Below are 224,286 nucleotides of genomic sequence, written 5' to 3' on the forward strand. Positions count from 1 at the left end.
GCCTTTCTGCTGTCCGACCTCGCGTCGGGCATCACGGGCGAGATTACCTACGTCGATGGCGGCTTTTCACAAGTGATGGCCGTCAATCCCGAAGTAGAGTAAGCGGTGACGTGTGCCGACCTGGCGGCATGCCAAGGGAATGTATCAGCTGGAGCCCGGCCTGCACGGCAGGCGCCGCCGCTGCCCGCCGACATCGTGGCCATGCTCAATTAAACGGGCGAAATCTACGTATTCCTACTGATTTCAGATAGGAAACATCTTCAAAACGTGGTAGGACTTGCGTTTCTTCCCATTTAGCCCGTGCAAAACGGCGGCAAATACGGTATAGTGTCGTTGTGCGCTGCAATATGTTCCCTTGAAGCGATGGCAACACCGCAGTCATGCACTACAAACTTAGCAGCTTCGCAAGCCTTAGCGCATCCACAGGATGCCGCTTATAAAGCCCTCCCGCCTTGTGTGTCGCACCTGACACCGTCCCGGCGCAAAGCTTTTGTGCCGAAATTTCTTTTTAGTTGAGTCATTTCGTTTTGGTTGGCGTTGCTATTTTGCGTTCTGCTTTTTGCAAGAACGCTGATTTTTACGAAAGAAAAGAATGACATTTGAATCCTTAGGCCTGCATCCGTCCATCATCGCCGCTCTGACCGAATCGGGCTACACCGCGCCAACCGCGGTACAGTCGCAAGCGATTCCAGCCGCGATCGAAGGCCGTGACCTGCTGGTCTCGTCGCAGACCGGTTCGGGCAAGACCGCAGCTTTCATGCTGCCGTCGCTGCACAAACTGGCCAGCGCCGAACAAAGTGCCGCCGGCAAGACGCCGAACCAGGAAATGCAAGCATCGCGCGCCCGCGGCGAGCGTCCACGCTTCAAGGCTGCCCAGCCAAAAATGCTGGTACTGACGCCAACGCGCGAACTGGCCCTGCAAGTGACCACCAACACAGACAAGTACAGCACCGGCATCCGCCGCATCAAGGCTGTGTCGATTCTGGGCGGCATGCCTTACCCTAAACAGATGCAATTGCTGGCCAAGAATCCTGAGATCCTGGTCGCCACCCCTGGCCGTCTGATCGACCACATGGATTCGGGCAAGATCGACTTCTCGCAACTGGAAATCCTGGTGCTGGACGAAGCCGACCGCATGCTGGACATGGGTTTCATCGACGACATCGAAAAAATCGTGGAAGCGACGCCGGAAGGCCGTCAAACCATGCTGTTCTCGGCAACCTTGGACGGCGTCGTCGGCAACATGGCCCGCCGCATCACGAAAAACCCGCTGGTCATCCAGGTGGCAAGCTCGAGCAACAAGCATGAAAACATCACCCAGCGCGTGCACTTCGTCGACGATCTGTCGCACAAGAATCGCCTGCTGGACCACCTGCTGCGCGACGAATCGCTGGACCAGGCTGTTGTGTTCACCGCCACCAAGCGTGACGCCGACACCATCGCCGACCGCCTGAACATCGCCGGTTTCTCGGCTGCCGCCTTGCACGGCGACATGCATCAGGGCGCGCGTAACCGCACCCTGGACGGCATGCGCCGCGGCCAGGTCAAAGTGCTGGTTGCCACCGACGTTGCCGCCCGCGGCATCGACGTGCCGACGATCACCCACGTGTTCAACTACGATCTGCCGAAGTTCCCGGAAGACTACGTCCACCGCATCGGCCGTACCGGCCGCGCTGGCCGCAATGGCCTGGCCATCTCGCTGGTGAACCACGCTGAAGGCATGAACGTCAAACGCATCGAACGCTTCACCAAGCAATTGATCCCGGTCAATGTCATCGAAGGTTTCGAGCCGAAGAAAACGGCATCGGCACCACGTTCGAGCGCCCGTCCAGGCGGCTGGAAACCAGGCGACAACCGTGGCGGCGCGAAGCCAGGCCAACGCACGTTCAGCAAGCCGGGCGCACCACGCAAGGACGGCGCGCCGAGCACTGGCGGCGGCTACAAGGGTTCCAACCCGCGCAGCACCGACGGCGCACGCCGCAGCTACGGCGACCGTTAATCACGGTTAGCCGCTGCAAGTCGCAGTAGGAAAAAAAGCCACCAGCGTAATCTGGTGGCTTTTTTTTGCCCGCCGATTTGACAGCGGCATGCCGGCTGACTGCGCCTCTCGGGAGAGATTTCCTATCATAAAAAATGAAAATACTTTCAGATAAAAAACATAAAGGCATCGCATAATCACATACGTTACTCAAGATCAAACTTCACTGGAGTTTTCAGAATATAGTCACATCAGAGAATGCAGATAACAATTAATTCATTGATGTAGCCACGACTGGAAATTTCCTCCATGAATTCCAATCCCATACCGGAAAGCAACTCTCCCTCCCCGGAGGAGAAATCCTCGATCGAGTCGAGAGTACATTCAATGGATCTTCGAATAAATCGCCTTGAGAATCCTGAGCACGGAAGATTTGAAATAATTCAAAAAAGAACAAGCTTCCTGGCTTTACTCATTGGCATACTTTTAAGTGGAATTTCTCTTTTTGACATTTTCTGGAGCCAGCCACGCAATGAACTTTTCAGGGATATGGAAGAATTCAACAAATCCGTGAATGCCGTGTCAAATCTGCGTCAGAACATGATCCAGATTCAATACCAGTCGAACAATCCGCAAATGCTGATGGCGATGAATTCCATGGTCTCTCCGCAGGTACTGGCAAACATACAATATGCAACAGCATTACTACCGCGCCTCGGTGACCATGCGGGAATTCCCCAACTATTGGTACTGATATCGGAAGCGTTGAATATTTATGACTGGAAAAGTGCCACGACCCTGGTTGAACGGGCCGTTGCCATCAAGGATGCCGTGCCCTCGATGCAATCGGAAGCGCGACGATACAAGGCGCGACTGATGTTTTCGACCGGAAAAATACAGGAAGGACGGGCTGCTTACCAGGACTCCCTGAATGTACTGCGCAGCGAATCAGCATTCGGCATTAATGGAGCCAGGGCCTACATCATCGCGGATTGGGCAATTTCCGAATTCGCCATGGGAGACTGCAATTCCGGGAACGAACGGATCGGACAATTCATTCAGCTCTTGCAAGACCCGGAAATTCTACCGCTCTCTCGTTCCGGATTGATTTCCACACTAAAAAATCAGCTTGAGCAGATCCAGTCAAGAAAAAAACGATGCACCTTCCCCAAAGAGCTGGAAGATGCAAGCTAGCCGCTGATTTCAAAATCACTGTGCTAAAACTATCCGTACCATACAATTGAAGCGTCATCACTGAAAAATGAAAACGTTAACGGTATCTCTGTTTCTCATTGTTTTGGCCGCAATTCTCAGCCCGCCAGCCGCTGCGCAAGTCATTCTTCAACCCATGGGGATCGCCCCCATCATTGCCGGACAAACCCTGACATGCGGCGGCGCGGTTTCCTATGTGGCCGCCATCCCCGATATTGCAATGGCATCGCCAGGCGTATTATTATTCCGCCCTGATTTTTTCTACCTTCCGCCTTTTATACAATGGTATATCTATACGCATGAATGTGCGCATCAATATGTGGGCAGCAACGAAAGGGCCGCCGATTGTTGGGCAATACAACTGGGCAGAGATCAGGGTTTTTTGCCGCCGCAAGCCATTCAACAAATTTGCGCCTTCACATTCCCCAACCCGGGCGACTGGACGCATTTACCAGGCCCCATACGTTGCGCAGAAATGCAAATGTGCTACGCACATGGCCAATAACCGGCTGAGGCCATTCATGACGCTACACAACTACTTCTTCGACACCTTCTGGCGCGACAGCTTGCGCAGCTTGGCTTGCTCGAAGCGCGCATACTGCTCCGGCGTCTCGAGCACCAGTGGCGGCACGGCCACCGGCTTGCGGTTGGCGTCCACGGCCACCATCGTGAAATAGCAGCTGTTGGCGTGGCGCACCAGGCGCTGCTGGATGTTTTCCGTCACCACGCGGATACCCACTTCCATCGACGTCGTGCCCGTGTAATTGATCGAGGCGAGGAACGTCACCAGCTCACCCACGTGGATAGGCTGCAAAAACATCACCTGGTCCACGGACAGGGTCACCACATAGCTGCCCGAATAGCGGCTGGCGCAGGCGTAGGCGACGCTGTCGAGGTATTTCAGGATGGTGCCGCCATGCACGTTACCGGAAAAGTTGGCCATATCGGGCGTCATCAAGACCGTCATCGTCAGTTCGTGGGCCGACCAGTTCATCGCGCTGTCCAAAGTGTTCTCCAAAGGGGAAATAAAAGTGAGGGGGATGTGAAAACCGGCCCCAGGGGCCGGTTGCCGGGACAGGCTGTTACAGTCCCAGGGTGTCGATGTCGGCCAGCGATTCGCGGCCCTTGTCGGAAATGTCGTGGCCCTCGCCTTCGGCGCGCGCCACGATGTGGGCTTTCTTGCCCAGAAAGTATGCCACTTCCGTGTCCAGCTTGGTCAGCGGATCGGCGGCGACGGCGCGCAGCCCCATGATGCAGCGGCGCAGGAACAGCAGTTGCTGCGCCTTATCGGTGATGGACAGACGGCCATCGCGTGCATAGCTGAGCAGCTTCAGGCCGGACAGGCGCTTGGCATTGCGGGCAACGCAAGCACTGGGGCGCTCGGTCTTGATGCCGCGTGCAACTTGCTCCAGCGCGTCATATTCATCGGTTGTTAATTTCTCGTTCTTCATTACTTTTCCATAAAAGGCCAGGTGTTCGGCCCCCATGGTACGCGCCCCGCTGCGCATCGGCAACAGGCAACGTGCATCTACCGCCGCCGGCCAGGCGGCCAGGCGGCGGAAACATGCGTGTGATGAGCGTTATTTGTAGCTGCGCAGCAGCAGCCATGCGAGGCCGCAACCAGCAACGGCACCCGCCAGGGCCAGCGCCACGAGGTGTTTGCTGGTGATCACAGGCCGCCGGCCCAGGTAGATTTTGTTATGCAAGGAATTGCCCACGATGGTCTCCTGTACAAGAATTTTTATGATGTCTCATTATAAGAACAGAATCGTGACGGCCGCATGACACTCGACAGTTGGGGCTTGATTTGTATCCACTCGGCAACATTTGTGGGCATTTTTGTTGTTTAAATGGCGTACCTCCGGCGAGGCCCGCGCCTTCCATTTCTGACTGGAAATAAACACGGCGCGCGCCTGCCCACCGCAGGCCTTGGCGCGGCGCCATGGCACGAAAACCGCTCAATGCATTTTCACGGGCGGTGGCGGCGGCGTTGGCTCCTCGACCGGCACGGGGTCGATGTGCGGCGGCTGTTCCGGCGGCGGCGTGAGGGGATCGCCTTCCGGCGGTGGCGGCATATCGGGTTCGGGCGTGCTGTGTGCACGCAGCGGGGAAAAACGGAATTGTGGCTGCATGGTGGCCTCCTTTGCCCCACTCTAGCCGATGCGGCCAAATCCTGGCGCCCGCCAGTGGCACGCTGCAGGGGAACTAAACGGCGTGGCGCCACTCCAACTTGGCAGGCATCCCCTACAGCACGAGTGCAAGCGACCCTATGGCGCGCAAGAAAATCCTCTTTATGGCCGAGGCAGTGACCCTGGCCCATGTTGGCCGCCCACTGAGCCTGGCCCAGGGCCTGGACGAGGAAGCGTACGAGGTGCACTTTGCCTGCGCCGATGGGTATGACTTTTGTTTCAGGCAAGCCCACTTCCGCCGCTGGCGCATCGACAGCATTTCATCACTGCAATTTCTGCAGGCGCTGGCCCACGGCAAGCCCGTCTATACGGAAAGCACCTTGCACGCGTACGTGGAAGATGACTTGCGCCTGCTCAATGCCGCCCAGCCCGATCTCGTGATCGGCGACTTTCGCCTGTCGCTGTCCGTCAGCGCGCGCCTGCAGCACATTCCCTACATTACCGTCAGCAACGCCTACTGGAGTCCCTGGGTGCGCCAGCATTACACGGTGCCCAGCCTGCCCCTGACGGGCGTGCTGCCCATCTGGCTGGCCGATCCCCTGTTCCGCCTGATCCGCCCGCTGGCCTTCGCCTCGCATGCCGTCCCCCTGAACCGCGTGCGCCGACGCCATGGCCTGCCATCGCTGGGCAGCGACCTGCGGCGCATCTATACGGATGCCGACCGCACCTTGTACGCCGATATTCCCCAGCTATTTCCGCCGCATGGCATGCCACCCACGCACGACTACCTGGGCCCCATCATCTGGGCGCCGCCGCTCGACTTGCCGGACTGGTGGCAGCGACCGGAACTGAGCAGCGGACGGCCGATCGTCTATGTCACGCTGGGCAGCTCGGGCCAGGGGCAATTGCTGCCGCGCGTGCTGCGCGCGCTGGCGCCCCTGCCCGTCACCGTGCTGGCGGCCACGGCCGGCACCATCCGCGTCGATGCCGTGCCGCCGAATGCCTATGTCGCGCCCTTTCTGCCGGGCGACGCGGCCGCCCGCCGCGCCAGCCTGGTGATCTGCAACGGCGGCAGCCCCACCAGCCAGCAGGCGCTGACGGCAGGCGTACCCGTCATCGGCATCGCCGGCAACCTCGACCAATTCCTCAACATGCACGGCATCGCGGGCGCCGGCGCCGGCCTGCTGCTGCGCGCCGACCGTTTCCAGGAAACCGCCCTGCGCCATGCCGCCACCCGCATGCTAGACGATGGCCGCGCCAGGCTGGCGGCGCGTCAACTGGCCACGGCCATGCGCGACTATGTGCCAGGGCAACGCTTGCTGCCCCATCTGCACGCCCTGCTGGGCTCGTCGCCCCGTGGTAGCCAGCCTTGACGGGCGCCGTCGGTTTTTCTTACAACGCGTCCGGCAACACCTGCACTGTGTCAACAAAAGCACGCCAAGTCATTGATTTCAAAAGAACCTCATGCGTTGGCATGGAAGTCGCTTAAGTCTGGCCATGAGCACCTGCCGACAGGACTCAGGCAAGACTTCCAGACTCACTCAACCACGAGGTGAATGACATGAAACTTTCTAAACTGAAACTGCTCCCGGCGGCAGCGACACTGGCCATGCTGTGCGCGGCCGGTAGCGCACAAGCGGGCGCCTACGGCTATTCCTACAACAACATCTTCGGCCTGGTCATCGCCGTGCCGACGGGCCAGATCACGGTGGCCAACAGCACCACGATTTCGCGCAGCACGGCCACCCTGAACGGCGTGAGCGTCATCAACGGCGGCGCCGGTTCGCTCGACGCGCCGCGCGCCAACGTCGGGGCCGTCACCAAGGGCGAAAACGACTTCACCCAGCAAGGCCCCACTGGCACCTATTCGCGCGGCGATGCGCAGATCGTCAGCACGCAGTTCCCTTCGTTCCCGCCCGGCTCCACCTCCACCCAGGTGGTGAACGTGGCCGAAGCCCATCTGGGCGGCCCTGCCGGTACGGCCGATGCCTCCGGGCGCAATGGCTCGACCACAGGTTTTTCCGTCGATTTCGTCGTCGGTTCGCCCACGGCGACGCTGAGCTTTGACTTCCTGGCGTCGCCCTTCATGCAGGTCTTCCTGCAAAGCACGGTAGGCCAGTTGTCCACGGCCACGGCCAACCTGGTCGTCACCTTCACCATCACGGATGCGGCGGGCCTGACGGTGTTCAACTGGACGCCCGATGGCGTGATCGGCTCGGGCATCTTCGGTGGCACGGAAAACGCCGACGGCGCCAACCTGAACACCAGTCTGGCGACCAATTTCCTGACGCGCGGCAACCTGTTCACCTACGACCCTTCCGGCTGCGGCACGCCCACGGGCACGGGCGTCGGTACGGGCTGCGGCAGCAACTTCAGCTCCGTCAGCAATGCTTTAACGGCCGGCAACTACACCTTGACCTTGAATGCGGTGGAAAGCGTGGACCTGGTGAAACAGGCGGTGCCGGAACCTGGCACTCTGGCACTGCTGGGTCTGGGCCTGGCTGGCCTGGGCTATGCCCGCCGCCGCAAGGTTGCCGCCTGAACCAGGCAACAGGGGGATTTACAGGCGAGGGAGTCTCCTCGCCTTTTTTTATGTGGCAAGCCTGTCGGTTTTCCTTACAACGCGGCCGACCGGCAGATGAGGATTTTCATGACTACATTTTCTTGTACCCGCTTGCCAACGGCCCTGCTGGCCTTGCTGTTGCTGGCCAGCAGCGGCACTGCCGGCGCCGCCGCCTATGGCTATTCGTACACTAGCGTCTTTGGCCTCGTCATCAGCAACCCCACCGGCTCCACCACCTTGGTCAGCAATATCGACCTGTCGCGCACCACCGCCACGCTCAATGGCAGCAGCGTCATCCACGGCGGCAGCAACGAGATCGATGCGCAGCAAGCGACACGCGGCGCCGTCACCAAGGGGGAAAATGATTTTACGCAACAAGGCATGGGCACGGCCTCGTTTGCGCGCGGCGAGGCGCAGATCATCACCTCGCAAATCCCCCCCTTTCCACCAGGCTCGACCAGTACGCACACGGTGAATGCGGCGGAAACCTTCCTCACTGGCGGCGGCAGCGCCGACGCCTCGGGACGCAACGGTTCCAGTACCGCGATGACCGTCAATTTCGTCGTCGGCCAACCGGGCGCGACCCTGGCCTTCGACTTCCAGGCCCTGCCTTTCATGCAGTTGTACCTCGATGCCCTGGCCGGCACGGGCTCGGCGGCCACGACGAATATGGCGATGACGTTTACCATCATCGATGAACATGGCCAGATCGTCTTCAACTGGGCCCCCGACGGCAACCTGGGCTCCGGCATCCTGGGCGGCACCGAACTGGCCGACGCCGCCAGCCTCAATACAGGGTACGCACAAACGCCGCTGACCAGCGGCAGCGTGTTCACCTACGATCCCGGCGGCTGCGGCGCGCCCACGGGCACGGGCATCGGCACGACGTGCGGCGGGCAGTATGGCGCCGTCACGGACAATCTGGTGGCAGGCAGCTATACCCTGGTATTGAACATGCTGAACAGTTCCGAACTGGCCTATGTGCCGACGGACACGCCGATACCGCTACCTGGCACCTTGCCGCTGCTGGTGGCGGGTCTGGCGGCGCTGGCTGCCCTGGCGCCACGGCGGCGGCGCTGACCGCGCAGGGAGTCACGCCTCACGGCCCAGCCGTGGGCGCCACCAGCAAGTCTTGCAGCGGACGGCGCAGCGAGCGCGCACTGGCCGCCGGCCCGGCGCCGATGCGCCCGAGGAACACGGCCCGCTCGACCGCCGCCTCCCCCAGCACGCCCTGGCATTGCACGGCCAGCTCCTGCGCCATGTCCTGCATGCCATCGGTGCGCGAAAAGGCGCGCCGTTCGCGCACGTAGCGGGCAAAGATCAGAGGCGTCAGTTCCGGCTGCAATTGCAGTCCCAGTTGCGTGGCCGTCAGCCAGAAGCGCTGCATGGCGCGGCCGGCCGCCACGTAATCGTCGATATGGCGCGGCGGCGCATCGGCCAGCAGCACGAAATGCGCGGCACAATACAGGCCCGGCAGCAAGTCCATCTGCAGCCGCGGAGCAATCGTGCCGCCCAGCCAAGTATTGAAAAAATCCACGCGGCGCCAGCTGTGCATGACCCAGCGCATCAGCCGCGCCGTCATGGCATCGACGCCGAGCGCCTGCTCCGGGATGCGGTCGGCACTGAAGCGCGCCCCCCATTCAATGACGTCGCGGTGCACCTTGTGCGCTTCGGGCATGGTCAGGCGCAGCTTCGCATTGTCGAACATCAGCCGCGCGCAGGCCAGGCGCGCGCGCCCGCCTTCGAACCACTGCACGCCGTAGCCGGGCGGCAAGCTGGCCGCCAATGCCGCCTTTTCGCTGGCGCGCAGGCTGCGCGTGCTGAGCCGGCGCCGCTGCACGCTGCGGCGGGGCAGGAAGGCCGCCAGCGGATCGGGCAGCATGCCCGGGCTGTCGACCAGCCGTACGTCGAAGGTGGGCAAGGTGTCGGGCATGGACAAACGCCGGCGCGCTTCCATGCGCAAGCCGTGACAGCTGGCCGCCAGGGCCATGCTTTCAAGCAAGGCACCCAGCGACAGCTGGCTGGGATGGCCGTCGAGGTCATACACGCAATGGCTGCGCGTATCGAAACCATGCACGACCACGTGCCGCTGGTCGACGACTTCAAAGCGCCACGGCTGCGTATTGTCGCCGCTGGGCGCCCAGCGCGCCTGCTCGAGGATGTTTTCCAGCACGGGATCGTTCAGCAATGCTTGCGCCATTTATGCCCCCTGTGCGGCGCGGCGCCGCTTGATGATGGCCATCGTCAGGCGCTGCAGCGGATGACGGTTGCCGCCTGGACGCCAAGTATGCACGAGCTTGTTGCGGTAGGCGTCGAAATGCACGCCGTGCGGTGCCGCCATCACCTTGCCCCGTTTTAACAGGATTTTCAAGGCTTCCGTGGCGGCCGCGCCCGCGCACAGCTGGCAGCCCATGATGGTCGACGGCCCGCGCCGCTCCTTCAGGTTGATGGCGGACGGGTCGACCAGATACGGGCCGTGCAAGCCGGACGGCGCCAGCCCGACGAGGAAGCGCAGTGCCTTCTCTTCTTCGGGCAAGTCGCCCCAGCCAAAATACTCTTCGAACGTCATGCCGCCCGGCATGAAGCTGAGCACGGCCGTGCCCATGCCCAGCGGCGCGGCCGTGATGGCGGGAATGCCCAGGCGCGCGCACGTGGCGAAGGTGGCCTGGCGCGCGGGGAAGGCAAAGAAATCGAGGCCATCCACGTACAGGTCGACACCGGCAAAGAACTCCGCCAGGTTGCTGTCGTGTATGCCGTCGGGAAATTGTTTAATCTCCAGTTCGGGATTGATGTCCTTCGCCATCTGCGCCAATACGGCCACCTTGGGCTGGCCCAGGGTCGACATCATGGCGCCGGCCTGGCGGTTGAAGTTGGCGATATCGAAGGTGTCGAAATCGGCGATGTGGAAGGCGCCGATGCCCAGCCGCGCCAGGGTCAGCAAGTGCACGCCGCCCACGCCGCCCATGCCCGCGATGGCCACGCGCTTGCCGCGCAAGCTGTTTTGCTCCGCCTGCGTGACCCAGCCCAGGTTGCGGGCAAATGCCGCGTGATAGGAAAAACCTTCTGTCATGCTCACCTCTTCTGTGCATCCATTGCGGACGAAAAAGTTTGGACAGGTGAGCCGGGGATAAGTTCCCCCGTGATAGATAAAAAGCGGCTAGCGCGTCAGGCGCCGCTGCGCCGCGGCCGGCGCCACGGCGCCCACCTTGAACACGCTGACGATCTGCGCCAGCCCGGCCGCCTGCTCGTTCATGGCCTGCGCTGCCGCCGATGCCTGCTCGACCAGGGCCGAGTTTTGCTGCGTCATGTTATCCATCTCGACGATGGCCTGGTTGATCTGCTCGATGCCGGCGCTCTGCTCGGCGCTGGCCGAGGAAATCTCGGCCACGATATCGGTCACGTGCTGCACGCTGGAGACGACTTTTTCCATCGTTTCGCCCGCCAGCGCCACCAGTTTTTCACCGGCGCCCACTTGCTCGGCGGAGCTGTCGATCAGTTGCTTGATCTCCTTGGCGGCACTGGCCGAGCGCTGAGCCAGGTTGCGCACCTCGCTGGCCACGACGGCGAAACCACGGCCCTGCTCGCCCGCGCGCGCCGCTTCCACGGCGGCGTTCAGGGCCAGGATATTCGTCTGGAAGGCGATGCCGTCAATGACGGCGATGATGTCGCCGATTTTCTTCGACGAGGCATTGATGGCGCCCATGGTGTCAACCACCTGGCTCACCACGCCGCCGGCCTGCGTCGCCACTTGCGAGGCAGAAATGGCCAGCTGGTTGGCCTGGCGCGCATTGTCCGCATTCTGGCGCACGGTCGAGGTCATTTCTTCCATGGTCGAGGCCGTTTCTTCCAACGATCCCGCCTGCTGCTCCGTGCGCGCCGACAGGTCGTGGTTGCCCGAGGCGATCTCGCCCGATGCCGTGGAAATCGATTCCGCATCGCTGCGCACCTGGCTCACCAGATGCGCCAGGTTGTCGCGCATGGCCTTGATGGCCATCAACAGACTGGACGTATCGCCGGGACGCGTGTCGATCTGCGTGGTCAGGTCGCCCTGCGCGATTTGCGCCACGATGGCGGCGGCATAGTCGGGTTCGCCCCCAAGCTGGGCCAGGATGCGGCGCAGCATCAGGGCCGCCAGCGCGCCCACCACCAGCATCAGCGCACCGCCGATGGCCAGCAGCACGCCCGCCTGGGCCCAGAATTTGTGGTTGATGTCATCGATATACGTGCCCGTGCCGATCAGCCAGTCCCACGGTGCAAATTTCACCACGGCATACATCTTCGCCACGGGGTCGGGCACGCCCGGACGCGTGCCGTCCGCCTGCACGAGGCCGATGCGGCTGTTGGCCAGCGCGGCGCGGTAGCGGTCGCCCGACTGCTTCATGTTCTTTTGCGGCGTGCCGATGCGCGACGCATTCGGGTGCACGTACAGCAAGTCCGTGCTGAAATCGCGCACAAAGTAATACATTTCGTCCTTGACGAAGCTGCCGATGGCCAGCTTGGCCTGCTGCTGGGCCTGCTCCCGCGTGAGCTTGCCCGACTGTTCCAGCGCGTACGCCTTTTCCACGGATGCGTTGGCCAATTCGACCAGCACCGTCAATTGCTCGACGCGCTCGGCCATCATGGTCTGGCGCAGGGAATACAGGGAGAAGGAAGCGATGAGGACGATGCCCAGCAAGGTGCTGAAACACAGGAGGAGAATGCGTGAACGGAGTGTCATGGGTGCCTGGAGTGAATAGGAAATTTAATTGCCCGATGGAAATCTTTTCAGAAAAGCAAAACGGGCGGCGCTACCGGGCTGTGCCCGGCAGGCACCGCCCGCTGTAAGTCGTGTTTAAAAGGTCAGGCCAAGGCTTCCTTGGCCGCCTCTTCCGGCGTCAAGCCGTCGTAGAACTGGTCGGTAAACCACTCGACCTGCTCTTCGATGTGGTCCTGCGCCTGCGCCACGGTGGCGCCGCCAGCCACGAGGAAGCCTTCGACCTCGATACACCAGTTGATCAACTCCAGGGTTTCCGGATCGAGCTCTTCTTTCTTAGCCATCGTATTTCCTTGCTTGTTAAATTGCGATATCACATCAATAAGCGGCAGTTTAACAGCTTCGCCACGCTGCCGCCCATGCAGATCAAACACGAGGATTACTTGGCTGCAACATTTTTACGTTCCGGATACAGCACCACCTGCACATAATTGTGCATGTCCAGGTAGCGCTGCGCCGCCAGTTTGACGGCTTGCGGCGTGATGGCGCGCACGCGTTGCTCGTAGCGCAGAATGTGCGCGGGGTCGCGCCCCTGCGTCACCGAACCCATCAACTGATTCATCCAGTAGTTGTTTTCGCGCAGGGATTTCTGCTGGCGCGTGATCCAGTTCAGCTTGACCTTTTCCAGATCGGCCACGGATGGCCCGTCCGCCTTCATCTTGTTGATTTCGGCAAAGGCGGCGGCGATCACCTTGTCCACGTTTTCCGGTCCCGTCGGCAAGTTCAAGGCCACCGAATAATGGCCGTACGGATGCTGGCCCATCGAGGTTTCAAAGCCGCCGCCATAGATCATGCTCATCTTTTCGCGCAGCACTTCGATGACTTTCAGGTTCAGCACCTCGCCCAGCGCCTGCAGGGTCAGCTTTTGCTCGTCCGAATACGCGACGTCGCCATTGAAGGTGATGGAAATCGTACTCTTGGGCTCGCTGCCCATATAGATATCCTTCTTGACGACCCCGGTCACCGGGCGCATGCCCACGTCGCGGTAGGCGTGCGCCACCTCGCCCACGGGCAAGGTGCCCAGGTAGCTGGCGATCAGCGGCTTGATCTTGTCGAGCTCGAAGCTGCCCGCAAAGATGAAGGTCATGCCGCGCGCGCTGGAAAAACGCTGGCGGAAGATGTCCAATGAGCGGTCCAGGCCCACCTTGTCGAAATCGGCCGCACGCGGCACGCCATCGACGCGGGGGTTGTCGCCATACATGGCGTGCTGGATGGCATCGTAAAACACGGCTTCCGGCTGCGCCATGCTGTTTTTCGCCAGGTCTTGCTGCTTGCCGATGAAGGACTGGTACAGGCCCGCGTCCTTGCGCACGTCGTTGAAATACAAATACACGAGCTGCAACATGGCTTCCACATCGGCGCTGCTTGCCGAGCCGCCAAAGCCTTCGCTCAGTTCGCCCAGCGAAGCGCCCACATTGACCGTTTTGCCGGCCAATACTTTTTGCAAGTCCAGCGGCGCCAAATCCTTCAGACCCATGCTGCCGACCACGGCGCTGGCGTAGCGGGCGTTGTAGATGTCGGCGTCGCCAAACAGCGACTGGCCGCCGAAGCGCGTCGAGCCCATCAGCACCTGGTCATTCTTGAAGTCCGTCGGTTTGAGCAGCACGCGCACGCCATTGCCCAAGGTCAGTTCCGTCACGCCGATGGCACTGTTTAACTTTTCCGAAACGATGCTGCCGCCGGCCGGCGGACCGTCCATCAGCTTGCTGGCGAGCACTTTTTCCGTGCGCGGCTCGACCTTCTGCTGCTCGGCCTTCGCCACGGCGTCGAGCAATTGCTGCTGCGTCGGCACGCTGGACGTCGCATCGCCCGCTTTCGGTTCGGCCCCCATGAAGACCACCAGCTTCTTTTGCTGGTCGGGAATCACCTTGGCCACCGTTTCGTTGATTTCCTGCAAGGTTACCTGCGGCAAGAGTTCCTTCGCGTACAGCAATTCATTGGCGATGCCGGGAATGGCTTCCTGCTCCAGGAAGTTGCGCGAATACTCGGCCACGAAGCCGGCCGAATCGGATTTGTCGCGTTCGCTGTAGGCGCGCTCGTAATTGCGCAACATGTCCTTGCGCGCGCGGTCCAGCTCATCCTGGCTGAAACCGAAGCGGCGCGCCCGCTCGTCTTCCTGCACCAGCGCATCGACGGCCGGCTGCACGCCGCCCTTGCCCAGCAAGGCATAGGCGCTGAACGATTCATAGCCGCGCACCAGCTTGCCCATGCTGCTGCCGCCCTGGATGAACGGCGGGTTGGCCTGCTGCGTCAATTCCTGCATGCGCGCGCTGAGCATTTGCCCGTACAGGTTTTCGATCATCTGGCGGCGGTAGTCGGCAATGGTGACGGGCTCCTGCGCGGCGCGGATCGGGTAGCGGATGAAGACGCTGTCGTCCGGTGCTTCCTTGTCCGTGATCACCACCGCTTCCGTTTGCGAGCGCTGCGGTACTTCCGCATACAGGCGCGGACGCGGTTTCGCGGGGTTTTTCAGCTTGCCGAAATGCTGCTGGATCAGCTTTTCAGCCTGTTTCGGCTCCACGTCGCCGACCACCATCACGGCCATCAGGTCGGGACGGTACCAATCCTTGTAGAAACGCTTGATGGCTTCCGGCTTGAAGGTTTTCAACACGGATTCCTTGCCGATCGGCATGCGTTCCGCATAGCGCGAACCGTTCAGCAGCTTCGGATACAGCACCTTGTTCATGCGGTCGCTGGCGCCCTTGCCCAGGCGCGCCTCTTCCAGCACGATGCCGCGCTCGCTATTGATGTCGGCCGGATTGAATTTCAAGCCGTGCGCCCAGTCTTCCAGCACGAGAAAACCTTTTTCCAGGTTTTCCTTCTTGTTCGTGGGAATCGGCAACACGTAGACGGTTTCATCGAAGCTCGTGTAAGCATTCAGGTCGGCGCCGAACTTCACGCCGATCGATTGCAAATAGGAAATCAGCTCATTGCGCTTGAAATGCGTGGAGCCATTGAAGGCCATGTGCTCCGTGAAATGCGCCAGGCCTTGCTGGTCGTCATCTTCCAGAATGGAGCCGGCTTTCACCACCAGGCGCAATTCCACTTTCTGCGCGGGACGGGCATTTTTCTTGATGTAGTAGGTCAAGCCGTTCGGCAGTTTTCCGACGGTAACTTCTGGCGCCAGCGGCAGGGGATCGGTCAAACGGATTTCCGCCTGGGCCATGCAGGCGCACGCCAGCAAGACGGCGCCCGAAATCAGGCGTAATTTACTCAGCTTCATGTATTCTCAACGGTAAAATTCAGTAGCCATACCTTACACTGAAATTCTGTTTCCGCCATTAAAAACAGCTTAGGAAAAACCGCTTTTCCCAGGCAACTTTGCCGAATGACAAACTCAACGGTGTCCTGCCAGCTTTTTGCAATTGTGCTAAAGTATTGCCGCCGGTCATGTGGACCGGCACAACAATACGTCTTCGGGGCGGGGTGCGATTCCCCACCGGCGGTAAGACCGGCAACGGTCAAGCCCGCGAGCGCTTTCCAGGCACCGCCTGGTGAGGTCAGCAGATCTGGTGTGAATCCAGAGCCGACGGTATAGTCCGGATGAAAGAAGATGTGCAGTAGTGTGATGTCCCATCGCCACGGCGATGCGGCCAGTTGCGTCTATTCGCTTGCCCTGCAGCGTTTTTCGCCTATGCGAGGAGCGTTTCACCATGTTAGTCAACAGCTATACCCTGCTTTCCAACGACCTGGAAGGTCGCATCCAGTCCGCCCTGGCCGCCATGCGCGCCGGCATCCCCGTCATCCTGCTCGACGATTTCGACCGTGAAAACGAAGCCGACCTGATCCTGTCTGCCGAAAAATTGACGAACGAAACCATGGCTTTGCTGATCCGCGAATGCAGCGGCATCGTCTGCCTGTGCCTGCCGACAGATGTCGTCAGCGCGCTGGAATTGCCGCCCATGTCGCCCGACAACGGCAGCCGCTACGGCACGCCGTTTACCGTCTCCATCGAGGCGCGCGACGGCGTCACGACGGGCGTGTCGGCCGCCGACAGGGTCACCACCATCCGCGCCGCCATCGCGCCGGACGCCAAGCCCGCCGACCTGGTGCGCCCCGGCCACGTCTTCCCCCTGCGCGCCGCGCCCGGCGGCGTGCTCGAGCGCCGTGGCCACACGGAAGGCTCCGTCGACCTGTCGCGCATGGCGGGCCTGAATCCGGCCGCCGTGCTGTGCGAGCTGATGAATCCGGACGGCACCATGATGCGCGGCGACGATATCGAGCGCTTCGCCGAGCTGCATGGCATGCCGATCCTCACCATCGAAGAACTGGTGGAATGGCGCAGCACGCGCGAGCAATAACGCTGCAATAGCGCTTCAGGCGGCCACGGCCTTCGGCAGATGCACGTGCCGGTACACGAGGCCCGCCGCCAGGCCATACGCGGCGGCAATCGTCGCGTAGGCCAGCGGCAAGCGCAGCGACCAGTCGGGCAACATGTGCAGGATGCTGCCGATCAGCGCCACGCCCACCAGGGCGCCGATCTGGCGGTTGGCATTCAGGGCCGCCGCTGCGCTGTTCGCATGCTGCTTGCCGGCCACCCGCATCACGGTGGCCGTCATGGCGGGAATGGCGATGCCGATGGCCACATTCATGACGGCCGTGCCCAGCGCCAGCCAGCCATACGGCGTGCCCGGACGCAAGCCCATCAGCAGCAAGGCCATGACGGCGCCCACCAGCAAGCCGGCCAGCATGGGCCTACGCGTGCCATGGCGCGCCGCAATACTTCCCGCCATGAAATTGCCCACCGTATAGGCCGCCATCATGGGCAGCAGGCGTAAGCCCGACTGCAGGGCGTCGGCGCCGCCCGACTGCTGCAGGAACAGGCTCAATAAAAACAGCTGGCCGAATACGCAGAAATTGATCAAAAAACCCACGCCATTGGCCGCGCCAAAACTGCTGCTGTGAAACAGCGCGCGCGGCAACAGCGGATGGCTGCCGCTGCGCTCGCGCCGCAGCAATTGCCAGGCCGACAGCAAGGTCAATGCCCCCGCCGCCACGACATCCGGCGACAGCCAGCCCAGCACGGGCCCTTCGATCAGCACGAAACTGAGGCCCGCCAGCGCCGCCACGCCCAGTGCATGGCTGAACAGCGACAAATCGCGCGGCTGACGCGCCGGCGCGACCAGCAACAGCTGCGCCATGACGATGGCCAGCACGCCCAGCGGCACGTTCACCCAGAACACGCTGCGCCAGCCGAACTGGTGCACGAGGATACCGCCGATCAAGGGGCCGGATGCACCGGCCACGCCCACCAGCGCCGACCAGGTGCCGAGCATGCGCGTGCGTTCGCGCTCGTCGTCAAAACTGTGCGTGAGCAAACTCAGCGAACTGGGCATGAACAGGGCCGCGCCCGCCCCCTGCAGCAGGCGCGCCGCCGTCAGGAAATGCCCGTCGGGCGCGGCGCCGCACAGCACCGAGCCGAGCAGGAAGACGCCCAGGCCGCCCTGGTACACGGCTTTCGCCCCGTAGCGGTCGGCCAGCGCGCCGCCGGCCAGCAGCAGCGCGGCAAACGTCAAGGTGTAGCCGTCGACCACCCAGACCAGGCCCGTCAGCGGGATATGCAAGTCCAGCGCGATATCGGACAGCGCCACGTTGACGGCCGTGACGTCGAGCATCGCCATGACGAAGCCGAAGGCCAGGGTCAGCAAGATCAAGCCGTTGGCGCGGCGCGGTGTGGGAACAGACATGGGACTCCTTGCAGTAACAGGGGGGACGGCCATTATGCGAGCGTTGCGCGATGCAGTAAACAGGCATAAACTCGGCATCTTGATGCAAAAATGCATCACAAAAAAAGAAAAATACAATGGACTGGGATAACGCGCGCATCTTTCTCGCCATCGGGCGGGCCGGCACCCTGCGCGGCGCGGCCGCCCTGCTGGGCATCGACCAGGCCACGTGCGGGCGCCGCCTGGCCGCGCTGGAAAGCTCGCTGGGCGCCACCCTGTTCCTGCGCACGCCATCGGGCTACGTGCCCACGCCGGCCGGCGAGCTGGCGCTGACGGCGGCCGAAGCAATGGAGCGGGCGGCCGACAAGCTGCAGCGCGAGATGCAGGGCGTCGACAACCGTTTAAGCGGCATGGTGCGCGTGGCCACCACGGACACCATGGCCAGCCATTTCGTCATCCGCGCCATGCAGCGGCTGCACGCGGCCCACCCGGACATCCGCATCGTGCTCAACGTGGCGCCCGCGCTGGCCAGCCTGACGCGGCGCGAGGCGGACCTGGCCGTGCGCGGCGTGCGCCCCACCGACCCGGACCTGATCTCGCGCCACCTGGTCAAACGCAGCCTTGGCCTGTACGCCTCGAAAACCTATCTGGCCGAACGGGGCGAACCCGTGCGCGGCACGGCGCTGGCCGGCCACGACATCGTCATCTACCACCAGTCCGTGACGCCGCGCCACGCAGAGAAAATCGCCGGCGAATCCGTCGCCAACGCCCGGGTCGCCATGGAAGTGAACTCGGCGGCCATGCTGCAGGAAGCCACGCGCGCGGGCCTGGGCGTGGCCGAGCTGGCGACTCATCTAGGCGACATCGACCCGCAGCTCGTGCGCATCTGGCCCGAGCGGGCGGAAAGCTACGACGTGTGGCTGGTCATGCACGCGGACCTGAACCGCTCGGCCCGCGTGCGGGCGGCGGCTGACGCCATCATTGCCAGCGTGGCCGGCCCGGCGCACTAGGCGCAAGTCCATCCCCAAAAAAATCATTCCCAAAAGAAACTTTATCTCTTGCGAATCTGATAAAATTCCTCTCCCCGCCGCGCACAGCCGCCGCCAATCGCCGCGGGATCCCTCAATCCCCCTGGAGAATTTTTATGCTTATCTGGCAAGGCTTCGGCATACTTGGCCCCCTTATCTGTTTGATCGTCGTACTGGCCGCGCAAGCGCTGTTTGGCGCCACCCTGGGCGAGGCCTATACAAAGAGCCACACATGGACCCTGGCCCTGGCCTTCCTGCTGGCAGCTGCCGCCAGCTGGTATGCGGGCGTACGCCTGAACAGCGCGCCCGGACGCGAATTGATCGACCCGGCCACGCAGGAGCGCGTGATCCTGCGCCAGCGCCACACCCTGTTCTGGATTCCGATGCAATACATCGCCGTGCTGATGGTCGTCATGGCCGGCTTCGCCCTGTTTGAGTAAGTAGGTCGTGGGAAATTATTGTGAAGTTATGACGAACAGAACCGGATGCGCTGCAAGGCGCCCGTTGCGACGCAGTGCAGGCACTGCTAGCAGCGGGTAACGCCGCAGAGCGCCGGTTATGGAAGTCAGAAATCACAATAATTTATTACGACCTACTTCAGCGCGCACGCCTGACGTGCCCGGCGGGCGGGCAGATGTTAAGATGCCATGATGACCCTATCCGTCTCCCTCATCATCAGCCTGCGCCGCCTGCACCGGGCCACCATGGCCTGGCTGGTCAGCTGGTGGCGCATGCTGCATTTCGCCATCCTCGTGTTTTCGCTGGCCCTGTCGCCATCGAGCTATAACCGCGACAACCGCCCCATCCTCGCGCACCGCCTGGTGACGAACACGGCGCCCAATCTCGTGTGGTTCAGCGTGGCCTGCGCGCTCGTCAGCCTGGTGCTGATCCGCATCGTCGTCGTCAGCGCGCAAAGCTACGGCCTGTCGCGCTATGCGCTGGAAATGGTGGTGCGCGTGCTGGTGCTGGAATTGATACCGCTGACGGCCGCCCTGTTCGTGGCCCTGCGCCTGACCCTGCCCGACGGCATTGCTTTCGCGCAAATGCGCTCGTCCGGCATGCTCGATACCATGCAGCGCCAGGGCGTCGACCTGCTGCGCCGCGAATACTTTCCACGCGTCATGTCCGGCATCTTCGCCGTGTGGATGCTGGCCATCGTCAGCTGCGTCACCTCGCTGATCCTCGCCTACCTGACGATCTATGGCTTTACGCCGTGGGCGCTGCAAGGCTACACGCGCGTGGTGGGGCAGATCTTCAATCCGGCCGTGGCCCTGATCCTGATGCTCAAGGTGATCTTCTTCAGCTTTGCCGTGGCCCTGATCCCGCTGGCCTCCTCGTACTATCCGGAAGACCCGCACGGCCGGCGCAACCGCCTGTGGGCCGCGCACGGCCTGTCCGAAATGCTGCGCCTGTTTTCCGTCATCCTGCTGATCGAAGTGGCTTCGCTGATGGGCAATTACTACTGATGCCCCGCCCGCCACCGCCAGCGATCCCGAACCACCCATACGAGAGCCAGAAGCCATGAGCCAACCGCAAAATCCCGACCAGGTCGACGTCACGGCGCCCGCCGGTCTCGCGCAAGATAGTGTCCTGCCCGCCCCGCCGCCCGTGCGCCACGCCGAACTGAAGGCGGCCATCCTGCTCATCTTCATGTTCGTGCTGGTGGTCGGCTCCGTCGTCTACCTGATGTATGCGCGCGGCGCCTTCGAAGCCACGCAAACCCTGGTGCTGACGGCCGATGACTCGGACGGCGTGGGCGTGGGCGCCGACCTGACCTTTTCCGGCTTTCCCATCGGCCGCGTGCAGCGCATCGAGCTGGCGCCGGACGGCCGCGCGCGCGTCATCGTCGACGTGCCGCGCAAGGACGCGCACTGGCTGCGCAGCAGCTCCATCTTCACCTTGGAGCGGGGCATCGTGGGCGGCGCCAAGCTGCGCGCCTACAGCGGCATCCTGACGGACCCGCCGCTGCCCGACGACGCCACGCGCGACTTGCTGGTGGGCGACATGGCGGCGGAAATCCCCCGTCTGCTGGCCGCCGCCAAGGATTTGCTGAACAATGTGGCGACCCTGACGGGCAGCGATTCCGCGCTCGACGGCACCTTGCGCAATGTGCAGGCCGTGACGGGCAAGCTGAGCGGCCCGGGCGGCGCCATGGGCTTGCTGACGGGCGACGACAAGCAGTCGCGCCTGCTGGTCGAGCGGGCCAACGCCCTGCTCGTTACGGCCGACCAGCTGGCGCGCCGCACGGATGGTCTGGTCGCCAATGCCGATACGCGCGTGTTTGGCGACAAGGGCGTGATGACGGATGCGCAAGCGACCATCGTGCAGCTGAACGCGCTGCTGGCCGACACCCGCGCCAGCCTGAAAAAAGTCGACGCCGTGCTGGTCGAGGCGCAAGCCGTGGGCGCCAACGCCAGGGCGGCCACGGCCGACCTGGGCCCGCTGCGCGCCGATGTGGAAAGCAATCTGCGCAAGGTCGAACAGCTGGTCAATGAAATCAACCGCAAATGGCCGTTCAAGCGCAATCCGGAGATCAAACTGCCATGAAAATGTCCCGCCCCGCTCTCGCCGCCCTGCTGTCCACCTTGCTCGCCGCCTGCTCCAGCGGCCCGCCCGTGCCCGACTGGAAAATGAATGCGCAAAGTTCCGTCGAACGGTTTCAAGCGGCCTACCTGGGCGGCAACGCCCTCGTCGAACAGACGGAATTCCGCCGCGCCCGCAGCCAGGTGGCGGGCACGGGCAAGCTCGAACTGGTGGCGCGCATCGAACTGCTGCGCTGCGCCGCGCGCGTGGCCAGCCTGGCCTTCGAGGACTGCACGGGCTTCGATGCGCTGCAAGCGGACGCGAACGACGCCGACCGCGCGTATGCGGCCTGGCTGGCCGGCAAGGCGCAAGGGGCCGATGTCGCCCTGCTGCCGGAAGCGCAGCGGGCGGCAGCAGGCGCCGCATCCGACACGGCCGCCGCCAGCGCCGTGGCGGCCATCGATGACCCGCTGTCGCGGCTGGTGGCGGCCGGCGTGCTGCTGCGCTCGGGCCGTGCCACGCCGGCGCTGCTCGACACGGCCGTCGCCACTGCCTCGGACCAGGGCTGGCGCCGTCCGCTGCTGGCCTGGCTGGGCGTGCAGCGCCTGCGCGCCGAACAGGCGGGCGACACGCAAGCGGCGCAGCGCATCGCGCGGCGCATGGCGGTCGTCGAGCAGCCGCTGGCCCCCTGAGCGCGCCGATGGCGGCCCAAGGCAGACGGAATCAGGCATAATTCAGCCAGGATGACAGCTATGCCGTGCAGGCAGCGAGGTGTGACGATGCAGTTCGAGGATTTCGACCTTTCCACTCCCGATACCGGCCGGCATGCCGGGGCGGCGCCTGGCGATGAAGCACCGGCGGCTACAGCCGTGCGCCTGCAATACCTGCTCGACAATACACCCTCCATCATCTATTGCACCGTGCCCAGCGGCGACTTCAAGATGACTTTTGTCAGCAACAATGCCTTGAACGTGCTGGGCTACCAGCCCGAGGACATGGTCGCCGATCCCAATTTCTGGTTCGACCACATCCACCCCGACGATGCGCCCGGCATCTTTTCCAGCCTGGCGCAGATCTTTGTCGAAGGCGCCCGCGCGTATGAATACCGTTTCCGCGTGCGCGACGGCAGCTATCTGTGGATGCACGACAGCCTGCGCCTCGTGCGCGACGAGCACGGCGTGCCGTTCGAGGTGATCGGCTCGCTGACGGATATCACGGAACGCAAGGGCATGGAAGCGATGCTGCAGGCGCGCGGCGAAGAGCAGCAACTACTGATCAGCAAGTTACAGGAAGCGCACGACCAGCTGCTGCAATCGGAAAAGATGGCGTCCATCGGCCAGCTGGCGGCCGGCATCGCGCACGAAATCAATAACCCGATCGGCTTCGTCAATTCCAACATGAGTTCCCTGCAAGGCTATGTCGGCACCCTGTTCGGCGTGATCGGGCAATACGAAGCGGCGATGCGCGAAACGCCGGACGGCCCGGCCCTGGCCGCGCGCGTGGCCGAGGTGCGCGCGCAGGCCGACCTGGCCTTCCTGCAGGACGACATGGTCGATCTGGTGCGCGAATCGATGGATGGCTTGAAACGCGTGCGCGACATCGTGCAGGCGCTGAAGGATTTTTCCCACGTGGGCGAGACGGACTGGCAGGTGGCCAGCCTGCATGCGGGCCTGGACAGCACCCTCAATATCGTCGCCAACGAGTTGAAATACAAGGCGCGCATCGAGAAGCACTATGGCGAGCTGCCGCCGATCCTGTGCCTGGCCTCGCAGCTGAACCAGGTCTTCATGAACCTGCTCGTCAACGCGGGCCAGGCCATCAGCAGCGACGGCGTGATCAGCATCCGCACGGGCCACGCGGGCGACTGGGTGTGGGTGGAAATCGGCGACACGGGCGCCGGCATCGCGCCCGAGCACCTGAACCGCATCTTCGAGCCGTTCTTCACCACCAAGGCCGTGGGCAGTGGCACGGGTCTGGGCCTGTCGCTCTCGTACGGCATCGTCAACAAGCACGGCGGACGCATCGAGGTGGCCTCGGAAGTGGGTCAGGGCACGCGCTTTACCGTGCACCTGCCGCTGCAGCCGCCCACCGCCGCCGCGAACGCCTAGGCGTCCTTCACTGGCGCATACACGCGGATGCTGAGGCGCCCGCCATTCTTGCCTTCGAAATCGAGCAGCTGGGCGATCACGCGGGCCGTCAGCACGTGTTCGGCCGCCAGCAGCATCAGGCCGTCGCGGCTGATCAGGTCGCGCGACAGCACCATGCCCGGTTCCAGCTGGCCCGACAGCACGGTCAGGTCGCGCGCCGGCGGCTCCGTCTCCTCCATGATGCTGCGGAAAGCGGCCACCACGGCCGGGTCGTAGCGCTTGCCGATGCTGTCGTAGATCAGGGTGCGCGCTTCGTCGGCGCGCAGGCTGCGCTGCACCATGGCGCCGATCTGCAAGCCGTCGTAGTCCGAGGCCAGCGCCAGGATGCGCGCGCCCATGGGAATGGCCAGGCCCACCAGGCCATCGGGAAAGCCGCCGCCGTCGAAACGTTCGAGCTGCGAGCGCAGGATCACGGAGACGGCGCGCAGCTCGTCGAGCGCCATCAGCAGCTGTTCGGCGCGCAGCGGATGCTTGCGGAAGGCGGCCAGCTGCTCGCCCGTCCAGGCGCTGGCCGGCAGTTCCAGCACGTCGTCGCTGAGGCTGAGCTTGCCGATGTCCTTGAGCAGGGCCGCGATGAACACGTCGCGCGCCTCCTGCCCTTCCAGGCCCAGCGCCTGCGCCAGCTTGCGCGACAGCTCGGCCACCCGCCGCGCATGGCCGGCCAGCTTGCCGCCGCGCATTTCGATCAGGTTGGAAAACACCTTGATCGTCGTCACGAACGTGGCTTTCAGGCGCTCGTTGGCCGCCTGCACCTCGTCGTGGGACTGCTTCAGCTGCTGCGTGCGCGTGGCCACCTTCGCTTCCAGGCTGGCGTTGAGCGCCTGCAGCTCCACGTTCTGGCTGGCTGTCAGCGCTTCCAGGCGCCGTTTTTCCTGCTCCAGCGCGCGCCGTTCCAGCGCGTGGCGCACCACCAGCACGATATCGTTCTCGTCCCACGGCTTGGTCACGTAGCGGTAGATTTCACCCTGGTTGATGGCGTCGAGGATGGACTGGATATCGGCATAGCCGGTCAGCAGCAGGCGGATGGTGCCGGGCCAGCGCTGGCGCACCTGGGCCAGGAACTGCGCGCCGTCCATGTGCGGCATGCGCATGTCGGAAATGACCAGGTCCACCGTCTCGCTCTCGAGCAGGGCCAGGCCGGCCGCGCCGCCGTCGGCCGTCAGCACGCGGTAGCCGTGCGGGCGGAACAGCCGCCGCAGCGACGACAGGATATTCGGTTCGTCGTCGACGCACAGGATGGTGGGCGGCGCGGCCGCAGTGCTGGCGCTGGCGCTGGCGCTGGTACTAGTGCTCGTGCTCGTGCTCATGCTGTCCTGTTCGTTCATGGTGTGACGGGCTGCGCCTGGCGCACGGGCAAGGTGATGCGGAAGGTGGTGCCGCGGCCGATGATGCTGCGCACGTCGATGCGGCCATGGTGTTTCTGCACCGTCGTGTAGGCCAGCGACAGGCCCAGTCCCGTGCCCTTGCCGACGGCCTTGGTGGTAAAGAACGGATCGAAGATGCGCGACAGGTGTTCGGGCGCGATGCCGCCGCCCGTGTCCTCGACCTCGATCCACACTTCCGTGGCGTTGTCGCTGCCCGTGCGCAGGGTGATGCGTCCGCGCGCCTCGCCCATGGCGTGGGCCGCGTTGACGACGAGGTTCATGATCACCTGGTTCAGCTCGGAAGGCTGGCATTCGATATCGGGAATGTCGCCATATTCGCGCACCACGTCGGCCTTGTACTTGACCTCGTTGTTCACGATGTTGAGCGTGGTATCGATGCCCTGGCGCAGGTCGGCCCAGACCCACTCCTGGTGCGCATCCGTGCGCGAAAAATCCTTCAGGTCCTGCACGATGCGGCGCACGCGCGCAATGCCTTCCTTCGACTCGCCCATCAGCATGGGAATGTCGGTGCGCAGGAAGTCGAGGTCGATCTGTTCGCGCAGCGCGCGCAGGCGCGCCGCCACCACGGGGTCGGCGACGGCCGGCTCGGCGTCCTCGTAGGCGTCGAGCATGCTGAACAGGTCATCCAGATAACCTTCCAGGGTGCCGACATTGGAAAACACATAGCCGATGGGATTGTTGATCTCGTGCGCCACGCCGGCGGCCAGCTGGCCGATCGACGCCAGTTTTTCCGACTGCAGCAGCTTTTGCTGGGCCAGCGACAGCTTGCTGTTCAATTCCGTCAGGGCCAGGTTGCGCTCGCGCAGTTCCAGATCGGCGATCTGGCGCTGGCGGATATCGTCGGCCAGGCGTTCGTTCATTTCCGCCAGCTGGGCCGTGCGCTTGGCCACCAGGTGTTCCAGATTGTCGTGCGCCTTGCGCAGCGCCAGTTCCGCCAGGCGCCGCTCGCTCACGTCGCGCAGGGTTTCGATGGCGCCCACCAGGCGTCCCTGGCGGTCGCGCAGGGGCGCCGCCGTGAAATGCAGCCAGTGGCCGTCGGGCCCGATATCGGCAAAGAAATCCTCGGCCTCGAAGGCGCCGGGGATCACGGGAGAACGCTTCAGCTTGCCAAGGTAAAGGTCATTTTCGCCGAGCGCGATATCGTCGGCCACCAGCAGGTCGGCCAGGCAGGCGCGCGGCTGCGGATAAAACGCCTTCCAGTGGTCGCGCGTGCCGACCATTTCGGCGGCCGTAAAGCCCAGCAACTGTTCGCAGGCGCTGTTCCAGTGCGTCACCACGTGGTTCGTATCGATGGCGAAAGTGGCCACGGGATGGCCGTCGAAAAATGCCGACAGCGCGATGGTGTCGCCCTGGCGGCGTTCCGGCATGGCGGGCAGCGCCTGTCCTGCATCTGTTTCCATGGCCTCTATCCTGTTCATGCCAGCATGATCCGCGACATTTCATCGAAGGTGTGTTCCGTTTGCGCCAGCAGCGCCAGCCAGGCCTGCTCGTCCAGCGCGATGCTGCGCCAGCCCGCCGGCGACAGCGGCGGCACCAGCGCATCGTCGACCCCGGCCAGATCGAGCGCCAGGGCGACGGCATTGGCCATGTGCACGGCCAGCGGCAAGCCGCCCGCTTCCAGCCGGTCGATGGCGTGGTGGTCGGCCACCGCCTGCTGTATTGCCTCGGGAAACTTCCAGTAGGCGGCCAGGGCGCGGCCCACCTGCGCGTGATCGATGCCGATGACGGCCCGTTCCGCCTCGGCCATCTGGCAGTCGTGCGCCTGGCGGTAGCTGCGCACGAGCGCGTACTCGGCCGGGAAGCGCGTCACCAGCACCAGGGTACCCAGGTCGTGCAGCAAGCCGGCCGTGAACGCCGTTTCGGGATTGACGCGCAAGTGCGGCGCCAGCAGGCGCGCGGCGATGGCCGTGGCCAGCGAATGGCGCCAGAATGCCTGGAAATCGAAGCCGCCGCTCACCGGCGCGAAGCTGCCCGTCAGGGCGCACGCCGTGACGACGGTGCGGATGCTGTGAAAGCCCAGCACGGACACGGCTTGCGGAATGCTGGTGACCTTCGATTGCATGCCGTAGAACGAGGAATTGGCGATGCGCAAGGTCTTCGCCGCCAGGCCCTGGTCCAGCTCGATCTTTTGCGCCAGCACGTGCACGTCCGTGTCGTCCTGATCCATGCTCGACAGCAGTTCCAGCACCACCACCGGCAGCGAAGGCAGTTCCTGTATCTGGCGGATGATATGTTCAAAGCTGAGCCGTGTCATGCCGCGCCCCCTTGCCGGTAGCGCTGCACCAGCGTCAGCAGCTCGGCCCCGGCGGAATCGGGCGGCGTGGCGCGGAACAGCACGGCCAGCCGTTCCAGGCGGCGCAAGCGTTCCTGCTCGGCGTGCGCCTGCGCGGCGGGGTCGGGCGCCTCATCCATGACGACGTGGCAGCGTTCCACATTGCGCCGGCGCAAAGCCGCCAGGTTCGCCGCCGTCAGGGTGGCGCCCTGGGCCAGCAGCACGGCGCCGCTGGCGTCGTTCAAGGCCTGCGCCAGCACCATGCCTTCCTGCGCCTGCTCCATGGAAATTTCGCGTCCGCTTTCACTCATGTATCCGCTCCATGACGACTCAGGGTGACCAGGCTGCCGCGCGAGCGCGAATGGAGGCCCATCGGATGGACCGCCACGGTATACGGCTGGCCATCGATGGCTGCCAGGCAAGGCGCGCCCTGCCCGTCAAACAATTGCGGCAAGACGATCGCCGCCTCGTTGCCCAGCAGGGCCGCGCCCCGTTCGAACAGGTTGGCCGCCGCCGCGTTGATGAAGGCGATCATGCCGTCCTCATCGAGGCCGATCACGGGCAGCGGCAGAAATTGCAGCAATTCGCGCGCGATGCCGAGGCTGACCTCGTCGCGGCTGATCTGATGCTGCTGCTGGCGCACCAGCGCCTGCATGGCGGCATTGGCCGCCGCCAGCGCCTGGTTGGCGTCGCGCAGCTGCGCATTGAGGCGCACATTGTCGTCGTCGATGCCCTTCAGGCGAAAGGCTTCGGCGATATGCTCGCGCAGTTGATGGTCTTCCCAGGGCTTGGTGAGAAACTTGAAGATGGCGCCCTCGTTGACGGCGTCCGTGACGGCCTGCAACTCGGTATAACCGGACAGCATGATGCGGATGGTTTGCGGACACAGCAGCTTGGCCTTGCGCAGGAAGTCGGCGCCCAGCATGCCCGGCATGCGCTGGTCCGACACGATCACGTCGACGGCATGGCTGGCCAGCACGTCCAGCCCTTCCTGGCCGCTGTTGGCCGTAATGATATGGTAGCCATCGCGCCGCAGCAGGCGCTTGAGGGAAGCGAGGATATTGGGCTCGTCATCGACCAGCAGCAAGGTGCGCGGCGCCGCCGCAGGCTGCTGCCCGGCGTCCGCCGCCAGCGCCGCCATACCCGGCATGCCATGCTCGTCGTGCACATCCATCGGACCATCCTCTCATCGCCATGGCGATATCGGAGCTTGCCTGGAGGGGAATCTGCCGCGCGAGACAGTCTTGCGAGTCTTGCGCGGCAGCCAGCTTGCGTTGAAATTATACGACTAAATATTCCTTCATTGCACTTATCCTGCACTTATCCGCGCCGCGCCGGACAAGGCGTGTTGCGGTAGAACACAAAGCCGCCCAGGCCGATGGCTTGCGTGTCGGCCTTCACGGCGTACACCAGCGTGTTCCTGGCCGCATCGACCCTCAGCAGATTCTTGTGCAGCACCGTTTGCGCGTGCGACAGTTCCAGAGACGGCGTCGGCGCCAATGCCAGACTTAGTTCGGACGTGGCCGCGTCATACGTCCAGCGGCCCGGGTTGAAAAAGGCGAAGCCGCCGTCGAAACGCAGGCTGCCATCCTTGAACTGGGTCAGGCAAATGCCGGGAAATTCGCTGGGCGGGTTGTACCAGGTGGCGGCCACGGCGGCATCGGCCGGCGTCTTGCCCGGCATCTGCATGCCGGTGCTGTCAGTTTTGCCGCCCAGGCCGGCGCAACCGGCCAGCGCCAGCGCGCCCGCCAGCACGCCCGCGCGTATGGTGTATATCATGTGCATTGCCGTCCCCTTGCTTTATAGAAACACAATCTTAAAGCGGGATGGCTGGCCGTTCAAGCGGCCAGCGCACATAAGGCCAATTTAATTGTCCCCGGCCGCCTTCGCCGCCATGGCAGCCGCTTCGCGCAATTTGTCCTTCTTGCTCTTGCGCGCGCCCTTCACGCCGCCGTTCACCGCATCGGTGACGGGATGCACGGGCGCAGGCAGTTCCGTCGGCTCGAAACCGGCCACCACTTCGCGCACGATGCGCAAGTCGTTGCGGTTTTCGATCAGGCGGAAATGCGCTTCCGTGTCGGCCGTCACGAAACTGATGGCCGTGCCGCTTTCGCCGGCGCGGCCCGTGCGGCCGATGCGGTGCGTGTAGTCGACGGCCGAACGGGGCAAGTCGTAGTTGACGACGGCTGGCAGGCCGGCGATGTCGATGCCGCGCGCGGCCACGTCGGTGGCTACCAGCACCTGCAGCCGGCACGCCTTGAAGTCGGCCAGCAGCTGGCTGCGCGTGCCCTGGCTGAATTCGCCGTGGAATGCGCCCACGTGCAGGCCCGCGCGCTGCAGCTTGTCGGCCACGTGTTCGGCTGCGTACTTGGTGGCGACGAACACCAGCACGCGCTCCCACTGCTGCTGCAGGATCAGGTAGCGCAGCAGCTGCGTGCGGCGCGGCATGTCGACCGTGATGGCCCGCTGCACGATATCGGGCTTGTCCTGCGGTTCGGACGCCACCTCGATGCGCACGGGCTCCTTGAGCAGGCTGTCGGCCAGCGCCTGCACGCTGTCGGGGAAGGTGGCGGAAAAGAACAGGTTTTGCCGCTGTTTGGGCAGCAGAGCCAGGATGGCGTTGATCTCGTCGCTGAAACCCATGTCCAGCAGGCGGTCGGCTTCATCGAGCACGCACAGCGACACGCCGCCCAGCTTCACGGCGTTCTGGCGCACCAGGTCCAGCAAGCGGCCCGGCGTGGCGACGACGATATCGGCGCCGCCGCGCAAGTCCATCATCTGCGGATTGATCGACACGCCGCCGAACAGCACGGAAATCTTCAGTTTCACGGGCAGCGGCTTGGCCAGCGCGTGCACCGTCTGCCCCACCTGCGCGGCCAGCTCGCGCGTGGGCACGAGGATCAGCGCGCGCACCTGGCGCGGGCCGGAAGCGGGCGCCATCAGCGCCTGCAGCAGCGGCAGCGCGTAGGCGGCCGTCTTGCCGGAACCCGTCTGGGCCGCGCCCAGCACGTCGCTGCCGCGCAGGATGGCGGGAATGGCGGCCGCCTGGATGGCCGTCGGCGCGGCATAGCCGGCCTTGTCGACGGCGCGGACCAGGGCGGGAATCAGACCCAGGGAGGAAAATGGCATAGCGGGCCTTCTTTATTCGTAAAGTGAGACCGGCCGCAATGTGCGGCCGGTCGGAATAGCGACAGTATAAGGCAGGCGGCTACTGCTTGGGCATTTGCAGCGTCGGATGGCCCGCGTCATCGTAGCCCGGCATGCCGCGCCGGATCGTATGCGAAAAGTCCGCATCGTCGTTGGCGGCCCGCGCGCGCGCCGTGATGTGGCCGCCAATACGCAGCTGCTGGAAGGTCTGGCCAGGTACCAGGCCCTTGACGTCGAACAGATAGCGGTCGAGGTAGCCCGAGGCCATCAGCCGGTAGTCGAGCGGCAGGCCCGGCACGATGCGGCGCACCATCTCGAAGACGATGGTGGTGCAGTTGGCCGTCAGGGTGTTGTAGAAGCGAGGCTGGTTCTTCAGCGCCTGCGCCTCGTCCAGGTAGGCGAGGAACAGCGAGCGCATGGCCGCTTTCGGCATCATCACGCGGTACAGATGCATGTCCTCGCCGCGCGCATTCGTGCGCACGCGCAGGATGTCGCGCTCGTCGGCGGCGATCAGGCTCATTTCAAAATGCTTGAAAAAGCCGCCGATGGCGGAAAAGCTCTCGCCCTTTTCCTTGCGGATCTCGATGGAAAACGTCAGAAAGCGCCCGTCGGCGAAGCCGAACGAGATCAGCGTATGCGCGATGTACGGCCCCGTCCAGTACGACAGCGCCGTATCCACCGTGCGCAGCTCGTCGAGGTCGTAACTGCGCTGCTCCCACTTGACCGTGTAATCGTCATCGCTGCGCCAGTCGAAATTGCGCACATTGTCCAGCGTGACGAGATTGCCCTTGAGCGTGCCCGTGACATTGCGCGCCACGTCGTCGGCCCACACGCGCTGCTGTTTCGGCGCGATCAGGCTCCACCACACGAGCAGCAGGATGAAACCGGCCGCATACGGCAACAGCACGCGCGCGTCGCCGCGCGTCCACCACAGCGCGATGCTGGCCACGCCCAGCGCGGCCCACAGCAAGGCGCCGATGGCTTGCGCCGCCGTGCCGCCGGACAGCTGGTACCACAGCGCCAGCGCACCCCACAGTGCAGTCAACAGGATAATCAGGGAAACGGCCATTTTGCCAATGCTGGCCAGCACGGAGCGGGCATGGTGTGATAAGAAAGTCATGCCCCGATTATACGGGCAAGCGCAGGAAGAGGTGCGTCCGAGCAAGTACAGCCGAACAACAGGCACTGGCCGCACATCATTGCTTGCCTGCTAATTTATTTCATGAGAGCATATTGCAAAAATAAAATGTATAGACAAGGCATCCTGTCACCGCAGTGCGGCCTTGCCGATTTCCGGAGACACCTTTGCAAGCCCCTTCCCTCTACGCCCTCGCCGGCAGCCTCAATTCCCTGTTCATTATCGTCAGCCTGTACGGTCTGTGGTCGCAGCTGCAAAAAATCTGGCGGCGCAAGCGCGATGCCGGTATCGGCGCGGGCAAGACAACGGACATCCTGTCGATCAACCAGTTCACCGTCAGCTTCCTCGCGTATTGCGCGTTCTTCGTCTACGGCTATTCGATCACGCCGTTCAACCACTACATCGTCTGGCCCCGTTTGGTCGCCTCGCTGATCGCGCTGGCCATCCTGCATGAAATCGAGCGTGACCGCCGCAGCCGGGCATCGCGCCATGCGCTGCTGGCCTGCGCGCTGCTGCTGTGCGCGGGCGTGACGGCGCTGGCCTTCGGCCCCACCTTCACCGATGAAAAGCGCGTGATCTCGCAAAGCCTGATCGTCGCCGTCACCGTGCTGCTGGCGCAGGGCTATGCGCATCAGATCCGCCTGATCTGGCGCTCTGGCAGGACGGGCGCCGTGTCGTTAAAGATGAGCCAGTTCATCCTGGCGATGGATGTCAGCACCATCTTCTTCGCCTGCGTCATGGGCCTGTCGACGGGCTGGCCATTGCTGCTGCTCGCCAGCGTCAGCGCCACGACCAAGCTGATCATCATGTGGCTGTTCCGCTGGGAGAAGAGCAGCCGCGCCGCGCAGGTCAAACGGCAGGCAATGGCCTGAGGTTATTGCCCGCTCAGCGCCCGCATTTCCGCATACAAATTCGCCTTGCCCTCGAAGCCGATGCCGACCAGGTCCGGCATGGTGATGTGGCCGTTTTCCACGCGCACGCCGTCGGGAAAGCCGCCGAACGGCTGAAATAAATCCGGATACGATTCATTGCCGCCCAGGCCCAGGCCCGCCGCGATATTCAAGGACATCTGATGACCGCCGTGCGGGATGCAGCGGCTGCGCGACCAGCCGTGCTGGTGCAGCATGTCCAGGGTGCGCAAATATTCCACCAGGCCGTAGCTGAGGGCGCAATCGAACTGCAGCCAGTCGCGGTCGGCGCGCATGCCGCCGTAGCGGATCAGGTTGCGCGCATCCTGCATGGAAAACAGGTTTTCGCCCGTCGCCATGGGCTTGTCGTAATAGCTGCGCAGGGTCGCTTGCAGCTCGAAGTCGAGCGGATCGCCCGCCTCCTCGTACCAGAACAAGTCATATTCACGCAGCGCCTTGGCGTAGGCGATCGAGGTGTCGAGATCGAAGCGCCCGTTGGCGTCCACGCACAGCTTCTGCCCATCCTGCAGCACCTCCATGATGGCGTCGATGCGGCGCAAATCCTCGTCCAGCGAGGCGCCGCCGATCTTTTTCTTGACCACCGTGTAGCCGCGGTCGACATAGCTGCGCATCTCGTCCTGCAGGGCGGAAAGGCTCTGGCCCGGGTAATAATAGCCGCCCGCCGCATACACGAAGACCTGTTTGTCGGGCACGCCCGTGCCGTGGCGCTCGGCCAGCAGCTGGAACAGCGGTTTGTTCTCGATCTTCGCCACGGCATCCCAGATGGCCATGTCGATGGTGCCGATGGCCACCGAGCGCTCGCCATGGCCGCCCGGCTTTTCATTGGTGTACATGCAATCCCACACCTTGTGCGGATCGAGGTTGGCGCCGTCGTCCGTGACGAGCGAGGCGGGATCTGCGTCGAGGATGCGGGGAATGAAACGCTCGCGCATCAGCATGCCCTGGCCGTAGCGGCCGTTCGAATTGAAACCGTAGCCAACGACGGGCTTGCCGTCGCGCATCACGTCGGTGACGACGGCCACCAGGCTTAAGGTCATCTTCGTGAAATCGATGTAGGCGTTGCGGATGGGGGAAGAGATGGGGATGGTCTTTTCGCGGATCTCGACGATTTTCATGCGGCTCTCCTGTAGTTGAAAACAATGACGCCAGCTTACCCGCGATACAAAACCATATAATCGATATCAATTTAAAGCATTATTCACTTGAAGTAAAAGATGAACCATGAAAACGGACGCCACCACGGAAATGGCCTTCTTTGTGCTGCTGGCCAAGCTGGGCAGCCTGTCGGCCACGGCGCGCGAACTGGGCATCACGCCGCCCGCCGTCAGCAAGCGATTGGTGCTGATGGAGCAGCGCCTGGGCGTGCGTTTGCTCAACCGCAGCACGCGGCGCATCAGCCTGACGGGCGACGGCGAAAGCTATCTGCGGCAGGCGCGGCAGATCCTCGACGATATCCGCGCCATGGAAGAGTCCTTGGCCAGCGGCGGCGCCGAGCCGCGCGGCCTGCTGCGCGTGAATGCCACCCTGGGCTTCGGGCGCACGGTGATCGCGCCCCTGCTGTCGCAATTCGCGCTGCGCCACCCGCAGCTGGAAGTGCAGCTGCAGCTGACGGACAGCCCCATCAACCTGGTCGAGCAGGCGTACGACCTGGGTATCCGCTTCGGCGACTTGCCCGACACGCGACTGTCGGCGCGGCGCATCATGTCGAACCGGCGCTTCCTGTGCGCCTCACCCGCCTACCTGCAGGCGCACGGCACGCCGCGGACACCGGACGACCTGGCGCAGCACCGCTGCATCGTGCACCGGCAGAACGACGACGCCTACGGCATCTGGCGTTTGAGCCGTGGCCGCGCCAGCCACACGGTGAAGGTGCGCGGCACGGTGGCCAGCAACGACGGCGACGTGGTGCTGGGCTGGGCGCTGGACGGGCACGGCATCCTGCTGCGTTCGGAATGGGACCTGGCGCGCTACCTCGACAGCGGCCGCCTGCGCGTGGTGCTGGCCGACTATACGCTGGCGCCGGCCGACCTGTACGCCTACTACCCGAGCCGCCACCAGTTGCCCGCCAAAGTGCGCGCTTTTATCAATTTTCTCATCCAGCAATTGCAGCCGGAAGCGGCCACAGCGGCAGAATCAGGTTAAACTATAATATTGCGATATGGCAATATTATGAAGGAGTAGGTTTTGCTAGTCATACTCGGATTTCTCGTCGTGCTGTTTTCCGTCTTCGGCGGCTTCGCCATGCAGGGGGGACACTTGGGCGCCCTGTTCCAGCCGCTGGAACTGCTGATGATCGGCGGCGCCGCGCTGGGCACCTTCTTTGTCGGCAATGACGCCAAGGCCATCCGCGCCACGTTCGCCGCCCTGCCCACCCTGTTCCACGGCTCGCAATATACGAAGGCGCGCTACATGGAGCTGATGGGGTTGATGTATGAAATCCTCAGCAAGATCCGCAAGGAAGGCTTGATGTCGGTCGAGGACGATATCGACGACCCCTACCGCAGCGCCATCTTCGTGAAATACCCGTACACGCTCGGTGACGAGCACATCCTGGAATTCATCACCGATTATCTGCGCCTGATGGTGTCGGGCAATATGGACGCCTACCAGATCGAAAATCTGATGGATAACGAGATCGAAACGCACCATGAAGACGCGGAAATGCCGATCCAGACGATTTCGCAGCTGGCCGACGCCATGCCGGCCTTCGGCATCGTGGCCGCCGTGATGGGCGTGGTGCATACGATGGCCTCCGTCGGCTTGCCGCCGGCCGAGCTGGGCGTGCTGATCGCACAGGCGCTGGTGGGCACCTTCATCGGCATTTTGCTGGCCTACGGCTTCATCGCGCCGCTGGCCAGCTTGCTGCGCCGCAAGCACCATGAAACGGCGAAGATGTACCAGTGCGTGAAAGTGACGTTATTGGCCAGCCTGAATGGCTACGCGCCGGCGCTGGCCGTGGAATTCGGCCGCAAGGTCATTTCCGCCACGGAACGCCCCTCGTTCAGCGAACTGGAAAACCACGTGCGCCAGGTGCGCACGAAGAACTGATCCCGCCTGTCTGCTGACCCGGCGCGTCAGGCTTGCGGCGCCGTCCAGACCAGGTTCCACAGGTGGCCGTCGATATCCTCGAAGCCCTGGTCATACATGAAGCCATGGTCTTCGGGCGGATGCGGTATGCGGCCGCCAGCGGCGGCGGCCTTGGCGATCAGGCTGTCCACCTCTTCCCGGCTTTCGCAACTGAGGCAAATGACGACTTCATTGGCTTGCCGGGCATCCGCGAGCGGCTTGTCGATCAGGGACCGGAAGAACGGTTCGGTCGTCAGCATGGCCTCGATGCTGCCTTCGACGATGTTCATGAATGCCGCGTTCTCGCCGCTGAAGCGGGAATTGAAGGTGAAGCCGAGCGCGGAAAAGAAGGCCCTGGATTTATCCAGTTCCTTCACGGGCAGGTTGAGGATGATCTGTTTGTTCATGGCGGTTCCTTGCTTCCTTGGTGAAGGTGGGATGGGCAAGCGGTGCGCCTTCCCTGCGACGAAGGACGGCATACCAAATTGACACGCTTACGAAAAAAGCGTTCCTCCAGAATATCAATAAATACTGAAGAAAGGCGCGGACTATGCTCAGGACTTGCCCTCGATGCTGGCGGCGGCGCGGGCGCGGGCCAGGCTTGAGCGCGCGCCAGCCACCGCGCGCAGGCGTTCTTCCAGGTAGGCGCTCACGCGCGGATGCTGGCTGAAGGCGACGTTGAAGCGGATGTGCTGGTCTGGCGTGTCGTTGGCCGAGAACGCGGCGCCGCACATCAGCAGAATCTTGTTGCGGTAGGCATCCTGCACCAGCAAGTCCACGTCCAGCCCTTCGGGCATGCTGCCCCACAGGAAAATGCCTGCGTCGCCCGGCTGCTCGAACAGCACGCCGGCCGTGCTCAGCTGACGCGTGCTGGCGTTGCGCGCCACCATGATCTTGCGTTGCAGCCGCTCCAGGTGCTTGCGCAGATTGCCGGCCTTGAGCACTTCCAGCAGCACGTATTCGTTCAGCGCAGGCAAGGTCATGATGGAATGGATCTTGGTGCGCATCAAGGGCTTGAGCAGGGAAGGCGCCGCGGCCAGGTAGCCCATGCGCAGGGCCGGGCTCAGCGCCTTGCACAGGCTCGAGTAGTAGATCACGCCGTCCAGTCCGGACAGCGACGCCAGCCGCGTGCTGTGGCCCGGCTGGAAATGGCCGTGCACGTCGTCTTCGGCGATCAGGAAGCCGTACTGCTGCGCCATGATCAGCACCTTGTGCAGGTTGGCGGCGCTGCTGCTCCACCCGGTGGGATTGTGCAAGGCCGTCTGCATGAACAGCAGGCGCGGACGGTGCGTGCGGCAAGCCGCTTCCAGCTCGTCCAGATCGAGGCCATCGGGCCGGCGCCGGATGGGCACCAGGCGCACGCCGTCCTGGCGCAGCCTGCCGAACATCAGGAAGTATCCGGGGTCTTCCACCAGCACCGTATCGCCGGGCTGCAGGAACGTGCGGCAGATCAGGTCGATGGCATGGGTGCCGCCGAACGTGGTGAGGATGTGGCTGGCGTCCGCCGCGATGCCGATACCGCGCAACAGCAGCGCGATCTGCTCGCGCAGCTCGGCCAGCCCTTGCGGCGGGCAGCGCGAAGCCATGCCGGCCGCGCTGCGCGCCAGACCGCGTTGCACGGCGGCCGCCGGCAGCGCGTCCTGCAGCCAGGTGGGCGGCAAGGCGCCGCTGCTGGCCAGCAGCACGCCCGGCCGCTGGTCGTTCACTTGCTGGCTCAGCCAGACCGCCTCCTGCTCCTGTCCCGCTTCCAGCGCCACCTCGTCGGGAATGGCGCGGCCGGCGTCAGCCGGTGCGCAGACGAAGAAGCCTGTCGTGCCGTGCGTATCGATGACGCCTGCAGCCACCAGCCTGTCATACGCGACCACCACGGTGTTGGTGCTGACCGCAAGCTGCGTGGCGAGCTGGCGGATCGACGGCAGCCTGGTCCCGCCAGGCAGCACGCGTTGCGCGATCTGCTGGCGCAGTGCGGCCTCGATCTGCTTGAACAGGGGAATGGGTGAGGAGCGGTCGATGGCGAACATGGCGCAAGTCTAGCGTAAAAACGTCAGGGCGAGGACCAGCAGGATGGCGCCCATCGCCAGATTGAAGATGCGCTGGTTGCGCGGTGCTTTCAGCACGCTGCGGATCGACACGCCGAACAGCGCCCACATGGCGTTGCACGGCATGCCCACCACGGTGCCGGTCACGGACACCAGCAGCGCGCCGGCGAGCATGTTGCCGTGCGCCGGCATGAAGACCGACGCCATGGTGATCGCCTTGAGCCAGCTCTTGGGATTCAGCGCCTGAAACAGCGCCGCCTGCGCAAACGACACCGCCTTCGGCGCGCTGCTTCCCGCCACCGAGGCGCCGGCCAGCTTCCACGCCAAAAACATCAGGTACAGCGCGCCCGCGATGCGCAGCAGCTGCTGCGCCATCGGGTACGCGACGAACACGCTGCCCAACCCCACGCACATGAGCATGGTCTGCACAAAGATGCCGGCCTGGATGCCGAGGATCACCGGCAGCGCCCCCCGATAGCCGAAATTGGCGCCGGTGGTGGCCAGCATGACGTTGTTGGGCCCGGGGGTGGCGGACATCACAAAGCAATAACTCATCAGGGGCAGAAGTTCGGTCATGGCAGGCAGTCGCAGCGTGGAGAAGGCCCCAGTCTAGAAGCGCGGCACGGCGGCGACAAGGCACAAGGCGGCGCGTACAGGCACATGCTGTATCAGCCGGACGACTGCTACAGCGGCGATACGAAAGTCAGGATTTTTGCGGCAACATCAGGCCGCTTTGAAACGCCAGCTTGATGTCGCTTTCGTTCGAGTAGGCAGAAGATGCCCACACCTCGCCTGCTTGAAGCCTGGTGAATGTCTGGATGATATTGCGCCGCCATGGGGATGGCCTGGAAGAAAAGTATCCAGTGAAAAAACGCTGCGCCTGTTCCTGCGTCCCGAAGCACAACAGGAATGACAAAGGGGTAGACGATGGATCGCAAATGGCGGGAAAACCGCCCCCATGCGACGCAAGATGTTCAAGCGCCCGCGGACGATCGGCGAACAAGGAGAACAGCGGCAGCGCGCGTTCGGCAAGCAAGTGGCACATCTGCTCAATCGAGGAACGCGCCGTCGAACCCGCCACCTGCCAGATCATGGCGCTGGCATCTTTTTCGGATCGAAGCAGGCCGCCGAACAGAACGGCGCCATCGTAACCAGCTCCGCCGCCCTTCTCCGCAAGCCACTTCTTGAGGGCCTTGCTGGCGATGGAAAGGTCGACCTTCATGCGGACATCGCTGCGGGAATTATAGCGCTCGGGCTCGAACGACACCTCGAAAACGGTGTCCTTATCGGCAGCCACCTTCTTCCAAACGGTTCCTGCCTTGTTGGGCTTAAAGCCATGGGGCGCGAGAAATTTCCCGACTTCCTGGCAAGCGTGAAGAAACTGGGCTTTTGGATCGCCATGACGGTTGACGGGATCGGCCGACCACGCTTGCCATTGGCTGTAGCGCTGGTCGAGGATGGGTTTCAGTTGATCGAATTTCTCCCAGGTATTCTCGACGTGATAGACGCTCGGATACTCAAAGCCGTGCGCGGCGGCGTGACGGTTGAACACGTCGCAATAGTCTTGCAGAAAACTGCCATGCTGTCGGGCAAATGCCGACTTTGCGTCGTAATAGTCAACGGCGAAAGCATTGCCCTGATCGTTGAGATCTTCTTCCCATAGTTTGCCATCGCAAGCATCAATCAGAAATTGTAGTCCGGTAATTTCCCGACTGAGCAGGCGCCTTAACTCCCCGGCGGAATCCGTGCGGTGGAAATTGCTCGCCATGTCCTGGTGAACCAGCCAGGCCAGGAACATGCCGATATGGATGCCGCCATGCTCTTCCGGCAAATCATCGGGATATTTTCCACCAGAATGCCAATCAATCCTGTCATATGCCATTGTGCAAACCTATAAGAATATCGAAATAATCACCTTGAGCGACTCCAGCATCATGACCAGCGTGCTTGCCAACGGCCTGACCTGGATGGCCATTCAGGGACCCGGCGCCGTCTCCTCCGGGCAGCTGACCTCGTCCTCTGGCGTATACAAGGTCATCGGTACGCGCTGGCCGTCGACTTCCAGCTCGCGCACTTTCGGCGGCACCAGCTGGAATTCGCCCGCCTGCAGTTTTTCGCGCAGGGGCTTGCAGCGCAGGGCGTCGGTGGGGATTTGCCCGCGCGCGGTCCAGCTGCCGTCGTCCTTCTCCGCCAGCAAGACGGAAGAGGCGCGCGGGTCATTGCTGATAAGCAATACTTCCTGCTTGCCGTCGCCATCGAAATCGAGCAGGTAGGCGTCGCACTGGGGCCCTGCCCGCTTCAGGCAGGCGGGCAGGCGCCAGGCCGGGCTCACTTGCGTCCAGTCCTGGCGCAGGAAACTCTGCGGCAGCTTGGCCGTGGCCGGGCGCAGGGTCAGGTTGATCGACACGTCGCTCAGCGCGCCCGTCTCGTCGAGACGGTTCTGGCGCTTGAGCATGGCCTCGGCACGGGCCCGCACGATGGCGGCGTCCGGGCCCGTCGTGCGCGTCTTGAGTTCCTGCAAGGCGGCTTGGCCGTAGCGGGCGCCCTGGAAGCGCAGGTACTCGAAATCGAACTTGTCCACGCCAACCTTGCCGCTTTCCAGGCGCGCCATCTGGCTGGCCACGGAAATGCGCGCCGGGTCGGCCAGCGGCGAGAACAGGGCGAACAACACCAGCAGGGTAACAAAGGCGGTCGCCACGTTGACGTTGGCGATCAGGTGCAGCCAGTCGCCGTACTTGCTGGCCGCCCAGGCATAGCCGGCGGCGTAGCAGGTGGCGATCAGCAGGCAGGCGGCGGCGATCAAGCGGTCGGAGGTCCAGCCATGCGACATCACGCGCAGGGTCAGCGCATAGATGGCGATGCCGACCACCCACGGCAGCAGCAAACATGCCAGGCGCGTGCCGAGGCGGATGCCGCGCGCCACGCCATGGCCCACTTCGCCATTCTGGAAGGCGGCATTGATCAGCACCACCAGCACGCCGGCCATGCCCAGCAACACGGACGCCGCATGGCGCGTGGCCCACAGGCGCTCGAAGCCGATGAATGGCAAGGTCAGCAGGAAGCCGGAGACGAGCACGGCGGCAATCGGCACCAGCCACGACAGCAGCACCAGCAGCAAGGTGCGGATGCCGCGCACGATGGATGGGCGCACGTCCGTAATGTGGATGGCGAACGAGAACGCGAAGCAGATGACGGGAATCACGAACCAGGCCTGGCCCAGCAGCTTTTTCAGGAAACTGAGCTTAATCAGCAGAAACAGCTGCCCGCCCAGCCACAGCACCAGCCACAGGCCCAGCACGAACAGCAGGGAGAACAGCAGCTGGATGCCCAGCTTCCAGGCGATTTCAAAGTAGGTCGGATAGCGGGCGATGCGCTGGCCATCCTGGGCGCTGGCCAACACCAGCGCATGGGCGATATACAAGCCGACGACGCAGAAACCGAACAGCTGGGCGGAAATGACGCGCAGGGGCGCGCCCGGCTTGTAATTACCCCAGATCACATGTTCAGCGCCGCGCGCCACATCGTGCCAGGCCAGCACGGCCAGCACGACGGCGGCGCCCGCCATCCACAGGGCGATGCGCTTCACCGACATATGGCCCAGGCTGGACACCAGCAGGATGGGCAGCAGCAAGCTAATCAGCATCAGCGGCCCCAGCAGGTAGGCTTCCGTGGCGGGCCACACCTTGTCCTGCGCCGTGCTGTACAGCCAGTACAGCAGCAAGCCTTGCAGCAGGCCCGTCACCAGGCGCGTTAACGCGATGCGCGGCGCCACCACCGGATCGAGCAACGCCATGTTTTTTCCTGCGGCATCCTGCTGCATAGTCATTCCTTTAATAGTCGTTTATTGCTGTAAAGCACGGCCATTATTGCATTTCGTTATATTCATCTCAACAGCGATTCGCGCGCGCGCCCTTCCCGCCCGGCTGCGGGAGCGCGCAGAGGCAGGCTTTGCGCGAGGCCCCAGGCCAGTTCCGGCACGAGGAACAGCCACAACAGGGGCTGGCCCGTCTCCAGCAGCGCCCACGCCATCCAGGTGGAAAACAGGTAGCGGGCCGCCGCGTCGTAGCGGCCGAAGCGCGGCTGCGGGTCGAGCATGCGCAGCACGGACCAGACCATCACCACGCTGCCAAACAAGCTGCTGATCAGCAGATGCAAGGGCTCGAAGGGAGGCAGCGGCGCGCCGCCCAGGCCCACATTGAGGGCGGTCAAGTGCTCGCGCAGCAGCAAAAATGTCCACGGCGTGGCAAACGGGGCCGTCATGAGCACATCATAAATGGCGCTGGCGCGCACCATGCGGCGAAAGGCGGAAACGGACAACATGGGAACTCCTGTCAGTGGAAAGCGCCCATGATCGAGGCTGGAGTACACTCCATGGTCAAGCATTTTATGAAAGAAAAGAACCATGCAGATCGGCGAAATGGCGCAGGCGACGGGCTTGAGCCGCGATACCCTGCGCTTCTATGAAAAACGGGGCTTGCTGCGCGCGCGGCGCGGCGCGAACGGCTACCGCGACTACCCGCCCGAGGCGGCCGACTGGCTGCGCTACCTGCGCACAGCGCAGCAGCTGGGCTTTACCCTGGCGGAAATCGAGGCCGACATGCCGCTGCTGGCGGCCGCCGGCGATCCCGCCACGGCTGACCAGCTGCGCGCGGCGCTGGCGCGCAAGCTCGGTGAAATCGATGCGCGCATCGATGGACTGACGCAGTTGCGCGGCGAACTGGTGCGGCGTATGGGGGCGGCAGCGGCGGCGTGCCCGTTGCGCGGCGATGCCGATGCGAATCCCTGAACTGCTGCCGTGGCTGTTCCTGCTGGGCGCAGGCAGCGCGCAAGACCCCTGACGTAAAAAAACCGCCTGTGCATGGCAGCAGGCGGTTTGATGTCGGGCAACCCCGGCTTACTTGGCAGCCTTGCGGCGGCGCAGGAAACCCATCAGGCCCAGGCCGGCCAGCAGCATGGCGTAGGTTTCCGGTTCCGGCACGGCGGCCATCACGGACACGTTGTCGATGACGGCGCCCGAATAATTGTCGAATGACGTGCCGGCCTTGGCGGCACTGGCAAACGACAGGGTCGCCAGGCCGGTGGAAGCGGCAGTGAAGCTCAGGGTGTTGCTGTACAAGGTGTTGGATGCGGCAGCGGTCGAGTAGAAATTACCGGCCGCGCCACCGAAATTGACGCTCACGCCCTGGCCTGCGGGGCCGCCGGAATTGCGCGCCATGTCAAAGCTCAGATTGTAAGTCTGGCCGGCAACGACATTGAAATTTTGCGACAGGAAACCAGGACCAGGCGTTCCCAGCATATCGATGCTGTAGCCATCGATGGCGTTATACGCATTGCGGATCAGGTCGACGGAGCTGGCGCCCACAGTCCAGCCCGTGATGGCCGAAGAACCGCTGTTGACGACTTTAAAACCGCTGTCGAAGGTGTAGCCGGAAGCGACCGTGTCAAAATTGCCGTTCGTAATCAGGTTGACGGGACTGGCGCTGGCGGTACCTGCGGCAAACAGGGCGACAACTGCTGCGATGGTGGCGATTTTCATGATCTGATTTCCTTGCCTTATTGATATTAAAGTTTCCTTAAGTGAAATCATATCTCAGCCTTGATGAAAATCAAAGAACTTTACAGAAATATATTGAATGTAGATAATTTGCAACGCTTTCAGGCGCGCTGCGCCGTCAATCGAGTTCCTGCCGCGCTACCAGGATGCCGTCCGCATCGGCATAGATCCAGTCGCCCGGATGCACGGCCACGCCGCTGAGCTGCACGCGCACGTCGCGCTGGCCGGCGCCCGTCTTGTTGCTCTTGCGCGGATGCGTGGCCAGGGCGCGCACGCCGATCTGGCAGACATTGATTTCCTCGCTGTCGCGAATGCAGCCATCGACAACGATGCCGGCCCAGCCATTGCTTTCGGCCAGCACGCCCAGTTGACCGCCCACCAGCGCGCGGCGCAGGCTGCCGCCGCCATCGATGACCAGCACGTGGCCCTGGCCCGGCGTTTCCAGCGTGCTGCGCACGAGGGCGTTATCCTCGAACACTTGCAAGGTGGTGGCGGGCCCGCTGAAACGCACGCGCTGGCCGAAAGCGCGGTACACGGGCGGCAGCACGGCCAGAGTGCCGTCGTCGAGCATGGCAGCATAGTCGTCGCACAGGTCGGTGGTAGCAAAGGTCATGGGGATTCCTTTCGTAGCAGATGGCAACGATTCTATGCCTTTTGCAGCGCGGCGGCACGTGTTTTGCCGCCCACTCCCACGGCCGTGGCAATCGCCAGCGCCTGGAACAGGCCGATGAACACGAACAACAGGGCCGGATGGTCGCCATCCATCAGCGCGCCAAAGAACAGGGGGCCGACGGCCAGGCCGCTGTCGAGGCCCGAATACACGACGCCATACACGCGCCCGGTGGCATTCTTCGGCGCCGCCGCGCGTATCATCAGGTCGCGCGACGGCCCCGCCACGCCCGAGGTCAAGCCGATGGCGCCCATCAGCACCACCGCGCCCCAGGCCGGCACGACGGCCATGGACAGCAGCACGGCCAGCAGCGCGGCGGCGGAAAAGGCGATCGCCACGTTGCGGTCCGGCTGCTTGCTGCGCGCGCCCACCACGCCGCCGGCCAGCATGCCAACAGCCGAGGCCAGCATATAGGCCGTGTAGGCGCTGGTGGCCAACGCCAGGCTCATGCCGTACAGCTTGACGAGGGCCACGCTGGCAAAGCTCTGGATGCCGCCCAGGGCGATGGCCGTAATGAAGAAGAAGGCAAAGCACATCCACACGGCGGGCAGGCGCAGGAAATCCAGGGTGCCTTCGCCGCCAGCCGGCTGACCCGCTGCGGCCTTCTTGACAGGCTCGGGGCGGATGGCGTGACGGTTCAGGAACAGGATCAGCAGCACGCCGAACGGCAGCACGGCCGCGCATTGCAGCGCGATTCGCCAGTCATAATGGGTGGCGACATACGTCATGAACAGCGGTGCCAGGGCCCAGCCGATGTTGCCGCTGATGCCATGCACGGAAAAACCGTAGGCCACGCGGGCCGCCGAAACGCGCTGATTGAGGATGGTATAGTCGGCCGGATGGAACACGCTGTTGCCCATGCCAGCCAGCATGGCGCCCAGCATCAGCGCCGCATAGCTGTGTGCGGTGGACAGGGCCAGCGCCGACACGCCCAGCAGAAAGACGCCGGAAAACAGCACGGCGCGGGCGCCGAAGCGATCGACGACAAAGCCGGCCAGCGCCTGCCCCACGCCCGAGATGATGAAAAACACCGTCATCAGCAGGCCCAGCTCCGCATACGACAGATCGAATGCGGGTTTCAGCCAGACGAACAGGGCCGCGAGGATCAGATGGTAGAAGTGCGACACGCCATGCGCCAGCCCCACCAGGGCGATGACGCGCGCATCGCTGCGCAAGGTTGGAAGTTCGGATGCTGAGTTAGTTGTTATCATGTCATACCCTGTCTTATACTGGTGAAGCTCAAGTGTATGCAAAATATCATCGTCTGTTTTCCGACAGGATGACATAATTTATCGAATTAAGGCCAAGCTGATGGGTGTACCTATCCTCCACCATACCCGCATGTGTCCGCCGCGGGAAGCGCCCAGCGCGACCATCCCCGTGACGATGATCGCGCGCGACCTGCAACCCGATGAATTCTTGTTACCGCATACCCACCCCTGGGGCCAGGTCACGATGGCGCTCGAAGGCGTGCTGCGCATCACTGCCAACAACAGCAGCTGGGTGCTGCCGCCCATGCGCGCCATCTGGATCGCGCCCAACGTGGAGCATGCCGTCACGATACTGGAAAAAACCCGCTTGCGCCCCCTGTGCATCCACGCCGCACGCGCGCCGTTCGCGGGCCAGGATTGCAAGGTGCTGGAAGTGTCGAACCTGCTGCGCCAGCTGATCATGGCACTGGAACAGCTGGACCCGGGCCAGGAACCGGCGCGCGAAGCGCTGCTGGCCGAACTGATCCTCGATGAATTGAAACGCTCGGCCACGCGCCCCATCCGCGTCCCCTTGCCCAGCGACAAGCGCCTGAAGACCCTGTGCGACAGCCTGATCGAGAAACCGGGTCTGAATCAGACCCTGGAACACTGGGCGCAGCTGGTCGGCGCCTCGGAACGCACCCTGGCGCGGCTGTTCGAACGCGAATTGGGCATGAGTTTTGGCCAGTGGCGCCAGCAGGTGCGCCTGGCGCACGCGGCGCCCCTGATCGCGCGCGGCGTGCCGCTGTCGCAGGTGGCCGAAGAACTGGGCTACGCCAGCCAGTCGGCCTTTTCCGCCATGTTCAAGAAGACTTTCGGCAGTTCGCCATCGGCCTTCTTTGCCCAGGGCGAACGAATATAGCAAGCGCGCCGATATCGTGCTCAGGGCAAGGCGGTGCAACACCGCCATGGGCGCTTTAGCGGTGCGCCCTCAGGCCATGAAGTCGAAGAGCGAATTCTTGCCGGTATAGCCCGGCAAGGCCGAGTTCGTTCCCATCTGTTCCTGGGCCGAATAGGCTTTGATCAGCGCCTGCGCCTGGGCCGTCAGCGCCTTGGCCAGCACGGCTTTCTTGTTGGTCAGCGTGGTGATGTCCTTGCCGACCGTCTGCACTTCCTTGCGGATGATGCTCGTTTCACCTGTCAGCTCGCCGATCTTGCTGGAAAACTGGTCCGCCACGCCCTTGCCGTTATTCGTAAACAACTTGCTGACGGCATCCGGATCGGCCGCGATGGCGGCCTTGAGTTTTTTATCGTCGAGCACCAGTTCTCCGCTTTTGCCCAAGGTCACGCCAGCACTGCTGAGGATGGAGGCGGGCACGCCCGTGCTGGCCGTGCGCAGCACTTGCTCCATCTGCGAACGCACCTGACCCAGGGCCGTGTCGGATTTCAAGTCGCCCTGCTGCAGGCTTTGCAGCTTGCTGTTGAGTTCATTGTAAGCCGTGACGAAGCTGGCCACATTGGTCGCGATCTGGCTGCTGTCCTTGGCGATGACGAGATCGGTCGTGCCCTTTTTCTTCAATTCGATGGTGGCGCCCTCGACCGCCGTCGTCAAGGTATTCGTGGCGCTCTTGATCTCCTTGCCGTCGACGGTGAGCAGCGCATCCTGCGCGGCGGCCGTCTGCTGCAGGCCCTTGCCGGCGCCGGGTGCATAGCTGAGCAGGTTGCTGACGGCAGCGTCGCCGGACACGCTGATGCGCATGCTGCTGTCGGCGCCGCTCTTGCCATTGATGGCCAGCGAATAGCCATCGGCGCCCTTCACCACGCTGGCATCGACGCCCTGCTGCTTGAGCGCGGCGGCGATACCGTCAAGGCTATTGTTGCTGCTGTCTATCGTCAGCGAAATGACCTTGCCGCTGCCGGGCGTAAATTGCTTGCCGTCGGCCGTGCCCACTTCGATTTTGACCAGCGCCGGCGCCCCCGTGCCGATGGCCGCGCTCGACGATTTCTGCGCGCCGCTGAGCAGGGTCTGTCCCTGCGCGAGTTGCTTGACGTTCAGCTCATGGCTGCCGCTGACGGCCTTGTCGGTGGTGGTGGCGCTCAGCACATCCTTGGCGCTCGACGTGGCCGACGTGGCCAGGCCGCTGCCGGCCATGTTCTTGGCCACGGTCTGGAATTTTGCCAGCGCCGATTGCAGCTGGCCCAGGCCCGAGAATTTGGCCTGGTCGCGCGCCAGGCTGGCGTTGAGCTTGACGACGCCCGTGTTCTGCGACTGCATCTGGCGCTCCACCTTCGCATACACATCGGCCGAGATATTGCCCTGCGTCGTCTGCTGCGTGTTGTTGGTGTAAGCCCTGCTGTTGATGGTCGAATTAAACATGGTAGGCATTCCCGTCGGGTGTATGGTCATGGCACACGGTTCAGGTCTTGACCGTGCTGCGCTGGAAACGGACGGCAGGCGCGCGTGGCGCGGCAAGGTCCCTCTTCTGGTTGATAATTATGCAGTATTACCGAAATATCAAAACAGCGAACAGAACAGGTTTTTCCTGACTGCAAACCCATATGCACCATTTTAGCGCATTTCATTTGCAGCCGATCTTATCTTGTTTCAGCGCATGAATCTCGAAATGGCGCTGCTGACAGCCATGTCCAGCTGCGGGAAAGTGAGTCCCACCTTGAAACCTGCACTGCTGAAAATGCAGTGCGAGACGGACACGCGCGCCTCAATGATGTGCGCCGCGCCATCGTAAAACAGCTCGAACAGCACCTTGCCCTGCTTGCCTGCCGGCAGCGGTTCCGCGATGACGGCCGTCATGCCGCCCGGCCCCACGTCAAGGGTGCGCGCCGCCACGGGGTCCGCGCCGTCCATCACCAACATTGCCTTGGCACGCAATATCTTGCGTGCGCCCTGCCTTTGCTCAACTAACACTATATTCCGCTTCTCTATCAATTCATTGTCGACGCGAACTCGCTACGCGAATTCATCGGACAAATATTATAGTTCCAAACGGAAACTTTGTTTGACTTACCTCAAGCTTGGCATTTAAACCATACCAACTCTTACTCCAGGTCGCGCAATTTATTGAACGCTTCGTCGATGCGCTCGACGCCGATGACCTTGAGGCCTTCGATGACTTGCTTCGGCAGGTTGGACTTGGGCACCACGGCCAGGGTAAAGCCCAGTTTGGCCGCTTCGCGCAAGCGTTCCTGGCCCCGCGGCGCGGGGCGGATTTCGCCGGCCAGTCCCACTTCGCCAAACACCACGAGCCCCCGCGGCAGGGGCTTGTTGCGCATCGACGAATTGATTGCCAACAACACGGCCAGGTCGGCCGCCGGTTCCGTGATTTTGACGCCGCCGACGGCGTTGATGAACACATCCTGGTCGAAGGCGGCGATGCCCGCATGGCGGTGCGCCACGGCCAGCAGCATGGCCAGGCGGTTCTGCTCCAGGCCGACGGACAGCCGGCGCGCATTGGGCAAGTGACTCGTATCGACGAGGGCCTGGATTTCCACCAGCAGGGGGCGCGTGCCTTCCTGCGTCACCATCACGCACGAGCCAGGCACCTGGTTGTCGTGCTGCGACAGAAACAGCGCGGACGGGTTCGACACCCCTTTCAAGCCCTTTTCCGTCATGGCGAACACCCCCAGCTCATTGACGGCGCCGAAACGGTTCTTGATGGCGCGCACGAGGCGGAAACTGGAATGGGCGTCGCCCTCGAAATACAGCACCGTGTCGACGATATGCTCGAGCACGCGCGGGCCGGCCAGCGCCCCCTCTTTCGTCACGTGGCCGACCAGAATGATCGTCACGCCCGTCTGCTTGGCCGCCCGCGTCAGCTGCGCCGCGCATTCGCGCACTTGCGCCACGGAACCGGGCGCCGAGCTGAGGGCGTCCGAATACACGGTCTGGATCGAGTCGATGACCACCACTTCCGGCTTCAGGTCGTTCAAGGTCGAAAGAATCTTTTCCAGCTGGATCTCCGCCTGCAATTTGAGTTCCTTGGCGTCGATGACGAGGCGCTTGGCGCGCAGGGCGATCTGCGCGCCCGATTCCTCGCCGCTGACGTACAGCACGCGCTTGTGGTGCGACATGTTCGCCAGCGCCTGCAGCAGCAGGGTCGACTTGCCGATGCCGGGGTCGCCGCCGATCAGCACGACGCCGCCCGCCACCATGCCGCCGCCCAGCACGCGGTCGAATTCCTCGATGCCCGTGCCGAAGCGGGGCACGTCGATGGCGTCGATATCGTCGAGCGACAGCACGGGCGCCGTCTGCGCCAGCGACATGTGCTGCGGATTCGAATAGCGGTTGTTGCCGCCCGTCTCGGGCAGAGTTTCCACCATGGTATTCCACTGGTTGCACGAGGTGCATTGCCCCATCCATTTGTTGCTGATGGCGCCGCAATCGCTGCAGGTGTAGATGGTCTTGACTTTTGCCATGGTGTACTTTGCCCGGGTAAAATGAAATAACTGGTTATATATACAGTATATACAAACCGCGCTTCCGCGTCACCCTACGCTTCGATCACCGGTACGCGCGGCGCCAGCGCGCACATCAGCTCGTAGCCGATGGTGCCGGCGGCCAGCGCCACCTCGTCGATCGGCATGCCCTGCCCCCACAAGGTGACGCTGCTGCCGACCTTGGCGCCCGGCACGTGGGTCAGGTCGACCATCAGCATGTCCATCGAGACCCGGCCGATCAGCCCCGTGCGCACGCCGTCGACCAGCACGGGCGTGCCTTCGGGCGCGTGGCGCGGGTAGCCGTCCGCATAGCCGCAGGCCACCACGCCCACCTTGACGTTGCCGGCCGCTTCATAGCGGCTGCCGTAGCCGACCACGTCGCCGGCGGCGATATCCTGGATGCCGATAATGCTGCTGCGCAAGGTCATCGTGGGCAGCAAGCCGAACGCCTGCGCGGACGTACCGCCCGGGGCGCCGCTGGGTGTGCCGCCATACAGCATGATGCCGGGGCGCACCCAGTCGCTGTCGAGATGGTGCATCAGCACGCCGGCCGAATTGCACAGGCTGCGGGGCAGCGGCGTACCGATGCTGGAGGCGCCCGCCTCAAAACGCAGCATCTGCTGTTCCAACGGCAAGCGCGTGGGACCCGCCTCGTCCGCATTGGCGAAATGCGTCATCAGGGTGATCGTGCCGATATGCGGCATGGCGCGCAGGCGCGCATACGCACCCGCCACGGCAGCCGGCGTGAAACCCAGGCGGTTCATGCCCGTATTCATTTTCAGGTGCACGTCGATGGCGTGCGGCAAGCGGGCCGCTGCCAGCATGACGATCTGTTCTTCGCAATGCACGCTGCCATTCAGATTGTGCTGCGCCATGACCGGCAAATCGCTGGCATCGAAAAAACCTTCCAGCAGCAAGATGGGTTTGGTCCAGCCCAGTTCGCGCAAGCGCACGGCGTAATCGACCTCGACCAGCGCCAGGCCATCGGCCTCGGCAAAGCCCCGCATGGCCCGTTCCAGCCCGTGACCATAGGCATTCGCCTTGACGACGGCCCATACCTTGGCGCCGCGGGCACCGGCACGCGCGCGCGCCAGATTGTGTTGCATGGCATCGAGATGGATGGTGGCGATAAGGGGCCTGGGCATATGCGTCGTTCACGGCGGGTGGGAAAGCCGTATTTTACCGGATGGACCGCAAGCGGGAGCCGCAAGCAGGTCCGCAGCGCGCCCGAGACCGGCGCCCAGGACACCATGTATAAAATGCTCACATATATGTGTATTTTTCTACGGCAGAAAAATTAAGCTTCGCTTAGGCAAGACTATGCAAAGCAGCCCCTGCCAAACTTGGGGTTTGCTGTTTTTTCGTGGTATAAAGCAAGCCAGATATGATTTCAGGCAATCCAGAATGAATCGTGGTTTTTATACCATCATGGCGGCGCAGTTCTTTTCCTCGCTGGCAGATAACGCCCTCTTTTTTGTCGCCGTCGATTTATTGGTGTCCATGAAATCCCCGGCGTGGATCACGCCGCTGCTCAAATTGTCGTTCGTGCTGTTTTACGTGCTGTTGGCCGCTTTTGTCGGCGCCTTCGCGGATGCTCTGCCGAAAGGCAAGGTCATGTTCATCGCCAACATGGTCAAGATCTTCGGCTGCGCCCTCGTCTTCTTCCACGTGCACCCGCTGCTGGCCTACGCCGTCGTCGGTTTCGGCGCGGCCGTGTATTCGCCCGCCAAGTACGGCATCCTGACGGAACTGCTGCCGCCGGAAAAGCTCGTGGCGGCGAATGGCTGGATCGAAGGCTTGACCGTCACTTCCATCATCCTCGGCACCGTCATGGGCGGCGCGCTCGTCAGCGGCCACGTGTCCGACATGCTGCTGTCGATCGACATTCCGCTGGTCGACACGGGCATCACCAGCAAGACGGAAGCGGCCTTGTGCGTCGTGGTGGGCATCTATGCGCTGGCGACCCTGGCCAACCTGAAGATTCCCGACACGGGTTGCGTATATCCACACCAGGAACGCAATCCTATCAAACTGATTACCGATTTTGCCAATTGCTATTCCATCTTGTGGAAAGACAAGCTGGGCCAGATCACCCTGGCCGTGACGACCCTGTTCTGGGGCGCCGGCGCCACCTTGCAGCTGATCGTGCTGGAATGGGCCAAGCAGTCGCTGAACATGCCGTTCGACAAGGCGACCAGCCTGGTCGGCGTGGTCGCCATCGGCGTGGCCGCCGGCGCCGTGCTGTCGGCACGCTTCATTCCGCTGCGCAAATCGCTGACCGTCATTCCGCTCGGTATCGCCATGGGCGTGATCGTCATGATGATGACGCAAGTACACTCCGTGTGGATCGCCTACCCGCTGCTGATCCTGATCGGCGCCCTGTCCGGCTTCTTCGTCGTTCCCATGAATGCCCTGCTGCAACACCGCGGCCACGTGCTGATGAGCGCGGGCCATTCCATCGCCGTGCAGAACTTCAATGAAAACCTGTCGATTCTCACCATGCTGGCCGTGTATTCGATCATGATCCGTCTGCACCTGCCGCTCAACATCATCATCACCCTGTTCGGCCTGTTCGTTGCCGGCACCATGTACGCCATCATGCGCAAGCACAAGCTGAACCAGGCTGAGCATGACAACTTGTCATTGATTGGCGAGCAGAAGCATTAACTTCCGGGGTCAGACCCGCCGGGTCTGACCCCAACATTACGCAGGTAGCGCACCCGCTATCCGCCGCGCGGCAGCCTGCTGCGTCCAGTCATGCGGCACGACAAAACCGCGCGTGCGCTCCACTTCCCAGCCTTCGATAGTATCCACGGTGGCCACCATCACCGGTTGCGCCAGATCAAACAACTGCGCGCGCAGGACCTCCACGTCGAGCACTTCCACGTCGCGGCCCTTGAACGGCGCCAGCCATTGCAGGCGCGGCAGCACGACATAACGCTGCTCGGGCAGTTGGGCCGGCGTACACCAGAAACCGTGCCCATGTTCCGGAGAAATACCGTCCATGGCGGGCGTCACGCCTGCCGCATAAAACAGCCAGCCCTTGACCAGCGCCTGCGCCGCGCGCACGGGCTGCGCCAGCAGGCTTTGCGCGGCCGGATGGCGGGACAAGGCCAGTTGCTTGTCGAGAATCTTGCGCATCTTCAAGCCCAGGGTGTCGGCCAGGTTGGGGCCGATCAAATGGTTGAAGTCGCCGGGATCGGGCGCGCCTTCGAGCAGGTAGAACTTGGTGGCGAATTCCCAGTGCAATAATTCACTCTCGTCACGCAGCAGGAAATCGAACTCGCCCACCGTGTCGTTGCGGTTCACCTGCACTTGCAAGCCATGCGCCTGCAATACTCCATGCTGCTCAAAATAAAAGGCCAGCAGCTTTTCAGCATACAGGCCCAGGCGGGAATAGAATTTCAGTCCTAACGCCGCATCGAGCGGCGACGGATCGTCCTGCAGCGCGCCCAGCCACGCGGCCACGGCAGGCGTGACTAGGGGCAAGCTGGCGATGCGCCCGCCCCAGTGGGGGCTGGCAGGATCGAGCAAGTCGGGCGAATCGAGCAGCCAGGCCAGCGCCCGCACGCGGGGGTGCGTCAGATGTCCCCAGCGCTGGTCGAAGCGGACCTGGAATGTATCACCCACCGTGCGTGCTTTTCGCCAGGCACAGGTCGGCCCAGGCACGCGCCTTGGCCTTGCCCGTCTCGTCCTGCAACAGTTGCTCTGGGTGGAAGGTGGCCACGACGGACGCACTGCCCAGCTGGCGCACCTTGCCCCGTACGGGTTTTTCGCCGGGATTGATGCCGGCGGCGGCCATCGAACCGAGGGTGACAATGGTGCGCGGCTGCAGCAGGGCCAGTTCGCGCTCGAAATACGGACGGCAGGCGGCCGACTCGGCCTCGGTGGGCAAACGTTCCTGGCCCGTCTCGTCGAGCGGACGGCATTTCAACAAGTGCGTGATGTACACGTCGCTGGCCGCATCGACGGCGATGGCTTTCAGCATATTGTCGAGCAACTTGCCCTGCTCGCCCGGCAAGGCGCGCCCTTCGCGCTCTTCCAGGCGCGAGGGACTGCTGGCCAGCATCAGCCAATCGCCCTGGCGGTCGCCACGGCCCATGACGACGCCCTTGCGCGTCTTGCACAAGTCGCAGCGCGCGCACTTGGCGACGGCCGACGTCAAGCCTTCCCAGTCGAGGGCGGCGATGTCAGTATCGCTCAGCTGTCTGGCGGGCGGCGGTGGCGGCGCATCGTCGAACCAGGCCGTGTCGTCGGGCGCGGCGGCAGGCACTGGCGTAGCGGCAACGGCGACGGGCGCAGCAACCTCCACAGTGTCCACGACTGCCACCTCGGCCAGCATTTCGATCACAGGTGCCGGAACAGCGACGGTTGCGGCAACTTCGGCCACGGGTTCCGCCACGGCCACTTCCGCCTCCACGGCGGCCTCAGCGACGACGTCGACAGCCTCGGGTGCGGCGCCCTGGCGCAAGCGCCACAAGGGGCCGACGCCCATTTCATCGAGAAAAACGGCGCTGCGGCTCATAAGGTATAACGCATCACGATGGCGTCCTCACGTTGCGAGTTGCTGGCCGGATAGTATCCCTTGCGCCGGCCTATCTGTTCAAATCCATAACGCTGGTAAATATCAAGCGCGCGGACATTCGACGGACGCACTTCCAGCAGCATCGATTCCATGCCCAGCTGGCGCGCGCAGGCGCAGGACTGGTTCAGCAGGAAGCGGCCCAGCCCCTGGCCCTGGATGGCGCCCTCGACGGCCACGTTGAGCAAGTGCGCCTCGTCGACGACCAGCATCAGCAAGAAATAGCCAAGCAAGGTGCCGTCCACGTCGCGCAGCACCCAGGCCGGGTAGCCGCTCTTGAGGGAATCGACAAAGTTGCCATGCGTCCAGGGATGCGGGTACACGCGCTGTTCCAGCGCCAGCACCTCCAACAGGTCTGCTTCCTGCATCGGCTGATAGTCGAGGCGCAGCAAGTCCCAGCCTGCAGCATTGTCCTGGCCCGCTACGCTCATTGCGCGGACTCCGCAGCGGCCTTGGCGGCCTGCATGTCGAGGCGCTCGGCACTCGTGTAGGCGATCTTGTTGCGCAAGTACAAAGGCTGCGCATCGGCCGCCGTCACGCACTGGCCGGCCGCAAAGGCGATGCGCGCCAGCTGCGCCACTTGCACGGCGTGCGGCATGATGGCGGCGTTGGCCGTGGCGGCGCACGGCAACGCGGCCAGCGCTTCGGCATAGGCACCAAAGCCGTTGCCGCAGCCGGTCACGTCGCCTTGCGGCGCCACGCCGGCCGGCGCGCTCAAGGCCGGCGGCAGGACGGCTTGCAAGCCATCTTGATAGTCATATTGCGCCCAGTACACTTCGCCCATGCGGGCGTCGAGCACGGTCACGATGTGCTGTGCGCCATGCAGCTGGTGGCACGCGAGGGCCATCGCGTCGAGCGTGACGACGGGCACGACGGGCAGCTTGGCGCCATAGGCGAGGCCTTGCGCGATGCCGCAGGCCGTGCGCACGCCCGTAAACGAGCCGGGGCCGGAGCCGTAGGCGATGGCGTCGACGTCGGCCAGGGTCACGCCCGCTTCGGCCAGCAATTCCTGCACCATGGGCAAGATCGACTGGGAATGGGTGCGCACGCCCGACGAGGCGCGGGACAGGACGACATCGCCGCGCAACAAGGCGCAGGACGCGAGTTCGGACGAAGTTTCAATGGCAAGCAGGGTGGGAAGTAAGGTAGACATAGCGTATTTTACCTTGCCAAGCCCGGGAGCGACATGCCGTGCAGGTCAACAACAGCCCACTTGCACAGCCTGCGCCCGAGGACGGCTATAATAAAAGGCTAAGCTGATTGCTTGACCGGCGTCATTGCGCCATGCCAGGCAATCCATACGCGACACTATCACCCCACTCTTGCCCTGGTCCGCTCCGTGAATCCACTTCTTGCTAAACTGCAACCATATCCATTCGAAAAGCTGCGCCAGCTGTTTGCCGGCGTGACGGTCAATCCCGAGTATGCGCCCATCAGCCTGGGCATGGGCGAACCCAAGCACCCGACGCCGGCCTTCATCGAGCAGGCGCTGGTCGACAATATCCACGGCCTGGCCAGCTATCCGACCACCATCGGTTCGGAAGCCTTGCGCAGCGCGATTGCCGGCTGGCTGGAACGCCGCTACGGCATTCCCAAGCTCAATCCTGCCACGCAAATCCTGCCCGTGAACGGTTCGCGCGAAGCGCTGTTTGCGCTGGCGCAAACGGTGATCGATCCGGCAGCCGGTTCGCTCGTGATCAGCCCGAATCCGTTTTACCAGATCTATGAAGGCGCCGCCTACCTGGCCGGCGCCGAACCGTATTTCGTCAATTCCGACCCGGCGCGCAATTTCGGCTGCGACTACGACAGCGTACCGGCCAGCGTGTGGGAAAAGGTCAAGCTGCTGTTCCTGTGTTCGCCGGGCAATCCGACGGGCGCCGTGCTCACCTTGACGGACTGGGAACACCTGTTCGCCCTGTCCGAGCGCTACGACTTCGTCATCGCCGCCGACGAATGCTATTCCGAGATCTACCACGGCGACACGCCTCCGCTGGGCGCGCTGCAGGCGGCGCACATGCTGGGCCTGTCCACCATCGAGCGCCCGTATGCGCGCCTGGTGGTGTTTTCCAGCCTGTCGAAGCGCTCGAACGTGCCGGGCATGCGTTCGGGCTTCGTCGCCGGCGACGCGGAAGTACTGAAAAAATTCCTGCTCTACCGAACCTACCACGGCGGCGCCATGAGCCCCGCCGTGCAGGCGGCCTCCGTCGCGGCCTGGAACGACGAAACCCATGTCGAGGAAAATCGCGCCAAGTACCGCGCCAAGTTCGACGCCATCACGCCGCTGCTGCAATCGGTGATGGACGTGCAATTGCCGGACGCCGGTTTCTACCTGTGGGCCGACGTCAGCCGCACGGGCCTGTCCGACACCGAATTCGCGCAACGCCTGTACGCCGAATATAATGTCACGGTATTGCCTGGCAGCTACCTGGCGCGCGACGCGCACGGCATCAATCCGGGCCGCAACCGCATCCGCATGGCCCTGGTGGCCGAAACGGCCGAAGGGCTGGAAGCGGCGTTGCGCATAGTAAAATTCTGCCAGCAGCTTTCCGCATCCGCATCAACCAACTAAATGAACAAGACATCATCATGAGCCAACAACTGCAAACCATCATCGACCAGGCCTGGGAAAACCGCGCCGAGATCAATCCGCGCAACGGCACGGCCGAACTGCGCGACGCCGTCTCCCACGTCATCAATGGCCTGGACAACGGCAGCATCCGCGTGGCGGAAAAAACCTCGGGCGACTGGGTTGTCAACCAGTGGGTCAAGAAAGCCGTGCTGCTGTCGTTCCGCCTGGAAGACAACGTCGTCCTGCCGTCCGACGGCACGATGCAGTTCTACGACAAGGTGCCGACCAAGTTCGCCAACTACACGGCCGAAGACTTCGCCAAGGGCGGTTTCCGCGTGGTGCCGCCAGCCGTTGCCCGCCGCGGCAGCTTCATCGCCAAGAACGTCGTGCTGATGCCGTCCTACGTCAACATCGGCGCCTACGTCGATGAAGGCGCCATGGTCGACACCTGGGCCACCGTCGGTTCCTGCGCGCAGATCGGCAAGAACGTCCACCTGTCCGGCGGCGTCGGCATCGGCGGCGTGCTGGAGCCGATGCAAGCGAACCCGACCATCATCGAAGACAACTGCTTCATCGGCGCCCGTTCGGAAATCGTCGAAGGCGTGATCGTCGAAGAAAATTCCGTCATCTCGATGGGCGTGTACATCGGCCAGTCGACCAAGATCTACGACCGCGCCACGGGCGAAGTGACCTACGGCCGCGTGCCAGCCGGCTCCGTCGTGGTCTCGGGCAACCTGCCTTCGGAAGATGGCAAGTACTCGCTGTACTGCGCCGTGATCGTCAAGCGCGTGGATGCAAAAACCCGCGCCAAGACCGGCATCAACGAACTCCTGCGCGGCATCTGATGACACCTCTGTAAACCTGCTGCGCGTCGCGGGGCGCGACCGGCGATGCTCACCGTACGCATGTACGGTTGCGCTTCTCGGCCACGCCGCGCATCCGCTCGCTACGGTTTGCAGAGGCGTCGAGACGCACGTAAAAAATCATGTCCTGCCATCCGGCGGGACATTTTCATTTCCGACTAGCAACTTCAATCGTCCCGCTGTCCTCTCCCATCCTGTCCTATACTGGATGGCATGAATACTCCTCCCGTATTGATCGTCGGCGCCGGTCCTACCGGCCTCATGCTTGCCTTGCGCCTCGCGCGCCATGGCGTCGATTGCCGCATCATCGATAAAAACAGCGGCCCCGGGCAGGCGTCGCGGGCCATGGCCGTGCATGCGCGCACCCTGGAGTTTTACCAGCAGCTGGGCTTTGCCGACGAACTGGTGCACCTGGGCATCAAGATCAATGCCATGCACATCCACGAAGGCGGCGAGGAGCTGGTAAAACTGGCGCTGGGCGAGATCGGCGAAGGCCTGAGCCCCTATCCTTTCGTGCTGAGCCTGCCCCAGGACGAGCATGAACGCTTTCTGATCAGCAAGCTGGCGGCGGCCGGCGTGCACGTGGAATGGAATGTCACGCTGGACTTGTGGACGCAGGACGATAGCGAAGTGCAAGCCATCCTGCTCAACAATGGCGAACGACAATATTGTACGTTTGACTATATCTGCGGCTGCGACGGCGCCCGCAGCAAGGTCCGCGAGATCGCCGGCTTTGACTTTTCCGGCGGCACCTACGACCACTTGTACTACGTGGCGGACGCGCAAGTAGCCGGCAAGAATACGGATTTGCACGCCCACCTGGGCGCGAACTCTTTCGCGCTGATGCTCCCCGTGCGCACCAGCGGCATGCAGCGCCTGATCGGCATCCTGCCCGACCGTCCCGACGGCGCGCCCGCGCCCGTCTTCGACGATGTGCGCGGCGACGTGGAAAACCTGCTGGGCATCCACGTCGAACACGTGAACTGGTTTTCCACCTATAAAGTCCATCACCGCGTGGCGGGCCAGTTCCGCGCGCGCCGCTGCTTCATCCTCGGCGATGCGGCCCACCTGCACAGCCCCGTGGGCGGCCAGGGCATGAATACGGGCCTGGGCGATGCCGTCAACCTGGCCTGGAAGCTGGCGCAAAAGCTGCATGGCCAAAGCAATGATGCCCTGCTCGACACCTATGAAAGCGAGCGCATCGTGTTTGCCCGCAAGCTCGTCGCCACCACCGACCGCGCCTTCCAGGCCATCGTCGCGCAGGGCATCGCCGGACAGTTCCTGCGGCGCTGGCTGGTGCCGCACGCGCTGCCCTTCCTGTCCGGCTTCGCGCGGGCGCGCCGCTTGCTGTTCAAGACCGTGTCGCAAATCGAGATCAGCTATGAAGACAGCGCCCTCTCCGCCGGCCATGCGGAATACCTGCGCGGCGGCGACCGCCTGCCGTGGTTCTCGGACGGCACGCAAGACAATTTTATCGCCCTGCGCAGCATCGATTGGCAATTGCACATCTATGGCGAGCCGGCGCCCGAACTGCTCGACGAGGCACGCGTGCTGAAACTGCCCGTGCATTGCTATACCTATAACGTGGCCGCCAAGCTGGCCGGCCTGGGCCGCGACGCGGCATACCTCGTGCGCCCCGACGGCCACATCGCGCTGGCCCTGCACCTGCAGGAAAGCGGCGCCCTGCGCGCCCTGGCCTTGCGGCTGGGCCTGCATTTCGGTTCTTCGGAATGTGGGAAGACGACGCCCCGGCCTGTGTAAGAGACAACGCCGCAGGTTTGTGCTGCATCAAGGCAGATAGAGTTAATCTCCTTGCTTTGTTTGCTTTGTTTGACTTGCTATCCTATGCTGAGACTTGCGTTTCAAGGATACGGCCATGTCGAACACACATCGCAACCACTCAACAACTGACCAGCCCGCCTGCGAAGCCGAAGATGCTGAATCGGCATCCCCGCTGGCTGAGCAGCTGGCCGCCACACTGGCTGCCAGCGCCACAGGCTTGCGCTTCAACATTGCGCAAGACACTTTTCAAGAAGCCTATGCATCGCTGCTGGACGCCGTGCCGCGCGACGACCGGCCCGCGCTGCTGGCGCAAATGCGGCACGATCTCGATATCGTGGCCGAGCGGGAGCTGAGCATGGCTTCCGGCAACGATACGCAGACAGGCCACGTCAGCACCCGGCAATTCATGCGCGGCCTGGAAGAACAGGAACGGCATCAGCGTGAAAAAGACGTGGCCTCGCACAGCTTGCTGTCCGGCCCCGAATTGCGCGCCCGGCTGGCAGTCACGCCGCAGGCACTCAGTGCGGCACTGAAAGCCAGACGCCTGTTCGCCTTGCGCGGCGCCTCCGGCGAATATGTTTATCCGGCATTTTTCGCCGATCCCCGCCATGACCGCCACACGCTGGAAAAAATCAGCAAAATTCTCGGTGACTTGCCCGGCGCCGCCAAATGGGACTTTTTTACCGTCCCGCGCCTGTCGCTGGGCGGCAAGTCGCCGCTGCAAGCCTTGGCAAAAGGAAAACTCGACGCTGTGATGGCGGCCGCCCGCGCCTACGCCGACGAATAGCGGCGCAACCGTGGCAACATTGCGCCACGCCCAGGCTGGCGATGGCGTCCGCCACGCCGCTATCCGCGCACCGCGACTTCGGCCAGGTGGCCACGCAACTGGGCATTCGCAGCGCCTGGCCCTGAACCTGCCCGTAACATGCAACCGTGTTGCACTGCCGCATCGACTGCGCATCGACTGTATAATGGCGGCTACCATCGCATTTTGACCTGGCGCAAGCGCCGCGATCAAGCGAACCGCATTCATTCCTCTTGGCCCTACCCATGACGACCATTACACTCTACGGTATCCCCAACTGCGATACCGTCAAAAAGGCCCGCACCTGGCTGGCCGCGCAGCAACTCGATTTCACCTTCCACGACTTCAAGAAGCAGGGCCTGGAACGCGCCACAGTGGAAGCGTGGCTCGGGCAATTGCCGTGGGATGTGCTGGTCAACAAGAAAGGCACGACCTGGCGCGCCCTGTCCGACGAGCGTAAAGCCGCCACCGTCGACGCCGCCAGCGCCCTGGAACTGATGCTGGAAAACCCATCCATCATCAAGCGCCCCGTGCTGGACAAGGATGGCCAGTTCAGCGTGGCGTTTTCCGATGCGCAGTACAAGAGCATTTTTTCAGTTTAAACCCGACACCTGCAAAGCTGGGGTCGTACGGGGACGCCGAGTCCCAAGGGTACACCCCCGCTCCACACCATGACCACCTCCAAAACCCTCGCCCTAACCGAAAAACTGATCGCCCTGTCCTCGGTCACGCCCGACGACAAGGGCTGCCAGCAGCACCTGATCGACCTCCTCACCCCGCTGGGCTTCGTCTGCGAAACGATCCAGTCGAACGACGTCACCAATCTGTGGGCACGCCGCGGCACGACGTCCCCCGTGTTCGTCTTTGCCGGCCACACGGACGTGGTGCCCACCGGCCCCGTCGAGCAATGGCGCTCGCTGCCCTTCATTCCCACGCACCGCGACGGCAAGCTGTACGGCCGTGGCGCGGCCGACATGAAGACCTCGATCGCCGCCATGGTGGTCGCTTGTGAGGAATTCATTGCCGCCACGCCCGGGCACACCGGTTCCATCGCTTTTTTGATCACCAGCGACGAGGAAGGCCCGGCCACGGACGGCACCGTCATCGTCTGCGAGCAACTGAAGGCGCGCGGCGAGCAGATCGACTATTGCCTCGTGGGCGAGCCGACCTCGAGCGCGCAGCTGGGCGACATGATCAAGAACGGCCGCCGCGGTTCGCTGTCGGGCCGCTTGACCATCAAGGGCGTGCAAGGCCACATCGCCTACCCGCACCTGGCGAAAAACCCGATCCACGAGGCGGCGCAGGCGCTGGCCGACCTGGTCGAGGAAAAATGGGACGCGGGCAACGAGTATTACCTGCCGACCTCGTGGCAAATGTCCAACATCAACGCGGGCACGGGCGCCAACAACGTGATCCCTGGCGACATGGTGATCGACTTTAACTTCCGCTTTTCGACGGCCAGCACGGCGGAAAACCTGCAGAAAAGGGTCCACGCCATCCTCGACAAGCATGACTTGCAATACGATTTGCAATGGACCCTGAGCGGCCTGCCCTTCCTCACGCCGCGCGGCACCTTGAGCGATGCGCTGTCGTCGGCCATCCTGGAAGAAACGGGCCTCACGACGGAGCTGTCGACCACGGGCGGCACCTCGGATGGCCGGTTTATCGCGCAAATCTGCCCCCAAGTGATAGAATTCGGGCCGCCCAATGCCAGTATTCACAAGATCGACGAGCACATCGAACTGCGCCACATCGATCCCCTGAAGAATATTTACCGGCGCACGCTGGAGCATTTGCTGCCCGTCTGAACCAGAATACCGAGGCCCGTCACGGCGGGCCAGAACACCGTCTTTTCGAGAATGCCATGACCCCGAACCCGTTTTCCACGCCACGCGACCTGCTGCGCTACGCCGTTACCCGTTTTAATACCGCCAAGCTGTTTTTCGGCCACGGCAGCGCCGAAGCGTTCGACGAAGCCGCCTATCTGATCCTGCACACGTTGAAGTTGCCGCTCGACAAGCTCGAACCGTTTCTCGACGCCAAGCTGCTGCCGTCGGAAGTGGCCAGCGTCATGACGGTCATCGACCGCCGCAGCATCGACCGCGTGCCGGCCGCCTACATCACCAAGGAAGGCTGGCTGGGCACGTATAACTTCTACGTCGACGAGCGCGTGATCGTGCCCCGCTCCTTCATCGCCGAACTGATCCCTGAATACTTCTCGCCGTGGGTGGCGGAACCGGAAGCCGTGGAAAACATCCTGGAACTGTGCACCGGTTCGGGCTGCCTGTCGATCATGATGGCCGACGCCTTCCCGAACGCCAGCGTCGACGCCGTGGACATTTCCGCCGACGCGCTGGCCGTGGCCAAGCGCAACGTCGACACGTACAAGCTGCAGGACCGCGTGAACCTGATCGAATCGGACCTGTACGCGAACGTGCCGGCCAAGAAATATGATTTGATCATCAGCAACCCGCCGTACGTGAATTCCGCGTCGATGGGCGCCCTGCCCCAGGAATACCTGGCCGAACCGCAGATCGCCCTCGACGGCGGCAGCGACGGCATGGACCTGGTGCGCAAGATCATCGCCGGCGCGGCCGAGCGCCTGACGGACGACGGCATCCTGATGATTGAAATCGGCAACGAACGCGCCTACGCGGAAGCGGCCTTCGGCGAGCTGGGCCTGACTTGGCTGACGACAAGCGCCGGCGACGACATGGTATTCCTGCTGACGGCCGAGCAGCTCAAGCTGGTTTGATCGACTTGGTAGGTCGGATTAGCGTAGCGTAATCCGACATGCCTGTGCGGCACCCGTCGGATTACGCCCTTCGGGCTAATCCGACCTACACGATGTTTTTACGGCGAGGGGTAAAGCCCTGCCTTCACAAAGAAAAAAATGATACGTTTCCTACAAGTAAGCCTGATGCGCGGCATCAAACCGTTGCTCGAACAAGTCGATGTCACCCTCAATCCGGGCGACAAGATCGGCCTGATCGGCGCCAATGGCGCGGGCAAATCGAGCCTGTTCGCCATGATGCGCGGCGAATTGCACCCTGACCAGGGCGAGATCGATTTCCCGGCCAAATGGCGCGTGGCTTACGTGGCGCAGGAAACGCCGCCGCTGGACCGTGCCGCGCTCGATTACGCCATCGACGGCGACGTGACCTTGCGCAAGCTGGAAGCGGAACTGGCGCGCCTGGAATCGGAACCGGCCACGTCGGAAAACGGCATCGCCATCGGCGAAATCTACAGCGCCATGGCCGATGCCGACGCGTATACCGTGCAGTCGCGCGGCGAGCAGTTGCTGCTGGGCCTGGGCTTTACCCTGGACCAGATGCAGCAGCCTGTCGCCAGTTTCTCCGGCGGCTGGCGCATGCGTCTGAACCTGGCGCAAGCGCTGATGTGCCCGTCCGACCTGCTGCTGCTCGATGAGCCGACCAACCACTTGGACCTGGACGCCATCATCTGGCTGGAAGACTGGCTCAAGCGCTACGCCGGCACCTTGCTGATTATCTCCCATGACCGCGACTTCCTCGATGAAGTGGTCAACGTCGTCGTGCATATCGACGAGCGCAAGCTGAAACGCTATTCGGGCAACTATTCGAGCTTCGAGCGCCAGCGCGCGGCGCAGATGATCCTGGCCGCCGGCGCGCTGGAAAAGCAGCAGCGCAAGCGTGCCCATCTGGAATCGTTCGTGAACCGCTTCAAGGCGCAAGCCTCGAAAGCGCGCCAGGCGCAAAGCCGCATGAAGGCGCTGGCGAAGATGGAAGAACTGGCGCCGCTGCGCGCCGCCGCCGAATTCTCGTTCGAATTCCGCGAGCCTTTGAGCGCCCCGAACCCGCTGCTGGTGATGGAAGACGTCGATGCGGGCTACAAGATTGAAAACGAAGCGACGGGCGAGATCACGCACAAGACCATCGTCAACGGCATCAAGTTTTCGCTGCAGATCGGCCAGCGTATCGGCCTCCTGGGCCAGAACGGCGCCGGCAAATCGACGCTGATCAAGACCATCGCCGGCGAACTGATGCCATTGACGGGCGACGCCACCATGGGCAAGGGCCTCAACATCGGCTACTTCGCCCAGCATCAGGTGGAAATGCTGCGCCACGACGAATCGCCGCTGTGGCATCTGGCCAAGATCGCCCCGACCGTGCGCGAGCAGGAACTGCGCAACTTCCTCGGCGGCTTCAACTTCCCCGGCAACATGGTCACCGCGTCGATCGCGCCGTTCTCGGGCGGCGAAAAAGCCCGCCTGGCGCTGGCCCTGATCGTCTGGCAGCGTCCGAACCTGCTGCTGCTCGATGAACCGACCAACCACCTGGACCTGGAAACGCGCGAAGCGCTGACGGAAGCGCTGGCCCAGTTCGAAGGCACGCTGGTCGTCGTTTCCCATGATCGCCATTTGCTGCGCGCCACCACCGATGAATTCATCATCGTGGCCGATGGCAAGCTGCAGCCGTTCGACGGCGACCTGGACGACTACAAGGATTGGCTGTTCAAGACCAAGCTGGGCAAGGGTACCGACGTGCTGCCGGCCGCCGGCAAGGCCAACAAGACCGACTTCCCCGTGACTTCTTCCGTACCTGCGCCGGCAGCCGCCCCTGCCGCGCCCGTGCGCGACAAGCGCCAGGAAGCGGAAGACCGCCAGAAGGCTGCCGCCCTGCGCAAGCCGATCGAAAACAAGATCAAGCGCCAGGAAGAGCAGATTGCCAAGCGCAACGCGCAAAAGGCGGAAACGGAAGAAAAGCTGGGCGAGCCGACCATCTACGACGCGGCCAACAAGGCCAAGCTGAAGCAGTTGCTGGCCGACCAGACCTTCTTCACCAAGGACCTGGCGCAGCTGGAAGCGGAATGGCTCGATCTGCAGGATCAGCTGGAAAAACTCGGTTAATCAAGCAGCGACAAAAGACGACCTCCGGGTCGTCTTTTTTTTAGGCTACCTGCATGGGACCGGGGCTGCGGATTGCCATCAGGCGGTCGATGTCGACGAGGATCAAGCGGCGTCCCGCCACCGTGGCCAGGCCCAGCAGGTAATCGGCCTCCGCCTCGCCAAGGCCGGGCACGGCGGCGATGTCGGCGGGCGCCAAGCTGACGATATCGGTGACGCCGTCGACCACCATGCCCATCACGCCATTACTCAGCTGCAGGATGATCACGTCGGTGGCCGGGTCTGGCGCGCCGTGGGCGCTGCCGAACGCGGCACGCATATCCACGATGGGGATGATCACGCCGCGCGAGACGGCCACGCTGTGCAGCACTTCCCCTTCCGAAGAAAAACGGTCGAGCTCCTTGAGGGCACGCAATTCCCGCACGCAGCGGTAATCGAGGCCGTATTCCAGGCCGCCCAGCCGAAAGCTCAAGTACTGCGTCAGGGATTGCGCGGTGCCGCGTTCCGCCGTCGCTGCGGCGCCAGGCGTGGTCGTGGGCTGCATGGTGTTCCTTTCATCCGGTAAGCGCTGCCAGGATGCGCAGTGGCGCAACGTTGGCCCATGCTAACCAGCATCCCCGCCTCCAGCGTTGAGAAACATCAACTTTCCCGGAAGACATCATCGACTGGCCGCCCTCCCTTGCGCCGGCGCAGCCATCTTCCCTTACAATACCCACATCACTCCCTACAGGCAGGCCATGCAACACCTCGTCAACCCCGCTGAAGTTGAATTTTCCGCCATCCGCGCCCAGGGCCCGGGCGGGCAGAATGTCAACAAGGTGTCCAGCGCCATCCATCTGCGCTTCCCCATCGCCGCCTCGTCGCTGCCGGAAGCATACAAGGAGCGTCTGCTGGCTCTGCGCGACAGCCGCATCAGCAAGGATGGCGTACTGGTGCTCAAGGCGCAGCAGTCGCGCAGCCAGGAGCAGAACAAGGAAGAAGCCTTGCGCCGGCTGCAGGAAATCATCGACAGCGTCACGTTCCTGCCCGCCGTACGGCGCGCCACCAAGCCCACGCGCAGCTCGCAGCGGCGCCGCCTCGACAGCAAGAGCACGCACAGCGTCCTCAAGCAATCGCGCGGCAAGGTCACGGATTAAACGCTAGGGCGGCGGCGCATACGTCCACTCCAGGCTGCCCGTGCTGTCCGCGAACACGGCTTGCGTGGTCGGCGTGGCGCTGCGCAGCAAGGCCTTGATCTCTTTCGGCGGCCGGTCGTAGACCTTGGCTGGCCCGGGCGGCACGACCAGGGCGCGCACCGTCGTCTCGCCATCGACCAGGCCCAGGCTGCAGCGCGACTGGCCGGCCGTCGCCTGCCGCTCCTGGCGCAGCTGCGCCACCAGGGCCAGCATCTGCGCCTGCAGGATTTCCGACTGCTTGACTTCCACGCGCAGCCGCGCCACTTCCTTCAGGACGGGAGCGATGCGCGCGGCCAGCTTGTCGTATTGCAGCTGTTGCGCCGGCTGCAGCTGCAATTCGCCGCGCCGCAGCTGGCCCGCCAGGGTCAGGTAGTTGCGCACTTCCGGCAACTGCGCGATGGCATCGATTTCCTGCTGGCGCTTGTGCTGCACCTGCTGGTACTGCGCGGCCTTGGCCAGACTCTCGGCGATCTGTTGCTCCAGGGCGCTCAAATCGGGCACGAGGGGAAATAGCAGCATTTCCACCTGCTTGCGCGGGCCGGCGCTGCCGATGCGGATGGTGCGCGCCGCCACGGCGCAGCCTTCGGCCAGTTCGATGACGACCTCGTCGGCGATGATCTCGCAATTGCTGGCGCTGTCGATCACCACGCGCGTGCCGGCGATGACACAGCTTTCGGCGCGCTTCACATGCACTTCGCCGCTGAGTGCCTGCAGCACGGAACCGGAAGCGACGCCCTCGACGCGCACATCGCCGTGTTCATTGAACGCCGTGCCGCCCACCAGGTTGCGCTGCAACAAGATCAGTCCGCCATGCGAGTGCAAATGGCCATACACGTCGCCATGGATGGTGATATCGCTGCCGTCGAGCTGACGCTGCTCCTGCACGTCGCCATATTCCTCGTAGGCGGCGCGCAGCTTCAGATTGCCCGTGGTGCGGCTGCTGACGCCTTCGCGGCTGACGATCTTGTTCTCGATGGAGATCTTGCCGCCCTCATCGACATTCACGTAACCAGCCTGGGTGGCCACGACGAAATCGCCATCGCTGAAATGTTCGACCGCCGTGCCCGGCCCCGCCACTGTGGCCAGGTCCAGCGCCAGCGGCGCGGGCGGCGGCAGGGCCTTGCCGGCCAGGTCATAGCCGGGCAAGCCGGGCGCACCTGGCAGCAGACGCAGCAGGCGCGCGTGTTTTTTGACTTGCGGAAAGCGGTTCTTGAAGCTGAGCAAATCGAGGCGGCCATCGGAGCGTTCGCGCGGTGCATCGTCGCGGTGGATGCCTTGCGACACCTCCACCAGTTGGGCGTCGCGCCCCGGCTGCGGCGGTAGCACCCGCGCCACCGTGATGCGCTCGGCCTTGCCGCTGGCGAGAACGGCGCGCACGGCCACACTATCGATGCCGTAGTGCACACCCTTGCACCACAGGTCAGCCACCAGCTCGTCAAACTCGCGGCGCACAGGCACCTGGCCATCGGCGTCAGGAAGCAATGCTTCAAAGTAAAACTCGGCGCTGTCACCGTGGATCTTGACCTGTTTATACAGGGCGCGGCGCTGGGGTGAAAATGGCGCCACGCGCACGGCGATGCGCAGCAAGGCGTCACCCTTGGGCGCGGCGCGGGGCGTGGGGGCATGGAACAGCGTCAGCAGGAACAAACCGTAATCGAGGCCAGCCAGCAACTGCCCCGACTGGAACAGCTGGTCGACGGCGGCGCGCAGCTGCGCCGGCGCCAGCGACAGGTCCAGGAACACGCCCCCGTCGCGCTGGACCAGGCCGTACGGCAGGCCGCCTGCGGGGGCCGCATCAGGAACGGGTGTGTCGTCGTCGCTCACCACTTGCCTCCCCCTGCAACACATTCAGAGAATTGTCTCAGTGCACTAGAACAATATCACGGGGCGTGGCGGTATGCCGGATTAGCATAATCCTGGCGCAACAAACAGGGGAATGAAAAATGGAGATGGATGTTTCAGGTAAAGTCACGACATCTGGCAAGACCGTAGCGAGCGGAAGTGAATTGTGGCCGAGAAGCGGAACTGTACTTTAGTACAGTGAGCATCGCAGGCCACAAGTCGCGACGCGCAGTAGGTATTGCCGGATGTCATCAACGACGCGGCGGATTCGAGTAAATATCCTGGCCCACTTCGTTGATCTGGCGGCGCAGGTCGCGGCGCTCGTCGGGCGTCATGCGGCCCGTGCGGCGTGAGGCGTCCGCGCCCTCGTTGGCGCGGCGCTGCTCTTCGGCGCGGGTGTCGAAACTGCGTGCGTCACGCTGTTCGCGCAGTCGCGTATCATTGCTATTGCTGCGCTGTACCTGTTCATACCGCTGGGCCTGCATTTGCTGCTGGTCGTCACGGCGTGGCGGCGGCTGGTTTTGCGCCAGCGCCAGGCTGGCGGCAAACACGGAACAAACGGCAAATGCGGACAGCACAGTCGTACGTGCGGCAATAGCTGCGCTGGGAGCGGCGTGAATTTTTTTAGTAAAGATATTCATTGAGTTCCTCTTCCGCGATGCCGTATAAACTAAAGCTGATTTCCACTGTGGCCCCAGTGTATGATGCTTTACACGGTGCAGTAAGAGTAATTGGGTAAAGTTTGTAACACTTTGTAATGGGTCGCCACAGCCCCTTGCCGACGCCGCGCGAGGCGTTACTATAGCAACTAATATAAGATAACACGACACCCTAAATGACCACAACCTCCACTACCGGCAGCAATACAACAACGCAATCGATCCATGGCCACCAGGCAAAAATCATGGTGGTCGATGACGATGTGCGCCTGCGCGACCTGCTGCGGCGCTACCTGACCGAACAGGGCTTCAATGTCTTCACGGCAGAGAGCGCGACGGCCATGAACAAGCTGTGGCTGCGCGAACGCTACGACCTGCTGGTGCTCGACCTGATGCTGCCGGGCGAAGACGGCCTGTCGATCTGCCGCCGCCTGCGCGGCGCGGGCGACCAGACGCCGATCATCATGCTGACGGCCAAGGGCGAGGACGTGGACCGCATCGTGGGCCTGGAAATGGGCGCCGACGACTACCTGCCGAAACCGTTCAATCCGCGCGAACTGGTGGCCCGCATCGGCGCCGTGCTGCGCCGCAAGGGTCCCGATGAAATCCCGGGCGCGCCGTCGGAAACGCCGCAAACCTTCGAATTCGGCGACTTCGTGCTGGACCTGGGCACGCGCACCTTGAAAAAGAACGGCGAAACGGTGCCGCTGACCACCGGCGAATTTTCCGTATTGAAAGTGTTTGCCCGCCATGCGCGCCAGCCGCTGTCGCGCGAAAAACTGATGGAACTGGCGCGCGGACGCGAATACGAAGTGTTCGACCGCAGCCTGGACGTGCAGATTTCGCGCCTGCGCAAACTGATCGAACCCGATCCGTCGAGCCCGCTCTTCATCCAGACCGTGTGGGGCCTCGGCTACGTCTTCATCCCGGACGGACAGCCGCGCTGATCGCTGGCGAGGCATGATGAAGCTTGTTCCCGATATCAGCCTGGCGCGGCTGAAAAGCGGCCTGTTCTGGCGCACCTTTTTGCTGCTCGGCACCTTGACCACGGTCAGCATGATCACCTGGATCGGCATGATTTCCGTCATCCAGCGCGAGCCGCAGGCGCAGCAGATTTCCGCCCAGATCATTTCCGTCGTCACCATCACGCATGCGGCACTGACGCACTCGGCGCCCGAGTTGCGCCGCGAGCTGCTGTTCGACCTCGTCAGCAACGAAGGCATCCGCATCTTCTCGCTGGAAGAGGACGACCGCATCGAGCCGCCGCCCGACAATTACCTGATGCCCGAGATCGAGACGCTGGTGAAGGCCAAACTGGGCAAGGACACGCGCTTTTCCGCGCGCGTCAACGGCGTGGCCGGCTTCTGGGTCAGCTTCAAGATCGACGACGACGAATACTGGCTGATGCTGGACCGCGAGCGCCTGCGCGGCCTCACGGGCTTCCAGTGGCTGGGCTGGGCCAGCCTGGTATCGCTGCTGTCGCTGTTGGGCGCGGCCATCATTTCCAGCCTGATCAATCTGCCGCTGTCGCGTCTGACGGCGGCCGCGCGCGACATCGCCAAGGGCAAGCAGCCGGCGCCGCTGCCGGAAAAAGGGCCGATCGAAATCATCGAGGCGAACCGCAGCTTCAACCAGATGGTCGATGATCTGAAACAAGTGGAATCGGACCGCGCCGTGATTCTGGCGGGCATTTCGCACGACTTGCGCACGCCGCTGGCGCGCATGCAGCTGGAAGTGGAAATGGCCAACCTGTCGGACGAGGCGCGCGAAGGCATCCAGTCCGATATCGGACAGATGGACGCCATCATCGGCCAGTTCCTCGACTACGCCAAGCCGACGGAAGCGTCGAGCTTTACCGACGTCGACCTCAGCGGTTTGCTCCACGATATGACGCGCGAAGCGATGCGCCTGTCGGACGTGAAGCTCAACGCCACCATCGCCGATGGCGCGCATGCGATGGGCAACCCCACCGACTTGCGCCGCGTGCTGAACAACCTGATCGAGAATGCGCGCCGCTATGGCAAGACGCCGGGCAGCGACGTGACGGAAATCGACATCGCCTGCCAGGTGCGCACCAGCCACGGCGCGAAAAAGGTGATCATCGAGGTACAGGACCACGGCACGGGCGTGCCGGCGGAAAAGATCGAGCAGCTGATGAAGCCGTTCACCCGCCTCGACACGGCGCGCGGACAAGCCAACGGCGCTGGCCTGGGCCTGGCCATCGTCGACCGCGTGCTGCTGCGCCACGGCGCCGAACTGCAGGTGCGCAACCGCGAAGGCGGCGGCCTGGCGTTTCAGATCAGCTTGCCGGCGGCATAAGCGGCGTAGGTCGGATTAGCGAGGCCTTGCCTCGCGTAATCCGACAACATTGTTGACCTGGGCCGCTGGTGGTGTCGGCTTACGCGCTTTGCGCTAAGCCGACCTACGGTCCGATGCAGGTTCCGGCACCAACGCCGCCCGGCAGCCATCACGCCGAGGCCTGCTCCTGCGTCAGCAATTTACTCATCAGCAATTCCGTCGCCCCGTAGCCGTACAGGGAATCGCTTTCCATGCCCGGCGTGTCGAAGGGGATCGATTCCTCGCGGTTCAGCTTGGCAGGATCGGCATCCGCATAGCTGGCGCGCCAGGCGCGCTGCAAGGATTCATTGCGGCGGATAAAGGCCGGCATGGGCCAGGCATCGCGCTCCCAGTGAGCACTGTCGCCCAGCAAGGGCCAGCGCTCGTTGAGCAGGGCCATGTCCCCCGTGCGCAGGCGGCGCACGGCCTGTTCCGGCCGCAAGCCTTCCAGCTCTTCCAGCGCGGGCAAACTGTCGCGCTTCGGCCCGAACATATACGCCAGCATGATGCGCCCGGCAGGCGCCCTGCGCGCCACCACGCCGACGGCATAACCGCCGCCCGGCAGGGGCACGGCAAACCAGCTGCCTTCTCGGTATGGTAATGATTTCATTTCTGCAGACTCCCCCAAAATCGTGTTCGGGGCACAGTCTACGCGAAGCAAAGGTTAAATGGCGCATGGTACGCCACAACAACAAACCAATAGTTACAATATTTTCTCGTCATAGTGATACTGGGCAACAATTGGCCCCGCCTTGAACAGCGCTTCCTTCATGGCCGTATCGAGGCGCGCGTCGCGGCGGCGCATCCATTCGAGCAGCATGGCCGCTTCCTTGCGGCTCGTGTCGCCCGCATGCGCCAGCACGCGGCGCAGTTCCGGGTCCGTGCACGCCTCGAAGCGCTGGCTGTTCAAGTCCAGCGCCTGCAGCGCGGCGATGGTGGCGCCGATGGCGCGGTGCATGTCGAGCGCGGTGGCCGGCAAGCCGGATTCTTCCAGTGGGACGGTGGTCATGCGCATTCCTTTTCGCGTGGTGGTGACATCGGCTGCATTCTCCACCGCGCGGGCGAAAAGCTCAAGCGTCCACAACACGATTTCACCCGTTCGGCCATAATCATGCCTCAGCAACAGCCTACACCTCGGCAGCGGGAGCCCCATGTTCAATTTCGATTTTTACAATCCGACGCAAATCCTCTTCGGCCAGGGCCAGATCGCCGCCATCGCCGGCCTGATCCCGCCCCAGGCGCGGGTCCTGATGACCTACGGCGGCGGCAGCATCAAGCAGAACGGCGTCTACGATGAAGTCAGGGCGGCGCTGGCCGGCCACACGGTGCTGGAATTTGCCGGCATCGAACCCAATCCCAGCTATGAAACCCTGATGCAGGCCGTGGCCATGGTGAAAAGCGAGCGCATCGATTTCCTGCTGGCCGTCGGCGGCGGCTCCGTGGTCGACGGCACCAAGTTCATCGCCGCAGCCGCCCTGCACGAGGGCGAGGCATGGGACATCCTGGCCAAAGGCGGCAAGATCGTCGAGGCCGCCCTGCCCTTCGGCACGGTGCTCACCTTGCCGGCCACGGGTTCCGAAATGAATGGCTCGGCCGTGATCACGCGCAAGGCCACCCAGGAAAAGCGCTCGTTCATGAGCCGCAAGGTGTATCCGAAATTCTCCGTGCTGGACCCGTCGAAAACGTTCACCTTGCCGCTGCGCCAGGTGGGCAACGGCGTCGTCGATGCGTTCGCGCATGTGATGGAACAGTACCTGACCTACCCCGTGAACGCGTCCGTGCAGGACCGCTTCGCCGAAGGCATTTTATTGACGCTGATCGAGGAAGGCCCGAAAGCCCTGTCGCACCCGGACGACTACGACGTGCGCGCCAACGTGATGTGGAGCGCCACCCTGGCCTTGAACGGCCTGATCGGCGTGGGCGTGCCGCAGGACTGGTCCACGCACGCCATCGGCCACGAATTGACGGCCCTGTACGAGCTCGACCATGCGCAGACCCTCGCCATCATCCTGCCCAGCATGTTGCGCGTGCGCAAACAGGCCAAGCGCGCCAAGCTGCTGCAATATGCGGCCCGCGTGTGGGGCCTCGATGGCGGCGACGAAGAGGGCCGCATCGAGGCGGCCATCGCGCGCACGGAATTCTTCTTCCGCCACATGGGCGTCAAGACGCGCCTGGCCGACTACGGTCTGAACCACGCGAGCGTGGACGCCGTCGTGTCCGCCCTGGAAGCGCACGGCATGACGACGCTGGGCGAACAGCGCGAAGTGACGCCCACCGTCAGCCGCAAGGTGCTCGAACTCAGTTTGTAGATTCGCGTCACAGTGTTGTAAAACGGTCAGCCGGGTGGGACAGCGGGCCGTGCTTCATGCTAAGCTGTCATTTCGCTAGGGGTCCTGGAGCAGTCATCCGGGTGAGAGATACCCTTCGTACCTGATCTGGATAATGCCAGCGAAGGAAAGCGCAAAGTACCTCCCTCCTTTGATAGCTCCTGCGTTGGCGCCAGCCGAACAAGCAGCCTGCCGTGCTCTTTCCCGAGACGGCTTGAACCACGAGCACTCTATGTCCACACCGAATTTATCCGTTTCTGTATTGACCCTGGCCATCCTGCACGCGTTTGCCGCGCCTGCCTTTGCCGCAAATGACAGCACCGAAGCGGCCGAGCCGCAAGCGCAAAGCATGGCCGAAGTCGTCGTCACGGCCAGCAAGGCGCCGGTCGCCAAGCGCGCCTCCGTGGGTGGTTTCAGCGATGCGCCGCTGCTGCAGACGCCCGCGTCCGTCACCGTCATTTCGCAGAAAGACATGCAGGACTTGCAAATTCGCAATCTCAGCGATGCCGTCAAGCTCGACGCCAGCATCAACGATGCCTACAACGCCGTCGGCTATGCGGAACAGTTTACGATCCGCGGCTTCAAGCTCGACAACAATTCCAGCTACCGCAAGGATGGCGTGGCCATTCCTGGCGACACGCAAATTCCGCTGGAAAACAAGGAACGCATCGAAGTACTGAAAGGCCTGGCCGGCTTGCAGGCAGGCGTGGCCGCGCCGGGCGGCGTGATCGACTTCATCGTCAAGCGCCCCACCGCCGCGCCGCTGCGCACGGTCACCGTGGAAACGCGCGAACGAGGCACCCTGTACGGCGCCGTCGACCTGGGCGGACGCCTGGAAGACACGCGCTTCGGCTACCGCGTCAACGTGGCGGCCGAGCGCCTGCGCTCCTACATCAAGGGTGCGGACGGCAACCGCAAATTCATTTCCAGCGCCTTCGACTGGCAGATTTCGCCGCAAGCGCTGCTGCAGCTCGATGCCGACTACCAGGACAAGGCGCAGGTCACGGCGCCCGGCTTCCAGCTGCTGAACAATAAAACCTTGCCGACCGGTATCAGCGCCGACGCCATGCTCAACCTGCAGCCGTGGACGCGCCCCGTGGAAACCGTCACCAGCAATATCGGCCTGCGCTTCCAGTACGCCTTCAATGACGACTGGCACGCCACCGTGTCGGCCAACCAGCACTCGTTCAAGCGCGACGACTACACAGCCTTCCCGTATGGCTGCAGCGGACAGGAACTGTACCCCGGCTTCTGCGGCAATGGCGATTACGACGTGTACGACTACCGCAGCCTGGGCGAGACGAAAAAGCCGCTGAGCGCGCAAGCCATGATCCAGGGCAAGTTCGCCACCGGCTCGCTGCGCCACGACTTCACGGCCGGCGTCTCGACCTTCCGCCGCAAGGACCGCGCCGGCCTGTACGTGTACGACTGGGTCGGCGTGAGCAACATCTACCAGCCGCAGATCGTCGGCACGTCGCCAGGCGTCACGGGTCCCGTGCGCCTGGTGCGCAAGGATACGGAAAACGCCGTCTTCGTGCAGGATATCGTCAGCCTGGCGCCGAACTGGAAACTGCATGGCGGCTTGCGCCATATCAATGTCGATGGCTACCAGTACGTGCTGAAGGCCGACACGGAAATCCGCGCCAAGCACGATTTCCTGCTGCCGAATGTATCGCTCGTCTATACCCCGCTCGACAATGTGTCCGTGTATGCGGCCTATTCGCAGGGCATGGAACATGGCGGCACGGCCGACCGCAAGGCGATGAATGCCAATGAAGAACTGTCGCCGAGCCGCTCGAAGCAGATCGAACTCGGCGCCAAGATGGATGTAACGCCGGACTTCATGCTGGCGGCCAGCCTGTTCCAGATCCGCAAGGGCCTGGAATTCCAGAACACGGCCGGCTACTTCGTGCGCGAAGGCCAGGCCCAGCACCGCGGCCTGGAATTGTCGGCGCAGGGCAAGGCAAGCGCCAACCTGAGCCTGGGCGCTTCCGTGACGGCCCTGAACAGCCAGCAGTCGGGCACGGGCAATGCGGACCTCGACGGCAAGCGCGTACCCAACGTGCCCGCCTTCAAGGCGGCCGTGCATGCGGACTACGCCGTACAACAGGTGGCGGGCCTGAGCGTGAATGGCAGCTGGGAATATGCGGGCAAGAAAGCGTTTGAGTACAACAACACGACCTTCGTGCCGTCGTACCACGTGTTCAACCTGGGCGCCGCTTACGCCACGCGCATCGCCGGCACGCGCGCCGTGCTGCGCGCCGCCGTCAACAACGTGGCCGACAAGTTCTACTGGCGCGACGTGACGCCGGAATCGGACGGCTATCTGTATCCGGGCGCCAGCCGCACCTTCAAGGTGTCGGCGCAGTTCGATTTTTAATTGAGGGAAATGGCAGGCGCTGCAGCGAGCGCCTGCTGCAGCAAGGGCGCCGCCTGTTCCAGGCGCGCCTCCAGGCTGTCGCGCAGCACCTGATAGGCGATGCCGCGCGCGTCGAGCTCGTCGAGCAGGTAGCGGTAGATCAGCTGGCGCACTGCTTCGGACTCGCGCTGTAAGCCGTCGGCCACCCACGGGCTGTCTGGCGCCGTCACCAAGGTCACATCGTAGTGCGCGGCATCGGCCAGCGCCGCCAGTTGCGCATCGGCGCCATTGAAATAATGGCGGCTGTAGACCGCCGTCATCAAGGGCGTCGTGTCGCAGAACAGGAAGTGACGGGCTTGCGCAGCGGCCGCGTCTTCGCGTTCAACTTGCGTACGCGCAATCCCATATTGGTCTTCCGCCACAGGCACCCTGCCCTGCGTGGCGACGAATTCACGTAAATACTCAGGCACCCAGACGGTGCCGTAGCGCTCGGCCAGCGCGGCCGCCAGGGTCGACTTGCCCGACGATTCCGCGCCCAGGATGGCCACGCGCACGCAGCGGTCCATCACTTGAGGACCATTGCATCGGGCGCGGCCGGCGCCGCTTTTTTCCACGCCAGCAAGCCGATCGTGGCCATGACAACAAACACGGCATACAGGATAGCCGTCAGGGTCAGGTCCTTGTGCAGGTACAGCCACACGTACAGCACGTCGACGACGATCCAGACGATCCAGTTTTCCAGCTTCTTGCGCGACAGCAGGAATTGTCCCACCAGGCTGCCTGCCGTGAGGAAACCGTCCGCGTGAGGCACGTCCGTGTCGGTCGAGGTCAGCAGCCAGGCCAGCAGCACAAAGCCCGCCAGCCACGCCAGGGCGCTGCCCAGCCAGCCGCGCATGCCCAGCCGCGTGACGGGCAGGGTCTTGCCGCCGCTGGCCGGATGCAGCCACTGGTACCAGCCCCAGAACGAGACGCTGATGAACAGCAGTTGCAAGGCCATGTCGCCATACAGGCGCGATTCGAAAAACACGAAACCGTAGGCGGCCGAGGAAATGATGGCGAACAGCCACGCCCAGTGATTCTGGCGGATGTTCAGCGCAACGGTTGTCAGTGCCAGGACAAAGGAAATCAGTTCAAGCGGCGTGGTGGCAAAACCCAGCAGGAGAAGCGTATCGTTCATGGGAATCGTGATGAGGCTGGTGGTGCAGTATGCAATACCGGCCATGAATAAGCAAGATTGCCCTTGCCGTCCGCCCCTCCCCGCCTCAGGCGAAGCCTGCCCTGGCGGCGCGCGCCAGCGAATGCCGCACGATCAGCTTGTGAAACGGCCGGATCAGCAGGATATAGGCACGCCCCACCCGGTTATGGCAATGCACGACGCTGGAGACGGTCACGTTGCCATGGCGGCCCGCGTCGCGGTTGCGCAGCACCGACAGGCGGAAATCGAGGTGGCTGTCATCCTCGCCCAGGATGATCTCGTCGTCGCTGACGGCATAGATGCGGAAGATGCCGATGCGCTTGCCGGGCCGCGCTTCCATCTGTTTTGCCGTCCGGATGCCGAAACGCGCCACGATGGCATCGCGCAGCACCATCAGCTTGCGCGCCCAGCCCGGCTGCTTGCCCAGCAGCTGGCGCGCCAGGCTCTGCATGTCCATCTGGCGCGCCTGCGCGGTGGGCAAATCGACGGCGTAGGCGTCGGCCAGGTTGCTGCCGGGATACAGCGGGGCGATGCTGGCGCCTGGCGGCAAGTCCACGGTGCGGACGGCAATGTTCATCTCATGCATGTGCTCTCCATGTTTTCAGTGATAACATGCCCATCATACACGACAATGTGAACAGCGATAACATCGAATGACAACAACGAGCACCTATCATCACGGCAACTTGCGCGACACCCTGGTCGCCACCGTCATCGCGCAACTGGCGCAGCAGCAAGACGCCGCCCTGTCGCTGCGCGAACTGGCGCGCACGGTGGGCGTCTCGGTCGCCGCCGTGTACCGCCACTTTCCCAGCAAGGAAGCCCTGCTGGCCGAGGTGGCGGCGGCCGGTTTCGCCAGCCTGATACAGAAATGGGAAACGCAGCTGCCGCCGCCGGGCAGCTTGCCGGCCGAACAGCGCTTTCAATTGCTGGGCCAGCAATACATCGAATTCGCCCTGGCCGCGCCGGCCCACTACCGGCTGATGTTCGAGCACCAGGACGTGCGCCAGTTCCCCGCCCTGCAGGAAGCGGCGCAGGCGTGCTTCCAGTACGTGCTGCAGACGGCGGGCGCCGCCGTGCGCGAAGCGGGCCTCGACCCGCGCTGGGACAAGGCCGCCGCCAGCGCCGGCTGGTCCTTGGGCCATGGCTACGTGATGCTGCTGCTCAGTGGCCGCCTGGCCATGGCGGACGGCGGCGACGCGCTGTCGCCGGCCATGGTGCCGCGCTTTTTTCAATTGCCGGTGGAGGCGCTGCGGCAGGCGCCGCCGTCAGGAGCTTTTGACTCATGCACAACATCTCGATAGACACGCTCTCCGTAATCGCCAGGCAATGCCTTGCCGTCACGTGCCTGCAACGCTTTTGCCGGCACTTTGATGTGGATCATCCTGCCCTGTCCGCGTTCGCCGCTCACGTGTGGAAAGTGGCGCAGGTCGGGCCAGAGGATTTTGCCGCCTGGGAACGGGGCTTCGCTTCCCTGGCTGTGACGGGCATGGGCGATCCCTGGCCGGAAGACGTGCGTGCGCCACTGCCCGGGCACCTGCTGGGCACGCTGGAAGCGCTGGTGCAGCATGTGCTGGAAACGAGCGCCTGTACCTGGCATGGTGATGACCTTGCGGCAAGCCGGCGCCAGCTGGAAGCCGTCTTTGATATCTGTGCCAGGCATGACGTCGCCGTGCCGCAGCTTGGGCGCTATGCGCAGCCGGATGCGGCGCTGCGCGGCGGCTGGGGACCGGCGCTCACGGACGAGGAAGTGAAAGCCTGGCAAGCCCTGATATAGCGCTCACGCCAGAAAGTCTTGGCGCACCTGTTCGAGCAGGCGCTCCTCTTCATCCGTATCGGCATCGACTTGCGTGACCACGGTCCAGAACGGCGCGCACGTCTTGATCTGCTCGAAAGCATGGCACGTTTCCAGCCGCACCATGGTTTTCCTGAGGCTGTGCAGATAGCCTTCCTCGATGGCGCAGAGCAGCTCGTCATCGGCAGCGTCGATCAGCTCGCTTAAAGCATCTTCGATCCTTGCGTAGCCCTCCTCCCACAATTGCCCGATTTCCGGCACGTCGGCTTCCATGCACTCGTTCGACCAGTCCGGAGGATAGTAATCGCGCGCCCTGTTACCGGGATCGGTGTCAAAGCTCAGCGAAATGGACGGGAACGATACGGCATTAAAGGCAAAGGCTGAAAATGCCTGATCCTTGAAAGCGGACGCGCCCAGCAGCGCCAGCGAGGCATTGGCCAGCCTGAACCAGGTTGCTTCAACGTCATAGGCTGTTTCAAACGCGTGCCAATCCGGCGGCAAATCGGGAGTCTGGGGCATGGGAACCTGTCGAAAAAGAATAGCGGTGGATAGTGGAGGAATTATACGTGGCACAGCCCATGCGGCAGGCCGTGGCGCGTGAACAGTGCGGGCGATGCAGGGACGGCAAACCGGCGGGACGCTGCGCCTAGCCGGCGGCCAGGAAATATGGCTCTTTTGAAAGCGAGGCGGCGCCTGGCTGCGGGGTGGCTGGCAGTGGACGGACGCCCATGGCGGCGTCGAGCAGGCTCTTTCGTTGTCCATCCCACGGCGGCAGATCGGCCGGTGGCAATGGCAGGATTTTATCGAGGTTGGGAAAGCGGCGATTGGGGTTGAAGCCGAGGGCACGACTAAGTACGCCGTAACGTTCCGCTCGCGCCTTATCAATATACGGGACCAGCATATTTGCAAGATCAAACGGATCGCCGAATTCAATCGTGAGTTTGTTTGCGCATTTCTCGCAGCCCAGCCTTACTCCGGTATGTAATACTTGCAACGCACGCTCTTTGGTTTCAGTTGTTCTTTCCCCATCAGACGTGCCGTCAGGCGTTCTTAATACAACATATAAATAAGATAAATCATATGCGGATGGGCCATATCCCTGCCCCAGTGCACACTCCATCATCTTGATTGCCACAGGAATATTCCCCCACATTTCAGCACCCGGATAATCCTTCCCCGCAGTGAGTTTTTCTCCTAAAAAACCCAGCGCTTGGGGGTTACCCATCTGCGCCGCCTTTTGCCAAAAGGCATAGGCACGCGTGATGTCGCCGTTAACGCCCGTGCCATTCGCGTAATACGTCCCCATCCGGTCATAGGCGGCAGGTATGCCCAGGCGCATCGCCTTTTCCACCAGTTGCACCGCTTCTTCCTCACCATATACAGGATCACGCCCTTCCACATACAGGCTGGCCAGATTGAGCATCGCCTTCCAGTGCAATCGCTCTGCCGCTTGACGCGTCAAATCGACGATTTTTTTGTAATCGCGGTCTTCCACGAAAATTTCAGGATCTTCCAAGGCGCGCGCTTCGAGGAACCAGTCCTCGGCTTGCGCATCGATGGGCGGCACCTTATTCGCCTCGGTTTCACAGATAAAATCCGCGACATGGGGATTGAAGAGGGGCAGGCTCTGGTTGCGCGGCGAAACTTTGTCGTCTGGCATTTTGCAGGCAAGCAGGCAGCACGAGACAATAAGCGACGCAAAGCGTCCTCTTGTGGCAGCCATGCTGGATTGATTGCTATCCATTGCCTTATCCAAGATCAGGAAGGGACGCATCCATCAAATGCCACCTCACGTCGCCATCTGGCAAGTCCAGCAGCCAGTCGCGGCGCGGTCGCGGGAACGGCGCGCCTTGGTTCAGCCACGCCTGGCGCCAGTACTGGTTGACGATGGCCTGCAGCGGATGGTCGGCCGCCACCCACGGTTGCCAGACGCCGCTGACCGGACAGACCTGGTCGTAAGCGCAGCTCAACAAAGGCTCGGGCCGCGCCACCTCGCGCAGCAAACCCTGCACCGCGCGCGGTTCCACGGCGCCATGGTTGTGCCGTATCGTCAGGCACTGCTCCCACGTCACGGGGCCATAACGGCTGTTTCCGTCAGCATCGAGCACGCTGAAATGGCGGAACGCTTCGCCTTCACTGAACAGCCGGGCCGGCTCCGTCACTCCTTGCCCTTTGGCGGGTTGCCAGTATGCGGAAAACGGCGCAATCGGCGCGTCGCTGTGCAAGCCGGTGGGGCGCAGCGCATAATCGGCGGCCAAGAAGTACGGTTTTTGTAATAGCGCGGCGGCGCTTGGCTGCGGGGTGGCTGGCGGCGGACGGATGCCCTTGGCAGCATGCAGCAAGGTATCCCTGTCGCCATTCCAGGGCGGCAGATCGGCGGGCGGGAGCGGCAAGACCTTGTCCAGATTAGGAAAACGCGCATTGGGATTGAATCCAAGTTCACGGCTAAGTACGCCGTAACGTTCCGCTCGCGCTTTATCAATGTACGGAACCAGCATATTTGCAAGATCAAACGGATCGCCGAATTCAATCGTGAGTTTGTTTGCGCATTTCTCGCAGCCGAATGCTACGCCCTCATGTAGAACTTTAAGAGCAAGTGCTTTAGTTTCTGGCGTACGCGGCCCGCTAACTCTCCCTGTGGCCATTCTCGGGGAGGCATACATGTAAGATAGATTATATGCAACTGGTCCGTACCCCTGGGAAAATGCACATTCCATCATTTTTATTGCAACAGGAATATTAGCCCAATACCCTGCCCCTTCATTTGCAGGACCCACATTTAGTTTATCTGACAAAAAATCCATCGCTTGAGGATTACCCATGACGGCAGCCTTTTGCCAGAAGGCATAGGCACGTGTGATGTCGCCGTTGACACCCGTGCCATTCGCGTAATACGTCCCCATCCGGTCATATGCCGCCGGAATCCCGAGTCGCATCGCCTTTTCCACCAGTTGCACCGCTTCTTCCTCTCCATGCAAGGGATCGCGCCCTTCCAGATACAGGCTGGCCAGATTGAGCATCGCCTTCCAATGCAATCGCTCTGCCGCCTGACGCGTCAGATCAACGATTTTTTTGTAATCGCGGTCTTCCACGAAAATTTCAGGATCTTCCAAAGCGCGTGCTTCGAGAAACCAGTCCTCGGCTTGCGCATCGATGGGCGGCACCTTGCTCGCCTCGGTTTCACAGATAAAATCCACTACATGGGGATTGAAAAGCGGCAGGCTTTGGTTGCGTGGCAAGACTTCTTTCGTGTCGTTCGACATTTTGCAGGCGCCTAAAGAGAAACTCAGGATAACTACCGTAATAAAAAATGACAGGGGAAGGGGAAAATTTTTATACTTTTTCATGCTCAACCCAAACGTAACGTTGAACTACGGTTATCTTCCAAGGGAAGCAAAAAACCGGTCATTTTCTTGTGGTCCGCACTTGCAGAATCAGATTTTTTCCTGCCGCGATTTTCTCCCATCAATTCAACCCATTTCCCAAACGCCGACACAATCTCCGCCTTCGTCCCGCCCCCTCCATCGACCAATCCGCCGCTATGCATGCGCCACACCCGCTTGCGCAAATCGCGGGCCACCCGGTGGTCGTCGGTGGCGATATTGATTTCGCTGTCGACGGCCATGCTGCGCTGGTTCAGGTTGGCGCTGCCCAGCGTCATGAACACGTCGTCGACCAGCATCAATTTGGAATGGATGTAGATTTCACGGTAGCGCCAGCGGTCCTTGTCAAACGCGCTGACATTGAGCATGGCCACCGACACCTTCAGCCCGAATTCGCTTTCGAGTGTCATCACGCCGGGTTTGTTGATGCCGTTGGCATGCTGCACCACGTCGGGCAACTTGACTTCCACCTCGGTGGAAATGCCGAATCCTGGCTTGACAGACCGGGTTTTCGGTCGCTTGTTATAGTCGTCGATCATGGTGTTTTGCCCCGTCATGCCAGCGTGCTGCCCCAGTGTCGCCAGCGTGTCGTGGGTGCGCGGCACCATCTGCGCGCGCTCCGGCACGGGAATGACGATGAATACGTGCATGACCGGCAAATCACGCATGGTCTTGCCAGCTTTCAGGCTCCCGGCCTTCCAGGCGGCGACCACCTTCTTGCGCTCGGCCAGCAAGTGCCGGGCCCATTCTTCGTACTGGAAATACTGGTTTTCCACGTACAGGTAACCGGCCGCAAGGCTGGCCTGGGTCACGGCGCGAAAGTAGGTTTCCTTGATCGTCTTGTCCTGCTCCTCGGGCTGCGTCAGGACGATCTGCACGGTGGCGTCGCTTGGTTCGGCCTTATCCAATAGCCGCGCCGGTGGGCTGCCACATGGCAACTCCCGGCTAACACAGGCGGTGGAAGCCGAACGCGTGCGGTCGTCGATCGCGCGGTCCCATGCCTTCACGAAATTGTTGTACAGCGCGATCAGCGCCTTGCCGCCGTCGATGCGGCAGGCGTAATCCTGATAGGGCTTCAAGGTGGCGAACCCGCCGTCCTCGGCCACTCCCTGCACACACTCGCGCCGCTCGTTGACGCCGCCCTGTTCGCGGCGCGTATCGTCGAGCAGATGGGCCGTCGTGTCCCAATAATCGGTCACCGAGTTCAGGCCCATCACATAACCGACGGCCTTGGCCCCTTCTTCGTGGTCGAAATCGATCAAGACCGGTTTCTGGTGATGCGTACCCAGGTATTGCATGCCGGGCTTCTCGATTTCCCCCATCGTCAAGCCGTGCGGCTGGTCTATTTCGGTCGCGATATTCTTGCTGATCGCGGTGCTGTCGCCGTGCCGCAAGCGGATCTCCAGGCCGCCAAACAGGCCCTTGAACGCGGCCGCATACCAGCTGTAACAATATTCTTGACGCGCCATCATCGGAATAGACTCAGGCCGGAGGTATTCGCCCCAATAACCGTTGCCTAAAATATGTTTCTTTTTTTTCACAGCATCGTGCAACATCGCCAGGCTGGCTTTTGCGCTGACGTCATCAAAGCGTTGTGCATCGGTTTTCCATGATGAGGCGTCATGCGAATAGCCCGGCATATTGCGCACCATCGGCGAACCGATACGGTCATACCAGATCAGCAGGCGCACCCTGACCTGACGCCGTGCGGCGGCGATCAGCAAATCGCCAAACGTTTCACCACGCGGCCAGGTGGCGCTGTTGCCGCGCACCAGTTCCATGCCCGGGTCGAAACCCCAGCAGCACAGGTCGATGGAATGTTTAGCTTTGGCGATCTCGCCGGCGATGTCGGCGAACCCTTCCTGTCCGCAAATGAACAGTGTCAGCTTGTTGTTGTGCGTAATCGGATGAGTGGCCTTGCCCTTCAGGTTGCGGTTTTCCAGCAGCCACTGGAGCGAACTGGTCGCAGTCCGTCCGACTTCGTCGATATGGGTGGTTTCGATGCGGCCGCTCGATTCCGGCATGGCGCTCTCCAGTCAGTGTCGTGAATCATTGAACCCAGCGGCTGTCGCTGGTGTCGTCGAACGCGCGCAAGCCGCGGTTCGACAGCGTGTGTTCGCCGCCCGGCGCCGCGTCCGGGTCGAAGCGTGTGCTCGCCTGCAATGAAAACTCTTCGCCATTGCCAAGGACGACACGGTACCGGGGCGTGCCGTCCTGATGCGCGATCAGGATGCGGCCGAATTCGTCGGTCAAGCCGCGTTCGACTTCGGCTTCCCCGTTGTACAGCGTGTACGGCACATTGGCGTACTGGCCGCCATCCGCATGGGCCTGTATCGTATGCTGCAATTGCCCCGCTACCGGCGCGACGGGCGGTTCCAGCTCCGGCTGCGGCCGGTTCTTTGGCGCCAAGGTTTCCAGGTTTCCATGGAACAGCGTCGGCGACGCGGTAAAAAACTGTACCTTGTCGCTAATTTCAAGCATGCAATTGGCGCCATGCAGACGCACGCCTTTGCGGCCGCGAATATGCACCCAGTCGGTCTGACTGATCAATTCCAGCACCTTGTGAGCAACGATATCGACCGCATCGGTTTGCGCCGCGATCTGCACCGGGCCGGCTGCGGCGATCAGTTTCATGCCAGCCTTGTGGACGAACAGGCGGAACGCCGCGCCGATGCTGGCGAACAGGCCGCCGCCGGCCGCCAGCGACAGATCGCGCCCGGTCGTCAGCGCCGTGTGCTCGGCACTGGCGATGTGCGTCGATTGCGCGCTCGTCGTTTCTATACCGGCCGGACTGGCCAGCACCAGATGCGGCTTGGATAGTTCGGGAAATGCGCTATCGCCACTGCCGGCACCGCCCTTGATCCCGGCATGCTGGTCGTTGAGCACATCGGCGGCGGCGCCCTGCTGGGCGGCGCTTTCTTGCGCGCCGTAATGCTGCGCCAGGGCGGCAAGCGCCTTGTGCCGTTCAGCAGCCTCGGCCAGCCGGCGCAAGGTTTCATCCATGCTCTTGATATGCGAGGCGGAGCCAGGGCGCGCTTCGGTGGTCAGCAACATGCCGCGGCCGGCCCGCGCCACGCCCCAGGCGTCTGACGCCAGTTCCCAGCCCTCGCCACGCGCATCCTTGCGCCCGCTGGCGTCTTCGATGCGGCTGATGCAGCCGAGCGACAATTGGCTGTGCTGATGATCGCTTTTCAGTTGCGCCTGGATGCGCTGGTGCGTGTCGTCGAGCACCAACTGATTACCGCGCACGCCGCAGCCGCCGCCAGGCATCAGCTCGGCGCTGCGCCAGCCGCCCAGCATGCGTTGCCCCGGCAAATTCCACGGCGGCGCATGGTTGCCGTTGTACACTGCGCCGACGATGATGGGACGATCGATATTGCCGTCGAGAAATTGGATCAGCACTTCCTGGCCGATGCGCGGCAGCGCGATCTGGCCGAACGCCTGGCCCGCCCATGGCGTCATGACCCGGATCCATGGCGAACTGCCCGCGTCGAACTTGCTCAGCCGGTCCCAGTGGAATTGCACCTTCACCCGGCCCAGCCCGTCGGTATGGATGGTTTCGCCTGCCGGCCCGGTGACGATCGCCGTCTGCACCCCGGGCAACGCGCAAGGCGTGCTGTTGAAGTGCCGCCCCGGATACCAGCGGATGCTCTTGCGGATGCAGTTAAACCGGTTTTCATAATGCGACTTCGCGCCCGTGCCTGCCTGGTAATTGTTGCTGGCGATATGATCGACCGACAGGATCAGGTATTCGCGCGCGCCGATGTCCGGGCGCGCCGCCTCACCTCTGGCCGGCATGGCTTGCTGGGCGCTGAAGTGTCCGCCCAGCGTGAAACTGCGCCCGGCCTGGGCGCAGCGGTGATTGCCGCCAGCTTCGAAGTATTGCGCCTGGCAGTTCTGTTCCTCCAGGCGGCGTTGCGCCAGCGCTTCGCCGTCGCCCATGCCGGCATAGCCATAGCCGGTGTTTTGATACAGTTCATGGGCAAACACGTCGCCCTGCTGGTGCAGCGCATAGCCGCTGGCGCGGCTGGCATACGGATGCTTGTAGTTGAAGCTGGCCAGCGTGAGCGAGCCTGAAGCGATCTTGCGTATTGCCTGCCAATCGCGTATGCCGTCGCGCTCCAGCGAGCCCGCGCCGCTGCGATACACCATCTCGTCGGCTTCGCTGGCATGGCCGTCGCCAGGATCGATGCTGTCGCTCAGCCAGGTATTGTCGCCCAGACACAGCGTATGACCGTCGGCGCGATGTTCATACCAGTAATGGATACCCTGGTCTTCCCAGCGCCGGTGCAGATGGTTGTAATCGGTTTCATTATGCTGGTTGGCGCAGCTTAAAATTGCTTTTTCCTCATGCAGCCGGTTTTGCCAGTCGCGCTGCACATAATGATCGAAGGTCGTTTCGCTGATGTCGATGACCGTGCGTTCGTGGAACGAGACGTTGTCCATGCGCAGCCTGGACAACGCCAGCCAGGGTTGCAGCACCATCTGGTAGAACGCGAAACCGCCATCGCTGCGCAACAGGCGAAATTCGCCGACATAACCATTAAAATAGCGCAAGCTGCCATCATCGCGCACCAGCGAAATCGTGACCATGCGTCCCATCATCGCCGTCAGGGGGACGTGGAGATTATCGGACAGCAGTTCGACGTCGAAGCGGAAGTCGCGCGACATTTCCTCGTGTGCCCGCAAGCTGTTGACCAGCAGCGCGGTATCGGGCGGACCGTCCTCGCGCGGAAAATCCATGCGCAGCAAGCGGCTGTCCTGGACTCGCCTGTCCGCCCCGAAAAGCCGCGCCAGATCGGCTGCCAGCTCGCCATCATCCATGTTGCCTCCATCCCATAGTTTCCCTGGTCCATGCTAACCATGGTGGACGCTGGCATATTGATGGAACTCAAACCAGTTGCCCATACGCAAAAAAGCCGCATCGGCCCTGGGGCGGATGCGGCTTTGTTCCAGCGCTTGCTAAAACTGATTACTTCGCGGCTTTGGCAGCTTTCGGATACTTGATGGTCATTTCCTGCAGCAAGTTATCCGCGTGGTCCACTTCCTTCATCACCCACAGCATGTAGCGGATGTCGAGGTGGATGGCGCGCGTGATGGCCGTGTCGAAGTACCAGTCCTTGGTGATCGATTCATACGTCGAATCGAAGTTCAGGCCGATCAGTTCGCCGCGCTTGTTCATCACGGCCGAGCCGGAATTGCCGCCCGTGGTGTCCGCGCTGGTGAGGAAGTTGACCGGCACGGTACCCAGCACCGGGTCGCGGAACTGGCCGTAGCGTTTTTGCTTGACGGCGTCGATCAAGCCTTGCGGCGCTTCGAACGGGGCCTTGCCCGTGACTTTCTCGACGATGCCTTCCACGGTCGTGAACGGCCCCTTGGTGATGCCGTCGCGCGGCGAGTACGGCGAGACCGTGCCGTAGGTCACGCGCAGGGTCGAGTTGGCGTCAGGATAGACCGGCTTGCCTTGCGATTTCTTCCACGCAATCACGGCTTGCATGTATTGCGGAATCACGCGCTCCAGGTTGCCGTCGATTTCCTTGCGGCGCTCTTCCAGCGCCAGTTCCACCGGATACAGCTTGACGGCCAGCTGCATGAAAGCATCGTCGGACTGGGCAACGGCAGCCTGGTCCTTGTCCAGCCAGGCCAGGCGCTTGGCCGTGTCAGCCAGTTGCGTCTGCTGGTACAGGGCGGCCACGGCGCCTGGTGCCGGCAGCAGCGCGTCCAGGCCTTGCGGATGGCTCTTCGCCGCCAGCTGCGCGTAACGATTCAGGCCCGCTTCAAAGCGCGCCTGGTCGACCTTGTTGACGTACGACTGTTCCAAACGGGCCAGACGGGCCTTGATGAAGGCCAGGTCGCGCTGCTGGAAGCCCGATTCGCGCTCGGCGTCCGGCTTCTGGCGCTCTTGCGACAGACGGTAGACGGTGCGCGCGCTTTTCAGCAGGTCGCTGTTGGTGGCCACCGTCCAGGCGAACTCCTCTTCGCTCAAGGCCATGTCGCTGGCGATCGCCGCGTCCAGTTCGGCCAGCAGGGTGGCCGACACGTTCGGCTGTTTCGCGTACCAGGCGCGGAACTCGGCATCCTGCCCATCCTTGATGGCGGCGATGTCCTTGCGGGCGAAACCATCGAGCAAGCCCTGGGTTTTCTTCAGCACGTTGTTGATGCTTTTCACCACGCTCGCATAGCGGACGGCGGCCGCCGCATCGCCCTGCGTGGCGGCGGCCATCACGGCCAGGTCGGCTTGCAGTTCGGATACTTTCAAGGGGAAGGCCGTATCGCGCGCGAAGCGGATTTCCGCCGGCAGCTTGTAGCGGCTGGTGCGGCCGGGGTAGCCCGCCAGCAAGATGCCGTCGCCGGCCTTCAAGCCTTCGGCCGAGACCACCAGGAAGTCCTTCGACTTGTAGGGAACGTTGTCGGGCGACGGGTCGGCCGGACGGCCATCCTTGCCCACGTAGGCGCGCAGGAACGAGTAATCGCCCGTGTGGCGCGGCCATTCGTAGTTGTCGGTGTCGCCGCCGAAGTTGCCGATCTTGTCCGATGGCGCATACACGAGGCGCACGTCGCGTATCATCATCTGGCGGATGCGGTAGTACTCGAGCCCGCGGTGGAAGGCGGGCACGGAGCAGCGGTACATCTTGTCCGTCTCGCATTCGGCGATCAGGTCCTTGATGCGCTTTTCCACGGCTTCGTGGCGCGCGCGGCCGCTCATGTTGGCCGTCAAGCCTTTCAGCACGCGCTCGCTGACGTTTTCCACCTTGTCCGTTACATACACGAGGCTGTTCGGACCGCCCGGCAGCTCGCTGGCGCGCGTCTTGGCCAGGAAGCCGTCGGTGATGTAATTGTGTTCCGGCGTGGAATTGCGCTGCACGGCGCCGTAGGCGCAATGGTGGTTCGTCACCACCAGGCCCGCGTCGGAGACGAAAGCGGCCGAGCAGCCGCCCAGCGACACGATGGCGCTCATCGGGTGCTTGCTCAGGTCGGCGAGTTTTTCTGCAGGAATGTCGATGCCGACCCGTTTGAGCTCGGCTTTCAGCTGTGGCAGCTGGTGTGGTTGCCACTGCCCTTCGTCGGCGTGTGCGCCGGCGAACGCGCCCAACAAGGCGACTGGTAAAACGATTGTTTTGAACAAGATATGCCCCTCCGTAAATAGCAGGCGAAAGTATAGCCTGTCCAAGGGACCTGAGTCGGCAAAAATTAACCCATTGCAATTTCTGTATCAGGCGGCAGGCTGCCTCACTCCCTGCAGGGGAATCTGCAGGGCCAGGCGGCAGCCGGCGCCCGACGCCGGCAAGCCCACCTCGAAGTGCCCGCCCAGCGCCGTCACCCGCTCGGCAATGCCGATCAGGCCAAAACACTGCTTCTTGCGCTGCTGCTGCGGCGTGATGCCGATGCCGTTGTCGCTGATGGCCACGTACACGGCGCAGGCATCCGAGCTGAGCTCGATCTCGACCTGGCTGGCCTGGGCATGGCGCATGACGTTGCTGAGCGCTTCCTGCACGATGCGGAACAGCACGATCTCGGCCTGGCTGCCGATGGCGGCAAACAGCGCCTCGTCGCGTATCAGCAGGCGGCAGGCGACGCCGCTGCGCTTGCGGAAGTCGCCCACCTGCCATTCGATAGCGGCCTGCAAGCCCAGGTCCAGCGCCATCGGGCGCAGTTCGTTGATGATGCCGCGCACGCTCTTGATGGTCGTGTCGACGTTGCTGAGCACGGCGCCGACGCGGCCGTGCAAGCGCGGATGGGAACCCTCGGTGCGGGCGCTGAGCATGGAGATATCGATGCGCAGCGCCAGCAGGTTTTGCCCCAGTTCATCGTGGATATCGCGCGAAATGCGCTTGCGCTCGTCTTCCTTGGCCGTTTCCAGGTGCAGGGCAAGCTGGCGCAGCTGCGCGTGCGACTGGCGCAAGGCGCCATCCATCAGCTTGCGTTCCGTAATGTCCGTGTGCGCCACCACCACGCGCAACGGCCCTTCGCCGAGGAAACGGCTGATCCTGGCCTGCGACCAGCGGGGCCCCGAGCGCGTGGCAAACTCGTATTCGAGCGCAAACGTGTCGGCAGTGCCGGCAATGACGGAGCGGATGCCGGCGGCCAGCTCGCGTCCGGCGCTGCGCTGCCAGCGCGGGTCGGTCTCGCAAAATTCCAGGTACTGCAGCGGCGGCTGCTTTTGCCCGACGAAGGCCAGGCAAGCCTGGTTCGCATGCACGACGCTGCCCGCCTGGTCCAGCACCAGCACGCGGTCCGTCAGCGAATCGATGGTGGCGTGAAAGAAGCGCTCGGCATCGCGCAAGGCTTCCTGCGCCCGCTCGCGCTGGTGCACTTCCAGCTGCAGGTGCTGGTTGGCCCGCAGCAGTTCGGCCGTGCGGTCGATGACCCGCTGGTCCAGCTCGCGGTGCAGTTCGCGCAGGTCCGCCTCGGCCAGCTTGCGTTCGGTGATATCGGAAAACACGCCGACAAAATGGCTGATGGCGCCATCGGCCGTGCGCATGGGCGTGATCGACAGCGATTCGACGAAGCGCTCGCCATTCTTGCGCCGGTTCACCAGTTCGCCATACCAGCTGCCTTCCTCGTGCAGGCTGCGCCACATGGTTTCATAGAAATGCGGCAAATGCGTGCCGCCGCCGAGGAAGGACGGATCGCGTCCGATGGCTTCCTCGGCCTGGTAGCCGGTGATGGTGGTGAAGGCGGGGTTGACGGAAATGATGCGGTTGGCGCTGTCCGTCACCAGCACGCCTTCGCGGATACTGTCGAGGATGACGAAGGCGCGCCGCAAGGCCGATTCGCGCGCATGCTCATCGCCCAGGTCCGTCACCAGCATGCGCGCCGTGGCGCTGTCCGCGTCGAAATTAGCTTCGATGCGCACCATGCCGCCCATGCCGCCCGCCTCGCCTTCGAACAGTTGCGCCTCGAGCACCTGGCGCGCGCCGCAGGTAAAGACGGTGTCGAGGAAGCGGCGGAAGCCGCCCTGCGCCTGGGGCGCGACGAATTGCTCGAAGCGCCGCCCCAGCAGCTGGTTCTTGTCGCGCTGCAGCAAGCCGCAGGCGGCCACGTTGACACGCGTGATCACGCCCTCGCGCGCCAGCGAGAAGTAGCTGACGGGCGCCTGTTCATACAGCTGCGCATAACGGTCGCGGCTGCTTTCATATTCATTCTTCAGCTGCTCGAGCTCGGCCAGGGCCGCGTTCTGCATTTCCAGCTCGATCTGGCTGACCTGCAACTCATGCAGCTGGCGTATCACCTCTTCATTCGACTGCGGCACGGGCTGACGCTGCTGCGCCGCCAGTTGTTCGGCCTGCTCCCGCAATCGGGCCGGCACGCTCTCCTCGTCGAATGGTTCGCTCATGAGGCGCTCTCCCCTGCTTTCCCGTCTGCCGCGACGCCGGACTGGATCTGGCGCAGCTGGGCTTCCAGCAGCTTCGATTCCGTGATGTTGATGAAGGTCACGACCACGCCATCGATCACGTTTTCGATCGTGCGGTACGGCATGATGCGCACGTTGTACCAGCGCCCGTTCTTGGTCGGTACTTGCCGTTCGCAAAACACCAGGCTGCGGATCACTTCGAGCGCATCGTCTTCCAGGCCCGGATAATCGAGGTCGTTGACGATGTCGCTGAGCGGGCGGCGCAAGTCCGTCTGGATCAATTTGTAGATTTGCGTGGCCGGCGCCGTGAAGCGGCGGATGCGCAAATCGCTGTCGAGGAAGATGGTGGCGATATCGGTGCTGTTGAGCAAGTTTTTCATGTCGCTATTGACGAGCGACAAATCATCGACTTTCGATTGCAGCTCGGCATTGACCGTGTACAACTCCTCGTTGAGCGACTGCATCTCTTCCTTCGAGGTGGTCAATTCCTCGTTCGTCGACTGCAGCTCTTCATTGGTCGACTGCAATTCTTCGTTGGCCGATTTCAATTCCTCGCGCGAGGTCTGCATCTCGTCGCGCACGGCCTGGATTTCATTGCGCGCCTGCGCCAGCTGCTGTTCCAGCTCCAGCACCTTGGGGTTAGGCGAACGGCCGCGCCGCGCCTCGGCCACCAGAGGCGCACTGGAAAACGTGACAAACACCATGCCGCGCAGGGATTCGGGCTGGCTCAGGGCTTCGGCGCTCAGATCCACGCCCAGCGATTGCCCCAGGTGGTCCTTGACGACCAGGCCCTTCAGGCGTACCACGCTTTCGCTTTGCAGCGCCTGCTTGATCAGGCTGGCCAGCTCGTAACGCAAGCCTTCGCGCGCCATGGCATGGATATTCCAGTTGGCCTTGCCGGCCGCCGGTTCCAGGAAGGCGCCCGTGCGGCCGTTGATGTAAAGAATGTCGCCATCCTGGTTCAGCAGCGCGGCGGCCGGCGAATATTTCTGGAGCAATAATTGCTCGACATGGGCTTGAATCTTTCCAGTCATGCTGACTTCTCTCGTGTCGCTAGGTGTGGGGGGGGATGCCAACGATACCTTGGTGGGAAAATACGTGGGCAGGCGCTGGCGCGCCAGATTGTCGAGGCGGCGGTACAGCCGGGTCGACGTGGTCAGCGGCGAAAACAGCTCGGAAAAATGACCGGGCGTATCGGCGCTGCCCAGCAGTAAAATCCCATCGCGGTTCAAGGCGTAATGAAACAGGGGAATGAGGCGCTGCTGCAGCTTGGCATTCAGATAGATCAACAGGTTGCGGCAGCACAGGATGTCGAGCTTGGTGAACGGCGGGTCCGAAATGATGTTTTGCTGGGCGAAGATGATCGTGTTGCGGATCTCTTTCTTCACATGGTAGCCGTGCTTGTCATTGACAAAGAAACGCTCCAGCCGCTCGGCAGATACGTCGCTGATGATGCTGTGCGGAAAGCGCCCCTGGCGCGCGCGGTCGATGGCATCGGCCGACAGATCGGTGGCGAAGATCTGCAGGCTGTATTTCGACGGCGGGTTGATGCTGGCCACCACTTCATGGAACACCATGGCCAGCGAATACGCTTCCTCGCCCGTGGAACAGGCGGGCACCCAGGCCTTGAAGGCGCGTCCGTCCGGGTGGGCGGCCAGCATTTGCGGCACGACCACCATCTTCAGGTATTCCCACACTTTCGGGTCGCGGAAAAAGCTCGTCACGCCGATCAGCAATTCCTTGAACAGCAAGTCGATTTCGGCGGGATTGGCGCGCAAATACGGCACGTATTCTTCCATCGACGTCATCTGGTACAAACTCATGCGCCGTTCGATGCGCCGCAGCACCGTATTGATCTTGTAATCGGTAAAGCTGTTGCCCGTATGCTCGGACAGCAAGGCGACGATTTCCTGCAGGGAATTGCGCCCGTTCGGCTCATGCCCCGGCAAGCTGAGGAAACTGCTGCGGAACAGGTAGGTGATGATCTTGTCCGGCATCTTGTCGGGAAAGTCGACGAGGTCCACCACTTCGGCGGCAATCGCGCTTTGCGGCATCATGTCGAACTTGGCCGTGTCGGGATGCTGGGCCAGGGTCAGGCCACCCGCCTGCTTGATGGCCTGCAAGCCGCGCGTGCCGTCGCTGCCCATGCCGGAAAAGATCACGCCGACGGCCAGTTCGCCCAGCTCGCTGGCCAGGCTCTCGAAAAAGGTATTGATGGGCAGGCGGTGGCCGCGCAGCTGCACCGGCTCGCTGAGCACGAAACGGCCCTTGGACAGGCCCAGGTCGGCATTCGACGGGATCACATAGATATGGTTCGGGCGCAACTCCGCCTGATGCGTGATTTCCGCGACGGGAATGCTGGTGGCGCGCTGCAGCAATTCCGGCAGCATGGCCTTTTGCGTGGGATCAAGGTGCTGGATCACCACATAGGCAATCCCGCTTTCCTGCGGCACGTTCGCCAGAAAAGCGACGATGGGATCGAGCCCGCCGGCGGAAGCGCCGATGGCCACCACGGGGAAAACGATGGTGGCCACGTCGGGAACGGACATATTACTGTGTTTGCTGCGTGTCATCGTCTGCAAGATAGCAGCCACGGCCAAACCGTCAGGCTGGGAATTGATAATCTTGCATTCTAGCACTCAAGATGGGCAGGAAAACGCGAATTTAGCGCAGGGATTTTCGCCTGCGCCAGCCTGTCCCCTTACTGCGCCTGCGGCACGTGCCAGCCGCCGCCCAGCGACTGGATCAGGGCCACGGCCGTCGTCTGGCGATCCGCCTGGGCCTGCACCAGCGAACGGCGCGCCGACAGGGCCGTCACTTGCGCCGTCACCACGTCCGTGTAGCCGACCTGGCCCGCGTTGTAGCGGTTCAGCATCTGCTGTTCGACCTGGTCGGCGGCCGACGACGCCTGCTGGCGCAAGGCCAGCTGCTCGGCCAGCGCGCGCGTGGCCGACAACTGGTCTTCCACGGCGCCGAAAGCACTGAGCACCGTCTGGCGGTAGCGCGCCACGGCCGCCTCATGGCCCGCCTTGGCCGCGTCCACGCTGGCCGTGGTGGCGCCCGCGTTGAACAGCGTTTGCGCGGCCGACACACCCAGCGACCACAAGCTGCTTGAAGCGTTGAACAGGTCGCCCACCTTGCTGGCGCCGGAACCGTAGGAACCCGTCAGGTTCAGGCTCGGATAGTAGGCCGAGCGGGCGATGCCGATCTGCTCATTGGCCACGGCCACCCTGCGCTCGGCGGCGGCGATGTCGGGACGGCGCTGCAGCAGGGTCGACGGCACGCCCAGCGGCACCTCGGGCACGGTCAGGGTCCACGGCGCCACGGCCAGGCTGAAGTCGGACGGGGCGCGGCCCAACAGGATGGCGATCGCGTGTTCGAGCTGGGCGCGCGCGCGCGTCTGGCTCGACAGATCGATCTGCGCATTGGCCAGCTGCGTCTGTGCCTGCAGCAGGTCGGACTTGGCGGCGATGCCCGAGTTAAAACGGTTGCCGGTGATCTCGAGCACGCGCTTGTAGCCATCGATGGTGGCGTTCAGCAGCGCGATCTGCGCATCGCTCTGGCGCAGCGAAAAGTAATTGGTGGCCAGCTCGCCCTGCGCCGACAGGCGCGCGGCGGCCAGGTCGGCCGCGCTGGCGCTGGCGCTGGCATCGGCCCCCGTCACGCCGGCGCGCAGCTTGCCCCACACGTCCGGTTCCCACGAGGCGCCGATGGCGGCCTTGAAGTTGTTGTTCGTCTGCTGCTCGCCGCCGCCACCCGAACGGGCGCCGCTGCCCGTCAGGTTCACGGTGGGGAACAGCGAGGCGCGCTGTTCGCGCACCAGCGCGCGCGCCTGCTCGTAGGAAGCGATGGCGGCCGCCACGTTCTGGTTCGATATGTCGATGCCTTCGGCCAGCTGGTTCAGCTGCGCGTCGCCGAACAGGGTCCACCAGGGACCGCGCTCCAGGGTGTCGGCCGGCGCGGCCGGTTGCCAGCCGGCCGCCTCCTTGAACGCTTGCGGCGCGGCGGCCGTCGGCGTTTCATACGCGGGGCTGACGGCGCAGCCGGCAAGGAGAACTGCCGCGGCCACGGCCAGCAGGCGGCGTGCGGGAACGGCGGAGGAAATAGGTTTTACTTGCTTCATGATTGTGTGCTCGGGTTATCTGGCCCAGGAATGCGGCTCAATTGCTGCTCGTCGGCGCTGCGCGTGCGCAGCTTGTCGAGCAGGATGTAGACCACCGGGGTGGTCAGCAATGTGAGTAACTGGCTGGCAATCAGGCCGCCGATGATGGCGACCCCCAAGGGCTGGCGTAGCTCCGACCCCTCGCCGAAACCGATCGCCAGCGGCAAGGCGCCAAGCGCCGCCGCCAGGGTGGTCATCAGAATGGGGCGGAAACGCAGCAAACATGCCTCGCGCACCGCCTCCACTGCACTCAAGCCGCGCGAACGCTCGGCCTCCAGCGCGAAGTCGATGATCAATATAGCATTTTTCTTGACGATACCGATCAACAGGAACACGCCGATCAGGGCGATGATGGAAAACTCCATGCGGAACAGCAGCAAGGCCAGCACGGCGCCCACCCCCGCCGACGGCAAGGTCGACAGCACGGTGACGGGATGGATCAGGCTTTCGTACAGGATGCCCAGCACGATGTAGATGACCACGATGGCCGCCAGGATCAAGAGCGGCTGCTCCTTGTTGCTGTCCTGCGCGCTCTTGGCCGAGCCCTGGAAACTGCCGCGCACGTTCACCGGCATGCCGATTTCCGACTCCGCCTGGGCCACGGCCGCCTGCCCGTCGCTGAGCGGATAGCCGTCGGCCAGGTTGAACGACACGGTGGTGGCCAGTTCGCCGCCCTGGTGGTTGATGGACGTGGCCGTCGAGCTTTCCGCGAAGCTGCTGAACGAGGACAGCGGCACCATCTTCGCCAGGGTGGTGCTCAGGGCCGAGCCGCTGGACGGGTCGCGCGCCGCCGTCGTATTCGACGTCGTCGCGGCCACGCTGGTGCTGGACGCGGCGGCGCTGGCGGCCGTCGTGCCGGTGGCCGCGACGGCCGCCGCATTCGACGCCGGCACATACACGGAGCGCAGCGCTTCCGGGCTTTGCGCATAACGGGGCGCCACTTCCATGATCACGTGGTACTGGTTCAGCTCATCGTAGATGGTCGCCACCTGGCGCTGGCCGAAGCTGTTGTACAGCGCATTGTCGATATCCTTCACCTGCACGCCCAGCTGCGTGGCGCGGTCCTTGTCGATGGAAACAAAGGTTTCCACGCCGTTTTCCGCCTGGTCCGTGTCCACGTCGATCAGGGCCGGCTGCAGCTTCATCTGGTCGGCCAGCTTCGCCGCCCACTTCTTCAGGTCCGCCTGGTTGTCGCTGATCAGGGTGTACTGGTACGTGGAATTGCTCGAGCGCCCGCCCATGCGCAAATCCTGCACGGGGTTGAGGAACAGCGAAATGCCCGTCACCTTGGCCAGTTGCGGACGCAGGCGCGCGATCACGGCTTGCCCCTTGTCCGTGCGCTGCGAGGCCGGCTTCAAGTCGATGAACATGAAGCCGCCCCCTGCCCGTCCGCCGCCCGTAAACCCCACAACGGTGGCGACGGCCGGGTCGTCCTTGATGATGTTGACCAGCTGGCGCAACTTGCTCTGCATGGCCTGGAACGAGATGCTCTGGTCGGCGCGCATGCCGCCATTGATCTGGCCCGTATCCTGCTGCGGGAAAAAGCCCTTGGGCGCGGCCGCGAACAGGTACACATTCAGGCCGACGACGAAGACGAGGATGGTCATCACCAGCGCGGCGCTCGACAGCGCCCAGTCCAGGCAATGCTCGTAGACTTTCAGCATGCGCTCGAAGCCCCGCTCGAACCAGCGCGCGACCCGGCCCGGCGGCTGGTGCTGCTGGCCGCTTTTCAGCAGCCAGGCGCACATCATCGGCGTGGTCGTGAGGGAGATGACGAGCGAAATCATCACGGCGGCCGACAGGGTGACGGCGAATTCGCGGAACAAGCGCCCCACCTGCCCGCCCATGAACAGCAGCGGGATGAAGACGGCCACCAGCGACAGACTGATCGACAGCACCGTAAAACCCACTTCGCGCGCGCCCAGCAGGGCCGCCTTGAAGCGGTCCATGCCCGCCTCGATGTGGCGCTGCGTGTTTTCCAGCACCACGATGGCGTCATCGACGACGAAGCCCGTGGCCACCGTGAGCGCCATCAGGGACAGATTGTTCAGGCTAAAGCCCAGCATGTACATCACGCCGAAGGTGCCCAGCAGGGAAACGATGGTGGCCACGGCCGGGATGATGGTGGCGCGCACGCTGCGCAGGAAAGCGCTGACCACCAGCACGACGAGCACGATGGACAGGATCAGGGTGAATTCGATTTCGTGCAGCGACGAGCGGATGGAGTTGGTGCTGTCGGACGCCACCTGCAGCTTGATGTCGCCCGGCAACTGCGCCTGCAGTTGCGGCAGCAGCGCGCGCACACCGTCCACCGTGGCGATGACGTTGGCGCCGGGCTGGCGCGTGATCAGCACGATGACGGCCGGGTCGCCATTGAACAGGCCCAGGGTATTGTTGTTCTCCACGCCGTCGACCACGTCGGCCACGTCGTCGAGGCGGATGGCGGCGCCGTCGCGCCAGGCCACGACCAGGCTGCGGTAGTCGTTTGCTGAGCGCCCGCCCGACGCCGTCGCCGCGCCCGAATAGATCTGCAGGCTGCGCTCGTCGCCGGAAATGGCTCCCTTGGGGCGGTTGGCGTTACTGGCCTGGATGGCCGCCCGCACGTCCTCCATCGACAAGCTGTAGTGATTGAGCTGGTACGGCAGCAATTCCACGCGCACGGCCGGCAGCGAACCGCCGCCCAGTTCCACGTCGCCCACGCCTTTGACTTGCGCCACCTTTTGCTGCACCAGGTTCGACACGGCATCGTAGATCTGGCCCGGCGTGCGCGTTTTCGACGTCAGCGCCAGGATGATCACGGGCGCGTCGGACGGATTGGCCTTGCGGTAAGTGGGATTGCTGCGCAGGGTGGCCGGCAAATCCACGCGCGCGGCGGCAATCGCCGCCTGCACTTCGCGCGCGGCCGAATCGATCTTGCGGTTCAGGTCGAATTGCAAATTGATGCGCGCCGAGCCCGTGCCCGACGACGACGTCATTTCGTTTACGCCCGAGATCACGCCCAGGCGCCGTTCCAGCGGCGTGGCCACCGACGTGGCCATGGTCGCGGGGCTGGCGCCAGGCAGGCTGGCGCTGACGGAAATGGTCGGATAATCGACCTGCGGCAGCGGCGAGACGGGCAGCACGAAGAAGGCGCCGATGCCTGCCAGCGCGATGCCGATGGTCAGCAGCACGGTGGCGATGGGGCGCTTGACGAACGGTTCGGACAGGTTCACGCGGCGCTCCCCGCACCCGGCTTATCGAGACTGACAGCGTTCTTCCCTTTGCCCGCGAAGCGCTGGCCCAGGCGGTCGAAGCCCAGGTAGATGACGGGTGTGGTGAACAAGGTCAGCACCTGGCTGACGATCAGGCCGCCGAAGATGGCCAGGCCCAACGGACGGCGCAACTCGGCGCCCTCGCCCCAGCCCAGCATCAGCGGCACGGCCGCGAACAGGGCCGCCAGGGTCGTCATCAAAATCGGGCGGAAACGCAGCAGCGCTGCCTGGTGGATGGCTTCCTGCGGGCTTTTTCCCTCGTCGCGCTCGGCCTCGATGGCGAAGTCGATCATCATGATGGCGTTCTTTTTCACGATGCCGATCAGCAGGATGATGCCGATGATGCCGATCACGCCCAGGTCCTGGCCCGAGATCATCAGGGCCAGCAAGGCGCCCACGCCGGCCGACGGCAGGGTCGACAAAATCGTCAGCGGATGGATGTAGCTTTCGTACAGCACGCCGAGCACGATGTAGACGCAGACGACGGCGGCCAAAATGAGCCACAGCTGGTTCGACAGCGAGTTTTCATACGCGCCGGCCGCGCCGAGGAACGTCAAGGTCACCGAAGGCGGCAAGGCGATGTCTTTCGCCGCCTGGCGGATGGCGTCGACGGCGCTGCCCAGCGCCACGCCCCGCGTCGTGTCGAAGCCCAAGGTCGTGGCCGGATACTGCGCCACGTGCGTGATCTGCAGCGGCGCCTGTTTTTCGCTGACGCTGGCAAAGGCGGACAGCGGCGTCGACTTGCCGGAGCCCGTGCGCACCTGCAGGTCCGACAGGTCGGACGGCGTGGTGACGATGCCCGGCTGCGCTTCGAGGATCACGCGGTACTGGTTGGTTTCCGTGAAAATCGTCGAAATGATGCGCTGGCCGAAGGCGTTATACAAGGCGTCGTCGACGGTGGCCGTGGTCACCGACATGCGCGCGGCGCTGTCGCGGTCGATGGCGACCGTCACGGCGGCGCCCGTGGCGCCCGCATCCGTGACGACGTTGCGCAACTGCGATTGCTCGCGCATGCGGGCCGCCAGCTTGCCCGCCCACTCGGTGACGGTGGCCGTATCGGCCCCTTCGAGCGAGACGCGGTACTGCGTCGGGCCCGATTCCGCGTCGATGGTCAAATCCTGCGTCGGCTGCAGATACAGGGTCACGCCGGCCACCTGGGCCACGCGGTTGCGCAGGCGTTCCATGATCTCGTCCTGGCTGCCGCTGCGCGGACGCTTCAGGTTGATCAGCATGCTGCCCGTGTGCAGCATGGTGTTGTTGGCCGCATCGACGCCGACGAGGGAACTCAAGGTATCGACAGCGGGGTCTTCCAGCAGCGCGCTGGCGGCGGCCTGCTGCAAGGCGGCCATGCGCGCGTACGAGACGGCTTGCGAGGTTTCGATGCGCGCCTGCAGCTGGCCCGTGTCCTGCGTGGGGAACAGGCCTTTCGGGATGGTGATGTACAGGACGACGGTCAGCAGCAAGGTGGCCAGGGCCACGAGCAGGGTCAATCCCTGGCGCTTCAAGACCCACACGAGCGCATGGTCGTACTGATGGATGACCTTGTCGAAGAAAGCCTGGATGCGCTGGCCCGTGGCGCTGATCTTTTCATCGGCATGGCTTTTCAGCCAGCGCGCCGACATCATCGGCACCAGGGTGAGCGACACCACGGCGGAAATCAAGATCGTGATGGCCAGGGTCATGGCAAATTCACGGAACAGACGGCCCACCACGTCGCCCATGAACAGCAGGGGAATCAGCACGGCGATCAGCGAGACGGTGAGCGAGATGATGGTAAAGCCGATCTGCGATGCGCCCTTCAATGCGGCGGCCATCGGCGTTTCGCCCTCCTCGATGTAGCGGGCGATGTTTTCGATCATGACGATGGCGTCATCGACGACAAAGCCCGTGGCGATCGTCAGCGCCATCAAGGAGAGGTTGTTCAGGCTGTAGCCGAGCAGATACATGACGCCGCAGGCGCCGATCAGCGAAATCGGCACGGACAGGCTGGCGATCACCGTGGCGCGCAGGCTGTGCAGGAAGGCGAAGATCACCAGCACCACCAGCAGCACGGACAACAGCAGTTCCATTTCCACGTGTTCGACGGAGGCGCGGATGCCCGTCGTGCGGTCGCTCAGCACGTCGAGCTTCATGGCCGCCGGCAGGCTGGCCTGCAGGTCGGGCAGCAGGGCCTTGATGGCGTCCACCGTCTTGATGACGTTGGCGCCGGGCTGGCGCTGCACGTTCAGAATGATGGCCGGCTGCTTGCCCGACCAGGCACCGAGGCGCGTGTTTTCCGCGCTGTCGACGACGTTGGCCACGTCAGCCAGGCGCACGGGTGCGCCGTTTTTATACGTGATGATCAGGCGCTTGTAGTCTTCCGCCGTCACCAATTGATCGTTGGCGTTGATGGTAAACGAGCGCGTGGGTCCGTCGAAACTGCCCTTGGCGCTGTTGACGTTGGCCGCCGCGATGGCCGTGCGCAGGCTGTCGAGGCCCAGGCCGTACGAGGCCAGCAATTTGGTGTCGCCCTGGATGCGCACGGCGGGACGCTGGCCGCCCGACAGCGAGACGAGGCCCACGCCGTTGACCTGGCTGATCTTCAGCGCCAGACGCGTGTTGACGATGTTCTGCACCTGCGTCAGCGGCATCGTGTCGGAGGTGATCGCCAGGGTCAGTACGGGCGCGTCGGCCGGGTTGATCTTCGCGTACACGGGCGGCGCCGGCAAGTCGGTCGGCAGCAGCGAGCCGCCCGCGTTGATGGCCGCCTGCACTTCCTGCTCGGCCACGTCCAGGGTCTGGCCCAGGGTGAATTGCAGGGTGATGAGGGAGACGCCGGCCGCGCTGGTGGAACTCATGCGCTGCAAGCCCGACATCTGCCCGAACTGGCGCTCCAGCGGCGCCGTGACGGTCTGCCCCATGACTTCGGGGCTAGCGCCCGGGTACAGGGTCTGCACCTGGATGGTGGGGAAGTCCACCTGCGGCAAGGCGGCCAGCGGCAGGAACTTGAAGCCGACCAGCCCCGCCAGCAAGATGGCCAGCATCAGCAGCGCCGTGGCGACGGGGCGCTTGATGAACGGCGTCGATGGACTCATTGCGCTGCGCCCTTGGCCGGAGCGGTCGCCGGCGCACTGGCGGGAGCGGAGGCGGTGGCCGAAGCGCTGGCCGCGCCCTCAGCATGCTGGCGGCGGTGGCGGCGTTCGCCGTTCGCGCCGGCAGCACCTGCGCCGCCCATGGCCGGCTTGTCGCCCGCCAGCATGACCTTCGCGCCTTCCTTCAGGCGGTCGGCGCCTTCCGTAATGACTTGCTCTCCCGCTTCCAGGCCGGCGCGGATTTCCACCATGTCGGTGGTGGCCTGGCCCCGCGTGACCATGCGCACGGTGACGGTCTTGTCGGCCTTGAGCACATACACGAAGTCGCCGTTGTTACTGTGACGCAAAGCCGTGACGGGCACCAGCACGGCGCCCGTGATGTTGCCCAGTTCCAGACGCACGTTGACGAACTGGCTGGGGAACAAGGCCATCTTGTCGTTCGTGTAGCGGGCCTTGGCGCGCACGGTGCCCGTCTGCACGTCGACCTGGTTGTCGAGCGCCGTCAAGCTGCCCTTGTCCAGCGTATGCGTGCGCGTGCGGTCCAGCGCCAGCGCCGCCAGGGCCGAGCCGCCATTCAGGCGCTCCTGGATGGTCTGCACCTTATCCTGCGGCACGGAAAATTCCACGTCGATGGGCGAGAGCTGCGTCACCACCACCACGCCGCCCGCGTCGCTGGTGCTGACCAGGTTGCCGATATCGACCACCTTCAGGCCCGCGCGGCCGCTGATCGGCGACACCACCTTGGTGTAGCCGAGGTTCAGCCTGGCCGTGCCTTCGGACGCGCGGTCCGTCATGACAGTGCCTTCCAGCTGCTTGACCAATGCGGCCTGCGTGTCGACGTCCTGGCGCGCGATGGAATCCTGGCCCAGCAGGGTTTGATAGCGTTTCAGGGTCAGGCGCGCGTTTTCCAGCTGCGCTTCATCGCGCTGGCGCTGGCCCGTGGCCTGCATCAGCGCCATCTCGAACTGGGCCGGATCGATCTGCGCCACCACCTGGCCCGCCTTGACCATGCCGCCTTCCTTGAATTTCAATTCCTTCAAAATGCCCGACACTTGCGGGCGCACCGTCACGGTGGATGCGGCCGTCACCGTGCCCAGCGCATCGAGCACCACGGGCAGGTCGGACTTGACGGCCGTGGCCACGCCGACGGTGGTCGAGGGAGCGCCGCGGCGTCCGCCAGGCCCGCCGGGTCCGCCCGGGCCACCGGGACCGCCGGCACCGCCCTGGGCGCTGGCGCCGGAATGGGTCAGATACCAGGCACCGCCCCCCAGCGCCGCCATCACGGCCAGCGCGATGACCGTGCCGACGATTTTCGAACGGCGGCTGCGCCGCGGGGTATGGGGTGTTGTCTGCGAATCCATCGCTTATCCTTGTAGTGGCCGCTGGCACGGCGATTCTGTGGCGCCGGCCGAGGTGGAACACACTCAGGCCGGACGACCGTTTTTCGGGGTTGTTTCGGTACTCAGCCGGGGAGTCAAGAGCTGAAAATCAGCTGAAAAAACATCGCTCTCCAGCGTGAAACGACTCTAGCATAGTCATGTAACTGTTTCATTTCTACTTGAAACAATTACACACAGCCTGGCAGGCATGGGAGGACCAGGCGGGCCGGCAGGCGGGCCGACCCTGTGGGGTAACGGTGGAAAAATCAGGCTTGCGGGGCGTCATCGCCCGGCGTGCGCCAGACGCGGGCGACTCGCATGCAGATACAAACTCGCTACAAATCTCCCGCCAGCCGCCTTGACCCGGCGCCGCGCGGGGATCAAGTGGTCACAGACGGCGGCGATTCTTTACCTGAATTTACAAGGTCATGCCGAGGATGACATCCTGGTAGTCGGTGCGGCCGACGCGGAAGGTGCGCCGTCCCACCTGCGCAAAGCCGCAGCGCGCATAGAACGCCAGCGCGTCGTGGTTTTCCGCGTACACGCCCAGCAGCACGCGCCCTGCCCCGCCGGCGCGCGCTTGGCTCAGCGCCGCCTGCATCAGGCGCTGGCCCACGCGCCGGCCCTGGAAGCGGTGCAGCAGGTAGATGCGCTTGATTTCCAGGTCGTCCGGACGCGGCTCCGCCACCGGCAGGCTGGCGGGACTGAGCACCAGATAACCGACGGGTGCGCCGCCGGGCATGGCCTCGGCCAGCCATAAATGCATGGCCGGCAGCGCCAGCCAGTCGCGGTACAGCTGCGCGTCATGCTGGCGCTGGCAATGGGCGATGACGTCGGCGCCATCGAGGATGCCGGCGAACGCTTCCAGGAAGGTGGCCTGCCCCACCAGCGCCAGCGCCTGTTCATCGCCCTTGATGCAAGGGCGGATGGCGATACCCGTGGGTCCACTCATGTCGCTTGCCATAGTCTGCTCCTCAAGGAAAACAAGCCGGGCGAAGCCGGCTTGGAGATGTCATCTATATTGCCGTGTAAGGCCTGACCTTACTTGCCGCCCAGGGGCACCTCGCACAGGCAGTGCGTGAGGGCCATGAACGGTTTGCGCTCGCGCGTGATGCCCGACAGCCAGGAGAGGTCCTGCGCCATGCCCAGCGCCGCGTCGGCCGGCAAGCCCGTTCCGGTCAGGCCCAGTTTCACGTGCTCGCCCAGCCCCAGCGAGGCCATGGCCTTGGAACCGAACATGCCGATCAGGCGATCGACGTTCGACGTTTCCTGTTCCAGGTAGGTCACGCGGTAGTCGGCGCCCAGATTGGCCCGCTTGGCGGCCGAGGCCAGCGCATCGCCATAGCTGCCGATGCGGTCGACCAGGTTGCGCTCTTTCGCCTGCAAGCCCGTCCAGACGCGGCCCTGCGCCACTGCATCGATCTTTTCCGGCGTCGTCTTGCGCGCCTTGGCCGCCAGGTTCAGGAAGTCGCCATACACGTGGTTGATCGAACCCTGGATCACTTCGGCGAAGCGGGGATCGAGCGGACGCAAGGGGTTGCCCGCGTCGGCCAGCCACGTGGTCGGCGAACCGGCCGTGTGGATGCCCAGCTTTTCCACCACCTTGTCGGCCGTCGGCAGAATCGCGAACACGCCGATGGAACCGGTGATGGTGGCCGCGTCGGCGATCACTTCGTCCGACGAGGTGCTGATCCAGTAGCCGCCCGAAGCGGCCACGTTGCCCATCGAGACGACCACCGGCTTGCCGGCGGCGCGCGTCAGTTCCAGTTCGCGGCGGATCAGTTCCGAGCCGAAGGCGCTGCCGCCCGGCGAATCGACGCGCAGCACGACGGCCTTGATCGACTTGTCTTCGCGCGCCTGGCGGATCAGACGCGAGGTCGACAGGCCGCCGATGGCGCCCGGCGGCGCGATGCCGTCGCCGATTTCGCCCGAGGCGATGACCACGCCGACGGCATCGCCGATGTGCACGGGGCGCAGACGCGCCAGGTAGTCGGTGTAGTTCACCTGGCGGAAGTTCGTGCCTTCCGTGTTCTTGGCACCGCGCGCCATCATGAACTGGCGCAGCTCATCGCGCGTTTTCAGGCCGTCGACCAGTTTTCCATTGAGCGACAGCTTGGCAATGTCGCCACCGGCAGCCGTCATCAAGGCTGGCAGGTTGTCGATCGTTTGCATGATGGCGCCGGCCGGCAGCTTGCGCGCCTTTTCCACGTCCGTCGTGTAGGTGGTCCACAGGCCGTTGTTCAGGTAGCGGTCCGCTTCAGCCGCCGCTTCGGACGGGCCGTTGGCGATGAAAGGCTCGGCCGCGCTTTTATACGTGCCCACTTTCAGCAGGTTGACGGTCACGCCCACCTTGTCGAGCGCGTCGCGGTAGTAATTGCGGTAGCGGCCAAAGCCTTCCAGCATGACGCCGCCCATCGGGTGCAGAAATACCTCGTCGGCCTTGGCCGCCACCAGGTACTGGCGCTGGTTGTAGCTCGAACCCCAGGCCGTCACTTTCTTGCCCGTGGCGCGGAAACGCTCCACGCCGGCCGCCACTTCGCGCAGCGACGCCAGGCCGCCGCCCTGCAATTCGTCGAGCAGGATCACCATGGAACCGATGTTCTTGTCCTTGCCGGCCGTGTCGAGCACCGCCAGCACGTCGCGCAGCTGCACGCTTTTCTTGACTTCGCCGCTGACATTGGCCAGCACGGCTTCGCGCACGCCGCCCGGGGTTTCCTCGACCAGCGGGCCTTGCAAGTCGAGTACCAGGGTGGTCTTGTCCGCCAGGGGCTTGGCGCCGCCGCCAAAGATGGCGATCAGGATGGCGATGACGATCAGCAGGAAAATCAGGTTGATGACCGCGCGGCGGGTGGCGTCCAGCGCGCGCCAGAATGCGCCAAATCCGCGGCGTAGCGGCGGGAAGGGGTTGAGTGACATCGATGCTCCGTGAGGTTATGTACCTAAAGGAAATCAATATAGCTGAAAATGGCCGCGATCGCCTTGGGATTCGTCTTATTTTGACAAGTATTGCGTGTCCTGGCCGCCCTGCCCCGGGGGCGTGGAAATGAGGAACAGGCCTGCGAGTACCAAGGCGCCGTTCAGGATCAGCAGTTCCAGGCCGATGCGGTAATGCTCGAACAGCCGCGCCTGCTCCCCTTCGATCAGCGCGCACAGCAGCGGCCCGGCCACGGCCACCAGCGGCACCCAGCGGTCGCGTACGCCGCGCCGGCTCAGCAGGCCGAAGGCGAACAGACCCAGCAGCGGACCATAGGTATAGCTGGCCAGCTTCAGGATCACGCCTATCATGCTGGGGTCGTCCAGCCATTTGAAGGCCATGATCAATATCAGGAACAGGGCGGAAAAAACCAGGTGGACACGGCGGCGCCAGCGCATCTGCGCGGCCGCGCTCAAGTCCGGCCTGCGCTGCACGCCCAAAATATCGATGCAAAAGGTGGACGTCAGCGCCGTCAATGCCCCATCCACGCTGGGAAACAGGGCGGAAATGAGGGCGATGAAAAAAATCAGCTGCACCCCGGCGGGAAAGTGCCCCAGCACGACGGCGGGGAACAGTTTATCGCCCGTGGTCGTCACGCCTGCCAGCGGCGCGTACAGGTGCAGCAGTCCGCCCAAAAACAGGAACAGCAGCAGCACGCCCGTCAGCACCACGGTCAGGCTCAGCATGTTCTTTTGCGAGTCGCGCAAGGTGCGCACGGAAATGTTCTTTTGCATCATTTCCTGGTCCATGCCCGTCATGGCAATCGTGATGAACATGCCGGCAAGAATGTGCTTCCACACATAGGCGGGGCTGTCCGGGTCGACGGTGAAGATGCGCGTGAGGCCTTGCGCGCGCATGCGCTCGAGGCTGCCGATGAGGGACAGGTCCATCGCGTGCAGCAAAAACACGCTGCAGATGACGAGGCCGGCCAGCATGCACGCCGTTTGCAGGGTATCGGTCCAGACGATGGTTTTCACGCCGCCCTCGTACGTGTACAGCAGGATCAGCAGCAGCACGACGCACGACGTCAGCCAGAACGGCACGCCCAGGCTGTCGAGTATGGTGGCTTGCAGGATATTGACCACCAGATACAGCCGCGCCGTGGCGCCCAGCAGCCGCGAGACGATGAAAAACGCCGCCCCGCTCTGGTAGGAGCGCCGGCCCAGGCGCAGTTCCAGGTAGCGGTAAATGGAAGTGAGCTGCAGCCGGTAATACAGCGGCAGCAAAATAAACGTGATAGCCAGGTAGCCGAGCACGTAGCCGATCATCAGCTGGATGTAGCCGAAACCGTTGCTGCCCACGGCGCCGGGCACGCTGATGAAGGTCACGCCCGTGAGCGTGGTGCCGACCATGCCGAAGGCCACCAGCATCCAGTTGCTGTCCTTGTTGCCGATGAAGAAACTCTCATTGGTGGCGTGGCGCGAGGTGCGCCATGCCACGCCCAGCAGGATCAGGAAATACGCGAGGACGACGGCAAACAGGATCGCTGGGGACATGGCAGATACGGTACTGAGCTAAGGTGGGCGGCAATATACACCGGATTGCCGCGCCCGTTGCTGGAGGCGGCTAAAAGCGCCCCCCAGCCAGCCGCCACACTAGCCGCCCGAGGCGCGCCGCGCGGCATGCAGCGCGGCCAGCGCCGTTCTGAAGTGCACATTCGGCGTTTCCTGGCAGAAGTTGTCCGCCGCGCCGCTGCCGCCCAGCAGCGGGCTCACCAGCGGCGCATAATGCATGCCCTGGCGCAATGGGCCAAGCTGGCTTTCGACGGCCTGCAGGCGACGCGCATCGACCAGGGCAAAGCGCTCGGTCAGCACCTGTGCGAACAGTTCCTGTGCGCTATGCGCAAGCACGAACGATTCGAAGGTATCGATGGCGAACAGCAAATAGAGCACGCTGTCGCCATCGTGGCGGTAGCCGAGCTGATCGCCAAAGCAGGTTTCGGCAAAGAACACGGGACCGCCCTCTGCCGGGCACGGGAAAATCTCCGTCCAGAAATCTTGACGGTTCCACTCCTGCAGGCAATCGCGCGGCGCCGGCGTTGCGCCGTCACCAAAAAAGTACAGATCGTTGCGGCCGAAATAGCCGCCGCCCACCTGCCGCAGAAATGCCGCGAGGTCGTCGGGCAAGGCCACGCCCAGTACGTGCTCCGTAAAGGCAGCCAGCTTGCCGGCATCGGCGCTCACGCGCTGCGCCGGGGGAAACGCGTGTAAAAACGCCTGGTACTCGACATCCATGCACATTGCTCCATTAGTTTTCGGTACGGTCATTGACGGTGGATAACTCAGCAGCCGGTCGGTTTGACTTTCTCCACTTCCAGGCCGAACCACGGGCGCAAGCGCGTGCCGATGACGTTGCCCAGGAAAGCGCAGACCAGCCACAGCCAGCCGTGCAGGCTGCCCGAGATGATACCGCTGAAATAGGCGCCGATGTTGCAGCCGTAGGCCAGGCGCGCGCCGTAGCCGAGCAGCAAGCCGCCGACGACGGCGGCGATGATCGAGCGGCGCGGGATGCGCCACACGGGCGCGTAGCGGCCGGCCAGGGCCGCCGCCAGCATGGCGCCCAGCACGATGCCGATGTCCATCACGGAAGTCTTGTCCTGCGTCAGCGGCGCGGCCAGCGCGGCCGCGTTCGCTTTGGTCGACCAATAGGCCCAGCTGGCCGTATCGATGCCGATCACGGATGCCGCTTTCGCGCCCCACAGGGCGAACGCGGACGTCACGCCCCATGGACGGCCCGACAGCGCCAGGGTGATGAAATTGAGTACGACGAGCGCGATGGCGCCCGCCACCAGCGGCCAGGGGCCGTGCAGCCAGGGCGACGCCTGGGACGGGCGCAGCTGCGTGGCGACGAGCTTGCCGTGGCGGCGCTTTTCAACGAAGACCGTGAGGCCGGCGATCAGCGCGAAAACGATCCAGTTCAGCGCCAGCGCAGGTACCAAGCCCAAGGTCGTGACGAGGGAAATGGGTTGAAGTTGCGGCAGCGCCGTCCAGAACGGCATGTGCGCCGTGCCGATCACGGAGCCGACGATGAAGGCGGCCAGGGTGATGAGCATGCGCGTGCTGCCCCCGCCCACCGTGTACAGGGTGCCGGAGGCGCAACCGCCGCCCAGCTGCATGCCGATGCCGAAGATGAAGGCGCCAACAATCACCGAGGTGCCGGCCGGAGACACCAGGCCCGCGACGGGCGTGCCGAACAGGATGCCGGCCGACAGCGCGGGAAAGAACAGCGCCACGCCCACGGCCAGCATCAGCATTTGCGCGCGCAAGCCGTCGCCGCGGCCATCGGCAATGAAGACGCGCCAGGCCGATGTAAAACCGAAGGCCGCGTGATACAGGGTGATGCCGAGCAAGGCGCCCACCACGTACAGCGCGGACTGGGTGGCGCCCACCGTCAGCGCCAGGTACCAGGCGCCTAGCACGATGAGCAACAGGGCGACGCCCAGCGGTTTCGGGTTGATGGCGGCGCGCAGGCGCAGCGGTGACATTGCGGTATCGGACATGGGGAATATGGGCGAGAGAAAGGGAAACACCATTGTAAACCCTGCTCTCGCCCGTGCCAGCAACTTGCTTGCAGATCAAGCAGGCTTAATGCCCCACCGCATGCATCGATTTCTCGCCGCCGCTGCGCACGGGAATCGGGTTCAAACGGTCCATCCGGCCGCTCAGGGCCGTCAAGCCGAAGGCACCGAGCACGACCAGCGCGCCGATCCAGCCCGTGTGCACGAGACCCAGGTGTTCGACGATCAAGCCGCCGCCCCAGGCACCGCCGGCGATGCCCAGATTAAAAGCGGCGATATTCAGGCCGGAAGCGACGTCCACGGCGCGGGGCGTGAAGTGTTCCGCTTGCTGCACGACATACACTTGCAAACCGGCCACGTTACCGAAGGCCACGGCCCCCCACAGCAGCACGGTGATGACGACGAGCACGGGATGCGGCGCCGTGAAGGTCAGCAGCAGCAAGACGGCGGACAGCAGCAAGAAGATCAGTTTCAGGGCGCGCACTGGCCCCTTCTTGTCGGCCAGCTTGCCGCCCCAGATATTGCCGAACGCCACGGACACGCCATACACGAGCATCACCGCACCCACGGCGCCGGCGCTGAAACCCGACACTTGCTGCAGGATCGGCGCCAGATAGGTAAAGGCGATGAAGGAGCCGCCATAGCCGACGGCCGTCATGGCATACACCAGCAGCAGCCGGGGCTGGCCCAGCACCTGCACTTGCTGAAGCAGCGAGGCAGGCTTGCTGTGCTTGATGGTCGACGGCACGTACAGCAGGCTGCCGATGAACGCCACCAGGCCCAGGGCCGAGACGGCGAGGAAGGTTTCGCGCCAGCCGAAATGCTGGCCGATGAAGGTGCCCAGCGGCACGCCCGTCACCAGGGCCACGGTCAAGCCCGTAAACATGATGGCAATCGCGCTGGCCGCCTTGTCCTTCGGCACCAGCGAGGTGGCGATGGTCGAGCCGATGGAAAAGAACACGCCATGCGCCAGCCCCGTCAGGATGCGGGCGACGACGAGGGTTGCATAGCCCGGTGATTTCCACGCCAGCAAATTGCCCAGGGTGAACAAGACCATCAACGACAGCAACAGGGTTTTGCGCGGAATCTTGCCCGTCAGGGCAGTCAGCACGGGCGCGCCGACGGCGACGCCCAGCGCATACAGGCTGACCAGCAGGCCGGCCGACGGCAGGTTGACGCCCAGGTCCGCGGCGATGGTGGGCAACAGTCCCACGATGACAAACTCGGTGGTTCCGATGGCAAAGGCGCTGAGGGTCAGCGCGAGCAAGGCAATGGGCATGACAAACTCCGATAAATGATGTTGGCATGCAGTATCGGGGTTTTCTTTATTCCGAAAAATACCTGATCGGGCAGAAGATAATTGCGCTCAAATCAACAATGTAATGGTCTGCTACACTGGCCGCATCAACACGGGGTCACCACCATGAATTCAGAAAAACTGGCGCTGCTGGTCACGCGCGAAATGCCATACGGGAAATATCAGGGACGCTTGCTGGCCGATTTGCCGGGACACTACCTGGGCTGGTTCGCGCGCGAGGGCTTTCCCTCGGGCGAACTGGGCAGTTTAATCGCGTTGATGTACGAACTCGACCACAACGATTTACGCAGCTTGCTCGACCCCTTGCGCACGCGCAAGTCGCCGTGGCGGCCGGGCGAGTAAGGAACAGGTCAGAACTGGCGCAGCTTCTTCGCCAGCATGGCGCTGAACTCGCCATTTTCCACGAGCTTTTGCAGCTCGCTGGCGCCGCCGATGAGCACGCCATTGACGAAAATCATGGGAAACGTGGGCCAGCCCGTCCACATTTTCAAGGCATTGCGGCGGTGCCACTGGTTCAGATAGCTGCCGTATTGCAGGTACTGATAAGGCGTGCCCAGCACGTCGAGTATCTTGCGCGCCTTGCGCGGGAACGGGTTGAGCGCCATGCCGACCACCACTACCTGGTGCGCGGCGATGGCCGCCTGCACCTCGCGCACGATGTCCTGGTGCTTGCTGCCGATCAAAGGGCGGGCGGCGGGATGGATCTGGGCTTCGTCAAGGATGGCGCGGGTCATGAAAGTCCTGGGGTCAGTGGCACGTGGCGTGCGGATCACGCATTGTGCCACGCACACGGACTGGCGTGGGCTACACTGCGCTTCTTCTCCCCTACACGTCATATATGCAAGCAATCCCTCCCATGGCTGAGTGGCGCCGCACCCGCCGCCTGATCGGCTCGCTTTTTCTCGCCGCCTGCGCCTCCAGCGCCCTGGCCGCTGCCGATCCCGGGCTTGAAAGCGGTCTGATCCAGGCGCTGCACCTGAAAAAGGGCACGACGGACAGGGTGGGCACCTCCGGCAAGGCCATCGCCGCCTACATGCGCGAAGGCTACATCGGCAAGCACCCGGACCAGCGCTTCGACTACACCGATTATTACCTGTTGAAAAAGCCGGCCGGCTTCATGGGGCATGCACTGGTGCTGATCGAGGAAGAATACATCACGCAATACATCGGCTGCTGCGTCAGCCCCGGGGCGGGCGTGACGCTCAAGGTGCAGGGCAGCACGCAGAAGCTGCAGGAGTTCGCCATCGCCCAGCGCTGCACCTTGACCGACCCCGTCGATATCGGGCATGCACTGAGCGAGGTTGCCATCCAGGCCCGGCTGCCCCAAGGTCATTACGCGTCCTTGAGCTGCCGCGAACGCGATGCCGAGCGCGAAGAGCCTTGATGGCTGGCAGCCTTCAAAACAGCTCGTCGAGCAGCAAATGGAATGCCAGCTTGCCTTGATCGATATCAAGGAGCCCATATTGCTCAGCAAACCTTTGCTGTAGCGCGGCGTCCAACTGACCGAGAGCACGCCAGGCGATGGCCAGGTCCTGGTAGCGGTCGGCAACGCCCGCCCGTCCCACGTCGAGGCAGCCGACGACGGCGCCTTCGTGCAGGAGGATATTCTCCAGCGAAAAATCGCCATGCGTAACGACGAGGTCGGGCGCGACGGGCTGGCAATCCTGCAGCGTCGCCCACACCTGTTCCGCCGTCCAGCCTTGGCGCCCGGCATCGAAATCGTCGGCATCGACCAGGCCCGCATCGATGCGCTGGCGCGCCTGGGCCAGCCGGACGGCAGGGCTGGCGTCGAACGGGCAGGCATCGACGGGCAGCGCATGCAGGCGGCGCAGGAAGGCTGCCAGCGCGTCGGCCACGGCGAGGCCAATCTCGGGATCGGCTTCCAGTAATTCGTGCGCCGTCTTGCCCGGCAGCGCCGCCGTCAGCAGCCATACCTGCTGCGGGTCTGCCGCCTGGGCGAACTGGAGCACGACCGGCACGGGCAGGTACTGCACCAGCCAGCGCAGGCGCACCAGTTCATCGGCGAGCTCGGCGGCGGCAACACCCTTGCCATGCTTCAAAAACAGGTCCGGCGCGCCGTCCCTGCCCTGCAGCCGGTAGACGGCAGCGTCCGATTCACCGGCGCTGTCGCGCACCCATCGATAGCCGGCCACGGCGGCGCGCAGGCTGGCGGGCATGGCTGCCTTCACGGCCGCTTGCTTCTTGTTGGAGATCGTCATCTGTCCGATCCTATGCCAGCGGCACGTGCAAGCCCATCTTGAGGCAGGTCAGCGCCACCGAGGTACGGTAGCGCCGGATATTGTCGTCGCCGCCGAACAGGCGTTCCGTCAGTGCCTCGTATTCGGCCATGCTGCTGGCGGTAATGATCAGCAGGTAATCGGCCTCGCCCGTGATGCCGTAGCACTGCTGGATGGCAGGCTCGGCCATGATGCGCGCGCGCATGCCGGCCGTGCGCTGCGGGTGCTCGTCGTGCAAATGCACTTCCACCGTCAAGATCAAGGGACGGCCCAACCGGCTCGCGTCGAGCACGGCCACTTCATGACGGATCACCCCGCTCTCGCGCAGGCGGCGGATGCGCCGCTGCACGGCCGGCGCCGACAAATGCACGGCCTGGGCGATTTCGCGTTGCGAGGTCGTGTTATCGCGCTGCAGGATGTCGAGTATCGCCAGGTCGAAGGCATCGAGGTCGGGCGAAGGCGTGAGCGAAAGTTGCGTCATGAAGGTCAAAATGCAGTGCAAATATCGGAGCAGACACAATAAACTTTCACCATTCCGATATCAAGCCTTTTATCACCATGCCATTACGCCGCTATTCCTCGTTCATTCCCCTGCTCGCCATCCTCGGTTCCGTCACCGCGCTGGGGCTGGGCACCTCATGGGCCAAGCACAGCCTGTTCCCGCTGGTCGGTGCGCAAGGCACGACGGCCGTGCGTGTGGGCTTTTCCGCGCTGCTGCTGTTGCTGTTCTGGCGCCCGTGGCGCTGGCAGCTGAGCCGCGCCGACCTGCGCACGGTGGCCCTGTACGGCGCGGCGCTGGGCTTGACCAACCTGTGCTTCTACATGGCCTTGCGCACGATCCCGTTCGGCATCGCCGTGGCCATCGAGTTTTCCGGCCCGCTGGCCGTGGCGCTGCTGGCCTCGCGCCGCGCGCTCGACTTCGTCTGGGTGGCCCTGGCCGTGGCGGGACTGGCGCTGCTGCTGCCGCTCGGCCACGACATCAGCAATCTCGATCCCACGGGCGTGCTGTTCGCCCTGGGCGCGGCCGTCTGCTGGGCCTCGTACATCGTCTTCGGCAAGCGCGCCAGCCATCTGCATGCGGGCCATTCCGTCTCGCTGGGCCTGGCCATGGCCGCGCTGGTGGTCGTGCCCGTGGGCGTGATGCACAGCGGCGCCGCCCTGCTCTCGCCCCCCGTGCTGGGCATCGGCCTGGGCGTGGCCCTCATTTCCAGCGCCATCCCGATTTCGCTGGAAATGGTGGCCCTGAAGCGGCTGACGCCGCAAGCGTTCGGCATCATGAGCAGCATGGAACCGGCCGTGGCCGCCATGCTGGCCTACATCCTGCTCGACGAGCGGCTCGGTGCCGGGCAGTGGCTGGCGATTGCCATGATCATGGCCGCGTCCATGGGCAGCTCGTACATGGCGCAGCGGCAGAGACGCGGCGCGGCAGCGCTCAGGCCCGAATACAAATCGTGAAGCGCGCGCCGCCCAGCGGCGAATCGTCGACGGCGATGGCGCCGCCGTGCAGCGCGACGGCCCTGGCGGCGATGGCCAGTCCCAGGCCGTGGCCCGCGGCCGCATGGTCCTGCTCGCGCTCCAGGCGGTAGAACGGGGCGAACACCCGTTCGCGCTGGTCGGCGGGAATGCCGGGACCATCGTCCTCGATAACGATGTGCAGCGCCTCGCCATCGCGCACGGCCGACAGCGCCACGCGCGCAACGGCATATTTGGCCGCATTGCCCAGCAGGTTGCCGACGGCGCGCGCCAGCAGACGGGCGTCGCCGCGCAGCTCGCCCAGGTCGGTGGCGATGCTGGCGTCCACCTGGCGCGGCAAGGCCGCCGCCAGGCAGGCGTGCAGCAGGGGCGCCAGCGCGAAGGACTGGCGCGGCAGCGCCTGCGCATGATCGAGCTGCATCAGGCCCAACAGCTCATTGACGAGGGTTTTCAGTTCATCGACATCGGCGCCCATGGCGTCGACGCGCCGCTGCAGGTCGGGCTGGCCGTCCGCATGCCGCGCGGCCAGCAGTTCCAGGCCGAATTCCAGCCGCGCGATCGGCGTGCGCAGCTCGTGCGAGACCGACAGCAGCAAATGCTTGCGCGCCTCCAGCAGCGAACCGATGCGCCCGGCCATGTCGTTGATGCGGCCCGCCAGCGGCGCGATGCTCGATGCGGGGCTGACCCGCGCCCGCGCGGCCAGGTCGCCCCGTCCGAAATCGTCGGCCATGCGCGACAGCGCCGCCAGGCTGCGGCCGTGCGCGCGCGTCCACCAGCCCAGCGGCAGCAGCAGGCATAGCGCGATGACGGCGAAACGGATCGCTTCCATGCGCAGCGCCTGGCCCACGTCGATGGGCAGCTTCTGCGCGTGGAGCACGTCGTCGTCGCTGCCGGCATAGCGCGCGCCCGTGACGTCGACGCGGCGGTAAAAGCCCTTGCCGCCCACGTCCATCACGACAGCGCCTTGCAACAGCGGCGCGCGCCGGACGGCCGGCAGCGCCGCCAATACCGTGGCCAGCGGCTGCAGTTCCAGCGTGACGTCCGACACTTCGCGCACCTTGTTCAGGCGCGGCAGCCATTCGTCGGCGGGTGCCTGGTCGATGTACTGCTCCAGCAGGAAGATCTGGCCGGCCGCCTGGTCGCGCGCGATATGCTCGAGCGGATCGCCGAACAGGCGGCTGAAGGTGAAGTAAATGACGCCGCTGCCCAGCGCGATGGCCAGCAGCACCAGCAGCGCGAAACGCCAGAACAGGCGGTTCATTCCCAGGCCGAGGGCGTGAGCAGGTAGCCTTCGCCCCACACCGTCTTGATGCGCTCGGCGGCGGTGTCGTCGAACTTGCGGCGCAGGCGCGAGATGCAGTTGTCGATGCTGCGGTCGAGGCCATCGAATTCGATGCCGCGCATCTTGACGAGGATGTCGTTGCGCGACATGACCTTGCCCGCGGCATCGGCCAGGATGGCGAACAGCTTGAATTCGGCGCTGTTCATGGCGATTTCCTGACCGCGCCAGTGCACGGCGCGGTTCTCGCGCGACACGCGCAGCTGGCCGATGACGATATCGCTGCCGGCCGCCGCGCTGCCGCGCCGCTGCAGCGCGCGCAAGCGGGCCAGCAGCACGCGCGGCTGGATCGGCTTGTTCACGTAGTCGTCGGCGCCCTGCTCCAGGCCCGAGACTTCGTCGAAGGTGTCTTCGCGCGCCGTCAGTATCAGGATGGGCACGGCGCTGAGCTGGCGCAGCTGGCGGCACACCACCAGGCCGTCGACGCCGGGCAGGGTCAGGTCGAGTATCACCAGCTCGGGCTGGGTATCGCGAAAACGCGCCAGGGCCTGGTCGCCGCGCGTGACCACGTCGACCGCATAGTCGTATTGCTCCAGGTATTCCTTGACCAGCGCGGCCAGCCGCGCATCGTCCTCCACCAGCATGACACCTTGCATCGCTCCTCCGCGCCGCCATTTTTGTGGCGTATTGTAGTGGAGCGCGGCGCGCCTGTGGCAAATTCGACAATCCCGTACACATTGCTACACTTTCTATACAAATGCGGCCTACAAATTGAGGACAATTCGAAGACAAACACGGGCGGATTCCGGGACGCTGTTTGCCTAACATTCATGGCTCTTACCTCAACCGGAATCCGAACATGAAAAAATTTGCATGCAGCACCCTGCTCGCCGTCGCCGCCACCTCGCTCGTCCACGCCGAAGGCATGTACGTGGGCGCCAACATCAGCCCGGCCAGCGACGGCAAGATCCAGTATGCGGCTGGCGGCGCGACAAGCCAGCGCGACGCGAGCGGCAAGGCGCTGCCTTTCGGCGTCTTCGCCGGCTATGAACTGACGCCGGCCTGGGCGCTGGAGGGCGGCTACCGCGCCAGCGGCGGCGCGACCAGCTTCGACCTCGACCCCGGCTACCGGCTCAGGGTGCGCGCCAGCGCCGCCTACTTGGCGGCGCGCGGCACCTGGCGTCTGGACGAGGACTGGTCGCTGTTCGCCAAGGCGGGCATGGCGCGCAGCCGCGTCAAATTCTCCATCGACGGCAGGAATGCGCCGCCCGGTGAATCGGCCGGCAAGACGGGCCTGTACGCGAGCGCGGGAGCGGCTTACCAGATCAACAAGGACGTGGCGCTGCAGCTCGAATGGGAGCACGCCCCGACAGTCAGATACGAAGGACTCGACAGCACGATGAACCGCATCGCGCTCGGTGTCCGTTTCGGTTTTTAAAGGATGGCATGCACAAGTTCGCTCCCCGTTTTTCTCCCCGGTTTTCTCCCCGGTTATTGCTGCCGGCGCTGCTGCTGGCCGGCGGCGCCGGCGCGCAGATGATGCCCGACGGGAGCCGGGACATGTACGTGGGCGCGGCGGTCACGGGCAGCTCCGCGACGGACGATGGCGCGCCGCGCGCCGCCGTCCTGCGGCCGCTGCTGCAGGTCCAGTGGAGCAATGGCGTGTTCGTCTCGGCCAGCGGCGTGGCGGGCATGCACCTGTCGGCTACGCCGGGCATTGAATACGGCCCGCTGCTGGCCGCCAGCAACGCGCGCGATCCGGAAGATGGCTGGCGCCTGCGCGGCACGCGGCGCATCAAGGGCTCGCCCGACGTGGGCGGCTTTTATGGCTATTACCTGGGCGAGCAGATGCGCGTCACGTCGAACCTGGTGTACGACACGAGCGCGCACGGCTGGCGCGCGCAGCTCGCCGTGCAAAAGACCCTGCCCTCGCTGGCGGCCCATCATACGGTGACCCTGTCGGCCGGCGTGTCGCTGGCCAGCGGCGCCGCGATGGAGGAGCGCTACGCCGTCAGCGTTGCTGCCGGCGGCGCGCGCGACTACCGCCCGGCCGGCGGCGTCACCGCCATCGAGGCAGGCGTCAACTGGAACTGGGCGCTGAGCAGCAAGTGGCTGCTCAACAGCGCCGTCACGGGCACGCGGCTGGGCAGCGGGCCGGCCGGCAGTCCCGTCATCGAACGGCGCAACGTCATCAGCTGGTCCACCGGCCTCGGTTACCGGTTTTAAGCGGCATGCGCACATCCCTGCTTCTCGGCCTGGCATTGCTGCCCGCGTTCGCAGGCGCCCAGGAAGGCGGCGACTGGATCGCGTATCGCGACGCCTACCGCCACATGATCTGGTTCGAGAAGTACGGCAAGCCCAAGCAATTGCTGCAGCAGCATCTGCGCTTGCGTCCGCGCGACGCCAGCGTGTCCACGGATGGCTTGCGCCTGACCTTGCACGGCAAGGACGCGCAGCTGGCGCTGCCGCTCGATGCTTTGGGGCGCGCCGTTTTCCCGTTTTCCAAGGCTGCCTATGACGACAACGCGGAGCTGACCTGGAACCGCAAGCCGGGGCAGATCTCGTCAAGCGCCTGGGTCTCCATCGTCACGCGGCCCGATGGCGTGTATGCGGCGGCCGACCTGCGCGCCGCCTGCGAACAATTCCTCGCCTATACGCGCTACGCCGGCAGCGCTGGCGGCAAGCGCTGCGCCGGCGTGCAGTTTGCCTATGCGAGGACGGATGCGGCGCAAGTGCGCTATCAGGGCGGCGATGGCGCGGCGTTCCCGCTGGCGGCGCAGGACGGCCCCGCCTTTCCCGGCGACGCCGCCAGCGGCTTTCGCGTCTACGCCTTCCGTTTCCATGCGCATCCGGACGGAGGCCAGGTACTCACCGGCGGCACGCCGCTGGCGATCGCCGCCCTGCTGGAATAAGGCGGACCGCGCTCAGTGCGCGGCCGCCCCCGCCACGTGGGCGGCCAGGTTCCTGCGCGCCAGCCACGCCAGCGGCAGCAGGGCCAGCAAGGCAGCCGCCACCCCGGCCCATGGCGACGACGCCATCAGCTGGCGCGAGACCATCAGCGCACCGAGCATGGAACCGAAGGAAATGCCGAGGTTGAACGCGGAAATATTCAGGCCGGAAGCGAAATCGACGGCTTGCGGCGTGTAGCGCTCGGCCGTGGCCAGCATGCCCGCCTGCAGGGCCGGAGACAGGCCGAAGGCGAACACGCCCCAGACGAACAGCATCACCGTCATCAGCCACTGGGACGTGATGGCCAGCGCCACGCCCACTTGCGTCACGGCCAGCAACAGCAGCATCGATCGCAGCGCTTTTTGCCAGCCCAGGTGGCTCGTCAGGTAGCCGCCCGCCAGGTTGCCGGCAAAGGTGGCGATGCCGAACACGATCAGCAGGGCGCTGGCCATGGTGGCGGAAAAGCCCGTCACATCCGTCAGGATGGGCGTAATGAACGTGAACGCGGCAAAGCTGCTGCCGAAGCCGAAGGTCGTGACCGCCATCATCGTCAGGATGGGGCCGCTGCCGAGGGCCGCCAGCTGCGTCATGGCCTTGCCGCCCTTGCCCTGCTGCAAACCGGCCGGCAGCCAGCGCGCCATGGCGGCCAAACCCAGCGCGGCCAAGACCACCACGGCAAAGAACGGCAGGCGCCAGCCCATCAGGTTGCCGAGGAAGCTGCCGAACGGCACGCCGATCACCATGGCCAGCGTCAGTCCCGCAAACATCACGGAAATCGCCCTGCCCGCCTGCGCCTTGTTCACCAGGCTGGCGGCCACGGTGGCGCCGATGGCAAAGAAGGTGCCGTGCGCCACGGCCGTGATGACCCGTCCCGCCAGCAGCAATTCAAACGTGTGGGAAAAGGCGGCCAGCAGGTTACCGGCCAGGAACACGCTCATCAGCCCCAGCAAGGCCGCCTTGCGCGGCAGGCGCGACATCAATAACACGAGCAGCGGCGTGCCGATGGCCAGCGCCAGCGCATACAGGCTCACCAGCGAGCCGGCCGATTCGATGGAAATGTGCAAATCCTTCGCAATGGCGGGCAGGATGCCGACAACGATGAATTCGGTCACGCCGATGGCAAAGGCGCCGACGGCCAGCGCCAGCACGCCGGGCGGCATCGTGCTGGCGGGAGGGGAAACAGGGGCTGCGGTGGTCATGATGGCTCCAACAAATGGTTCAAGCGGGCCAGTGTATCGAGATAAATACTTTTGATATAGACTCCAATAATGGAAACACCTGTGAAATGGATTCAATAATGGCCAGGCAAGACATCAACCGCGCGTTCGAGATGGCCGTGTTCGTGGCCGTGGTGGAAACGGGCGCCTTTTCCGCCGCCGCGCGCCGCCTGGCCCTGACGCCGTCGGCCGTCAGCAAGCTCGTCAATCGCCTGGAAGCGCGGCTCGGCGCACGTTTGCTCCAGCGCAGCACACGCCAGCTGCACACGACGCCCGAGGGCGACGCCTTCTTCGTGCAGTGCAAGCGCATCCTCGACGATATCGATGGCGCCGAGCGCGAAGCATCGCAGGGCGCCGCGCCGCGCGGACGCCTGCGCATCAACTGTTTCGTGCCGTTCGGCGTGCGCCACCTGCTGCCCATCCTGCCCGAGTTCGCGCAGCGCTATCCCGACATCGTGCTCGACGTCGTCGTCAGCGACGCCATCGTCGACCTGCTGGAAGACCGCACCGACATCGCCATCCGCACGGGCACGCTGAAGGCATCGAACCTGGTGGCGCGCAAACTGGGCGAAGACACGATGGTCGTCGTCGCCTCGCCAGCCTACGCGGCGCGGCACGGCCTGCCGCGCACGCCGCAGGAATTATCTGAACACAATTTATTGGCATTCAACTTCCGCTGCCAGAACGAAACGTGGCCCTTCCTCGACGGGAGCGGCGGCACCTTGCAGGTGGCGCCGCAGGGCAATACCTGCGTCAGCGATGGCGAAAGCATGCGCCAGCTGGCGCTGGCGGGCATGGGCCTGGGACGCTTTTCGCGCCAGCACGTGCAGCGCGACATCGAGCAAGGCCGACTCATGCCAGTGCTGCAGGACTACAATCCGGGCGACAAGGAACTCGTGCACGCCGTCTTCGTGGGACCGGGCCTGCAAGTGCCGGCCAGGGTGCGCGTGATGCTCGATTATCTGCTGGAAAAAGTGCAGCTGGGATGAGCGCCGCCAGCCGGCATCGCGTCTTATAATCGGCCATATCGCTGAACTTCCAGGGAGCCGCGCCATGCATGATGACTTGATCCGCACCTTGCAAACCCGCTTCAGCCGGCACATGCACCGCCATCCGGGATGGACCTGGGACAGCGTGCTGGCGCGCTTGAACGCCGCTCCCGCCAGCCTGGTGGCATTGCAGAAAATGGAAGACACGGGCGGCGAACCGGACGTCATCGGGCACGCCGACGAGACGGACGCCGTCACGTTTTGCGATTGCTCAACAGAAAGCCCGATCGGCCGGCGCAGCCTGTGTTTCGACGCGGCGGCCCTGGCTGCGCGCAAGGCCAACAAGCCGGCCGGCAGCGCGCTCGCCATGGCGCAGGCGATGGGCATCGCCTTGCTGACGCAGGTGCAGTACCGGCAGCTGCAAGAGCTGGAACCGTTCGACCGCAAGACCTCGAGCTGGATCGCCACGCCGGACAGCATCCGGGCGTTGGGCGGCGCCCTGTTTGGCGACCGCCGCTATGACCAGGTCTTCGTCTATCACAACGGCGCCGAATCGTATTATGCGAGCCGGGGCTTTCGCGGACTGCTGCGCGTCTGAGCGACGCCGGTTCAGACCGCCTCTTCCAGGCGCAACTGCCGGCCTTCATCGAGCATCAGCTCGAATTCGGCCGCCGGCACGGCCGGGCTGAACAGATAGCCTTGCAGCTGGTCGCAGCCGAGTTCGCGCAGGAAGCGCATCTGCTCGGCCGTTTCCACCCCTTCGGCGACGATTTCCTGGCGCAGCTGCTGCGCCATGGTGACGATGGCGCGGGCGATGGCGCAATCGTTTTCCTCGAAGGGCAAGCCGATGACGAAGGAGCGGTCGATTTTCAATGTGCTGATGGGGAATTTCTTCAGGTAGGCGAGGCTGGAATAGCCGGTGCCGAAGTCATCGAGCGCCAGCGCCAGTCCCATGGCCACCAGCTGGTTCATGATGCCGATGACCTTGTCGGCGCCGCGCATCAGCAGGCTTTCCGTGATTTCCAGCATGATCTGGTCGGGCCGCACCTGGTAGCGCTCGAGTACGGCCGCTATGCGCGCCGGCAACTGTTCATCGAACTGGCGCGCCGACAGGTTGACGGCGATGGCCGGCATGTGCAGGCCACGGTCTTCCCAGCTGCGGATCTGGCGGCACGCCTCGTCCAGCACCCAGGTGCCCAGCTCCAGAATCAGACTGGTTTCCTCGGCGACGGGGATGAAGACGCCGGGCGAAACCATGCCGCGCATCGGATGCTTCCAGCGCAGCAAGGCTTCCGCGCCCACGATGCGTCCGCTGGCCAGGCTCACTTTCGGCTGGTAATGCAATTCCAGCTCCTTGTCGCCGAGCGCCAGCCGCATTTCGCTTTCCAGGCGCAGATGCTCCTTGGCCCTGCGGTTCATGTCTTCGCGGTAGAACAGGAAGGTCGATTCGATGGTCTGCCCCGCCTTGGCCACGGCCACGTCGGCAAAGCGGAACAGGGCCGGCGCTTCCAGGCCGTCTTCCGGATACACGGTGATGCCGATGCTGGCGCCCACGTGCAGCGCGTGCGCGTCGATATTGATCGGCGCCTCGAGCAGGTTGAGCAGCTTTTGCGCCACGTTGGCCGCGTGTTCGCGCTTTTCGATGTGCAGCAGGGCCACGACGAATTTGCTGTTGTCGACCCGCGCCAGGATGTCGGCGTCGCGCAGGGCGCCGCGGAACAGCTGGCCGATGGCGATCACCAGCTGGTCGCCCACTTCATGGCCCAGGGTGTCGCTGATGGAACCGATGCGGCTGATGTCGATGACCATCAGCGCGCCATGCGTGCCTTGCCGTTTCGCTTCGGCCAGGCCCTGGTCGACCAATTGGTTCAGCAGGCAGCGGTTGGGCAATCCCGTCAGGCTGTCGTAGTTGGCCATGCGCTGCATGCGCGCCTCGGCATCCTTGTGCACCGAGATATCGGAAAACAGGGAAAATACATGGCTGATTTCGCCAAATTCGTCGCGCACGACGCTGATGGTGACGTCTTGCGGGAACAGTTCGCCATTCTTGCGCTTGCCGATGATTTCGCCGCGCCAGGAACCGTGGCCGCGCATGGCGGCGCGCACCTTGGCGCGGAAATCCGGGTCGTGCACGCCCGAGCGCAGCAAGTCCGGCGTGCGGCCGATGGCTTCGGCCGGCGAATAGCCGGTGATGCGGGAAAACGAGCTGTTGATCGAGACGATGCGCTCTTCCGCATCCGTGATCAGCACGGCTTGCTCGCTGTCTTCGATGATGCGGGCGTGCAACCGGACCTTGTCCACGTCGGACAGCGGCTCGCTCATGGCCGACAGGCGCACGGCCATGCCGCAGCCCTTGCCCGCCTGGTCGTGGATCACATGGCGGTGCATGCGCAGCCATGTCACCATGCCCGACTTCTTGCGCCGGCGCACATCGGTGGCCACGTCGCCCTGCGTGAAATGCAGTTCCAGCACGCTCGCTTCCGCGTCGTCTTCCGGATACAAAAACAGGATGTGCTGGCCCAGTGCTTCCAGTTCGGAATAGCCGAACATCTGTTCGGCGCCATGGTTCCAGCCGATCAAAAAGCCGTCGGGATCGATTTCCAGCAAGGCGTCGGGGGGCGCCACGCGCACCACGGGCCGGCTGGCGCCGCGCAGCCGCTCCAGCTCTTCCTCCAGCCGCGCCAGGGTGGCGGCCTGCTGCGGCCCCGCCTGTTCACGGGCATCCTGGGCGAGGCGCAGGCACAGCGCGACCTTCGCCTCAAGCATGGCAACCCCACTCTTGGACCAGGTCAGGGGAAGGTATCAGGGGCGCTGCGGTGTGTGTAATCATCAAAATCCCACTGTGGGGCGTGGAGGTCGGGCGGGAAATACTGTGAATATGGTAACTTAAAAGTGTTGGCGTATGTCAACATTTTAAGGCCTACGCCGAATGGCCGGGCAGATGTTGCGCCAGGCGGGCAAACACATCTGGTTCGCGCATGCGCGCCATCCACCAGCGCAGCGCGGCGCCATCCTCGCCCACTCTCCAGGCCAGGTAAAACGTTTCCGACGGTTTCGGCTCTTCCACGGCCTTTTCCACCAGCAAGCCACGCGCGATGGCGGCGCGCGCACACGGCCCCGGCAGGAAGCCAAAGCCCAGCCCCAGCACCTGGTAATCGAACTTGACCTGCATGTTCGGCACGCTCAAGGCATCTTGCCCCAGCAGCAGCCCCACCGTGCGCGGCGCCATCTGGCGCGCCGAATCGGCCACCACCACGGCCCGGTGCTGCTGCAAATGGCCGCGCGACAAGGGTTCGGCCACCTGCGCCAGCGGATGCGTGGGCGCCACGGTAAAGACGAAGTCGAGCATGCCGATCGGCTGCGCGATATAGCCGCCGCCCGCCGGCCCGTCGCCTGGCGCGCCCACCAGCAAATCGGCGCGCCGGTCCAGCAGCGCTTCCCAGGTGCCCGACAGGGTGTCTTGCGACAGGCGCAAGCGCGTCTGCTGCGCCACGTCGTAAAAGGCGCGCACGTCGTCGGCCAGGGCCACGGCGGAAAACATGGAATCGATGCCGATGGATAATTCCGTTTCCCAGCCGGACGCCACCCTGCGCACGCGGTGTTCGAGGTCCTGCGCCGCCTTCAGCAAATACCTGCCCTCTTTCAGCAATTCCTGGCCAGCCGCCGTCAGCATGACTTTCGGGCCATTGCGCTGGAACACCTGCACGCCCAGGTCGTCCTCGAGCTTGGCCACCGTATAGGAAATGGTGGACGGGACTTTATGCAACTCCTTGCCGGCCGACGAGAACGATCCACGGCGGTCGATGGCGTCGACGATTTGCAGCGCTTCCAGGCTCAGTCTTAACATTCGATTTTTTCGATCATAGGTCGCAAGATTTTCCGTTTTTCTTTCTCTTCTGAGGCGCCTATACTTTGTTCATCGTACAGCGAAGGTCAGAGAGAAGCCAAGGCATAGCGCCAGGCAACGGTCCTTCGAAATTATCGCACATTAACCTTTAGAAACGGAGTCCACCATGTTACAGATTCGTCATAGCGAAGAACGCGGCGCCGCCAACCACGGCTGGCTCAATTCCCACCACAGCTTTTCCTTCGGCAGCTACCACGATCCGCTGCACATGGGTTTTGGCCCCCTGCTGGTGATCAATGAAGACCGGGTCACGCCAGGCCAGGGTTTCGGCACGCACGGCCACCGCGACATGGAAATCATTTCGTATGTCCTCGACGGCGCGCTCGAGCACAAGGACAGCATGGGTACCGGTTCCGTGCTGCACTACGGCGATGTCCAGCGCATGAGCGCTGGCAGCGGCGTGCGCCACAGCGAGTTCAACCATTCAAACACGGATGGCTTGCACTTCCTGCAGATCTGGATCCAGCCGAACGTGACGGGCATTTCCCCCAGCTATGAAGAGAAACACTTCACGCCGGAAAGCAAACGGGGCAAGCTGCGCTTGATCGCCTCGTCCGACGGCCGCCAGGGTTCCGTGCTGATCCACCAGGATGCGGCCATCTACGCCAGCATCCTGCAGGAAGGCGAGCAGGCCGAACATGCGCTGGAAGAAGGCCGCCTCGCCTATGTGCACCTGATCCGCGGCAGCCTGGTCGTCAACGGCACGCCCTTGAAAGCGGGCGATGCGCTGAAACTGACGCAGGAAGCGGCCGTGATCCTCACGCAAGCAGAGGACGCAGAGTTTCTGGTCTTCGATTTACCGAAATAATTGATAAATACAAAGAAAGAGAAAATCATGGAAAACAGAACCAACGTATTGCTGCCCCTCGGCCGTGCCGCCCTTGGCGTGCTGTTCTTTGTCTCGGGCTTGCTGAAAATCGGCGGCTTTGCGGGGGTGGCCGGCTACATGGCCAGCCAGGGGTTGCCGATCGCCAATATCTTGCTGGTGGGCGTGATTGTGCTGGAAGTGGGCGGCGGCCTGCTGCTGATCACGGGGTGGCAGGCGCGCTGGGCGGCGCTGGCCTTGGCGCTGTTCCTGATTCCGACCACCGTGATCTTCCACGCCTTCTGGAGCGCCGATGCGGCCCACTTTCAGGACCAGCTGACGAACTTCCTGAAGAACCTGTCCATCTTCGGCGGCATGCTCTTGCTGGTGGAGCGCGGCTTTCGCCAGGCCAAGTGAGGCCAAGGCTGCCTGACCGGAGGGCCCCGTCATCGACGCGTCCGGTCCGGCCGGCAGCCTGTCACCGTTTTGTCATCAAGCTGACATGGCGCTGTCACATACGCTGACTATCATGCGGTTGCCTTTAAATCACGCAACCACAGGACATCGCAGCCCATGAACAAGCCCAACGATCTGGCCATCCGCGCCACCGATCTGAACGACATCGACAGCAACGCGTCCCACGACAACCATTTCAACAGCATCCTGAACGCCCGCCTGAGCCGCCGCAACTGGCTGCGCGGCAGCGCCGTCACGGCCGCTACCGCCGTCATGGGTTCGATGGGTCTGTCCGCCTGTGGCGGCGGCAGCGATGCGGCGGCCGTCACGCCGACGCCAACGCCGACACCCGAAAAACTGCTGGCCTTCACGGCCGTGCCGAAAAGCCTGGCCGACGTCGTGTCGGTGCCGGCCGGCTACACGGCCACCGCGCTGTATGCGCTGGGCGACTCGCTGCGCGCGGCCACGCCAGCCTACAAGAATGACGGCAGCGATACCGATTTCGACAACCGCGCCGGCGACCACCACGACGGCATGGAATACTACGGCCTGTCCGCCGCCGGCGCGCCGCTGGCCTCCGGCACCGAACGGGGCTTGCTGGCGATGAACCACGAAGCGACCACGGACGAAAAACTGTCCTCGCACTTCCTGCACGTGAATGGCGGCACCACCACGCTGCCGCGCCCCGCCGCCGAAGTCGACAAGGAAGTGGCCGTCCACGGCCTGAGCGTGGTGGAAGTCAAAAAGACGGGCAGCACCTGGGCCACCGTCAACGATTCCGCCTTCAACCGCCGCGTCACGCCGCTGACGGACATCGAGCTTGCCGGCCCCGTGCGCGGCAACGCCCTCGTGGTGACCAAGTATTCGCCGACCGGCACCAAGACGCGCGGCACCATCAACAACTGCGGCACGGGCAAGTCGCCTTGGGGCAGCTACCTCTCCGGCGAAGAAAACTGGGCCGGCTACTTCACGCGCTCGGCCACCGACAACGCGGCGCGCGGCGACAAGTCCGTGGTGTCGCTGAACCGCTATGGCCGCAGCCAGGGCGGCGCCTCGCGCCACGGCTGGGAAACGGGCGGCAGCGATGACAAATACGCGCGCTGGAACCTGAGCAAGATCGGCGCATCAGCCGACGGCAGCGACGATTACCGCAATGAATTGAACGGCATGGGCTACATCGTCGAAATGGACCCGTACGACAAGACCAAGGCGATCCGCAAGCGCACGGCGCTGGGCCGCTACGCGCACGAAAGCGCCGCCTTCAGCGTGCCAACCGTGGGCCAGCAGCTGGCCGTCTACATGGGCGACGATTCGCGCAACGAATACATCTACAAATTCGTCACGACGGCCGTCTGGGCCGCCGCGGATGCGACGCCTGCGGACCGTATCGCCACCGGCGACAAATACCTCGATTCGGGCAAGCTGTACGTGGCCAAGCTGGCCGCCGACGGCACGGGCCAGTGGATCGAGTTGTCCCTGTCGAACGCGCAGATCCAGACGTACGGCGCCTACAAGTTCGCCGACCTGGCCGACGTGCTGGTCAATGCCCGCCTGGCGGCCGACGCCGTGGGCGCGACGAAGATGGACCGTCCGGAATGGTGCTCGGTCAACCCGGCCAATGGCGAAATCTATTACACGCTGACCAACAACTCGAACCGCACCGTCAATCCGAGCGGCTCGTCGCAGCTGGCGCCCGACAGCGCCAACCCGCGCGCCTACACGGACATGAAGGGCAGCAGCGCGCAGAACGGCAATCCGAACGGCCATATCATCCGCTTCAAGGAAGGCACGGGCGCGGCGGCGGCCACCAGCTTTACGTGGGACGTCTACCTGTTTGGCGCCGAGAGCGGCGCCGACGCCAGCAAGATCAACCTGTCGAACCTGACGGCCGACCAGGATTTCTCGAGCCCGGACGGCCTGGCCTTCAGCCCCTACACGGGCATCTGCTGGATCCAGACGGACGATGGCGCGTACACGGATGTGACCAACTGCATGATGCTCGCGGCCATCCCCGGCAAGGTGGGCGACGGCGCCAAGTCCACCCTGAACTACGCCACGGCGGCCGGCGGCAACCTGGCGGTCGACACCTTCATCGGCAAGAAACCCACGGCCGACACGCTCAAGCGCTTCCTGGTGGGGCCGGTCGGCTCGGAAATCACGGGCATCAGCGAAACGCCCGACGGCAAGACCATGTTCATCAATATCCAGCATCCGGGCGAAAACACCGCGCTGGCCAACATCGGCGATCCGTCCAAGTACACGAGCCAATGGCCGGCCAACGCCGGTTACGGCGCCGGTAAGCGTCCCCGCTCGGCCACCATCGTGATCACCAAGAACGACGGCGGCCGCATCGGCAGTTGATGTGACGTGCCTGGCGGCGGCATCCGCCAGGCATAGCCCGCCATCGACCTTGTAAAAGGAGGAAGTGCCCCTAAGTAAGGTTCATCACCAGACATTGCAACGACCGAATGGCAGCCAGGGAAAACGTTTCCCTGCTTTTTGGTATGATGGCAAGGCGCGCCGGCACCGGAGTGGTGTCGCGCGCCTTTTATTTTTGACAATTACTTATATGAGCACAACCATGCAAAGCGGCGCAGACCTCCTGGCGACAGGCGAATTGGATTACACGACTTCCTGCGCACTGCCGACGCCGTGGGCCCAGTTCACCCTGCACGCCTTTGTCGAGCACGCCACGGGCAAGGAACACCTGGCCATGGTGCTGGGCGATATCGGCAACGGCGAACCGGTGCTGGCGCGCGTGCATTCCGAGTGCCTGACGGGCGACGTGCTGTTTTCCCAGCGCTGCGACTGCGGTGCCCAGCTCGAGGGTGCCTTGAAACGCATCGCCGAGGAAGGCCGCGGCATCTTGCTGTACCTGCGCCAGGAAGGGCGCGGCATTGGCCTGATCAATAAAATCCGCGCCTACCGCCTGCAAGAGGCGGGCGCCGACACGGTGCAGGCGAATGAACAGCTGGGCTTCAAGGCCGACGCGCGCAACTACACCTTGTGCAAGCCCATGTTTGCGCAATTCGGCATCCACAGCCTGCGTTTGATGACGAACAATCCGCGCAAGATCGCGGCCATGGAAGCGCTGGGCATCACGGTGGCCGAACGGGTGCCGCTGCTGGTCAACCGCAATGCGTTCAACCAGCACTACCTGAATACCAAGCAAAGCAAACTGGGCCACATGATGACGCCGGAAACGGCGCCGGCGCTGGAAGACGGCGCCCTGTAATTGCCAAGCGGCTAGCCGCGCCGGCGCGGCAGCGCGCCCCCCGTTTCGCTCCTGCTCACGCACAAAGGATGCATGAAATTCTCTGACTACGCCTGCTTGCTGGCCAGCCTGTGCGCTGGCGCAGGCGCCCACGCGGCCCCGGCCCCGGCGCCGGCGCCAGCCGCGGCCACCGCCGCTTCGACTCCCCCCGCCAAGCCGCCGCCGGCCACCGCCGCGCCTGCCGCCACCGAACATGCGGCCCTGCCGCCGCCCTCGTCGGCCGCGCAAAAACTGTACACGGCCGCGCGCGCCGATATTTTGCAAGTGCGCGTGCTGCTGAAAAACGGCCGCACGCAATCGTCCGTCGGCTCCGGCTTTTTGATCGGCACGGGCGACCTGGTGGTGAGCAACTATCACGTCGTGTCGCAATTCGCCCTCGACCCGGACACCTATGTGGGCGAATGGGTCGACACGAGCGGCCAGCGGGGCAATGTGGAATTGCTGGCCGTCGACGTGCTGCACGACCTGGCCGTGCTGCGCGTGAACCGCCATGGCACGGGCTTTTTCAAGATGCCGGAAGCGCTGGCGCCCCTGACGCAGGGCCAGTACCTGTATTCGATGGGCAACCCGCTGGACCTGGGTTTCGCCATTTCGGAAGGCTCGTACAACGGCGTCGTCACGCGCAGCTTCTACGACCAGCTGATGTTTACGGGACCGATCAATTCCGGCATGAGCGGCGGCCCCAGCGTCACTGCGAATGGCGACGTCGCGGGCGTGAACGTGTCGAAACGCCTCGACGGCGAACTCGTCAGTTTTCTCGTGCCGGCCCGCTATGCCCAGCAATTGCTGGCCAAGGTGGCGCAGCAAGGCAAGCCGCCGAAAGACTTCAAGCCACTGGTGACGGCGCAACTGCTGGCGCACCAGGAAGTCATGCTGGCGCGCCTGCTCGACACGCCGTTGAGCCTGAAAGCCATGGGCCCGTACCGCGTGCCCGTGCGCGAGTCCGACCAGATGCGCTGCTGGGGGCGCTCCAACGTCAAGTCCGACAAGCCTTACTTGCTCGACAACACCAGTTGCGCCATGGAGTCGGCCATCTTCATTTCCGGCGCCCTGCAGACGGGGCAAGTGTCGATGCGCCACGAATTCCTGCGCAGCAGCGAACTGGGTCCGCTGCGCTTTTCCGAGCTGGCCAGCGCCTCGTTCAAGAACGAAAGTTTTGGCAGCTACAAGAGCGCGCACCTGACAGGCCCCCATTGCACCGAACAGTTCGTCAAAAACAAGACCCTGCCCCTGCGCGCCGTGCTGTGCGTGCGCGCCTACCGCAAGTTTACGGGACTGTACGACTTTGCCCTGCTGGCCGCCAGCACCGATGAGCCGCTCATGAGCCTGCAAAGCCGCATCGACGCGCGCGGCGTGTCCTACGCCAACGGCATGCGCGTCACGCGCACCTTCCTCGAAGCGCTGTCGCGGGAAAGCGGCCGCAAGCCATGAAGCCGCCCTATTACCTTGAAATCCTCGCCGAGAATGGCGAAGTGCAGCGGCGCCAGCGGATGGAGTCCCTGCCGATCCGCATCGGCCGCAGCTATGACAACGACTTCATCCTCGACGATCCGCATACGGCGGCCGAGCACGCCATTGTCGAGGACGATGGCGCAGGCGGCCTGCTGCTGCGCGACCTGGGCAGCCATAACGGCGTGATCCACCTGGGGCTGCGGCAAGCGCAGGTGACCCTGAACGGCAACAGCATCGTGCGCCTGGGCCACACGCGCCTGCGCGTGCGCGCCAGCGACCATCCGGTGGCGCCCGAACTGGGCGACACGACCAGGCATGACTGGGAAGGCTTGCGCCCGGCCGTCGCCGGCCTGGCCATGATCGGCGCTTCGGCCGCCTTCAGCAACTGGCTCAGCGATGCGGACGCCTTCGACCCGATTTCCTACCTGATGATCATCGCCACCGCGCTGGCCGGCGGCCTCGTGTGGTCGTCGATCTGGGCCGTGGCGAACCGTCTGTTCGGCCATGTGGCGCGCTTCGGCCGCCACCTGTTTATCATCGGTTGCGGCTTGCTGGCCATGGAAGTGTGGGAACTGGGCAGCAAGGTGGCGGCGTATGCGTTCTCGCTGGAAGCGCTGACGCGCTACGGACGGCATATGTTCATCGTCATCGTCTGCGCCATGATCTACTACCATCTGTGCACGATCAAGCCGCAGCATCCGCGCCGCTTCGGCCTCGTCGCCGTCGTGCTGGCCATCCTTGGCTCGAGCCTGATTTTGCTGAGCAACCTGCAGATCAGCGGCCGCCTGGCCGACGAGGCGTACATGTCGGCGATCTACCCGCCGGCCTTGCGCCTGAGCCCGGATCACACGACGGATGCCTTCTTCCGCGACGCGGCCAGCCTGCAGCGCGCCGTCGACGCCGAACGGGGCAAGGCGGCCAAGGGCGCCGACGAAGATGAAGACAGCGGCGATTGACGATGCAAGCGCCGCCAGGCAAAAAGCCCGCCGAGTCCTGACAGACCGGCGGGCTTTTTTTAAGTGCGCCGCGAGGCGCGCAGCGTATCGCTGTTTAGAACTTGGCTTCCTGCTTGCGGCGCGCCGTAAAGCCCAGCAAGCCCAGGCCGACCAGCAGCATGGCGTAGGTGGTTGGCTCAGGGACGGCCGAGATCAAGCCATCGTTGGCGCCGAAGCTGACGAAATTGCTGTTGCCCGCCTTGAACTGCGCTTGCTGGCCGCCATCGCAGCAACCTTCCAGGCCGTAGATGCTCAGGGTATGGTTACCGGCCGACAAGGCGCTCGAACCGCTGAGGAACTGGCTGCCATTGTTGTAGTTGCCTGCCCACCACATGTCGTTGCTCTTGAAGTCCAGCGCCACGCCATCGAGGAACAGGGCGCCGCCCTTGCCGAAGTCGACGCCGCTGCGGAAGCTCCAGGCGCCCGCATCGGCCGCGCTGACGCCAAAGTTGATGACGGATTTGAAGGCGATGTTCGAGCCGCTGCCGAACAGGCCGCTGTTGTTGACGTTATCGTAGCTGGCAATCGTCGTCGAGCCATAGCCGGCGCCTGGCGTGGCCACGGCCGCGTTCACGGCGGACTCATAGGCGGCGGCGGAGCTTTGCGCGCCAGCGTTCGAATAGCCGGTGGACACGGTGATGGTGCTGGCGTTCGCGTGGGCAAACGCACCGACAACGATCAGGGACAGGGCGATTTTAGGCAAGTTTTTCATGATGGTATCCAGTAAGTAAGTATTCAGTGGGCGCAGCAAGGGGCACTGGAGCTGAATACACGCTGCATTGAGGCGTGTCGGCATAGCGCCAGGAATTGCAAGGATGAGCGGTCGGGGGCGTGAACTTCCGCGTGACAGTGCGGACTTGCGGCGTGCCATGGCGGCACTGCAAGCGTCCTGGAAAGGGTTCGGGTTCCCGGGACAAGGCCAGACAATTGACGGGTCAGGTAAGACGATGGAGCTATTCTAGCGTAAATTCCCCAGAAGAAAAGTATTTTTCTTTTGACCATGAAAGATATTTTTCTGGCAATCACCTGCCCGGCGGCAGAAAAGCGCCAGCTTCCACTCTGGCGCGACGGCCATCTGCGGCGCGCGGCATGTCGCGGCGGCACCACAGATCAGGCCGTCAGTGTCGCATCGCGCGCATTTCTTTTCGCATGCCGCTGCACCACGGGGCGAAACAGCATGGCAAAATGTAGTCACGCTGCTATCTGTCCGATGAGGGGGAAAGAGGAATGGTCGACCTGGAAGAACTACGCTATCTGGCACTGTCGTTTCCCGACACAAGCGAGGAAGAACACCACGACCGTCCAGCCTTCCGCGTGGGCGGGAAGATCTTTGCCACCCTGCCCGATGACGAGCACATCAACGTGCTGCTCGATGCGGAAGCGGCGCATATCGCCACCGTCATCACGCCATCGGGCTGCGAGAAACTCTGGTGGGGCGAACGGCTGGCCGGCATCACGGTATGCCTGGCGGACGCGGAGCTGGACATGCTGGCCGCCGCTCTGACGGCCGCCTGGCGGCGCAAGGCACCCAGCGACCTGGCCAAGACCATCGCCCCGACGGGCTAAGTAACCCCCAATAAATTATTGTGATTTCTGACTGCCATAATCGGCGCTCTGCAAGGTGGCCGACGAGGCTTGCTCACTGCTAGCAGTGCCCGCACTGCGTCGCAGCGAGCGCCTTGCATAGCATCCGGTTCTGTTCGTCATAAATTCACACTGATTTCCCGAGGATTACTTAGTTACATCGGCCAATTGCGCAGCAGCAAACCCACCATTTGCTGCAATTGCTCGCGCGAGACGCCGGCGGCCGCCTGGATGGCCATGCCCTGCGACAAGGTCACGACAAAGCGCGCCTGCTGCTCCGGGCAGGAATCGGGCGGCAAATCCCCCTCCTCCTTGGCACGCCGCAAGCGGTCGCGCAATTTGATTTCACCGCGCAGCCGGCGCGCGAACAATTCATCGCGGATCGGCAAGGCGTCGTCGCTGCAGGCGAGCGCCGCATTGACGCCCATGCAGCCGTGCGGGCCGTCCGGCATGGTTTGCGCGTCGACATACTGCGTCAGCAGGGCTTCCACCACCTGGCGCGCCGTCGGCTGTTCCAGCGCCGCATCGAAAAACCGCATGCGCGTGTCGCTGTAGCGCTCGAGTGCCTTGTGGAACAATTGCTCCTTGTTGCCGAAGACGGCGTACAGGCTGGGCCGGTTCATGCCCATGGCCTTCGTCAATTCCGGCAAGGAACTGCCCTCATAGCCCTTTTCCCAGAACACTTTCATGGCGCAATCGAGCGCCTCGTCCGCGTCAAACGTGCGTGGCCGCCCCGTTTTCGCCTTGACGACTTCCTCTTTTTTATCTTGTTTCATACCGTTCGGTAAAAAATTATTGACAACACTGTCTGCCTGCCCCGATTATATACCGACCGGTTAAAAACCTCCCGGCTTTTCAGGAACCCTATGCACACACCTTCCAACACCTCTGCCGACGATACCACCGTGGCGCCGTGGCTGGCCGTCTTATCGGTCGGCATCGGCGCCTTCGCCCTCGTCACCTCCGAATTCCTGCCCGTCGGCCTGCTGCCCGCGATGGCCGCCGAACTGGCCATCAGCAAGGGCCAGGCGGGGCTGATGATCACCACACCCGGCATCGTTGCCGCGTTCGCCGCCATCTTCGTCACCGTCGGCTCGGGCCGGCTGGACCGCCGCATCGTGCTGCTGGCGCTCACCGCCCTGCTCGTCGCCTCGAACCTGCTGGTGGCGCTGGCGCCCTCGTATGCGTGGATACTGCTGGGCCGCGCCATGCTGGGCGTGGGCGTGGGCGGTTTCTGGGCCATCGGCAGCGCCATCGGACCGCGCCTGGTGGCGCCGCAGCATGCGTCGCGCGCCATGTCCATCATCTTCGCCGGCGTCTCGCTGGGCACGGTGGCGGGCGTGCCGGCCGGCGCGCTCGTGGGCGAGCTGGTGGGCTGGCGCGTCGCCTTCGGCGCGGCCAGCGCCATTGCCGTGCTGGTCTTCATCGGCCAGCTCTTGCTGCTGCCCAAGCTGCCGCCGACGCAGGCCATCCGCCTGCGCCAGCTGCCGATGATTTTCGGCATCCGCAAGGCCAGGCTGGGCCTGATCGCCACGGCCATGCTCTTCACGGGCCAGTTCGCCGCTTACACGTATATCGCGCCCTTCCTCACGCAAATCTCGCACCTGGCGGCCGGCACGGTCAGCGCCATGCTGCTCGTGTACGGCGCTTCCGGCTTCATCGGCAACCTCGTGGGGGGCTGGGGCGCCGGCCGCTACGAACGGGCCGCGCTGATGGTCACAGGCGCCGTACTGGGCCTGTCCACCCTGGCCCTGGCCGCGTTCGGCAGCCATTCCGTGACGGCCATGCTGCTGGTGGCCGTCTGGGGCTTCGGTTTCGGCGCCATGCCGATCGCCGTGCAGACGTGGATGTTCAAGGCGGCGCCCCATTTGATGGAAGGCAGCAGCGCGCTGTTCGTTGCGATCGTGCAAGTATCGCTGGCGTCGGGCGCCTTGCTCGGCGGCATGGCCGTCGACCGGCTGGGCGTGTCGAGCGCGATGGTGGTGGGCGGCCTGTTCGCCCTCGGCTGCGCCTTGACGATCGCGCTGTTCGGCAAGCCGCAGCTTGCCGCCAAGGCGGCAGCCGGCGCGGCTTGCGAGGCGTAGGAAGGCTGTGGCGTCAGATGCGGCCGCGGCGGAATTCGCCGAGGAATTTCGTCACTTCGGCCGGCGTCATGGGCACGTCCGCATCGCCGTGATAGGCATACAGGAAGGGCGTGCCACCCAGGCGGTCCGTCAGCTTGGCAAAGAGCAAGAAGCGGCTGCCCAGCGGATAGCGCTGCAGGTCAACCAGGCGGCGCGAGCACTGCACGGCCAGTTCGGGAGAGAAGGCCTGGCCCGGCACGGGGCGGATTTCCACGCGGCCATCAATCGCGCGCGATTCGACGGCAACGTGCCGGTATGCATAAGTATCACGGGCCATGCCGCCACCTTGAATGAAATAAAGGCGCCATCTTAAGCGAAGATGGCGCCTGGCGTATTACCGCGGCACGATGCGCAGCAGGCGGCCATTGTCTTCGTCCGTCAGCGCATACAGGTAGCCATCCGGTCCCTGGCGCACGTCGCGCACGCGCGCGCCGATGTCCAGGCGGTCCTGGCCCGTCACCTTGCCGTTCGCATCGACGGCGATGCGGCGGATATCCTTGGCCGCCAGGCCGCCGCTGAAGATGCTGCCGCGCCAGGCGGCGATCTTGTCGCCCGTATAGACGGCCAGCCCGGACGGGGCCGGCGACGGCACCCAGGCCACGCTGGGATTGAGCATGCCCGCCACTTCATGCTTGCCGACGGGTTCATGCGTCTTGTAGTCGGCGCCGTAGCTTTGCAGGGGCCAGCCATAGTTGCCGCCCGCCACCACCAGGTTCAGCTCGTCGCCGCCGTACGGCCCGTGTTCCGTGGCCCACACGCGGCCGGAAACAGGATCGAGTGCCAGGCCCTGCACGTTGCGGTGGCCATACGACCAGATTTCCGGCAAGGCGCCCTTGGCGGCCAGCGGATTGCCGGGCGCCGGTTTGCCGTCTTGCGTCAGGCGCAGGATGGAGCCCTGGTGCGTGGCCAGGTTTTGCGCCTGCTCGCGCGCCAGGCGGTCGCCGATGCGCAATGGCGGATTGCCGCCGTCGGCCACGCTCATCAGCAAAGTGCCATCCGGCAGCCACAGCAGGCGCGAACCGAAATGCTGGCCGCCGCTCTTGTCGGTCGCCACCTTGAACAGGGTCTCGATGCCCGTCACCTTCTTGCCATCGAACACGCCGCGCACGAGCGTCGTGCGGTTCGCGTCGTTATTTCCCGTGGACACCGTCATGTAGACGCGCGGGTTCGGCTTGCCCGCATCCTGCGGATGCAGCACGATATCGAGCAAGCCGCCCTGCCCGCCCGTAAACACCTTGGGCATGCCTTCCAGCACCACGTCCTCGAATGTCTTGCCAGTGAGCAGATGCAAGGTCCCCTGCTTGCTGGTGACGAGCGCGCGGCCCTCGCCCAGCCAGGCGATGCCCCACGGCTGGCGCACGCCCTGCGCGACGGTCTCGGCCTTCCAGCCTTGTCTGGCGGCGGGCGGCTCGCCCGTGGCTTGCAGTTCAGCCCAGGCCGCTGGCGCGGCAGTCAATGCCAGTGCAAGCGCGATACCGGTACGGCGTAACTGGAACATGGCGACTCCTGTCGTTAATCGATCAATGGTTGGCGTCTCAGGCGCGCAGCAGCAGGGCCACGGCTTCTGCCGCGATGCCCTCTTCCCGCCCCAGGTAGCCCAGTTTTTCATTCGTCTTGGCCTTGATATTGACCTGGCCCACGGTCACACCGAGGTCTTCGGCCACGTTGGCGCACATGGCGGCGATATGCGGCGCCATTTTCGGACGCTGGGCGATGATGGTGGCGTCGATATTGCCGATGATATAACCGGTCGCTTGCACGCGGCGCACGGCTTCGCGCAGCAGGGTGCGCGAATCGGCGCCCTTGAATTGCGCGTCCGTGTCGGGGAAGTGGCGGCCGATGTCGCCCAGCGCGGCGGCGCCGAAGATGGCGTCCGTAATCGCGTGCAGCAGCACGTCCGCGTCGGAGTGGCCGAGCAAACCGAGGTGATGGGGAATCTTCACGCCGCCGATGATCAGGTCGCGGTGATCCACCAGCGCGTGGCAGTCATAGCCCTGGCCGATACGAAATGGGAGGTCGGGAGTCGTTGTGTGCATGCAGGTCTTTCTGGAGTCAAGAATGGGCCAAATACAGCTCGGCCGTGTGGATGTCGCGCGGCAGGGTCACCTTCAGGTTGCGCGGGTGGCCTTCGACCAGTTTCGGTGCCAGGCCCAGCGCTTCGATGGCGCTGGCGTCGTCCGTGATCGCCAGCGGATCGGGCGCTTCGGATAGTGCCCGGTGCAGCAAGGCATAGCTGAACATTTGCGGCGTCTGCGCCAGCCAAAGATGATCGCGCGGCACCGTCTGCGCCGACACATGGGCGGGGCCGGCCCGCTTGACGGTATCGACCACGGGCAAGGCCAGCAAGCCGCCGGCGGGGTGGTCGCCCACTTCCATGATCAGCTTTGCGATCAGCGCCGGCGTCAGGCCGGGCCGTGCCGCGTCGTGCACCAGCACCTGGTCGCGGGCATCGATGCTGCCGTGCAAGGCTTGCAGCCCGTTCAGGATGCTGTCCATGCGCGTGGCGCCGCCGCAGCGCAGCACGGTGACGCCATGCCCCGCGCCCTGCTCCGGCACGACGGCGTCGATCTGGCCATCCTCGGCGCTGACGACGACATAGGTGTGCGCGATCAGGGGGCTGGCGAGAAAGGCGTCGAGCGCGTGGCGCAGCATGGGCTTGCCGGCGATGGCCAAATATTGCTTGGGGCTGCCCGCTTCCATGCGCGCACCCACGCCGGCGGCGGGGATCAGGGCAAAATAACGGACGGTGTTCGATGCTGCGGTCATGCCATTCCTTGTCTAGTTGGCGGGCGCTGTCTTGCCCGCCAGGATGTTCTGGATTTCGCCCTTGCACGCCTTGCCCAGGCGCGCATATTCTTGCGGCGAATCGATGGCGGCCTGCAAGGTTTCCACCTTGCGCATTTCCGCCTTGATATACGGCAACCAGCCCGTGTCGATTTCGCGCGCCAGCGCCGCCTTGGCCGTGCCGCTGGGCGCGTATAGGGGCCGCGCCTCGAAGCGTCTGGCCAGCGCGGCGCGCACGGTCTTTTCCACGCGCGGCAAGTGTTCCATATAGGTTTTCATGTGCCGCAGCTCATGCGCGAGTATCTCATCATACGCGCACGTGCCGGGGGCAAACTCGCGGCCGATATAGATCACCACGGGCGCATATGTCAGGCTCACGGTAATCTGCGGCGCCACGCATTCGTAGCCGCTGGCCGGGTCTTGCAGCATGGGACCGGCCAGCGCGATGGCCACGCGCGAATCCGTCTTCGTCAGGCCCAGCACCCAGGTGTTCGCGCGCGCCGTGCCCTTCATCACCGTCAGCGCCTTGTACGGCAGATGCGTGTCGATGCTGTAGCCGTTCTGCTGCACCGTCAGCACGGACACCGTCTTGCTGATCGTGTCTTCGCAGCGCACCTGAAACGGCGTGCGCGCCTGCGCCTGCGCCTGCGCACCCCAGGTGACACAGGCCAGCAGCAGAAAAAGCGCCGCGCGCATGTGCGGAATCAGGCCGGCTGCCAGGCGCCGCTGGTAATCTTGTCGAGCCAGAAGATACCGATGACGGTCTTCACGTCCGTGATCGTGCCATCCCTGACCCAGCCGAGCAGCTGCGGCACCGTGGCAGTAAACGTTTCCAGGAATTCACCCTCGTCGAGCTGGCGTTCGCCCGCCACGAGCCCGCGCGCCAAAAACAGTTCCAGGTGCTCGTCGGAATACGCGATGGCGTTGTGGATGGTGGAGACGAATTGCCAGTCGCTGGCCGTGTAGCCCGTTTCTTCCAGCAATTCGCGCTGGGCGCAGGCCAGGTGCGACTCGCCCGCATCGATTTTACCAGCAGGAAATTCGATGAAGACCCGGTCCAGCGGATAACGGTACTGGCGTTCCATCAGCACCGTGCCGTCGTCGAGCAGCGGCAGGATCACGACGGCGCCCGGATGCAGGACGAATTCGCGCGCCGTGATCTTGCCGTCCGGCAGTGCAACACGGTCGCGCTGCACGCGCAGGAAGCCGCCCTGGTAGACGAGTTCGCCGTCGACCTTGGTTTCAATCAGATTCGTATCCATGGAATTCCTTTATTCAATAAAAAACGGCGCCAGAGGCGCCGCTTTCGGTCGTTGTTGCTAACGGCGTTTGCGCAGGTAGCGTCCGACAAAGCCTGGGAAAGCCAGCACCAGGAACAGGCATCCCGTGATGGCATAGAACTCCCACGTCTGCGGGAAACCGTTGCCGATGCGCGCTTCGAGCGCGAACGCCACGGCGCCGACGATGAAGTACAGAATCACCATCTCCAGCAGGCGCAGCGCCAGCGGCTTGCGCCAGCCCTGCTCCGCTTGCGCCGCCTTTTTCAGCGGCACGGCGGCAAACAGTTTCTCGTTCAGGAAAGGCAGGTTGGCGCCCAGGATGCCCAGGGCGATCACCAGCCAGCTCGAGGCGGTGACATCCATCGGTCAGGACGCCAGGGTCTTGGTGATGGCGGTCGCGCAGGCAGCCAGGATGCTGTTAGGCATCACACCAAGGGCCAGAACGAACACGCCGTTCAGGGCCAGCACGATGCGCATGTCGCCATGCACGACCAGCGCATTGCTGTCGGTCGGCTCGTCGAACCACATCATTTTCACGACGCGCAGGTAGTAGAACGCGCCGATCAGCGAGAACAGCACGGCGGCGATGGTCAGCCACAGCTGGCCCGTCGCCAATACCGAAGCGAGCACCGAGTACTTGGCCATGAAGCCCATCAGCGGCGGCACGCCGGCCAGCGAGAACATGAACAGGGTCATCACCAGCGCGAAGATCGGGCTGCGTTTGCCCAGGCCCTTGAAGTCGGCCAGTTCTTCTGCTTCGAAACCATTACGTGCCAACAGCATGATCACGCCGAAGGTACCCAGGGTGGTAAACACGTAGGTGATGACGTAATACATCGAAGCGCCGTAGGCGGTGGCTGCGCCAGCCGCGTTCAGCGTGTTGTTCGGCGCGTCAACGGTACCGGACAGCAAGCCCAGCAGGACGAAGCCCATTTGCGCGATGGTCGAGTACGCCAACATGCGCTTCAAATTCGTTTGCGCGATGGCGGTGAAGTTACCGATGGCCAGCGACATCACGGCCAGCACCAGCAGCATCTGCTGCCAGTCATGCGCCATCGGCAGCAAGCCTTCGGCCAGCAAGCGCAGGGTGATGGCGAAAGCGGCCAGTTTCGGCGCCGCGCCCAGCAGCAGGGTCACGGCCGTCGGCGAACCTTGATACACGTCAGGCACCCACATGTGGAATGGCACAACGCCCAGTTTGAAGGCCAGGCCCGCGACCAGGAACACCAGGCCGAAGACCATGATGGTGCCGTTGGTCTTGCCGTTTTCCAGCGCCACGCGCAGTTCGCCCAGGTCCAGCGTGCCGGACGCGCCGTACAGCATCGAGATACCGTACAACATGAAACCGGAAGCCAGCGCGCCCAGGATGAAGTATTTCATGGCCGCTTCCGTGGCCTTGGCATTGTCACGGCGCAGCGCGATCAGTGCGTACAGCGACAGCGACATCAATTCCAGACCCAGGTAGATGATCAGGAAGTTGTTGGCCGAGATCATGATCATCTGGCCCAGCAGTGCAAACAGGGCCAGCACGTAGAACTCGCCGCCCAGGTTACCCGACAGCATGCTGCGGTCGGTGGCATAGGCACGCGAGTAGATCAGGGTCAGCGCCACGGCGCCGTACGAGAACAGTTTCAGCAGCTGCGACATCGGGTCCGACACGAACATATTGTGGAACGTGTAGACAGTGGTGCCCGCGTTGAAGTCGCCCACGGTCAGCAAGGCGCAGCCGGCCAGGGTCAGCAGCGACAGCGCATACGTGATCGAACGCTTCGCCGCAGGCAAGAACATATCGATCAGCAAGAGCGCCGACGTGGCGATCAGCAGAAAGATTTCCGCGTACAGCGGTACCAGATTAGGTGCATTAGTCATGTTATCGGTCTTCTATTTAAGGCAACTTGCTGATGGCGACATGCTGCAGCAGGTCGGCAACCGAAGTTTGCATCGTGTCGGTGAACGGGGCTGGGTACAGACCCATCACGAGCACGGCGATGGCCAGCACAGCAAGCATGAAGAATTCACGTTTGTTGATGTCGGTCAATTCGGCCACGTGCTTGTTCTTGATCTTGCCGAACACCACGCGCTTGGCCATCCACAGCGAGTACGCCGCGCCCCAGATCAATGCCGTTGCAGCCAGCAAACCGATCCAGAAGTTGTATTGCACCGCGCCCAGGATCACCATGAACTCGCCGACGAAGCCGGACGTCGCTGGCAGACCGCAGTTGGCCATCGAGAACAGCACGAAGAAGGCGGCAAATTTCGGCATGCGGTTCACGACGCCACCGTAGTCGGCGATGTTGCGGGTATGCATGCGGTCATACAGCACGCCGATGCACAGGAACATCGCGCCGGAGATGAAGCCGTGCGAAACCATCTGCACGATACCGCCCTGCACCGAAATGTCGTTGAACATGAAGAAGCCCAGGGTGACGAAACCCATGTGCGCGATCGACGAATAGGCGACCAGTTTTTTCATGTCGGTTTGCACCAGGGCAACCAGACCGATGTAGATGACGGCGACCAGCGACAAGGCGATCATGAAGCCCGACAGGTAGTGGCTGGCGTCCGGCGTGATCGGCAGCGAAAAACGCAGGAAACCATACGCGCCCAGTTTCAGCATGATGGCGGCCAGCACGGCGGAACCGCCCGTCGGCGCTTCCACGTGGACGTCCGGCAACCACGTGTGGACGGGGAACATCGGCACCTTGACGGCAAACGCCATCAGGAAGGCCAGGAAGATGAAGATCTGCTCGTTCATCGTCAGCTTGAACACATGCCAGGCCAGGATGTCGAAGGTACCCGTCACATTGCGCAGGTAGATGATGGCAACCAGGGTCAGCAGCGAACCGAAGAAGGTGTACAGGAAGAACTTGAACGACGCGTACACGCGGTTCGAGCCGCCCCAGATACCGATGATGATGAACATCGGGATCAGGGTTGCTTCAAAGAAGAAGTAGAACAGCAAGCCGTCCAGCGCGCAGAACACGCCGATCATCAGGCCCGACAGGATCAAAAACGAGCCCATGTACTGGGCGATGCGCTTCTCGATCACTTGCCAAGCCGAAATGACGACGATGACCGTGATGAATGCCGTCAGTGGCACGAACCACAGCGACAGGCCGTCGATACCCAGCGAGTACCAGATATTGAAGGTTGCTATCCACGGCGCTTTTTCGACGAATTGCATGCCGTGCGCGGCGTTGTCGAAATGCTGGATCAGCGGCAAGGTGCACAGCATGCTGAGCACGGCGCCAGCCAGCGACAGCCAGCGGGTAAAGCCCGCTTTGCTGTCACGGCCAAGAGCCAGGATCAGGACGCCGCAAATGATCGGCACCCAGATCGACAGACTCAGGTAAGGAGGTAGTGTAGAAATCGTAGACTGCATCATGGTTCTCAGTATTCTTTTATCAGGTCAGCTTACTTAGCGGGCCAGAATGGCAGGAAATAGATCAGGAAGCCCAGCACGCCCAGGATCATCACGAATGCATAGTGATAGATGTAGCCGGTCTGCAACACTCGCGACAGCGAGGACAGCCAGGCGACAACCTTGGCGCTGCCATTGACGACGAAACCGTCGATCAGCTTCTTGTCACCGAAGTTCCACAGGCCATTACCCAGCAAGCGGGCACCGCCGGCGAACACGACTTCATTGAACTTGTCCATGTAGTACTTGTTGTCCAGCAGGGTGTGGATCGCGTGGAACTTGGCAAAGAACCAGGCCGGTACACGCGGGTTGACCATGTAGCAGTAGTAGGCTGCCACCACGCCGGACAATGCCAGCCAGAACGGTGCCGTCGACAGGCCGTGGATCGCCATCGCCATCGCGCCGTGGAATTCATGCGACAACTCTTCCATTGCCGGATGGTTTTCGCCGACAAAGATCACGCCCTTGAAGAAATCGCCATGCAGCATCGGGCCGATCGTCAGGTAACCGATGATCAAGGAAGGGATCGCCAGCATCACCAGCGGGAACCAGACGACGAACGGCGATTCATGCGGCTTCTGGCCAGGTTCCAGGCCGTGGTGCGCGTGGTCGTCTTCCTCTTCTTCATGGTGGTCATCATGTGCGTGGGCATCATGCTTCGCAGCAGGCGCGTGGTGGTCGTCATGACCGTGCGCGTGTGGCTGGCCGAAACGTTCCTTGCCGTGGAAGACGAGGAAATACATGCGGAACGAGTAGAAGGCGGTGACGAACACGCCAGCCAGCACGGCGAACTGAGCAAAGCCAGCGCCCCAGATGTGCGTCGCTTCGACGGCTTCGATGATGCTGTCTTTCGAGTAGAAACCCGAGAACAGCGGCGTGCCGATCAGGGCCAGCGAACCGATCAGGGAAGTGATCCAGGTGATCGGCATGTACTTGCGCAGGCCGCCCATGTTGCGGATGTCCTGGTCATGGTGCATGCCGATGATGACGGAACCGGCGCCCAGGAACAGCAGTGCCTTGAAGAATGCGTGCGTCATCAGGTGGAACACGGCCACGGAGTATGCGGACGAACCGAGCGCCACGGTCATGTAGCCGAGCTGCGACAGGGTCGAGTAAGCGACGACGCGCTTGATGTCGTTCTGGATGATGCCCAGGAAGCCCATGAACAGCGCCGTGATGGAACCGATCACCAGGATGAAGGACAGTGCCGTGTCGGACAGTTCGAACAGCGGCGACATGCGCGAGACCATGAAGATACCGGCCGTCACCATCGTCGCGGCGTGAATCAGTGCCGAGATCGGGGTAGGACCTTCCATCGAGTCAGGCAGCCACACGTGCAGCGGGAACTGCGCCGACTTGCCCATCGCGCCGATGAACAGGCAGATGCAGGCAACGGTCAACAGAGCCCAGTCGGTGCCCGGCATCGTCAGCAGTGCCAGTTCGTCTTTCTTGGCGAACACTTCCTGGTAGTTCATGGTGCCGGCGAATGCCAGCAGCAGGCCGATGCCCAGGATGAAGCCGAAGTCGCCCACGCGGTTGACCAGGAAAGCCTTCATGTTGGCCACGATGGCCGTCGGACGCTGGTACCAGAAACCGATCAGCAGATAAGAGACCAGGCCCACGGCTTCCCAACCGAAGAACAGTTGCAGGAAGTTGTTGGCCATGACCAGCATCAACATCGAGAAGGTGAACAGCGAGATGTAGGCGAAGAAGCGGTTGTAGCCTTCGTCATCCTTCATGTAGCCGATCGTGTAGATATGCACCATCAGGGAGACGAAGGTGACCACGCACATCATCATCGCCGACAGCGAATCGATCTGGAAGCCCACTTCCATCTTCAGGGTGCCGATCGTCATCCAGTTATAGATCGTGCCATTGAATGTCGCGCCATCCATCACTGCCAGCAGTGTCTGCACGGACAGGATGAACGCAATCAGTACGCCCAGGATCGTCGCGGTATGCGACGTCTTGCGTCCGACCAAATTACCCAGGAACTGGGTGCCAAGCAAGCCTGCAATCGCGGCACCGGCCAGCGGCGCCAGCGGTACGGCAAGAAGGAGGTTAGGGTTGAGGAGTTGCCCCGCCATGATGAACCTTAATCGTTATTATTCGAGAGATCGAGTCTGAAAAACATCAGCCTTTGAGGCTGTCCAGGTCTTCGACGTTGATGGTATCCAGATTACGGAACATCACCACCAGAATAGCCAGACCGATAGCCGACTCAGCGGCGGCAACCGTCAGGATGAAGAAAACGAAGATCTGACCGGCCGCGTCGCCCATGAAATGGGAGAACGCGATGAAATTCATATTCACCGCCAGCAGCATCAATTCGATTGCCATCAGCAATACGATGATGTTCTTGCGGTTCAGGAAAATACCGACGATCGAGATTGCGAACAGGATCGCGCCCAGGACCAAAAAATGTGTGAGCGATAATGTCATGGTGCCTCCTTAACTTCCGGCTCAGCCGCAGGACGCTCGACAACCGCGTCCATCTTGATGATCTTCAGGCGGTCGTTGCGCTTGACGCGTACCGCATCGCCTGGAGCAAAATGCTTGGTGTCCTTGCGTTTGCGCAGGGTCAGTGCGACCGCGGCAACGATGGCCACCAGCAGCACGACGGCGGCGATTTCGAAGGCGAACACATATTTCGTGTAGATCAGCAGGCCCAGTTCCTTGGTGCCGCCCAGGTTGACGTTCACCGGCGCGATGCTAGGCGTAAAGTTGCGGAAACCGTGCCACAGGACGGCGGCCATTTCCAGCACGATGATCACGCCCACCGTCACGGACAATGGCAAGTAGCCCCAGAAACCCTCGCGCATGCGGTCGATATTGATATCGAGCATCATGACCACGAAGAGGAACAGCACCATCACGGCGCCGACATACACCAACACCAGCACGATGGCCAGGAATTCAGCTTGCAGCAGCATCCAGATGCCCGCTGCCGAGAAGAAGGACAGTACCAGGAACAGTACTGCGTGGACCGGATTACGGGCCGTGATGACGCGCGTCGCTGCCAGAATCAAGATCAGCGCGAAGGCGTAAAACAAAATTGTTTTAAAGTCCATAAAAAACCCAATAGACGTACAGATGAACGAGGGGCGCGCCGCAGCCAGTGGCTGCGGCGCATCCATCAGCGATAAGGTGCGTCGGCGGCGCGCGCAGCGGCGATGTCATTTTCATAACGATCACCCACGGCCAGCAACATCTCTTTCGTGTAATACAAATCCCCGCGTTTCTCGCCGTGGTATTCCAGGATTTGCGTCTCGACGATCGAATCGACCGGGCAGGACTCTTCGCAGAAACCGCAGAAGATGCACTTGGTCAAGTCAATATCGTAACGCGTGGTGCGGCGCGAACCGTCGTCACGCTGTTCCGATTCGATCGTGATGGCCATCGCCGGGCAAACCGCTTCGCACAGTTTGCAGGCGATGCAACGTTCCTCGCCGTTCGGGTAGCGGCGCAGCGCGTGCAAGCCACGGAAACGCGGCGAGATCGGTGTCTTCTCTTCCGGGAATTGCACCGTGATCTTGCGCGAAAACATGTACTTGCCTGTCAACGCCATGCCCTTGATCAGCTCGCCTAACAAGAGGCTGCTGAAGAAATCTTTTACCTTATCCATTCGTATGCACTCTCTTACTTCCAAATATTCCAGGATGTCTGCATCCAGGCAGCGACGAAGACCAGGTAGACCAGCGTCAACGGGATAAACACTTTCCAGCCGAGGCGCATGATCTGGTCATAACGGTAGCGTGGGAAAGTACCGCGCACCCAGATGAACACCGACACGATGAAGAAGGTCTTGGCGAACAGCCAGAAGAAGCCGCCGAAACCACCCCAGAACTCGAGGAAGGCAAATGGTGCGGACCAGCCGCCGAGGAACATGAGCGAAGCCAGGGCGCCGATCAGTATCATGTTGGCGTATTCGGCCAGCATGAACATGGCGTAGGCCATGCCCGAGTACTCGACCATGTGGCCGGCGACGATTTCCGACTCGCCTTCGACGACGTCGAACGGGTGGCGGTTGGCTTCAGCCAGGCCCGACACCAGGTAGATGACGAACATCGGCAGCAGCGGCAGCCAGTTCCACGACAGGAAGTTCACGCCCTTGTCGGCGAAGAAGCCGATCTGCTGGCCGCCGACGATGTCGATGAAGTTCAGGCTGCCCGAGACCATCAGCACGATGACCATCACGAAGCCCATCGGGATTTCATACGAAATCATCTGTGCCGAAGCGCGCATGGCGCCCATGAACGAGTACTTCGAGTTCGAAGCCCAGCCGGCGATGATGATGCCGTAGACTTCCATCGAGGTAATCGCCAGCAGCATCAGCAAGCCCGCGTTGACGTTCGCCAGCACGGCTTGCGGACCGAAGGGCACGACCGACCAGGCGGCCAGGGCCGGCATGATGGTCATGATCGGGCCGATCACGAACAGGCCTTTGGCGGCCTTGGACGGGATGATGATCTCTTTGAACAAGAGTTTCAGCGCATCGGCGATCGGTTGCAGCAAGCCCAATGGGCCGACGCGGTTCGGGCCGACGCGGATCTGGATCCAGCCGATCAGCTTGCGTTCCCACAAGGTCAGGTAGGCAACCAGGCCCATCAGCGGCAACAGCACGCACAGAATCTTGATCAGGGTCCAGAAGAACGGCCACGAGCCGCCCAGCAGATCCTGGCCGCTGCTGTTGATGACGTTTACAAATTCAGGCAGAGCCATCAGATTTTCCCCTCTGCTGTTTCAACTGTGATGTCACCGAACATGCCGCCCAGGCCAGCCGTCGAGGCATGCGCCGCCGACACCTTGACCACATTGGCTGGCAGGCCGGCGTGAATTGCCGCCACCAGGATGGCGCTGCCGGAGCCTTGCGCCACTTTGACCTTGTCGCCCGCCTTGATGCCCAGCTTCTCGGCCAATGCCGCCGACAGATGGGCTTGCGGCGCGGCGCCATCGACCGTGCGCAGCAGCGGTTCGGAGCGGCGTACCAGCGCGTCGGCGAAGTAGATCGGCACGTCGGCGATGCGTTGCAGCGCAGGCGAAGCCGGTGCGTACGAAGCCGCTTCCGGTGCGTTCTTGGCGATGTTGTTCAGCTGTGCCGACAGATCGGTCACGCCAGCGCCGAACGCTTCGTCGCGGATCGCTTCCGAGGTATCGTAGTCGAAACCGGCCAGGCCCAGGATGTTGCCCAGGACGCGCAGCACTTTCCAGGCTGGACGGGTTTCCGCCAGCGGTTTCACGGTGCCGTTGAAGCTTTGCGCACGGCCTTCGCAGTTGACGAAGGTACCCGAGGTTTCAGCGAACGGGGCGATCGGCAGCAAGACATCGGCGTACTCCATGCCGTGCTTGAAGGCCGACATCGCCACGACCATGTCGGCGCCATCGAGGGCGGCGCGGGCCGCTTGCGGGTTGGCGGCATCGAGTTCCGGCTCGGCGTGCAGCAGCACGTAGGCTTTTTTCGGCACGGCAAAGGCGGCTTGCACATTCGCGCGCGGCTTGGCGACCAGGTGCGCGCCAACCGTGTTGGCCGCTTCCGTCAGGTAACCAAGCTTGGCGCCCGTCTGTTCGGCGATCCATTGCGCGGCAGCATGCAGTTGCGACGCTTGCGGGTGTTGCGTTGCCGCGTTACCCAGCAAAATCGCGCCATGGTCGCCGGCCATCAGGCTGGCGGCAATCGCCACGGCTACGTCCGAAGCAACAACCGCTTCAAAACCGTTAGGCGCGGCGATTTCTTTCGCTTTGGCAACAGCGACGAGCACTTCCGACAAGGCCGCCAGCCAATCATTCGGCGCGACAATCATCTTGTTGGCGATGGTGATCAGTTGATCATCGTCGGAGGCGTGCAGGATCGACAGCTTGGCGCCGCCCTTGACGGACGCGCGCAGACGCGTGGCCAACAATGGGTGGTCCTTGCGCAGGAACGAGCCGATGACGAAGGCGCGCTTGATCTGGCCAAATTCGCTGATCGGCATGCCCAGCCATGGTTTCACATTGGCGTCGAGCGCGAAGTCGGTCTGGCGCAGGCGGAAGTCGACGTTCTCGGAACCGAGGCCGTGGGCGACTTTTTGCAGCAGGACCAGCTCTTCGACGGTCGAATGCGGGGTGGCCAGCGCGGCGATGGCGTCAGCGCCATGCTCGTGCTTGATGTTTTTCAAACCGTGCGCCACGTATTCCAGCGCGGTCTGCCAATCGACTTCTTTCCACTCGTTGCCTTGTTTCAGCATCGGGGACGTCAGGCGTTCGGCGCTGTCCAGCGCTTCGTACGAGAAACGGTCCTTGTCCGAGATCCAGCACTCGTTGACGGCTTCGTTTTCCAGGGGCAGTACGCGCTTGACCTTGCCAGCTTTCACTTGCACGATCAGGTTGGAACCGAGGCCGTCATGCGGGCTGACCGATTTGCGGCGCGACAGTTCCCACGTACGGGCGCTGTAGCGGAACGGCTTCGAGGTCAGTGCGCCGACCGGGCACAGGTCGATCATGTTGCCCGACAGTTCGGAGTCGACCGTCTGACCAACAAACGACACGATTTCCGAGTGCTCGCCACGGCCGATCATGCCCAGCTCCATCACGCCGGCCACTTCCTGGCCAAAGCGCACGCAGCGGGTGCACTGGATGCAGCGCGACATTTCCTGCATGGAGACCAGCGGACCGGCTTCCTTCGGCGTGACGACGCGCTTGTCTTCCTTGTAGCGCGATTCGCTCTTGCCGTAGCCCACTGCCAAGTCTTGCAACTGGCATTCGCCGCCCTGATCGCAGATAGGGCAATCGAGCGGGTGGTTAATCAGCAAGAATTCCATGACCGACTTTTGCGCCTGCACAGCTTTATCGCTGGCGGAGCGCACGATCATGCCGGCACTGACCGGGGTCGCGCAAGCGGGCAAAGGCTTGGGCGCCTTTTCCACTTCGACCAGGCACATGCGGCAGTTCGCTGCGATCGACAATTTCTTGTGATAGCAGAAGTGCGGAATGTAGGTTCCCAATTTGTTGGCGGCGTCCATCACCATGCTACCAGCAGGGACTTCGACTTTTTTGCCGTCTATTTCGATTTCAACCATGGTGATCGTTACCTGACGCAGCTTAGATATATGCGGGCACTAAGCAATGCTTGTGCTCGATATGATATTCAAATTCTTCACGGAAATTCTTAATGAAGGCCCGTACCGGCATGGCAGCCGCATCGCCCAGCGCGCAAATGGTGCGGCCTTGGATGTTGTCGGCGATCGAGTTGAGCATGTCCAGGTCGTCTGGACGACCCTGCCCCTGCTCGATGCGGTGCACCATGCGGTACATCCAGCCTGTGCCTTCACGGCAAGGCGTACACTGGCCGCACGATTCTTCAAAGTAGAAGTAGGACAGGCGCTCCAGCGCCTTCACCATGCAGCGTGTTTCGTCCATCACGATGACGGCGCCCGAACCCAACATCGAACCGGCTTTCGCGATCGAGTCGTAGTCCAGGTCGGTCTGCATCATGATGTCGCCGCGGATCACCGGCGCGGACGAGCCGCCAGGGATCACGGCCTTGATCTTTTTGCCACCGCGCATGCCGCCTGCCAGTTCCAGCAGTTTGGCGAACGGGGTGCCGAGCGGCACCTCGTAGTTGCCCGGTTTTTCCACGTCGCCCGAGATCGAGAAGATCTTCGAACCGCCATTGTTCGGCTTGCCCATCGCCAGGTATTTCTCTGGACCGATGTTCAGCACGAAGGGCACGGCCGCGAAGGTTTCCGTGTTGTTGATCGTCGTCGGCTTGCCGTACAGGCCGAACGAGGCGGGGAAAGGCGGCTTGAAGCGCGGCTGGCCTTTCTTGCCTTCCAGCGATTCGAGCAGGGCCGTTTCTTCGCCGCAGATGTAGGCGCCATAACCATGGTGCGCATGCAACTGGAACGAGAACTCGCTGCCCATGATCTTGTCGCCGAGGAAACCGGCGGCGCGCGCCTCTTCCAGCGCTTCTTCGAAACGGGCGTACTCGGCCCAGATTTCGCCATGGATATAGTTATAGCCGACGGTGATGCCCATCGCATAAGCGCCAATGGCCATGCCTTCGATCAGGGCATGGGGATTGTAACGAATGATGTCGCGGTCCTTGAAAGTGCCCGGTTCGCCTTCATCTGTATTGCAGACGAGGTATTTTTGACCCGGGAACTGGCGCGGCATGAAGCTCCACTTCAAGCCGGTAGGGAAACCCGCGCCGCCACGGCCGCGCAAGGACGAAGCCTTGAGGTCGGCGATGATCTGTTCCGGCGTGATTTTCTCTTCCAGGATACGCCGCAGCGCGCTGTAGCCGCCGCGGTTCACATAATCTTGCAAATGCCAGTTCTTGCCATCCAGATCCTTCAGGATCAATGGATCGATATGGCGGTTGTGGAGTGACGTCATTTCTTGAGTTCCTCCAGCATGGCGTCGATTTTCTCGTTCGACATCCAGCTGCACATGGTTTTATTACTGACCAGCAAGACCGGCGCATCGCCGCAAGCACCCATGCACTCGCCTTCAACCAGCGTGAACTGGCCGTCTGCGGTGGTTTCGCGGAAATCGATACCCAGTTTCTGCTTCAGGTACTCTGCAGCGCGCACGCCGCCCGACAGCGCACATGGCAGGTTGGTGCACACGGTGATCTTGTGCTTGCCCACGGGTTTCACGTTGTACATATTGTAGAACGTGGCCACTTCCTGCACGGCAATCGCCGGCATGCCGATATAATCGGCCAGTTCCTTCATGGTGTCCGGCGCAAGCCAGCCCAGTTCATCCTGGGCATGGGCCAGCGCGGCCATGACGGCCGACTGACGCTGGTCGGCCGGGTACTTGGCCAGCTCGCGGTCAATTTTCTTATAGCATTGCTCTGATAACAACATACTTTTTGCCTCTTAGCGGTCAATACTGCCGAACACGATATCTTGCGTCCCGATGATGGTCACGGCGTCGGCAAGCATGTGCCCACGCGCCATCTCGTCGAGCGACTGCAAGTGGGCGTAGTCTGGCGCGCGCAGTTTCATGCGGTACGGCTTGTTGGCGCCATCGGACACCAGGTACACGCCGAACTCGCCCTTCGGATGTTCCACGGCGCTGTAGGCCTCGCCTGGCGGCACGTGGAAACCTTCCGTGAACAGCTTGAAGTGGTGAATCAAGGACTCCATGTTGGTCTTCATGTCGACGCGGCCCGGAGGCGCCACCTTGCGGTTGCTGGTCATGACAGGACCTTCATTGTTGCGCAGCCACTCCACGCATTGCTTGATGATGCGGTTCGACTGGCGCAACTCTTCCACGCGGACCAGGTAGCGGTCGTAGCAATCGCCGTTGGTGCCGATAGGAATGTCGAAATCCATCAGGTCATACACTTCGTACGGCTGTTTCTTGCGCAAGTCCCACTGCACGCCAGAGCCGCGCAGCATGGCGCCCGTAAAGCCCATGGCCAGCGCATCTTCCGGCGAGACCACGCCGATGCCGACGGTACGCTGTTTCCAGATACGGTTGTCGGTCAGCAAGGTTTCGTACTCGTCCACGGAATTCGGGAAGCGGCGCGCGAAGTCTTCGATAAAGTCCAGCAACGAACCCTGGCGGTTTTCATTCAGCCTGGAAATCGCCTTGGCGTTGCGGATGATCGACGCCTTGTGTTGCGGCATCGAATCCGGCAAGTCGCGGTACACGCCGCCCGGACGGTAGTAGGCCGCGTGCATGCGCGCGCCCGAGACTGCCTCGTAGGCGTCGAACAAGTCTTCGCGGTCGCGGAAGCAATACAGGAACGGGCCCATGGCGCCAACGTCCAGCGCGTGGGTGCCGAGCCACATCAGGTGATTCAGGATGCGCGTCATCTCGTCGAACATGACGCGGATGTATTGCGCGCGCAGCGGCACTTCCAGACCCAGCATCTTTTCGATGGCCATCACGTACGCATGTTCATTGCACATCATCGACACATAGTCGAGACGGTCCATGTACGGCACGGATTGCAGGTAGGTCTTCTGTTCGGCCAGCTTTTCGGTGGCGCGGTGCAGCAGGCCGATATGCGGATCGGCACGCTGGATGACTTCGCCATCCATCTCCAGCACCAGGCGCAGCACACCGTGCGCGGCCGGATGCTGCGGCCCAAAGTTCAGGGTGTAGTTCTTAATCTCAGCCATTATTTCATCCCGTAATGTTCTTCGCGGATCACGCGCGGCACGTTTTCCCGCGGCTCGATCGTCACGGGCTGGTAAATCACGCGCTTTTGTTCCGGATCGTAACGCATCTCGACATAGCCGGAGACGGGGAAATCCTTGCGGAACGGATGGCCGATGAAACCGTAGTCGGTCAGCAGGCGGCGCAAGTCGTTGTGGCCTTCGAAGAGGATGCCCAGCAGGTCGAATGCTTCGCGCTCGTACCAGTTGACGGCGCGCCAGATACCGACCACGGAAGGCAGCAGCGGCATGTCGTCGTCGGGCGCGAACACGCGCACGCGCACGCGCCAGTTGTGCTTGACCGACAGCAAGTGCGAAACGGCCGCGAAACGCAGGCCGTCCCAGCTGCCGTCGCCATAGGTCGAGTAGTCGACGCCGCACAGGTCGAGCAATTGCTCGAAATGCAGGCTCGGATCGTCGCGCAAGGTCTGCATCACGGCCAGGTAGTCCTCGGCCTTGACCTGCAAGGTGACTTCGCCCAGCGCAACCGTCGTGCTAACGCGATCGCCCAGGGCAGTGCCGAGGGCGTTTTGCAATACTTCTAAATGTGTTGTCATAATCTGAAGCGGCCCGGTTAGCGTGCGATCGTGCTGGTACGCTTGATCTTGTTCTGCAACTGCATGATGCCGTACAGCAAGGCTTCAGCGGTCGGCGGACAGCCAGGCACATACACGTCGACGGGCACGATGCGGTCGCAACCGCGCACCACGGAATAGGAGTAATGGTAGTACCCGCCGCCATTGGCGCAGGAACCCATCGAGATGACCCAGCGTGGCTCTGCCATCTGGTCGTAGACCTTGCGCAGGGCCGGCGCCATCTTGTTGCACAGGGTGCCGGCAACGATCATGACGTCGGACTGACGCGGCGACGGACGAAACACGACGCCGAAACGGTCCATATCGTAGCGGGCTGCGCCCACATGCATCATTTCGACCGCACAGCAGGCCAGACCGAACGTCATCGGGAACATAGACCCGGTGCGCGCCCAGTTGATCAGCTTGTCGGCCGAGGTGGTGATGAAACCTTCGCTTAATACGCCTTCAATAGCCATGGCTTATTCCCAGTCAAGGGCACCTTTCTTCCAAATGTACCAAAATCCGACCACGAATTCAGCGATGAACACCATCATCGTGACGAAACCGGCCCAGCCCAGGTCGCGCATTGCAACGCCCCATGGGAAAAAGAATGCCGTTTCCAGATCGAACAAAATAAACAGGATTGCGACCAGATAGTAGCGCACATCGAATTTCATGCGCGCGTCTTCGAATGCTTCAAAACCACATTCGTACGGGGAGAGTTTTGCTGCGTCAGGCTTGTTAGGGCCTAACAGGCGCCCCAGGAGCTGGGGAGCGATACCGACACCGAGGCCGATAATAATGAACAGCAGGACGGGGAAGTAATTTTCGAGGTTCACGATTGATAAGCTTATATTGAACGATCGGTTAAATGAGGACGCTGCGATCATTTGCAGCGTATCTAACGCACGACCCCAATCAAAGCTAAGACCAGGATCGAACGACACATCCTCGTAAAAAAAGCCAGCAACTTTGTACGAGCCATGGCTCGTGCGCCGTTGCTGGCTTCTGATTTCTGGTGCCGACGACGAGACTCGAACTCGTACAGCTTGCGCCACTACCCCCTCAAGATAGCGTGTCTACCAATTTCACCACGTCGGCGGTAAGGCCCGTATTCTACTCTGCTTTGCCGCTAAAGTTAATGCACAAATGCATCAAAACACAGATAAAAACGATAAATTTTTACATCTTCCAGCGCGTCACGATTTTTTCCTGCCGCACTGCTGAAACATTGAGCAATAATCTGCCCGTAATGAGAATTACTCTCGATGAGGTATCGAGTTGCGACAGAATTACTTCGGAATCGCGCCTGCCGGGGTGCTGACAACCGGTGCGGCCGCTGCCGGAGCACTGGCCGCCGGAGCTGCCGCAGGTACCGTCGTCGGGATCGCGCCCGCGCCGGTGACCGGCACTGGCTTGACGACTTTGTCCATCACGCCGCCGCCCACCGTGGTGGCGCGCTGATTGGCCATCAGCGACAGGGCCAGCGTGGCGCCGAAGAAGATCGCGGCGGCAACGCCCGTCGATTTCGACATGAAGTTCGACGAACCCGTCGCACCGAACAGGCTGCCCGAGGCGCCCGAACCGAAGGCGGCACCCATGTCGGCGCCCTTGCCGTGCTGCAGCAACACCAGCGCGATAATCGACAATGCCGAAATAACCTGTACTACCACTACCAGATTGAACATCATGTTCATTGCAATTCCATTCTTAGTTTAAATTAATTCAATCGGCGGCGTGAATAATCGCCAGGAAATCCGCCGCCTTCAATGCTGCTCCACCGATCAGACCGCCATCGATATCCGGCATCGCCATCAATTCTTTTGCGTTCTCCGGCTTCATGCTGCCGCCGTACAGGATCTGCACGCCGGCGGCCGCTACCGCATTCTTTTCTGCCAGCTGGGCGCGCAATACCTGATGCACGTCCTGCGCCATCTGCGGCGTGGCCGTCTTGCCCGTGCCGATGGCCCAGACCGGCTCGTAGGCCAGCACCAGTTTCGCCACGTCGTCGGCGGAAATGGCCGCCAGCACGGCACCCAGCTGCTGCGCCACGACCGCGTCGGTCTGGCCCGCTTCGCGCTGCGCCAGCGTCTCGCCGATGCAGACGATAGGCGTGATGCCTGCCGCCAGCGCTGCAACCGTCTTGGCCGCCACCTGCGCATCGCTCTCGCCATGGTAGGCGCGACGCTCGGAATGCCCGATCACCACATAGCCGCAGCCGAAATCCTGCAGCATGGCGGCCGAGATTTCGCCCGTGTAGGCGCCGCTGGCGTGCGCGGACACATCCTGCGCGCCCCAGCCCAGCGCCGTGCCTGCCAATTGCGCCTGGCACTGCGCCAGATACGGCGCAGGCACACAGACGGCGCTGGCGGCGCCAGAAGCAGCCAGGCCAGCAACTATTTCAGACAATAACACCGCGTTCGAGGTGCGACTGCCGTTCATTTTCCAATTTCCGACGACGAGTTTGCGACGCATAGTAGCCTAAATTCTTAATAACCCGTCATTCTAACTCCGGCACCGATGCCGGTCAAACAGGCAGTGCCCCGTTTCAGGCAACTTGCAACATGATCTTGCCCACGTGCGTGCTCGCTTCCATCAAGGCATGCGCCTCGTTGGCCTTTTCCAACGGGAAAGTTTGATAGATCACGGGCTTGATCTTGCCCGCCTCGATCAGCGGCCAGACGGTCGTGCGCAGGTGGTGCGCGATGGCCGCCTTGAAGGCGACGGAACGGGGGCGCAAGGTGGAACCTGTCACTGTCAGGCGACGGCGCAGCAAGGCGCCCAGGTCCAGTTCCGCCTTGGTGCCGCCCTGCACGGCGATCAGGCCGATGCGGCCATCATCGGCCAGGCAGTCGATTTCGCGCGGCAGGTAGTCGCCGCCCACCATGTCGAGGATGACGTCGACGCCTTTGCCATCGGTCAATTCCTTGACGACGGCAACGAAATCTTCCGTGCGGTAATTGATACCGCGTTCGGCGCCCAGCGCCTCGCAGGCGCGCGCCTTCTCGTCGCTGCCCGCCGTGGCAAACACGCGGTGGCCGAGCGCGGCCGCCAACTGAATGGCCGCCACGCCGATGCCGGACGTGCCGCCCTGCACCAATAACGTTTCGCCATCGGCCAGCGCGCAGCGGTCGAACACATTGCTCCAGACGGTAAAGAAGTTTTCCGGCAGGGACGCGCCTTCCAGCGCCGTCAAGCCTTTCGGCAAGGGCAGGCACTGGCCGGCGGGTGCGGCGCAGTATTCGGCATAGCCGCCGCCCTGCACCAGCGCGCAGACGAGGTCGCCCTTCTTGAATGCCGTGTTGGTGAAATCGCCATCGACGACTTCGCCCGCCACTTCCAGGCCCGGCAAGTCGGAGGCGCCCGCAGGCGGCGCATACTTGCCCAGGCGCTGCAGCACGTCGGGGCGGTTGATGCCGGCCGCATGCACCTTGATCAACAGTTCGCCCGCCTTATATTGCGGCGTGGGACGTTCGGCGATCTGCAAAACGTCGGCGGGACCTGGCTGGCTGATGGCAACTGCACGCATGGCGGGACTCTTTCAAGGGAAAACGGCGATTGTACGCCAAGCCGTCCACCCTTGCAGGCCGCTACATGGCCTCTCAGCCACCGCCCGTTTTCGACTGGCGCGGCAAGGGCGTGCCCGGCTTCCATTGGGCCGACAGGGCCTGCCCTTCCTCGACCTGCTCATGCGTCATCTTGCGCACCACGGCGGCGCGCTGGTCGGCCGCATTCGCGTTGCCATTCGCGGCCGCCAGGTTCCACAGCATGTAGGCGATGACATTGTCCTGCTGCACGCCGCCCATGTGATAGCGGTACATCAGGCCCAGCACCTGCTGCGCCTCGGCATGGTTCTGCTCGGCCGCCTTGCGGAACCAGCTGACGGCCTGCTTGTGGTCCTGCAGCACGGCGTTGCCCGTGTAATACATGGCGCCCACCACGTACTGGGCGTCGGCCTTGCCCTGCTCGGCCGCCTTGCGGTGCCAGAACATGGCTTGCTTGTAATCCTGCGGCAAGCCCCGCCCCATGTAATACATCAAACCCAGCAAATGCTGGGCATCGGCATTGCCGGTCTTGGCAAGGGGCAATATTTCTTTGTAAGCCAGCGCGTAATTCTTGTTGTTGTAGGCGCTGGCGCCTTCGGCGAAGCCGGCCCGCGCGGGTAGCTGTATCGTCAACAGCATGAGTAATGTAATGATCAGTTTTTTCATCGGAATGGGATGTGGTCTGACAACTTATTCTTGTCCTGCAGAAGGCCTGCGGCAGGATGCTTTTACTTCCAGCTAACTTTGCCCAGGCCCTCGACGCTGACATCGCGATTGGCCGGCTTGCCGTACACCACCACCGAACCGAGTCCGCTCAGGTTCAGCTTGGCATTCGTATGGGCATTCACCGTAGCATTACCCAGGCCACTCAATTCCAGGTTGACGGCATCGACTTCGAACTGCTGCGCGTTCAGGCTGCCCAGGCCGCCCAGGCTCGCTTTCAGCAGGCGTCCGCGTCCGCCCAGCACCACGGAACCGGCGCCCTGCAAGTCCAGCTCCGCGCGCTCATTGTTGCCGATCCACAGCTGCATGCTGCCCACGCCGCCCAGGCTGGCATTGAGCTTGCGGTAGTCGCCCACCAGCTTGATGCTGCCCGCCCCTTCCAGCGACAGGGTCAGTTCCTCGCCCTTGAAACCCGTGATGTCGGTGCTGCCGAAGCCTTCCGAGCTCAGTTCGCGCAGGTTCGGCAAGACCAGGTCGGCGCGGATCGACGAAGGGCCGAGCTTGAAGCCGCGCACTTCCGTTTCGATGTGCAGGGTGTCGCCGCTTTGCGCCGTGCTGACATCGGCGATGTAGCGCTTGTCGGCCGTGATGCTCAGCGAAGGCACGTTGCCCTGGCGGATGCGCACTTCCATTACGCCATCGAGCTTGACCCTCACCACGCGGGCGTCGACGCTGCGCATCTCCAGCAAGCGGGTCTCGGCGGCCGCGCCGCGCACCAGGCCCAGTGTCGCCAGGAACAGCAGCGCCAGTTGCAATATCTTTTTCATGTAGTGCATCCTCGGTATCTTGTTTTTTATGTCTTGCGGCGCCCGCGTCGGGCGGCCGGCATTGCATCGCGCCTTGCACTCTAGCAGCGCGGAAAATGACTGGCAATCAATTATGCGAAACGGGCTTTTTCGGCCGCGTTCAGGCGCTTGGCCTTGACGACCACCACTTGCATGGCAGCCTTGTTTGCTGGCGCAGCCACGGTGGCCGTGGAACTGGCCACTTGCAGGGCCGGGGCGGCCGGAGCGATGGCGTAGCAGCCGGCGCCGAGCACGATGGCGGCGGCAACGGCGATGATTTCCATGTTTTTAGCGACGTTCATGTTGTTCTCCTCGGGGGTCTGGCAGTGGGCTTGCGGTATGGTGTCACTATAGCCATACCGCCCCCGCCAGACACGCCGATTGCGACGAACTGCGCTTTTGGCAGGCTGGCCTGACAAAAACGCGGATGAACGCGCAGATCGCTACGCTTGCAGCTTAAAACTCTTCCCACTCGTCGGCGCCGGACTTGGCCGCCTTGACGGGCTTGACGGGCGACAGCGCACGAGCCGGCGCGCGCTGTGCAGGAACAGGAGCGGCCGGCTTCGCCTTGAGGCGCGCCACCGGTGCGGATGCCGCAGCAGGGCCAGCATCGCCCAGGCGGAACATACCGACGGCTTGCGCCAGGTCCACGGCCTGTTCCTGCAAGCTTTCCGCGGCGGCCGCCGCTTGCTCGACGAGGGCAGCGTTTTGCTGCGTCATGGTGTCCATGTGCGTGACGGCCGTATTGATCTCGCCGATGCCGGCGCTCTGTTCGCGGCTGGCCACCGTGATCTCGCTCATGATGGTCGTCAGTTGCTGCACCGAGGCCACCACCTGGTCCATGGTCTGGCCCGCTTCATTGACGAGGCGGCCGCCCGCATCGACCTTCTCCACCGAATCGCCGATCAATTCCTTGATTTCCTTCGCCGCGCCAGCGGAGCGTTGCGCCAGGTTGCGCACTTCGGACGCGACCACGGCAAAGCCCCTGCCCTGCTCGCCCGCGCGCGCCGCCTCGACGGCCGCGTTCAGGGCCAGGATATTCGTCTGGAAGGCGATGCCGTCGATCACGCCGATAATGTCGACGATCTTGCGCGAGCTTTCCTGGATGCCTGCCATGGTGCCCACCACCTGCTGCACCACGCGGCCGCCCTTGGCCGCCACTTCCGAGGCGGACACGGCCAGTTCATTGGCCGCATGCGCGTTTTCCGCATTCTGTTTCACCGTCGAGGTCAGCTCATCCATCGAACTGGCCGTTTCTTCCAGCGCGCCCGCCTGCGCTTCCGTGCGCGAGGACAGGTCGGCATTGCCGGCGGCAATATCGGCCGATTCGCTGCGCACCAGGGTGCTGATGCTGCGGATCTGCACGAGCACGGTGGCGATCTTTTCCACGAACAAATTGAAGGCCTTGGCGATCTGCGCCAGCTCGTCCGTGCCTTCCGCATCGAGGCGGCTGGTCAGGTCGCCGTCCCCCGTGGCGATCGCTTCCATGGCGTCGCGCACCAGGCCCAGGCGGCGCAAGGCGCGCGCCACCAGCACGCTCAGTACCGTGGCGGCCAGGGCCAGCACCAGCAGCGCCGTCAGGGCCGAGGCGCGCAGCATGGAACTCAAGGCTTGCGTGGCTTCCGCGCGGTCCAGCACGGTGGCCAGCAGCCAGTCGCTGCCCGGAACCTTACTTACATGCAAGATGCCGTCGCGCCCGTCCAGGCGGATGGCCGCGCCATCACCGCTCTTTTCGATATCGGCCAGCGCCTGCGCGCTCAGCCCCGGATCGAGTTCGGCCAGGGGCTTGAGGGTCAGCTTGGCGTCCGGATGGGCGATGATCTTGCCGCCGCCGTCGACAAGGAAGGCGTAGCTGGATGCCGTCGGCTTGATCGAAGCGACGTTTTGCACGACAGCATCCATCATCACATCGGCCGCCATCACGCCCGTCACGCTGCCCTTGCCGCCCAGCGGCTCGGCAAACGTCACCACCAGCTTGCCCGTGCTGGCGCCGATATACGGCGCCGTGATGATGGGGCCGCCCACTTCGGACGCCAGCTTGTACCAGGGCCGTGCCGTGGGATCGTAGTCGGCGGCGCGCTTGCGCTCCTGCGAAAAGACGGCGTGCTTGTCGGCAAAGCCGATATACGCCATGTCGAACGTGCCTGCCTGCTCGGCCGCCTTCAGCGCCGGCAAGGGATCGGCCGCCGTGGCGCCCTGCTTGAGCGAGCCCACGACGGCTTGCTTGGAACGCAGCCATTCGGCGATGGCTTGCGCATGGCTGTGCGACAACTGCAGCATCTGCGTGTCGAGCGCGGCCAGGGTACTTGCGCGCGTCGTGAAGAAATTGGCGATGGCGACGGCCAGCATGGCCAGCACGACGATGGAAACGGCGATGGCGATCAGCCGCGCCTTAAGGGAGGACAACATGGTGCATCCAATAAAAAAGAGAAAATCGGGAGGGATGCGCCATGGTCAGGGAATAAGATTTTGTCGTCAAGCAATACCGACTCTCAATTACCCATAAACAACAATTGATACCTTATATTAAGCGCGCGATAATAAAATATTAACTATATCTCGCCGCGCAGCTTGCGCAGGGCCGGCGATTCGCCGCCCGTTGCTTCGATGCGGAAGCGGGCAAATGCCTGCTCCAGCGCGGGATACCGGCGCAAGCCGCCCTCCGTAAAATAGCGCCCGCCCGGGATATCGCCCCACGGCAGCGGTGCGCTCAAGGCACCGCTGCCCGCCAGGGCCAGCAGCGGCTCGAGCGCGCTGCGCAGGTCGGCCACCTCGCCGTCGGCGCTCGCCAGGCGCGCCAGCAACTGCTCCAGTTCGGCGGCATGGGCTTGCAAACGCTGCTGATCCATCTTCTCTCCTCAATTCTTGATCGTGCCGATCAGCACGGGGGCCGACCACAAGCTGCGGTTGGGGAGCAAATACTGCTGCGCCCCGCCCTTGCGCCGCACCAGCCCGCCCAACTCTTCCGTCGGCGCGACCTGGCTGACGAACACGTTGACGGTGCCCTTGGGCATGATCTGATACACATCATACAGCGGCGCCTCGCTCTTCAAGGGCAAGCCGAAGCAGTCGGCCAGGGTGGCGCAGCGGCCCGATGCCAGCTGCAACTGCGCGCTGGTGGTGAAATATGGCGAATACGGCGACACATTCTGGCCATGCGGCACGATTTTTACCAGCGCGGCAGCCATGGGCTGCAGGTCCGGCAAGGTGCTGCCGGACGCGAGCTGCTCGACGGCCCGCGCATAGAGGGTGTCGGCCGAGGCGGCAGGATCGGCGGCGCGCAGTTCGCGCAAAAATTGCTGCCCTGGTCCGCTATCGAGATAGGAGTCGATAGCGTCCCGCGGCAAGCCCGCCGTCCTGAAGGTGCTGAGGTCATTGATTTCGCGCGCATGCACGGCGCGCAAGGCGTCGAGGTCTTGCGCCGGCATGGCCCCAGACGCGGCGGCGATGGGGATGGGCAGCGGCACCGGCGTGGGTGCGTTGTCCAGCTGCGCCCAGGCGCCGGGCGAAACGGCAAGCAGAAAGGCGGTGGCCAGCCCGCAGAATGTGCGCATGCTGCATCTCCTTGGAAGACTCGTTCGAGGGAAAATCCCACTTCGAATCTACAAGGCGCGGCAGCGGCCGATACGCGCTGGATCAAGGCCCGTGCACGCGTCGGCATACATCTTCGATACAGCGCAAACGCCGCGCATAAAAAAACCGCCAGGGCTTGCGCGCTGGCGGTTGTTGAGCATGCGGCCGAGGCCGCATTCAGGCGAACCCGAAGGAAATTAAGCGGCTGGCGCTTCGTTGCCTTCAGCAGCTTTCATCGACAGCTTCAAGCGGCCGCGGTCGTCCGTTTCCAGCACTTTGACGCGGACCAGCTGGCCTTCTTTCAGGTAGTCGGCCACGGCGTTGACGCGCTCGTTGGCGATCTGGCTGATGTGCAGCAAGCCGTCCTTGCCTGGCATGACTTGCACGATGGCGCCGAAGTCCAGCAGTTTCAGCACGGTGCCTTCGTAGGTCTTGCCCACTTCGACGGAGGCCGTCAGTTCTTCGATGCGGCGCTTGGCTTCCTGGCCGGCGGCAGCGTCAACGGAAGCGATGGTGACCACGCCTTCGTCGCTGATGTCGATCTGGGTGCCCGTCTCTTCGGTCAGCGCGCGGATCACGGCGCCGCCCTTGCCGATCACGTCACGGATTTTTTCCGGGTTGATCTTGATGGTGATCAGACGCGGTGCGAAATCGGACAGTTCGGTTTTGACGTGCGGCATGGCTTTTTGCATTTCGCCCAGGATGTGCTCGCGGCCTTCCTTGGCTTGCGCCAGCGCCACTTGCATGATTTCCTTGGTGATGCCCATGATCTTGATGTCCATCTGCAGCGCCGTGATACCGTTGCGGGTACCGGCTACCTTGAAGTCCATGTCGCCCAGGTGATCTTCGTCGCCCAGGATGTCGGACAGCACGGCAAACTTGCCGCCTTCCTTGATCAGGCCCATGGCGATACCAGCCACGTGTTCTTTCATCGGCACGCCGGCGTCCATCAGTGCCAGGCAGCCGCCGCACACCGATGCCATCGACGAGGAACCGTTCGATTCCGTGATTTCCGATACCAGGCGCACCGAGTAGCTGAACTCCTCGGCTGCTGGCAGGGCAGCGATCAGCGCGCGCTTGGCCAGGCGGCCGTGGCCGATTTCGCGGCGTTTTGGCGTACCGACACGGCCCGTTTCGCCGGTGGCGAACGGAGGCATGTTGTAATGCAGCATGAACGAATCGGTGAACTCGCCCATCAGCGCATCGATCTTCTGGCTGTCGCGGGCGGTGCCCAAGGTAGCGACGACCAGCGCCTGCGTTTCGCCGCGCGTAAACAGGGCCGAGCCGTGGGTGCGTGGCAGCACGCTGGTGCGGATCGAGATCGGACGCACGGTGCGCGTGTCGCGGCCGTCGATGCGTGGCTCGCCGTCCAGGATCTGCGTACGCACGATCTTGGCTTCGATGTCGAACAGGATGTTGTTCACTTCAGCGCTGTCGATCGACGCGCCGCCGTTGGCAGCCGCTTCGGCCGACAGGTCGGCGATCACTTCCGACGTTGCCGCCTTCAGCTTGGCCGTACGCTCTTGCTTGTCCTTGGTTTGATACGCATCATTGATCTTGGCGTTGGCGAAATGCGCGACGCGGGCGATCAATGCTTCGTTTTTCGGCGCAGGCGCCCATTCCACTTCCGGCTTGCCGCCGTCACGCACCAGGTCGTGAATCGCGTCGATGACGACTTTCATCTGGTCGTGGCCGAAGACCACGGCGCCCAGCATGATTTCTTCGGACAGCTGTTTCGCTTCCGATTCGACCATCAGCACGGCCGTTTCGGTACCGGCGACAACCAGGTCCATTTCCGACGTTTTCAGTTGCTGGACGGTCGGGTTCAGGATGTACTGGCCGTTGGCGTAACCGACGCGCGCGGCGCCGATAGGACCGTTGAAAGGCACGCCCGACACGCACAGGGCAGCGGAGGCACCGATCATGGCGGCGATGTCCGGATCGATTTCAGGGTTGACCGACAACACGTGAATGATGACTTGCACTTCATTCAGGTAGCCTTCCGGGAACAGCGGACGGATAGGACGGTCGATCAGACGCGATGTCAGTGTTTCTTTTTCGGAAGGACGGCCTTCGCGCTTGAAAAAACCACCCGGAATTTTACCGGCAGCATAGGTTTTTTCGACATAATCAACCGTCAAAGGGAAGAAATCCTGGCCTGGCTTGGCATCTTTGCGTGCCACCACCGTTGCCAGAACGACGGTATCTTCGATCGACACCAGCACTGCGCCGGATGCCTGACGTGCGATTTCGCCGGTTTCCAGGGTCACTTGATGTTGACCGTACTGGAAGGTTTTCGTAACTTTGTTAAACATGGGGTATCCCTTTTCTAATTGCCGACAGATTTTCAGGGGCTGTCGTTCACCTCACCACAGGCGGCGTAAAAATGCTGCCTTTACTTGTTGCCACCTTTGCTACTTTACTTTTAAAACATGATATCGGTAGAGAATACTGTACTTCTCGACATAAATCCGGAATTCAAATGACAAAATGCCCGCGTCAGCGAACTGGCGCAGGCATTTCTGTATAAACCTTGTACGGCAAAAATTACTTGCGCAGACCAAGTTTAGCGATCAGGTCGCGATAACGGGTAGCGTCTTTAGCCTTCAGGTAGGACAACAGGCTCTTACGACGGTTGACCATCATGATCAGGCCGCGGCGGGAGTGGTGATCTTTCGAGTGGGCTTTGAAGTGGCCGTTCAGTTCGTTGATGCGAGCTGTCAGCAGTGCAACTTGCACTTCAGGGGAGCCGGTGTCGTTTTGACCACGTGCGTTGTCCGCGATGATAGCGGCTTTGTTGATGTTTTCTACTGTCATGATAAACCTTTCACATGCGGTGCACAGAGTCTGAACCCTATCCACCGTGAACTACGATTATTAAAATACTGGCCTAGGCTTCCAACCAGACGCGCAAGTATATCGGAAAAATGCCCGCCTGTATCCTGCCGTGCGGGCTTTTCTCGGCGCATGATAGGATTTTCCTGCATTTCAGGAGGTCAAACATGAAAAAACTGCTCAAATTAGCAACGCCACTGCTGTTTACCGTGCTGGCCGGCTGCGCCAGCTGGAACGTCCCGCCACCGCAGCCGGGCGAGCCGCGCACCGCCGTGGAAGCACGCCTCGGCCGTCCGACGAATATCTACCAGTTGCCCACGGGGCCCGAACTCGAATACGCGACGGGGCCGTACGGCCAGTACACGTATATGGCCCGCTTCGGCCCCGACGACAAGCTCATTTCCTACGAACAGGTGCTCGACACGCCGGGCTTTGCCCGTATCAAGGTAGGCGTGTCGACGCAGCAAGACGTGCTGCACACCCTGGGCCGCCCGACGGAAACCTCGTATCTGCCGCTGCCCAAGCTCTACGTCTGGTCCTACCGCTACAAGGAATCGGGCGTGTGGGATTCCATGATGCACGTGCACTTCGACCACGACGGCATCGTGCGCATGATGATGAACGGGCCCGATCCGGCCAAGGAAGAGCGGCGGTTTTTCTGGTGACGAGCGTCTTGCACCAAGACTAGCGCCTATCCCAAATGCAAATTCTGGGGTCAGACCCGGCGGGTCTGACCCCGGCTTACGGCTGCGGGTCGATGCGCTCGTCTTTCGCGTGTAATTTATTCAGCGCCGACAAATACGCCTTGGCCGACGCGACGATGATGTCGGGGTCGGCGCCCACGCCGTTGACGATGCGCCCGTCGCGCGACAGGCGCATCGTGACTTCGCCCTGCGACTGCGTGCCCGTGCTGATGGCATTGACTGAGAACAAGACCAGTTCCGCGCCGCTGGCGGCCGCGCTTTCGATGGCGTTGACGGTCGCGTCAACGGGACCGTCGCCCCGCCCTTCGCAGCTGCGCTGTTCGCCGCCGACGAGAAATTCCACGCGCGCATGGGGCACGGCGCCCGTCGTCGACTGCTGCGTCAGGGAAATGAAACGGTAGTGCTCACTCTCCTGCGCCTGCTGCTCCTCGCTGACGAGGGCCATGATGTCTTCGTCGAAAATCTCGGATTTGCGGTCGGCCAGCTCCTTGAAACGCAGGAAAGCGGCGTTGACTTCCGCCTCGGATTCGAGCGCGATGCCCAGCTCGTGCAGCCGCTGCTTGAAGGCATTGCGGCCCGACAGTTTACCGAGGACGATCTTGTTGGCCGTCCAGCCCACGTCTTCGGCGCGCATGATTTCATACGTCTCGCGCGCCTTCAAAATGCCGTCCTGGTGGATGCCGGACGCGTGCGCAAAGGCGTTTGCGCCGACGACGGCCTTGTTCGGCTGCACGGCAAAGCCCGTAATTTGCGACACCATTTTCGAGGCGGCCACGATTTGCGTCGTATCGATACCCACCGTCAGGTTGTAATAGGCGGCGCGCGTGCGCAGCGCCATCACCACTTCTTCCAGCGCCGTATTGCCGGCCCGCTCACCGAGGCCATTGACCGTGCATTCGATCTGCCGCGCGCCGCCGATCATGACGCCGGCCAGCGAATTGGCCACAGCCAGGCCCAGGTCGTTATGGCAATGGACGGACCAGATGGCTTTATCGGAATTCGGTATGCGTTCGCGCAAGCGCTTGATGGTATTGCCGAAGATTTCAGGCACGGCGTAGCCCACCGTGTCGGGGAAATTGATGGTGGTGGCGCCCTCGGCGATCACGCCCTCCAGCACGCGGCAGAGGAAATCCTCGTCCGAGCGGCTGCCGTCTTCGGGGCTGAATTCGATGTCGTCCGTGAACTGGCGCGCGTAGCGCACGGCGTTCTGCGCCTGCAGCAGGACTTTCTCGGGCGTCATGCGCAGCTTCATCTGCATGTGCAGGGGCGACGTGGCGATAAACGTGTGGATGCGCTTGCGCTCGGCGGGCGCCAGCGCTTCGGCGGCGCGGGCGATGTCGCGGTCGTTGGCGCGCGACAGCGAACAGATGGTCGATTCGCGCACGGCGCCGGCAATCGCCCGTATCGACTCGAAGTCGCCCTGCGAGGCGGCGGCGAAGCCCGCTTCGATCACGTCGACCTTCATGCGTTCGAGCTGCTTGGCGATGCGCAGCTTTTCCTCGCGCGTCATGGAGGCGCCCGGCGATTGCTCGCCGTCGCGCAAGGTGGTGTCAAAAATGATGAGTCGGTTGCTGGTGTTCATGGCTGCTCCTGGCTGGCTGAAGACTGGCGACGCTACCGACTCGCCGTATTAATGCTCGGGGTCGGTCTGGATGATGCTGACAGGCTTGCCCTTCGCCATGCGCCAGAAAAACACGGCGTAGCCGGACAAGCCATAGACGACGAAAATCGGGAACAGCACTTTCGGCGGATCGATGGAAATGAGCGCGAAGAACAATGCCAGCAGGAATACCACGATGAAAGGCACGGACTTGCGGAAATTCACATCCTTGAAACTGTAGAACGGCACGTTGGTGACCATGGTCAGGCCCGAGAACAGGGCGATCGTCCACGACACCCAGGCCAGCTGGTTGCCGGCAAATTCCAGGTCGTTCATGAGCAGGATGAAACCGGCCACCATGGCCGCCGCCGCCGGGCTGGGCAAGCCCTGGAAGAAGCGCTTGTCGACCACGGCGATATTCGTGTTGAAGCGGGCCAGGCGCAAGGCGGCGCCGGCGCAATACACGAAGGCGGCCAGCCAGCCCAGTTTACCCATGCCGCGCAGCGACCATTCGTAGATCACCAGCGCCGGTGCGGCACCGAACGACACCATGTCGGACAGGCTGTCGTACTGGGCGCCGAATTCGCTCTGCGTATTCGTCAGGCGCGCGATGCGTCCGTCGAGGCCGTCGAGGATCATGGCGATGAAGATGGCCCAGGCCGCGTGTTCGAATTTCTGGTTCATGGCCATGACGATGGCGTAGAAGCCGCAAAACAGGGCTGCCGTCGTGAAGGCGTTCGGCAACAGATAGATGCCGCGGCGGCGCAAGGTTTTCTTGCCAGTGCCATCGGTCACCGGCTGGCGCACGAATTTGCTGAAGCGGGACGCTTTGGATGCTGCGGGGGTGCCGTTCTTGCCTCTACGACGGGGGAAGTTTGCCATGTTGTTCCATATCTTGTGTACTGCGGGGGAATCGGTGCCAGATGGCAGGCGCATGACTGTCAGGGCATGCGCCTGCCGATGTTGTCATTATAGAGGAGCCGCCGCCAAAGAAAAGCGCGGCGGCGTCAAGCCGGCAATATTGACACCACTACTAGCCTTATTTGAACTTGACCTTGGCCACCAGGCCCATGTTGAGGGTCGTTTCGCCCGGTTCAAAGCTCGGTTCGGCCACCTGGCTGCCGCCGTAGCCCATGGAATCGGCGCTCATGGCGCGCGCGCCTGCCACGTTGGCGCGCTGCGCATAGTTGCCCGAACCTTCGAAATCGATGGTGTCGATCACGGCGTCATTGACGTTGCGGCCCATGGCGCCGGCGATGGCGGCCACGCGCTCGTTGAGGTTCTTGTAGGCGGCGGCGATGCGCTGGTCGTCGAGCTTGCGCACGGTGGCGGGCGCCAGGCCGAAGTTCAGGCGGTTCAGGGTCAGCACACCTTGCGCGGCCGACACGGTTTTCGGCAAGGCGGCCAGGTTGGTCGTCGTCACCTGCAGGTATTGCCCCACTCTCCAGCCCGTTGGTACTCTAGGCTTGGCGGCGACGCCCGGCGGCAAGGGCGCCGTTTCCGGGTACACGGCATACGTGTAATAGCCCTGGGTCTTCAGCACGGCTTGCGGATCGGCTTTCTTGACGATGGCCGTGCCCTGGTTCATCTTCTGGTTGACGCGCGAGGCGGCGGCGGCCTTGTCCTTGTCCTGCTCTTCGATGGCCAGGGTGACGGTCACCTGGTCGTTCGCGTGCACCACTTCGCCATTGGCGGGCACCACCACGAGGGTGCCGGAAGTGGGCAAGGCCTGGGCTTGGGCGCCCAGGGCAACGGTAGCGGCGGCTGCTGCCAGCAGCGATTTCATGACGGTCATGGTGTTCTCCTGGAAAATAATGGGGCAAAAACGACCATGGGGCCAACAGCCCCATGATTTTTAAAACATGCTGACGCGGAAATTTTCCCGCCGCATTGATCAGCTTACTTCAGCTTACTTGAACTTGACCTTGCCGACGACGCGCATGTCGAGCGTCGTTTCGCCCGGCTCGAAGCTCGGTTCGGCGACGACGCTGCTGTCTTCGACCATCTTGGCGCTGCGCATCATCATCGGCGCGGCCGCAGGACGGCTTTCCGTGGCGTAGTTGCCCGACCCTTCGAAGTCCACCGTATCGAGCACGGCGTCCGAGACGTTGCGGCCCATGGCCTTGGCGATGGCGGCCACGCGCTCGTTCAGGTTTTTATAGGTGGCGGCGATGCGCTGGTCGTCCAGCAAGCGGATGGTTTCCGGCTTCAGGCCGAAATTCAAGCCGTTCAGGGTCAGCACGCCTTGCGCCGCCGACACGGTTTTTGGCAGGGACGCCAGGTTGGCCGTCGTCACTTCCAGGTACTGGCCGACGCGCCAGGCCGTTGGCAAACGCGGCTTGGCCACGGCGCCAGCCGGCAATGGACGCTCTTCCGGATACACAGGGTAGGTGTAGTAGCCGTACGATTTCAGTGCCGCCGACGGGTCGGCCTGCTTGACGATGGCGATACCCTTGTTCATCTTCTGGTTGACTCGCGACGCAGCGGCAGCCTTGTCCTTGTCCTGTTCTTCGACGGCCAGGGTAGCGACCACCTGGTCATTGACATGCTTGACTTCGCCAAACGCGGGGACCACCACCAGGGTGCCGGAAGTCGGCAAAGATTGGGCTTGCGCGCTCAGGGCAACGGTGGCTGCGGCGGCAACAAGGACGGATTTCATCACGGTCATGGGGGTACTCCTAGGTAGTTAATGTGGCTGACAAGGAGCGATGGGGCGCGCTCTGCACTACCCCATTTCTCTTGAGAAACTTGTCAAACTGTGTAGATTCTAACGCCTCATTCATTCCTGTGGCGCAAATTAACAAATCGTCACAAAATGCGTCTGCCAGTCACATCTGCTCACATTTCAACACACCACCATTGAAAATAACAGTGTATTAATGACCCAGCACCGCGCCGCCGCTGCGCCGGCCCGGCTTGAAACTGTGGCGGTGCGCGCACCAGGCGATGGTCAAGGCCACCAACAGCAAGGCCAGCATGGCCCACGGGAACGATGCCGCGCCATAGCCGTCGAGCAGCATGCCGCCCGCCAGGCCGCCGCCCGCGATGGCCACGTTCCAGATGGTCGCCACCATCGCTTGCGCCACATCCATGCCGTCGCCGGCCGCGTCGGCCGACGCCGTCTGCAGCAAGGTGCCGGCGCCGCCAAAGGTGATGCCCCAGATCGCCATGCTGACATAGATCACGGCGGGCGAGTCCATCGCCAGCCCCAGCGCCACCATCACGAGGGCAAAGGCGGCGATGCAGCCCAGCACGAGCGGGCGCAGCCAGCGGTCGATCAGCTGGCTGACCAGCCAGATGCCGGCCAAGGAGCCCACGCCATACACGAGCAGCACCAGGTCGACGCGGGGGCGCAAGCCGGACGGCGCCAGGAACGGCGCGATATAGGTATAGAGAATGTTATGCGCCAGCATCCAGGCGACGATCACCGCCAGAATCGGCCGCACGCCCGGCGTCATGAACACCTGGCGGATCGACAGACGTTCGCCATTCTTTTGCCCCGGATAATCGGGCACGACCAGCAGCACCCACGCGACCAGCACCACGGCCAGGCCGGACATGATGCCGAAGATGCTGCGCCAGCCCAGCACGCCGCCCATCAAAGTGCCCAGCGGCACGCCCAGCGACAGGGCCAGCGGCGTGCCGATCATGGCGATGGCCATCGCCCTGCCCTGCTGCTCGACGGACACCATGCGGCGCGCGTAGCCGGCCATCAAGCCCCAGGCCAGGCCGGCGGCCATGCCCGTGACGAAGCGCGCGATCAGGGCGACGATATAGTTGGGCGCCAGGGCCGTCGCCGTATTGAAGATCAAGAAGCCGATGATGGCCAGCAACAGGACATTGCGCCGGCGCCAGGTGCTGGTCAGCGCCGTCAGGGGAATCGCCGTCAATATGGAACCGATGGCGTAGACGGTGACCAGCTGGCCCGTCATGACTTCGGAAATATTCAGGTCGAGGGCAATCTGCGGCAGCAAGCCGGCCGGCAAGGTTTCCGACAGGAGGGCGAGAAACGCCGTCATGGCCAGGGCCAGCAAGGCCAGGATGGGAATGGAAGAGTCAACAGCAGCCTGCGAGGGCCCCGTGGCGGTGATACGGTCAGTCATGGAGGTCTTTCTGGTTGCGCAAGCGGCTAAAAAACTAGCGCCTGGCGTGCTACAAAAGCGGTGATGCGCGTTGCGGTCGGCAGATACCGAAACAGATGCAGTCCATGTGAAACTGCAAAGGAAGGGCGGGATTGTAAAGCAAACGCGCCAACAGCGTGTGCACGAAATCAACCGTGCTCAGGCTGGCGTCATGCAGGCATCATTGGCCGCCTTGCGTGGCGAAAACCAGGCATTCGATTTCGGACTGTACAGGAAGGCGCAGATGACGGCGAACGTGAGCGCGCCAGGCAAGACGTACATCTTCTGCGGCACGGTCGCCAGGCAGAACGCAATGTCGATCACGCCCCACACCAGATACACGGTGCGCGCGCCACGCTGCCTTTGCAGCATGGCCAGCGCTGTCACCAGGGTAAGGCCCTGACTGAGGAGCAAAATCGCGTATTGCACTTCCGCGGGAATCACGCCGTCCGTCATCCACGCCTGCATGGCGGGATCGTTGCGGCCAAGGTAAGCAGACACCAGCGCTGACAGCGAGCCGAAGACCAGAAACCAGCAACTGATGGCAACCGAGACGGGGCGTTTGACCACGTGAAGATTGCCGACAAAAACTTTAGAAAAAACGAGCATGGTGCTGACGCTATGGTTGATTGGGCCTGATTGTAACGGATGTTGGCGGCCAAACGCCCGCGCAAAAAAAAGCCGGCTTGCGCCGGCTTCGTGTGAGGAACGATTGCTGCTTAGTTCTTCGACTGGTCAACCATCTTGTTCTTGGCGATCCAAGGCATCATGGCGCGCAGTTTCGCGCCCACTTCTTCGATCTGGTGCTCGGACGTCAGGCGGCGGCGCGAGATCAGGGTCGGTGCGCCTGCCTTGTTTTCCAGGATGAAGCTCTTCGCGTATTCGCCCGTTTGAATGTCTTTCAGGCATTGACGCATCGCGTCCTTGGTGGCCGAGGTCACGACCTTAGGACCGGTCACGTATTCGCCGTATTCCGCGTTATTCGAGATCGAGTAGTTCATGTTGGCGATGCCGCCTTCATAGATCAGGTCAACGATCAGCTTCAGTTCGTGCAAGCACTCGAAGTACGCCATTTCAGGCGCGTAACCCGCTTCCGTCAAGGTTTCGAAACCGGCCTTGATCAGTTCCACGGCGCCGCCGCACAGCACGGCTTGTTCGCCGAACAGATCCGTTTCGGTTTCTTCGCGGAAATTCGTCTCGATGATGCCGGCACGGCCGCCGCCGTTGGCCGAAGCGTACGACAGGGCGATATCGCGGGCGATGCCCGATTTGTCCTGGTACACGGCGATCAGGTGGGGCACGCCGCCACCCTGGGTGTACGTGGCGCGCACGGTGTGGCCCGGGGCTTTCGGCGCGACCATGATGACGTCCAGGTCGGCGCGTGGCACGACTTGGCCGTAATGCACGTTGAAGCCGTGGGCGAAGGCCAGCACGGCGCCTTGCTTGGCGAATGGCGCGATGTTTTCGTTGTAGACCTGGGCGATGTTTTCATCTGGCAACAGGATCATGATGACGTCGGCCGCTTTCACGGCGTCGTTGACTTCCGCTACTTTCAAGCCAGCTTGTTCGACCTTGGTCCACGAAGCGCCGCCCTTGCGCAGGCCGACGGTGACGTTGACGCCCGAATCGTTCAGGTTTTGCGCGTGCGCGTGGCCTTGCGAACCGTAGCCGATGATGGCAACGTTTTTGCCTTTGATCAAGGAGAGGTCAGCGTCTTTGTCGTAAAAAACTTTCATGGTATTTCCTATCATTTGATGATGCGTTGTTGTTTTAAATGCGACCCCAGGGCCGCGTAGTGCTGCTTATATTTTTATACTTTGAGGATGCGTTCGCCGCGGCCGATGCCGGAACCACCCGTACGGACGGTTTCCAGAATGGCGGCGCGGTCGATCGAATCGATGAACGCATCGAGCTTGACCTTGTTGCCGGTCAGTTCGATCGTGTACGTCTTTTCGGTGACATCGATGATGCGGCCACGGAAGATATCGGCGGTGCGCTTCATTTCCTCGCGCTCCTTGCCCACGGCACGAACCTTGATCAGCATCAACTCGCGTTCGATATGCTGGCCTTCGGTCAGGTCCACCACCTTCACCACTTCAATCAGACGATTCAGGTGCTTGGTGATCTGCTCGATGATGTCGTCCGAACCGCTGGTGACGATGGTCATGCGCGACAGGGTCGAGTCTTCCGTCGGCGCCACGGTCAGTGTTTCGATGTTGTAGCCGCGTGCCGAGAACAGGCCCACCACGCGCGACAGGGCGCCCGCTTCGTTTTCCAGCAAGACAGAAATAATGTGGCGCATATTAGAGATCCTCCGAACCGAGCATCATTTCGGACAGGCCTTTGCCGGCTTTCACCATGGGCCACACGTTTTCGGACTGGTCGGTAATGAAGTTCATGAATACCAGCCTGTCTTTCATGCCAAACGCCTCTTTCAGCGCGCCATCGACGTCGCCCGGTTTTTCAATTTTCATGCCCACGTGGCCATAGGCTTCCGCCAGCCTTTCGAAGTCGGGCAGCGAATCCATGTACGACTCGGAATAGCGCGAACCGTAATCGATTTCCTGCCACTGGCGCACCATGCCGAGGAAACGGTTGTTGAGCATGATGATCTTCGGCGTCAGGTGATACTGCTTGCACGTGGCGAGCTCCTGGATGCACATCTGGATCGAACCTTCGCCGGTAATACAAGCAACGGTGGCGTCCGGATTGGCCATCTGCACGCCCATGGCGTACGGCAAGCCGACACCCATGGTGCCCAGGCCGCCGGAATTGATCCAGCGGCGCGGCTTGTCGAAGCCATAGTATTGCGCCGCCCACATCTGGTGCTGGCCCACGTCGGACGTGATGAAGGCGTCGCCCTTGGTGATCTGGAACACTTTTTCCACCACCGATTGCGGCTTGATGACCAGGTCGGACGTTGGGTATTTCAGGCATTCGCGGCCACGCCATTCGGCGATCTGCTTCCACCAGTTGCTCAAGGCATTGACGTTCGGCTTGGCTTCGGCCGCGTCGAGTTGCGCGAGGAACTCGATCAGCACGTCCTTGACGTTGCCGACGATGGGGATATCGACCTTGACGCGCTTGGAAATCGACGATGGATCGATGTCCACGTGGATGATCTTGCGCGGATGCGAGGCGAAATGTTTCGGGTTGCCGATCACGCGGTCATCGAAACGGGCGCCGATGGCGATCAGGACGTCGCAGTTCTGCATCGCCATGTTCGCTTCATAGGTGCCGTGCATGCCGGGCATGCCGACATACTGCTCGCTCGAGGCGCGGTAGCCGCCCAGGCCCATCAAGGTGTTGGTGCACGGGAAACCCAGGCGGTCGACCAGCTTGTTCAGCTCGGCCGAGGCATTTGCCAGGATGACGCCGCCGCCCGTGTAGATCATCGGGCGTTCGGCTTGCAGCAACAGCTGCACGGCCTTGCGGATCTGACCCGAATGGCCCTTGTCGACGGGACGGTAGGAACGCATCTCGACTTCCTTCGGATAATCGAAATGGCATTTGTGCATGCTGATATCCTTGGGGATATCGACCAGCACGGGTCCCGGACGGCCGGTACGGGCGATAAAGAACGCTTTCTTGATCGTCGCTGCCAGGTCCTTGACGTCCTTGACGAGGAAGTTGTGCTTGACGACGGGGCGCGTGATGCCGACCGTGTCGCATTCCTGGAACGCATCCTGGCCGATGGCGTGGCTCGGCACCTGGCCGGAGATCACGACCATGGGAATCGAGTCCATGTACGCGGTCGACAGGCCCGTGACGGCATTCGTGACGCCCGGACCGGACGTGACGATGGCGACACCGACTTTGTTCGAGCTGCGCGAATAGGCATCGGCGGCGTGGATCGCGGCCTGCTCGTGGCGTACCAGGATATGCTGGAATTTGTTTTGCTGGAAGATGGCGTCGTAGATGTAGAGTACGGCTCCGCCCGGATATCCAAAGACGTGCTCGACGCCCTCTTCAGCCAGACAGCGCACGACAATTTCTGCGCCCGTAATTGGTCCTGCTGCTGCTTCGGTATTCATGAAACATTCCTTTCAAGGTCCATTGGAGATTGATCGGATGTTCTTTCCTGACGAGGTACGCCTAACGCAACAGTGCTCCTGCTTCCCTTTTCATGCGGTCACGCAATTTCTTTGGGCACCCATAGATACCTTACAAAACAACGCTTAACGCAACTCGTTTGGCCGGAGTTTCTGTGGCGCCTGTACGAACCGCTCGCGCTTGTGGCGCGGGTTAGAACAAACTGCCTACAAATGAAAGCGCGTCTTGCCGCTGCTGGCCTTGTGTGCCGGTCGCGACCTGACCATAGGGCTTTGGGGTGTTCAAAGCGTCCCATACGTTATCGCGTTGCACCATTATGGTCAAGGAAAATGTCGGCCTCGCTGCATTTTTGCTCGCACAACGTGCAAAAACCCTGCGGAAACGCACATTTTTTGCTAGCATGCACGGGGTTGCAAAAAGCATACCCGCCCCCATTTCGCCCACCGCACCCCGCAGCCGCTAAGATCCCCATACCGCATGGCAACAGACAAAGAATTATCCGACTTTCTAGAAAATGTCGAGCGGCGCGCTTTCAAGCAGGCCGCCTACGCGGTCCGCAAGGAAGAATCGGCCCTCGACATCGTGCAGGACGCCATGATCAAGCTGGCCGAGAAATACGGCGACAAGCCGGCCGCCGAGCTGCCGATGCTGTTCCAGCGCATCTTGCAGAACACCATCCTTGATTATTTCCGCCGTGAAAAAGTTCGCAACACCTGGGTCAGCCTGTTTTCCGGCATGAAGCCCTCGGGCGACGAACATGAAGATTTTGATATACTTGACACGTATGAATCGGAACAGGGCTCCAGCGCCGCCGAATCGTCGGCCGACCAGGTCGAACGCGCGCAAATCCTTGATTTGATTGATGCCGAGGTACAAAAACTGCCCTCACGTCAACGCGAAGCCTTCCTCATGCGTTATTGGCAGGACATGGATGTGGCTGAAACAGCGGAAGCGATGGGTTGCTCCGAAGGTAGCGTGAAAACACATTGCTCTAGAGCTACCCACACGCTCGCCGAATCGCTGAAAGCCAAGGGAATTAAATTATGAACACCGACGATCTCAATTTCGCTTACAAAGTGCGCCATGCACTGAACGAAAAACTCGACGACCTGCCCGCATCGACCACCGATCGCCTGGCAGCGGCACGCAAGCAGGCCCTGTCGCGCAAGAAGGCGGACGCGCCCGCCGCCGTTGCCGTGCGCCAGAACGTGTTCGCCGGCGTCGCCAGCAGCCTGTTCGTCGAGCCGCTGTCGTGGCTGGGCCGCATGAGCGTCATCATCCCCCTGCTGCTGCTGGTCGGCGGCCTGGTGGGCATCTATCAGTTTGAGCAGGAACAACATATTGCCGAACTGGCAGAAATCGACGCCGCCGTGCTGTCGGACGAATTGCCGCTGTCTGCGTACATGGACCATGGCTTCAACGCCTACCTGACGAAACGCGAGCAATAAATGGCAGGCACGAGCGTACGCAAAGGCTGGCTGGCCGGCGGCATCGGCCTGGGCGCCTGCGCCCTGGCGGGCGCCGCCTGGGTAGGCGCGCAGCAACATCCCGCGCCCGCCGCGCCTCCCGTGGCGCCAGCGCCCGTGGTGGCGCCGGCGCCGGCCTCAGCCATCAAGCCCGGTTCGCCCCGCACAGCCGGCAAGGGCGGCACGCCGCCCAAGGCCAGCGAGAATCCATCGTGGAACAAGCTGTCGCGCGCGCAGCAGGAAGCCCTGCAGCCGCTGGCGGGCGAATGGAACAAGCTGGAACCGCTGCGCAAGCAGAAATGGCTCGATATCGCCAGCCGTTTTGCCTCGATGACGGCGGACGAGCAAATCCGCGTGCATGAACGCATGCGCGAATGGATCAAGCTGACGCCGGAACAGCGCCGCCTCGTGCGCGAAAACTACACGCGCACGAAGAAGATTGATCCGGGTCAAAAAACCGCGCAATGGGAGCAATACCAGCAATTGCCGGAAGATCAAAAGAAAAAGCTGGCGACGGAACTCGTGCCGAAAAAACCGCTGGGCAAGGTGCCTGCGATCAATTCGACCACGAGCAAGCCGCCCGTGATCGTGCCGCCCGCCACGCCGGCAGCGCCTGCCGCCGCGCCCGTCCTGCCGCCAGCCGCTGCGCCAGCGGCGGCCGTGCCGCTCACGGATCCTGCCACGGCTCCCGCCGCCGTGCCTGTCACGCCACCTGTTACGCCTGCCCCACTGCCGACCAATGTCAAATAGCACGCCCGCCGCCAGCATCACTTCCCATCCCACGATCAAGCGCCGCCTGATTTCCATGGTGTACGAGTCGCTGCTGGCCCTGGCCGTGCTGTTTTTGCCCTTCCTGCTGTTCGAACTGGCCGTGCAGGGCGCGCATACGCCCCTGACGGAACACATGCGCCAATGCCTGGCCTTCCTCGTCATGGGGGCGTATTTCATCCACCAATGGAGCCGCGAAGGGCAAACCCTGGCCATGAAGACGTGGCGCCTGAAAGTCGTGCTGCCGGGCCACACCCACGTGCCGCTGCGCGTGGCTGCCTACCGCTACATCCTGTCATGGATGTGGCTGCTGCCAGCCCTGCTGGTGTCGTATGTATTCGGTTTGCAGCACTGGAGCGCCCTAGGCGCCATCGGCGTGGGCATCCTGGCCTGGTCGACCACGGCCCTGTTCACCGGCAACGGGCAATTCCTGCACGACAAGCTGGCGGGCACGCAGATCGTGCAATTGCCGGCCCCCGCGAAAAAGTCGAAGAAAGTCGCCGCCTGAGTTTTTATGCGGCTTGACCTGCGTCATTGAAGCGCCACGGGGGCTCTGCGATCATGGCATGCCATGAAGAATACCGCCCCCCTCCCCCACACGCGCTTCGCCCCCTACCGCGAGGAAGTCTGCAGCGAAGACGACGTCAAGCATCTCGTCCACACCTTTTATGCGGCCGCGCGCGACGACGCCATGCTGGGCCCCATCTTTGCCGCCGAGGTCAAGGATTGGGATGCCCACTTGGCAACATTGGTCGATTTCTGGTCGGGCTTGCTGCGCGGCACCATGCGCTACCACGGCAAGCCGCTGGCCCAGCACGCGAATATGGAAAACCTAACGCCGTGCATGTTCCGCCGCTGGCTGACCCTGTTCTTCGCCACGACCGAAAGCATGGGCAACCCGGCCCTGCAGGAGAAAGCCGATACCATCGCCTTGAATATTGCCGAACGGCTATGGAAAAGCTTTGCGGAAAACCACGCGAGCAAATGCAGCCCGCAGCAAACAGCCAGCCTCACGACGCCTGAGAAAACCGTAGCGAGCGGAAGCTAGTTGTGGCTAAGAAGCGCAACTGTACTCTAGTACAGTGAGCATCGCAGGCCGCAAATAGCGACGCGCAGTAGGTTTGCTCAGGCGTTCCTAGAATCGTTCGTAACCCTGGAGGTAACGCCATTGCCCCACGGGCATGGCGCCCATCGGGATGCGGCCGATGCGCAAGCGCTTCATGGCAACGACGTCCAGTCCCACCATCTTGCACATATGGGCGATCTGGCCCGGCTGCACGTTTTTCAGGGCGAAGCGCAGGCGCGTCTCGTTCTGCCAGCTGACCTTGATCGGCGGCAAAGGCTTGCCATTGAAGGGCAAGCCGTGATTGAGCAGCGCAAGGCCATTCTCAGCGATAGTGCCCGACACTTCCACGATAAATTCCTGCTCCACCGTTTTCGCTTCATCGACCAGCTTGCGGGCGACGCGGAAATCCTGCGTGAACACCAGCAGGCCGGACGCCATGGTGTCGAGCGGATTGGTGATGGTCAGGCCGATCAAATGGCGCTTGAGGAAGCGCGTGATGGAGCTGGGCGCCACGTTCTCCGGCGTGAAAATCTGTTCGGGATGCAAACAGCTCAACGCAGGCTTGCCTTCGCTGCCGATACCGCCATTGATGCCGGCCGGCTTGTGCAGCAGGATCGTCACGGGCGGCATTTCTTCCAGGGTGGCGTTCGGCAACAGCACCACGGTCTGGTTGTCCGCCACGCGCGCGCCCGACTCTTCCACCAGCACGCCATCGACCGTCACCCAGCCGCCCTCGATATACAGCTCGGCCTCGCGGCGCGAACAGGGCACGTCTTCGGACAGGCGCTTGGCCAGGCGGACGGTGGGCATTTCAATAGGTGTGGTCATGGGGATGCGCAAAAAGCAAGAGGAGGAGAAAGCCGGTATTGTAACCGACCCGCTCCTCCCCCTTTTTGCTGATTGCGCTGGTGATTGCCGGATTACGCTGCTGCCTGTCGAATTACGCTGCTGATTGTCGGATTACGCTGCTGATTGTCGGATTACGCTGCGCTAATCCGACCTACCTGACTGCGCGGCCGTGACTGATTTGGTAGGTTGGCTTAGCGGCTAGCCGCGTAAGCCAACAATCAGGCTTGCGCCTTGGCCAATTCCTCGGCAAAGAAGCGGTGGCCCATCTCTTCCAGGCCCAGGGTCTGCAGCACTTCCTGCAGGCGCTCCGTCGGGCGCTGGCGCGGCAGGTTTTTGTAGCTGGCGATGATCAGTTCATTCTTCATCGAATGCTCCCAGCCCACCAGTTCCGTCACGCTGACCTGGTAGCCATGGGCTTCCAGCTGCAGACAGCGCAGCACGTTGGTGATCTGGCTGCCGAACTCGCGCGTGTGCAGCGGGTGGCGCCACAGTTCCGTCAAAACACTCTTGCCCAGGCTCTTGCCCTTGTTCTTCTTCAGGACGGAAGCGACTTCCGCCTGGCAGCATGGCACCAGCACCATGAACTTCGCCTTTTTCTTCAGGGCGAAGTGGATGGCGTCGTCCGTCGCCGTGTTGCACGCATGCAAGGCCGTGACGATGTCGATCTGCTGCGGCAGCAAGTTCGATTCCGTCGATTCGGCCACGGACAGGGGCAGAAACGACATGCCGGGAAACTTGAATTTCTTCGCCAGCTCCTGCGAGCGCTGCACCAGCTCTTCGCGCGTCTCGATGCCGTAGATGTGCGAACCGTCGTTGCCGTTCTTGAAGAACAGATCGTACAGAATGAAACCCAGATACGACTTGCCGGCGCCGTGGTCGACCAAGGACACGCCGGGGTGGTCCAACTGCACTTCGCGCAGCAGCGGCTCGATGAACTGCGTCAGGTGGTACACCTGCTTGAGCTTGCGGCGGCTGTCCTGGTTCATCTTGCCGTCGCGCGTCAGGATGTGCAATTCCTGCAGCAAGGCGACCGACTGGCCATCCTTGATCTCGGGCATGTTGCTGGCGGCCGTGATGATGTCTTTCGGCGCAACGGCTGCGGTGGCGGCGGGTGCCGCGCCCTTAGCGCGCTTCATCGATCCACGCCATCTGTATCGCTTCGAGCACTTTTTCGCCGCCGCGCGTGTGGTCATCGTCGAAGCCGTCCAGTTCCACCACCCAGTTGTGCAGGTCGGTGAAACGCACGGTCAGCGGATCGATGTCCGGATGCGCATCGAACAAAGCCTCGGCGATCGCGTGTATGTCGGACCATTTCATGTTAGTGGCTGCCTTCGCTGACCTGGTTGATCGTGTATTTCGGGATTTCGACGACGAGGTCGGCCTCGGCCACGATGGACTGGCACGACAGGCGCGACACGGCTTCCAGGCCCCAGGCCTTGTCCAGCATGTCTTCTTCCAGTTCCGTCGCTTCGTTCAGGGATTCGATGCCTTCGCGCACCAGCACGTGGCAGGTGGTGCAGGCGCACGATTTTTCGCAGGCGTGCTCGATGTCGATGTCGTTTTCCAGCAGGATGTCGCAGATGGACTTGCCGCTTGGTGCTTCGATGACGGCGCCGTCCGGGCAAAGCTTGGCGTGCGGCAGGATAACGATTTGTGGCATGGTTTCTTCTTTCAGTCTGTCATTCGGAGCGCGGCCGCAATATCGGCGGCGTGCTGTTCAATTAGTGTTATACGACCTGATCCAGCGACTTGCCGGTGAGAGCAGTACGCACGCTGCGGTCCATGCGGCGCGAGGCGAACTCCTCGGTGCCGTCGGCCAGCGCCTCGATCGCCAGTTTTAATGCCTGGTGGTCGATGGCGCCGCTTTGCGACTGCGCAATGGCGTCGCGCACCTTCGTCATCAAGCCATCGACAGCCACGCGCTCGGTGTCGTCCAGCAAGCCGCCGTCCTCGTCCAGCGCCGACTGCGTGGCCAGCAGGATGCGTTCCGCTTCCACCTGCTCTTCGCGCAGCGCGCGCGCCACCATGTCGGTGTCGGCCGAGGTGTAGGAATCCTGCAGCATGCGGGCGATGTCGTCGTCGCCCAGGCCGTAGGCCGGCTTGACGCTGATCGACGCTTCCACGCCCGAGCGCAGTTCGCGCGCCGAGACGGACAGCAAGCCATCCGCATCGACCTGGTACGTGATGCGGATGCGCGCGGCGCCCGCCACCATCGGCGGAATGCCGCGCAATTCAAAGCGCGCCAGCGAGCGGCAATCGCTGACCAGTTCGCGCTCGCCTTGCAGCACGTGCACGGCCAGGGCCGTCTGGCCATCTTTAAATGTCGTGAATTCCTGGGCGCGCGCGCACGGTATCGTCGAATTGCGCGGAATGATCTTTTCCACCAGACCGCCCATGGTTTCGATACCGAGCGACAGCGGAATCACGTCCAGCAACAGCCAGTCGTCGCCGGCGGCACGGTTGCCGGCCAGCAAGTTCGCCTGGATGGCCGCGCCCAGCGCCACCACCTTATCGGGGTCGATATTCGCGTGCGGCGTCGTGTGGAAGAATTCGCTGACGGCGCGCTGCACGTGCGGCATGCGCGTGGCGCCGCCCACCATCACCACGCCGTCGACGTCGTCCGCATCCACGTTCGCGTCGCGCAAGGCTTTCTTGATGGCATTCATGGTCTTGGCCACCAGGTGCTGCGTCATGGCGGCAAAGTCCGCGGCCGTGATGCGCAGGTGGATCTCTTCGCCCGAGTTCAGGGCCGCATCGATCATCGTTTCCGGCTTGGTCGACAGCGTTTCCTTGATCTCGCGCGCTTTCACCATCAGGATGGCCGTGTCTTCGTCGGACAGCGGTGCCAGCTTGGCCTGCTCGCTGATCCAGCAGAACAGGCGGCGGTCGAAATCGTCGCCGCCCAGGGCCGAGTCGCCGCCCGTGGACAGCACTTCGAAGACACCCTTGCTCAGCTTCAGGATCGAGATATCGAAAGTGCCGCCGCCCAGGTCGTACACGGCGTACACGCCTTCGGAGGCGTTGTCGAGGCCATACGCGATGGCGGCAGCCGTCGGCTCGCTCAGCAGGCGAAGCACATTGATGCCGGCCAATTGCGCCGCATCTTTCGTCGCCTGGCGCTGCGCATCGTCAAAGTAGGCGGGCACGGTGATCACGGCGCCCACCAGGTCGTCGCCGAGCGAGTCTTCCGCGCGCTGGCGCAAGGTGGCGAGGATTTGCGCCGACACTTCGACGGGGCTTTTCACGCCGGCCACGGTTTTCAGCTGCACCATGCCAGGCGTATCCTGGAAGTCGTACGGCAGGTTTTCCGCGTAGGCGATGTCGGCCAGGCCGCGGCCCATGAAGCGCTTGACGGACACGATGGTGTTCTTCGGGTCGGTGGTTTGCGCGGACAGGGCCTTGTAGCCGATGTTGGCGTGGCCGTTCGGCAGGTAGCGCACGACGGACGGCAGCAAAGAGTGCCCTTCTTCGTCGTTGAGCACCTCGGGAATGCTGTTGCGCACGGTCGCGACCAGGGAATTGGTGGTGCCAAGATCGATGCCGACGGCCAGGCGGTGCTGGTGCGGCGCGGTCGACATGCCTGGTTCGGAAATTTGCAGAAGTGCCATTGTATTCGTGCCTCGATTAATTTTTTGCGTGATGCAGCTGATGCCTGGTGCGCATTATAAGACGGGGGCCGGACTGGCGCTTGGCACGCCGGTCAAGCGATCGCCGGGTCAAGCCTCGATGGCCTCATAGGCAAAACGCACTTCCTCGCCGAATTTGTCGAGGAACATCAGGGCGCGCACGCTTTGCGCGGCATTTGCATAGTCGCCCGCGTCGAGCTGGGCCGCCACCTGGGCCAGCAAGGCCTTGCGTTCGCCGCGCAGCTGGCGGTCGAGCGCGTCGAGCGCATCGGCGTCCTTGCCCGCGCGCGCATCGCCCAGTTCCTCGCGCCATTCCATCTGCTGCATCAGGAAGCTGACGGGCATGGCCGTGTTCGATTCCGTCTGCAGGTCGACGCCATTGAGTTCGCACAGGTATTGCGCGCGCTTTTGCGGGCTTTTCAGGGTTTGGTAGGCTTCATTGGCGCGCGTGGCCCATTGCATCGCCACGCGCTTCTCGGCGCTGCTGGCGTTGATGAAACGGTCCGGGTGGACCTTGCCCTGCACGTCGCGATAAGCCGCGTCCAGCGCGCTCATGTCGAGCCCGAACTGCGCCGGCAACTGGAATAATTCGAAGTGGTTTTGCATAATTGTCAGTGGTCGCTGTACCGCAATCGATGGGTACAGCGCACCGACCGGGGTCTTGCCAGCTGTTTAAATCCTGAAGGACTCGCCGCAGCCGCAGGCGTCTTTTTCGTTCGGATTGTGGAACTTGAAGCCTTCGTTCAAGCCTTCGCGCGCGAAATCGAGTTCCGTGCCGTCGATGTAAGGCAAGCTTTTCGGGTCGACGAAGACTTTCACGCCGTGCGATTCGAAGACGCTGTCTTCGGCCGCCGCCTCATCGACATATTCGAGCTTGTAGGCCAGGCCCGAGCAGCCCGTGGTGCGCACGCCGAAGCGCAGGCCCATGCCCTTGCCGCGCCGTTCGATATAACGGTTGATGTGTTTCGCCGCTTTTTCGGTCAGTGTGATCATGTATTTCTCCGTAACTGCCCCGGCCTTGCGGCTGGGGCGGGCTACCAACGATTAAGCTGCTGCAGGGTGACGCGTTTGATAATCCAATACCGCCGCCTTGATGGCGTCTTCCGCCAGGATGGAGCAGTGGATCTTCACTGGCGGCAGGGCCAGTTCTTCGGCGATCTGCGTGTTCTTGATGGCCAGCGCCTGGTCCAGGGTTTTACCTTTGACCCATTCCGTTACCAGCGAGCTCGACGCGATGGCCGAACCGCAGCCATAGGTCTTGAATTTCGCGTCTTCGATCAGGCCATCGGCGCCGACCTTGATCTGCAGTTTCATCACGTCGCCGCAGGCGGGCGCGCCCACCATGCCGGTGCCGATGGTTTCATCACCCTTGTCGAAAGCGCCCACGTTGCGCGGGTTTTCGTAGTGATCGAGTACTTTGTCCGAGTAAGCCATTTTGATGCTCCTTTAATATTCTTGCCGGCCCCATTCACGAGGCCAATTTATCTTCAAGTGCCTGGAAAACCGTAGCGAGCGGCAGTGAGTTGTGGCCGAGAAGCGGAACTGTGCTGTAGCACAGTGAGCATCGCAGGCCGCAAATCGCGACGCGCAGTAGGTTTAACAGGTGCTTTTAGTGGGCTGCCCATTGGATGGAGTTAATATCGATCCCTTCCTTGAACATGTCCCACAGCGGCGACAGTTCGCGCAGCTTGTGCACTTTCGATTTCAGCAGGTTCACGGCGAAGTCGATGTCTTCCTCGGTCGAGAAGCGGCCGATGGTGAAGCGGATCGAGCTGTGCGCCAGTTCGTCGCTGCGGCCCAGGGCGCGCAGCACGTACGATGGTTCCAGGCTGGCCGAGGTGCAGGCCGAACCGGACGACACGGCGATATCCTTGATCGCCATGATCAGCGACTCGCCTTCGACGTAGTTGAAGCTGACGTTCAGGTTGTGCGGCACGCGGTGATCCATGTCGCCGTTGATGTAGACTTCTTCGATCTCCTGCAGGCCCTTGGCCAGACGGTCGCGCAAGGCCTTGATGCGGCCGATTTCGCTGTCCATCTCTTCCTTGGCGATGCGGAAGCTCTCGCCCATGCCCACGATCTGGTGCGTCGGCAGGGTGCCCGAGCGCAGGCCGCGCTCATGGCCGCCGCCGTGCATCTGCGCTTCCAGGCGCACGCGCGGCTTGCGGCAGACGTACAGGGCGCCCACGCCTTTCGGGCCGTAGGTTTTATGTGCCGTGAAGGTCATCAGGTCGACCTTGGTCTTTTGCAGGTCGATGACAACCTTGCCCGTCGCTTGCGCGGCGTCGCAATGGAAGATGATGCCTTTCGAACGGCAGAACACGCCGATCTCGTCGATCGGCTGGATCACGCCGATTTCGTTGTTCACCAGCATCACCGACACGAGGATGGTATCCGGGCGCACAGCCGCGGCCAGCTGCTCGACGGTGATCAGGCCGTTGTCCTGCGGTTCCAGGTAGGTCGCCTCGAAGCCGATGCGTTCCAGTTCGCGCACCGTGTCGAGCACCGATTTGTGCTCGGTCTTGACGGTGATGATGTGCTTGCCCTTGGTCTTGTAGAACTGCGCCGCGCCCTTGATGGCCAGGTTGTTGCTTTCCGTCGCGCCGGACGTCCAGATGATTTCGCGCGGATCGGCGTTCACCAGGGCCGCCACGTGGCCGCGTGCCTCTTCCACGGCTTTTTCCGCCGTCCAGCCATACATGTGGCTGCGCGATGCCGGATTGCCGAACTGCTCGCGCAGGTAGGGAATCATCTTGTCGGCGACGCGTGGATCGATCGGCGTGGTGGCCGAGTAATCCATGTAGATCGGGAAATGCGGTGCGGTTTCAAAGTGCACTTGGCCTACGTTTTTTTCTGGGGCGTTCATCAATAACTCCTGCAATCAGCAACTTGGTATTTTGTTATGTTCAACCGAGGGCGGCGTGGTTACGGTGCATCACCATCACGCTTTGTTCGGCAATCTTTTGTCTCTGCTGGTCGACCAGGTCCTGCAAGGACACAGAATCCAGATAATCGACCATTTTTTCGTTGAGCGTGGACCACAATTCATGCGTCATGCAGCGCGCGCCCGTGGCCGCGTCGGCGCCGTGGCAATGCTCCTTGCCGCCGCACTGCGTGGCATCGAGCGGCTCGTCGACGGCGATGATGATGTCGGCCACCGTCACCTTGTCGGCACGGCGCGCCAGGCTGTAGCCGCCGCCCGGACCGCGGATCGATTCGACGATCTCATGCCGGCGCAGCTTGCCGAACAGCTGCTCCAGGTAGGACAGGGAAATCGACTGGCGCTGGCTGATGCCGGACAAGGTGACCGGTCCCTTGCCCTGGCGCAGGGCAAGATCGATCATCGCTGTCACGGCAAAACGGCCTTTTGTAGTCAGACGCATACATCCTCTGGTCAACTGGTTTAAAATATTGCGGTTTTTCAACTTCTCAAACCCCGAGTAGTTGAATGATTTAGTCAAGTATAACAAATTCGGCGGGGTTTGTCAGAGCGCCCCTCGATGACCACAGGGCGGGAAGGGGCATGGCCGGCCGCGCCAGGCGCGGCGGCATCAGGAAAACAACAATACTGCTCAGGCACGCAGAGCGCTACGTACTTTCATTAACTCAAACCCCAGCAGGTTCAAGCCGTCCCAGCGGGCCGGATCGCCGATGCGCGGATTGTCCGACGCCAGGCCCACGCCCCAGATGCGGTCGACGGGACTGGCTTCGACGATGACGCGCTCGCCCGTGCCCAGCAAGAACTTGCGCAGCGCGGCTTTTTGCGAGAACTTGGCAAAATTGCCATCGAAGACGATGCCCGCGCGCGCCGCCTCCCACGCCCTGGCGTCAAAATTGGCCACTTCGCGCCCCAGCTTCTTCACTTCCGACGGCCGGGCGGCCGCCACGATGCGCGCCTGCACGGCCGTGTCGCCGAACAGGGCCGCCTTTTGCGCCATCATGTAGTGCTCGGCCGTGGCATACGTCACGCCAGCCAGGCTGAACGGCGACGGAAACCACTGGCTGAAGCAGCTTTTGTCGGGCACCTGCGGCTGCGCCGGCGTGTGGCCCCAGAAATACAGATAGTCGGGCTCGCCGCCCGCCGCGATCCACGCCTTCAATTCTTCCACGTTACTGATTTGCATATTCCCCGCACTTCCGCCAGACAGGCGATGATTCAAGCTCAAGCACGCAACAGTTGCATCGGGCCAAACAGGGCCTGCATGTCGCTGTTGCCGATAAAGGACAGATTATACGGATGTTCCGCCGTCACCTGCGGCAAGGCTGCGGCCACCGGCAAGCGTTTGATGAGCTCGGCAATCTTGCCCCACAGCACCAGTTGCGGCAAGGCCGCCCCGCCCTGTTGCGCCAGCGCTTCCAGCACCACCTGCAGGAAAGGCAGCCAGCCGCGCGCATCCTGCACGGGCCGCACGTGGGCACGGAATACCAGCGCCGCGTTGAGCAGCAAGAAACCCTGCTCCGTCATCTTGCGCTGCAAGTCGGGCAGGGTCTGGATCACGCCGCTGCCGGTTTGCAGCGCGGCGGCGGCCACGGGCGCCATGGCGACGCCCGAGGTGTCGCCAGCCTGCAGCTGGCCATCCGCCACCAGCAGCATCTTCATGAAGTTGCGCAAGGAGGTGGCGCGGTTGACGGGTTTCGACAGGCCCGTCGCCGACCACAGGCTGCCGACGGCGCCATCCATGAAGCACACGCCCGTGGCGCTGTCGGCACGCGGATACGGCCCCTCGCCCACCAGCACGTAGCGCACCTGCGCCAGCGGCAGGGCAAAGGCGGCAAACAGCCGGCCCTGCGTGGGCAGGTAATCGTCGGCGGCCAGCGCCGGCAGGTAGGCGGGATCGGCCGCCATCACGGCGTGCAAGCCGCGCAGCAGGACGGGACGCCAGGAAGCATGCGCCAGGGACAGGGCATCGGCGATGCTGGCAGGAACGGTTGTTGCGGTCATGGCGCGTCAGTAAAATATTTGGGCAAACGCAAATTGTAGCCTACCGGCAAGCGGGTATTGACTGCCCAAATCAAGCACGCATAAAAAAACCCCGCCTGGTGCCCGGCGGGGTGTTCTGGCTCGCGCCTTATAAAAGCTATTCGGCGTCGGGCTGCTGCGACGGATGGGCGGCGGCAAAGGCCGGCAAGCCGGCGCAATGCGCATGGATGCGCGCCACGCGCGGATACGGCGCCAGGTCGATGGCGAAGCGCTGCGCATTGAACACTTGCGGCACCAGGCAGCAGTCGGCCATCGTCGGGCTGTCGCCATGACAGAACAGGCCAACTCCGGCCGGATCGCCCTGCGCCAGCAGCGCTTCCACGGCCGCCAGTCCCTCGGCCATCCAGTGGCGGTACCATTCCTGCTTGGCCTCGTCCGACAGCCCCAGGGTATTTTTCAGGTATTTCAGGACGCGCAGATTCGTCAACGGATGGGCGTCGCAGGCGATCGCCAGCGCCAGCGCGCGTACACGCGCCCGTCCCAGCGCGTCCGCCGGCAGCAGCGGCACGGCTGGCCGCGTCTCATCGAGGTATTCGAGCATGGCCAGCGACTGCGTCAGGATGGCGCCCTCGTCGTCGAGCGCCGGCACCAGGGCCGACGGGTTGACGGCGCGGTAGGCCGGCAGCAGCTGCTGGCCGCCGTCCTGCAGCAGGTGCACGGGGATGCTGTCGTAGGCGATACCCTTCAAATTCAAGGCAATGCGCACGCGGTAGGCGGCCGAACTGCGGAAATAGGTGTACAGCTTCATGGGGCGCCCTCCCCTCAGGCGCGGCCGGCGTACAGGGCCACGGTTTGCTCGATGCTGCCGAAGATGCTGGCGCCCGCCGCGTCGCGCATCTCGATGCGCACCGTGTCGCCGAACTTCAGGTAGGCCGTCTTCGGCGCGCCGTGTTCGATGGTTTCATACATGCGCACCTCGGCCAGGCAGCAGTAACCCACGCCGCCGTTTTCGATGCTGGAGCCGAACAGGTTGCCCTGCTTGTTCGACACGGTGCCCGAGCCGACGATGCTGCCGGCGCCCAGTTCGCGCGTCTTCGCCGCATGGGCGACGAGCTGCGCAAAATTGAAGGTCATGTCTTCGCCCGCATTCGGTTTGCCGAACGGTTTGTCGTTCAAGTCCACCAGCAGCGGCAGGTGCAGCTTGCTGTCCGCCCAGTCGGCACCCAGTTCATCGGGCGTGACGGCGACGGGCGAAAACGCGCTGGCCGCCTTCGACTGGAAGAAACCGAAGCCCTTGGCCAGTTCGCCCGGGATCAGGTTGCGCAAGGAGACATCGTTGACCAGCATCACCAGCCGGATCGCTTTCGCCGCGTCGGCCGCGCCGGCGCCCATGGCCACGTCGCCCGTGATCACCGCCACTTCCGCTTCCAGGTCGATGCCCCACTCTTCCGACAGGGCGAAGATGGGGTCGCGCGGGCCGATAAAGCTGTCGGAGCCGCCCTGGTACATCAGCGGGTCCGTGTAGAACGAGGCCGGCACTTCCGCGTTGCGCGCTTTGCGCACCAGTTCCACGTGGTTGATGTAGGCCGAACCGTCGGCCCACTGGTAGGCGCGCGGCAGCGGCGAGTGGCACAGATTGGCATCAAACGGCTGCGCGTCCGGCGCCTGGCCCGCGTTCAGGGCCGCGTAGGCGGTTTCGAGCTTGGGCGCCACAGCGTCCCAGTTGTCGAGCGCCGCCTGCAGGGTGGGAGCGATGGCGGCCACGCGCTGGTACTGGCGCAGGTCGCGGCTGACGAGGATCAGGGCGCCGTCGCGGCTGCCGTTTTTCAGGGTTGCGAGTTTCATGGAGTGTGTTCCTTGTTAGGCGTAGTGTTCAGATGGATGCCGTGTGCGGCGCTCAGGCGTCGGCCGGCGCGTGCATCCAGGCGGCGTGCTTCGGTGCGCGGCGCGTCTGCGACCATTCTTCCAGCATTTCCCATTTGACGGCGTCCAGTTTGGCCATCATCTCGGGCGTGCCCACGTTGGCCGCCAGTTCCAGGCGGTGGCCGTTGGGGTCGAAGAAATAGATCGACTGGAAGATGGCGTGATTGACGGGGCCCAGCACCTCGATGCCGCCGGCCACCAGGCGCTCCTTGGCGGCCAGCAGCTCCTCCATGCTGCTCACTTCCAGCGCCAGGTGCTGCACCCAGGCCGGGGTATTGCGGTCGCGGTCCATCGGCGGCTGCGTCGGCAGCTCAAAGAAGGCCAGCACATTGCCCTGGCCCGCGTCGAGGAAGACGTGCATGTACGGGTCCGGCGCCTTGGTCGACGGCACCAGGTCTTCGGCGATGGCGAGGACGAAATTCATGTTCAAATGCTTGACGTACCACTCGACGGTTTTCTTCGCGTCGATGCAGCGGTAGGCGACGTGGTGGATTTGCTTGATCTTCATGGTGTTTGTCTCCAATGGATGCGCGCGGGGCGCGATGGCTGGCCTGTTTTTCAGCTTTTCACCATTAGAATCGAGTTACAGCTATCATACAAACAATTTTTAACCATCAATTTATCGGATTATCTTATGAGTCCCAGCCTGCGACAGATGCGCGCCTTCGTGGCGCTGGCCAAGACCGGCAGCTTTACCCTGGCCGCCGAATATCTGCACGTGACGCAATCGGCCTTGAGCGGCTTGATCAAGGAACTGGAGAGCGTGCTGGGCGTGCGCGTGGTCGAGCGCAGCACGCGCAAGACGCAGCTGTCGGAAATCGGCCGCGAACTGTATCCGCTGTTTGAAAAGATGATCGAAGACCTCGACGGCGCCATGGCCGGCATCGCCCAGCGCAAGGCCCTGAAGACGGGCCTGGTGCGCATCGCCGCGCCGCAGATGATGGCGTGCACCCTGCTGCCGGAAGTGATCGCCGCCTACCGCCAGGCGCACCCGGACGTGCAGCTGCGCCTTGTCGACTGCCCCGTGGAAAACGTGTCGGCGCGCGTCTTCAGCGGCGAAGTCGATTTCGGCATCGGCCCCGAGCGCGATCCGACGGCGGAAATCGCCGCGCAAGTGCTGTTCGAGATGCCCTTCGTGCTGGTCTTCCCCGAGCAGCATCCGCTGCAGCAAAAAGAGCGCGTCACCTGGGCCGACGTGGGCGACTATCCGTTCATCTCGCTGCAGGGGCAATTTACGGAACGCCTGCTGCGCGACATGCACGGCGCGTTTCGCGAACTGTCGCTCAACCCCTACAATGAAGTGACCTTCATGACGACGGCGCTGGCCATGGTCAGCGCCAACCTCGGCATCACGGTCTGCCTGCCGTACGCGGAACCGATGGTCAAACTCTACAAATTGCACATGCGCACCCTGCACGAGCCGGAACTGACGCGGCGCTTTTTCGTCTACACGAAGACGGGGCGTTCGCTGTCGCCGGCCGCCGAAAGCTTCATGGCCTTCCTGTTCCGCTTTGTCGAGACGCACGAGTGGAACGTGGGAGCGGGCGGCGGCACGGCCCGCGAGGCGCTGTCGGCCGGCGGCCCGGCCGGCGCCCCTTTATAATGGCGCATCGCCCCTTATCCACTTGCACCATGACCCAGCCTGACCAGCACGCCCTGTCTGCCACCGACGCCGCTACCATCGCCGCCAACCGGCGCATGAACAAATTCGACGGCCATGAGCAGGTCTGGCTGTTCGGCTACGGCTCGCTGATCTACAAGGCGGACTTCCCCTATATCGAACGGCGCCCCGCCAGCATCGAAGGCTGGACGCGGCGCTTCTGGCAAGGTTCGCACGACCACCGGGGCACGCCCATGGCGCCGGGCCGGGTCGCCACCATCGTGCCGCAGGCGGGCGCCGTGTGCGACGGCATGGCGTATCTGATCACGCCCGAAGTCTTCGCCCACCTCGACCACCGCGAAAAAAACGGCTACCTGCGCCTGGCCACCGACATCACCTTCGACGATGGCAGCAAGGTCGAAGGCCTGGTGTACATCGCCAACGAGGAAAACGCCGCCTTCCTCGGCGCCGCATCGGAACTCGATATCGCGCGCCAGATCGCCCGATCAAACGGCCCCAGCGGTCCGAACAGCGAGTACCTGCTGCACCTGGCCAGCGCCCTGCGCGAACTGGGCAAGAGCGATCCGCATGTCTTTTCCATTGAGCAACATCTGGCGCAGATGCAAGCACAGGATAATGCCCACGATAGCGCCGCAACGCCCTCCGGCGCCTGAGGTAGCCTGAGTCTAGCCTCTGCCTCCGCGTTTCCGGACGGCGGCGCGCCACTTCTGGCAAGCGACGGCACTCCTCACAGCCGCAGACCAGCCTCGCCCGCATTGCTGCCCATGAGCGCAGCCCTGCGGCATCAGCGGTGACGCCGGTTTAACTTAAAACAAATCCAGCTGCCCCGCATTGCCTTTTTTTACTTTTGCACCCAGCGGCGGCACCACCAGCGGCCGGCGGAATTGCGTGCAATCGAGCTGCTTGAAGCGGCCGCCCTTGCCGTGCAGCCCCAGCCGGTGCACGGCCTTTTCAAAGCGCTGGCGGATGAGGTCAGCCCACACGCCCTCGCCGCGCATGCGCGCGCCGAACGCGCTGTCGTAATCCTTGCCGCCACGCATTTCGCGCACCCGGTTCATCACGCGCTGGGCACGCTCCGGAAAGTGCGCTTCCAGCCATTGCTGGAACAAGGGGCTCACTTCCCACGGCAGGCGCAGCACCACGTAATGGGCGTGGATGGCGCCCGCGTCGCGCACGGCTTCGAGCAGCTGCTCGATTTCCGGCTCCGTCACGAACGGGATGATGGGCGCGATGCTCACGCCCACGGGAATACCCGCCTCCGTCAGGCTGCGGATGGTGCGCAGGCGCCGCGCCGGGGCGGCCGCGCGCGGCTCCAGGGTGCGCGCGATGGCCGGGTCCAGCGTCGTGACAGTGACGGCCACGGCCGCCAGGCGCCTGGCCGCCATGGGCGCCAGTATGTCGATATCGCGCTCGATCAGCGATGACTTCGTGATCAGCGCCACGGGGTGGTCGCATTCGTGCAGCACTTCCAGCACGCGCCGCGTCAGCTGCCGTTCGCGTTCGCACGGCTGATACGCATCGGTATTGACGCCCAGGGCGATCGGTTCGGGCACATACGACGGCTTGGCCAGTTCGCGCCGCAACAGTTCGGGGGCGTTCACCTTGGCGTAGATGCGGCTTTCGAAATCCAGGCCCGGCGACAGGCCCAGATAGCTGTGCGTGGGGCGGGCAAAGCAATAAATACAGCCATGTTCACACCCCCGGTACGGGTTCAGCGACACGTTGAAGGGCAAATCGGGCGAAGCGTTGCGCGTGAGAATGGTGCGCGCCTGTTCGTCGCTGACCTGCGTCTTCCATCCCGGCGCCGCCTCTTCCCCAGGCGCCTCGTCCAGGCCGCCCACGCTCCAGCCGTCATCGAAACCGGCGCGCGCATGCGTCTCGTGGCGCCCCTGCAGGTTCGAGATGGCCCCGCGCCCCTTTTGCGCTTTCAGCGATTGCGGCGGCAACATGGCTTGCCCGGCGAAGCTGTCATCGTGCTCTGGAATGATTGCTTTCATGAACGGCCCCATCAACTGTATATACGTACAGTATACTATGCCGCTGTGCGGCCAAGATCAAGGGCTACCGTGCTGTCGTTTCAAGCTTTTTCGCCATGCGGCATGACATAACTCAACTGCTGCGCCACAAAGCCGTCAAATGCCGTGATCAAGGGAACGAAGCGGGAAGCGTCCTGCTCCAACTGCATCAGGGCATAGCACGTCGCTTCCAGGGTCGATAACTGGTCTGGCGCATGCGCCTTGCGGATCAGATAATGGGAAGCGGGTGTATCGCGCAGCGGCAGGCGCGGCAGCTGTTGCAACAGGGGATTCAGATACAGCATCTTGCGGCTCTTGCGCCAGGTGGCGTCCAGCACCACCAGCCGCAATTGGCTCGAAAATCGGGCAGGATCGAGCAAGATGGACGGGTCGAGCGCTGGCGGCGGCGCGATGCCCAGCGAACGGTCGCCTGGCGTATCCGGGTACAGCAGCACATTGTGCTTGTCGGCCAGCAGTTCAGCGAGAGCCTCAGGGGCAAACTGTTCGCCCGTCAGCAGGCGGCTGTTGGGCAGGCTCAGATGCAGCAAGCGGGCGCTGCCCTTGGCGTTGTGGACTTCCAGCGGATGCTGGAGGATCAGCACGTCCACGGCGTGGGCGACGGGGGCAGTCCAGCGACAAATGCAGCTGGACGCAGCGCGCAGGCAAACCGGGCAGCGTGCGCGTTTGGCGGGTTCAGCCTGGAAGGAGGATGCGGCGCCAGGGCTGGTGATCGCGCTGGAAATAGAGCGGGAGGTACGGCGGGTGGTCATGGCGGAGCGCGTTCGCGGCTGTCTTCAAGCCGCGATTGTAGCGCCCACGCCATGCCAAGGGAAAGCTGCGCTTAAAACTCTTCCCAGTCGTCGGCACCGGATGCCACCGTCGTCTTCGGCGCGCGTGCGCGCACAGCGTCCGCTTGCGCCGCCTTGCCCGGCGCAGGCGCGGCCGCGGCGGGTGCCGGCGCACGGTGCTTGGCTGGCTGCACGGCCGGTCGCGTGGCAGTTTTCCCTCCTTGTGCCGACGCCGTCACGGACGGGCCAGCACTGGCCGAAACATAGCGCTGTGTGGCATCGAGCTTGAACACGCCCACCACGTCGGCCAGCTTGGCTGCCTGTTCCTGCATGGATTCGGCCGCCGCCGCCGCTTCTTCCACGAGGGCCGCGTTTTGCTGCGTTACCTGATCCATCTGGCCGATGGCCCGGTTGACTTGTTCGATGCCGGTGCGCTGCTCATCGCTGGCGTCGGTGATCTGGTTCATGATCTGCGTCACGTGGCTGATGCTTTGCACGATCTCGTCCATGGTGCGGCCCGCCTTGTCCACCAGTTGCGAACCGGCCTCGACCTTTTGCACGGAATCGTCGATCAAGCCCTTGATTTCCTTGGCCGCCGCGCTGGAGCGCTGCGCCAGGTTGCGCACCTCGGAGGCCACGACGGCAAAACCACGGCCCTGCTCGCCGGCGCGGGCCGCTTCGACGGCCGCGTTCAGGGCCAGGATATTCGTCTGGAAGGCGATGGCGTCGATGACGCTGATGATGTCGACGATCTTGCGCGAGGAATCGTTGATCGAGCCCATGGTGCTGACCACTTCCGAGACCACCACGCCGCCCTTGCTGGCGATCTGCGAGGCGTCGATGGCCAGCTGGTTGGCGCTGCGCGCATTGTCGGCGTTGAGTTTCACGGTGGAGGTCAGCTCTTCCATGGACGATGCCGTCTCTTCCAGCGAACTGGCCTGCTCTTCCGTGCGCGACGACAGGTCCAGGTTGCCGGCCGCGATTTCGCTCGACGCCGTGCTGATCGATTCGGTGCCGGCGCGCACCTGACCCACGATACTGACCAGTTTATCGTTCATGTTTTTCAGCGCGTGCATCAATTGCCCCGTCTCATCGCGGCTTTCCACGACGATATGGCTGGTCAGGTCGCCGGCGGAAACGGCTTGCGCCACCTCGACTGCACGCGTGATGGGACGCGTGATCGAGCGCGTGATCCAGTAGGCGCAGGCAATGCCCAGCAAGATGGCCACCACGCCCAGCGAGATCAGCAGCAGACGGCCGTTTTCGTAGCGCGAACGGATTTGCGCAGCCGTTTCATCGAGCAATTTGGCTTCCAGCAGTTCCAGCTTCTTCAACGATGCCAGGTAGATGTCGCGCTTGGCGGCCATGTCGCCTTCGTACAGGCGCTTGCCCAGTTCCAGGTCGCCCGCATTCTTGGCCTTGAACACATTCTTGCGTACTTCCGTGTAAGCCTTGCGCGTGCTCAGCACCTCCTGGTACAGCGATTGCTCTTCGGCATTCAGCTCGCTTTTGCCGATAGCGTTCTGAATTTCCGTGGCGCGTGCCGACGAGACGGCCATTTCCTGTTCAAACTGCTTCTGGTGTTCGGGATCGCCGACTTTCCAGGCGGCCGCCGTGCGCGCCGCGTTCACCTCGATGACCTTGGTCCATTCACCAATCAGGCGCTCGTTGCGCACCTTGACGTTGACCAGCGCATCGGTTTCCTTGCTGGCGCTTTGCATCTGCACGATGCCCACCACAGTCAGGGTCGTCAACAGGAGCAGGACGGCGGCAAAACCGCCACCGAGACGTACGCCGATTTTGAGGTTTTTCATTGCGTGATTCCTATCTGAAAAAAACAATGCACAGACGCCACGAAACCGACCTGCTGCTACGTATCAATATAGCAGGCATCTGCCGTGCGGCAATCACGAGCGGCGACGCAATGGCAGGCGCGTCACCAGAATGGCAGCACGCCGCAGCGCACCACTTTGGAGCAGATTGTGAGTGAATCAGAGTGGTATTGCAAGAAATAACATGCAGAAAAGCAACAGCCAGAAGACGGTTTGCCGCCACGAACGGGCGGCAGGCAAGCAAGGTCAGTTTTGCTTCACATAGATCAATTTTGATGTATCGAAACCCAAGCCGCCGGCTTTCTCGATCAAACGCCGCTGCAAGGCAGGATCCATGGTGGGCGTGCGCGACAGCAACCAGAAGTAGGACTTGTCGGGGCCGCTGATCATGGAATAGCTGTAATCTTGCTGGTCCAAATCAAACACGATGTAGGAACCATAGAAGGGCCCGAAAAACGACACTTTCAGGTAGCCGACGTCTTTCTTGTCGACGAAATACGCCTTGCCTTCCGCTTCCTTCCACTTCGCGTCCGCATCCTGGTAGCCGCGGTTGAGCACTTTCAGGCCGCCATCCTGGCGCAGGCTGTAGTCGGCCGTCACGTGGCTCAGGCCCCGCTCGAACGAATGGTCGAGGCGCGCGATCTCATACCATTTGCCCAGATAACGGGTCGTGTCGAAATTGCTGACAGGTACAATATTCTCGGGCCGGCCTACGCAGCCGGCCAGCACGAGCACACATAGCAATAATATTCTTTTCATGTTTTTCTCCATCGGGTTGAATCAGTCAGGGCAGCAGCGCGCGGTCCAGGATGCGGCGGATTGCGCCATTGGCTTGCATGCGCACGATGGCGGCATTGAATTGTTCTATAAAGTCATCGCGATAAGGGTAGGCGGCGGGCCGGCGCTCCGTAAAACCCAGGTGGCCCTGCTGGCTGGCCAGCTGCGCGGTTTCCTGTATCGCCTGCATCGGCGTGCCCGGCGCACCCTCGCGCCGGATGCGCTGCAATTCCCATTGCGCCGACAGGCGGTCGCTGACATAGCAATCGATACGCCCGCGCATCAGCTTGAGCAGATTCGTACGCGTGCCCTTGGCCGTATCGAACACGATGCTGGCCGCTTGCAGGGCTGCCGTCTGTTGCGCATCGCCCAGCAAAAAACCCGCGTTCACGCCGATGTGCAGGCCGCCGTAATCGGCGGGCCATTGCCGCAGCGCGCGCTTCGCCAGCACGTCCTGGTTGCACAGCACCACCAGCTGCTCCATCAGCAACGGCACGGAATAGCGCACGTACGGCCGCTCGCTGCGCCACGAATACGGCGGATACAGGGCAAACGCCTCGCCAGTCTGCAGCATCAGCACGCCCCGTTTCCACGGCACGGGACGCAGTTGCACCGCATATTGCGGCATCGATTGCACGGCTTCGCGCACGATCTCCGTGTAGATGCCTTTCAGCTGGCCGTTGTCGACGTAGGAGTACGGCGGATAATCGTCGTCGCCATAGATCACCAGCGGCGTCGCCCCCTCCGCCCGCGCACTGGCAGCGAGGAACAGGCATAGCGCGGCAGGCAGGATGAACATTCTGGACATGCCGGAAGATTAGCATGGAAGCGCGCAAACCGATCATCCGTTCGCGCTGTTCGTGCCCAGCATTTCGTCGAGTTGCGCCAGGGTGCTTGAATCCTTCACGACGGCGCGCAGCCACAGGTGCAGCGGCAGCTCGCCCCAGCTGGCGGCCTTGTCGGCCAGGTAGGCGACGGGGCTGTGCGGCTCCGTGCGGCGGAAAAAATCGGCCACCTGGCGCAGCTGGGCCAGCGCCTGCTGGCGCTGCACGATGGCGCTCCCGCCTGCGCCTGCGTCAGCGCCCTGGCCAGCGGCCCTCGGCGCGCCGACAAAGTCCGCATCCGGTGACAGCGGCGCGATGAAATGAATGGCGTTTTCCAGCGCTTCGCGGGCGGCGCGAAAACTCGGACCGTCGACGCCGAAACGCGCGTCGACGCTGCGCTCGAACGCCAGCAGCGACTGCATGCAGTACTGGGCATCGGCCAGCAAGGCGTCGGAAAAGGCGCGCGAGTTCCTTTGCCGCGCCGCCTCCATCTGCGCCAGGGGCACGCCTTCGTCGTGGCGCGCATCGCCCCAGCCCTGCTCCGCCGCGCCCGGCACCAGGCTGGCGGCCGCACGCTGGCGCGCCGCATCGAAATCCTGCAGCGAAAACAGGCCGTCGGCGCCTTCCGTCAGCGGAATCTCGCGCAGCAGCTGCGGCGTGCGCGAGAGCAGCCAGAAGACATTGCCGATGCGCTGTTCCTGGTCACCCTCTTCCGCCGGCGGGTACAGGCCATCCCAGTAACGCTCGCACAGGCCGGCCAGCAGCGCGTAGCCGTCGCCCAGGCCGCGGAAATGGCGCGTCTTCGCGTGCGCCTCGGCCAGCCACACGGCCACGCGCAAATCCTTGCTGTGCGTGGCGATCAGCTGTTCGCAGCGCGTCGCCACGAAAGGCCAGTCGGCTTCCTTCAGCGCCGTCACCCACTCGCCCTGGTCCAGGCTCGGGTCGTCGTGCTGGCGCGCGCGCGCGATGGCGTCGAGCTCCTGGCTGAAGGTGATGTCTTCGCCGCAGGGACTGACGGCGCTGACGGGGTGCAGCAACTGCTCCAGATTGAACATGGTGCCCTCCGCAGGGTGACGTTACTTGCTGACGTTATTTGATGGTGTATTTGAACTGCCCCTGCTTATTTGCAGTGACGCGTATCGACGCGAGCGGCTCGCCTGCCGCCATGCGCGCCAGCACCGCTTCGGCGATCGCCGGCAGCAGGCTGCCGTTCAGAATTTGATCGACATTACGCGCGCCCGAATCGACCTCGGTGCAGCGCGCCAGCACGGCGTCGACCAGGCCAGCATCGTGACTGAACTGCGCCTGGTGGTTGCGCGCGATGCGTGCGCCTATCCTCGCCAGCTTCAGGGCGATGATTTCGGCCAGCACCGCGTCGTTCAGGGGATAAAACGGCAGCACTTTCAGGCGCCCCAGCAGGGCCGGCTTGAAGTGCGCCACCAGTTGCGGGCGCACCAGTTCTTCCAGCGCGGCCGGCGTGGGCAAGTCTTGCGCGACCCGGTTCAGGCAGGCGGCCATCATGGCGCCGGACCCCAGGTTCGACGTGGCGATGATGATGGTGTTGCGAAAATCGACTTCGCGCCCTTCCGCATCATCGAGCACGCCCTTGTCGAACACCTGGAAGAACAATTCGAGCACGTCGGGATGGGCCTTTTCCGCCTCGTCGAGCAGCACCACGCTGTAGGGCTGGCGCCGCACGGCTTCCGTCAGCACGCCGCCTTCGCCATAGCCGACATAGCCGGGCGGCGAGCCTTTCAGGCCGGCCACGCTGTGCGCTTCCTGGTACTCGCTCATGTTGATGGTAACGAGCTTGCGCTCGCCGCCGTACAGCAGATCGGCCAGCGCCAGCGCCGTTTCCGTCTTGCCCGTGCCCGACGGCCCCGTGAACAGGAACACGGCTTGCGGCTTGTTCGGGTCGTCCAGGCTGGCGCGCGCCGTGCGCACGCGCTGCGCCACCGCGTCGATGACGTGGTCCTGTCCCAGCACCCGTTCGCGCAGCGCGCCCTCCAGGGTCAGCACCGTGCGGATCTCGTCCTTGAGCATTTTCCCCAGCGGGATGCCGGTCCAGCCGGCGACGATGCCGGCCACCACCTGCGCATCGACTTCCAGCGGCGACAGCGGCGCTTCTCCCTGCAGGGCCGCCAGCTCTTCCTTCAGCGCCAGCAGGCGCGCCGCGCCGATCTCGCCCGGCCGCTCGCCGCGCAGCTGCGCGCGCAAGTCGCCGATCTGCGCCACCAGCGTTTTTTCGCGCTCCCAGCGCTGCGCCAGCGCCGCGATCTGCGCCTGTCCTTCGTCATGCTCGCGCCGCAGCTGCGCCAGGCGCGCGGCGCCGGCCTTGTCGGGCGCTTCGCCATCGGCCGCCTCGCGGCTCAGCGCGGCGATTTCCGCGCCGATGCGTTCCTGCCGCCGGTTCGCGTTTTCCAGCTGCGCCGGCGTGGCGCGCTGGCCCAGCGCCACCTTGGCGCACGCCGTATCGAGCACGCTGATGGCCTTGTCGGGCAGCTGACGCCCGCTGATGTAGCGGTGCGACAGGCGTACCGCCTCGACGATGGCGGCGTCGCGCACGCGGATGCCGAAATGGCGCTCCATCAGCGGCGCCATGGCGCGCAGCATGGCGCAGGCGATGTCTTCGCTCGGCTCTTCCACCTTCACCACCTGGAAGCGCCGCGCCAGCGCCGCATCCTTTTCAAAGTACTTTTTGTACTCGCTCCAGGTGGTGGCGGCGATGGTGCGCAGGGCGCCGCGCGCCAGCGCCGGTTTCAGCAGATTGGCCGCGTCGTTCTGTCCCGCCTGGCCGCCGGCGCCGATCATGGTATGCGCCTCGTCGATGAAGAGGATGATCGGATGCGGGCTTTTCGCCACCTCGTCGATGACATTTTTCAGCCGGCTTTCGAACTCGCCCTTCACGCTGGCGCCGGCCTGCAGCAAGCCCATGTCGAGCGCGTGGATGTGCGCGCCCTGCAGCACCTCGGGCACGTCGCCGGCGGCGATGCGCAAGGCCAGGCCTTCCACCACGGCCGTCTTGCCCACGCCCGCCTCGCCCGTGAGTATCGGATTGTTCTGGCGCCGGCGCAGCAGGATGTCGACGGCCTGGCGTATCTCGGCCTCGCGGCCGATCACGGGATCGAGCTTGCCGTCGCGCGCCAGCTGCGTCAGGTCGGTGGTGAACTGGTCCAGCGCCGGAGTTTTGCTGGCCAGGGCGGCAACAGGATCTTCGGACAGGTCGGCAAGCTGCGGCACTGCCGCGCTTTCCTCTTCATCAGAACCTGCCGTCAGCTTGTCCGGATGGTGTTTCAACTGCTCCACGCTGAAGCGGGCGAACAGCTTCGAGCCGCGGTACGCGAGCTGCGACAGTTCCGGCTCCGTCAGCAGCGCCAGCAACAGATGGCGGCTGCGGATAGGCCCTGGCCGCGTCGTGTCCAGCGAAGCGATCAGCCAGGCGTGTTCGAACAGCAGCGGCAAGTGGCGCGAAAACACGGGCGTGCGCGCGCTGCCCGTCCGGAAGCCGCCGATCTCGCGGCGCAAATCCGCCTCCAGCGCCGTCAGGCTGATTTCGCTGCGCCGCGCGATGGTGACGAAATCGCTGCGCTCCTGCTCCAGCAGCGCCAGGAACAGGTGCTCGACATCGACTTCGTACTGGCCCAGTCCCACGCAGATGGCGGCGGCGCGGGTGGCGGCCGTGCGCGCCGTGTCATTGAGTTTGGCGATCAGGGTTTTCAAATGATTGCTCATGCGGCGGCTCCCTTGCGGTTGATCGAATAGCGCAGCGACGACGGCTGCAGCACGGCGTCGAAATTGACCGCCTCGCCGCCGGCCATCACGGCCAGGGTGCCGCTGATGACGAAGCCGACGCGGTTGATGCTGCCCGCTTCGCGCTCCAGGCGGGCGCGCACATTGCGCAGGCGCGGTTCATGGCGTTCGATGGCCGCCTTCAGCGCGGCGCAGATGCGGGCGCGGTCATCGCTGCTGGACAGGCACATGCCGGCGAAATCGATGAGGCCATAGTTGACGATGGAGGCCGCGCATTCCGGATAGGCGTCGAGCGCGCCGGGCGGCAGGGCCACGCGCGTGTTGAGCAGTTCCTCCAGGTCGCGCGCCACCGCATCCTTCAATTGTTCCAGCGACAGGCGCACCGCCACGCCGCCCGCCGCACCGCCGCCGTCATCCATCAGGCGGTCAAACAGGCCAGGTACATAACTGTCCATGCGCTCTCCTGAAAAATCGGCGCGGCGCGCGGCGAAGGTGGCCGCCGCGCGCCGCGCACCATGGATCAAGCCACGCGGTTCGCGGCCAGGTCCCAGCCGCCCGAAGTATTGCCGCCGGCGCCGCCCGTCACTTTTTGCTGCGTGTATTTCCACTTCACTTTCGAGAATTTGAAGCCGACGTGTTCACCGAGGATGTCGCCTTCTTCCACATTCGGCGTCACGGCACCGATCAATACGTTCTCGATTTCGATTTCAAAATACTTGACGCGCTCCCCTTGCCCGTCGGCGCGCATGAATTCGAAGCGCGCCTTGGGGATGGTCTTGCCGGCCGAGCAGGTCTGCAACAGCACCGGCGAGGCCAGGTCGGCCAGCTTGGAGATGACGATGTCCTTGTGTTCGCAGCGTTCGGCCGTGTGGCCGCCGCCCGTCGAGGCGGTGGCGGACTTCGGCTGCTCGACGCTCCAGCTGACCGATTTGCATTCGATCCAGTCCTTGTGCTTGTCATCGGTGGACTCGCCTTTGATGCCGTCTATCTGCAGATATACATCGATTGCCATGGTGTGCTCCTCTGGTTGAAAGATGGGTAATTCAGGAATTGGTCGACTTCGGCAACTCCGCGACCAGTCGGAGCGAAACGGATAATTCATCGAGCTGGAAGTGCGGCCGCAGGAACGACACGGCGCGGTACACGCCGGGCCGGCCCGGTACTTCATGTACCTGCACGGACGCCTCGCGCAGCGGGAACTGCGCCTTCTGTTCCTGGCTGGCGTTATCGTCGAGCAGCACGTACTGCATCAGCCAGCGATTCAGAAAATCTTCCACGCTGGAGGCGGCGGCAAAGCTGCCGATCTTGTCGCGCATCATGGCCTTCATGTAGTGCGCGATGCGCGAGACGGCGAAGATGTACTGCAGCTGCGACGACAGCACCGCGTTGGCGTTGGCCGCGTCGCTGTTGTACTTGCGGCTTTTCTGCGCCGACTGCGCGCCGAAAAACGCCGCATACGCCGTGTTCTTGCAATGCACCAGCGAGATGAAGCCCAGGTCCGACAACTCCTTTTCGCGCCGGTCGGTGATCGCCACTTCGGCCGGGCATTTCAGGGCCACGTCTCCCTCGTCCGTCTTGAAGGTGTGGGTCGGCAGGTCGTCCACCAGGCCGCCGCCCTCCACGCCGCGGATGGCGGCGCACCAGCCGTAGTCGGCAAAGGCGCGCGTCAGCTTGCTGCCAAACGCATACGCGGCGTTACACCACAGGTATTTGTGATGGTCGCTGCCGTCGACTTCCTCGACAAAGTTAAAACCGTCGACCGTGGTGCCGTCGACGGGATTGAACGGCAGCCGGCCCAGGAAGCGGGGCAAGGTCAGGCCGACATAGCGCGCGTCCTCGGATTCGCGGAAGGCTTTCCATTTCGCGTACTCGACGGTATCGAACACCTTGGCCAGGTCGCGCGGCTTGCCCAGGTCACCGTAGCTTTCCAGGCCAAACAGTTCCGGCGCAGCCGAGGCGATGAAGGGCGCGTGCGCGGCGGCGGCGACGTGCGACATCTGCTCGACGAAATACATGTCTTCTGGCTGGCGCGAGATGGCGAAGTCGCCCAGCAGCGCGGCAAATGGCGCACCGCCGAAGGTGCCGAATTCCTCTTCATACACCTTCTTGAACATGCTGCTCTGGTCGAACTCCAGCGCGGCCTGGAAATCCTTCACCAGTTCGCGCTTGGTGGCGTTGAACATGCGGATCTGCAGGCGCGTGCCCGTGTCGGAATTGCCGACCAGGTAGCGCAGCCCCGTCCAGCTTTGTTCGAGCTGCTGGAACGGCGCCGCGTGCATGATTTCGCTGAGCTGGGCCGAAATCAGGCGGTCGATCTCCGCCACGCGCGCGTCCAAGGTGGCCGACAGGCTGCTCGACATCAGTACCGTGCCGTCGAGCACCTGCGCCACCAGTTCCGAGATCAGGTCACGCGCGCGCGCATGTTCGGCACCGGACTTGGCGACGCGGCTTTGCTCGACGATCTGGTCGAGCAAATCGGTCGCGGCCGGCGCGCCGGGCGTGGATACTGCTAGGGCCTCTGCCTGGGTACTCATCTCAATCCTCCTGCGCTTGGAACTGCGGTTTCAGGGTAGCCAGGCTGTCCGTGTTGTTCAGCACTTCCGTCAGCAAGTCTTCCAGCTTGTCGTTGCCGGCCAGCTTGTTGCGCAGGTCGGCCAGCTTGGTGCGCGCCTCGAGCAGCTTGCGCAAGGGATCGACCTGGCGCACCACCGATTCCGGGCGGAAGTCGTCCATCGAGCGGAAGTGCAGATCGACGGCGAACGTGCCGCCCGCCTCGCTGATACGGTTCGGCACGGCGAAACGGGCTACCGGCTCCACGCCGGCCAGCACTTCGTCGAAATTGGCGCTGTCGATGGAAACGAACTTGCGCTCCTTCAGGCGTTTTTTCTCGCTGTCAGGGTTGCCGCCAAAGTCGCCCAGCACGCCGACCACGAAGGGCAGCTCCTTGTTTTCAATCGCGTCGCCGATCTCGACGTCATAGGTCATTTGCACGCGCGGCGCGCGTACCTGCTTCAGGCGTTTTTGCACGCTGTCGGACTTGGACATGTCGCTTCCTTTGCAAGGGGATGGTGGGGATGCTCGCTTATTTCAGGCCGCTGAACGGGTCGGCCGTGCTGCCTTGCTGCGCCGCGCCCTTCGCCGCCGGCGTACCGGAACCGGCCGCGCGCTTGCCGGCCGCCGGCGGGCGCCTGGCCGGCGGCACCAGGACGTCTTCGCCTATGCTTGCGCGCAGCAGCTTGGCCAGGTCCTGCGCTTCCGAACGCAACGAACCATTCAGATTATTTTGCCGCGACAGATCGGCCAGCGCCTTGCCGGAAAGGCGCAAGCCGCTGACGGCGACGATGCTGTTGGCCACCTTGTCGTCCGGGTCGCGCTCCAGCGCTTCAAGCGCATGGCCGATGGCGTCGCCGTACTGGCCGCGGTCGAACTTCATCTGCGCCATTTGCAGCCACGGCGCCTTGTCGGCGGGATAGCTCGCGCCGCCGCGCTGAAGCAGGGTCATGGCACGCTCGTACTGGCCGGCGCGCGCCGCCGCATCGGCGTCGCTCATCACTTGCGCCAGGGTCGGCGCGGCAGGTTTTGGGGACGCCGACTGGTCCGGCGTGGCGCAGGCGGCCAGCAACAAGGCGCTGGCGAGGCAGACAATACGGAGCGATATCGTGGCTGGCTTCATCGGGGATACTCCTTCACGTGGAGGACGCTACCGCTGGGAAAGATGGGCGGCGTGAAGACTATTATTGATCGGCAATTTTTTACCAAATTGAGATTAATCAGCAAAGAAGAAGTTCCACGCTACAGCCGCGCAGGACGACATGAATCCTGATCTGGCGCAGTAATTGTCTTGATCGCAGACCGATCTTGCGCCAACGCAAGCAGGTCGCCCGTGCATGCGTTTAAATGACTGCAACACTTTTGTTTCCACACTACATCTTGCAAAGGTCGCCCATGCCACCTGACGCCCTACTCCGCCCGGCCCGCGCCACCGCGCTACCGTTGCTGGCATTGCTGCAAGCGTTGCTGCTGACCGGCTGCGCGGGCGGCGCCCTCGGCACCCTGGCCAACGCGGCGCTGCAAATGGCCGGCGTGGCCAAGCCGCCGCCGGAACTGCCCGACGCGCAGCAGCCGCCGCGCAACGTCAGCATCCGCCTGCACGCGGCGCAGCGCCTGAACACCGATGCCGACGGCCGGCCGCTGGCGCTGGTGGCGCGCATCTACAAGCTGCGCCAGAGCGCCGCCTTCGAGCAGGCGCCTTACGACAGCTTCCTCGACGCGCAGCGCGAAAAAGCGGCGCTGGGCGCCGACCTGATGGAAGTCAAAGAGGTGCTGCTGGTGCCGGGCCAGCGCTACGAAGTACAGGAAAAAGTCAGCAAAGAAGCGTATTTCATCGGCGTCGTGGCCCTGTTCCGCGCGCCTGCGACACAGCGCTGGCGCGCCACCTTTGCCGCCGCCGACGCGGAACGCAGCGGCATCACCGTCGGCCTGCATGCCTGCGCGCTCAGCATCAGCGGCACGTCCACGCTGTCGGCCCCGCGCTGCCAATAGCACCAACAGACACGCCACACATTCAAGGAGAAACGAGATGGGCATGGCAGCGAAAGTCTTGTGGGGAGAAGGCCTGTTCCTGCGGCCGCAGCATTTCCAGCGCCAGGACCAGTATCACGAAGCGCGCCTGCATCACACGGCCAGCGCGCTGCATCCCTACCTGTGGGGCGTGGCGCACATGGAGTGGGACCTGGCGGCGCTGAAGACGGGCACCCTGCGCCTGCAGGCGCTGTCGGCCATCTTCCGCGACGGCGAAGTGTTCGAGGCACTGGGCGACGGCGCGCCCGGCAGCGATATCCTGCCCCCGCCGGTGGACCTGGAAGCGCTGCCGCCGGCGGTGCAGGAAGTGACGTATTACGCGGCCCTGCCCATCCTCAACCGCGAAGGCGTGAATTACACGGCGCAGGCGCCAAATGCGGGTACGCCGGCGGCCACGCGCTTCGCGCACGCCATGCACGCCACGCCCGACCTGTTTACGGAGTCCGCCGTGGCCGACGTGGCCTATCTGAAAAAGACCGTGCGCCTGATTCCCGACAGCGAGGCGCGCGGCTCCTACGACTGCCTGCCTCTGATCGCCCTGCGGCGCACGGTATCGGGCGGCTTCGAACCCCTGCCCTCGTTCATGGCGCCCAGCCTGGCGATCGCCGGCGCGCCGCGCCTGCAAGGCGTGCTGGAACACCTGCTCGACGCCTTGCAGGCGAAAGTGAGCGCGCTGCACGGCCACCACCGCGAACCGAGCCGCAACGTGATCGAATTCCGCTCGGGCGACGTGTCCTCGTTCTGGCTGCTGCACACGGTCAGCACGGCCGCCGCCGCGCTGATGCACTATGTGCGCCACCCGGCCCTGCATCCGGAGCGCCTGTACGAGGCGCTGCTGGGCCTGGCGGGCGGCCTGCTCAGCTACTCCAAGCACTACACCCTGGCCAGCCTGCCCGCCTACGACCACGCGCAGCCGGGCGCCTGCTTCGATGCCATCGACGCGATCATCCGCGAACTGCTCGACACCGTCATCTCGTCGAAGTATTTTTCCATCGCCCTGCTGGAAGACAAGCCCTCTTACTACCTGGGCAAGCTCGATTCGGGCAAGATCGATCAGCACACCACCCTGTACCTGGCGATACGCGCCGCCATGCCCGCCATCGAGCTGGTGGACGTGGTGCCGCTGCGGGTGAAAGTAGGCGCGCCCGACGACGTGGAAAAATGCGTGCTCACGGCCATGCCCGGCCTGAAACTGTCGCATGCGCCGCAAGTGCCGGCGGCCATTCCCGTGCGGCCCGACACCTATTATTTTGCGATTGAAAACCGCGGCGCGCTGTACGAGCAGATGCTCAAGGCGCAGTCGATTTCCGTCTACGTGCCGGCCGGCATACGCGACCTGCAGCTGGAACTGATCGCGGTGACGGCATGAGCCAGCTCATCGAACGGCGCGCGGCGCCCTCCCTGCTGGGACCACGCGGTGCCGCCCCGGCAGGCAGCAGCCGGCATGCGGGCAGCGCCCTGCTGGACCTGATGCACGAAGGCTTTTACATGCTGTTCATGCTGAAGCACGGTTCGGCGCCCGGCGACGAGCAAAGCTTCATGGACCGCATCACGGCCTTCCTCGACGACTTCGAACGCGAAGCGAAGAAGATCCGCGCCGATGGCGACGATATCGAGGCGGCCAAGTATGCGTTCTGCGCGGCCGTCGATGAAATCATCCTCGCCTCGCCGTTCGCCCTGCGCAAGCAGTGGGAGCGGCGCCCGCTGCAGCTCCTGATCTTCGGCGACCAGCTGGCCGGCGAACACTTCTTCGACCGCCTCGACGCCTTGCGCGGCAAGGGCGCCATGCGCGTGCAGGCGCTGCAGGTGTTCCACATGTGTTTATTGCTGGGATTCCAGGGCAAGTATGCGATCGACGGCGGCGAAAAACTCAGCTATCTGACGGCGCGCCTGGGCGACGAGATCGCCCACATCAAGGGCAAGAGCCGCGGCTTCGCGCCGCGCGCGGAACGCCCCGACCAGGTGGTCAACAAACGCGGCAGCGACGTGCCGCTGTGGGCGCTGTCGAGCTTTTTCGCCCTGCTGGCCATCTGCGCCTACCTCGGTCTGAAAACGCATCTGACGCGCGGCACGCAAACGACCCTGGCCGCGTATGCGGACCTGGTCAAGCTGGCGCCGCGGCCCGCGCACCTGACCATTACTCTGCCCTGATCAGTGGGCGCGGATCATTGAGCAATGCGGAACTCGATGCGCCGGTTCCTCGCCCGGCCATCGGCCGTGGCGTTGCTGGCCACGGGACGGTCCGGCCCCTGGCCCGACACCAGCACGGTATCGGCCGCGACGCCCTTGCTGGCCAGGTAGGCGCGCACGGATTCGGCCCGTGCCTGGCTCAGGGCCACGTTGCTGGCGCGCAGGCCCGTGTCGTCCGTATGGCCGATCACCTCCACCTTGCGGCCCCGCAGCCTGAGCATGGCGGCCGCCATCTCGTCGAGGATGGCCTGGCCGGCCGGCGTGATGGTGGCCTTGCCGCTGTCGAATTCAATGATGCGTTTATCGAGCGCCGCATCGAGCAAGCCCTGCTCGGCCTCGGCCGCCTTGACACGCAAGCCATTGTTGACGGTGTAGGTGGGATTGAGGCTGGTGGCGATATCGCTGGCGATCTGCTGGCGCTGCGCCTCGTTCGCCACTTCGCCGCGCACGCTGACGTTGTTGCCGGCTATGCTGATCTGCCCCCGCGAAATGAGCTTCAGGTTCGGCGCGATCAGCTTTTGCACGTAGCCGTTCCAGTTGGCCGGCACCGCCACATTGCCGATGCTGATCTGGTCGACCACGCGCTCGGCGCCATACAGTTCGCGCAGGCGGCCCAGCACGGCCGCCTTGCCCGCCTCGTCGGCCAGGGTGCCCGTGACGAGGATCTGGCCCGGCATCGGCGTCTGCGGCGCTTGCGCCTGGGCGTGGCAGGCAGTGGCGGCAAGCTGCAGCAGGAAGAAAACGGTTGGTTTCATCGCAATCCCTCAGGTAAAGGTATCCGTGAACATGGCGCAGGCCGAGCGCAGCGACAGCTGCTCCTGCTGCAAACAGGCGGACAACCGGCGCAGCGCCGATGCGTGTCCCAGCTGCTCCTCGACCCAGTCGAGCTGGTCGAAGATGATCAGCCGTTCGCTGCCGGCCTGCGGATCGATCAGCGCGCGCAAGCCATGCGGGTCGGCGCCGCAAAAACCGATCACCAGCACGGGCGCCTCGTCGAGGTGGGAAAAGAACAGCGCCAGTTCGAAATCGGCCTGGCGCAGGAAAGGCGCGATCAGATGCAGCCAGAAGCTGGCCACCAGGTCGCGCAGCTGCGCGTCTTGCGGCAGCGGCAGCACCAGGCTTTTTTCCAGGCGCGGCAAGCCGCTCCGGCGCACCGGCTGCAGCAGCAGGCCCAGGCCCAGCAGCAATTCGCGCACCGTCACGGGGAACGCGGGCGAAGCGAGCATCGTTTGCAGGCCATGCACGGTCTGCGCCTGCAAAAAGGCGGCCAGCCGTGCCGCGTGCTCAGGCGCGGCCGGTTCGACCTCCACCACGTTGCCAGCCAGCGCCAGCAAGGCAGGACCCGGCTCCGGGCTGGCCACGATACCTTGCGACAGCTGCTCCACGCGCTGCCACAGGGGCGCCAGCGCCAGCGGGCTGCAGCCGACGAAAGCTTCGGCGTCGTCGATTTCCAGCGCGCCCATGGCCATGAAGGGAAAGCGCCGCTGCGACTGGTCGTTGCTCGCTTCCAGGCGCCCGGCGATGGCGCGCCGGCTGCGCATGCCGACGAAGGCAAAGCGCAGCGGCGGCAGGGCGTCGTAATTGAGCTTCCAGCGCGGTTCCACCGTCAGCGCAGTCATGACCTGCGCCAGCCAGTCGTCGAGCAGCTGCACCAGCGCGTGATTGTCGCAAGCCTTGATGAAATCGCCGCGCGCGGGGATCTTGCCGAAGTAACCGAGGCGCACCGGCTGTTGCGCGCGCATCATGGCGACACTCCCGCAGCCGCAGCGATGACCGGCACAGGAGCCGGAGCACCCACGATGGTCTCGGGCAGCTGCATGCCGCGAAAGCCCTGCTCCTGCACCGCCGCAGTTCCGCCCGCACCCGTCGCCGTCGTTTCCGCGCTGCTGGTGATTTTCAGGTCGACCGCCACGGCCACCTCGCCGCGCGCCCAGCGCAGTTCGAACACGCCGCCGTCCTTGCGCTTTTTACTCGCCGCATCGATCATGCGCTTCAAGCCGAATTGGCCCGGCTCGTTGAACAGTTCCACCGTGCGTCCGTCGAAGGTGACGGCCGTGATGCGCGCCCCCTGCATGCCCGCCGCGCCCTGCGGCCCCGGATGGACCATGTTCGTCCACTGCGCCGGCGTGTTGCGGTAGCGCAGCTGCTGACCGTCGATCTCCACCGTGTATTCCAGCGTGCCCGGTGCGGGCGACGGCTGGATCTGGAACACGGTTTGCGCCGCCGTCGACGTGGCCGCCACGCCGCCCGCGCCCAGCGGCGCGATCCAGCCGGGGAAGCGCGCCACCACCTGCGGCGACAGGCTGATGCCCATGTCGGCCCAGGTGCGCGGCGCCAGCACGTCGCCGCGCCGCACCACCAGGGGCCCCATGGACGTCGTGACGAATTTCGCCACCAGGCCTTCCGGGCCGAAGAACTGCCCGATCTCCAGGTTGCTCGCCTCGATGCGCGCGCTTGGGGCAAACGGATATTTGTTGGCCAGCGATTTCTGGAACGGCTCATACACCTGCGCCGCCCAGGTCTTGTTGATATCGAGTTCGGCCGGCGCGACGATGACGGCAAAGGTCTGCATCAGCGGACGCACGAGGATGGGGCGTATCGCCTGCTTTTGCGCGTCGCTCATCCCCGTGAGCAGCTGCTCGTCGACCAGTTTCAGGGCGTCGGCCAGCTCGGAGCCGCTGCCCTCCAAGGTCTGCTGCATGAACTGGCGCGCGCCCGGCCCTGCGTCACCCTGGTTCTTCAGCAGGTTCAAGCGGCTGCGCAGTTTCGACAGCGCTTCCAGGTAGGCGCGCATCAGCGAGGCATTGTTGTCCCTGGCCGCCACCAGCTTGCCCACGCCGGCAAATTCGCGCCCCACGGGGCCCATCGGTTTGTCCAGGCGCGCCGGATCGAGCTGCGCATTGACGCCGGGACTGGCCGTCAGCTGCGACGGCGCGCGGCGCAGCACCGTTTCCTTGAACCACGCGATGATGCCCCTCTCAGCCTTGCGCAATTGGGCATTTTGCAGCGCCGGGTTGTCCCACGAGGTTTCTTCGTAAATCGTCGTCAGCAGTTTGGCGATCGGCGACGACTGCGGGTCACCCAGGCGGTTCATCGCCTGCACGGCGCCGTCAAAACCCTTCAGGTCGGCGACGGCGACGCCCTGCACGAATTTTTGCCATTCGCGCGCATAGTCGGCCTTGTACATGGCCACGAGGTTTTTCTCGATCTGCTCCGGACTGCCTTCCAGGGTCAGGTCGTCGGTGGAGGCGCTTTTCAGCACCCAGTCGGCGCTTTGCAGTTCGCGGTTGGCGGCGTCGCGAAACGCGCCCTCGACGAACTTTTCCCAGGCCTGGCGCGTAAAGGCGCCGGAGACGGCATAGCTGCCAGCCAGCAGGGCCTGATCCTGTTCGCCGACGATACGCGCCACCGTCATGCCGGGAAAGCGCGTCGAGGCGCGGGCCTTGATGTCGGCATACACGCGCTCGCGCGCCGGCATGCCGCGCACCACTCGGCGCAGGTTTTCGCGCGCCTGGTCGACCAGCGCCAGCTTCTGCTCGATGCGCGGCCAGGACGGGTCGCCGATCTGCGCCAGGTAAAACGTCAGCAGCCGTTCGGCGCTGCGTATCATCTGCTCGCGCGGCATGGCGCCCCGGTTGCCCTCCAGCCAGCCGCGCCAGAAACGCGTCATCTGGTCGTTCAGGTGGCTGCTTTCCGCATGCGTCTTGTCGGCCAGCATCAGATAGGTTTTCAGCGCGTTGTAAGCGTCTTCCACATTCGTCGCGCTGGCCGCCTGATACTGGACGCTGCGCGGCGCGGCGGGCGCCGCGGCAGGCGATGCGGCGCCCGCCGTCTGCGGCGTGCGCGCCGTGGGCTGCAGCTGGTCGGCGCTGGCATTCATCTCGAACAGCAGGGCTTCCAGCGCGCCCGCCACGGGGGTCAGCATGACCTGGCGCGCGCCGGCGAAATATTCCTCGCGCAGCTTGCGCTCCAGTAAGTCGCCCTGGTACAGGCCCAGGCGCAAGGACCATGGCCTTTGCTCCCGGTACGCTTCCAGCTGCTCGATGCGGTCCTGCAATATCTCGAGCGCTTCCAGGCGCGATTGCAAGTCCAGGCGTTTCTCCTGCAGCTTCACGACTTTATTCAGATCGGCTTCGACGTTGGCCACCAGTTGGCGGTTGCCCAGGTAGGACCAGCTCCAGCCGCCCAGGCAGGCGCCCAGCGACACGGTGGCGGCAAAGAACACGGCATATTTGAAGCGCAGCCTGGCGCGGTTGGCATAGGTGGCCACCAGGTGCTTGTCGGCAAAAATCACCTTGCGGAACAACTCCAGCAGGAAATAGCCATGCTGGCGCGCGCCCGATGGCGCCGTGGCCGGGGCCGGCGCGAAGGCCAGGTCGAAGCGGCGCGCCACCTGCTGCGAGGAGGCACTGACGGGCTCGCCCTCCTGCAGCGCGCTGGTCAAGTAAAAACCGCGGAACACGGGCTGGAACTGGAACGGGTTTTCCTCGAACAGGGTGGCGATGAAGGCGCGCAGGGCTGGCTTGATGGCGGCAAATTCCAGCGGGAAGGTGAACACGCCGGGCGCCATCGTCTTGCGTTGCCGGTGCGCCATGTTGGCCAGGCTCAGCTCCGTCAAGCCATCGTGCAATTCATCGAAGCTCTGGTCGAAAAAACTCAGCAAGTCGGCCGTGGGCAGCTTGCGCTGGTAGGGCATGGTGGCGCCCCATACGCGCTCGCGCTCGCTGCGTTCGGCATCGGCAAAAAACTCCGTGAAGCCGGCGATCAGGTCCGCCTTGGTAAACACGATGTACAGGGGCGCGAACACTTCCAGGCGCTCGATGACGTCCTGCACGCGCTTGCGCAGGCTGCGCGCCAGCTGCATGCCGACGTCGGGGTCGCCCTTCAATTCGGCGATGCTGACGGCGATGAGGATGCCGTTGATGGGCGCCTTGCGCCGGTATTTTTTCAGCAGGTCGAGAAAGCCGAACCACTCGCCCCGGTGCTCGTCGACGACGGAATAGCGCCCTGCCGTGTCGAGCACGATGCCGTCCGTGGTGAAAAACCAGTCGCAGTTGCGCGTGCCGCCCACGCCCTGCACGATCTTGCCGTCGGCGAAAGGAAACTGCAGGCCCGAATGCAGGATGGCGCTGCTCTTGCCGGCGGCCGGATTGCCGATGATCATGTACCACGGCAATTCGTACAGGGCGGCGGCGCCCGACTTGAGGCCCAGCTTGGAGGTCTTGATGGTCTCGATGGCGGCCAGCATGCCCGTGCGCACGGCATCGAGTTCGCCCTGCTGCGTGTTGCTGGCCGTCGAGGACGAGGCCGCCTGCGCGGCGGCGATCTCGGCCTCGTTGAGGATGGCCTGGCCCAGCGCCTGCGCATTGCGCCGCGCGCGGCGACGGCGCCACAGCCACAGGCCCAGCCACGTGACAAAAGCCAGCAGCAGCAAGGCCAGCGCCCAGATCAGCGCCACTTCCAGCACCTCGGCGCCCAGGTACAGGGACACGGCCAGCGCCACGAAGCCGAAGATGGTCAGATTGCGGCTGTCGGTGAGGAAATGCCAGAGTCGTCGCAGCATGATGAGCCCAGAGTGAGGTCGCAAAACAGGAGGAACGCCGCCGCGCAGCGAGGCGGATTCGGCCCATGCTGACAGCAATGCGGCGCGCCTTTGTTGACATACGACAAGTATCTGGTGCCAGCGCACGGCCCGCGCCGGTGTGCAATTGACGCTGCGCAAGTAAGCTTGCAGCGGTGAAATTCAGGCCGGTACGCGGCGCTAGAATGGCTGGCGCGGCTTACTTGCCCGGCCCGCGCGGTTGCGGCAATTCCGTGTGGCCAAAATCCATCATGGTCCAGCGCCCGCCCCAGCGCAGGCCTACCGATTCGGCCGTCACGCCATATAAACGGTAGCCGCGCATGGCCCAGGCATTTTTTTCAGAAATGATGAGCTTTCCTTCATGCATGAATGCGCAATCGGCGGCCAGGCCGTACTGGTGATAGCTCTGAAACGCCCTCGCGTTGGTCACGTTCGGGCCTGCCGCCGCCAGCTGGTCCTGGCGCGCGGGGCTGCGATAGCCCTCCAGCAAGACCATGTCATAGCCATGCACCTCCTTCATGATCTTGAAGACCAGCAGCAGGCGTTGCGCGAAATCGTGGTCGAGCAATTGCCAGTTGCGGCTGGCGCCGCCCAGCAGCGGGCGCAGCTGCGTGACTTCGGCAGTGGAAAACAGCAGCGGCGGCAAGGTCGGTGGCGGTACCAGCTGTTCGCCCTTAAGCAAGTCGCTGACCTGGTCATTGATGACGTGTTGCTGGTCGGCATAGCCGCGCAGGGCGATGCGGTCGCTGGACAGCCAGGCCAGCAGCGGGGGCACGATGACCAGCACGCTGCCTGCCAGGCTCAGCCAGCGATGCCGCCACAGCAATTGCCAGGCGCGTGCCATGCCCGAGCCCGTGTGCTGCTGCACGCGCTGCCACTGCGCGCCGCCGCCCCGCTGCAACCCTTGTGCGCGCCGCTGCATGCGCCAGCCCAGGTTGACGAGCGTGTGCAGCACGATGGCGCGGCCGCCGGGAAACAGCAGCAGCCAGCAAGCGAGACAGGCGAGCAGGAAATACATCAGGACCAGGGCGACAAACATGGGGCGCTCCGTGACGGGAATCGGCGGGGCCGGGCAATCCATTGCTCGGCGGTATCGTTAGATCGTAGGCGTCCGCGGCCCGCATGAGCGCGGTTTACATCAAGGTCAGTCGAATTTGATCCATTGCGGAGGTGATATTTTGTCTTTACTGAAAACCGGAGATGGCCAGGCGCGCGGTCCTGACCTGCTGAGCAAGGCCGGCGCGGCTGGCGCGCGCATCGAAGGCAAGGGCATCCTGTCGCAGCTCGAGCACGGCGCCGCCGCGCCTGCAGCCATGCCGGCCCCGCGCTGGCGCCCCGGCTGGCGGTACGGCGCCGCCGGCGCCCTGTGCCTGGCGGCGCTGATCATGGCCGTGATTGCCTACGACACGGAGGTGCCGCCCCTGCCGCCGGCGCCCGTCACAGCCATGACCGAGATTCCGCCCGCGCCAGCAGCAACGGCGCTGCCGCACGCGGCACAGGCGGCCACCATCGTCAATACGGCGGCGCCGCCCTTGCCTGCTGCGGTCGCCGCCACAGCAAGCACCCCGCCCAAGACGCCGCCGCCCGCGCGCCAGGCGGCCGCCCGCCCACAGGGAGCGAAACCGGCCGCCGCATCCGGCGACAGCGATGTCGCCTTGCTCACGGCGATGGTCGCGCATGCGCACCGGCAGGAAGGCACGACGCCGCCCGTGCGCGACGTGGTGCTGCGCAGGCAGGAACAGGGACAGGGACAGGGACAGGAACAGGACACGGCGGAACTGTTGCGGCGCTGTCAGCAGCTGGGCCTGATCGAAGGCATGCTGTGCCGTTCGCGCATCTGCTCGGGCCGCTGGGACAGCGATCCCGCCTGCCATTGAACGCCTGGGCGCCGCATGAAACCTCAGGCGCGCTCGGACACTTCGATCAGGTTACGGTCCGGGTCGCGCAGATACACGGAGCGGATGGGCCAATTGGCGCCCGTGCGGGACACTGGTCCTTCCTCGATGGCAATGCCCAGCGCCGCCAGATGGGCGATGAACACGTCCAGCGGCACGGCGGCGATGAAGCACAGGTCCAGCGCGCCGGGCGTGGGCAGGTCCGCCTTGGGCAGGAATTCCTTGCCGGCTTCATGCAGATTGATCTTTTGCGCGCCAAACTTGAAAGCATGGCGGCCGGTGCCGAACGTTTCCAGCTGCATGCCCAGCACGCGCGTATAGAAATCGATGCAGGCCGGTTTGTCGCGGGTGGTCAATACCAGATGATCGAGGTGGTCTATCATATAGTTTTCGGGTGAGCGGCCGCGTCCATGCGGCCTTGCAAGAAACCTTCCATCAGCGCCAGCAATGCCTGCGGCTGCTCCTGGTGCGGCGTATGCCCGCACTGCTCGACCATGGCGGGCATGGCGTTGAGGGCCTGCGCCACGATCGTGTCGACCTGGGCCGCGCTGCCGTACTGGTCCTCGCTGCCCTGCACCACCAGCGCCGGGCATTCGACGGAAGGCAGCAGGTATTCGATGTTCCAGAACTGGAAACCGTAGCTGAGCCAGGTGTCCGACCAGGCCTTGAAGATGGTTTCCGTCTTGTCGCCATGGTATTTCGCCAGCGCCCGCAGCTTGCCCGCGCCAAACGCCGCGTCCGCCACGCGGATACCATCGAGCGTGATGCCTTCGACAAACACGTGCGCCGCCTCGGTAATGATGCCACGCAAGCGCGGCGGCTGCTGCGCCGCATAGATCAGGGCGATGCTGCCGCCATCGGAGTGGCCGACGAGAAAATGGTCCTGCCCCGGCAGCAGTGCCGCCAGCACTTGCGGCAGTTCGCACAGCGCGTAGTCGTGCAAATAATGGAGTTGGCGCCGCGCCGCCAGCGGCGACGACCGCCCATAGCCATGACGGTCATACAGCAAGCCGCGGCACCCCGTCGCCTGACATAGCTGCGCGGGAAAATCTTTCCACATCGCACAGCAACCGAGTCCTTCGTGCAGGAATACCAGGCAGGGCTTGGCGGGGTCGCCTTCGATCAGTTCGTAATAGATATCGGTTTCGGCACTCAGGTTCAGTATCGGCATGGGCTAGGCTCGCAACGGGTTCCGTATCGGCAGGTCGGCTGGGCCTATTGTGCCATTGTCCTGCGCCGCATGCGTGGCGGCCCCGTAAAAATAGCCTGGGGGAAAATATCTTGCCGCCTGCTTGCAAGGTGTTTGCGCCAGCACAATCGCACGCCGCTTTTCTTGCGGCCCAGCGCGCTTTCCGCCCCCGCGTATGCCTAGAATGAATTACTCCAACAGCATGGAGCAGGCGGCTACCTTATCAGCCAGGACGTGACACTGGCCGTCACGGCAGCACAGATAGGGCGTCTTGCCGCACGACGACAGGCGCGGCGTCCAAACTATCGATCAGGAGTACATCATGGAAATGAAAGTAGAACATCGCACCGGCAGCAACCTGGCACTGGATGAAACCGATACGCCGATGGAGCAGGAAGGCCAAAGCGCCCAAGGCGCGGCCGCACAGGACTTGAACCTGAGTCCCGCCGCCTTCACCACCTACTATACGTGGACGGCCAATGGCGTGCATCCTTCGGTCAACTTCGCCAATGCCAATGTGCACGCCAATTCGCGCGTATTTCTCAATATCAGCGAATATGGCGCGAATCCCCAGGACCGTTTCATCGGCGCCGCCCGCATGGCCGTGTATAACATCGCGCCATACAACGGCGGCTTCCGCGCCTGGGTGGAAATCTCCTGGGGCAGCCCGCTCAAGGTGCGCTTCGACGTGTTTGTCGATCCCTGATCCGGGCATCATTGCGCGTGCCCCTGCCACCAGCGGGATGGCATCGCGCAGGCCGTTGATACACTGACGGGATGGCAAGCATGGATGAAAACCATGCGCACATGACAAAAGGGCCACGTGTTGCCACGTGGCCCTTTGCTGCTGCTTGTTCTGGCTCCCCGACCTGGACTCGAACCAGGGACCTGCGGATTAACAGTCCGTCGCTCTACCAACTGAGCTATCAGGGAAAGGAGGCCGAATTATATACGTCAAAATTTCCCATGTCCAGTCGTTACTACATGGTTGCTGCATGGCCAGCAAAACAGGCAGCCAGGGAGCATGCCTCGCCAGGCGGCGGGCCCCGTCTGCGCGCAGCCAGGCAAGATAGTAGAATAGCCATGCCTTGCCGATACGCAAGGCGCACAACGGCATGCCGGCAGCGGGGCGTCAACCACGCCGCGCGCGGACATGCGCTTGCAAGGTTCGCCTTGCCCCTGGCTGACTGCTCTTACCCGACATGACAGAATCAAGCGCAACCCTGGTAGACAAGGCCGGCAGCGGCGACAGCTCGGCAGAAATTGCCGAACATATGGCGGCCGCCATCGTGGCGCGCCAATTGCCGCCCGGTACGCGGCTGCGCGAAGAGGCGCTGTGCCGGCTGTATGGCGTCAGCCGCACCAAGATACGCGCCGCCCTGCTGATTCTCTCGAAAGACAAACTCATCCGCATGGTGCCCGACAAGGGCGCCTTCGTCAGCCAGCCCACCGAAGCGGAAGCGCGCGACATCTTTGCCGCGCGGCGCATCATCGAAGCGGCCCTGGCGCGCGAATTCGTCGCGCAGGCCAAACCTGCCGACTACAGGATGCTCGATCGGCACCTGAAAGCGGAACGCCTGGCGCTGGTGCAAGCGACGCCGCTGCGCTCGCAACTGCTGGGCGACTTCCACGTCTTGCTGGCCGATATCGCCGGCAACGCCGTTCTGCGCGACATCGTGCGCGAACTGGTGGGCCGCAGCTCGCTCATCACCATGCTGTACCAGTCGGGTCACGCGGCCGCCTGCTCGTGCGACGAACACGGCCGCTTTCTCGATGCGGCACGCAGCGGCGACGCCGATCTGGCGGCCCACATGATGGTCGAGCACCTGGCGCACGTGGAAGCGGCCTTGCGCTTCGACGGCAGCGCCGGCGACGCAAAAAAAGACCTGGTCGCCGCGCTGCTCATGTAAGCGGCGCTAAAAGAAAAGGCCGCCCTGCTGATGCACGGGCGGCCTTGTCACTGCTTGCAGGCAAACTTGCTATTCGCCCAGGTAGATGAACTTGAACAGGAAGATGGCGGCGATGATGTAGGCCACTACCGATACCTGCTTGCCCTTGCCCGTCAACAGTTTCAATACCGCATAGGTGATGAAACCGAAGGCCACGCCGCTGGCCACCGAATACGTAAACGGCATCATCAGCGCCGTGATGGCGGCCGGGATGCTTTCCGTGCTGTCATCCCAGTCGATGAAGGTCAGTTCGCGCAGCATCAGGCAGGCCACGTACAGCAGCGCGGGCGCCGTCGCGTACGGCGGCACCGTGTGCGCCAGCGGGGCGAAGAACAGGCTGCCCAGGAACAGCAGCGCGACGGCGACGGCCGTCAAGCCCGTGCGGCCACCCGCTTGCACACCGGCAGCGCTTTCGACGAAGGCGGTGGTGCTCGACGTGCCCAGGCAGGCGCCGGCGGCGATCGCCGTGCTGTCGGCCAGCAAGGCCTTGTTCATGCGTTCCATCTTGCCGTCTTTCAACAAGCCGGCACGGTTGGCCACGCCCATCAGGGTGCCCGTCGCATCGAACAATTCAACCAGGAAAAATACCAGCACCACGTTGACGATGCCGATCGACAGCGCGCCCATGATGTCGAGCTTGAACAGGGTCGGTTCGATGGCGGGCGGCGCCGAGACGATGCCGTTGAACTGGTTGCCGCCGAAGAAGAAGCTGGCAATGGTGATGGTGAGGATGCCGATCAGGATGGCGCCCGGCACTTTCAGGCGGTCCAGCGCGACGATGATGAAGAAACCGAGGATGGCCAGGATGGGCGCCGCCTGGTGCAAGTCGCCCAGTGCGATGATGGTGGCGGGGTTCGACACCACCACGCCCGCGCTTTTCAGCGAAATGATGGCCAGGAACAGGCCGATACCCACCGTGATCGCCGTGCGCAGCGCGGGCGGGATGCTGTTGATGATCATCTCGCGTATCTTGAACAGGCTGACCAGAATGAACAGGCAGCCGGAAATGAAGACGGCGCCCAGCGCCACTTCCCAGCTCATGCCCATGCCCTTGACCACCGTGTACGAGAAATACGCATTCAAGCCCATGCCCGGCGCCAGCGCGATCGGGTAGTTCGCGTACAGGCCCATGATCAGGGTGCCGATGGCGGCCGCCAGGCAGGTGGCGACAAAAACGGAGTCTTTCGGCATGCCCGCGTCACCGAGGATGGACGGGTTGACGAAGATGATGTAGGCCATCGTCAGGAACGTGGTCAGGCCGGCCAGCAGCTCCGTGCGCACATTGGTCCCGTTGTCCTTCAGTTTGAAATAGCGTTCCAGGAACTGCATGATTAACCCCTTGTTTTGGTAAAACCGCGCGCCTGGTCTTGGACTATGCGCATCTTTTTTTCTTGCAACAACTACTTACTTGCTTACTTGCTTACTTGATTACTTGCCTGGCGCGCCGGCCGGCTTGAAGGCCCACCAGCGGCTGCCCGCGAAATTCCAGACCAGCCCGATGCCCGTCGCCAGCACCTGCGCCAGCCAGTAATACCAGCCCAGCTGGTGTACCAGCAGCCACATCAGCCCCGTATTGATGCACCAGCCGATGCCCAGCAAGGTGAAATACTTGCTGGCCGCCTCGCCATGGCCCTTGTCGCTTTTAAACGTGAAAAAGTAATTCAGGAGGTAGTTGACGACGGAACCGAGGATGTAGCCGATGCCGGACGCGGCGGCGGCGCTGATGCCCGCCCATTCCACACCGCCCCACAGCACGCTGTATTGCACGGCCGTGCCGGAAGCGCCGACGGCGGCGAAACGCAAGAATTGGTGATGCAGGGAATGGGACATTGTCAGTTTTCAAATGAACGATAGCAGGGTCGGGCCAGAATAAAAAATGGCTACGATTGCTCGTAACCATTTTTCAGCCTGCATTTTACTGCAAGTTGCGCCCAACGTTCATATTCGCCGCCGATACTCCACGGCTCCGATGCCTATTTCTTGACTTGACGGCGCCGGCGCAGCCACACGCACAGCGCGATCAGCAACAAGATGGCCGCGATGCCGCCCGGCAGCATGAACGGTTGCGCCCGCGCCAGCACGGGTTTTTCGCCGCCGCTGCGCGCCTGCGCCACGTAGGCAGGCGTCACCGACACCTCCGGGTTGCCGTACTGTTTCAGCACGTAATTGGCGATCGAGGCGATCTGCTCGTCCGTCAAGGGCTGCACGTACGAGCGCTGGTCGAAACGGGGCATGAACGCTTCGTGCTCTTCCCCTTCGATCTTGCGCTCGACGCCAAACAGGATGGCCGAGACCAGGTTGGCCGGCGTGTTGCCGCCCGTGGCCGTGTTGTTGAACAGGGCCGGATAACTTTGCCCCGTGCTGCCGGCGCCGCTGGCCGAATGGCAGCTGGCGCAATAGCCGGAAAACAGCACGGCGCCGCTATTCAAGGAATGGCGCTCGGTGGCAGCGGCCATGCCGCGCAATGCCGCTTCCTCGCTGGCGGCGCTGCCGTGGCTGAAGGCAGCCTTGGTCTGCCCCTGCGCGCGCACGGGCGGCACCGTGCGCAGCCAGGCGACGATGGCGGCCACGTCGTCGTCGCGCAAAAATTGCAGGCTGTTCTGGATGGCTTCGGCCATGCCGCCCGCCGCCTGCCCCTTGCCTTCCACGTGCCCCGTCTTCAGGTAGGCCGTCAGTTCCGCATCCGTCCACGCGCCGATGCCGCTGACCTTGTCGGACGTGATGTTCGGCGCATGCCAGGAGCCGAGCGCGGCACCCGCCAGGGTCTGGCTGCCGATTTCCGCCATCAGCGCGTTGCGCGGCGTGTGGCAGGCGCTGCAGTGCGCCAGCCCTTCGGCCAGGTAGGCGCCGCGGTTGATCTGCGCGCTCTTCGCCGGATCGGGCACGAAGCGTTTATTGTCGAGGAACAAGGTGTTCCAGCCCAGCATGGACAGGCGCACATTGAACGGGAATGGCAGGGCCGTCTGGCGCGCCGGCTCGTCGACGGGTTTGACTGCCTGCATGAAGTAGTAATACAGGTCGCCCACGTCCGTATCCGTCAGCTGCGCATAGCTGGTGTAGGGCATGGCCGGGTACAGGTGGCTGCCATCGGCGCGCACGCCTGCGCGCAGGGCGCGCGCAAAGTCGGCCTCCGTGTAATGGCCGATGCCGCCTTTTTTGGAGGGCGTGATATTCGTCGCATAGATCGTGCCCAGCGGCGAATCGATGGCGTAGCCGCCCGCATACGGCTTGCCGCCCGCCGCCGTATGGCAGGCCATGCAGTCGGCCGCGATAGCCAGGTAGCGGCCCCGCTCCAGCCGTGCATCGGGCTTGGCGGCTGTGCTTGCGGCCGGCGCGGCCGGACGGTCCGGCGTCAGGGTAACGGGCGGCGCCGGCGGCACAGGTGGTAAAGCACGCGCGGCCAGCGGCAAGCCGGCCGCCAGGGTCAGGCCCAGCAAGAAACGGCGCATCATGCTGCCTCCCTTGCCAGGGTGCGGGCGATGTCGTCGGCCGCGCGCAAGCCGAGCGCAGCCATGCTGAGGGTCGTGTTGACGACGCTGGCCGACGGCATGGCGCCGCCGCCCGGCAGCCACAGGTTGGCGTGGTCGTGGGCGCGGCAATTGCCGTCGACCACGGAGTCAAGACGGTTACTGCCCATGATGACGCCGCCCATGATGTGGTTATTCGCATTCAGGCTGTCGGTGATATGGAATTCCACGGCGCCGAACAGCTTGCCGATGTGTTCGAGCTGCGCATGCGCGGCCTTCGCGCCATCGCGTACGTAATCGCCTACGTCATAGTAGATGTCGGGACAGGCCAGGCCCAGCGGGTCCTTGCGCGTCTTGCTCAAGGTCAGGCGGTTGTGCGCTTCGGGCAGCGGTTCCAGGCTGATCGACAGGTCCACGCCGAACGCGGCGCGGCGGCGGATCTCGTCGTCGAGGTCCTTGCCCACCAGGCCCAGCTTCAACGATTGCTGCGTTGCGGGTCCCACCCTGGTGATATTGTTCAAGATCATCTTGTTGGCCGAATACTGCGCGCGGAAGGCGCCGTCGCGCGGGCCCACCAGGCAGCTGCTTTGCGCGGGGCCTCGGCCCGTCCAGATCGGTTCATTGGCCAGGAAGGTACAGTGGAAACCCGAGTGGTCCATCATGTTGCGGCCGACCTGGTCCGAACTGTTGGCGATGCCGTTCGGATTATTCTGGTTCGCCGCCAGCAGCAGCAAACGCGGCGTTTCGATGCCGTTGCAGGCGATGACGAAGGCCTTGCCCGTCGCCATGTGCGACTGTTTCTTGGCGTCATACCAGTGCACGGCCGTCACGCGGTTGTTCTGGTCCGTGTCGATGCGGTAGACGACGGCCTCGGCCAGCACGCCCGCGC

General features: G+C 63.3%; 215 protein-coding genes, 2 tRNA genes and 2 riboswitches (2 of these 219 running past the window's edge). Of the genes, 65 read left to right on the top strand and 152 right to left on the bottom strand.

Annotated features, from left to right (window positions below):
- The 4 genes from fabI to AC3RCG_RS19620 all read left to right on the top strand — a co-directional run.
- On the top strand, window positions 1-102 hold the end of the coding sequence (gene fabI, locus AC3RCG_RS19605) for an enoyl-ACP reductase FabI (protein ID WP_070223906.1). 687 nt of this gene lie to the left of the window's left edge; only the last 102 of its 789 coding nucleotides appear in the window; the start codon falls outside the window, past its left edge; the stop codon is at window positions 100-102.
- Window positions 103-592: 490 nt separating this feature from the next.
- Window positions 593-1,999, top strand: a complete 1,407-nt coding sequence (locus AC3RCG_RS19610; RefSeq protein WP_035820280.1) for a DEAD/DEAH box helicase — start codon at window positions 593-595, stop codon at window positions 1,997-1,999.
- 288 nt (window positions 2,000-2,287) lie between these two features.
- Entirely contained in the window at window positions 2,288-3,172 is an 885-nt protein-coding gene (locus tag AC3RCG_RS19615) for a hypothetical protein (protein WP_409028266.1), read from the top strand.
- 67 nt (window positions 3,173-3,239) lie between these two features.
- Window positions 3,240-3,695 (top strand): hypothetical protein, encoded by a 456-nt coding sequence (locus AC3RCG_RS19620; protein WP_409028265.1) that lies wholly within the window; start codon window positions 3,240-3,242, stop codon window positions 3,693-3,695.
- A 30-nt stretch (window positions 3,696-3,725) separates the two neighbouring features.
- Here the strand turns inward: AC3RCG_RS19620 and AC3RCG_RS19625 are convergent, their stop codons facing one another.
- The 4 genes from AC3RCG_RS19625 to AC3RCG_RS19640 form a co-directional block, all read right to left on the bottom strand.
- Complete coding sequence (locus AC3RCG_RS19625) at window positions 3,726-4,184, bottom strand: acyl-CoA thioesterase (RefSeq protein WP_492403077.1); 459 nt, start codon at window positions 4,182-4,184, stop codon at window positions 3,726-3,728.
- An 88-nt stretch (window positions 4,185-4,272) separates the two neighbouring features.
- A complete protein-coding gene (locus AC3RCG_RS19630; protein WP_070223908.1) occupies window positions 4,273-4,641 on the bottom strand; it encodes a hypothetical protein in 369 nt (122 codons plus the stop codon).
- A 129-nt stretch (window positions 4,642-4,770) separates the two neighbouring features.
- Entirely contained in the window at window positions 4,771-4,908 is a 138-nt protein-coding gene (locus tag AC3RCG_RS19635; protein ID WP_162995739.1) for a hypothetical protein, read from the bottom strand.
- Window positions 4,909-5,148: 240 nt separating this feature from the next.
- Window positions 5,149-5,322: a hypothetical protein gene (locus tag AC3RCG_RS19640; RefSeq protein ID WP_175445159.1), complete on the bottom strand. Its 174-nt coding sequence runs from the start codon at window positions 5,320-5,322 to the stop codon at window positions 5,149-5,151.
- Window positions 5,323-5,459: 137 nt separating this feature from the next.
- On the opposite strand from AC3RCG_RS19640, the gene AC3RCG_RS19645 reads away from it, so the two are divergent.
- From AC3RCG_RS19645 to AC3RCG_RS19655, 3 genes are all read left to right on the top strand, one after another.
- A complete protein-coding gene (locus AC3RCG_RS19645) occupies window positions 5,460-6,692 on the top strand; it encodes a glycosyltransferase (RefSeq protein ID WP_121670011.1) in 1,233 nt (410 codons plus the stop codon).
- A gap of 188 nt (window positions 6,693-6,880) precedes the next feature.
- Window positions 6,881-7,861 carry an EDSAP-1 family PEP-CTERM protein gene (locus tag AC3RCG_RS19650; RefSeq protein WP_083287582.1) on the top strand — a complete coding sequence of 327 codons (981 nt, stop codon included), beginning with the start codon at window positions 6,881-6,883 and terminating at the stop codon, window positions 7,859-7,861.
- Between the two features lie 108 nt (window positions 7,862-7,969).
- Window positions 7,970-8,962 carry an EDSAP-1 family PEP-CTERM protein gene (locus tag AC3RCG_RS19655; protein ID WP_492403081.1) on the top strand — a complete coding sequence of 331 codons (993 nt, stop codon included), beginning with the start codon at window positions 7,970-7,972 and terminating at the stop codon, window positions 8,960-8,962.
- A gap of 19 nt (window positions 8,963-8,981) precedes the next feature.
- Here AC3RCG_RS19655 and AC3RCG_RS19660 read toward each other — a convergent pair whose 3' ends face one another.
- The 5 genes from AC3RCG_RS19660 to AC3RCG_RS19680 form a co-directional block, all read right to left on the bottom strand.
- Complete coding sequence (locus AC3RCG_RS19660; protein ID WP_070288671.1) at window positions 8,982-10,082, bottom strand: nitroreductase family protein; 1,101 nt, start codon at window positions 10,080-10,082, stop codon at window positions 8,982-8,984.
- Complete coding sequence (locus AC3RCG_RS19665) at window positions 10,083-10,952, bottom strand: ThiF family adenylyltransferase (RefSeq protein WP_070223918.1); 870 nt, start codon at window positions 10,950-10,952, stop codon at window positions 10,083-10,085.
- 87 nt (window positions 10,953-11,039) lie between these two features.
- The gene (locus tag AC3RCG_RS19670; RefSeq protein ID WP_070223920.1) at window positions 11,040-12,599 is read right to left on the bottom strand and encodes a methyl-accepting chemotaxis protein; all 1,560 of its coding nucleotides are present in this window, start codon (window positions 12,597-12,599) and stop codon (window positions 11,040-11,042) included.
- A 122-nt stretch (window positions 12,600-12,721) separates the two neighbouring features.
- On the bottom strand, window positions 12,722-12,919 hold the full coding sequence (locus AC3RCG_RS19675) for a hypothetical protein (protein WP_010399555.1): 198 nt from the start codon (window positions 12,917-12,919) through the stop codon (window positions 12,722-12,724).
- Window positions 12,920-13,014: 95 nt separating this feature from the next.
- Window positions 13,015-15,858, bottom strand: coding sequence for a M16 family metallopeptidase (locus tag AC3RCG_RS19680; protein WP_409028260.1), 2,844 nt, complete (start codon window positions 15,856-15,858; stop codon window positions 13,015-13,017).
- A 185-nt stretch (window positions 15,859-16,043) separates the two neighbouring features.
- Window positions 16,044-16,194, top strand: a riboswitch (FMN riboswitch).
- A gap of 94 nt (window positions 16,195-16,288) precedes the next feature.
- Here AC3RCG_RS19680 and ribB point away from each other — a divergent pair.
- Window positions 16,289-16,936 carry a 3,4-dihydroxy-2-butanone-4-phosphate synthase gene (gene ribB, locus AC3RCG_RS19685; protein ID WP_121670015.1) on the top strand — a complete coding sequence of 216 codons (648 nt, stop codon included), beginning with the start codon at window positions 16,289-16,291 and terminating at the stop codon, window positions 16,934-16,936.
- 15 nt (window positions 16,937-16,951) lie between these two features.
- Here ribB and AC3RCG_RS19690 read toward each other — a convergent pair whose 3' ends face one another.
- On the bottom strand, window positions 16,952-18,322 hold the full coding sequence (locus AC3RCG_RS19690) for an MFS transporter (RefSeq protein WP_492403084.1): 1,371 nt from the start codon (window positions 18,320-18,322) through the stop codon (window positions 16,952-16,954).
- Between the two features lie 116 nt (window positions 18,323-18,438).
- Between AC3RCG_RS19690 and AC3RCG_RS19695 the strand changes: the two genes are divergently transcribed.
- The 6 genes from AC3RCG_RS19695 to AC3RCG_RS19720 all read left to right on the top strand — a co-directional run bounded on the left by AC3RCG_RS19695 (window position 18,439) and on the right by AC3RCG_RS19720 (window position 23,960).
- Window positions 18,439-19,311: a LysR family transcriptional regulator gene (locus tag AC3RCG_RS19695; RefSeq protein ID WP_121670017.1), complete on the top strand. Its 873-nt coding sequence runs from the start codon at window positions 18,439-18,441 to the stop codon at window positions 19,309-19,311.
- 134 nt (window positions 19,312-19,445) lie between these two features.
- Window positions 19,446-19,769 carry a hypothetical protein gene (locus tag AC3RCG_RS19700; RefSeq protein WP_070223930.1) on the top strand — a complete coding sequence of 108 codons (324 nt, stop codon included), beginning with the start codon at window positions 19,446-19,448 and terminating at the stop codon, window positions 19,767-19,769.
- A 210-nt stretch (window positions 19,770-19,979) separates the two neighbouring features.
- The gene (locus AC3RCG_RS19705; protein WP_070224172.1) at window positions 19,980-20,795 is read left to right on the top strand and encodes an MlaE family ABC transporter permease; all 816 of its coding nucleotides are present in this window, start codon (window positions 19,980-19,982) and stop codon (window positions 20,793-20,795) included.
- Between the two features lie 55 nt (window positions 20,796-20,850).
- Window positions 20,851-21,876, top strand: a complete 1,026-nt coding sequence (locus tag AC3RCG_RS19710) for an MlaD family protein (RefSeq protein WP_121670018.1) — start codon at window positions 20,851-20,853, stop codon at window positions 21,874-21,876.
- Window positions 21,873-22,544 carry a hypothetical protein gene (locus AC3RCG_RS19715; RefSeq protein WP_492403087.1) on the top strand — a complete coding sequence of 224 codons (672 nt, stop codon included), beginning with the start codon at window positions 21,873-21,875 and terminating at the stop codon, window positions 22,542-22,544. Before AC3RCG_RS19710 ends, AC3RCG_RS19715 begins: the two co-directional genes overlap by 4 nt.
- An 87-nt stretch (window positions 22,545-22,631) precedes the next feature.
- A complete protein-coding gene (locus AC3RCG_RS19720) occupies window positions 22,632-23,960 on the top strand; it encodes an ATP-binding protein (protein WP_492403306.1) in 1,329 nt (442 codons plus the stop codon).
- Here AC3RCG_RS19720 and nosR read toward each other — a convergent pair.
- From nosR to AC3RCG_RS19760, 8 genes are all read right to left on the bottom strand, one after another.
- On the bottom strand, window positions 23,957-25,324 hold the full coding sequence (gene nosR, locus AC3RCG_RS19725) for a response regulator c-di-GMP phosphodiesterase, NosR family (protein WP_492403089.1): 1,368 nt from the start codon (window positions 25,322-25,324) through the stop codon (window positions 23,957-23,959). The two genes, AC3RCG_RS19720 and nosR, sit on opposite strands and share 4 nt — an antisense overlap.
- Entirely contained in the window at window positions 25,321-26,784 is a 1,464-nt protein-coding gene (locus tag AC3RCG_RS19730; protein WP_409028254.1) for an ATP-binding protein, read from the bottom strand. Before AC3RCG_RS19730 ends, nosR begins: the two co-directional genes overlap by 4 nt.
- A gap of 14 nt (window positions 26,785-26,798) precedes the next feature.
- Complete coding sequence (locus AC3RCG_RS19735) at window positions 26,799-27,638, bottom strand: HDOD domain-containing protein (protein WP_492403092.1); 840 nt, start codon at window positions 27,636-27,638, stop codon at window positions 26,799-26,801.
- Window positions 27,635-27,967, bottom strand: a complete 333-nt coding sequence (locus AC3RCG_RS19740) for a hypothetical protein (RefSeq protein ID WP_492403094.1) — start codon at window positions 27,965-27,967, stop codon at window positions 27,635-27,637. Before AC3RCG_RS19740 ends, AC3RCG_RS19735 begins: the two co-directional genes overlap by 4 nt.
- Complete coding sequence (locus AC3RCG_RS19745) at window positions 27,964-28,830, bottom strand: response regulator (RefSeq protein WP_083287572.1); 867 nt, start codon at window positions 28,828-28,830, stop codon at window positions 27,964-27,966. Before AC3RCG_RS19745 ends, AC3RCG_RS19740 begins: the two co-directional genes overlap by 4 nt.
- A gap of 146 nt (window positions 28,831-28,976) precedes the next feature.
- Window positions 28,977-29,435: a hypothetical protein gene (locus AC3RCG_RS19750; RefSeq protein WP_070223944.1), complete on the bottom strand. Its 459-nt coding sequence runs from the start codon at window positions 29,433-29,435 to the stop codon at window positions 28,977-28,979.
- 87 nt (window positions 29,436-29,522) lie between these two features.
- The gene (locus AC3RCG_RS19755; RefSeq protein ID WP_070300476.1) at window positions 29,523-30,785 is read right to left on the bottom strand and encodes a DEAD/DEAH box helicase; all 1,263 of its coding nucleotides are present in this window, start codon (window positions 30,783-30,785) and stop codon (window positions 29,523-29,525) included.
- A gap of 79 nt (window positions 30,786-30,864) precedes the next feature.
- Window positions 30,865-31,923 (bottom strand): Lnb N-terminal periplasmic domain-containing protein, encoded by a 1,059-nt coding sequence (locus AC3RCG_RS19760; RefSeq protein WP_492403097.1) that lies wholly within the window; start codon window positions 31,921-31,923, stop codon window positions 30,865-30,867.
- Between the two features lie 185 nt (window positions 31,924-32,108).
- Between AC3RCG_RS19760 and AC3RCG_RS19765 the strand changes: the two genes are divergently transcribed.
- Window positions 32,109-32,813 (top strand): hypothetical protein, encoded by a 705-nt coding sequence (locus AC3RCG_RS19765; RefSeq protein WP_492403099.1) that lies wholly within the window; start codon window positions 32,109-32,111, stop codon window positions 32,811-32,813.
- Window positions 32,814-32,815: 2 nt separating this feature from the next.
- On the opposite strand, the gene AC3RCG_RS19770 is transcribed toward AC3RCG_RS19765, so the two are convergent.
- Window positions 32,816-33,985, bottom strand: a complete 1,170-nt coding sequence (locus AC3RCG_RS19770; protein WP_099411169.1) for a mandelate racemase/muconate lactonizing enzyme family protein — start codon at window positions 33,983-33,985, stop codon at window positions 32,816-32,818.
- Between the two features lie 106 nt (window positions 33,986-34,091).
- On the opposite strand from AC3RCG_RS19770, the gene AC3RCG_RS19775 reads away from it, so the two are divergent.
- Window positions 34,092-35,012, top strand: coding sequence for a LysR family transcriptional regulator (locus tag AC3RCG_RS19775; RefSeq protein WP_070288687.1), 921 nt, complete (start codon window positions 34,092-34,094; stop codon window positions 35,010-35,012).
- Between the two features lie 42 nt (window positions 35,013-35,054).
- On the top strand, window positions 35,055-35,918 hold the full coding sequence (motA, locus tag AC3RCG_RS19780; RefSeq protein WP_035820336.1) for a flagellar motor stator protein MotA: 864 nt from the start codon (window positions 35,055-35,057) through the stop codon (window positions 35,916-35,918).
- Window positions 35,919-35,944: 26 nt separating this feature from the next.
- Here motA and AC3RCG_RS19785 read toward each other — a convergent pair whose 3' ends face one another.
- The 6 genes from AC3RCG_RS19785 to AC3RCG_RS19810 form a co-directional block, all read right to left on the bottom strand.
- Window positions 35,945-36,343: a VOC family protein gene (locus AC3RCG_RS19785; protein ID WP_070311425.1), complete on the bottom strand. Its 399-nt coding sequence runs from the start codon at window positions 36,341-36,343 to the stop codon at window positions 35,945-35,947.
- A gap of 147 nt (window positions 36,344-36,490) precedes the next feature.
- The gene (locus AC3RCG_RS19790; RefSeq protein WP_492403102.1) at window positions 36,491-37,957 is read right to left on the bottom strand and encodes an aminotransferase-like domain-containing protein; all 1,467 of its coding nucleotides are present in this window, start codon (window positions 37,955-37,957) and stop codon (window positions 36,491-36,493) included.
- A gap of 9 nt (window positions 37,958-37,966) precedes the next feature.
- Window positions 37,967-38,512 carry a LysE family translocator gene (locus AC3RCG_RS19795; RefSeq protein ID WP_240453408.1) on the bottom strand — a complete coding sequence of 182 codons (546 nt, stop codon included), beginning with the start codon at window positions 38,510-38,512 and terminating at the stop codon, window positions 37,967-37,969.
- Between the two features lie 166 nt (window positions 38,513-38,678).
- Window positions 38,679-39,857, bottom strand: a complete 1,179-nt coding sequence (locus AC3RCG_RS19800; protein ID WP_070288691.1) for a DUF7832 domain-containing protein — start codon at window positions 39,855-39,857, stop codon at window positions 38,679-38,681.
- Window positions 39,858-39,950: 93 nt separating this feature from the next.
- Window positions 39,951-41,768, bottom strand: a complete 1,818-nt coding sequence (locus AC3RCG_RS19805; protein WP_492403104.1) for a DUF4153 domain-containing protein — start codon at window positions 41,766-41,768, stop codon at window positions 39,951-39,953.
- 89 nt (window positions 41,769-41,857) lie between these two features.
- Window positions 41,858-42,295: a hypothetical protein gene (locus AC3RCG_RS19810; RefSeq protein ID WP_492403106.1), complete on the bottom strand. Its 438-nt coding sequence runs from the start codon at window positions 42,293-42,295 to the stop codon at window positions 41,858-41,860.
- 82 nt (window positions 42,296-42,377) lie between these two features.
- Here AC3RCG_RS19810 and AC3RCG_RS19815 point away from each other — a divergent pair, with 82 nt between their 5' ends.
- Window positions 42,378-42,761 (top strand): MerR family transcriptional regulator, encoded by a 384-nt coding sequence (locus AC3RCG_RS19815; protein ID WP_436495958.1) that lies wholly within the window; start codon window positions 42,378-42,380, stop codon window positions 42,759-42,761.
- A 108-nt stretch (window positions 42,762-42,869) separates the two neighbouring features.
- Here AC3RCG_RS19815 and AC3RCG_RS19820 read toward each other — a convergent pair whose 3' ends face one another.
- The 3 genes from AC3RCG_RS19820 to AC3RCG_RS19830 form a co-directional block, all read right to left on the bottom strand.
- Window positions 42,870-43,511 (bottom strand): choice-of-anchor C family PEP-CTERM protein, encoded by a 642-nt coding sequence (locus AC3RCG_RS19820; RefSeq protein ID WP_070311416.1) that lies wholly within the window; start codon window positions 43,509-43,511, stop codon window positions 42,870-42,872.
- A 136-nt stretch (window positions 43,512-43,647) separates the two neighbouring features.
- A complete protein-coding gene (gene rraA, locus AC3RCG_RS19825) occupies window positions 43,648-44,142 on the bottom strand; it encodes a ribonuclease E activity regulator RraA (protein ID WP_070223974.1) in 495 nt (164 codons plus the stop codon).
- Window positions 44,143-44,174: 32 nt separating this feature from the next.
- A complete protein-coding gene (locus AC3RCG_RS19830) occupies window positions 44,175-45,410 on the bottom strand; it encodes an MFS transporter (RefSeq protein ID WP_070311415.1) in 1,236 nt (411 codons plus the stop codon).
- Between the two features lie 100 nt (window positions 45,411-45,510).
- On the opposite strand from AC3RCG_RS19830, the gene AC3RCG_RS19835 reads away from it, so the two are divergent.
- A complete protein-coding gene (locus AC3RCG_RS19835) occupies window positions 45,511-46,311 on the top strand; it encodes an AraC family transcriptional regulator (protein ID WP_162995742.1) in 801 nt (266 codons plus the stop codon).
- Between the two features lie 69 nt (window positions 46,312-46,380).
- Here AC3RCG_RS19835 and fliD read toward each other — a convergent pair whose 3' ends face one another.
- The 4 genes from fliD to alr all read right to left on the bottom strand — a co-directional run bounded on the left by fliD (window position 46,381) and on the right by alr (window position 50,989).
- Complete coding sequence (fliD, locus tag AC3RCG_RS19840; RefSeq protein WP_070288697.1) at window positions 46,381-47,766, bottom strand: flagellar filament capping protein FliD; 1,386 nt, start codon at window positions 47,764-47,766, stop codon at window positions 46,381-46,383.
- 228 nt (window positions 47,767-47,994) lie between these two features.
- Entirely contained in the window at window positions 47,995-48,315 is a 321-nt protein-coding gene (locus AC3RCG_RS19845; protein WP_257218134.1) for a PilZ domain-containing protein, read from the bottom strand.
- A 131-nt stretch (window positions 48,316-48,446) separates the two neighbouring features.
- Window positions 48,447-49,823, bottom strand: coding sequence for a DNA repair protein RadA (gene radA, locus AC3RCG_RS19850; RefSeq protein ID WP_046683923.1), 1,377 nt, complete (start codon window positions 49,821-49,823; stop codon window positions 48,447-48,449).
- A gap of 74 nt (window positions 49,824-49,897) precedes the next feature.
- Window positions 49,898-50,989 carry an alanine racemase gene (alr, locus tag AC3RCG_RS19855; protein ID WP_492403111.1) on the bottom strand — a complete coding sequence of 364 codons (1,092 nt, stop codon included), beginning with the start codon at window positions 50,987-50,989 and terminating at the stop codon, window positions 49,898-49,900.
- A 259-nt stretch (window positions 50,990-51,248) separates the two neighbouring features.
- Between alr and lplT the strand changes: the two genes are divergently transcribed.
- Complete coding sequence (gene lplT, locus AC3RCG_RS19860) at window positions 51,249-52,511, top strand: lysophospholipid transporter LplT (RefSeq protein WP_070288699.1); 1,263 nt, start codon at window positions 51,249-51,251, stop codon at window positions 52,509-52,511.
- Window positions 52,512-52,547: 36 nt separating this feature from the next.
- Here lplT and AC3RCG_RS19865 read toward each other — a convergent pair whose 3' ends face one another.
- Genes AC3RCG_RS19865 through tsaB form a run of 4 tightly spaced genes read right to left on the bottom strand, consistent with a single transcriptional unit; the run spans window position 52,548 to window position 55,579 of the window.
- Entirely contained in the window at window positions 52,548-53,474 is a 927-nt protein-coding gene (locus AC3RCG_RS19865; protein ID WP_492403113.1) for a DUF1853 family protein, read from the bottom strand.
- Entirely contained in the window at window positions 53,467-54,369 is a 903-nt protein-coding gene (locus tag AC3RCG_RS19870) for a uracil-DNA glycosylase (protein ID WP_492403115.1), read from the bottom strand. Before AC3RCG_RS19870 ends, AC3RCG_RS19865 begins: the two co-directional genes overlap by 8 nt.
- A complete protein-coding gene (gene rimI, locus AC3RCG_RS19875) occupies window positions 54,366-54,857 on the bottom strand; it encodes a ribosomal protein S18-alanine N-acetyltransferase (protein ID WP_070288702.1) in 492 nt (163 codons plus the stop codon). The genes AC3RCG_RS19870 and rimI overlap by 4 nt, the downstream gene beginning before the upstream one ends.
- Entirely contained in the window at window positions 54,854-55,579 is a 726-nt protein-coding gene (gene tsaB / locus AC3RCG_RS19880) for a tRNA (adenosine(37)-N6)-threonylcarbamoyltransferase complex dimerization subunit type 1 TsaB (RefSeq protein WP_492403117.1), read from the bottom strand. Before tsaB ends, rimI begins: the two co-directional genes overlap by 4 nt.
- Before the next feature lie 186 nt (window positions 55,580-55,765).
- On the opposite strand from tsaB, the gene dapC reads away from it, so the two are divergent.
- The 8 genes from dapC (at window position 55,766) to AC3RCG_RS19920 (ending at window position 65,333) form a co-directional block, all read left to right on the top strand.
- Window positions 55,766-56,995, top strand: coding sequence for a succinyldiaminopimelate transaminase (gene dapC / locus AC3RCG_RS19885; RefSeq protein WP_230505225.1), 1,230 nt, complete (start codon window positions 55,766-55,768; stop codon window positions 56,993-56,995).
- A gap of 17 nt (window positions 56,996-57,012) precedes the next feature.
- Window positions 57,013-57,840, top strand: coding sequence for a 2,3,4,5-tetrahydropyridine-2,6-dicarboxylate N-succinyltransferase (dapD, locus tag AC3RCG_RS19890; RefSeq protein WP_070223998.1), 828 nt, complete (start codon window positions 57,013-57,015; stop codon window positions 57,838-57,840).
- A gap of 231 nt (window positions 57,841-58,071) precedes the next feature.
- Entirely contained in the window at window positions 58,072-59,619 is a 1,548-nt protein-coding gene (locus AC3RCG_RS19895) for an FAD-dependent oxidoreductase (protein WP_492403120.1), read from the top strand.
- A gap of 115 nt (window positions 59,620-59,734) precedes the next feature.
- Window positions 59,735-60,427 carry a hypothetical protein gene (locus tag AC3RCG_RS19900; protein WP_409028239.1) on the top strand — a complete coding sequence of 231 codons (693 nt, stop codon included), beginning with the start codon at window positions 59,735-59,737 and terminating at the stop codon, window positions 60,425-60,427.
- 263 nt (window positions 60,428-60,690) lie between these two features.
- Complete coding sequence (locus tag AC3RCG_RS19905; RefSeq protein ID WP_070224002.1) at window positions 60,691-61,047, top strand: ArsC family reductase; 357 nt, start codon at window positions 60,691-60,693, stop codon at window positions 61,045-61,047.
- Window positions 61,048-61,116: 69 nt separating this feature from the next.
- Entirely contained in the window at window positions 61,117-62,253 is a 1,137-nt protein-coding gene (gene dapE / locus AC3RCG_RS19910; RefSeq protein ID WP_099410919.1) for a succinyl-diaminopimelate desuccinylase, read from the top strand.
- A gap of 56 nt (window positions 62,254-62,309) precedes the next feature.
- On the top strand, window positions 62,310-63,200 hold the full coding sequence (prmB, locus tag AC3RCG_RS19915; protein ID WP_492403123.1) for a 50S ribosomal protein L3 N(5)-glutamine methyltransferase: 891 nt from the start codon (window positions 62,310-62,312) through the stop codon (window positions 63,198-63,200).
- 138 nt (window positions 63,201-63,338) lie between these two features.
- On the top strand, window positions 63,339-65,333 hold the full coding sequence (locus tag AC3RCG_RS19920) for an ATP-binding cassette domain-containing protein (protein WP_070224008.1): 1,995 nt from the start codon (window positions 63,339-63,341) through the stop codon (window positions 65,331-65,333).
- 40 nt (window positions 65,334-65,373) lie between these two features.
- Here the strand turns inward: AC3RCG_RS19920 and AC3RCG_RS19925 are convergent, their stop codons facing one another.
- A complete protein-coding gene (locus AC3RCG_RS19925; protein ID WP_070311405.1) occupies window positions 65,374-65,874 on the bottom strand; it encodes a chemotaxis protein CheW in 501 nt (166 codons plus the stop codon).
- A gap of 193 nt (window positions 65,875-66,067) precedes the next feature.
- Here AC3RCG_RS19925 and arfB point away from each other — a divergent pair, with 193 nt between their 5' ends.
- The gene (gene arfB, locus AC3RCG_RS19930) at window positions 66,068-66,466 is read left to right on the top strand and encodes an alternative ribosome rescue aminoacyl-tRNA hydrolase ArfB (RefSeq protein ID WP_034749850.1); all 399 of its coding nucleotides are present in this window, start codon (window positions 66,068-66,070) and stop codon (window positions 66,464-66,466) included.
- A gap of 3 nt (window positions 66,467-66,469) precedes the next feature.
- Here arfB and AC3RCG_RS19935 read toward each other — a convergent pair whose 3' ends face one another.
- The gene (locus AC3RCG_RS19935; RefSeq protein ID WP_492403125.1) at window positions 66,470-68,329 is read right to left on the bottom strand and encodes a flagellar assembly protein A; all 1,860 of its coding nucleotides are present in this window, start codon (window positions 68,327-68,329) and stop codon (window positions 66,470-66,472) included.
- Between the two features lie 269 nt (window positions 68,330-68,598).
- Window positions 68,599-68,988, bottom strand: a complete 390-nt coding sequence (locus AC3RCG_RS19940; RefSeq protein ID WP_070224012.1) for a hypothetical protein — start codon at window positions 68,986-68,988, stop codon at window positions 68,599-68,601.
- Window positions 68,989-69,251: 263 nt separating this feature from the next.
- Between AC3RCG_RS19940 and ompR the strand changes: the two genes are divergently transcribed.
- Together ompR and AC3RCG_RS19950 are read left to right on the top strand one after the other, a co-directional pair.
- The gene (gene ompR / locus AC3RCG_RS19945; RefSeq protein ID WP_223278807.1) at window positions 69,252-69,953 is read left to right on the top strand and encodes an osmolarity response regulator transcription factor OmpR; all 702 of its coding nucleotides are present in this window, start codon (window positions 69,252-69,254) and stop codon (window positions 69,951-69,953) included.
- Between the two features lie 13 nt (window positions 69,954-69,966).
- Entirely contained in the window at window positions 69,967-71,325 is a 1,359-nt protein-coding gene (locus AC3RCG_RS19950) for a sensor histidine kinase (RefSeq protein WP_492403127.1), read from the top strand.
- 148 nt (window positions 71,326-71,473) lie between these two features.
- Here the strand turns inward: AC3RCG_RS19950 and AC3RCG_RS19955 are convergent, their stop codons facing one another.
- Both AC3RCG_RS19955 and AC3RCG_RS19960 read right to left on the bottom strand, forming a co-directional pair.
- Complete coding sequence (locus AC3RCG_RS19955) at window positions 71,474-71,953, bottom strand: Imm26 family immunity protein (protein ID WP_492403129.1); 480 nt, start codon at window positions 71,951-71,953, stop codon at window positions 71,474-71,476.
- Between the two features lie 93 nt (window positions 71,954-72,046).
- The gene (locus tag AC3RCG_RS19960) at window positions 72,047-72,352 is read right to left on the bottom strand and encodes a ferritin family protein (protein WP_034750230.1); all 306 of its coding nucleotides are present in this window, start codon (window positions 72,350-72,352) and stop codon (window positions 72,047-72,049) included.
- A 142-nt stretch (window positions 72,353-72,494) separates the two neighbouring features.
- On the opposite strand from AC3RCG_RS19960, the gene AC3RCG_RS19965 reads away from it, so the two are divergent.
- Together AC3RCG_RS19965 and AC3RCG_RS19970 are read left to right on the top strand one after the other, a co-directional pair.
- Window positions 72,495-73,652, top strand: coding sequence for an iron-containing alcohol dehydrogenase (locus AC3RCG_RS19965; RefSeq protein WP_492403131.1), 1,158 nt, complete (start codon window positions 72,495-72,497; stop codon window positions 73,650-73,652).
- Between the two features lie 67 nt (window positions 73,653-73,719).
- Window positions 73,720-73,817, top strand: a riboswitch (TPP riboswitch).
- A gap of 85 nt (window positions 73,818-73,902) precedes the next feature.
- On the top strand, window positions 73,903-76,050 hold the full coding sequence (locus AC3RCG_RS19970) for a TonB-dependent siderophore receptor (RefSeq protein ID WP_492403133.1): 2,148 nt from the start codon (window positions 73,903-73,905) through the stop codon (window positions 76,048-76,050).
- On the opposite strand, the gene AC3RCG_RS19975 is transcribed toward AC3RCG_RS19970, so the two are convergent.
- From AC3RCG_RS19975 to AC3RCG_RS19985, 3 genes are all read right to left on the bottom strand, one after another.
- A complete protein-coding gene (locus tag AC3RCG_RS19975) occupies window positions 76,047-76,595 on the bottom strand; it encodes an AAA family ATPase (protein WP_492403309.1) in 549 nt (182 codons plus the stop codon). The two genes, AC3RCG_RS19970 and AC3RCG_RS19975, sit on opposite strands and share 4 nt — an antisense overlap.
- Complete coding sequence (pnuC, locus tag AC3RCG_RS19980; RefSeq protein ID WP_070224181.1) at window positions 76,595-77,206, bottom strand: nicotinamide riboside transporter PnuC; 612 nt, start codon at window positions 77,204-77,206, stop codon at window positions 76,595-76,597. The genes AC3RCG_RS19975 and pnuC overlap by 1 nt, the downstream gene beginning before the upstream one ends.
- 85 nt (window positions 77,207-77,291) lie before the next feature.
- A complete protein-coding gene (locus AC3RCG_RS19985) occupies window positions 77,292-77,810 on the bottom strand; it encodes a DUF2867 domain-containing protein (RefSeq protein ID WP_070224024.1) in 519 nt (172 codons plus the stop codon).
- A 67-nt stretch (window positions 77,811-77,877) separates the two neighbouring features.
- On the opposite strand from AC3RCG_RS19985, the gene AC3RCG_RS19990 reads away from it, so the two are divergent.
- A complete protein-coding gene (locus AC3RCG_RS19990) occupies window positions 77,878-78,528 on the top strand; it encodes a TetR/AcrR family transcriptional regulator (protein WP_083286954.1) in 651 nt (216 codons plus the stop codon).
- A 71-nt stretch (window positions 78,529-78,599) separates the two neighbouring features.
- A complete protein-coding gene (locus AC3RCG_RS19995; protein WP_492403136.1) occupies window positions 78,600-79,001 on the top strand; it encodes a hypothetical protein in 402 nt (133 codons plus the stop codon).
- Between the two features lie 3 nt (window positions 79,002-79,004).
- Here AC3RCG_RS19995 and AC3RCG_RS20000 read toward each other — a convergent pair whose 3' ends face one another.
- The 18 genes from AC3RCG_RS20000 to AC3RCG_RS20085 form a co-directional block, all read right to left on the bottom strand.
- Window positions 79,005-79,538 carry a hypothetical protein gene (locus AC3RCG_RS20000; RefSeq protein ID WP_492403138.1) on the bottom strand — a complete coding sequence of 178 codons (534 nt, stop codon included), beginning with the start codon at window positions 79,536-79,538 and terminating at the stop codon, window positions 79,005-79,007.
- 127 nt (window positions 79,539-79,665) lie between these two features.
- Window positions 79,666-80,763, bottom strand: a complete 1,098-nt coding sequence (locus AC3RCG_RS20005) for a tetratricopeptide repeat protein (protein WP_492403140.1) — start codon at window positions 80,761-80,763, stop codon at window positions 79,666-79,668.
- A gap of 4 nt (window positions 80,764-80,767) precedes the next feature.
- Window positions 80,768-82,366, bottom strand: coding sequence for a tetratricopeptide repeat protein (locus AC3RCG_RS20010; RefSeq protein WP_492403142.1), 1,599 nt, complete (start codon window positions 82,364-82,366; stop codon window positions 80,768-80,770).
- Between the two features lie 2 nt (window positions 82,367-82,368).
- Entirely contained in the window at window positions 82,369-84,426 is a 2,058-nt protein-coding gene (locus AC3RCG_RS20015; RefSeq protein ID WP_492403144.1) for a phospholipase D-like domain-containing protein, read from the bottom strand.
- A gap of 25 nt (window positions 84,427-84,451) precedes the next feature.
- Entirely contained in the window at window positions 84,452-87,226 is a 2,775-nt protein-coding gene (locus AC3RCG_RS20020; protein ID WP_492403146.1) for a type VI secretion system Vgr family protein, read from the bottom strand.
- Window positions 87,227-87,374: 148 nt separating this feature from the next.
- Window positions 87,375-89,528: a S46 family peptidase gene (locus AC3RCG_RS20025; RefSeq protein ID WP_492403148.1), complete on the bottom strand. Its 2,154-nt coding sequence runs from the start codon at window positions 89,526-89,528 to the stop codon at window positions 87,375-87,377.
- Window positions 89,529-89,615: 87 nt separating this feature from the next.
- The gene (locus AC3RCG_RS20030; RefSeq protein WP_492403150.1) at window positions 89,616-91,739 is read right to left on the bottom strand and encodes a PAS domain-containing sensor histidine kinase; all 2,124 of its coding nucleotides are present in this window, start codon (window positions 91,737-91,739) and stop codon (window positions 89,616-89,618) included.
- The gene (locus tag AC3RCG_RS20035) at window positions 91,736-94,330 is read right to left on the bottom strand and encodes a chemotaxis protein CheB (protein WP_492403152.1); all 2,595 of its coding nucleotides are present in this window, start codon (window positions 94,328-94,330) and stop codon (window positions 91,736-91,738) included. Before AC3RCG_RS20035 ends, AC3RCG_RS20030 begins: the two co-directional genes overlap by 4 nt.
- 128 nt (window positions 94,331-94,458) lie before the next feature.
- The gene (locus AC3RCG_RS20040) at window positions 94,459-95,880 is read right to left on the bottom strand and encodes an efflux transporter outer membrane subunit (protein WP_492403154.1); all 1,422 of its coding nucleotides are present in this window, start codon (window positions 95,878-95,880) and stop codon (window positions 94,459-94,461) included.
- A complete protein-coding gene (locus tag AC3RCG_RS20045) occupies window positions 95,877-99,131 on the bottom strand; it encodes an efflux RND transporter permease subunit (RefSeq protein ID WP_492403156.1) in 3,255 nt (1,084 codons plus the stop codon). Before AC3RCG_RS20045 ends, AC3RCG_RS20040 begins: the two co-directional genes overlap by 4 nt.
- Window positions 99,128-102,244 (bottom strand): efflux RND transporter permease subunit, encoded by a 3,117-nt coding sequence (locus AC3RCG_RS20050; protein WP_492403158.1) that lies wholly within the window; start codon window positions 102,242-102,244, stop codon window positions 99,128-99,130. Before AC3RCG_RS20050 ends, AC3RCG_RS20045 begins: the two co-directional genes overlap by 4 nt.
- A complete protein-coding gene (locus AC3RCG_RS20055; RefSeq protein WP_492403160.1) occupies window positions 102,241-103,602 on the bottom strand; it encodes an efflux RND transporter periplasmic adaptor subunit in 1,362 nt (453 codons plus the stop codon). The genes AC3RCG_RS20050 and AC3RCG_RS20055 overlap by 4 nt, the downstream gene beginning before the upstream one ends.
- Window positions 103,603-104,038: 436 nt before the next feature.
- Entirely contained in the window at window positions 104,039-104,572 is a 534-nt protein-coding gene (locus AC3RCG_RS20060; protein WP_492403162.1) for a GNAT family N-acetyltransferase, read from the bottom strand.
- Between the two features lie 89 nt (window positions 104,573-104,661).
- Window positions 104,662-106,536: a signal peptide peptidase SppA gene (gene sppA, locus AC3RCG_RS20065; RefSeq protein WP_492403164.1), complete on the bottom strand. Its 1,875-nt coding sequence runs from the start codon at window positions 106,534-106,536 to the stop codon at window positions 104,662-104,664.
- 75 nt (window positions 106,537-106,611) lie between these two features.
- Window positions 106,612-108,090, bottom strand: a complete 1,479-nt coding sequence (locus AC3RCG_RS20070; protein WP_492403166.1) for a sodium:solute symporter — start codon at window positions 108,088-108,090, stop codon at window positions 106,612-106,614.
- Window positions 108,091-108,189: 99 nt separating this feature from the next.
- Window positions 108,190-108,828 (bottom strand): SMI1/KNR4 family protein, encoded by a 639-nt coding sequence (locus tag AC3RCG_RS20075; RefSeq protein ID WP_070288728.1) that lies wholly within the window; start codon window positions 108,826-108,828, stop codon window positions 108,190-108,192.
- A gap of 47 nt (window positions 108,829-108,875) precedes the next feature.
- Window positions 108,876-110,093 (bottom strand): YeeE/YedE family protein, encoded by a 1,218-nt coding sequence (locus AC3RCG_RS20080; RefSeq protein ID WP_492403168.1) that lies wholly within the window; start codon window positions 110,091-110,093, stop codon window positions 108,876-108,878.
- A gap of 85 nt (window positions 110,094-110,178) precedes the next feature.
- Window positions 110,179-111,390, bottom strand: coding sequence for an MFS transporter (locus AC3RCG_RS20085; protein ID WP_070311386.1), 1,212 nt, complete (start codon window positions 111,388-111,390; stop codon window positions 110,179-110,181).
- Between the two features lie 144 nt (window positions 111,391-111,534).
- Between AC3RCG_RS20085 and AC3RCG_RS20090 the strand changes: the two genes are divergently transcribed.
- The gene (locus AC3RCG_RS20090) at window positions 111,535-111,771 is read left to right on the top strand and encodes a DUF3820 family protein (RefSeq protein WP_034749909.1); all 237 of its coding nucleotides are present in this window, start codon (window positions 111,535-111,537) and stop codon (window positions 111,769-111,771) included.
- 8 nt (window positions 111,772-111,779) lie between these two features.
- Here AC3RCG_RS20090 and AC3RCG_RS20095 read toward each other — a convergent pair whose 3' ends face one another.
- Window positions 111,780-112,163, bottom strand: a complete 384-nt coding sequence (locus tag AC3RCG_RS20095; RefSeq protein ID WP_070224062.1) for a glutaredoxin — start codon at window positions 112,161-112,163, stop codon at window positions 111,780-111,782.
- 122 nt (window positions 112,164-112,285) lie between these two features.
- Here AC3RCG_RS20095 and AC3RCG_RS20100 point away from each other — a divergent pair, with 122 nt between their 5' ends.
- Window positions 112,286-112,813 (top strand): hypothetical protein, encoded by a 528-nt coding sequence (locus AC3RCG_RS20100; protein WP_492403171.1) that lies wholly within the window; start codon window positions 112,286-112,288, stop codon window positions 112,811-112,813.
- A gap of 13 nt (window positions 112,814-112,826) precedes the next feature.
- Here the strand turns inward: AC3RCG_RS20100 and AC3RCG_RS20105 are convergent, their stop codons facing one another.
- Both AC3RCG_RS20105 and AC3RCG_RS20110 read right to left on the bottom strand, forming a co-directional pair.
- Window positions 112,827-113,648, bottom strand: coding sequence for an APH(3') family aminoglycoside O-phosphotransferase (locus AC3RCG_RS20105; RefSeq protein WP_070288732.1), 822 nt, complete (start codon window positions 113,646-113,648; stop codon window positions 112,827-112,829).
- Between the two features lie 10 nt (window positions 113,649-113,658).
- A complete protein-coding gene (locus tag AC3RCG_RS20110) occupies window positions 113,659-114,147 on the bottom strand; it encodes an Lrp/AsnC family transcriptional regulator (protein WP_070288813.1) in 489 nt (162 codons plus the stop codon).
- A 77-nt stretch (window positions 114,148-114,224) separates the two neighbouring features.
- Between AC3RCG_RS20110 and AC3RCG_RS20115 the strand changes: the two genes are divergently transcribed.
- Complete coding sequence (locus AC3RCG_RS20115) at window positions 114,225-115,121, top strand: EamA family transporter (RefSeq protein WP_492403173.1); 897 nt, start codon at window positions 114,225-114,227, stop codon at window positions 115,119-115,121.
- On the opposite strand, the gene AC3RCG_RS20120 is transcribed toward AC3RCG_RS20115, so the two are convergent.
- Window positions 115,099-116,400: an ATP-binding protein gene (locus AC3RCG_RS20120; RefSeq protein ID WP_492403175.1), complete on the bottom strand. Its 1,302-nt coding sequence runs from the start codon at window positions 116,398-116,400 to the stop codon at window positions 115,099-115,101. The two genes, AC3RCG_RS20115 and AC3RCG_RS20120, sit on opposite strands and share 23 nt — an antisense overlap.
- Window positions 116,397-117,074 carry a response regulator gene (locus AC3RCG_RS20125; RefSeq protein ID WP_070224073.1) on the bottom strand — a complete coding sequence of 226 codons (678 nt, stop codon included), beginning with the start codon at window positions 117,072-117,074 and terminating at the stop codon, window positions 116,397-116,399. Before AC3RCG_RS20125 ends, AC3RCG_RS20120 begins: the two co-directional genes overlap by 4 nt.
- Window positions 117,075-117,277: 203 nt before the next feature.
- Here AC3RCG_RS20125 and AC3RCG_RS20130 point away from each other — a divergent pair, with 203 nt between their 5' ends.
- The 3 genes from AC3RCG_RS20130 to AC3RCG_RS20140 are packed head-to-tail and all read left to right on the top strand — an operon-like array spanning window position 117,278 to window position 119,330.
- Entirely contained in the window at window positions 117,278-117,856 is a 579-nt protein-coding gene (locus AC3RCG_RS20130; RefSeq protein ID WP_070288735.1) for a porin family protein, read from the top strand.
- Window positions 117,857-117,864: 8 nt separating this feature from the next.
- The gene (locus AC3RCG_RS20135; protein WP_256267208.1) at window positions 117,865-118,644 is read left to right on the top strand and encodes a MipA/OmpV family protein; all 780 of its coding nucleotides are present in this window, start codon (window positions 117,865-117,867) and stop codon (window positions 118,642-118,644) included.
- A gap of 5 nt (window positions 118,645-118,649) precedes the next feature.
- Entirely contained in the window at window positions 118,650-119,330 is a 681-nt protein-coding gene (locus AC3RCG_RS20140) for a hypothetical protein (RefSeq protein ID WP_492403178.1), read from the top strand.
- A 12-nt stretch (window positions 119,331-119,342) separates the two neighbouring features.
- On the opposite strand, the gene AC3RCG_RS20145 is transcribed toward AC3RCG_RS20140, so the two are convergent.
- Window positions 119,343-120,566 carry an MFS transporter gene (locus AC3RCG_RS20145; RefSeq protein WP_070224079.1) on the bottom strand — a complete coding sequence of 408 codons (1,224 nt, stop codon included), beginning with the start codon at window positions 120,564-120,566 and terminating at the stop codon, window positions 119,343-119,345.
- 86 nt (window positions 120,567-120,652) lie between these two features.
- Between AC3RCG_RS20145 and AC3RCG_RS20150 the strand changes: the two genes are divergently transcribed.
- The gene (locus AC3RCG_RS20150; RefSeq protein WP_492403180.1) at window positions 120,653-121,573 is read left to right on the top strand and encodes a LysR family transcriptional regulator; all 921 of its coding nucleotides are present in this window, start codon (window positions 120,653-120,655) and stop codon (window positions 121,571-121,573) included.
- 64 nt (window positions 121,574-121,637) lie between these two features.
- Window positions 121,638-122,171: a DUF4256 domain-containing protein gene (locus AC3RCG_RS20155; RefSeq protein WP_492403182.1), complete on the top strand. Its 534-nt coding sequence runs from the start codon at window positions 121,638-121,640 to the stop codon at window positions 122,169-122,171.
- A gap of 11 nt (window positions 122,172-122,182) precedes the next feature.
- On the opposite strand, the gene AC3RCG_RS20160 is transcribed toward AC3RCG_RS20155, so the two are convergent.
- Window positions 122,183-124,339, bottom strand: coding sequence for a putative bifunctional diguanylate cyclase/phosphodiesterase (locus AC3RCG_RS20160; RefSeq protein ID WP_070288739.1), 2,157 nt, complete (start codon window positions 124,337-124,339; stop codon window positions 122,183-122,185).
- A gap of 154 nt (window positions 124,340-124,493) precedes the next feature.
- Complete coding sequence (locus AC3RCG_RS20165; protein WP_070224088.1) at window positions 124,494-125,420, bottom strand: LysR family transcriptional regulator; 927 nt, start codon at window positions 125,418-125,420, stop codon at window positions 124,494-124,496.
- A 166-nt stretch (window positions 125,421-125,586) separates the two neighbouring features.
- On the opposite strand from AC3RCG_RS20165, the gene AC3RCG_RS20170 reads away from it, so the two are divergent.
- The 6 genes from AC3RCG_RS20170 to AC3RCG_RS20195 all read left to right on the top strand — a co-directional run bounded on the left by AC3RCG_RS20170 (window position 125,587) and on the right by AC3RCG_RS20195 (window position 132,423).
- Window positions 125,587-126,288: a pirin family protein gene (locus tag AC3RCG_RS20170; RefSeq protein ID WP_492403185.1), complete on the top strand. Its 702-nt coding sequence runs from the start codon at window positions 125,587-125,589 to the stop codon at window positions 126,286-126,288.
- 27 nt (window positions 126,289-126,315) lie between these two features.
- Window positions 126,316-126,702: a DoxX family protein gene (locus AC3RCG_RS20175; protein ID WP_070224091.1), complete on the top strand. Its 387-nt coding sequence runs from the start codon at window positions 126,316-126,318 to the stop codon at window positions 126,700-126,702.
- Window positions 126,703-126,858: 156 nt separating this feature from the next.
- Complete coding sequence (locus tag AC3RCG_RS20180; RefSeq protein WP_230505146.1) at window positions 126,859-129,102, top strand: PhoX family protein; 2,244 nt, start codon at window positions 126,859-126,861, stop codon at window positions 129,100-129,102.
- A 220-nt stretch (window positions 129,103-129,322) separates the two neighbouring features.
- Entirely contained in the window at window positions 129,323-129,976 is a 654-nt protein-coding gene (gene ribA / locus AC3RCG_RS20185) for a GTP cyclohydrolase II (RefSeq protein WP_070224093.1), read from the top strand.
- A 72-nt stretch (window positions 129,977-130,048) separates the two neighbouring features.
- Entirely contained in the window at window positions 130,049-131,446 is a 1,398-nt protein-coding gene (locus AC3RCG_RS20190) for a S1 family peptidase (RefSeq protein ID WP_492403189.1), read from the top strand.
- Window positions 131,443-132,423 carry an FHA domain-containing protein gene (locus AC3RCG_RS20195; protein ID WP_492403191.1) on the top strand — a complete coding sequence of 327 codons (981 nt, stop codon included), beginning with the start codon at window positions 131,443-131,445 and terminating at the stop codon, window positions 132,421-132,423. Before AC3RCG_RS20190 ends, AC3RCG_RS20195 begins: the two co-directional genes overlap by 4 nt.
- Window positions 132,424-132,517: 94 nt before the next feature.
- Here AC3RCG_RS20195 and AC3RCG_RS20200 read toward each other — a convergent pair whose 3' ends face one another.
- Window positions 132,518-133,174: a CCXG family PEP-CTERM protein gene (locus tag AC3RCG_RS20200; RefSeq protein WP_070311446.1), complete on the bottom strand. Its 657-nt coding sequence runs from the start codon at window positions 133,172-133,174 to the stop codon at window positions 132,518-132,520.
- A 515-nt stretch (window positions 133,175-133,689) separates the two neighbouring features.
- On the opposite strand from AC3RCG_RS20200, the gene AC3RCG_RS20205 reads away from it, so the two are divergent.
- A complete protein-coding gene (locus AC3RCG_RS20205) occupies window positions 133,690-134,028 on the top strand; it encodes an MmcQ/YjbR family DNA-binding protein (protein ID WP_046683867.1) in 339 nt (112 codons plus the stop codon).
- A 173-nt stretch (window positions 134,029-134,201) separates the two neighbouring features.
- Here AC3RCG_RS20205 and AC3RCG_RS20210 read toward each other — a convergent pair whose 3' ends face one another.
- Window positions 134,202-134,822 carry a TetR/AcrR family transcriptional regulator gene (locus AC3RCG_RS20210; RefSeq protein WP_070224096.1) on the bottom strand — a complete coding sequence of 207 codons (621 nt, stop codon included), beginning with the start codon at window positions 134,820-134,822 and terminating at the stop codon, window positions 134,202-134,204.
- 90 nt (window positions 134,823-134,912) lie between these two features.
- Between AC3RCG_RS20210 and AC3RCG_RS20215 the strand changes: the two genes are divergently transcribed.
- Entirely contained in the window at window positions 134,913-136,130 is a 1,218-nt protein-coding gene (locus AC3RCG_RS20215; RefSeq protein WP_492403194.1) for an MFS transporter, read from the top strand.
- Window positions 136,131-136,143: 13 nt separating this feature from the next.
- Here the strand turns inward: AC3RCG_RS20215 and AC3RCG_RS20220 are convergent, their stop codons facing one another.
- The 33 genes from AC3RCG_RS20220 to rpsO form a co-directional block, all read right to left on the bottom strand.
- Window positions 136,144-136,446: a hypothetical protein gene (locus tag AC3RCG_RS20220; protein ID WP_492403196.1), complete on the bottom strand. Its 303-nt coding sequence runs from the start codon at window positions 136,444-136,446 to the stop codon at window positions 136,144-136,146.
- 57 nt (window positions 136,447-136,503) lie between these two features.
- Complete coding sequence (locus AC3RCG_RS20225) at window positions 136,504-137,667, bottom strand: PQQ-dependent sugar dehydrogenase (RefSeq protein ID WP_492403198.1); 1,164 nt, start codon at window positions 137,665-137,667, stop codon at window positions 136,504-136,506.
- A gap of 37 nt (window positions 137,668-137,704) precedes the next feature.
- A complete protein-coding gene (ispF, locus tag AC3RCG_RS20230; protein ID WP_070288749.1) occupies window positions 137,705-138,205 on the bottom strand; it encodes a 2-C-methyl-D-erythritol 2,4-cyclodiphosphate synthase in 501 nt (166 codons plus the stop codon).
- A gap of 16 nt (window positions 138,206-138,221) precedes the next feature.
- A complete protein-coding gene (gene ispD, locus AC3RCG_RS20235) occupies window positions 138,222-138,935 on the bottom strand; it encodes a 2-C-methyl-D-erythritol 4-phosphate cytidylyltransferase (RefSeq protein WP_492403200.1) in 714 nt (237 codons plus the stop codon).
- A 12-nt stretch (window positions 138,936-138,947) separates the two neighbouring features.
- The gene (locus AC3RCG_RS20240; RefSeq protein ID WP_492403202.1) at window positions 138,948-139,649 is read right to left on the bottom strand and encodes a hypothetical protein; all 702 of its coding nucleotides are present in this window, start codon (window positions 139,647-139,649) and stop codon (window positions 138,948-138,950) included.
- 8 nt (window positions 139,650-139,657) lie between these two features.
- Window positions 139,658-140,215: an NUDIX domain-containing protein gene (locus tag AC3RCG_RS20245; protein ID WP_492403204.1), complete on the bottom strand. Its 558-nt coding sequence runs from the start codon at window positions 140,213-140,215 to the stop codon at window positions 139,658-139,660.
- 57 nt (window positions 140,216-140,272) lie between these two features.
- Window positions 140,273-140,596, bottom strand: coding sequence for a DUF2818 family protein (locus AC3RCG_RS20250; protein WP_070224104.1), 324 nt, complete (start codon window positions 140,594-140,596; stop codon window positions 140,273-140,275).
- A 3-nt stretch (window positions 140,597-140,599) separates the two neighbouring features.
- The gene (nuoN, locus tag AC3RCG_RS20255) at window positions 140,600-142,102 is read right to left on the bottom strand and encodes an NADH-quinone oxidoreductase subunit NuoN (RefSeq protein ID WP_492403207.1); all 1,503 of its coding nucleotides are present in this window, start codon (window positions 142,100-142,102) and stop codon (window positions 140,600-140,602) included.
- A gap of 16 nt (window positions 142,103-142,118) precedes the next feature.
- Window positions 142,119-143,618 carry an NADH-quinone oxidoreductase subunit M gene (locus AC3RCG_RS20260; RefSeq protein WP_492403209.1) on the bottom strand — a complete coding sequence of 500 codons (1,500 nt, stop codon included), beginning with the start codon at window positions 143,616-143,618 and terminating at the stop codon, window positions 142,119-142,121.
- A gap of 29 nt (window positions 143,619-143,647) precedes the next feature.
- The gene (gene nuoL / locus AC3RCG_RS20265; protein ID WP_492403211.1) at window positions 143,648-145,741 is read right to left on the bottom strand and encodes an NADH-quinone oxidoreductase subunit L; all 2,094 of its coding nucleotides are present in this window, start codon (window positions 145,739-145,741) and stop codon (window positions 143,648-143,650) included.
- 46 nt (window positions 145,742-145,787) lie between these two features.
- Window positions 145,788-146,096, bottom strand: a complete 309-nt coding sequence (nuoK, locus tag AC3RCG_RS20270; protein WP_010399724.1) for an NADH-quinone oxidoreductase subunit NuoK — start codon at window positions 146,094-146,096, stop codon at window positions 145,788-145,790.
- Window positions 146,093-146,725, bottom strand: coding sequence for an NADH-quinone oxidoreductase subunit J (locus AC3RCG_RS20275; RefSeq protein ID WP_096236662.1), 633 nt, complete (start codon window positions 146,723-146,725; stop codon window positions 146,093-146,095). Before AC3RCG_RS20275 ends, nuoK begins: the two co-directional genes overlap by 4 nt.
- A gap of 65 nt (window positions 146,726-146,790) precedes the next feature.
- Window positions 146,791-147,279 (bottom strand): NADH-quinone oxidoreductase subunit NuoI, encoded by a 489-nt coding sequence (gene nuoI / locus AC3RCG_RS20280; protein WP_010399726.1) that lies wholly within the window; start codon window positions 147,277-147,279, stop codon window positions 146,791-146,793.
- 14 nt (window positions 147,280-147,293) lie between these two features.
- A complete protein-coding gene (nuoH, locus tag AC3RCG_RS20285; RefSeq protein ID WP_492403214.1) occupies window positions 147,294-148,376 on the bottom strand; it encodes an NADH-quinone oxidoreductase subunit NuoH in 1,083 nt (360 codons plus the stop codon).
- A complete protein-coding gene (gene nuoG, locus AC3RCG_RS20290; protein ID WP_492403216.1) occupies window positions 148,376-150,709 on the bottom strand; it encodes an NADH-quinone oxidoreductase subunit NuoG in 2,334 nt (777 codons plus the stop codon). The genes nuoH and nuoG overlap by 1 nt, the downstream gene beginning before the upstream one ends.
- Before the next feature lie 22 nt (window positions 150,710-150,731).
- On the bottom strand, window positions 150,732-152,027 hold the full coding sequence (gene nuoF, locus AC3RCG_RS20295; RefSeq protein ID WP_141170144.1) for an NADH-quinone oxidoreductase subunit NuoF: 1,296 nt from the start codon (window positions 152,025-152,027) through the stop codon (window positions 150,732-150,734).
- Window positions 152,024-152,503, bottom strand: coding sequence for an NADH-quinone oxidoreductase subunit NuoE (gene nuoE, locus AC3RCG_RS20300; protein ID WP_071076360.1), 480 nt, complete (start codon window positions 152,501-152,503; stop codon window positions 152,024-152,026). Before nuoE ends, nuoF begins: the two co-directional genes overlap by 4 nt.
- 12 nt (window positions 152,504-152,515) lie before the next feature.
- Window positions 152,516-153,769 carry an NADH-quinone oxidoreductase subunit D gene (locus AC3RCG_RS20305; protein ID WP_141170145.1) on the bottom strand — a complete coding sequence of 418 codons (1,254 nt, stop codon included), beginning with the start codon at window positions 153,767-153,769 and terminating at the stop codon, window positions 152,516-152,518.
- Window positions 153,769-154,362 (bottom strand): NADH-quinone oxidoreductase subunit C, encoded by a 594-nt coding sequence (locus tag AC3RCG_RS20310; protein ID WP_070224111.1) that lies wholly within the window; start codon window positions 154,360-154,362, stop codon window positions 153,769-153,771. Before AC3RCG_RS20310 ends, AC3RCG_RS20305 begins: the two co-directional genes overlap by 1 nt.
- 17 nt (window positions 154,363-154,379) lie before the next feature.
- Window positions 154,380-154,856, bottom strand: coding sequence for a NuoB/complex I 20 kDa subunit family protein (locus tag AC3RCG_RS20315; protein ID WP_010399733.1), 477 nt, complete (start codon window positions 154,854-154,856; stop codon window positions 154,380-154,382).
- Between the two features lie 3 nt (window positions 154,857-154,859).
- A complete protein-coding gene (locus tag AC3RCG_RS20320; RefSeq protein ID WP_010399734.1) occupies window positions 154,860-155,219 on the bottom strand; it encodes an NADH-quinone oxidoreductase subunit A in 360 nt (119 codons plus the stop codon).
- 177 nt (window positions 155,220-155,396) lie between these two features.
- Window positions 155,397-155,481: transfer RNA gene (locus AC3RCG_RS20325), tRNA-Leu, on the bottom strand.
- 191 nt (window positions 155,482-155,672) lie between these two features.
- On the bottom strand, window positions 155,673-156,077 hold the full coding sequence (gene secG, locus AC3RCG_RS20330) for a preprotein translocase subunit SecG (protein WP_492403219.1): 405 nt from the start codon (window positions 156,075-156,077) through the stop codon (window positions 155,673-155,675).
- A gap of 28 nt (window positions 156,078-156,105) precedes the next feature.
- Entirely contained in the window at window positions 156,106-156,855 is a 750-nt protein-coding gene (tpiA, locus tag AC3RCG_RS20335; RefSeq protein WP_230505129.1) for a triose-phosphate isomerase, read from the bottom strand.
- Between the two features lie 73 nt (window positions 156,856-156,928).
- Entirely contained in the window at window positions 156,929-157,909 is a 981-nt protein-coding gene (locus AC3RCG_RS20340) for an NAD(P)H-quinone oxidoreductase (protein WP_492403222.1), read from the bottom strand.
- A gap of 73 nt (window positions 157,910-157,982) precedes the next feature.
- A complete protein-coding gene (locus tag AC3RCG_RS20345; protein WP_070224114.1) occupies window positions 157,983-158,591 on the bottom strand; it encodes a tetratricopeptide repeat protein in 609 nt (202 codons plus the stop codon).
- 62 nt (window positions 158,592-158,653) lie between these two features.
- The gene (locus AC3RCG_RS20350) at window positions 158,654-159,415 is read right to left on the bottom strand and encodes a GIN domain-containing protein (protein WP_492403224.1); all 762 of its coding nucleotides are present in this window, start codon (window positions 159,413-159,415) and stop codon (window positions 158,654-158,656) included.
- Between the two features lie 110 nt (window positions 159,416-159,525).
- Entirely contained in the window at window positions 159,526-159,735 is a 210-nt protein-coding gene (locus AC3RCG_RS20355; RefSeq protein ID WP_099410964.1) for a hypothetical protein, read from the bottom strand.
- A gap of 154 nt (window positions 159,736-159,889) precedes the next feature.
- Window positions 159,890-161,842, bottom strand: coding sequence for a methyl-accepting chemotaxis protein (locus AC3RCG_RS20360; RefSeq protein WP_492403226.1), 1,953 nt, complete (start codon window positions 161,840-161,842; stop codon window positions 159,890-159,892).
- Window positions 161,843-161,985: 143 nt separating this feature from the next.
- Complete coding sequence (locus AC3RCG_RS20365; RefSeq protein ID WP_070311338.1) at window positions 161,986-162,282, bottom strand: hypothetical protein; 297 nt, start codon at window positions 162,280-162,282, stop codon at window positions 161,986-161,988.
- A gap of 9 nt (window positions 162,283-162,291) precedes the next feature.
- The gene (locus tag AC3RCG_RS20370; protein ID WP_492403228.1) at window positions 162,292-162,987 is read right to left on the bottom strand and encodes a hypothetical protein; all 696 of its coding nucleotides are present in this window, start codon (window positions 162,985-162,987) and stop codon (window positions 162,292-162,294) included.
- A 216-nt stretch (window positions 162,988-163,203) separates the two neighbouring features.
- Window positions 163,204-165,321 (bottom strand): polyribonucleotide nucleotidyltransferase, encoded by a 2,118-nt coding sequence (pnp, locus tag AC3RCG_RS20375; RefSeq protein ID WP_070224120.1) that lies wholly within the window; start codon window positions 165,319-165,321, stop codon window positions 163,204-163,206.
- A gap of 232 nt (window positions 165,322-165,553) precedes the next feature.
- On the bottom strand, window positions 165,554-165,823 hold the full coding sequence (gene rpsO / locus AC3RCG_RS20380; protein WP_010399743.1) for a 30S ribosomal protein S15: 270 nt from the start codon (window positions 165,821-165,823) through the stop codon (window positions 165,554-165,556).
- Window positions 165,824-166,008: 185 nt separating this feature from the next.
- Between rpsO and bamE the strand changes: the two genes are divergently transcribed.
- The gene (bamE, locus tag AC3RCG_RS20385; RefSeq protein WP_492403231.1) at window positions 166,009-166,506 is read left to right on the top strand and encodes an outer membrane protein assembly factor BamE domain-containing protein; all 498 of its coding nucleotides are present in this window, start codon (window positions 166,009-166,011) and stop codon (window positions 166,504-166,506) included.
- Window positions 166,507-166,582: 76 nt separating this feature from the next.
- Here bamE and AC3RCG_RS20390 read toward each other — a convergent pair whose 3' ends face one another.
- The 9 genes from AC3RCG_RS20390 to AC3RCG_RS20430 form a co-directional block, all read right to left on the bottom strand.
- The gene (locus AC3RCG_RS20390; RefSeq protein ID WP_492403233.1) at window positions 166,583-168,127 is read right to left on the bottom strand and encodes a 2-isopropylmalate synthase; all 1,545 of its coding nucleotides are present in this window, start codon (window positions 168,125-168,127) and stop codon (window positions 166,583-166,585) included.
- A gap of 48 nt (window positions 168,128-168,175) precedes the next feature.
- Window positions 168,176-169,027, bottom strand: a complete 852-nt coding sequence (pssA, locus tag AC3RCG_RS20395; protein ID WP_070224123.1) for a CDP-diacylglycerol--serine O-phosphatidyltransferase — start codon at window positions 169,025-169,027, stop codon at window positions 168,176-168,178.
- A 157-nt stretch (window positions 169,028-169,184) separates the two neighbouring features.
- Window positions 169,185-169,940, bottom strand: coding sequence for an SIMPL domain-containing protein (locus AC3RCG_RS20400; RefSeq protein ID WP_492403235.1), 756 nt, complete (start codon window positions 169,938-169,940; stop codon window positions 169,185-169,187).
- A gap of 114 nt (window positions 169,941-170,054) precedes the next feature.
- Window positions 170,055-170,813: an SIMPL domain-containing protein gene (locus tag AC3RCG_RS20405; RefSeq protein WP_121670075.1), complete on the bottom strand. Its 759-nt coding sequence runs from the start codon at window positions 170,811-170,813 to the stop codon at window positions 170,055-170,057.
- A 208-nt stretch (window positions 170,814-171,021) separates the two neighbouring features.
- A complete protein-coding gene (locus tag AC3RCG_RS20410; RefSeq protein WP_492403237.1) occupies window positions 171,022-172,248 on the bottom strand; it encodes an MFS transporter in 1,227 nt (408 codons plus the stop codon).
- A 177-nt stretch (window positions 172,249-172,425) separates the two neighbouring features.
- A complete protein-coding gene (locus AC3RCG_RS20415; RefSeq protein ID WP_492403239.1) occupies window positions 172,426-172,875 on the bottom strand; it encodes a hypothetical protein in 450 nt (149 codons plus the stop codon).
- 110 nt (window positions 172,876-172,985) lie between these two features.
- Window positions 172,986-174,002 carry a ketol-acid reductoisomerase gene (gene ilvC, locus AC3RCG_RS20420; RefSeq protein WP_034750044.1) on the bottom strand — a complete coding sequence of 339 codons (1,017 nt, stop codon included), beginning with the start codon at window positions 174,000-174,002 and terminating at the stop codon, window positions 172,986-172,988.
- A 74-nt stretch (window positions 174,003-174,076) separates the two neighbouring features.
- Window positions 174,077-174,568 (bottom strand): acetolactate synthase small subunit, encoded by a 492-nt coding sequence (gene ilvN, locus AC3RCG_RS20425; protein ID WP_010399754.1) that lies wholly within the window; start codon window positions 174,566-174,568, stop codon window positions 174,077-174,079.
- Between the two features lies 1 nt (window position 174,569).
- On the bottom strand, window positions 174,570-176,300 hold the full coding sequence (locus tag AC3RCG_RS20430) for an acetolactate synthase 3 catalytic subunit (protein WP_071650268.1): 1,731 nt from the start codon (window positions 176,298-176,300) through the stop codon (window positions 174,570-174,572).
- 496 nt (window positions 176,301-176,796) lie between these two features.
- Here AC3RCG_RS20430 and AC3RCG_RS20435 point away from each other — a divergent pair, with 496 nt between their 5' ends.
- The 5 genes from AC3RCG_RS20435 (at window position 176,797) to AC3RCG_RS20455 (ending at window position 179,601) form a co-directional block, all read left to right on the top strand.
- Window positions 176,797-177,366, top strand: coding sequence for an RNA polymerase sigma factor (locus AC3RCG_RS20435; protein ID WP_034779551.1), 570 nt, complete (start codon window positions 176,797-176,799; stop codon window positions 177,364-177,366).
- Window positions 177,363-177,767: a DUF3619 family protein gene (locus AC3RCG_RS20440; RefSeq protein WP_070311322.1), complete on the top strand. Its 405-nt coding sequence runs from the start codon at window positions 177,363-177,365 to the stop codon at window positions 177,765-177,767. Before AC3RCG_RS20435 ends, AC3RCG_RS20440 begins: the two co-directional genes overlap by 4 nt.
- Entirely contained in the window at window positions 177,768-178,535 is a 768-nt protein-coding gene (locus AC3RCG_RS20445; protein ID WP_492403243.1) for a DUF3106 domain-containing protein, read from the top strand.
- Window positions 178,525-179,061, top strand: a complete 537-nt coding sequence (locus AC3RCG_RS20450; protein ID WP_492403245.1) for an RDD family protein — start codon at window positions 178,525-178,527, stop codon at window positions 179,059-179,061. The genes AC3RCG_RS20445 and AC3RCG_RS20450 overlap by 11 nt, the downstream gene beginning before the upstream one ends.
- 63 nt (window positions 179,062-179,124) lie before the next feature.
- Entirely contained in the window at window positions 179,125-179,601 is a 477-nt protein-coding gene (locus AC3RCG_RS20455; protein ID WP_070224131.1) for a group III truncated hemoglobin, read from the top strand.
- Window positions 179,602-179,688: 87 nt separating this feature from the next.
- On the opposite strand, the gene AC3RCG_RS20460 is transcribed toward AC3RCG_RS20455, so the two are convergent.
- The 15 genes from AC3RCG_RS20460 to AC3RCG_RS20530 all read right to left on the bottom strand — a co-directional run bounded on the left by AC3RCG_RS20460 (window position 179,689) and on the right by AC3RCG_RS20530 (window position 191,446).
- On the bottom strand, window positions 179,689-180,447 hold the full coding sequence (locus AC3RCG_RS20460; RefSeq protein ID WP_492403247.1) for an rRNA pseudouridine synthase: 759 nt from the start codon (window positions 180,445-180,447) through the stop codon (window positions 179,689-179,691).
- Window positions 180,448-180,686: 239 nt separating this feature from the next.
- Window positions 180,687-181,604: a class I SAM-dependent methyltransferase gene (locus tag AC3RCG_RS20465; RefSeq protein ID WP_492403249.1), complete on the bottom strand. Its 918-nt coding sequence runs from the start codon at window positions 181,602-181,604 to the stop codon at window positions 180,687-180,689.
- Window positions 181,591-181,785: a Fe-S cluster assembly protein IscX gene (gene iscX / locus AC3RCG_RS20470; RefSeq protein ID WP_070288776.1), complete on the bottom strand. Its 195-nt coding sequence runs from the start codon at window positions 181,783-181,785 to the stop codon at window positions 181,591-181,593. The genes AC3RCG_RS20465 and iscX overlap by 14 nt, the downstream gene beginning before the upstream one ends.
- 1 nt (window position 181,786) lies before the next feature.
- Entirely contained in the window at window positions 181,787-182,128 is a 342-nt protein-coding gene (gene fdx, locus AC3RCG_RS20475) for an ISC system 2Fe-2S type ferredoxin (RefSeq protein ID WP_070311300.1), read from the bottom strand.
- Between the two features lie 67 nt (window positions 182,129-182,195).
- Window positions 182,196-184,076, bottom strand: a complete 1,881-nt coding sequence (hscA, locus tag AC3RCG_RS20480) for a Fe-S protein assembly chaperone HscA (protein ID WP_492403252.1) — start codon at window positions 184,074-184,076, stop codon at window positions 182,196-182,198.
- A 108-nt stretch (window positions 184,077-184,184) separates the two neighbouring features.
- Window positions 184,185-184,700, bottom strand: coding sequence for a Fe-S protein assembly co-chaperone HscB (hscB, locus tag AC3RCG_RS20485; RefSeq protein WP_492403254.1), 516 nt, complete (start codon window positions 184,698-184,700; stop codon window positions 184,185-184,187).
- Between the two features lie 66 nt (window positions 184,701-184,766).
- Window positions 184,767-185,087 (bottom strand): iron-sulfur cluster assembly protein IscA, encoded by a 321-nt coding sequence (iscA, locus tag AC3RCG_RS20490; RefSeq protein WP_034750079.1) that lies wholly within the window; start codon window positions 185,085-185,087, stop codon window positions 184,767-184,769.
- Window positions 185,088-185,138: 51 nt separating this feature from the next.
- Complete coding sequence (gene iscU / locus AC3RCG_RS20495) at window positions 185,139-185,528, bottom strand: Fe-S cluster assembly scaffold IscU (protein ID WP_034779562.1); 390 nt, start codon at window positions 185,526-185,528, stop codon at window positions 185,139-185,141.
- A 175-nt stretch (window positions 185,529-185,703) separates the two neighbouring features.
- Complete coding sequence (locus tag AC3RCG_RS20500) at window positions 185,704-186,960, bottom strand: IscS subfamily cysteine desulfurase (protein WP_070288779.1); 1,257 nt, start codon at window positions 186,958-186,960, stop codon at window positions 185,704-185,706.
- Window positions 186,961-187,000: 40 nt separating this feature from the next.
- Complete coding sequence (gene iscR, locus AC3RCG_RS20505) at window positions 187,001-187,477, bottom strand: Fe-S cluster assembly transcriptional regulator IscR (protein WP_034779566.1); 477 nt, start codon at window positions 187,475-187,477, stop codon at window positions 187,001-187,003.
- Window positions 187,478-187,666: 189 nt separating this feature from the next.
- Window positions 187,667-188,218, bottom strand: coding sequence for a riboflavin biosynthesis intermediates N-glycosidase (gene ybiA, locus AC3RCG_RS20510; RefSeq protein ID WP_070224139.1), 552 nt, complete (start codon window positions 188,216-188,218; stop codon window positions 187,667-187,669).
- A 38-nt stretch (window positions 188,219-188,256) separates the two neighbouring features.
- Complete coding sequence (locus tag AC3RCG_RS20515) at window positions 188,257-189,036, bottom strand: uracil-DNA glycosylase family protein (RefSeq protein ID WP_492403258.1); 780 nt, start codon at window positions 189,034-189,036, stop codon at window positions 188,257-188,259.
- A gap of 136 nt (window positions 189,037-189,172) precedes the next feature.
- Complete coding sequence (gene maiA / locus AC3RCG_RS20520; RefSeq protein ID WP_492403260.1) at window positions 189,173-189,823, bottom strand: maleylacetoacetate isomerase; 651 nt, start codon at window positions 189,821-189,823, stop codon at window positions 189,173-189,175.
- A 14-nt stretch (window positions 189,824-189,837) separates the two neighbouring features.
- Complete coding sequence (locus tag AC3RCG_RS20525) at window positions 189,838-190,860, bottom strand: fumarylacetoacetate hydrolase family protein (RefSeq protein WP_492403262.1); 1,023 nt, start codon at window positions 190,858-190,860, stop codon at window positions 189,838-189,840.
- Between the two features lie 52 nt (window positions 190,861-190,912).
- Window positions 190,913-191,446 carry a VOC family protein gene (locus AC3RCG_RS20530; protein ID WP_492403264.1) on the bottom strand — a complete coding sequence of 178 codons (534 nt, stop codon included), beginning with the start codon at window positions 191,444-191,446 and terminating at the stop codon, window positions 190,913-190,915.
- A gap of 126 nt (window positions 191,447-191,572) precedes the next feature.
- On the opposite strand from AC3RCG_RS20530, the gene AC3RCG_RS20535 reads away from it, so the two are divergent.
- Both AC3RCG_RS20535 and AC3RCG_RS20540 read left to right on the top strand, forming a co-directional pair.
- Window positions 191,573-192,541: a LysR family transcriptional regulator gene (locus AC3RCG_RS20535; RefSeq protein ID WP_230505091.1), complete on the top strand. Its 969-nt coding sequence runs from the start codon at window positions 191,573-191,575 to the stop codon at window positions 192,539-192,541.
- A gap of 29 nt (window positions 192,542-192,570) precedes the next feature.
- Entirely contained in the window at window positions 192,571-193,212 is a 642-nt protein-coding gene (locus AC3RCG_RS20540) for a gamma-glutamylcyclotransferase (RefSeq protein WP_492403266.1), read from the top strand.
- A gap of 153 nt (window positions 193,213-193,365) precedes the next feature.
- Here AC3RCG_RS20540 and AC3RCG_RS20545 read toward each other — a convergent pair whose 3' ends face one another.
- The 12 genes from AC3RCG_RS20545 to AC3RCG_RS20600 all read right to left on the bottom strand — a co-directional run bounded on the left by AC3RCG_RS20545 (window position 193,366) and on the right by AC3RCG_RS20600 (window position 206,218).
- Window positions 193,366-194,556 (bottom strand): PA0069 family radical SAM protein, encoded by a 1,191-nt coding sequence (locus AC3RCG_RS20545; RefSeq protein ID WP_492403267.1) that lies wholly within the window; start codon window positions 194,554-194,556, stop codon window positions 193,366-193,368.
- Between the two features lie 80 nt (window positions 194,557-194,636).
- The gene (locus tag AC3RCG_RS20550) at window positions 194,637-195,344 is read right to left on the bottom strand and encodes a tRNA-uridine aminocarboxypropyltransferase (RefSeq protein WP_492403269.1); all 708 of its coding nucleotides are present in this window, start codon (window positions 195,342-195,344) and stop codon (window positions 194,637-194,639) included.
- A gap of 71 nt (window positions 195,345-195,415) precedes the next feature.
- Window positions 195,416-197,176 (bottom strand): methyl-accepting chemotaxis protein, encoded by a 1,761-nt coding sequence (locus tag AC3RCG_RS20555; protein ID WP_492403271.1) that lies wholly within the window; start codon window positions 197,174-197,176, stop codon window positions 195,416-195,418.
- Between the two features lie 264 nt (window positions 197,177-197,440).
- Entirely contained in the window at window positions 197,441-197,953 is a 513-nt protein-coding gene (locus AC3RCG_RS20560; RefSeq protein WP_070224147.1) for a lipocalin family protein, read from the bottom strand.
- A gap of 25 nt (window positions 197,954-197,978) precedes the next feature.
- Entirely contained in the window at window positions 197,979-198,779 is an 801-nt protein-coding gene (locus AC3RCG_RS20565) for a substrate-binding periplasmic protein (protein WP_070288787.1), read from the bottom strand.
- Between the two features lie 33 nt (window positions 198,780-198,812).
- Window positions 198,813-199,850: a type VI secretion system protein TssA gene (gene tssA, locus AC3RCG_RS20570; RefSeq protein WP_492403274.1), complete on the bottom strand. Its 1,038-nt coding sequence runs from the start codon at window positions 199,848-199,850 to the stop codon at window positions 198,813-198,815.
- 34 nt (window positions 199,851-199,884) lie between these two features.
- Entirely contained in the window at window positions 199,885-202,527 is a 2,643-nt protein-coding gene (gene tssH, locus AC3RCG_RS20575) for a type VI secretion system ATPase TssH (RefSeq protein ID WP_492403276.1), read from the bottom strand.
- Window positions 202,524-203,000, bottom strand: a complete 477-nt coding sequence (gene tssE, locus AC3RCG_RS20580) for a type VI secretion system baseplate subunit TssE (RefSeq protein WP_070224151.1) — start codon at window positions 202,998-203,000, stop codon at window positions 202,524-202,526. The genes tssH and tssE overlap by 4 nt, the downstream gene beginning before the upstream one ends.
- A 65-nt stretch (window positions 203,001-203,065) precedes the next feature.
- Window positions 203,066-203,557 carry an Hcp family type VI secretion system effector gene (locus AC3RCG_RS20585; protein ID WP_034750126.1) on the bottom strand — a complete coding sequence of 164 codons (492 nt, stop codon included), beginning with the start codon at window positions 203,555-203,557 and terminating at the stop codon, window positions 203,066-203,068.
- 31 nt (window positions 203,558-203,588) lie between these two features.
- Window positions 203,589-205,079, bottom strand: a complete 1,491-nt coding sequence (gene tssC / locus AC3RCG_RS20590; RefSeq protein WP_070224152.1) for a type VI secretion system contractile sheath large subunit — start codon at window positions 205,077-205,079, stop codon at window positions 203,589-203,591.
- A gap of 1 nt (window position 205,080) precedes the next feature.
- The gene (gene tssB / locus AC3RCG_RS20595; RefSeq protein ID WP_070288790.1) at window positions 205,081-205,590 is read right to left on the bottom strand and encodes a type VI secretion system contractile sheath small subunit; all 510 of its coding nucleotides are present in this window, start codon (window positions 205,588-205,590) and stop codon (window positions 205,081-205,083) included.
- A gap of 37 nt (window positions 205,591-205,627) precedes the next feature.
- Window positions 205,628-206,218, bottom strand: coding sequence for a hypothetical protein (locus AC3RCG_RS20600; RefSeq protein ID WP_492403279.1), 591 nt, complete (start codon window positions 206,216-206,218; stop codon window positions 205,628-205,630).
- Between the two features lie 272 nt (window positions 206,219-206,490).
- Between AC3RCG_RS20600 and tssJ the strand changes: the two genes are divergently transcribed.
- Genes tssJ through icmH form a run of 3 tightly spaced genes read left to right on the top strand, consistent with a single transcriptional unit; the run spans window position 206,491 to window position 209,277 of the window.
- A complete protein-coding gene (tssJ, locus tag AC3RCG_RS20605) occupies window positions 206,491-207,087 on the top strand; it encodes a type VI secretion system lipoprotein TssJ (RefSeq protein ID WP_070311264.1) in 597 nt (198 codons plus the stop codon).
- Between the two features lie 37 nt (window positions 207,088-207,124).
- Window positions 207,125-208,495 carry a type VI secretion system baseplate subunit TssK gene (gene tssK, locus AC3RCG_RS20610; RefSeq protein WP_492403282.1) on the top strand — a complete coding sequence of 457 codons (1,371 nt, stop codon included), beginning with the start codon at window positions 207,125-207,127 and terminating at the stop codon, window positions 208,493-208,495.
- A complete protein-coding gene (gene icmH / locus AC3RCG_RS20615) occupies window positions 208,492-209,277 on the top strand; it encodes a type IVB secretion system protein IcmH/DotU (protein WP_070224157.1) in 786 nt (261 codons plus the stop codon). Before tssK ends, icmH begins: the two co-directional genes overlap by 4 nt.
- Window positions 209,278-209,291: 14 nt before the next feature.
- On the opposite strand, the gene AC3RCG_RS20620 is transcribed toward icmH, so the two are convergent.
- The 4 genes from AC3RCG_RS20620 to AC3RCG_RS20635 all read right to left on the bottom strand — a co-directional run bounded on the left by AC3RCG_RS20620 (window position 209,292) and on the right by AC3RCG_RS20635 (window position 215,936).
- A complete protein-coding gene (locus AC3RCG_RS20620; protein WP_070311256.1) occupies window positions 209,292-210,071 on the bottom strand; it encodes an OmpA family protein in 780 nt (259 codons plus the stop codon).
- Between the two features lie 9 nt (window positions 210,072-210,080).
- Window positions 210,081-211,061, bottom strand: coding sequence for a type VI secretion system-associated protein TagF (gene tagF, locus AC3RCG_RS20625; RefSeq protein WP_070311253.1), 981 nt, complete (start codon window positions 211,059-211,061; stop codon window positions 210,081-210,083).
- Window positions 211,058-214,879: a type VI secretion system membrane subunit TssM gene (gene tssM / locus AC3RCG_RS20630; protein WP_492403285.1), complete on the bottom strand. Its 3,822-nt coding sequence runs from the start codon at window positions 214,877-214,879 to the stop codon at window positions 211,058-211,060. Before tssM ends, tagF begins: the two co-directional genes overlap by 4 nt.
- 217 nt (window positions 214,880-215,096) lie before the next feature.
- Window positions 215,097-215,936, bottom strand: a complete 840-nt coding sequence (locus tag AC3RCG_RS20635; RefSeq protein ID WP_070288797.1) for a M15 family metallopeptidase — start codon at window positions 215,934-215,936, stop codon at window positions 215,097-215,099.
- 139 nt (window positions 215,937-216,075) lie between these two features.
- On the opposite strand from AC3RCG_RS20635, the gene AC3RCG_RS20640 reads away from it, so the two are divergent.
- Window positions 216,076-216,774 carry a hypothetical protein gene (locus AC3RCG_RS20640; protein WP_492403287.1) on the top strand — a complete coding sequence of 233 codons (699 nt, stop codon included), beginning with the start codon at window positions 216,076-216,078 and terminating at the stop codon, window positions 216,772-216,774.
- Window positions 216,775-216,797: 23 nt separating this feature from the next.
- Here AC3RCG_RS20640 and AC3RCG_RS20645 read toward each other — a convergent pair whose 3' ends face one another.
- Both AC3RCG_RS20645 and AC3RCG_RS20650 read right to left on the bottom strand, forming a co-directional pair.
- The gene (locus AC3RCG_RS20645; protein WP_070224162.1) at window positions 216,798-217,175 is read right to left on the bottom strand and encodes a VOC family protein; all 378 of its coding nucleotides are present in this window, start codon (window positions 217,173-217,175) and stop codon (window positions 216,798-216,800) included.
- Window positions 217,172-217,963 (bottom strand): alpha/beta fold hydrolase, encoded by a 792-nt coding sequence (locus tag AC3RCG_RS20650; RefSeq protein WP_070288798.1) that lies wholly within the window; start codon window positions 217,961-217,963, stop codon window positions 217,172-217,174. The genes AC3RCG_RS20645 and AC3RCG_RS20650 overlap by 4 nt, the downstream gene beginning before the upstream one ends.
- A gap of 340 nt (window positions 217,964-218,303) precedes the next feature.
- On the opposite strand from AC3RCG_RS20650, the gene AC3RCG_RS20655 reads away from it, so the two are divergent.
- Entirely contained in the window at window positions 218,304-218,687 is a 384-nt protein-coding gene (locus AC3RCG_RS20655; RefSeq protein ID WP_227742012.1) for a hypothetical protein, read from the top strand.
- Between the two features lie 151 nt (window positions 218,688-218,838).
- Here AC3RCG_RS20655 and AC3RCG_RS20660 read toward each other — a convergent pair.
- Window positions 218,839-218,914: transfer RNA gene (locus tag AC3RCG_RS20660), tRNA-Asn, on the bottom strand.
- A 269-nt stretch (window positions 218,915-219,183) separates the two neighbouring features.
- Between AC3RCG_RS20660 and AC3RCG_RS20665 the strand changes: the two genes are divergently transcribed.
- A complete protein-coding gene (locus AC3RCG_RS20665) occupies window positions 219,184-219,891 on the top strand; it encodes a GntR family transcriptional regulator (protein ID WP_492403290.1) in 708 nt (235 codons plus the stop codon).
- A gap of 69 nt (window positions 219,892-219,960) precedes the next feature.
- Here AC3RCG_RS20665 and AC3RCG_RS20670 read toward each other — a convergent pair whose 3' ends face one another.
- The 4 genes from AC3RCG_RS20670 to AC3RCG_RS20685 all read right to left on the bottom strand — a co-directional run.
- Window positions 219,961-221,259 carry an NCS2 family permease gene (locus AC3RCG_RS20670; protein WP_070224165.1) on the bottom strand — a complete coding sequence of 433 codons (1,299 nt, stop codon included), beginning with the start codon at window positions 221,257-221,259 and terminating at the stop codon, window positions 219,961-219,963.
- 99 nt (window positions 221,260-221,358) lie between these two features.
- Complete coding sequence (locus AC3RCG_RS20675; RefSeq protein WP_070224166.1) at window positions 221,359-221,760, bottom strand: GtrA family protein; 402 nt, start codon at window positions 221,758-221,760, stop codon at window positions 221,359-221,361.
- A 143-nt stretch (window positions 221,761-221,903) separates the two neighbouring features.
- Window positions 221,904-223,382 carry a c-type cytochrome gene (locus tag AC3RCG_RS20680; protein WP_492403293.1) on the bottom strand — a complete coding sequence of 493 codons (1,479 nt, stop codon included), beginning with the start codon at window positions 223,380-223,382 and terminating at the stop codon, window positions 221,904-221,906.
- Window positions 223,379-224,286 carry the 3' portion of a GMC family oxidoreductase gene (locus tag AC3RCG_RS20685; RefSeq protein WP_070224167.1) on the bottom strand. It continues 751 nt past the right edge of the window, so 908 of the gene's 1,659 nt are visible here — the last part of the coding sequence; the start codon falls outside the window, past its right edge — the gene reads right to left on this strand; it ends in the stop codon at window positions 223,379-223,381. Before AC3RCG_RS20685 ends, AC3RCG_RS20680 begins: the two co-directional genes overlap by 4 nt.

The organism is Janthinobacterium sp. GW823-FHT01H08 (genome assembly GCF_058797855.1).

What these genes read in the sequence shown, in the direction of transcription:
- AC3RCG_RS19955 (WP_492403129.1), bottom strand. Translation starts at nt 71,953, where the DNA reads ATGAAATCATTACCATACCGAGAAGGCAGCTGGTTTGCCGTGCCCCTG.
- fdx (WP_070311300.1), bottom strand. Translation starts at nt 182,128, where the DNA reads ATGCCACAAATCGTTATCCTGCCGCACGCCAAGCTTTGCCCGGACGGC.
- ribB (WP_121670015.1), top strand. Translation starts at nt 16,289, where the DNA reads ATGTTAGTCAACAGCTATACCCTGCTTTCCAACGACCTGGAAGGTCGC.
- AC3RCG_RS19610 (WP_035820280.1), top strand. Translation starts at nt 593, where the DNA reads ATGACATTTGAATCCTTAGGCCTGCATCCGTCCATCATCGCCGCTCTG.
- AC3RCG_RS20210 (WP_070224096.1), bottom strand. Translation starts at nt 134,822, where the DNA reads ATGAAACAAGATAAAAAAGAGGAAGTCGTCAAGGCGAAAACGGGGCGG.
- ilvC (WP_034750044.1), bottom strand. Translation starts at nt 174,002, where the DNA reads ATGAAAGTTTTTTACGACAAAGACGCTGACCTCTCCTTGATCAAAGGC.
- AC3RCG_RS20350 (WP_492403224.1), bottom strand. Translation starts at nt 159,415, where the DNA reads ATGAAAAAGATATTGCAACTGGCGCTGCTGTTCCTGGCGACACTGGGC.
- AC3RCG_RS20460 (WP_492403247.1), bottom strand. Translation starts at nt 180,447, where the DNA reads ATGACCACACCTATTGAAATGCCCACCGTCCGCCTGGCCAAGCGCCTG.
- AC3RCG_RS19905 (WP_070224002.1), top strand. Translation starts at nt 60,691, where the DNA reads ATGACGACCATTACACTCTACGGTATCCCCAACTGCGATACCGTCAAA.
- nuoF (WP_141170144.1), bottom strand. Translation starts at nt 152,027, where the DNA reads ATGACGTCACTCCACAACCGCCATATCGATCCATTGATCCTGAAGGAT.
- nuoL (WP_492403211.1), bottom strand. Translation starts at nt 145,741, where the DNA reads ATGGCGGGGCAACTCCTCAACCCTAACCTCCTTCTTGCCGTACCGCTG.
- maiA (WP_492403260.1), bottom strand. Translation starts at nt 189,823, where the DNA reads ATGAAGCTGTACACCTATTTCCGCAGTTCGGCCGCCTACCGCGTGCGC.
- iscU (WP_034779562.1), bottom strand. Translation starts at nt 185,528, where the DNA reads ATGGCTTACTCGGACAAAGTACTCGATCACTACGAAAACCCGCGCAAC.
- AC3RCG_RS20405 (WP_121670075.1), bottom strand. Translation starts at nt 170,813, where the DNA reads ATGACCGTGATGAAATCCGTCCTTGTTGCCGCCGCAGCCACCGTTGCC.
- AC3RCG_RS20245 (WP_492403204.1), bottom strand. Translation starts at nt 140,215, where the DNA reads ATGGATACGAATCTGATTGAAACCAAGGTCGACGGCGAACTCGTCTAC.
- ybiA (WP_070224139.1), bottom strand. Translation starts at nt 188,218, where the DNA reads ATGCAAATCAGTAACGTGGAAGAATTGAAGGCGTGGATCGCGGCGGGC.
- AC3RCG_RS20090 (WP_034749909.1), top strand. Translation starts at nt 111,535, where the DNA reads ATGAATTCAGAAAAACTGGCGCTGCTGGTCACGCGCGAAATGCCATAC.
- AC3RCG_RS19960 (WP_034750230.1), bottom strand. Translation starts at nt 72,352, where the DNA reads ATGACCACCGTCCCACTGGAAGAATCCGGCTTGCCGGCCACCGCGCTC.
- AC3RCG_RS19670 (WP_070223920.1), bottom strand. Translation starts at nt 12,599, where the DNA reads ATGACACTCCGTTCACGCATTCTCCTCCTGTGTTTCAGCACCTTGCTG.
- AC3RCG_RS20360 (WP_492403226.1), bottom strand. Translation starts at nt 161,842, where the DNA reads ATGTTGTCCTCCCTTAAGGCGCGGCTGATCGCCATCGCCGTTTCCATC.
- AC3RCG_RS19970 (WP_492403133.1), top strand. Translation starts at nt 73,903, where the DNA reads ATGTCCACACCGAATTTATCCGTTTCTGTATTGACCCTGGCCATCCTG.
- nuoK (WP_010399724.1), bottom strand. Translation starts at nt 146,096, where the DNA reads ATGACATTATCGCTCACACATTTTTTGGTCCTGGGCGCGATCCTGTTC.
- AC3RCG_RS19920 (WP_070224008.1), top strand. Translation starts at nt 63,339, where the DNA reads ATGATACGTTTCCTACAAGTAAGCCTGATGCGCGGCATCAAACCGTTG.
- ispD (WP_492403200.1), bottom strand. Translation starts at nt 138,935, where the DNA reads ATGACCGCAGCATCGAACACCGTCCGTTATTTTGCCCTGATCCCCGCC.
- AC3RCG_RS20340 (WP_492403222.1), bottom strand. Translation starts at nt 157,909, where the DNA reads ATGCGTGCAGTTGCCATCAGCCAGCCAGGTCCCGCCGACGTTTTGCAG.
- nuoI (WP_010399726.1), bottom strand. Translation starts at nt 147,279, where the DNA reads ATGGATAAGGTAAAAGATTTCTTCAGCAGCCTCTTGTTAGGCGAGCTG.
- nuoG (WP_492403216.1), bottom strand. Translation starts at nt 150,709, where the DNA reads ATGGTTGAAATCGAAATAGACGGCAAAAAAGTCGAAGTCCCTGCTGGT.
- AC3RCG_RS19775 (WP_070288687.1), top strand. Translation starts at nt 34,092, where the DNA reads ATGAAAACGGACGCCACCACGGAAATGGCCTTCTTTGTGCTGCTGGCC.
- AC3RCG_RS20240 (WP_492403202.1), bottom strand. Translation starts at nt 139,649, where the DNA reads ATGCGCGCGGCGCTTTTTCTGCTGCTGGCCTGTGTCACCTGGGGTGCG.
- AC3RCG_RS19900 (WP_409028239.1), top strand. Translation starts at nt 59,735, where the DNA reads ATGTCGAACACACATCGCAACCACTCAACAACTGACCAGCCCGCCTGC.
- fliD (WP_070288697.1), bottom strand. Translation starts at nt 47,766, where the DNA reads ATGTTTAATTCGACCATCAACAGCAGGGCTTACACCAACAACACGCAG.
- AC3RCG_RS20370 (WP_492403228.1), bottom strand. Translation starts at nt 162,987, where the DNA reads ATGCGCACATTCTGCGGGCTGGCCACCGCCTTTCTGCTTGCCGTTTCG.
- AC3RCG_RS19650 (WP_083287582.1), top strand. Translation starts at nt 6,881, where the DNA reads ATGAAACTTTCTAAACTGAAACTGCTCCCGGCGGCAGCGACACTGGCC.
- AC3RCG_RS20415 (WP_492403239.1), bottom strand. Translation starts at nt 172,875, where the DNA reads ATGCTCGTTTTTTCTAAAGTTTTTGTCGGCAATCTTCACGTGGTCAAA.
- AC3RCG_RS20060 (WP_492403162.1), bottom strand. Translation starts at nt 104,572, where the DNA reads ATGAGTGGACCCACGGGTATCGCCATCCGCCCTTGCATCAAGGGCGAT.
- lplT (WP_070288699.1), top strand. Translation starts at nt 51,249, where the DNA reads ATGAATCGTGGTTTTTATACCATCATGGCGGCGCAGTTCTTTTCCTCG.
- AC3RCG_RS20160 (WP_070288739.1), bottom strand. Translation starts at nt 124,339, where the DNA reads ATGCTTGAGGCGAAGGTCGCGCTGTGCCTGCGCCTCGCCCAGGATGCC.
- prmB (WP_492403123.1), top strand. Translation starts at nt 62,310, where the DNA reads ATGACCCCGAACCCGTTTTCCACGCCACGCGACCTGCTGCGCTACGCC.
- AC3RCG_RS20085 (WP_070311386.1), bottom strand. Translation starts at nt 111,390, where the DNA reads ATGCCCATTGCCTTGCTCGCGCTGACCCTCAGCGCCTTTGCCATCGGA.
- AC3RCG_RS20020 (WP_492403146.1), bottom strand. Translation starts at nt 87,226, where the DNA reads ATGGATGATGGCGAGCTGGCAGCCGATCTGGCGCGGCTTTTCGGGGCG.
- AC3RCG_RS19835 (WP_162995742.1), top strand. Translation starts at nt 45,511, where the DNA reads ATGGGTGTACCTATCCTCCACCATACCCGCATGTGTCCGCCGCGGGAA.
- AC3RCG_RS20140 (WP_492403178.1), top strand. Translation starts at nt 118,650, where the DNA reads ATGCGCACATCCCTGCTTCTCGGCCTGGCATTGCTGCCCGCGTTCGCA.
- AC3RCG_RS20105 (WP_070288732.1), bottom strand. Translation starts at nt 113,648, where the DNA reads ATGACGATCTCCAACAAGAAGCAAGCGGCCGTGAAGGCAGCCATGCCC.
- AC3RCG_RS19615 (WP_409028266.1), top strand. Translation starts at nt 2,288, where the DNA reads ATGAATTCCAATCCCATACCGGAAAGCAACTCTCCCTCCCCGGAGGAG.
- AC3RCG_RS20055 (WP_492403160.1), bottom strand. Translation starts at nt 103,602, where the DNA reads ATGGATTCGCAGACAACACCCCATACCCCGCGGCGCAGCCGCCGTTCG.
- AC3RCG_RS20635 (WP_070288797.1), bottom strand. Translation starts at nt 215,936, where the DNA reads ATGTTTGTCGCCCTGGTCCTGATGTATTTCCTGCTCGCCTGTCTCGCT.
- AC3RCG_RS20275 (WP_096236662.1), bottom strand. Translation starts at nt 146,725, where the DNA reads ATGGACTTTAAAACAATTTTGTTTTACGCCTTCGCGCTGATCTTGATT.
- AC3RCG_RS20125 (WP_070224073.1), bottom strand. Translation starts at nt 117,074, where the DNA reads ATGCAAGGTGTCATGCTGGTGGAGGACGATGCGCGGCTGGCCGCGCTG.
- AC3RCG_RS19985 (WP_070224024.1), bottom strand. Translation starts at nt 77,810, where the DNA reads ATGCATGAGATGAACATTGCCGTCCGCACCGTGGACTTGCCGCCAGGC.
- nosR (WP_492403089.1), bottom strand. Translation starts at nt 25,324, where the DNA reads ATGAACGAACAGGACAGCATGAGCACGAGCACGAGCACTAGTACCAGC.
- AC3RCG_RS19940 (WP_070224012.1), bottom strand. Translation starts at nt 68,988, where the DNA reads ATGAATATCTTTACTAAAAAAATTCACGCCGCTCCCAGCGCAGCTATT.
- AC3RCG_RS20390 (WP_492403233.1), bottom strand. Translation starts at nt 168,127, where the DNA reads ATGAACACCAGCAACCGACTCATCATTTTTGACACCACCTTGCGCGAC.
- rimI (WP_070288702.1), bottom strand. Translation starts at nt 54,857, where the DNA reads ATGAGCGTAGCGGGCCAGGACAATGCTGCAGGCTGGGACTTGCTGCGC.
- tssE (WP_070224151.1), bottom strand. Translation starts at nt 203,000, where the DNA reads ATGGACAGTTATGTACCTGGCCTGTTTGACCGCCTGATGGATGACGGC.
- AC3RCG_RS19675 (WP_010399555.1), bottom strand. Translation starts at nt 12,919, where the DNA reads ATGGCTAAGAAAGAAGAGCTCGATCCGGAAACCCTGGAGTTGATCAAC.
- tssJ (WP_070311264.1), top strand. Translation starts at nt 206,491, where the DNA reads ATGCCACCTGACGCCCTACTCCGCCCGGCCCGCGCCACCGCGCTACCG.
- AC3RCG_RS19740 (WP_492403094.1), bottom strand. Translation starts at nt 27,967, where the DNA reads ATGAGTGAAAGCGGACGCGAAATTTCCATGGAGCAGGCGCAGGAAGGC.
- AC3RCG_RS20190 (WP_492403189.1), top strand. Translation starts at nt 130,049, where the DNA reads ATGAAATTCTCTGACTACGCCTGCTTGCTGGCCAGCCTGTGCGCTGGC.
- icmH (WP_070224157.1), top strand. Translation starts at nt 208,492, where the DNA reads ATGAGCCAGCTCATCGAACGGCGCGCGGCGCCCTCCCTGCTGGGACCA.
- AC3RCG_RS20145 (WP_070224079.1), bottom strand. Translation starts at nt 120,566, where the DNA reads ATGACCACCGCAGCCCCTGTTTCCCCTCCCGCCAGCACGATGCCGCCC.
- tsaB (WP_492403117.1), bottom strand. Translation starts at nt 55,579, where the DNA reads ATGTCTACCTTACTTCCCACCCTGCTTGCCATTGAAACTTCGTCCGAA.
- AC3RCG_RS19785 (WP_070311425.1), bottom strand. Translation starts at nt 36,343, where the DNA reads ATGAACAAACAGATCATCCTCAACCTGCCCGTGAAGGAACTGGATAAA.
- AC3RCG_RS19710 (WP_121670018.1), top strand. Translation starts at nt 20,851, where the DNA reads ATGAGCCAACCGCAAAATCCCGACCAGGTCGACGTCACGGCGCCCGCC.
- pnp (WP_070224120.1), bottom strand. Translation starts at nt 165,321, where the DNA reads ATGTTTAACAAAGTTACGAAAACCTTCCAGTACGGTCAACATCAAGTG.
- AC3RCG_RS20400 (WP_492403235.1), bottom strand. Translation starts at nt 169,940, where the DNA reads ATGACCGTCATGAAATCGCTGCTGGCAGCAGCCGCCGCTACCGTTGCC.
- AC3RCG_RS20260 (WP_492403209.1), bottom strand. Translation starts at nt 143,618, where the DNA reads ATGATGCAGTCTACGATTTCTACACTACCTCCTTACCTGAGTCTGTCG.
- AC3RCG_RS20180 (WP_230505146.1), top strand. Translation starts at nt 126,859, where the DNA reads ATGAACAAGCCCAACGATCTGGCCATCCGCGCCACCGATCTGAACGAC.
- AC3RCG_RS20675 (WP_070224166.1), bottom strand. Translation starts at nt 221,760, where the DNA reads ATGTCCCATTCCCTGCATCACCAATTCTTGCGTTTCGCCGCCGTCGGC.
- AC3RCG_RS19965 (WP_492403131.1), top strand. Translation starts at nt 72,495, where the DNA reads ATGTTCAATTTCGATTTTTACAATCCGACGCAAATCCTCTTCGGCCAG.
- AC3RCG_RS20445 (WP_492403243.1), top strand. Translation starts at nt 177,768, where the DNA reads ATGGCAGGCACGAGCGTACGCAAAGGCTGGCTGGCCGGCGGCATCGGC.
- AC3RCG_RS19730 (WP_409028254.1), bottom strand. Translation starts at nt 26,784, where the DNA reads ATGGAAACAGATGCAGGACAGGCGCTGCCCGCCATGCCGGAACGCCGC.
- AC3RCG_RS19700 (WP_070223930.1), top strand. Translation starts at nt 19,446, where the DNA reads ATGCTTATCTGGCAAGGCTTCGGCATACTTGGCCCCCTTATCTGTTTG.
- AC3RCG_RS19895 (WP_492403120.1), top strand. Translation starts at nt 58,072, where the DNA reads ATGAATACTCCTCCCGTATTGATCGTCGGCGCCGGTCCTACCGGCCTC.
- AC3RCG_RS20175 (WP_070224091.1), top strand. Translation starts at nt 126,316, where the DNA reads ATGGAAAACAGAACCAACGTATTGCTGCCCCTCGGCCGTGCCGCCCTT.
- AC3RCG_RS19755 (WP_070300476.1), bottom strand. Translation starts at nt 30,785, where the DNA reads ATGCCATTTTCCTCCCTGGGTCTGATTCCCGCCCTGGTCCGCGCCGTC.
- AC3RCG_RS20205 (WP_046683867.1), top strand. Translation starts at nt 133,690, where the DNA reads ATGGTCGACCTGGAAGAACTACGCTATCTGGCACTGTCGTTTCCCGAC.
- AC3RCG_RS19750 (WP_070223944.1), bottom strand. Translation starts at nt 29,435, where the DNA reads ATGATATACACCATACGCGCGGGCGTGCTGGCGGGCGCGCTGGCGCTG.
- AC3RCG_RS20305 (WP_141170145.1), bottom strand. Translation starts at nt 153,769, where the DNA reads ATGGCTGAGATTAAGAACTACACCCTGAACTTTGGGCCGCAGCATCCG.
- ribA (WP_070224093.1), top strand. Translation starts at nt 129,323, where the DNA reads ATGCAAAGCGGCGCAGACCTCCTGGCGACAGGCGAATTGGATTACACG.
- ilvN (WP_010399754.1), bottom strand. Translation starts at nt 174,568, where the DNA reads ATGCGCCACATTATTTCTGTCTTGCTGGAAAACGAAGCGGGCGCCCTG.
- AC3RCG_RS20650 (WP_070288798.1), bottom strand. Translation starts at nt 217,963, where the DNA reads ATGCCGATACTGAACCTGAGTGCCGAAACCGATATCTATTACGAACTG.
- AC3RCG_RS20220 (WP_492403196.1), bottom strand. Translation starts at nt 136,446, where the DNA reads ATGGCCCGTGATACTTATGCATACCGGCACGTTGCCGTCGAATCGCGC.
- AC3RCG_RS19815 (WP_436495958.1), top strand. Translation starts at nt 42,378, where the DNA reads ATGCAGATCGGCGAAATGGCGCAGGCGACGGGCTTGAGCCGCGATACC.
- tssH (WP_492403276.1), bottom strand. Translation starts at nt 202,527, where the DNA reads ATGAGCAATCATTTGAAAACCCTGATCGCCAAACTCAATGACACGGCG.
- AC3RCG_RS19925 (WP_070311405.1), bottom strand. Translation starts at nt 65,874, where the DNA reads ATGCAGCCCACGACCACGCCTGGCGCCGCAGCGACGGCGGAACGCGGC.
- AC3RCG_RS19830 (WP_070311415.1), bottom strand. Translation starts at nt 45,410, where the DNA reads ATGATAACAACTAACTCAGCATCCGAACTTCCAACCTTGCGCAGCGAT.
- AC3RCG_RS19810 (WP_492403106.1), bottom strand. Translation starts at nt 42,295, where the DNA reads ATGTTGTCCGTTTCCGCCTTTCGCCGCATGGTGCGCGCCAGCGCCATT.
- AC3RCG_RS20155 (WP_492403182.1), top strand. Translation starts at nt 121,638, where the DNA reads ATGCATGATGACTTGATCCGCACCTTGCAAACCCGCTTCAGCCGGCAC.
- AC3RCG_RS20120 (WP_492403175.1), bottom strand. Translation starts at nt 116,400, where the DNA reads ATGAACCGCCTGTTCTGGCGTTTCGCGCTGCTGGTGCTGCTGGCCATC.
- AC3RCG_RS20500 (WP_070288779.1), bottom strand. Translation starts at nt 186,960, where the DNA reads ATGAACGCCCCAGAAAAAAACGTAGGCCAAGTGCACTTTGAAACCGCA.
- AC3RCG_RS20550 (WP_492403269.1), bottom strand. Translation starts at nt 195,344, where the DNA reads ATGACCACCCGCCGTACCTCCCGCTCTATTTCCAGCGCGATCACCAGC.
- iscR (WP_034779566.1), bottom strand. Translation starts at nt 187,477, where the DNA reads ATGCGTCTGACTACAAAAGGCCGTTTTGCCGTGACAGCGATGATCGAT.
- dapE (WP_099410919.1), top strand. Translation starts at nt 61,117, where the DNA reads ATGACCACCTCCAAAACCCTCGCCCTAACCGAAAAACTGATCGCCCTG.
- AC3RCG_RS19720 (WP_492403306.1), top strand. Translation starts at nt 22,632, where the DNA reads ATGCAGTTCGAGGATTTCGACCTTTCCACTCCCGATACCGGCCGGCAT.
- AC3RCG_RS19770 (WP_099411169.1), bottom strand. Translation starts at nt 33,985, where the DNA reads ATGAAAATCGTCGAGATCCGCGAAAAGACCATCCCCATCTCTTCCCCC.
- AC3RCG_RS20535 (WP_230505091.1), top strand. Translation starts at nt 191,573, where the DNA reads ATGAGTCCCAGCCTGCGACAGATGCGCGCCTTCGTGGCGCTGGCCAAG.
- AC3RCG_RS20410 (WP_492403237.1), bottom strand. Translation starts at nt 172,248, where the DNA reads ATGACTGACCGTATCACCGCCACGGGGCCCTCGCAGGCTGCTGTTGAC.
- AC3RCG_RS20115 (WP_492403173.1), top strand. Translation starts at nt 114,225, where the DNA reads ATGCCATTACGCCGCTATTCCTCGTTCATTCCCCTGCTCGCCATCCTC.
- AC3RCG_RS19715 (WP_492403087.1), top strand. Translation starts at nt 21,873, where the DNA reads ATGAAAATGTCCCGCCCCGCTCTCGCCGCCCTGCTGTCCACCTTGCTC.
- AC3RCG_RS20555 (WP_492403271.1), bottom strand. Translation starts at nt 197,176, where the DNA reads ATGAAAAACCTCAAAATCGGCGTACGTCTCGGTGGCGGTTTTGCCGCC.
- AC3RCG_RS20040 (WP_492403154.1), bottom strand. Translation starts at nt 95,880, where the DNA reads ATGAAGCAAGTAAAACCTATTTCCTCCGCCGTTCCCGCACGCCGCCTG.
- AC3RCG_RS20430 (WP_071650268.1), bottom strand. Translation starts at nt 176,300, where the DNA reads ATGAATACCGAAGCAGCAGCAGGACCAATTACGGGCGCAGAAATTGTC.
- AC3RCG_RS20565 (WP_070288787.1), bottom strand. Translation starts at nt 198,779, where the DNA reads ATGTCCAGAATGTTCATCCTGCCTGCCGCGCTATGCCTGTTCCTCGCT.
- AC3RCG_RS19790 (WP_492403102.1), bottom strand. Translation starts at nt 37,957, where the DNA reads ATGTTCGCCATCGACCGCTCCTCACCCATTCCCCTGTTCAAGCAGATC.
- pnuC (WP_070224181.1), bottom strand. Translation starts at nt 77,206, where the DNA reads ATGAACGATACGCTTCTCCTGCTGGGTTTTGCCACCACGCCGCTTGAA.
- AC3RCG_RS20585 (WP_034750126.1), bottom strand. Translation starts at nt 203,557, where the DNA reads ATGGCAATCGATGTATATCTGCAGATAGACGGCATCAAAGGCGAGTCC.
- nuoE (WP_071076360.1), bottom strand. Translation starts at nt 152,503, where the DNA reads ATGTTGTTATCAGAGCAATGCTATAAGAAAATTGACCGCGAGCTGGCC.
- AC3RCG_RS19660 (WP_070288671.1), bottom strand. Translation starts at nt 10,082, where the DNA reads ATGGCGCAAGCATTGCTGAACGATCCCGTGCTGGAAAACATCCTCGAG.
- AC3RCG_RS19820 (WP_070311416.1), bottom strand. Translation starts at nt 43,511, where the DNA reads ATGAAAATCGCCACCATCGCAGCAGTTGTCGCCCTGTTTGCCGCAGGT.
- ompR (WP_223278807.1), top strand. Translation starts at nt 69,252, where the DNA reads ATGGTGGTCGATGACGATGTGCGCCTGCGCGACCTGCTGCGGCGCTAC.
- AC3RCG_RS19800 (WP_070288691.1), bottom strand. Translation starts at nt 39,857, where the DNA reads ATGGCATATGACAGGATTGATTGGCATTCTGGTGGAAAATATCCCGAT.
- iscX (WP_070288776.1), bottom strand. Translation starts at nt 181,785, where the DNA reads ATGAAATGGTCCGACATACACGCGATCGCCGAGGCTTTGTTCGATGCG.
- pssA (WP_070224123.1), bottom strand. Translation starts at nt 169,027, where the DNA reads ATGGCAAACTTCCCCCGTCGTAGAGGCAAGAACGGCACCCCCGCAGCA.
- AC3RCG_RS20530 (WP_492403264.1), bottom strand. Translation starts at nt 191,446, where the DNA reads ATGAAGATCAAGCAAATCCACCACGTCGCCTACCGCTGCATCGACGCG.
- AC3RCG_RS20070 (WP_492403166.1), bottom strand. Translation starts at nt 108,090, where the DNA reads ATGTCCCCAGCGATCCTGTTTGCCGTCGTCCTCGCGTATTTCCTGATC.
- AC3RCG_RS20100 (WP_492403171.1), top strand. Translation starts at nt 112,286, where the DNA reads ATGGCTGAGTGGCGCCGCACCCGCCGCCTGATCGGCTCGCTTTTTCTC.
- AC3RCG_RS20655 (WP_227742012.1), top strand. Translation starts at nt 218,304, where the DNA reads ATGGAAATGAAAGTAGAACATCGCACCGGCAGCAACCTGGCACTGGAT.
- AC3RCG_RS20525 (WP_492403262.1), bottom strand. Translation starts at nt 190,860, where the DNA reads ATGAAACTCGCAACCCTGAAAAACGGCAGCCGCGACGGCGCCCTGATC.
- AC3RCG_RS20645 (WP_070224162.1), bottom strand. Translation starts at nt 217,175, where the DNA reads ATGATAGACCACCTCGATCATCTGGTATTGACCACCCGCGACAAACCG.
- rpsO (WP_010399743.1), bottom strand. Translation starts at nt 165,823, where the DNA reads ATGACAGTAGAAAACATCAACAAAGCCGCTATCATCGCGGACAACGCA.
- rraA (WP_070223974.1), bottom strand. Translation starts at nt 44,142, where the DNA reads ATGACCTTTGCTACCACCGACCTGTGCGACGACTATGCTGCCATGCTC.
- AC3RCG_RS20080 (WP_492403168.1), bottom strand. Translation starts at nt 110,093, where the DNA reads ATGTCCGATACCGCAATGTCACCGCTGCGCCTGCGCGCCGCCATCAAC.
- AC3RCG_RS19620 (WP_409028265.1), top strand. Translation starts at nt 3,240, where the DNA reads ATGAAAACGTTAACGGTATCTCTGTTTCTCATTGTTTTGGCCGCAATT.
- tagF (WP_070311253.1), bottom strand. Translation starts at nt 211,061, where the DNA reads ATGATGCGCGCGCAACAGCCGGTGCGCCTCGGTTACTTCGGCAAGATC.
- AC3RCG_RS19795 (WP_240453408.1), bottom strand. Translation starts at nt 38,512, where the DNA reads ATGTCCGCCACCCCCGGGCCCAACAACGTCATGCTGGCCACCACCGGC.
- sppA (WP_492403164.1), bottom strand. Translation starts at nt 106,536, where the DNA reads ATGTCACTCAACCCCTTCCCGCCGCTACGCCGCGGATTTGGCGCATTC.
- tpiA (WP_230505129.1), bottom strand. Translation starts at nt 156,855, where the DNA reads ATGCGTCGCAAACTCGTCGTCGGAAATTGGAAAATGAACGGCAGTCGC.
- AC3RCG_RS19745 (WP_083287572.1), bottom strand. Translation starts at nt 28,830, where the DNA reads ATGGATGTGCACGACGAGCATGGCATGCCGGGTATGGCGGCGCTGGCG.
- AC3RCG_RS20435 (WP_034779551.1), top strand. Translation starts at nt 176,797, where the DNA reads ATGGCAACAGACAAAGAATTATCCGACTTTCTAGAAAATGTCGAGCGG.
- AC3RCG_RS20215 (WP_492403194.1), top strand. Translation starts at nt 134,913, where the DNA reads ATGCACACACCTTCCAACACCTCTGCCGACGATACCACCGTGGCGCCG.
- AC3RCG_RS20165 (WP_070224088.1), bottom strand. Translation starts at nt 125,420, where the DNA reads ATGTTAAGACTGAGCCTGGAAGCGCTGCAAATCGTCGACGCCATCGAC.
- dapD (WP_070223998.1), top strand. Translation starts at nt 57,013, where the DNA reads ATGAGCCAACAACTGCAAACCATCATCGACCAGGCCTGGGAAAACCGC.
- secG (WP_492403219.1), bottom strand. Translation starts at nt 156,077, where the DNA reads ATGAACATGATGTTCAATCTGGTAGTGGTAGTACAGGTTATTTCGGCA.
- AC3RCG_RS20560 (WP_070224147.1), bottom strand. Translation starts at nt 197,953, where the DNA reads ATGAAAAGAATATTATTGCTATGTGTGCTCGTGCTGGCCGGCTGCGTA.
- ispF (WP_070288749.1), bottom strand. Translation starts at nt 138,205, where the DNA reads ATGCACACAACGACTCCCGACCTCCCATTTCGTATCGGCCAGGGCTAT.
- AC3RCG_RS19655 (WP_492403081.1), top strand. Translation starts at nt 7,970, where the DNA reads ATGACTACATTTTCTTGTACCCGCTTGCCAACGGCCCTGCTGGCCTTG.
- alr (WP_492403111.1), bottom strand. Translation starts at nt 50,989, where the DNA reads ATGCCCAGGCCCCTTATCGCCACCATCCATCTCGATGCCATGCAACAC.
- AC3RCG_RS19950 (WP_492403127.1), top strand. Translation starts at nt 69,967, where the DNA reads ATGATGAAGCTTGTTCCCGATATCAGCCTGGCGCGGCTGAAAAGCGGC.
- AC3RCG_RS20075 (WP_070288728.1), bottom strand. Translation starts at nt 108,828, where the DNA reads ATGGATGTCGAGTACCAGGCGTTTTTACACGCGTTTCCCCCGGCGCAG.
- AC3RCG_RS20195 (WP_492403191.1), top strand. Translation starts at nt 131,443, where the DNA reads ATGAAGCCGCCCTATTACCTTGAAATCCTCGCCGAGAATGGCGAAGTG.
- AC3RCG_RS20170 (WP_492403185.1), top strand. Translation starts at nt 125,587, where the DNA reads ATGTTACAGATTCGTCATAGCGAAGAACGCGGCGCCGCCAACCACGGC.
- AC3RCG_RS20030 (WP_492403150.1), bottom strand. Translation starts at nt 91,739, where the DNA reads ATGAGCGAACCATTCGACGAGGAGAGCGTGCCGGCCCGATTGCGGGAG.
- AC3RCG_RS20000 (WP_492403138.1), bottom strand. Translation starts at nt 79,538, where the DNA reads ATGCCCCAGACTCCCGATTTGCCGCCGGATTGGCACGCGTTTGAAACA.
- AC3RCG_RS20135 (WP_256267208.1), top strand. Translation starts at nt 117,865, where the DNA reads ATGCACAAGTTCGCTCCCCGTTTTTCTCCCCGGTTTTCTCCCCGGTTA.
- hscA (WP_492403252.1), bottom strand. Translation starts at nt 184,076, where the DNA reads ATGGCACTTCTGCAAATTTCCGAACCAGGCATGTCGACCGCGCCGCAC.
- tssK (WP_492403282.1), top strand. Translation starts at nt 207,125, where the DNA reads ATGGGCATGGCAGCGAAAGTCTTGTGGGGAGAAGGCCTGTTCCTGCGG.
- AC3RCG_RS20315 (WP_010399733.1), bottom strand. Translation starts at nt 154,856, where the DNA reads ATGGCTATTGAAGGCGTATTAAGCGAAGGTTTCATCACCACCTCGGCC.
- AC3RCG_RS20200 (WP_070311446.1), bottom strand. Translation starts at nt 133,174, where the DNA reads ATGAAAAACTTGCCTAAAATCGCCCTGTCCCTGATCGTTGTCGGTGCG.
- AC3RCG_RS20095 (WP_070224062.1), bottom strand. Translation starts at nt 112,163, where the DNA reads ATGACCCGCGCCATCCTTGACGAAGCCCAGATCCATCCCGCCGCCCGC.
- AC3RCG_RS20665 (WP_492403290.1), top strand. Translation starts at nt 219,184, where the DNA reads ATGACAGAATCAAGCGCAACCCTGGTAGACAAGGCCGGCAGCGGCGAC.
- AC3RCG_RS19690 (WP_492403084.1), bottom strand. Translation starts at nt 18,322, where the DNA reads ATGTCTGTTCCCACACCGCGCCGCGCCAACGGCTTGATCTTGCTGACC.
- AC3RCG_RS20515 (WP_492403258.1), bottom strand. Translation starts at nt 189,036, where the DNA reads ATGACCGCAACAACCGTTCCTGCCAGCATCGCCGATGCCCTGTCCCTG.
- AC3RCG_RS19645 (WP_121670011.1), top strand. Translation starts at nt 5,460, where the DNA reads ATGGCGCGCAAGAAAATCCTCTTTATGGCCGAGGCAGTGACCCTGGCC.
- arfB (WP_034749850.1), top strand. Translation starts at nt 66,068, where the DNA reads ATGCAACACCTCGTCAACCCCGCTGAAGTTGAATTTTCCGCCATCCGC.
- AC3RCG_RS20600 (WP_492403279.1), bottom strand. Translation starts at nt 206,218, where the DNA reads ATGAAGCCAGCCACGATATCGCTCCGTATTGTCTGCCTCGCCAGCGCC.
- AC3RCG_RS20465 (WP_492403249.1), bottom strand. Translation starts at nt 181,604, where the DNA reads ATGAAGCGCGCTAAGGGCGCGGCACCCGCCGCCACCGCAGCCGTTGCG.
- AC3RCG_RS20455 (WP_070224131.1), top strand. Translation starts at nt 179,125, where the DNA reads ATGAAGAATACCGCCCCCCTCCCCCACACGCGCTTCGCCCCCTACCGC.
- iscA (WP_034750079.1), bottom strand. Translation starts at nt 185,087, where the DNA reads ATGATCACACTGACCGAAAAAGCGGCGAAACACATCAACCGTTATATC.
- AC3RCG_RS20670 (WP_070224165.1), bottom strand. Translation starts at nt 221,259, where the DNA reads ATGCAGTTCCTGGAACGCTATTTCAAACTGAAGGACAACGGGACCAAT.
- nuoH (WP_492403214.1), bottom strand. Translation starts at nt 148,376, where the DNA reads ATGGCTCTGCCTGAATTTGTAAACGTCATCAACAGCAGCGGCCAGGAT.
- AC3RCG_RS20680 (WP_492403293.1), bottom strand. Translation starts at nt 223,382, where the DNA reads ATGATGCGCCGTTTCTTGCTGGGCCTGACCCTGGCGGCCGGCTTGCCG.
- AC3RCG_RS19630 (WP_070223908.1), bottom strand. Translation starts at nt 4,641, where the DNA reads ATGAAGAACGAGAAATTAACAACCGATGAATATGACGCGCTGGAGCAA.
- AC3RCG_RS20005 (WP_492403140.1), bottom strand. Translation starts at nt 80,763, where the DNA reads ATGGATAGCAATCAATCCAGCATGGCTGCCACAAGAGGACGCTTTGCG.
- AC3RCG_RS19665 (WP_070223918.1), bottom strand. Translation starts at nt 10,952, where the DNA reads ATGACAGAAGGTTTTTCCTATCACGCGGCATTTGCCCGCAACCTGGGC.
- AC3RCG_RS19870 (WP_492403115.1), bottom strand. Translation starts at nt 54,369, where the DNA reads ATGAGCCGCAGCGCCGTTTTTCTCGATGAAATGGGCGTCGGCCCCTTG.
- AC3RCG_RS19990 (WP_083286954.1), top strand. Translation starts at nt 77,878, where the DNA reads ATGACAACAACGAGCACCTATCATCACGGCAACTTGCGCGACACCCTG.
- AC3RCG_RS20150 (WP_492403180.1), top strand. Translation starts at nt 120,653, where the DNA reads ATGGATTCAATAATGGCCAGGCAAGACATCAACCGCGCGTTCGAGATG.
- AC3RCG_RS20010 (WP_492403142.1), bottom strand. Translation starts at nt 82,366, where the DNA reads ATGAAAAAGTATAAAAATTTTCCCCTTCCCCTGTCATTTTTTATTACG.
- AC3RCG_RS19695 (WP_121670017.1), top strand. Translation starts at nt 18,439, where the DNA reads ATGGACTGGGATAACGCGCGCATCTTTCTCGCCATCGGGCGGGCCGGC.
- AC3RCG_RS20345 (WP_070224114.1), bottom strand. Translation starts at nt 158,591, where the DNA reads ATGAAAAAACTGATCATTACATTACTCATGCTGTTGACGATACAGCTA.
- AC3RCG_RS19805 (WP_492403104.1), bottom strand. Translation starts at nt 41,768, where the DNA reads ATGGCGTTGCTCGATCCGGTGGTGGCGCCGCGCATCGCGTTAACGCGC.
- nuoN (WP_492403207.1), bottom strand. Translation starts at nt 142,102, where the DNA reads ATGACTAATGCACCTAATCTGGTACCGCTGTACGCGGAAATCTTTCTG.
- AC3RCG_RS20225 (WP_492403198.1), bottom strand. Translation starts at nt 137,667, where the DNA reads ATGTTCCAGTTACGCCGTACCGGTATCGCGCTTGCACTGGCATTGACT.
- AC3RCG_RS20450 (WP_492403245.1), top strand. Translation starts at nt 178,525, where the DNA reads ATGTCAAATAGCACGCCCGCCGCCAGCATCACTTCCCATCCCACGATC.
- AC3RCG_RS20250 (WP_070224104.1), bottom strand. Translation starts at nt 140,596, where the DNA reads ATGGATGTCACCGCCTCGAGCTGGCTGGTGATCGCCCTGGGCATCCTG.
- AC3RCG_RS20365 (WP_070311338.1), bottom strand. Translation starts at nt 162,282, where the DNA reads ATGGATCAGCAGCGTTTGCAAGCCCATGCCGCCGAACTGGAGCAGTTG.
- AC3RCG_RS19680 (WP_409028260.1), bottom strand. Translation starts at nt 15,858, where the DNA reads ATGAAGCTGAGTAAATTACGCCTGATTTCGGGCGCCGTCTTGCTGGCG.
- AC3RCG_RS19735 (WP_492403092.1), bottom strand. Translation starts at nt 27,638, where the DNA reads ATGACACGGCTCAGCTTTGAACATATCATCCGCCAGATACAGGAACTG.
- tssB (WP_070288790.1), bottom strand. Translation starts at nt 205,590, where the DNA reads ATGTCCAAGTCCGACAGCGTGCAAAAACGCCTGAAGCAGGTACGCGCG.
- AC3RCG_RS20310 (WP_070224111.1), bottom strand. Translation starts at nt 154,362, where the DNA reads ATGACAACACATTTAGAAGTATTGCAAAACGCCCTCGGCACTGCCCTG.
- AC3RCG_RS20130 (WP_070288735.1), top strand. Translation starts at nt 117,278, where the DNA reads ATGAAAAAATTTGCATGCAGCACCCTGCTCGCCGTCGCCGCCACCTCG.
- AC3RCG_RS20545 (WP_492403267.1), bottom strand. Translation starts at nt 194,556, where the DNA reads ATGAAAGCAATCATTCCAGAGCACGATGACAGCTTCGCCGGGCAAGCC.
- AC3RCG_RS20540 (WP_492403266.1), top strand. Translation starts at nt 192,571, where the DNA reads ATGACCCAGCCTGACCAGCACGCCCTGTCTGCCACCGACGCCGCTACC.
- tssC (WP_070224152.1), bottom strand. Translation starts at nt 205,079, where the DNA reads ATGAGTACCCAGGCAGAGGCCCTAGCAGTATCCACGCCCGGCGCGCCG.
- AC3RCG_RS19760 (WP_492403097.1), bottom strand. Translation starts at nt 31,923, where the DNA reads ATGACTTTCTTATCACACCATGCCCGCTCCGTGCTGGCCAGCATTGGC.
- AC3RCG_RS20050 (WP_492403158.1), bottom strand. Translation starts at nt 102,244, where the DNA reads ATGAGTCCATCGACGCCGTTCATCAAGCGCCCCGTCGCCACGGCGCTG.
- AC3RCG_RS19705 (WP_070224172.1), top strand. Translation starts at nt 19,980, where the DNA reads ATGACCCTATCCGTCTCCCTCATCATCAGCCTGCGCCGCCTGCACCGG.
- AC3RCG_RS20110 (WP_070288813.1), bottom strand. Translation starts at nt 114,147, where the DNA reads ATGACGCAACTTTCGCTCACGCCTTCGCCCGACCTCGATGCCTTCGAC.
- AC3RCG_RS20355 (WP_099410964.1), bottom strand. Translation starts at nt 159,735, where the DNA reads ATGAACGTCGCTAAAAACATGGAAATCATCGCCGTTGCCGCCGCCATC.
- AC3RCG_RS19975 (WP_492403309.1), bottom strand. Translation starts at nt 76,595, where the DNA reads ATGGACCGCTGCGTGCGCGTGGCCATCCTGGGCGCGGAATCGTCGGGC.
- AC3RCG_RS20015 (WP_492403144.1), bottom strand. Translation starts at nt 84,426, where the DNA reads ATGCCGGAATCGAGCGGCCGCATCGAAACCACCCATATCGACGAAGTC.
- AC3RCG_RS20440 (WP_070311322.1), top strand. Translation starts at nt 177,363, where the DNA reads ATGAACACCGACGATCTCAATTTCGCTTACAAAGTGCGCCATGCACTG.
- bamE (WP_492403231.1), top strand. Translation starts at nt 166,009, where the DNA reads ATGAAAAAACTGCTCAAATTAGCAACGCCACTGCTGTTTACCGTGCTG.
- tssM (WP_492403285.1), bottom strand. Translation starts at nt 214,879, where the DNA reads ATGCTGCGACGACTCTGGCATTTCCTCACCGACAGCCGCAATCTGACC.
- AC3RCG_RS20035 (WP_492403152.1), bottom strand. Translation starts at nt 94,330, where the DNA reads ATGACACGCAGCAAACACAGTAATATGTCCGTTCCCGACGTGGCCACC.
- radA (WP_046683923.1), bottom strand. Translation starts at nt 49,823, where the DNA reads ATGGCAAAAGTCAAGACCATCTACACCTGCAGCGATTGCGGCGCCATC.
- AC3RCG_RS19625 (WP_492403077.1), bottom strand. Translation starts at nt 4,184, where the DNA reads ATGAACTGGTCGGCCCACGAACTGACGATGACGGTCTTGATGACGCCC.
- hscB (WP_492403254.1), bottom strand. Translation starts at nt 184,700, where the DNA reads ATGCAAAACCACTTCGAATTATTCCAGTTGCCGGCGCAGTTCGGGCTC.
- AC3RCG_RS19640 (WP_175445159.1), bottom strand. Translation starts at nt 5,322, where the DNA reads ATGCAGCCACAATTCCGTTTTTCCCCGCTGCGTGCACACAGCACGCCC.
- tssA (WP_492403274.1), bottom strand. Translation starts at nt 199,850, where the DNA reads ATGTTCAATCTGGAGCAGTTGCTGCACCCCGTCAGCGCCGTCAGTCCC.
- AC3RCG_RS20620 (WP_070311256.1), bottom strand. Translation starts at nt 210,071, where the DNA reads ATGAAACCAACCGTTTTCTTCCTGCTGCAGCTTGCCGCCACTGCCTGC.